Annotated in this window: 219 protein-coding genes and 2 tRNA genes (2 of these 221 running past the window's edge); 108 read left to right on the top strand and 113 right to left on the bottom strand. The window is 63.0% G+C overall.

The genetic code is table 11. From position 1 onward, the window contains the following. The 5 genes from AC1D10_RS06055 to AC1D10_RS06035 all read right to left on the bottom strand — a co-directional run. On the bottom strand, nt 1-168 hold the start of the coding sequence (locus AC1D10_RS06055) for an adenylate/guanylate cyclase domain-containing protein (RefSeq protein ID WP_477269588.1). Its footprint begins 987 nt before the window's first position; the window shows 168 of its 1,155 coding nt (coding positions 1-168); it begins with the start codon at nt 166-168; its stop codon lies off the left edge, out of view. 281 nt (nt 169-449) lie between these two features. Continuing rightward, nucleotides 450-1,478 (bottom strand): esterase-like activity of phytase family protein, encoded by a 1,029-nt coding sequence (locus AC1D10_RS06050; protein ID WP_477269586.1) that lies wholly within the window; start codon nt 1,476-1,478, stop codon nt 450-452. Next, nucleotides 1,475-3,373 (bottom strand): cobaltochelatase subunit CobT, encoded by a 1,899-nt coding sequence (cobT, locus tag AC1D10_RS06045; protein ID WP_477269584.1) that lies wholly within the window; start codon nt 3,371-3,373, stop codon nt 1,475-1,477. Before cobT ends, AC1D10_RS06050 begins: the two co-directional genes overlap by 4 nt. Before the next feature lie 11 nt (nt 3,374-3,384). After that, complete coding sequence (cobS, locus tag AC1D10_RS06040; protein ID WP_477269582.1) at nt 3,385-4,371, bottom strand: cobaltochelatase subunit CobS; 987 nt, start codon at nt 4,369-4,371, stop codon at nt 3,385-3,387. Between the two features lie 123 nt (nt 4,372-4,494). Continuing rightward, nucleotides 4,495-5,124 (bottom strand): J domain-containing protein, encoded by a 630-nt coding sequence (locus AC1D10_RS06035; RefSeq protein WP_477269580.1) that lies wholly within the window; start codon nt 5,122-5,124, stop codon nt 4,495-4,497. Between the two features lie 180 nt (nt 5,125-5,304). On the opposite strand from AC1D10_RS06035, the gene AC1D10_RS06030 reads away from it, so the two are divergent. After that, a complete protein-coding gene (locus AC1D10_RS06030; RefSeq protein WP_477269578.1) occupies nt 5,305-5,607 on the top strand; it encodes a BolA family protein in 303 nt (100 codons plus the stop codon). Between the two features lie 22 nt (nt 5,608-5,629). Here the strand turns inward: AC1D10_RS06030 and AC1D10_RS06025 are convergent, their stop codons facing one another. Both AC1D10_RS06025 and AC1D10_RS06020 read right to left on the bottom strand, forming a co-directional pair. Continuing rightward, nucleotides 5,630-7,183 (bottom strand): acetolactate synthase large subunit, encoded by a 1,554-nt coding sequence (locus AC1D10_RS06025; protein WP_477269577.1) that lies wholly within the window; start codon nt 7,181-7,183, stop codon nt 5,630-5,632. Between the two features lie 121 nt (nt 7,184-7,304). Next, a complete protein-coding gene (locus AC1D10_RS06020) occupies nt 7,305-8,111 on the bottom strand; it encodes an alpha/beta hydrolase (protein WP_477269575.1) in 807 nt (268 codons plus the stop codon). 451 nt (nt 8,112-8,562) lie between these two features. Here AC1D10_RS06020 and AC1D10_RS06015 point away from each other — a divergent pair, with 451 nt between their 5' ends. The 3 genes from AC1D10_RS06015 to AC1D10_RS06005 are packed head-to-tail and all read left to right on the top strand — an operon-like array spanning nt 8,563 to nt 13,394. Then, the gene (locus AC1D10_RS06015) at nt 8,563-10,512 is read left to right on the top strand and encodes a PrkA family serine protein kinase (protein WP_477269573.1); all 1,950 of its coding nucleotides are present in this window, start codon (nt 8,563-8,565) and stop codon (nt 10,510-10,512) included. A gap of 18 nt (nt 10,513-10,530) precedes the next feature. Beyond that, complete coding sequence (locus AC1D10_RS06010) at nt 10,531-11,844, top strand: YeaH/YhbH family protein (protein WP_477269571.1); 1,314 nt, start codon at nt 10,531-10,533, stop codon at nt 11,842-11,844. A gap of 8 nt (nt 11,845-11,852) precedes the next feature. After that, nucleotides 11,853-13,394, top strand: a complete 1,542-nt coding sequence (locus AC1D10_RS06005) for a SpoVR family protein (protein WP_477269569.1) — start codon at nt 11,853-11,855, stop codon at nt 13,392-13,394. Between the two features lie 182 nt (nt 13,395-13,576). Here the strand turns inward: AC1D10_RS06005 and AC1D10_RS06000 are convergent, their stop codons facing one another. From AC1D10_RS06000 to AC1D10_RS05990, 3 genes are read right to left on the bottom strand one after another with little or no spacing between them, the layout of a single operon-like run. Beyond that, nucleotides 13,577-14,473 (bottom strand): HlyC/CorC family transporter, encoded by an 897-nt coding sequence (locus AC1D10_RS06000; RefSeq protein WP_477269567.1) that lies wholly within the window; start codon nt 14,471-14,473, stop codon nt 13,577-13,579. After that, on the bottom strand, nt 14,470-15,633 hold the full coding sequence (aroB, locus tag AC1D10_RS05995) for a 3-dehydroquinate synthase (protein ID WP_477269565.1): 1,164 nt from the start codon (nt 15,631-15,633) through the stop codon (nt 14,470-14,472). Before aroB ends, AC1D10_RS06000 begins: the two co-directional genes overlap by 4 nt. After that, nucleotides 15,630-16,241, bottom strand: coding sequence for a shikimate kinase (locus AC1D10_RS05990; RefSeq protein ID WP_477269563.1), 612 nt, complete (start codon nt 16,239-16,241; stop codon nt 15,630-15,632). Before AC1D10_RS05990 ends, aroB begins: the two co-directional genes overlap by 4 nt. Before the next feature lie 209 nt (nt 16,242-16,450). Between AC1D10_RS05990 and AC1D10_RS05985 the strand changes: the two genes are divergently transcribed. From AC1D10_RS05985 to AC1D10_RS05965, 5 genes are all read left to right on the top strand, one after another. Continuing rightward, a complete protein-coding gene (locus AC1D10_RS05985; RefSeq protein ID WP_477269866.1) occupies nt 16,451-16,603 on the top strand; it encodes a histidine kinase in 153 nt (50 codons plus the stop codon). Nucleotides 16,604-16,641: 38 nt separating this feature from the next. Further along, nucleotides 16,642-17,577, top strand: a complete 936-nt coding sequence (locus AC1D10_RS05980) for a site-specific tyrosine recombinase XerD (RefSeq protein ID WP_477269561.1) — start codon at nt 16,642-16,644, stop codon at nt 17,575-17,577. A gap of 100 nt (nt 17,578-17,677) precedes the next feature. Beyond that, entirely contained in the window at nt 17,678-18,628 is a 951-nt protein-coding gene (locus tag AC1D10_RS05975; RefSeq protein WP_477269559.1) for an acetyl-CoA carboxylase carboxyltransferase subunit alpha, read from the top strand. 218 nt (nt 18,629-18,846) lie between these two features. Then, entirely contained in the window at nt 18,847-20,166 is a 1,320-nt protein-coding gene (locus AC1D10_RS05970; RefSeq protein WP_477269557.1) for a L,D-transpeptidase family protein, read from the top strand. Between the two features lie 11 nt (nt 20,167-20,177). After that, nucleotides 20,178-20,420: a sulfurtransferase TusA family protein gene (locus tag AC1D10_RS05965; protein ID WP_379105468.1), complete on the top strand. Its 243-nt coding sequence runs from the start codon at nt 20,178-20,180 to the stop codon at nt 20,418-20,420. A 3-nt stretch (nt 20,421-20,423) separates the two neighbouring features. Here AC1D10_RS05965 and AC1D10_RS05960 read toward each other — a convergent pair whose 3' ends face one another. After that, entirely contained in the window at nt 20,424-21,527 is a 1,104-nt protein-coding gene (locus tag AC1D10_RS05960) for a CobW family GTP-binding protein (RefSeq protein WP_477269555.1), read from the bottom strand. Between the two features lie 4 nt (nt 21,528-21,531). After that, nucleotides 21,532-22,698, bottom strand: coding sequence for a serine hydrolase (locus AC1D10_RS05955; protein WP_477269553.1), 1,167 nt, complete (start codon nt 22,696-22,698; stop codon nt 21,532-21,534). 217 nt (nt 22,699-22,915) lie between these two features. On the opposite strand from AC1D10_RS05955, the gene AC1D10_RS05950 reads away from it, so the two are divergent. The 4 genes from AC1D10_RS05950 to AC1D10_RS05935 all read left to right on the top strand — a co-directional run bounded on the left by AC1D10_RS05950 (nt 22,916) and on the right by AC1D10_RS05935 (nt 26,232). Then, entirely contained in the window at nt 22,916-24,079 is a 1,164-nt protein-coding gene (locus tag AC1D10_RS05950) for a M20 aminoacylase family protein (protein WP_477269551.1), read from the top strand. 85 nt (nt 24,080-24,164) lie between these two features. After that, nucleotides 24,165-24,241: transfer RNA gene (locus tag AC1D10_RS05945), tRNA-Arg, on the top strand. A gap of 293 nt (nt 24,242-24,534) precedes the next feature. After that, the gene (locus tag AC1D10_RS05940; protein WP_477269549.1) at nt 24,535-25,422 is read left to right on the top strand and encodes a metal-dependent phosphohydrolase; all 888 of its coding nucleotides are present in this window, start codon (nt 24,535-24,537) and stop codon (nt 25,420-25,422) included. A 198-nt stretch (nt 25,423-25,620) separates the two neighbouring features. Continuing rightward, nucleotides 25,621-26,232, top strand: coding sequence for a cytochrome b (locus AC1D10_RS05935; RefSeq protein ID WP_477269864.1), 612 nt, complete (start codon nt 25,621-25,623; stop codon nt 26,230-26,232). 441 nt (nt 26,233-26,673) lie between these two features. On the opposite strand, the gene AC1D10_RS05930 is transcribed toward AC1D10_RS05935, so the two are convergent. Further along, nucleotides 26,674-26,889 carry a cysteine rich repeat-containing protein gene (locus AC1D10_RS05930; RefSeq protein WP_477269547.1) on the bottom strand — a complete coding sequence of 72 codons (216 nt, stop codon included), beginning with the start codon at nt 26,887-26,889 and terminating at the stop codon, nt 26,674-26,676. Nucleotides 26,890-26,951: 62 nt separating this feature from the next. On the opposite strand from AC1D10_RS05930, the gene AC1D10_RS05925 reads away from it, so the two are divergent. Continuing rightward, nucleotides 26,952-28,115, top strand: coding sequence for an efflux RND transporter periplasmic adaptor subunit (locus tag AC1D10_RS05925; RefSeq protein WP_477269545.1), 1,164 nt, complete (start codon nt 26,952-26,954; stop codon nt 28,113-28,115). Next, nucleotides 28,112-31,258, top strand: coding sequence for an efflux RND transporter permease subunit (locus AC1D10_RS05920; protein ID WP_477269543.1), 3,147 nt, complete (start codon nt 28,112-28,114; stop codon nt 31,256-31,258). Before AC1D10_RS05925 ends, AC1D10_RS05920 begins: the two co-directional genes overlap by 4 nt. Before the next feature lie 78 nt (nt 31,259-31,336). Here the strand turns inward: AC1D10_RS05920 and AC1D10_RS05915 are convergent, their stop codons facing one another. Together AC1D10_RS05915 and AC1D10_RS05910 are read right to left on the bottom strand one after the other, a co-directional pair. Next, nucleotides 31,337-31,690, bottom strand: coding sequence for a cupin domain-containing protein (locus AC1D10_RS05915; protein ID WP_477269541.1), 354 nt, complete (start codon nt 31,688-31,690; stop codon nt 31,337-31,339). A 93-nt stretch (nt 31,691-31,783) separates the two neighbouring features. Next, on the bottom strand, nt 31,784-32,809 hold the full coding sequence (locus tag AC1D10_RS05910) for a sugar-binding transcriptional regulator (protein ID WP_477269539.1): 1,026 nt from the start codon (nt 32,807-32,809) through the stop codon (nt 31,784-31,786). A gap of 119 nt (nt 32,810-32,928) precedes the next feature. Between AC1D10_RS05910 and AC1D10_RS05905 the strand changes: the two genes are divergently transcribed. Further along, a complete protein-coding gene (locus tag AC1D10_RS05905; protein ID WP_477269537.1) occupies nt 32,929-33,765 on the top strand; it encodes a hypothetical protein in 837 nt (278 codons plus the stop codon). Between the two features lie 68 nt (nt 33,766-33,833). Here AC1D10_RS05905 and ptsP read toward each other — a convergent pair whose 3' ends face one another. The 5 genes from ptsP to AC1D10_RS05880 form a co-directional block, all read right to left on the bottom strand. After that, nucleotides 33,834-35,813: a phosphoenolpyruvate--protein phosphotransferase gene (ptsP, locus tag AC1D10_RS05900; RefSeq protein ID WP_477269535.1), complete on the bottom strand. Its 1,980-nt coding sequence runs from the start codon at nt 35,811-35,813 to the stop codon at nt 33,834-33,836. 56 nt (nt 35,814-35,869) lie between these two features. Then, complete coding sequence (locus AC1D10_RS05895) at nt 35,870-36,250, bottom strand: PTS glucitol/sorbitol transporter subunit IIA (RefSeq protein WP_477269533.1); 381 nt, start codon at nt 36,248-36,250, stop codon at nt 35,870-35,872. A 128-nt stretch (nt 36,251-36,378) separates the two neighbouring features. After that, nucleotides 36,379-37,380 carry a PTS glucitol/sorbitol transporter subunit IIB gene (srlE, locus tag AC1D10_RS05890; RefSeq protein ID WP_477269531.1) on the bottom strand — a complete coding sequence of 334 codons (1,002 nt, stop codon included), beginning with the start codon at nt 37,378-37,380 and terminating at the stop codon, nt 36,379-36,381. Nucleotides 37,381-37,396: 16 nt separating this feature from the next. Beyond that, complete coding sequence (gene srlA, locus AC1D10_RS05885) at nt 37,397-38,158, bottom strand: PTS glucitol/sorbitol transporter subunit IIC (RefSeq protein WP_013892733.1); 762 nt, start codon at nt 38,156-38,158, stop codon at nt 37,397-37,399. Between the two features lie 52 nt (nt 38,159-38,210). After that, nucleotides 38,211-38,648: a transcriptional regulator GutM gene (locus AC1D10_RS05880; protein WP_477269529.1), complete on the bottom strand. Its 438-nt coding sequence runs from the start codon at nt 38,646-38,648 to the stop codon at nt 38,211-38,213. Between the two features lie 193 nt (nt 38,649-38,841). Between AC1D10_RS05880 and AC1D10_RS05875 the strand changes: the two genes are divergently transcribed. Both AC1D10_RS05875 and AC1D10_RS05870 read left to right on the top strand, forming a co-directional pair. Next, the gene (locus tag AC1D10_RS05875) at nt 38,842-39,483 is read left to right on the top strand and encodes a hypothetical protein (RefSeq protein WP_477269527.1); all 642 of its coding nucleotides are present in this window, start codon (nt 38,842-38,844) and stop codon (nt 39,481-39,483) included. A 79-nt stretch (nt 39,484-39,562) separates the two neighbouring features. Further along, a complete protein-coding gene (locus AC1D10_RS05870) occupies nt 39,563-40,237 on the top strand; it encodes an HAD family hydrolase (RefSeq protein WP_477269525.1) in 675 nt (224 codons plus the stop codon). A 4-nt stretch (nt 40,238-40,241) separates the two neighbouring features. On the opposite strand, the gene AC1D10_RS05865 is transcribed toward AC1D10_RS05870, so the two are convergent. The 6 genes from AC1D10_RS05865 to AC1D10_RS05840 form a co-directional block, all read right to left on the bottom strand. Then, nucleotides 40,242-41,426: a DUF930 domain-containing protein gene (locus AC1D10_RS05865; RefSeq protein WP_477269862.1), complete on the bottom strand. Its 1,185-nt coding sequence runs from the start codon at nt 41,424-41,426 to the stop codon at nt 40,242-40,244. A 194-nt stretch (nt 41,427-41,620) separates the two neighbouring features. Further along, the gene (locus AC1D10_RS05860) at nt 41,621-42,376 is read right to left on the bottom strand and encodes a 5'/3'-nucleotidase SurE (RefSeq protein ID WP_477269523.1); all 756 of its coding nucleotides are present in this window, start codon (nt 42,374-42,376) and stop codon (nt 41,621-41,623) included. Then, entirely contained in the window at nt 42,373-43,539 is a 1,167-nt protein-coding gene (locus AC1D10_RS05855; RefSeq protein WP_477269521.1) for an MBL fold metallo-hydrolase, read from the bottom strand. Before AC1D10_RS05855 ends, AC1D10_RS05860 begins: the two co-directional genes overlap by 4 nt. Further along, entirely contained in the window at nt 43,539-44,618 is a 1,080-nt protein-coding gene (locus AC1D10_RS05850) for an ABC transporter ATP-binding protein (RefSeq protein ID WP_477269519.1), read from the bottom strand. The genes AC1D10_RS05855 and AC1D10_RS05850 overlap by 1 nt, the downstream gene beginning before the upstream one ends. Further along, nucleotides 44,606-46,309 (bottom strand): ABC transporter permease, encoded by a 1,704-nt coding sequence (locus AC1D10_RS05845; RefSeq protein WP_477269517.1) that lies wholly within the window; start codon nt 46,307-46,309, stop codon nt 44,606-44,608. The genes AC1D10_RS05850 and AC1D10_RS05845 overlap by 13 nt, the downstream gene beginning before the upstream one ends. A gap of 96 nt (nt 46,310-46,405) precedes the next feature. After that, the gene (locus AC1D10_RS05840) at nt 46,406-47,392 is read right to left on the bottom strand and encodes an ABC transporter substrate-binding protein (protein ID WP_477269515.1); all 987 of its coding nucleotides are present in this window, start codon (nt 47,390-47,392) and stop codon (nt 46,406-46,408) included. Between the two features lie 261 nt (nt 47,393-47,653). Between AC1D10_RS05840 and AC1D10_RS05835 the strand changes: the two genes are divergently transcribed. Next, nucleotides 47,654-48,625, top strand: coding sequence for a sugar-binding transcriptional regulator (locus AC1D10_RS05835; protein ID WP_477269513.1), 972 nt, complete (start codon nt 47,654-47,656; stop codon nt 48,623-48,625). Nucleotides 48,626-48,640: 15 nt separating this feature from the next. On the opposite strand, the gene AC1D10_RS05830 is transcribed toward AC1D10_RS05835, so the two are convergent. The 7 genes from AC1D10_RS05830 to AC1D10_RS05800 all read right to left on the bottom strand — a co-directional run bounded on the left by AC1D10_RS05830 (nt 48,641) and on the right by AC1D10_RS05800 (nt 58,306). Continuing rightward, nucleotides 48,641-49,009 (bottom strand): hypothetical protein, encoded by a 369-nt coding sequence (locus AC1D10_RS05830; protein WP_379105336.1) that lies wholly within the window; start codon nt 49,007-49,009, stop codon nt 48,641-48,643. Nucleotides 49,010-49,265: 256 nt separating this feature from the next. Beyond that, nucleotides 49,266-50,633 carry a pyruvate dehydrogenase complex dihydrolipoamide acetyltransferase gene (locus AC1D10_RS05825; protein ID WP_477269510.1) on the bottom strand — a complete coding sequence of 456 codons (1,368 nt, stop codon included), beginning with the start codon at nt 50,631-50,633 and terminating at the stop codon, nt 49,266-49,268. Between the two features lie 3 nt (nt 50,634-50,636). Continuing rightward, nucleotides 50,637-51,635, bottom strand: coding sequence for an alpha-ketoacid dehydrogenase subunit beta (locus AC1D10_RS05820; protein WP_477269508.1), 999 nt, complete (start codon nt 51,633-51,635; stop codon nt 50,637-50,639). Then, on the bottom strand, nt 51,635-52,663 hold the full coding sequence (locus tag AC1D10_RS05815) for a thiamine pyrophosphate-dependent dehydrogenase E1 component subunit alpha (RefSeq protein ID WP_477269506.1): 1,029 nt from the start codon (nt 52,661-52,663) through the stop codon (nt 51,635-51,637). Before AC1D10_RS05815 ends, AC1D10_RS05820 begins: the two co-directional genes overlap by 1 nt. 2 nt (nt 52,664-52,665) lie before the next feature. Then, the gene (locus AC1D10_RS05810; RefSeq protein ID WP_477269504.1) at nt 52,666-53,994 is read right to left on the bottom strand and encodes an NAD(P)H-dependent oxidoreductase; all 1,329 of its coding nucleotides are present in this window, start codon (nt 53,992-53,994) and stop codon (nt 52,666-52,668) included. A 263-nt stretch (nt 53,995-54,257) separates the two neighbouring features. Then, nucleotides 54,258-56,810 (bottom strand): patatin-like phospholipase family protein, encoded by a 2,553-nt coding sequence (locus AC1D10_RS05805; protein WP_477269502.1) that lies wholly within the window; start codon nt 56,808-56,810, stop codon nt 54,258-54,260. A 281-nt stretch (nt 56,811-57,091) separates the two neighbouring features. Then, complete coding sequence (locus tag AC1D10_RS05800; protein ID WP_477269500.1) at nt 57,092-58,306, bottom strand: ROK family protein; 1,215 nt, start codon at nt 58,304-58,306, stop codon at nt 57,092-57,094. Between the two features lie 209 nt (nt 58,307-58,515). Here AC1D10_RS05800 and AC1D10_RS05795 point away from each other — a divergent pair, with 209 nt between their 5' ends. The 6 genes from AC1D10_RS05795 to AC1D10_RS05770 all read left to right on the top strand — a co-directional run bounded on the left by AC1D10_RS05795 (nt 58,516) and on the right by AC1D10_RS05770 (nt 64,596). Then, entirely contained in the window at nt 58,516-59,754 is a 1,239-nt protein-coding gene (locus tag AC1D10_RS05795) for an extracellular solute-binding protein (protein ID WP_477269498.1), read from the top strand. A gap of 80 nt (nt 59,755-59,834) precedes the next feature. After that, nucleotides 59,835-60,719, top strand: a complete 885-nt coding sequence (locus AC1D10_RS05790) for a carbohydrate ABC transporter permease (protein WP_477269496.1) — start codon at nt 59,835-59,837, stop codon at nt 60,717-60,719. Then, nucleotides 60,719-61,564, top strand: coding sequence for a carbohydrate ABC transporter permease (locus AC1D10_RS05785; protein WP_477269494.1), 846 nt, complete (start codon nt 60,719-60,721; stop codon nt 61,562-61,564). Before AC1D10_RS05790 ends, AC1D10_RS05785 begins: the two co-directional genes overlap by 1 nt. Then, nucleotides 61,561-62,583: an SIS domain-containing protein gene (locus AC1D10_RS05780; RefSeq protein WP_477269492.1), complete on the top strand. Its 1,023-nt coding sequence runs from the start codon at nt 61,561-61,563 to the stop codon at nt 62,581-62,583. Before AC1D10_RS05785 ends, AC1D10_RS05780 begins: the two co-directional genes overlap by 4 nt. Next, on the top strand, nt 62,583-63,521 hold the full coding sequence (locus AC1D10_RS05775; protein WP_477269490.1) for a PfkB family carbohydrate kinase: 939 nt from the start codon (nt 62,583-62,585) through the stop codon (nt 63,519-63,521). The genes AC1D10_RS05780 and AC1D10_RS05775 overlap by 1 nt, the downstream gene beginning before the upstream one ends. Then, nucleotides 63,508-64,596 (top strand): ABC transporter ATP-binding protein, encoded by a 1,089-nt coding sequence (locus AC1D10_RS05770; RefSeq protein WP_477269487.1) that lies wholly within the window; start codon nt 63,508-63,510, stop codon nt 64,594-64,596. Before AC1D10_RS05775 ends, AC1D10_RS05770 begins: the two co-directional genes overlap by 14 nt. Here AC1D10_RS05770 and AC1D10_RS05765 read toward each other — a convergent pair. After that, nucleotides 64,587-65,153: a TetR/AcrR family transcriptional regulator gene (locus tag AC1D10_RS05765; protein WP_477269485.1), complete on the bottom strand. Its 567-nt coding sequence runs from the start codon at nt 65,151-65,153 to the stop codon at nt 64,587-64,589. The two genes, AC1D10_RS05770 and AC1D10_RS05765, sit on opposite strands and share 10 nt — an antisense overlap. 145 nt (nt 65,154-65,298) lie before the next feature. On the opposite strand from AC1D10_RS05765, the gene AC1D10_RS05760 reads away from it, so the two are divergent. Further along, nucleotides 65,299-66,636, top strand: coding sequence for an efflux RND transporter periplasmic adaptor subunit (locus AC1D10_RS05760; RefSeq protein ID WP_477269483.1), 1,338 nt, complete (start codon nt 65,299-65,301; stop codon nt 66,634-66,636). Then, nucleotides 66,633-69,716, top strand: a complete 3,084-nt coding sequence (locus tag AC1D10_RS05755; RefSeq protein WP_477269481.1) for an efflux RND transporter permease subunit — start codon at nt 66,633-66,635, stop codon at nt 69,714-69,716. Before AC1D10_RS05760 ends, AC1D10_RS05755 begins: the two co-directional genes overlap by 4 nt. 201 nt (nt 69,717-69,917) lie before the next feature. On the opposite strand, the gene AC1D10_RS05750 is transcribed toward AC1D10_RS05755, so the two are convergent. Further along, on the bottom strand, nt 69,918-70,379 hold the full coding sequence (locus AC1D10_RS05750) for a L,D-transpeptidase (RefSeq protein ID WP_477269479.1): 462 nt from the start codon (nt 70,377-70,379) through the stop codon (nt 69,918-69,920). A 352-nt stretch (nt 70,380-70,731) separates the two neighbouring features. On the opposite strand from AC1D10_RS05750, the gene AC1D10_RS05745 reads away from it, so the two are divergent. Further along, nucleotides 70,732-71,034, top strand: a complete 303-nt coding sequence (locus AC1D10_RS05745) for a hypothetical protein (protein WP_477269477.1) — start codon at nt 70,732-70,734, stop codon at nt 71,032-71,034. A gap of 64 nt (nt 71,035-71,098) precedes the next feature. Beyond that, a complete protein-coding gene (locus tag AC1D10_RS05740; protein ID WP_379105302.1) occupies nt 71,099-71,266 on the top strand; it encodes a hypothetical protein in 168 nt (55 codons plus the stop codon). 70 nt (nt 71,267-71,336) lie between these two features. Here AC1D10_RS05740 and AC1D10_RS05735 read toward each other — a convergent pair whose 3' ends face one another. Continuing rightward, nucleotides 71,337-72,023, bottom strand: coding sequence for a winged helix-turn-helix domain-containing protein (locus AC1D10_RS05735; protein ID WP_477269475.1), 687 nt, complete (start codon nt 72,021-72,023; stop codon nt 71,337-71,339). A gap of 45 nt (nt 72,024-72,068) precedes the next feature. Between AC1D10_RS05735 and AC1D10_RS05730 the strand changes: the two genes are divergently transcribed. Together AC1D10_RS05730 and AC1D10_RS05725 are read left to right on the top strand one after the other, a co-directional pair. Continuing rightward, nucleotides 72,069-72,842, top strand: coding sequence for a response regulator (locus AC1D10_RS05730; protein ID WP_379105299.1), 774 nt, complete (start codon nt 72,069-72,071; stop codon nt 72,840-72,842). A 78-nt stretch (nt 72,843-72,920) separates the two neighbouring features. Further along, entirely contained in the window at nt 72,921-75,008 is a 2,088-nt protein-coding gene (locus AC1D10_RS05725) for a GAF domain-containing sensor histidine kinase (protein ID WP_477269472.1), read from the top strand. A 126-nt stretch (nt 75,009-75,134) separates the two neighbouring features. Here AC1D10_RS05725 and AC1D10_RS05720 read toward each other — a convergent pair whose 3' ends face one another. Continuing rightward, entirely contained in the window at nt 75,135-75,545 is a 411-nt protein-coding gene (locus tag AC1D10_RS05720) for a hypothetical protein (protein WP_477269470.1), read from the bottom strand. A 497-nt stretch (nt 75,546-76,042) separates the two neighbouring features. Here AC1D10_RS05720 and AC1D10_RS05715 point away from each other — a divergent pair, with 497 nt between their 5' ends. Beyond that, a complete protein-coding gene (locus AC1D10_RS05715; protein ID WP_477269468.1) occupies nt 76,043-77,245 on the top strand; it encodes an aromatic ring-hydroxylating oxygenase subunit alpha in 1,203 nt (400 codons plus the stop codon). 219 nt (nt 77,246-77,464) lie between these two features. On the opposite strand, the gene AC1D10_RS05710 is transcribed toward AC1D10_RS05715, so the two are convergent. Continuing rightward, the gene (locus AC1D10_RS05710; protein WP_477269466.1) at nt 77,465-78,883 is read right to left on the bottom strand and encodes an aminotransferase; all 1,419 of its coding nucleotides are present in this window, start codon (nt 78,881-78,883) and stop codon (nt 77,465-77,467) included. A gap of 256 nt (nt 78,884-79,139) precedes the next feature. Between AC1D10_RS05710 and AC1D10_RS05705 the strand changes: the two genes are divergently transcribed. The 3 genes from AC1D10_RS05705 to AC1D10_RS05695 all read left to right on the top strand — a co-directional run bounded on the left by AC1D10_RS05705 (nt 79,140) and on the right by AC1D10_RS05695 (nt 82,019). Further along, complete coding sequence (locus tag AC1D10_RS05705; RefSeq protein WP_477269464.1) at nt 79,140-80,057, top strand: ABC transporter permease; 918 nt, start codon at nt 79,140-79,142, stop codon at nt 80,055-80,057. Next, nucleotides 80,054-80,878 (top strand): ABC transporter permease, encoded by an 825-nt coding sequence (locus tag AC1D10_RS05700; protein WP_477269462.1) that lies wholly within the window; start codon nt 80,054-80,056, stop codon nt 80,876-80,878. Before AC1D10_RS05705 ends, AC1D10_RS05700 begins: the two co-directional genes overlap by 4 nt. Before the next feature lie 67 nt (nt 80,879-80,945). After that, nucleotides 80,946-82,019: an ABC transporter ATP-binding protein gene (locus AC1D10_RS05695; RefSeq protein ID WP_477269860.1), complete on the top strand. Its 1,074-nt coding sequence runs from the start codon at nt 80,946-80,948 to the stop codon at nt 82,017-82,019. A 150-nt stretch (nt 82,020-82,169) separates the two neighbouring features. Here the strand turns inward: AC1D10_RS05695 and AC1D10_RS05690 are convergent, their stop codons facing one another. The 5 genes from AC1D10_RS05690 to AC1D10_RS05670 all read right to left on the bottom strand — a co-directional run bounded on the left by AC1D10_RS05690 (nt 82,170) and on the right by AC1D10_RS05670 (nt 87,279). Continuing rightward, entirely contained in the window at nt 82,170-83,459 is a 1,290-nt protein-coding gene (locus tag AC1D10_RS05690) for a flavin monoamine oxidase family protein (RefSeq protein ID WP_477269460.1), read from the bottom strand. Beyond that, entirely contained in the window at nt 83,456-84,532 is a 1,077-nt protein-coding gene (locus tag AC1D10_RS05685) for an extracellular solute-binding protein (RefSeq protein ID WP_477269458.1), read from the bottom strand. Before AC1D10_RS05685 ends, AC1D10_RS05690 begins: the two co-directional genes overlap by 4 nt. Before the next feature lie 113 nt (nt 84,533-84,645). After that, nucleotides 84,646-85,728, bottom strand: a complete 1,083-nt coding sequence (locus AC1D10_RS05680; protein ID WP_477269456.1) for an ABC transporter substrate-binding protein — start codon at nt 85,726-85,728, stop codon at nt 84,646-84,648. A 33-nt stretch (nt 85,729-85,761) separates the two neighbouring features. Further along, nucleotides 85,762-86,475, bottom strand: coding sequence for a transcriptional regulator BetI (gene betI / locus AC1D10_RS05675; RefSeq protein WP_477269454.1), 714 nt, complete (start codon nt 86,473-86,475; stop codon nt 85,762-85,764). Nucleotides 86,476-86,481: 6 nt separating this feature from the next. Beyond that, the gene (locus AC1D10_RS05670; protein WP_477269452.1) at nt 86,482-87,279 is read right to left on the bottom strand and encodes a class I SAM-dependent methyltransferase; all 798 of its coding nucleotides are present in this window, start codon (nt 87,277-87,279) and stop codon (nt 86,482-86,484) included. A gap of 200 nt (nt 87,280-87,479) precedes the next feature. Between AC1D10_RS05670 and AC1D10_RS05665 the strand changes: the two genes are divergently transcribed. Genes AC1D10_RS05665 through AC1D10_RS05650 form a run of 4 tightly spaced genes read left to right on the top strand, consistent with a single transcriptional unit; the run spans nt 87,480 to nt 92,138 of the window. Next, nucleotides 87,480-89,099 (top strand): phytoene desaturase family protein, encoded by a 1,620-nt coding sequence (locus AC1D10_RS05665; protein ID WP_477269450.1) that lies wholly within the window; start codon nt 87,480-87,482, stop codon nt 89,097-89,099. Continuing rightward, nucleotides 89,086-90,651, top strand: coding sequence for a phytoene desaturase family protein (locus tag AC1D10_RS05660; protein WP_477269448.1), 1,566 nt, complete (start codon nt 89,086-89,088; stop codon nt 90,649-90,651). The genes AC1D10_RS05665 and AC1D10_RS05660 overlap by 14 nt, the downstream gene beginning before the upstream one ends. Nucleotides 90,652-90,654: 3 nt before the next feature. Beyond that, a complete protein-coding gene (locus AC1D10_RS05655; protein WP_477269446.1) occupies nt 90,655-91,890 on the top strand; it encodes an aminomethyl transferase family protein in 1,236 nt (411 codons plus the stop codon). Between the two features lie 2 nt (nt 91,891-91,892). Beyond that, entirely contained in the window at nt 91,893-92,138 is a 246-nt protein-coding gene (locus AC1D10_RS05650) for a hypothetical protein (RefSeq protein ID WP_477269444.1), read from the top strand. Between the two features lie 6 nt (nt 92,139-92,144). Here AC1D10_RS05650 and AC1D10_RS05645 read toward each other — a convergent pair whose 3' ends face one another. From AC1D10_RS05645 to AC1D10_RS05630, 4 genes are all read right to left on the bottom strand, one after another. Further along, a complete protein-coding gene (locus AC1D10_RS05645; RefSeq protein ID WP_477269441.1) occupies nt 92,145-93,203 on the bottom strand; it encodes a dipeptidase in 1,059 nt (352 codons plus the stop codon). Nucleotides 93,204-93,367: 164 nt separating this feature from the next. Further along, nucleotides 93,368-93,667, bottom strand: a complete 300-nt coding sequence (locus AC1D10_RS05640; protein ID WP_095089283.1) for a GNAT family N-acetyltransferase — start codon at nt 93,665-93,667, stop codon at nt 93,368-93,370. 2 nt (nt 93,668-93,669) lie between these two features. Then, a complete protein-coding gene (locus AC1D10_RS05635) occupies nt 93,670-94,290 on the bottom strand; it encodes an alpha/beta hydrolase (protein ID WP_477269439.1) in 621 nt (206 codons plus the stop codon). 4 nt (nt 94,291-94,294) lie between these two features. Next, nucleotides 94,295-95,227, bottom strand: coding sequence for a VOC family protein (locus tag AC1D10_RS05630; protein ID WP_477269437.1), 933 nt, complete (start codon nt 95,225-95,227; stop codon nt 94,295-94,297). A gap of 227 nt (nt 95,228-95,454) precedes the next feature. Between AC1D10_RS05630 and AC1D10_RS05625 the strand changes: the two genes are divergently transcribed. After that, on the top strand, nt 95,455-97,029 hold the full coding sequence (locus AC1D10_RS05625; protein WP_477269435.1) for an alkaline phosphatase family protein: 1,575 nt from the start codon (nt 95,455-95,457) through the stop codon (nt 97,027-97,029). A 43-nt stretch (nt 97,030-97,072) separates the two neighbouring features. Here AC1D10_RS05625 and AC1D10_RS05620 read toward each other — a convergent pair whose 3' ends face one another. Next, on the bottom strand, nt 97,073-98,386 hold the full coding sequence (locus AC1D10_RS05620; RefSeq protein WP_477269433.1) for a PRC-barrel domain-containing protein: 1,314 nt from the start codon (nt 98,384-98,386) through the stop codon (nt 97,073-97,075). Between the two features lie 285 nt (nt 98,387-98,671). Between AC1D10_RS05620 and AC1D10_RS05615 the strand changes: the two genes are divergently transcribed. Beyond that, nucleotides 98,672-99,592, top strand: a complete 921-nt coding sequence (locus AC1D10_RS05615) for a diacylglycerol/lipid kinase family protein (protein ID WP_477269431.1) — start codon at nt 98,672-98,674, stop codon at nt 99,590-99,592. 29 nt (nt 99,593-99,621) lie between these two features. Here AC1D10_RS05615 and AC1D10_RS05610 read toward each other — a convergent pair whose 3' ends face one another. Further along, a complete protein-coding gene (locus tag AC1D10_RS05610; protein ID WP_477269429.1) occupies nt 99,622-99,795 on the bottom strand; it encodes a hypothetical protein in 174 nt (57 codons plus the stop codon). A gap of 154 nt (nt 99,796-99,949) precedes the next feature. Here AC1D10_RS05610 and AC1D10_RS05605 point away from each other — a divergent pair, with 154 nt between their 5' ends. Beyond that, nucleotides 99,950-101,482: a sensor histidine kinase gene (locus tag AC1D10_RS05605; RefSeq protein WP_477269427.1), complete on the top strand. Its 1,533-nt coding sequence runs from the start codon at nt 99,950-99,952 to the stop codon at nt 101,480-101,482. Nucleotides 101,483-101,560: 78 nt separating this feature from the next. Here the strand turns inward: AC1D10_RS05605 and AC1D10_RS05600 are convergent, their stop codons facing one another. From AC1D10_RS05600 to AC1D10_RS05590, 3 genes are all read right to left on the bottom strand, one after another. Then, nucleotides 101,561-102,019 carry a hypothetical protein gene (locus tag AC1D10_RS05600; protein ID WP_477269425.1) on the bottom strand — a complete coding sequence of 153 codons (459 nt, stop codon included), beginning with the start codon at nt 102,017-102,019 and terminating at the stop codon, nt 101,561-101,563. Between the two features lie 11 nt (nt 102,020-102,030). Further along, nucleotides 102,031-102,357 (bottom strand): ElaB/YgaM/YqjD family protein, encoded by a 327-nt coding sequence (locus AC1D10_RS05595; protein WP_477269423.1) that lies wholly within the window; start codon nt 102,355-102,357, stop codon nt 102,031-102,033. A 127-nt stretch (nt 102,358-102,484) separates the two neighbouring features. Beyond that, nucleotides 102,485-103,246, bottom strand: a complete 762-nt coding sequence (locus AC1D10_RS05590) for a Crp/Fnr family transcriptional regulator (RefSeq protein WP_477269421.1) — start codon at nt 103,244-103,246, stop codon at nt 102,485-102,487. Between the two features lie 213 nt (nt 103,247-103,459). On the opposite strand from AC1D10_RS05590, the gene AC1D10_RS05585 reads away from it, so the two are divergent. Further along, on the top strand, nt 103,460-103,798 hold the full coding sequence (locus AC1D10_RS05585; protein WP_477269858.1) for a response regulator: 339 nt from the start codon (nt 103,460-103,462) through the stop codon (nt 103,796-103,798). 163 nt (nt 103,799-103,961) lie between these two features. Here AC1D10_RS05585 and AC1D10_RS05580 read toward each other — a convergent pair whose 3' ends face one another. Then, nucleotides 103,962-104,513, bottom strand: coding sequence for a sigma-70 family RNA polymerase sigma factor (locus tag AC1D10_RS05580; protein ID WP_027037058.1), 552 nt, complete (start codon nt 104,511-104,513; stop codon nt 103,962-103,964). A 3-nt stretch (nt 104,514-104,516) separates the two neighbouring features. After that, nucleotides 104,517-104,720, bottom strand: coding sequence for a NepR family anti-sigma factor (locus tag AC1D10_RS05575; protein WP_184875843.1), 204 nt, complete (start codon nt 104,718-104,720; stop codon nt 104,517-104,519). 221 nt (nt 104,721-104,941) lie between these two features. On the opposite strand from AC1D10_RS05575, the gene AC1D10_RS05570 reads away from it, so the two are divergent. The 6 genes from AC1D10_RS05570 (at nt 104,942) to AC1D10_RS05545 (ending at nt 108,442) form a co-directional block, all read left to right on the top strand. Beyond that, complete coding sequence (locus AC1D10_RS05570; protein ID WP_477269418.1) at nt 104,942-105,736, top strand: response regulator; 795 nt, start codon at nt 104,942-104,944, stop codon at nt 105,734-105,736. A gap of 204 nt (nt 105,737-105,940) precedes the next feature. After that, entirely contained in the window at nt 105,941-106,105 is a 165-nt protein-coding gene (locus tag AC1D10_RS05565; RefSeq protein WP_027031438.1) for a DUF1328 domain-containing protein, read from the top strand. Between the two features lie 197 nt (nt 106,106-106,302). Further along, the gene (locus tag AC1D10_RS05560) at nt 106,303-107,334 is read left to right on the top strand and encodes a sensor histidine kinase (RefSeq protein WP_477269416.1); all 1,032 of its coding nucleotides are present in this window, start codon (nt 106,303-106,305) and stop codon (nt 107,332-107,334) included. A 142-nt stretch (nt 107,335-107,476) separates the two neighbouring features. After that, entirely contained in the window at nt 107,477-107,653 is a 177-nt protein-coding gene (locus AC1D10_RS05555; RefSeq protein ID WP_477269414.1) for a hypothetical protein, read from the top strand. Nucleotides 107,654-107,785: 132 nt separating this feature from the next. Next, nucleotides 107,786-108,112 (top strand): hypothetical protein, encoded by a 327-nt coding sequence (locus tag AC1D10_RS05550; RefSeq protein WP_477269412.1) that lies wholly within the window; start codon nt 107,786-107,788, stop codon nt 108,110-108,112. Nucleotides 108,113-108,196: 84 nt separating this feature from the next. Continuing rightward, nucleotides 108,197-108,442: a YMGG-like glycine zipper-containing protein gene (locus tag AC1D10_RS05545; RefSeq protein WP_258590249.1), complete on the top strand. Its 246-nt coding sequence runs from the start codon at nt 108,197-108,199 to the stop codon at nt 108,440-108,442. Nucleotides 108,443-108,601: 159 nt separating this feature from the next. Here the strand turns inward: AC1D10_RS05545 and AC1D10_RS05540 are convergent, their stop codons facing one another. The 4 genes from AC1D10_RS05540 to xylF all read right to left on the bottom strand — a co-directional run bounded on the left by AC1D10_RS05540 (nt 108,602) and on the right by xylF (nt 113,793). Then, nucleotides 108,602-110,224, bottom strand: a complete 1,623-nt coding sequence (locus tag AC1D10_RS05540; RefSeq protein WP_477269410.1) for a CHASE domain-containing protein — start codon at nt 110,222-110,224, stop codon at nt 108,602-108,604. A 219-nt stretch (nt 110,225-110,443) separates the two neighbouring features. Further along, on the bottom strand, nt 110,444-111,244 hold the full coding sequence (locus AC1D10_RS05535; protein WP_477269408.1) for an ATP-binding cassette domain-containing protein: 801 nt from the start codon (nt 111,242-111,244) through the stop codon (nt 110,444-110,446). Between the two features lie 11 nt (nt 111,245-111,255). After that, nucleotides 111,256-112,608, bottom strand: coding sequence for a sugar ABC transporter permease (locus AC1D10_RS05530; protein ID WP_477269406.1), 1,353 nt, complete (start codon nt 112,606-112,608; stop codon nt 111,256-111,258). Nucleotides 112,609-112,752: 144 nt separating this feature from the next. Next, entirely contained in the window at nt 112,753-113,793 is a 1,041-nt protein-coding gene (gene xylF, locus AC1D10_RS05525) for a D-xylose ABC transporter substrate-binding protein (protein WP_477269403.1), read from the bottom strand. A gap of 348 nt (nt 113,794-114,141) precedes the next feature. Here xylF and AC1D10_RS05520 point away from each other — a divergent pair, with 348 nt between their 5' ends. Then, complete coding sequence (locus tag AC1D10_RS05520; RefSeq protein ID WP_477269401.1) at nt 114,142-115,389, top strand: ROK family protein; 1,248 nt, start codon at nt 114,142-114,144, stop codon at nt 115,387-115,389. 12 nt (nt 115,390-115,401) lie between these two features. On the opposite strand, the gene phoB is transcribed toward AC1D10_RS05520, so the two are convergent. The 7 genes from phoB to AC1D10_RS05485 form a co-directional block, all read right to left on the bottom strand. After that, nucleotides 115,402-116,091 (bottom strand): phosphate regulon transcriptional regulator PhoB, encoded by a 690-nt coding sequence (gene phoB / locus AC1D10_RS05515; protein ID WP_010911896.1) that lies wholly within the window; start codon nt 116,089-116,091, stop codon nt 115,402-115,404. A 19-nt stretch (nt 116,092-116,110) separates the two neighbouring features. Continuing rightward, entirely contained in the window at nt 116,111-116,818 is a 708-nt protein-coding gene (gene phoU, locus AC1D10_RS05510) for a phosphate signaling complex protein PhoU (protein ID WP_056587420.1), read from the bottom strand. Between the two features lie 25 nt (nt 116,819-116,843). Next, a complete protein-coding gene (gene pstB / locus AC1D10_RS05505) occupies nt 116,844-117,650 on the bottom strand; it encodes a phosphate ABC transporter ATP-binding protein PstB (RefSeq protein ID WP_379105227.1) in 807 nt (268 codons plus the stop codon). Next, nucleotides 117,647-118,498, bottom strand: coding sequence for a phosphate ABC transporter permease PstA (pstA, locus tag AC1D10_RS05500; protein ID WP_379105225.1), 852 nt, complete (start codon nt 118,496-118,498; stop codon nt 117,647-117,649). The genes pstB and pstA overlap by 4 nt, the downstream gene beginning before the upstream one ends. Nucleotides 118,499-118,501: 3 nt before the next feature. Continuing rightward, on the bottom strand, nt 118,502-119,485 hold the full coding sequence (gene pstC / locus AC1D10_RS05495; RefSeq protein ID WP_477269398.1) for a phosphate ABC transporter permease subunit PstC: 984 nt from the start codon (nt 119,483-119,485) through the stop codon (nt 118,502-118,504). A gap of 67 nt (nt 119,486-119,552) precedes the next feature. Continuing rightward, a complete protein-coding gene (gene pstS, locus AC1D10_RS05490) occupies nt 119,553-120,608 on the bottom strand; it encodes a phosphate ABC transporter substrate-binding protein PstS (protein WP_477269396.1) in 1,056 nt (351 codons plus the stop codon). A gap of 616 nt (nt 120,609-121,224) precedes the next feature. After that, on the bottom strand, nt 121,225-125,784 hold the full coding sequence (locus tag AC1D10_RS05485; protein ID WP_477269394.1) for a PAS domain-containing protein: 4,560 nt from the start codon (nt 125,782-125,784) through the stop codon (nt 121,225-121,227). A 187-nt stretch (nt 125,785-125,971) separates the two neighbouring features. Between AC1D10_RS05485 and AC1D10_RS05480 the strand changes: the two genes are divergently transcribed. Next, nucleotides 125,972-126,319: a hypothetical protein gene (locus AC1D10_RS05480; RefSeq protein ID WP_477269392.1), complete on the top strand. Its 348-nt coding sequence runs from the start codon at nt 125,972-125,974 to the stop codon at nt 126,317-126,319. Between the two features lie 38 nt (nt 126,320-126,357). Here the strand turns inward: AC1D10_RS05480 and AC1D10_RS05475 are convergent, their stop codons facing one another. Next, complete coding sequence (locus AC1D10_RS05475; RefSeq protein ID WP_379095644.1) at nt 126,358-126,594, bottom strand: hypothetical protein; 237 nt, start codon at nt 126,592-126,594, stop codon at nt 126,358-126,360. Nucleotides 126,595-126,904: 310 nt separating this feature from the next. On the opposite strand from AC1D10_RS05475, the gene AC1D10_RS05470 reads away from it, so the two are divergent. Next, entirely contained in the window at nt 126,905-127,120 is a 216-nt protein-coding gene (locus tag AC1D10_RS05470) for a hypothetical protein (protein ID WP_477269390.1), read from the top strand. A 43-nt stretch (nt 127,121-127,163) separates the two neighbouring features. Here AC1D10_RS05470 and AC1D10_RS05465 read toward each other — a convergent pair whose 3' ends face one another. From AC1D10_RS05465 to AC1D10_RS05440, 6 genes are all read right to left on the bottom strand, one after another. Beyond that, a complete protein-coding gene (locus AC1D10_RS05465) occupies nt 127,164-127,532 on the bottom strand; it encodes a hypothetical protein (protein ID WP_477269388.1) in 369 nt (122 codons plus the stop codon). 308 nt (nt 127,533-127,840) lie between these two features. Then, complete coding sequence (locus tag AC1D10_RS05460; protein ID WP_477269386.1) at nt 127,841-128,674, bottom strand: glutathione S-transferase family protein; 834 nt, start codon at nt 128,672-128,674, stop codon at nt 127,841-127,843. Between the two features lie 22 nt (nt 128,675-128,696). Continuing rightward, the gene (locus AC1D10_RS05455) at nt 128,697-129,278 is read right to left on the bottom strand and encodes a VOC family protein (protein WP_477269384.1); all 582 of its coding nucleotides are present in this window, start codon (nt 129,276-129,278) and stop codon (nt 128,697-128,699) included. A 177-nt stretch (nt 129,279-129,455) separates the two neighbouring features. Next, nucleotides 129,456-129,530 (bottom strand) — tRNA-Glu (locus tag AC1D10_RS05450). Between the two features lie 90 nt (nt 129,531-129,620). Then, nucleotides 129,621-130,028 carry a VOC family protein gene (locus tag AC1D10_RS05445; RefSeq protein WP_477269382.1) on the bottom strand — a complete coding sequence of 136 codons (408 nt, stop codon included), beginning with the start codon at nt 130,026-130,028 and terminating at the stop codon, nt 129,621-129,623. Nucleotides 130,029-130,059: 31 nt separating this feature from the next. Beyond that, complete coding sequence (locus AC1D10_RS05440) at nt 130,060-130,443, bottom strand: fimbrial protein (RefSeq protein WP_477269380.1); 384 nt, start codon at nt 130,441-130,443, stop codon at nt 130,060-130,062. A 26-nt stretch (nt 130,444-130,469) separates the two neighbouring features. Here AC1D10_RS05440 and AC1D10_RS05435 point away from each other — a divergent pair, with 26 nt between their 5' ends. The 3 genes from AC1D10_RS05435 to AC1D10_RS05425 all read left to right on the top strand — a co-directional run bounded on the left by AC1D10_RS05435 (nt 130,470) and on the right by AC1D10_RS05425 (nt 133,759). Then, complete coding sequence (locus AC1D10_RS05435; RefSeq protein WP_477269378.1) at nt 130,470-131,525, top strand: RluA family pseudouridine synthase; 1,056 nt, start codon at nt 130,470-130,472, stop codon at nt 131,523-131,525. Between the two features lie 212 nt (nt 131,526-131,737). Beyond that, a complete protein-coding gene (gene rpoH / locus AC1D10_RS05430; protein WP_378922708.1) occupies nt 131,738-132,649 on the top strand; it encodes an RNA polymerase sigma factor RpoH in 912 nt (303 codons plus the stop codon). Between the two features lie 180 nt (nt 132,650-132,829). Continuing rightward, nucleotides 132,830-133,759 carry a class I SAM-dependent methyltransferase gene (locus tag AC1D10_RS05425; protein ID WP_477269376.1) on the top strand — a complete coding sequence of 310 codons (930 nt, stop codon included), beginning with the start codon at nt 132,830-132,832 and terminating at the stop codon, nt 133,757-133,759. A gap of 44 nt (nt 133,760-133,803) precedes the next feature. Here AC1D10_RS05425 and AC1D10_RS05420 read toward each other — a convergent pair whose 3' ends face one another. The 4 genes from AC1D10_RS05420 to AC1D10_RS05405 form a co-directional block, all read right to left on the bottom strand. Then, nucleotides 133,804-134,721, bottom strand: coding sequence for an MBL fold metallo-hydrolase (locus tag AC1D10_RS05420; RefSeq protein ID WP_477269856.1), 918 nt, complete (start codon nt 134,719-134,721; stop codon nt 133,804-133,806). A gap of 221 nt (nt 134,722-134,942) precedes the next feature. Continuing rightward, nucleotides 134,943-135,602, bottom strand: coding sequence for a peroxiredoxin (locus AC1D10_RS05415; RefSeq protein ID WP_477269374.1), 660 nt, complete (start codon nt 135,600-135,602; stop codon nt 134,943-134,945). 227 nt (nt 135,603-135,829) lie between these two features. After that, a complete protein-coding gene (locus AC1D10_RS05410; protein ID WP_477269372.1) occupies nt 135,830-136,195 on the bottom strand; it encodes a cell division protein ZapA in 366 nt (121 codons plus the stop codon). Between the two features lie 12 nt (nt 136,196-136,207). Further along, nucleotides 136,208-136,480, bottom strand: coding sequence for a DUF4164 domain-containing protein (locus tag AC1D10_RS05405; protein ID WP_013529251.1), 273 nt, complete (start codon nt 136,478-136,480; stop codon nt 136,208-136,210). A gap of 261 nt (nt 136,481-136,741) precedes the next feature. Between AC1D10_RS05405 and tkt the strand changes: the two genes are divergently transcribed. From tkt to AC1D10_RS05370, 7 genes are all read left to right on the top strand, one after another. Continuing rightward, nucleotides 136,742-138,733 (top strand): transketolase, encoded by a 1,992-nt coding sequence (gene tkt, locus AC1D10_RS05400; RefSeq protein WP_477269369.1) that lies wholly within the window; start codon nt 136,742-136,744, stop codon nt 138,731-138,733. Between the two features lie 214 nt (nt 138,734-138,947). Then, on the top strand, nt 138,948-139,958 hold the full coding sequence (gene gap, locus AC1D10_RS05395; protein WP_477269367.1) for a type I glyceraldehyde-3-phosphate dehydrogenase: 1,011 nt from the start codon (nt 138,948-138,950) through the stop codon (nt 139,956-139,958). A 218-nt stretch (nt 139,959-140,176) separates the two neighbouring features. Then, on the top strand, nt 140,177-142,066 hold the full coding sequence (locus AC1D10_RS05390; RefSeq protein ID WP_477269365.1) for a potassium/proton antiporter: 1,890 nt from the start codon (nt 140,177-140,179) through the stop codon (nt 142,064-142,066). Nucleotides 142,067-142,212: 146 nt separating this feature from the next. Then, a complete protein-coding gene (locus AC1D10_RS05385) occupies nt 142,213-143,409 on the top strand; it encodes a phosphoglycerate kinase (protein WP_477269363.1) in 1,197 nt (398 codons plus the stop codon). A gap of 184 nt (nt 143,410-143,593) precedes the next feature. After that, nucleotides 143,594-144,619, top strand: a complete 1,026-nt coding sequence (locus AC1D10_RS05380; RefSeq protein ID WP_477269361.1) for a class I fructose-bisphosphate aldolase — start codon at nt 143,594-143,596, stop codon at nt 144,617-144,619. A 227-nt stretch (nt 144,620-144,846) separates the two neighbouring features. Further along, nucleotides 144,847-145,587: a DUF899 domain-containing protein gene (locus AC1D10_RS05375; RefSeq protein WP_477269359.1), complete on the top strand. Its 741-nt coding sequence runs from the start codon at nt 144,847-144,849 to the stop codon at nt 145,585-145,587. A 61-nt stretch (nt 145,588-145,648) separates the two neighbouring features. Continuing rightward, the gene (locus tag AC1D10_RS05370; RefSeq protein ID WP_477269357.1) at nt 145,649-146,365 is read left to right on the top strand and encodes an SGNH/GDSL hydrolase family protein; all 717 of its coding nucleotides are present in this window, start codon (nt 145,649-145,651) and stop codon (nt 146,363-146,365) included. A gap of 30 nt (nt 146,366-146,395) precedes the next feature. On the opposite strand, the gene AC1D10_RS05365 is transcribed toward AC1D10_RS05370, so the two are convergent. Both AC1D10_RS05365 and AC1D10_RS05360 read right to left on the bottom strand, forming a co-directional pair. After that, nucleotides 146,396-146,557 (bottom strand): hypothetical protein, encoded by a 162-nt coding sequence (locus tag AC1D10_RS05365; RefSeq protein ID WP_378984248.1) that lies wholly within the window; start codon nt 146,555-146,557, stop codon nt 146,396-146,398. A 116-nt stretch (nt 146,558-146,673) separates the two neighbouring features. After that, nucleotides 146,674-147,621 carry a ring-cleaving dioxygenase gene (locus AC1D10_RS05360; RefSeq protein WP_477269354.1) on the bottom strand — a complete coding sequence of 316 codons (948 nt, stop codon included), beginning with the start codon at nt 147,619-147,621 and terminating at the stop codon, nt 146,674-146,676. Nucleotides 147,622-147,931: 310 nt separating this feature from the next. On the opposite strand from AC1D10_RS05360, the gene AC1D10_RS05355 reads away from it, so the two are divergent. From AC1D10_RS05355 to AC1D10_RS05340, 4 genes are all read left to right on the top strand, one after another. Then, the gene (locus AC1D10_RS05355; protein WP_111544436.1) at nt 147,932-148,099 is read left to right on the top strand and encodes a hypothetical protein; all 168 of its coding nucleotides are present in this window, start codon (nt 147,932-147,934) and stop codon (nt 148,097-148,099) included. Nucleotides 148,100-148,183: 84 nt separating this feature from the next. Continuing rightward, nucleotides 148,184-148,774 carry a DJ-1/PfpI family protein gene (locus tag AC1D10_RS05350; RefSeq protein WP_477269352.1) on the top strand — a complete coding sequence of 197 codons (591 nt, stop codon included), beginning with the start codon at nt 148,184-148,186 and terminating at the stop codon, nt 148,772-148,774. A gap of 73 nt (nt 148,775-148,847) precedes the next feature. Then, nucleotides 148,848-149,255, top strand: coding sequence for a hypothetical protein (locus AC1D10_RS05345; RefSeq protein ID WP_477269350.1), 408 nt, complete (start codon nt 148,848-148,850; stop codon nt 149,253-149,255). Between the two features lie 18 nt (nt 149,256-149,273). Continuing rightward, a complete protein-coding gene (locus tag AC1D10_RS05340) occupies nt 149,274-149,993 on the top strand; it encodes a helix-turn-helix transcriptional regulator (RefSeq protein WP_477269348.1) in 720 nt (239 codons plus the stop codon). A gap of 184 nt (nt 149,994-150,177) precedes the next feature. Here AC1D10_RS05340 and AC1D10_RS05335 read toward each other — a convergent pair whose 3' ends face one another. The 3 genes from AC1D10_RS05335 to AC1D10_RS05325 all read right to left on the bottom strand — a co-directional run bounded on the left by AC1D10_RS05335 (nt 150,178) and on the right by AC1D10_RS05325 (nt 152,664). Next, complete coding sequence (locus tag AC1D10_RS05335; RefSeq protein WP_379095517.1) at nt 150,178-150,870, bottom strand: DUF1013 domain-containing protein; 693 nt, start codon at nt 150,868-150,870, stop codon at nt 150,178-150,180. A 413-nt stretch (nt 150,871-151,283) separates the two neighbouring features. After that, nucleotides 151,284-151,424, bottom strand: coding sequence for a DUF1127 domain-containing protein (locus AC1D10_RS05330; protein WP_183447736.1), 141 nt, complete (start codon nt 151,422-151,424; stop codon nt 151,284-151,286). A gap of 229 nt (nt 151,425-151,653) precedes the next feature. Then, nucleotides 151,654-152,664, bottom strand: coding sequence for an NAD(P)H-quinone oxidoreductase (locus AC1D10_RS05325; RefSeq protein WP_477269345.1), 1,011 nt, complete (start codon nt 152,662-152,664; stop codon nt 151,654-151,656). A gap of 103 nt (nt 152,665-152,767) precedes the next feature. On the opposite strand from AC1D10_RS05325, the gene AC1D10_RS05320 reads away from it, so the two are divergent. The 3 genes from AC1D10_RS05320 (at nt 152,768) to AC1D10_RS05310 (ending at nt 154,590) form a co-directional block, all read left to right on the top strand. After that, the gene (locus AC1D10_RS05320; RefSeq protein ID WP_379095511.1) at nt 152,768-152,962 is read left to right on the top strand and encodes a DUF1192 domain-containing protein; all 195 of its coding nucleotides are present in this window, start codon (nt 152,768-152,770) and stop codon (nt 152,960-152,962) included. An 85-nt stretch (nt 152,963-153,047) separates the two neighbouring features. Next, nucleotides 153,048-154,295 (top strand): MFS transporter, encoded by a 1,248-nt coding sequence (locus tag AC1D10_RS05315; protein WP_477269342.1) that lies wholly within the window; start codon nt 153,048-153,050, stop codon nt 154,293-154,295. A gap of 31 nt (nt 154,296-154,326) precedes the next feature. Further along, entirely contained in the window at nt 154,327-154,590 is a 264-nt protein-coding gene (locus tag AC1D10_RS05310) for an ArsR/SmtB family transcription factor (protein ID WP_477269340.1), read from the top strand. A 33-nt stretch (nt 154,591-154,623) separates the two neighbouring features. Here AC1D10_RS05310 and AC1D10_RS05305 read toward each other — a convergent pair whose 3' ends face one another. From AC1D10_RS05305 to AC1D10_RS05290, 4 genes are all read right to left on the bottom strand, one after another. After that, the gene (locus tag AC1D10_RS05305; RefSeq protein ID WP_477269338.1) at nt 154,624-155,088 is read right to left on the bottom strand and encodes an SRPBCC family protein; all 465 of its coding nucleotides are present in this window, start codon (nt 155,086-155,088) and stop codon (nt 154,624-154,626) included. Nucleotides 155,089-155,098: 10 nt separating this feature from the next. Then, nucleotides 155,099-155,443: an ArsR/SmtB family transcription factor gene (locus AC1D10_RS05300; protein ID WP_111544445.1), complete on the bottom strand. Its 345-nt coding sequence runs from the start codon at nt 155,441-155,443 to the stop codon at nt 155,099-155,101. 5 nt (nt 155,444-155,448) lie between these two features. Further along, the gene (locus AC1D10_RS05295; protein ID WP_477269336.1) at nt 155,449-156,105 is read right to left on the bottom strand and encodes a glutathione S-transferase family protein; all 657 of its coding nucleotides are present in this window, start codon (nt 156,103-156,105) and stop codon (nt 155,449-155,451) included. Nucleotides 156,106-156,231: 126 nt separating this feature from the next. Next, the gene (locus AC1D10_RS05290) at nt 156,232-157,068 is read right to left on the bottom strand and encodes an alpha/beta fold hydrolase (RefSeq protein WP_477269334.1); all 837 of its coding nucleotides are present in this window, start codon (nt 157,066-157,068) and stop codon (nt 156,232-156,234) included. 99 nt (nt 157,069-157,167) lie between these two features. Here AC1D10_RS05290 and AC1D10_RS05285 point away from each other — a divergent pair, with 99 nt between their 5' ends. The 3 genes from AC1D10_RS05285 (at nt 157,168) to AC1D10_RS05275 (ending at nt 158,688) form a co-directional block, all read left to right on the top strand. Continuing rightward, on the top strand, nt 157,168-157,689 hold the full coding sequence (locus AC1D10_RS05285) for a winged helix-turn-helix transcriptional regulator (RefSeq protein ID WP_477269332.1): 522 nt from the start codon (nt 157,168-157,170) through the stop codon (nt 157,687-157,689). Nucleotides 157,690-157,766: 77 nt separating this feature from the next. Beyond that, nucleotides 157,767-158,000, top strand: coding sequence for a hypothetical protein (locus AC1D10_RS05280; protein ID WP_477269330.1), 234 nt, complete (start codon nt 157,767-157,769; stop codon nt 157,998-158,000). A gap of 256 nt (nt 158,001-158,256) precedes the next feature. Further along, complete coding sequence (locus AC1D10_RS05275; protein WP_111544449.1) at nt 158,257-158,688, top strand: GlcG/HbpS family heme-binding protein; 432 nt, start codon at nt 158,257-158,259, stop codon at nt 158,686-158,688. A 10-nt stretch (nt 158,689-158,698) separates the two neighbouring features. Here the strand turns inward: AC1D10_RS05275 and AC1D10_RS05270 are convergent, their stop codons facing one another. The 8 genes from AC1D10_RS05270 to AC1D10_RS05235 form a co-directional block, all read right to left on the bottom strand. Further along, the gene (locus tag AC1D10_RS05270) at nt 158,699-159,100 is read right to left on the bottom strand and encodes a hypothetical protein (RefSeq protein ID WP_378922757.1); all 402 of its coding nucleotides are present in this window, start codon (nt 159,098-159,100) and stop codon (nt 158,699-158,701) included. Between the two features lie 201 nt (nt 159,101-159,301). Then, nucleotides 159,302-160,255 (bottom strand): agmatinase, encoded by a 954-nt coding sequence (locus AC1D10_RS05265; RefSeq protein ID WP_477269327.1) that lies wholly within the window; start codon nt 160,253-160,255, stop codon nt 159,302-159,304. 31 nt (nt 160,256-160,286) lie between these two features. Further along, a complete protein-coding gene (locus AC1D10_RS05260; protein ID WP_477269325.1) occupies nt 160,287-160,961 on the bottom strand; it encodes an amino acid ABC transporter permease in 675 nt (224 codons plus the stop codon). Beyond that, the gene (locus AC1D10_RS05255; RefSeq protein ID WP_477269323.1) at nt 160,958-161,617 is read right to left on the bottom strand and encodes an amino acid ABC transporter permease; all 660 of its coding nucleotides are present in this window, start codon (nt 161,615-161,617) and stop codon (nt 160,958-160,960) included. The genes AC1D10_RS05260 and AC1D10_RS05255 overlap by 4 nt, the downstream gene beginning before the upstream one ends. A gap of 105 nt (nt 161,618-161,722) precedes the next feature. After that, nucleotides 161,723-162,580 (bottom strand): transporter substrate-binding domain-containing protein, encoded by an 858-nt coding sequence (locus tag AC1D10_RS05250; RefSeq protein ID WP_477269321.1) that lies wholly within the window; start codon nt 162,578-162,580, stop codon nt 161,723-161,725. Beyond that, nucleotides 162,573-163,076 (bottom strand): Lrp/AsnC family transcriptional regulator, encoded by a 504-nt coding sequence (locus AC1D10_RS05245; protein WP_477269319.1) that lies wholly within the window; start codon nt 163,074-163,076, stop codon nt 162,573-162,575. The genes AC1D10_RS05250 and AC1D10_RS05245 overlap by 8 nt, the downstream gene beginning before the upstream one ends. 369 nt (nt 163,077-163,445) lie before the next feature. Continuing rightward, on the bottom strand, nt 163,446-163,628 hold the full coding sequence (rpmF, locus tag AC1D10_RS05240; RefSeq protein WP_008834724.1) for a 50S ribosomal protein L32: 183 nt from the start codon (nt 163,626-163,628) through the stop codon (nt 163,446-163,448). A 141-nt stretch (nt 163,629-163,769) separates the two neighbouring features. After that, the gene (locus AC1D10_RS05235; protein WP_477269317.1) at nt 163,770-164,531 is read right to left on the bottom strand and encodes a biosynthetic peptidoglycan transglycosylase; all 762 of its coding nucleotides are present in this window, start codon (nt 164,529-164,531) and stop codon (nt 163,770-163,772) included. Nucleotides 164,532-164,609: 78 nt separating this feature from the next. Here AC1D10_RS05235 and AC1D10_RS05230 point away from each other — a divergent pair, with 78 nt between their 5' ends. Continuing rightward, the gene (locus AC1D10_RS05230; protein ID WP_477269315.1) at nt 164,610-165,527 is read left to right on the top strand and encodes a polyprenyl synthetase family protein; all 918 of its coding nucleotides are present in this window, start codon (nt 164,610-164,612) and stop codon (nt 165,525-165,527) included. A 243-nt stretch (nt 165,528-165,770) separates the two neighbouring features. Here AC1D10_RS05230 and AC1D10_RS05225 read toward each other — a convergent pair whose 3' ends face one another. Beyond that, entirely contained in the window at nt 165,771-169,199 is a 3,429-nt protein-coding gene (locus AC1D10_RS05225; protein ID WP_477269313.1) for an acyl-[ACP]--phospholipid O-acyltransferase, read from the bottom strand. A 587-nt stretch (nt 169,200-169,786) separates the two neighbouring features. Here AC1D10_RS05225 and AC1D10_RS05220 point away from each other — a divergent pair. Beyond that, entirely contained in the window at nt 169,787-172,126 is a 2,340-nt protein-coding gene (locus AC1D10_RS05220; protein WP_477269311.1) for a response regulator, read from the top strand. Nucleotides 172,127-172,143: 17 nt separating this feature from the next. On the opposite strand, the gene AC1D10_RS05215 is transcribed toward AC1D10_RS05220, so the two are convergent. The 4 genes from AC1D10_RS05215 to AC1D10_RS05200 all read right to left on the bottom strand — a co-directional run bounded on the left by AC1D10_RS05215 (nt 172,144) and on the right by AC1D10_RS05200 (nt 175,658). Further along, entirely contained in the window at nt 172,144-172,896 is a 753-nt protein-coding gene (locus AC1D10_RS05215; RefSeq protein ID WP_477269309.1) for a Stf0 family sulfotransferase, read from the bottom strand. A 145-nt stretch (nt 172,897-173,041) separates the two neighbouring features. Next, nucleotides 173,042-173,896 carry a transglycosylase SLT domain-containing protein gene (locus AC1D10_RS05210; RefSeq protein WP_477269307.1) on the bottom strand — a complete coding sequence of 285 codons (855 nt, stop codon included), beginning with the start codon at nt 173,894-173,896 and terminating at the stop codon, nt 173,042-173,044. Between the two features lie 6 nt (nt 173,897-173,902). After that, a complete protein-coding gene (gene ispG, locus AC1D10_RS05205; protein ID WP_477269305.1) occupies nt 173,903-175,153 on the bottom strand; it encodes a flavodoxin-dependent (E)-4-hydroxy-3-methylbut-2-enyl-diphosphate synthase in 1,251 nt (416 codons plus the stop codon). A 325-nt stretch (nt 175,154-175,478) separates the two neighbouring features. After that, on the bottom strand, nt 175,479-175,658 hold the full coding sequence (locus AC1D10_RS05200; RefSeq protein WP_027023510.1) for a YdcH family protein: 180 nt from the start codon (nt 175,656-175,658) through the stop codon (nt 175,479-175,481). A 240-nt stretch (nt 175,659-175,898) separates the two neighbouring features. Between AC1D10_RS05200 and AC1D10_RS05195 the strand changes: the two genes are divergently transcribed. After that, entirely contained in the window at nt 175,899-176,102 is a 204-nt protein-coding gene (locus AC1D10_RS05195) for a YdcH family protein (RefSeq protein ID WP_095089397.1), read from the top strand. 34 nt (nt 176,103-176,136) lie between these two features. On the opposite strand, the gene AC1D10_RS05190 is transcribed toward AC1D10_RS05195, so the two are convergent. Beyond that, nucleotides 176,137-176,925, bottom strand: coding sequence for an IclR family transcriptional regulator (locus AC1D10_RS05190; protein ID WP_477269302.1), 789 nt, complete (start codon nt 176,923-176,925; stop codon nt 176,137-176,139). 130 nt (nt 176,926-177,055) lie between these two features. On the opposite strand from AC1D10_RS05190, the gene AC1D10_RS05185 reads away from it, so the two are divergent. The 18 genes from AC1D10_RS05185 to AC1D10_RS05100 all read left to right on the top strand — a co-directional run bounded on the left by AC1D10_RS05185 (nt 177,056) and on the right by AC1D10_RS05100 (nt 193,149). After that, a complete protein-coding gene (locus AC1D10_RS05185; RefSeq protein WP_477269300.1) occupies nt 177,056-177,928 on the top strand; it encodes a transporter substrate-binding domain-containing protein in 873 nt (290 codons plus the stop codon). A gap of 77 nt (nt 177,929-178,005) precedes the next feature. Continuing rightward, the gene (locus AC1D10_RS05180) at nt 178,006-178,671 is read left to right on the top strand and encodes an amino acid ABC transporter permease (protein ID WP_477269298.1); all 666 of its coding nucleotides are present in this window, start codon (nt 178,006-178,008) and stop codon (nt 178,669-178,671) included. Between the two features lies 1 nt (nt 178,672). Further along, nucleotides 178,673-179,323, top strand: a complete 651-nt coding sequence (locus AC1D10_RS05175; RefSeq protein ID WP_379095453.1) for an amino acid ABC transporter permease — start codon at nt 178,673-178,675, stop codon at nt 179,321-179,323. Between the two features lie 2 nt (nt 179,324-179,325). Beyond that, nucleotides 179,326-180,120 carry an amino acid ABC transporter ATP-binding protein gene (locus tag AC1D10_RS05170; protein WP_477269296.1) on the top strand — a complete coding sequence of 265 codons (795 nt, stop codon included), beginning with the start codon at nt 179,326-179,328 and terminating at the stop codon, nt 180,118-180,120. 35 nt (nt 180,121-180,155) lie between these two features. Beyond that, nucleotides 180,156-180,617 (top strand): RidA family protein, encoded by a 462-nt coding sequence (locus AC1D10_RS05165; RefSeq protein ID WP_477269294.1) that lies wholly within the window; start codon nt 180,156-180,158, stop codon nt 180,615-180,617. Between the two features lie 23 nt (nt 180,618-180,640). Continuing rightward, nucleotides 180,641-181,846 carry an aminotransferase class V-fold PLP-dependent enzyme gene (locus AC1D10_RS05160; protein ID WP_477269292.1) on the top strand — a complete coding sequence of 402 codons (1,206 nt, stop codon included), beginning with the start codon at nt 180,641-180,643 and terminating at the stop codon, nt 181,844-181,846. A 134-nt stretch (nt 181,847-181,980) separates the two neighbouring features. After that, nucleotides 181,981-182,934, top strand: coding sequence for a metallophosphoesterase family protein (locus tag AC1D10_RS05155; RefSeq protein WP_477269290.1), 954 nt, complete (start codon nt 181,981-181,983; stop codon nt 182,932-182,934). Between the two features lie 18 nt (nt 182,935-182,952). Continuing rightward, a complete protein-coding gene (locus tag AC1D10_RS05150) occupies nt 182,953-183,297 on the top strand; it encodes a cupredoxin domain-containing protein (protein ID WP_477269288.1) in 345 nt (114 codons plus the stop codon). A 46-nt stretch (nt 183,298-183,343) separates the two neighbouring features. After that, on the top strand, nt 183,344-183,883 hold the full coding sequence (locus AC1D10_RS05145; RefSeq protein WP_477269286.1) for a sigma-70 family RNA polymerase sigma factor: 540 nt from the start codon (nt 183,344-183,346) through the stop codon (nt 183,881-183,883). After that, nucleotides 183,880-184,788 (top strand): anti-sigma factor family protein, encoded by a 909-nt coding sequence (locus AC1D10_RS05140; protein ID WP_477269284.1) that lies wholly within the window; start codon nt 183,880-183,882, stop codon nt 184,786-184,788. Before AC1D10_RS05145 ends, AC1D10_RS05140 begins: the two co-directional genes overlap by 4 nt. A 208-nt stretch (nt 184,789-184,996) precedes the next feature. Beyond that, on the top strand, nt 184,997-185,986 hold the full coding sequence (locus tag AC1D10_RS05135; RefSeq protein WP_477269282.1) for a sugar phosphate isomerase/epimerase family protein: 990 nt from the start codon (nt 184,997-184,999) through the stop codon (nt 185,984-185,986). A gap of 79 nt (nt 185,987-186,065) precedes the next feature. Continuing rightward, nucleotides 186,066-187,124 (top strand): sugar ABC transporter substrate-binding protein, encoded by a 1,059-nt coding sequence (locus AC1D10_RS05130; RefSeq protein ID WP_477269280.1) that lies wholly within the window; start codon nt 186,066-186,068, stop codon nt 187,122-187,124. An 83-nt stretch (nt 187,125-187,207) separates the two neighbouring features. Continuing rightward, nucleotides 187,208-188,722: a sugar ABC transporter ATP-binding protein gene (locus AC1D10_RS05125; protein WP_477269278.1), complete on the top strand. Its 1,515-nt coding sequence runs from the start codon at nt 187,208-187,210 to the stop codon at nt 188,720-188,722. Between the two features lie 9 nt (nt 188,723-188,731). Then, nucleotides 188,732-189,700, top strand: coding sequence for an ABC transporter permease (locus tag AC1D10_RS05120; RefSeq protein ID WP_477269276.1), 969 nt, complete (start codon nt 188,732-188,734; stop codon nt 189,698-189,700). Next, nucleotides 189,697-190,572: a MurR/RpiR family transcriptional regulator gene (locus AC1D10_RS05115; protein ID WP_379095424.1), complete on the top strand. Its 876-nt coding sequence runs from the start codon at nt 189,697-189,699 to the stop codon at nt 190,570-190,572. Before AC1D10_RS05120 ends, AC1D10_RS05115 begins: the two co-directional genes overlap by 4 nt. Then, nucleotides 190,569-191,462: a ribokinase gene (locus tag AC1D10_RS05110; RefSeq protein ID WP_477269274.1), complete on the top strand. Its 894-nt coding sequence runs from the start codon at nt 190,569-190,571 to the stop codon at nt 191,460-191,462. Before AC1D10_RS05115 ends, AC1D10_RS05110 begins: the two co-directional genes overlap by 4 nt. A gap of 116 nt (nt 191,463-191,578) precedes the next feature. Continuing rightward, the gene (gene purE / locus AC1D10_RS05105; protein ID WP_477269272.1) at nt 191,579-192,076 is read left to right on the top strand and encodes a 5-(carboxyamino)imidazole ribonucleotide mutase; all 498 of its coding nucleotides are present in this window, start codon (nt 191,579-191,581) and stop codon (nt 192,074-192,076) included. Next, the gene (locus tag AC1D10_RS05100) at nt 192,073-193,149 is read left to right on the top strand and encodes a 5-(carboxyamino)imidazole ribonucleotide synthase (protein ID WP_477269270.1); all 1,077 of its coding nucleotides are present in this window, start codon (nt 192,073-192,075) and stop codon (nt 193,147-193,149) included. The genes purE and AC1D10_RS05100 overlap by 4 nt, the downstream gene beginning before the upstream one ends. Nucleotides 193,150-193,162: 13 nt before the next feature. On the opposite strand, the gene AC1D10_RS05095 is transcribed toward AC1D10_RS05100, so the two are convergent. Beyond that, nucleotides 193,163-193,585 carry a lysozyme inhibitor LprI family protein gene (locus AC1D10_RS05095; protein ID WP_477269268.1) on the bottom strand — a complete coding sequence of 141 codons (423 nt, stop codon included), beginning with the start codon at nt 193,583-193,585 and terminating at the stop codon, nt 193,163-193,165. Nucleotides 193,586-193,813: 228 nt separating this feature from the next. On the opposite strand from AC1D10_RS05095, the gene ykgO reads away from it, so the two are divergent. The 3 genes from ykgO to AC1D10_RS05080 all read left to right on the top strand — a co-directional run bounded on the left by ykgO (nt 193,814) and on the right by AC1D10_RS05080 (nt 195,924). Next, nucleotides 193,814-193,939, top strand: a complete 126-nt coding sequence (gene ykgO, locus AC1D10_RS05090; RefSeq protein WP_006327841.1) for a type B 50S ribosomal protein L36 — start codon at nt 193,814-193,816, stop codon at nt 193,937-193,939. A gap of 113 nt (nt 193,940-194,052) precedes the next feature. Continuing rightward, the gene (locus tag AC1D10_RS05085; RefSeq protein ID WP_477269266.1) at nt 194,053-194,658 is read left to right on the top strand and encodes a tetratricopeptide repeat protein; all 606 of its coding nucleotides are present in this window, start codon (nt 194,053-194,055) and stop codon (nt 194,656-194,658) included. Between the two features lie 198 nt (nt 194,659-194,856). After that, nucleotides 194,857-195,924, top strand: a complete 1,068-nt coding sequence (locus AC1D10_RS05080; protein ID WP_477269264.1) for an alpha/beta fold hydrolase — start codon at nt 194,857-194,859, stop codon at nt 195,922-195,924. Nucleotides 195,925-196,054: 130 nt separating this feature from the next. On the opposite strand, the gene pyk is transcribed toward AC1D10_RS05080, so the two are convergent. Together pyk and AC1D10_RS05070 are read right to left on the bottom strand one after the other, a co-directional pair. Then, nucleotides 196,055-197,494: a pyruvate kinase gene (gene pyk / locus AC1D10_RS05075; protein ID WP_477269262.1), complete on the bottom strand. Its 1,440-nt coding sequence runs from the start codon at nt 197,492-197,494 to the stop codon at nt 196,055-196,057. Continuing rightward, entirely contained in the window at nt 197,491-197,979 is a 489-nt protein-coding gene (locus AC1D10_RS05070) for a DUF1036 domain-containing protein (protein ID WP_477269260.1), read from the bottom strand. The genes pyk and AC1D10_RS05070 overlap by 4 nt, the downstream gene beginning before the upstream one ends. Between AC1D10_RS05070 and AC1D10_RS05065 the strand changes: the two genes are divergently transcribed. The 4 genes from AC1D10_RS05065 to AC1D10_RS05050 all read left to right on the top strand — a co-directional run bounded on the left by AC1D10_RS05065 (nt 197,894) and on the right by AC1D10_RS05050 (nt 200,787). Further along, nucleotides 197,894-198,082, top strand: coding sequence for a hypothetical protein (locus AC1D10_RS05065; protein WP_477269880.1), 189 nt, complete (start codon nt 197,894-197,896; stop codon nt 198,080-198,082). The two genes, AC1D10_RS05070 and AC1D10_RS05065, sit on opposite strands and share 86 nt — an antisense overlap. A 142-nt stretch (nt 198,083-198,224) precedes the next feature. Further along, entirely contained in the window at nt 198,225-199,022 is a 798-nt protein-coding gene (locus AC1D10_RS05060) for an N-formylglutamate amidohydrolase (protein ID WP_477269258.1), read from the top strand. An 18-nt stretch (nt 199,023-199,040) separates the two neighbouring features. Then, nucleotides 199,041-199,349, top strand: coding sequence for a DUF1244 domain-containing protein (locus tag AC1D10_RS05055; protein ID WP_477269256.1), 309 nt, complete (start codon nt 199,041-199,043; stop codon nt 199,347-199,349). A 262-nt stretch (nt 199,350-199,611) separates the two neighbouring features. Further along, nucleotides 199,612-200,787, top strand: coding sequence for an MFS transporter (locus AC1D10_RS05050; protein ID WP_477269254.1), 1,176 nt, complete (start codon nt 199,612-199,614; stop codon nt 200,785-200,787). On the opposite strand, the gene AC1D10_RS05045 is transcribed toward AC1D10_RS05050, so the two are convergent. Continuing rightward, the gene (locus tag AC1D10_RS05045) at nt 200,751-201,659 is read right to left on the bottom strand and encodes a LysR family transcriptional regulator (RefSeq protein WP_477269252.1); all 909 of its coding nucleotides are present in this window, start codon (nt 201,657-201,659) and stop codon (nt 200,751-200,753) included. The two genes, AC1D10_RS05050 and AC1D10_RS05045, sit on opposite strands and share 37 nt — an antisense overlap. A 95-nt stretch (nt 201,660-201,754) precedes the next feature. On the opposite strand from AC1D10_RS05045, the gene AC1D10_RS05040 reads away from it, so the two are divergent. Beyond that, nucleotides 201,755-202,714, top strand: coding sequence for an NAD-dependent epimerase/dehydratase family protein (locus AC1D10_RS05040; RefSeq protein ID WP_477269250.1), 960 nt, complete (start codon nt 201,755-201,757; stop codon nt 202,712-202,714). Between the two features lie 82 nt (nt 202,715-202,796). On the opposite strand, the gene AC1D10_RS05035 is transcribed toward AC1D10_RS05040, so the two are convergent. From AC1D10_RS05035 to AC1D10_RS05010, 6 genes are all read right to left on the bottom strand, one after another. Continuing rightward, nucleotides 202,797-202,955: a DUF3309 family protein gene (locus AC1D10_RS05035; protein WP_477269248.1), complete on the bottom strand. Its 159-nt coding sequence runs from the start codon at nt 202,953-202,955 to the stop codon at nt 202,797-202,799. Nucleotides 202,956-203,123: 168 nt separating this feature from the next. Continuing rightward, the gene (locus tag AC1D10_RS05030; RefSeq protein ID WP_477269246.1) at nt 203,124-206,294 is read right to left on the bottom strand and encodes an efflux RND transporter permease subunit; all 3,171 of its coding nucleotides are present in this window, start codon (nt 206,292-206,294) and stop codon (nt 203,124-203,126) included. An 80-nt stretch (nt 206,295-206,374) separates the two neighbouring features. After that, entirely contained in the window at nt 206,375-207,547 is a 1,173-nt protein-coding gene (locus AC1D10_RS05025) for an efflux RND transporter periplasmic adaptor subunit (RefSeq protein ID WP_477269245.1), read from the bottom strand. 157 nt (nt 207,548-207,704) lie between these two features. After that, nucleotides 207,705-208,310, bottom strand: a complete 606-nt coding sequence (locus AC1D10_RS05020; RefSeq protein ID WP_477269243.1) for a hypothetical protein — start codon at nt 208,308-208,310, stop codon at nt 207,705-207,707. Then, on the bottom strand, nt 208,307-210,580 hold the full coding sequence (locus AC1D10_RS05015; protein WP_477269241.1) for a xanthine dehydrogenase family protein molybdopterin-binding subunit: 2,274 nt from the start codon (nt 210,578-210,580) through the stop codon (nt 208,307-208,309). Before AC1D10_RS05015 ends, AC1D10_RS05020 begins: the two co-directional genes overlap by 4 nt. A 2-nt stretch (nt 210,581-210,582) precedes the next feature. After that, nucleotides 210,583-211,044, bottom strand: coding sequence for a (2Fe-2S)-binding protein (locus AC1D10_RS05010; RefSeq protein ID WP_477269239.1), 462 nt, complete (start codon nt 211,042-211,044; stop codon nt 210,583-210,585). A 124-nt stretch (nt 211,045-211,168) separates the two neighbouring features. Between AC1D10_RS05010 and AC1D10_RS05005 the strand changes: the two genes are divergently transcribed. Then, nucleotides 211,169-211,768 carry a TetR/AcrR family transcriptional regulator gene (locus tag AC1D10_RS05005; RefSeq protein WP_477269237.1) on the top strand — a complete coding sequence of 200 codons (600 nt, stop codon included), beginning with the start codon at nt 211,169-211,171 and terminating at the stop codon, nt 211,766-211,768. A gap of 24 nt (nt 211,769-211,792) precedes the next feature. Here AC1D10_RS05005 and AC1D10_RS05000 read toward each other — a convergent pair whose 3' ends face one another. The 3 genes from AC1D10_RS05000 to AC1D10_RS04990 form a co-directional block, all read right to left on the bottom strand. Further along, nucleotides 211,793-212,926, bottom strand: a complete 1,134-nt coding sequence (locus tag AC1D10_RS05000) for a patatin-like phospholipase family protein (protein ID WP_477269235.1) — start codon at nt 212,924-212,926, stop codon at nt 211,793-211,795. Between the two features lie 49 nt (nt 212,927-212,975). Beyond that, a complete protein-coding gene (locus AC1D10_RS04995) occupies nt 212,976-213,758 on the bottom strand; it encodes a 3-hydroxybutyrate dehydrogenase (protein WP_477269233.1) in 783 nt (260 codons plus the stop codon). A gap of 202 nt (nt 213,759-213,960) precedes the next feature. Then, nucleotides 213,961-215,049 (bottom strand): citrate synthase/methylcitrate synthase, encoded by a 1,089-nt coding sequence (locus AC1D10_RS04990; protein ID WP_477269231.1) that lies wholly within the window; start codon nt 215,047-215,049, stop codon nt 213,961-213,963. 98 nt (nt 215,050-215,147) lie between these two features. On the opposite strand from AC1D10_RS04990, the gene AC1D10_RS04985 reads away from it, so the two are divergent. Then, nucleotides 215,148-216,287 (top strand): citrate/2-methylcitrate synthase, encoded by a 1,140-nt coding sequence (locus AC1D10_RS04985; protein WP_477269854.1) that lies wholly within the window; start codon nt 215,148-215,150, stop codon nt 216,285-216,287. 49 nt (nt 216,288-216,336) lie between these two features. Here AC1D10_RS04985 and phaR read toward each other — a convergent pair whose 3' ends face one another. Beyond that, nucleotides 216,337-216,948, bottom strand: a complete 612-nt coding sequence (phaR, locus tag AC1D10_RS04980; protein ID WP_477269229.1) for a polyhydroxyalkanoate synthesis repressor PhaR — start codon at nt 216,946-216,948, stop codon at nt 216,337-216,339. A gap of 288 nt (nt 216,949-217,236) precedes the next feature. Between phaR and AC1D10_RS04975 the strand changes: the two genes are divergently transcribed. The 5 genes from AC1D10_RS04975 to fdxA form a co-directional block, all read left to right on the top strand. Beyond that, nucleotides 217,237-218,415: an acetyl-CoA C-acetyltransferase gene (locus AC1D10_RS04975; protein WP_477269227.1), complete on the top strand. Its 1,179-nt coding sequence runs from the start codon at nt 217,237-217,239 to the stop codon at nt 218,413-218,415. A 195-nt stretch (nt 218,416-218,610) separates the two neighbouring features. Further along, entirely contained in the window at nt 218,611-219,336 is a 726-nt protein-coding gene (gene phbB / locus AC1D10_RS04970) for an acetoacetyl-CoA reductase (protein WP_379095354.1), read from the top strand. Between the two features lie 766 nt (nt 219,337-220,102). After that, complete coding sequence (locus AC1D10_RS04965) at nt 220,103-223,504, top strand: helicase-related protein (RefSeq protein ID WP_477269224.1); 3,402 nt, start codon at nt 220,103-220,105, stop codon at nt 223,502-223,504. Nucleotides 223,505-223,519: 15 nt separating this feature from the next. After that, entirely contained in the window at nt 223,520-223,918 is a 399-nt protein-coding gene (locus tag AC1D10_RS04960) for an RNA-binding S4 domain-containing protein (protein WP_477269222.1), read from the top strand. Nucleotides 223,919-224,154: 236 nt separating this feature from the next. Beyond that, nucleotides 224,155-224,451 carry the 5' portion of a ferredoxin FdxA gene (gene fdxA / locus AC1D10_RS04955; RefSeq protein ID WP_013529180.1) on the top strand. It continues 42 nt past the right edge of the window, so 297 of the gene's 339 nt are visible here — the first part of the coding sequence; it begins with the start codon at nt 224,155-224,157; the stop codon falls past the right edge of the window.

Genomic DNA, 224,451 nt, shown 5'->3' with positions numbered 1-224,451 from the left:
CCAGATATGCTGCCATCCACTGACCTCGGGGTGCAGGACCTCCAGCGCAAGAGAGCAGCGCGAAAGCGGAACTCCCGATTGGACAATCATGGGGCAGAAAGCGGCAAACAGGGTCTTTACGCTGTCCTGCAACGGACGTTCCGCCAGCCATCGTGCGACGTCTTCCATAAACTCTTTCTTTCTCCGCGACCGCAGCGACCCATCAACCGCAGTTTGGTACGTCGAACACCGCCTATTTTACCATGGTGCCCAGCTTCGTTCCGACAGCCATTGAAAAGTGCTTTTCTAACCACATGCAGATCATAGCGGCTAATCAATACTCGCCATGCGAGGACAGGGATCATCGATCCGGAACCAACTGCGAGGGTCCAGGAAGCACCGCCAGAGTGAAACCCAGGATTGCAGCGCCGCTTGCATGCGGCCGCCAGCAGATATCCTCGGCGTCACGCTCAATCCTGGTGCAGGATGAATTCCAGATAAAGGTTGCGCTGCAGGATCGAGTGGTTGTCGTCGGAGATCAGCGACACCATCAGCGCGCCGTCGTCGCGGGTCCAGACGTCGAGCCCTTCCATATTGTCGATCTGGTAGCCCATGTCGGCTTCCAGAAGCACCGGCCCGTCGGCGACGGCGCCCTTTTCGACGCTCTCGCCATAGATGCGCCGCAGTCGCATCTTGACGCCCCTCGCCATCGAGAAGCTGCGCTCCAGCAACAGCAGGTCTCCATCCGGCAGGAAGGCGCCGTCGGTGATGTCGAAATCGCCGTTGCGCTTGACGGTGAAGACGCCCTTGTGCGGCCCTTCGATGATAGCGGCATAGATGTTGCCGGCGTTGTCGAGGCTCTTTTCCGAGACCACGACCAGCCCGCCCTCGTGCTGGCCGTTGACATTGGCATGGGTAACGGTCTCGAAGCCGCGGTTCTGGCGCAGTTCCCGAGCCGGCACCAGGAAGTCCAGCTGTCTGAACGGCGCCTTCATGTCAGCCGGATCGATCTTGAACTGGGCCACGCGTTGGTTGCGCTCGAAGCCGACGGTGGCGATGCCATCCTTGACCGCGAGGCCTTCCGCGTCGACCTCCCATTTCTTGTCGATCGCCTGGCCCGTTTCGTCGACCATCTGCTGCATGCGGAAATTCTGGATGCCGGACGGCCGCTTGTCGGCGTCGCGGATCACTGTTCCGAAGAACCAGAAGCCGGTGTCGGCAACGCCGATGAAGTCGCTGCCAGCTTTGAGAAAACGGAAGGCCGACAGCGCACCGAAATCGCGCGTCGGCGAGGTCATCTCCAGCCCGCCGACGAATTCGAATGGGCCGAACTGTTTGTCGGCGCGGCCAATCTGGAATTCGGTAATCGGACGGGCCGAGATTTCGACCGGTTCCACCGAGGTCGACCCGGCCGACCCGGCTTGTGCCGAAGCCACGCCGGCAAGCAGGGCGATGGCGGCGAAGAGCGTCTGCCGGAAGCCGCCGCGCGAAAAAATCATCCGGCGCGCCGCATGCCGCCGCGCCGCGAGTCGCGCGCGCTTTCCTCGGCGAACAGCGAAGCCAGTTGCTCGGTCATGGCCCCGGCCAGTTCCTCGGCATCGACGATGGTGACGGCGCGCCTGTAATAGCGGGTGACGTCGTGGCCGATGCCGATGGCCAGCAGTTCCACCGGCGAGCGCGTCTCGATCAGTTCGATGACGGCGCGCAGATGGCGCTCGAGATAATTGCCCGGATTGACCGACAGCGTCGAATCGTCAACCGGCGCGCCGTCCGAGATCATCATCAGGATCTTGCGCTGTTCCGGCCGGGCGATCAGCCGGTTGTGCGCCCACAGCAGCGCCTCGCCGTCGATGTTTTCCTTGAGCAGGCCCTCGCGCATCATCAGGCCGAGATTGCGCCGCGCCCGCCGCCACGGATGATCGGCGGATTTATAGATGATATGGCGCAAATCGTTGAGCCGGCCCGGGTTCGGCGGCTTGCCGTCCTTCAGCCACTTCTCGCGCGCCTGCCCGCCCTTCCAGGCCCGCGTGGTGAAGCCGAGGATCTCGACCGACACGCCACAACGTTCCAGCGTCCGCGCCAGGATGTCGGCGCAGGTGGCGGCGACCGTGATCGGCCGGCCGCGCATCGAGCCGGAATTGTCGAGCACCAGCGTCACCACCGTGTCGCGGAATTTGGTGTCGCGTTCCTGCTTGAAGGACAGCGGCTGCATCGGGTCGATGACGACGCGCACCAGCCGCGCCGGGTCGAGGTAACCCTCTTCCAGGTCGAAATCCCACGACCGGTTCTGCTGCGCCATCAGCCGCCGCTGCAGCCGGTTGGCCAGTCTCCCGACGACGCCGGACAGATTGGCAAGCTGCTTGTCGAGGAAGGCACGCAGCCGGTCGAGCTCTTCCTCTTCGCAAAGCTCCTCGGCCCCGACCGTCTCGTCGAAAGCGGTGGTGAAGACCTTGTAGTCGATTTCCTTCGGCAGATTGGTGAAGGGATTGTCGTTGCGGCGCGCCTCGCCGGGCGTTTCGGCATCCGCATCGTCATCGTCGGACAGATCGTCGGCGGTGGCGTCGGACGCTTCCGTCTCGGCCGACTGTTCGTCGTCGGCGGAAGCCTCGGCATCCTCGGACTGCGACTGTTCGGAGCCGGAATCCTCTTCGCCGCCCTCCTCGCTCTGCTCCTCGCCCTGCGGCTGGTTGTCGTCATTGTCCTCGGAGTCTTCCGTCTCCTGGTCGTCGCCGAGTTCCTCGGCCATTTCCATGGAGGCGAGCATCTCGCGCACGACGCGGGCGAAGGCCTGCTGGTCGTCGAGCTTGGCCGAAAGTCCGTCGAGATCGGCGCTCGCCTTTTCCTCGACCCAGGGCCGCCAGAGCTCGACCAGCCGCTCGCCGCTCTTCGGGATCGGCTGGCCGGTCAACTTCTCGCGCACCATCAGCGCCAGCGCTTCCTCGATCGGCGCGTCCGCCTTGTCCTTCACGTCGACGAGGTTGGCCTTGGCGTATTTGTCCTCCAGCATCGAGCCGATATTGTCGGCGACGCCTTGCATGGCTCTGCTCCCGATAGCCTCGACGCGGGCCTGCTCGACCGCGTCATAGACGGCGCGGGCCTGCTTGCCTTCCGGCGCCAGCTTGGTGTGGATGCGCGCATCGTGACAGGCGCGCTTCAGCGCCATGGAATCGCCGAGGCCGCGGGTGATGGCGATGTCGGTCTTCGACGCCTTCTTCGGCAGTTCGGGCAGCCGCGCCCGGCTGCCGGCAAGTGCGGGTCTGTCCTTGGCGAAACCGACCTCGAGTTCCTTGTCACCGGCGATGGCGCGCATGCAGACGGTGACGGCGCGCTTGAAGCTGTCGGCTTCAGACCCCGTCTTCGACTTGTTGCGCGTGTTGTCGCCCGGACCCGCCATCGAGACTCTGCTTAGCCCAGCACCACATTCGCAGCTGATTCCGGCAGATCCTCGCCAAAGGCGCGCTGGTAGAACTCGGCGACCACCGAACGCTCCAACTCGTCGCACTTGTTGAGGAAGGTCAGCCGGAACGCCATGCCGATATTGCCGAAAATCTCGGCATTCTCGGCCCAGGTGATGACCGTGCGCGGGCTCATGACGGTCGACAGATCGCCATTGATGAAGGCCGAGCGCGTCATGTCGGCGACGCGCACCATCTTGTTGACGATGTCCTTGCCCTTGCTGTCGCGATAGTGCTTGGCCTTGGCCAGCACGATGTTCACCTCGTTGTCGTGCGGCAGGTAGTTCAACGTGGTGACGATCGACCAGCGGTCCATCTGCGCCTGGTTGATCTGCTGGGTGCCGTGATAAAGACCGGTGGTGTCGCCGAGCCCAACCGTGTTGGCAGTCGAGAAGAGCCGGAAGGCCGGATGCGGACGGATGACCCGGCTCTGATCGAGCAGCGTCAGCCGGCCCGACGATTCCAGCACGCGCTGGATGACGAACATCACGTCCGGACGGCCGGCGTCATACTCGTCGAAGCACAGCGCGACATTGTGCTGGTAGGCCCAGGGCAGGATGCCGTCGCGGAATTCGGTGATCTGCAGGCCGTCCTTGACGACGATCGCGTCCTTGCCGACGAGATCGATACGGCTGACATGGCTGTCGAGGTTGACGCGCACGCAAGGCCAGTTGAGGCGGGCGGCGACCTGTTCGATATGGGTCGACTTGCCGGTGCCGTGATAGCCCGACACCATGACGCGGCGGTTGTAGGCAAAGCCGGCGAGGATCGCCATCGTCGTGTTCTTGTCGAACAGATAGTCCGGATCGATGTCGGGCACATGCTCGCTGGTCACCGAATAGGCCGGCACCACCATCTTGGACTCGAACCCGAATTTTTCCTTCACCGACACCGTCGTGTCGGGCAGGTTGGCGATGTCGCGATCGACCTTGTTCATATCTCTCAACGTCTCCACGGGCGAAAAGCCTGATTTCGCCGGCAATCGATTTTGTCCGGGGGCGGTCTTAGAGCCTTTTCCAACCTTATGAAAGTTGGAAAACGACACCGACCGTATGGTCGCTCAGCACAAGCCCGCCTGTTTGAGCACGCGATAGGCCTGCAGCACATCGCGGAACCGGTCTTCCGAACCTCTGTCGCCACCATTCGCATCCGGATGGTGACGCTTCACCAGTTCCTTATAGCGCGCCTTGATCTCCTTGCCAGTCGCCTTTGTATCAAGGCCAAGCGTTTCCAGCGCCTTGGCCTCAAGCGGCTTGGCCTTGCGCTCGCGCGCCTCGCGCGGATCCTTTGGCCCCTTGAACAGGTCGAACGGGTCCCGCATGCGGTTGTAGTAGCCGGCGCGGCCGGAGCGCATCTGCGCCATTTCGGGCGACGAACGCGTCGAGGCGCCGTTGACGCCCATCTTCCAGGTCGGCCGGTGGCCGGTCATTGCTTCCTTCTGAAAGCGCGCGACCTCTGTGTCCGGCACGCCGGAAAAATAGTTGAAGCCCTTGTTGTACTCGCGCACATGGTCGAAGCAGAAGCGGAAATACTCGCCCTCCTTCATGCGTCCGACCGGCGCACGATGGGTGCCAGCTTCCTTGCAGCCGTCCCACTGGCAGATAGGCGAGTGCGACTTCAGCTCCGCGTCCTTGTCGGGGCGGACGCGAATCTTCTCGAAATATTTGGGATACGGCTTCATCTCACCCATTTATGGGGCGTTCGCAAATGCGAAACAAGAATTGACATTTTCGCGATGATCGCCCTAACCGCTGAATCGCGGCATAAAGCAGGCGAATGGCTGATTTTGTTGCGCGGCAGTGGCTTTTGCGAGGACCGATTGCGGTTTGTGGACTGCTGCGCCAGCCATATGTGGTGAAGGGAGATGGCGATGTCCATACAGGCGACCATGGAAGACAAGCTCAACAAGGCATTTTCGCCGGACCGGCTGGTCATCATCAACGAAAGCCATCTCCATGCCGGACATCACCATCATGGCTCCGATCATCACGGCGCCTATGACGGCACCGGCGAGACCCATTTTCGCGTCCGCGTCGTCGCTTCCGCCTTTGCCGGCATGAGCCGCATCGACCGCCACCGCGCCGTCAACGAACTGCTTGCCGACGAACTGAAGGCCGGCGTGCATGCGCTGGCGATCGAACCGGCGGCTCCCGGCGAAAAGACCCGCTGGTAGGTCGGTTCCGCCTTGGCTGTGCTCAAAGCACCGCTTCGATGAGAAACGGTCCGCGCCGCGACAAGGCGCTGTCCAGCAGCGCGTTGAACCGCTCGCAGGTGTCGGCGCGAGCCGCCTCCACGCCCATGCCTTTGGCCAGGCAAACCCAGTCCAGCGACGGATGGTCGAGATCGAGCATTCGCCTGGCGTTCTCGCCGATCGTTCCGACCCCGACATTGCGCATCTCGCCATGCAGGATCGCATAGGTTCGGTTGGAAAAGACGATCGTCACCACGTCGAGCTTTTCCCTGGCCTGCGTCCACAGCCCCTGCACCGTGTACATGCCGCTGCCGTCGGCCTCCAGATTGATCACCTTGCGATCGGGACAGGCGATCGCAGCCCCGGTTGCCATCGGAATGCCTCCGCCGATCGATCCGCCCGTGCCCATCATGTAGTCGTGAGGAGCGGCGAAGGCCGATAGCGCGAAGAAACGCCGCGCCGAGGTAACCGCTTCGTCGCAGATGATCGCATCGGCCGGCAGCTTTCGCGCCACCGACAGCGCGATCGCATCCTCGGTCAGTTTTCCGCTGGGCGTTGCCTCGTCGGGAAAGGCGGTCGCGAACACCGTCTGTTGCGACGGCTTGACGCCGAGTTCGTCGCGGAGTGCTGCCAACGCCGCATTGAGATTCTCGCCATGGGTGGCCAGCGTCAGCACCTGGCAGCCCTCCCGAACCAGCCGTCCCGGCTTTCCCGGATAGGCGAAGAACGCAACCGGCTCCTTCGCGCCGACCAGGACCAGAACGTCGATATCCCACAGCGCAGCCGTGGCGGCTTCGACCGGATAGGGGATGCGTGTCGGCGCGACACGCCCGCGGCCACGCTGCATCCGGGCGGTCAGAACCTCGCTGAACAGACGGACATCGCTGCCTGTCGAGATCTGTCCGGCGATGGCGAGTGCATCCGCTCTCGCCGCTCGCCCGCGAACGATGATGCCGGCCCGACCCGGAGCGGCGCGGATCGCCGCGGCGACGGTGCGCACGGCGTCCATGTTGACGGCAGGCGGCGGTGCCAGCGTTACCTTGCCGACTGAGGCCGCGCCGACTTCGCCCCAGGCGACATCCGCCGGCAGAATCAGGGTAGTTACGCCTGGAGGCGTCAGCGAGGCGCGGAATGCCGCCTCGGTCGCCGGCGCGACATCGTCTGGGCCAGCGATGCGGCGCACCCAGTTCGACATCGGCGCCGCAAGGCTCTCGATATCGCTGGTGAGCGGAGCGTCGAGCGGCAGATGATAGGAAGCGTGGTCGCCGACGATGTTGATCATCGGGCTCAGCGCGCGCCGGGCATTGTGCATGTTGGCCAGGCCGTTGGCCAATCCCGGACCGGTATGCAGCAGGGTCGCGGCAGGCCGATCGGTCATGCGCGCATAGCCGTCGGCGGCACCGGTGACCACACCCTCGAACAGGCCGAGCACACAACGCATCTCGGGTTTGCGGTCTAGTGCTGCAACGAAATGCATTTCGGACGTGCCGGGGTTGGCGAAGCAGACCGTCACGTCATTGGCCAGCAGCACGTCACACAGGACATCGGCGCCGTTCATGAAATTCTCTCCCGCTTGACCATCTAAGAGAGCAATTGCACCGGCAGGCGCCCGCGCAGCAATATCCCGCCAGCACTTTTGATCTGATCCAGTTCTTACGACGCCTGCTTATGGGCAGGCATCAGCCGACCGTCGATTTCAGGAACGCCAGCGCGGCGGCGGTCAGCGCGTCGCCATCCGCGCCGAAATCGCGGTTGATCGACATGTGCGTATAGGCGCTGCCGTCGAAGACAGTGACCTTGGTGCCGGTGGCGCGCAGGCGCGCGGCAAAGGCCTTCGACTCCTCGCCACGGCCCGAAGCACGCGAATAGGCGATGAACGTCGGCGGATGTTTATGGCCATCGACGTAACTGGCGGGCGACAGCGCAGCCCACTGCGTGGGGTCGGAAAAGACACGTGCATAGGCCCGGACCATGCCGCCATTCCTGGAAAGCGAGGCGAGATCATAGGCCCTGGTGTCGTCGAGGATGAGCGCAGCTATGCCAGGCAGCCCACCGCGCATGCCGGTCAGCGCAATCAGATGGCAGCCGGCTGAATGGCCCATGCCGACAATGCGGTTCGGGTCGCCGCCATGCTGGGCGATGTTGGCGCGCACATAGGCATATGCCTTTTCGACATCACCGGCCTGGGTGGCGACATCGGCCTCGGGCAACATGCGATAGTCGATGGAGACGAAACAGAACCCATTGGCGAGCAGGAAGGCCGGCTTGGTGTTGACCTGGCTGCGATTGCCGAACTGCCAGGTGCCACCATGGACGAAAAAGACGACCGGCAGCCCGGTTGCACCATCCGACGCATAGATGTCGAGCTTGGCCGGCCCATAGTTGAAGGTTTTTGGCGCGGGTTGTCGCGGCCGCCAAGCGGCCGATGCTCCCAATGGCAGCATCACCGCCACGGAGGCCAGAATGAGGCTTCGTCGATCGATCATCATGGTCTCCCGACCGCGTAGGCCAACAGTGCCCGCAGGCGCGGCGAGCGTCCAGTTACGGATTGGCAATATTCAGAGGTCTGGGTCGGCGATCGATCATCGATCCGACTGTCGAATGGCACTCGAGCTTTTGCGTGCTCATCCGCTGTAGGCCGGATCAACCGGGCTTCGTCGAACTCGCATCGGGTCACAACTCTCGCAGCATCAGGCCACATCAAATGGGCTGCCCTTGCAGTTCAGTTCACGAAATCAATATCTACCCCTTGACGGTCTCATCTGGCCATCACCACCTAAGTATTCAGGTAAGCATTTTAGCCACATGGGTGGTGTCCCGGGTTTCAATGCCAGATGCACGCGCTCTCCTTCATGTGAAGGGAACCACAATGCGTCCCGGCAGTTGAATATAGGATGAGCCAGCTGACAGCCGGAACGGCTCTGAGGGCAAAATATCATGCGCGAGAATCAGTCCGACGTCTTCGATCTGTTTTCGGAGATCTATGCGAACGCGGCCCAGGAAGAAATCAGCCTCCAGCAATATCTCCTTGCTTGCCGAGAGGACAAATCGATGTACGCCTCGGCGCCTGAACGGATGGTCGAGGCAATCGGTGAGCCTAACCTGGTCGACACCAGCAAGGACGAACGGCTCGGCCGCATTTTCTCGAACCGCACCGTCAAGGTCTATCCCTCCTTCTCCGACTTCTACGGAATGGAGGAAACGATCGAGCGCATCGCCGGATATTTCCGCTATGCCTCGCAGGGACTCGAGGAGCGCAAGCAGATCCTCTACCTCCTCGGCCCTGTCGGCGGCGGCAAATCCTCTCTGGCCGAACGGCTGAAGAAATTGATGGAGCAGCGCCCGATCTACACGCTGAAGGTCGGTAACCAGATCAGCCCGGTTTTCGAATCGCCACTTGGCCTTTTCCATCCCGATCGCATGGGCGACCTGCTGCAGGACAAATACGGCATAGCCCGACGCCGCCTGAACGGGCTCATCTCGCCATGGGCGGCCAAGCGCCTCGACGAACTGTCCGGTGACATTTCCAAGTTCAGCGTGGTCAAGCTGATGCCCTCGCGATTGCGCCAGATCGGCATCGCCAAGACCGAGCCCGGCGATGAGAACAATCAGGACGTCTCGGCCCTGGTCGGCAAGGTTGACATCCGCCAATTGGAAAATTTCAGCCAGTCCGATCCGGACGCCTATTCCTATAGCGGCGGACTGAACCGGACCACCCAGGGCCTGCTCGAATTCGTGGAAATGTTCAAGGCGCCCATCAAGGTCCTGCATCCGCTGCTGACCGCGACCCAGGAGGGAAGCTACAACGGTACCGAGAATTTCGGCGCCTTTCCCTATCAGGGCATCATCGTGGCCCATTCCAACGAATCGGAATGGCAGCAGTTCAAGAACAACAAGAACAACGAGGCCTTTCTCGACCGCATCCTCGTGGTCAAGGTGCCGTATTGCCTGCGGATCACCGAAGAGAGGCAGATTTACGAAAAGCTGCTGCGGGAGAGTGAATTGGCGGCCAGCCCCTGTGCCCCCGAGGTGCTGGACATTCTCAGCCGGTTCACCGTCTCGACCCGCCTTGCCGAGCATGACAATTCGCCGCTCTACACCAAGATGCGCGCCTATGACGGCGAGAACCTGAAGGACGTCGATCCCCGGGCGAAGTCGGTTCAGGAATATCGCGACGCGGCTGGCGTCGCCGAAGGCATGACCGGCGTCAGCACACGCTTCGCCTTCAAGATCCTGTCGCAGACATTCAACTACGATACGAAGGAGGTGGCTGCCGATCCGGTGCATCTGATGTACATCCTGGAAGAGGCGATCAAGCGCGAGCAGTTTCCGAAGGAGACGGAAGCTGCCTATCTCGAGTTCATCAAGTCGGAACTGGCAACGCGCTATGCCGAGTTCATCGGTCACGAAATTCAGAAGGCCTATCTGGAATCATACAGCGAATATGGCCAGAACCTCTTCGACCGCTACATCGCCTATGCCGATGCGTGGATTGAGGATCAGGACTACAAGGATCCCGACACCGGACAGGTTCTCAATCGCGAGGTATTGGAGAAGGAATTGTCGCAGGTCGAAAAGCCGGCCGGCATCGCCAATCCCAAGGACTTCCGCAACGAGGTGGTGAAGTTCACGTTGCGCGCGCGCGCAAGAAACCACGACCGCAACCCGTCATGGACCAGCTATGAAAAACTCCGCGAAGTCATCGAGAAGCGGATGTTCGGACAGGTCGAGGATCTCTTGCCGGTGATCAGCTTCGGTTCCAAGCAGGACAGCGTCACCGAAAAACGCCACAATGAATTCGTGCAGCGCATGGTCGAGCGCGGCTACACTCAGCGGCAGGTGCGTCGCCTTGTGGACTGGTACATGCGAGTGAACAAGGCGGGCTGAGAGAGCCCGGGTGGTTCCATGCCGATCTTCATCGACCGCCGTCTGAATCCAAAGGACAAGAGCCTAGGCAATCGCCAGCGCTTTCTGAGGCGTGCGCGCGAGGAGCTGAAGCGGAGCATACGCGATCAGATCCGCACCGGCAGGATCGCCGACGTGGATGCCGAGCACGCCGTGCCCATGCCCGAAAGAGGAACGGCCGAGCCGAGCTTCAACAACGCCAGGAACAGCGGCAGGCGCCAGCACATCCTGCCGGGCAACAGGCATTTCTCCCCTGGAGACCTGATCCCCAAGTCCGGCCAGGGCGGCGGCGCGGGAGCGTCGTCCCCGGGAAACACGGCGTCTGAAGACGACTTTCGTTTTGTGCTGTCACGCGAAGAGGTGCTCGATCTTTTTTTCGAGGATCTCGAACTCCCAGATATGGTCAAGCTCAACCTCAAGGAGATCCTAGCTTTCAAGCCGCGCCGGGCTGGCTTCGCCGCTACCGGCTCCCCGACCAACATCAATGTTGGGCGCACGATGCGTAATAGCCACGGCCGACGCATTGCGCTGAGGCGCCCTAAGCAGGAGGAGTTGGACGCGATCCTCAAGGAAATCGCCATGCTTGAGGTGGTGCCATGCAGCGCAGCGGCGCGCCAGCGCATTGCGGCATTGCGCGAGGAGCTTGACCGGCTGGAGCGGCGGCGCCGGCGAATTGCCTATGTCGATCCGGTCGACATCCGATTTAACCGCTTCGATTCCCGACCTGTGCCGAACGCCAATGCCGTCATGTTCTGTCTGATGGATGTGTCCGGCTCGATGGGCGAGCGTGAAAAGGATCTGGCCAAGCGCTTCTTCGTGCTCCTGCACCTGTTCTTGAAACGGCGCTACGACCGCATCGAGATCGTCTTCATCCGCCACACGCACCTGGCCCAGGAGGTCGACGAGGAAACATTTTTCTACAACACGCAAAGCGGCGGCACTGTCGTTTCCACCGCGCTGGAGGAAATGCACCGCATTATTGCCGAACGTTACCCCGCCCACGAATGGAACATCTACGCCGCCCAGGCCTCGGACGGCGACAACTTCGCCGGCGATTCCGAGCGATGCATCGCATTGCTCGACGGCAAGCTCATGCGGCTGTGCCAGTATTTTGCCTATGTCGAGATCATCGACGAGCGTGAAGCCCATATCTTCGGCACGACCGAAAACGGGACATCGCTATGGCGTGCATATAGCGAAATCGACCTGAGATGGCCGAACTTCCAGATGAGCCGCATTGCCACGCCCGCCGATATCTACCCGGTCTTTCGCCAGCTCTTCAGCAGGCAGCCGGCTTCCCTTAAGCGAGCGTGAGGGCTCCGATGGCCAGACAAGCCAGCAAATCCAGCCTGCTCTTCTCAGGGTCCGACTGGGATTTCAAAACATTGTCGCGGGCCTATGACGCGATCGAGGCAATCGCGGTCGAAGAGCTTCATCTCGATACCTACCCCGTGCAAATGGAGATCATCTCCTCCCAACAGATGCTCGACGCCTATTCGTCGGTCGGCATGCCACTGATGTACCGTCACTGGTCTTTCGGCAAACACTTCCTCCACCAGGACCTGCTGTATCGCAAAGGCGGGCGAGGGCTTGCCTATGAACTGGTCATCAATTCCAATCCCTGCATCGTCTATCTGATGGAGGAAAACACCATGGCCCTGCAGGCCTTGGTGACGGCCCATGCTGCGCTCGGGCACAACCATTTCTTCAAGAACAATCAGTTGTTCAAGCAGTGGACGGACGCTGGGGCGATCCTCAGCTACCTGGACTTCGCCAAGGGCTACATTGTCCGTTGCGAGGAGCAGCACGGCGTCGCCGCAGTCGAGGCTGTTCTCGATTCCGCCCACGCGCTGATGGCGCAGGGTGTGTTCCGCTATCACCGGCCGCCTAAGCTGTCGTCGGAGCGGCAGCGCGAAGGGCTTCGCGAGCGCCTCGAATACGAAGAGCACTCCTACAATGACTTGTGGCGGACCCTGCCGCAGTCGCAGCAAAAGGCCAGCGACAAGGGACCAGACCCCGAGCGGAAGAAATCGCTCAACCTGCCCGAGGAAAACCTGCTGTATTTCCTGGAAAAGAACAGCCTGGTCCTAGAGCCTTGGCAGCGTGAGATCATCAGGATCGTTCGTGTCATAGCACAATATTTTTATCCGCAACGGCAAACACAGGTGATGAACGAGGGCTGCGCCACTTTCGTCCACTATACGCTGATGAATATGCTGTTCGATCGCGGCCAGATCAGCGAAGGCTCCATGCTCGAAATCCTGCGGAATCATTCCAACGTGGTCTTCCAGCCGGCGTTCGACGATCCGCGCTTTTCCGGCATCAACCCCTACGCTCTCGGCCTCGGAATGATGCAGGACATTCAGCGCATCTCGACCGAGCCGACGGCCGAGGACCGCGACTGGTTTCCCGACATCGCCGGCGTCGGCAACTGGCGCGAGGTCCTGCTCGACGCCTGGGCGGATCACCGCGACGAGTCCTTTATCCGCCAGTACCTCAGTCCGACTTTGATCCGGAAATGGCGGTTCTTTGTGCTCGGCGACGCTGCCGACCAACCGCATTGCCAGGTCACCTCCATCCACAACGAACGCGGCTACGACAAGATACGCGCCGCGCTCGCTCACAGCTACGAGGTCGGCGCGAACCAACCGGACATCCAGGTGGTGGATGTCGATCTGCTCGGCGACCGACATCTGCGACTGCAGCACAAGGTCAATGACGGCATCCTTCTCGATGATGCCAGCCGCGACGCCACGCTTCGTCACATCCGCAGGCTTTGGGGTTATGAGGTCAGCTTGGCGGCCGTCGACGCTGAAACGGGTGCGACGATCCACGAACGCTCGACGAGCCAGATCGCAGAATGAGGCTCCGTAGTTGCGCTGGTTCTGATGGCGCCAAAAAGTGCGCAGCGGGCTTGGGCGGCATTCATTGAAACTGGGGCTTAATGCACGTCGCCTGAATTCGTTTCAAGGCGACGCGCTTTAGAGCAATTCCAGGAAAAGTGTGAAACGGTTTTCCGTCCGGAATTGCGTCAGAACAAAGAGCTCTAGGCGTCGCCGGCTGGTCTTATCCTCAGCCTTGCGATCCGGTTCTTGTCGCGCTTCATCACGACGAAGCGTTTGCCGTGGAAAGTAAAAGCCTGTTTTTCCTCGGGGATCGACTGCGTCTCGTGGATGACGAGGCCGGCAATGGTGGTGGCCTCCTCATCCGGCAGGTTCCAGTCTAGCGCCCGGTTCAGGTCGCGGATCGGCACCGTGCCGTCGACGACGACGGAACCGTCGGCCTCCTGCTTGACGCCCTGAATGTCGACATCGTGCTCGTCGGCGATCTCGCCGACGATCTCCTCGATGATGTCCTCCAGCGTCACCAGCCCTTCGACCTCGCCATATTCGTCAACGACGACGGCGAAATGCGCCTTGCGGCGCAGGAAGGCGTTGAGCTGCTCCTGCAAGGTCGTGGTGTCGGGCACGAACCAAGGTTTCGAGGCGATCTTCATCACATCGATCTTGGAGAAGTCGTTACCGACTTCGTTGAGCGCCCGCAGCAGGTCCTTGGCGTGCAGCACGCCGACAATGTTGTCGAGCGAGCCCTTCCACAGCGGCATGCGGGTGTGCGGGCTCTGCAGGATCTCACGCACCACCGCCTCCGGCGCATTGTCGGCATTCACCGAGCGCATGTTGGTGCGGTGGACCATGATGTCGGACACTTCGAGCTCGGCGAGATCGAACAGGCCGCCGACGCGATCGCGATCCTCGCGCACCACCTGGCCGTCGCGGCGGAAATCGTCGACCGCGCCGCGCAACTCGTCCTGGCTCGAGCGCTGCGGCTCGATGCGCGACAGTTCATAGCCGAAAGCGGCAAACAGGCGCGTGCGCAAGGCAACGGCCAGCAGGATGAGGACGGCAAGGACAGCGACGACGATCCAGCCGGTCTCGTTGGTCATTTCGGCCGCATCTTCTGCTGGCCCGGCCGGCTTTCCTGCTCGCCCGGATGGTTCTCCTTCAGGAACGACAGCACTTCCGAAGCCGGCACGTCCCTGGCGATGAAGGCCTGGCCGATGCCACGCGTCAGGATGAAGGTCAGCGCACCGCGCGACACCTTCTTGTCCTGCGCGATGAAGGAAAGCAGTGCCTCGGGATCAGGCAAATCACCCGCAATATCGGCCATCCGCCACGGCAGGCCGACGGCACGCAGATGTGCCTCGACGCGCGCCGCGTCGTCGGGGCTGGCGAGGTTGAGCCGCGACGAGAAGCGATGCGCCAGCGCCATGCCGATGGCGACACCCTCGCCATGCACGAGGCGGGTTCCGTCATACTCCGTGGCGGCCTCCAGCGCGTGACCGAAAGTGTGGCCGAGATTGAGCAGGGCACGGTCGCCGGTCTCGAACTCGTCGCGGGCGACCACATCGGCCTTGGCTCGGCAGGCTTCGGCAATGGCCTGCGCCCTCTCCGGCCCGCCGGCGAACACTCGCGCCCAGTTCTCTTCCAGCCAGGCGAAAAATACCGGCCGGTCGATGAGCCCATATTTGGCAAGCTCGGCATAGCCGGCTCGAAATTCGCGGATCGGCAGCGTGTCGAGGACTTCGGTGTCGGCCAGCACCAGCTTCGGCTGATGGAAGACGCCGACCAGGTTCTTGCCGCGCGCGCTGTTGATGCCGGTCTTGCCGCCGACCGAGGAATCGACCTGCGCCAGCAGCGAGGTCGGGATCTGCACGAAATTCATGCCGCGGCGCACGATGCCGGCGGCAAAGCCGGCAAGGTCGCCGATGACGCCGCCGCCAAAGGCGATGACGATGTCACCGCGTTCCAGCCTGGCGGCCAGCACGCCGTCGACCGCCTCTTCGAGATAGGCAAAACTCTTGGTCTTCTCGCCGGGCGGCAGCGTGATGACGGCGGGCTGGATGCCGCCCGTTTCGAGACCGGCCTTCAGCGCATCGAGATGCGCCGCAGCGACATTGGCATCGGTGATGACCGCGGCGCGCGTGCCCGGCAGGCGGCGCGAAATCTCGGCACCGGCGCGCGACAGCAGACCGGAGCCGATCAGGATGTCGTAGGTCCGGTCGCCAAGGCCGACTTCGACGGTGACTGGCTGATCCGCACTCACGATCGCACCTCGCCTGTCGCGGCAGTCTCATCAATGCCGAAATGCCGGCAAAGCGCATTCACCACCTCGGCCGCGATGACCTCCTTGCGGTCGTCGCGGGTCGGCACGGTGACGTCTGATGTCGCGTAGACCGGATAGCGCTCCTCCATCAGCCGCTCCAGCACGGCGCGCGGGTCGGCACTTCTGAGGAGCGGCCGGTTCTGCTTCTTGGAGACGCGGTCCATCAACAGGTCGAGCTCGGCCTTCAGCCACACCGACACGCCATGGCCAGCGATGGCCTCGCGCGTATGCGCGTTCATGAAGGCGCCGCCGCCGGTCGACAGCACCTGCGGGCCGTTTTCCAGCACGCGCAGGATGACGCGCTGCTCCAGGGCCCTGAACTCGGTCTCGCCATAACGCTCGAACAGCTCCGGAACGGTCATCCGCGAGACGCTTTCGATCTCCTGGTCACTGTCGATGAAGGGCAGCGCCAGCATCGCGGCCACCTTGCGGCCGATCGCGGTCTTGCCGGCGCCCATCAATCCGACGAAGACGACGGAACGGCTGCCCAGCCGGCCAAGCAGCGCGGCGTGGTTCTCGTCTGGAGGATTTGCTGGCAGCGCGGTCATCGGATGTTTCGAGGGCCCTCTTTGCCGGCGTATCGACATGAAAAGCCCGTTTGCGTCAAGCTTGGCGAGCAGCCTGAGGCCGATATGGGCTGGCCGGGCTGCATCAGAAGTTGCTTGCAAGCCTCAGCTTCTTCCTTGAATTGGCCGGATTAGCGTCCCATAAGGGCACAGGGTTTGGAAACGCAGAACAAGAAGACGGGCGAAAATTGATGCCGACACTGTTTCGCTTTGTCGTGATCCTCGCGATTCTGGCCGGCATTGCCTATGGTACGATGTTCGCGTTGGTGATGTTCGTCGAGCCCAGGAAGGCGGAAATGAGCGTGCGCATTCCGCCGGAAAGGCTCAACCCCAAGAAAAGCTGATCGATGCCCCGGAAACGATCTGCCAAGAAAAACTCCGCATGAACACCGCCGCCCGCATCGAAGCCTTCCTGGAAATGATGAGCGCCGAGCGGGGTGCCGCCGAGAACACGCTGTCCTCCTACCGCCGTGACCTCGAAGACGCTTCGGACGCAATCGATGGCGGGCTTGCCGGTGCCGCCGCTGCCGATATTCGTGCCTATCTCGACGACATCGCCGCGCGCGGCTTCGCGCCGACGTCGCAAGCGCGCAAACTGTCGGCGATCCGGCAGTTCTTCAAGTTCCTCTACGCCGAGGGCCTGCGCGCAGACGACCCGACCGGCACGCTGGACAGTCCGAAAAAGGGCCGTCCGCTGCCGAAGACGATGAGCGAGGCCGACACCGGCCGGCTGATCGACCGCGCAGCACTTGAGGCCGGCGATCCCAGGCTCGGCAACGATGCCGCGCTTGGCAACAGCGATTGGCTGGCGGCACTGCGCCTGCATGCACTGGTCGAGGTGCTTTATGCCACCGGCCTGCGCGTTTCCGAGCTGGTCGGCCTGCCGGTGACGGTGGCGCAGCGCGACGACCGTTTCTTCATGGTGCGCGGCAAGGGCGACAAGGAGCGCATGGTGCCGCTGTCGGCCAAGGCGCGCACGGCGATGCGGAGCTGGCTTGCCGCCCGCGCCAAGGTGCCCGCCTTCGCTGACAGTCCGTTTCTGTTTCCCGCCGCCTCCGACAGCGGCTATCTCTCGCGCCAGGTCTTTGCCCGCGACCTGAAGGGGCTGGCGGCAAGGGCCGGCATCGCCTCGGCGAAGATCTCGCCGCATGTGCTGCGTCACGCTTTCGCCAGCCATCTCCTGCAGAACGGCGCCGATCTCAGGGCCGTGCAGCAATTGCTCGGTCATGCCGACATATCGACGACACAGATTTACACCCATGTGCTGGAAGAGCGGCTGGTGCGGCTGGTCAACGATCATCATCCGCTTGCCGACTAGGCCTCATATCGCTATGTGAGGACGACATTCCACCGCCCGGAGCCTTGGATTTCAGGGTTCTGCCAGTCCTCGCCTTTCCGACGTATCGGTCCGCTCACGCATGTACAATTACCTCGATTTCGAAAAGCCGGTGCAGGACCTCGAGGGCAAGATCCTCGAGTTGAAGAAGCTTGCCGAGAATGGCGAAGCGGTCGATGTCGGCGACGAGATCAGCCGTCTCGAGAAGCGCTCCCGCGACGCGCTGCGCGACGCCTACAAGGCGCTGACGCCCTGGCAGAAGGTGCAGGTGGCGCGCCATCCCGACAGGCCGCATTGCGTCGACTACATCAAGGGCCTGTTCAACGATTTCACGCCGCTGGCCGGCGACCGCAATTTCGGCGAGGACCAGGCGATCGTCGGCGGTTTCGCCCGCTTCCGCGGCGAGCCGGTGGCGGTTATCGGCCAGGAAAAGGGTTCCGACACGACCAGCCGGCTGAAGCACAATTTCGGCTCGGTGCGGCCGGAAGGCTACCGCAAGGCGGTGCGGCTGATGGAGCTCGCCGACCGCTTCAAGATTCCGCTGCTGACGCTGGTCGACACCGCCGGCGCCTATCCCGGCGTCGGTGCCGAGGAGCGTGGCCAGGCGGAAGCCATTGCCCGCTCGACCTCGGCCTGCCTTGGCCTGAAAGTGCCGTCGATCTCGGTGGTCATCGGCGAAGGCGGCTCGGGCGGCGCCATCGCCATCGCCACCGCCAACCGTGTCTACATGCTCGAGCATTCCATCTATTCGGTGATCTCGCCTGAAGGCGCCGCCTCGATCCTGTGGCGCGACACGACGCGATCGAAGGATGCCGCGACCAACATGAAGATCACCGCGCAGGATCTTCTGGAACTGAAGATCATCGACGCCATCATCCCCGAGCCGCTCGGCGGCGCGCATCGTGGCGCCGATACCGTAATTGCTGCGACCGGTGACCTCATCGCCAAGACGATGAAGGAGTTTTCCGGCGCGAACACCGATTTCCGCGAGCAGCGCCGCGAGAAATACCTGGCAATGGGTCGCAGTCTCTAAACCATGGCCCTGCCCTGCTCGCCGCAATGTGGCGGCGCGGAGCATTTTTGCCACAAAATTGCCGCTGCATTCGGCTCAATGAGACTATCGCAAGGGGACGTGTCGACACTTGTGGTAAGGAATTTTCAAGGTTAACGGGCTTAGGGTCCGTACACGTTCAATGCAGTAGCCTTGGCATGAATTGCCTTGGCGCAGAGAAAAAGACGATATCCGCAGCCATGTTCGCCAAGCTTGCCCGCACCGGAATCCTGATCGCTGCCCTCGCCGTGGCCGGCTGCAACGATTCGTCGATGAAGGATTTCGCGCCGGAGGCCAACAAGCCGCTGCCCGACAAGATCCTCGCCGACATGAGGGCGAAGGGCATGGTCCGCACCTCGTCGGTGATGGCCCGCATCTTCAAGGAAGAGGGCAAGCTCGAAATCTGGAAGGCCAAGACCAACGGCCGCTACGACATGGTCGCGAGCTACGACATCTGCAAATGGTCGGGCAAGCTCGGGCCGAAATACACCGAAGGCGACCGCCAGGCGCCGGAAGGCTTCTACACGGTGCGCCCGGCGCAAATGAATCCGCGCTCGAACTACCATCTGTCCTTCAACATCGGCTTTCCCAACGCTTATGACCGCGCCAATGGCCGCACCGGCGCCAATCTGATGGTGCACGGCGCCTGTTCGTCGTCAGGTTGCTATTCGATGACCGATGCGCAGATCGAGCAGATCTATGCCTTCGGCCGCGATGCCTTCCAGGGCGGCCAGACCGAATTCCAGATCCAGGCGTTTCCGTTCCGCATGACCGCCGCCAACATGGCGCGCTACCGCAACGACCCGAACTATGAGTTCTGGAAGATGCTGAAGGTTGGCTACGACAATTTCGAGGTCACCAAGGTGCCGCCGAAGGTCGACGTCTGCGAGAAGCGCTACGTCTTCAACCAGGTTGCCGCCGACGGCCAGACGTTCAACCCGACCGGCCCTTGCCCGGCGACCACCCAACCGGATTCTTTGAAGAGCGCCTACAACGCCTATCAGAGCACCTACGACGCGGCGTTCAACGGCGCGCTCAAGGCCAGCGTGCCCCCGCCGAAGCCGACCATCGCCGGCATCAAGGAAGCCAGCATCGTCTCCGACTGGTCGAAGCGCCGGGCACGCGGCGAACGCGTGCCGATCGACCCGCCGTCGCTCAACACCGACGGTTCGGTGACCGAGACGGCGCGCATGGGCCGCATCGATTCGCCGGCCGGCCGCAAGATGGCGGCACTGGACGCCGAAAAAGCCGCCAAACAGAAGGCCGAAGAGCAGAGGCTGGCCGCCATAGAGGCTGCCAAGCAGGCCAAGGAAGCCGCGAAGGCGCAGGCCCTGGCCGAAAAGGAAGCAGCCGAAGCCGAAAAATTGGCGGCCAAGACCGCCAAGGAAGCGCCTGTCGCCACCGCCACCATAGCAGTCCCCACCGACGCCGCGCCTGAAGCAGAAACGCAGGCGGCAAGTGCCGACGAGAGCCGGGTAACGAGGTTGAAGAACAAGCTGCTCGGCATGTTCGGCGGCTGAGGTTTTTCGCCTTGGCCCAGGACGACGCTGTCTATGACCTCAAGGGTTTGAACTGCCCCTTGCCCGTGCTCAAGGCGAAGAAGCGCCTTGCCGGGATGCAACCGGGCAGCAGGCTGTGGCTCGAAACCACCGACCCGCTCGCCGTCATCGACATCCCGGCTTTCTGCTCCGACAGTGGCCATCAACTGATTGAAACGGCGTCGGTCTCAGGCGGCCATCGTTTTCTGGTCGAGCGCGGCGAGCAGCGAACCTAGGGCTTAATGCCCGGCTATCGCCAGCGGGTTGTTCTCCAGCGCCGCGCGGTCGGGCGTGTCGATCGACGGCCGGTTGGTGAAGGCGGCAAACAGCCGGCGGATATAGTCCTCGGGCATGTCGAGCGTGATCAGCACCAACCGCGTGCCGCGCTGGCCATCCGGCCAGGACCGCAATTGGACCGGCGGATGCAGAATCTTCTGCACGCCATGGATCACCAATGGCCGCGACGGGTCTTCCCTGAGTTCGATGACGCCCTTCATGCGCAACAGATGCTCGCCATGCGTCGATCGCAGCAAGTCGAGAAACATCTCGATCGCTGAAAACGGCACCGGGCCGTCATGGACCAGCGAATAGGAACGCACGCGCTGATCGTGGCGATGGTCATGGTCATGCTGGTGATCATGACCGTCATGATTGTGATCATGGTCATGCGTCGCTTCCTCACCCAGCCAGCGCCGCACGTCTGCGGATTTGGTCGCCGGGTTGTAGAGCCCACAGTCAAACAGCGCCGCCACGCCGGTCGCCGTGTCGGCGGCATCGAGCAGTTCGGCCCCCGGATTGATCTGCCGCAAGCGCGCCCGCAGCGTTTCCAGGTCGCTGGCGTCTGTGACCAGATCGGCCTTGCCGAGCACGATGCGGTCGGCTACGGCGACCTGCTTGACCGCCTCGACATGACCATCGAGCGTGGCATTGCCGTTGACCGCATCGACCAGCGTGATGACGCCGTCGAGCCGGAAGGCCTGGACAAGCGCCGGGTGCGCCATGATCGACTGCAGCACCGGCGCCGGATCGGCAAGACCCGTGGTCTCGATGATGACGCGGGCAAGCCGGGCGATGCGGCCGGTCTGCAGCCGGTCGACCAAATCGGCCAGCGTGTCGACCAGTTCGCCACGCACCGTGCAGCACAGGCAGCCGTCGGAAAGCTGGATGATGCCGTCGGAAGCCTGCTCGACCAACAGATGGTCGATCGCCACCTCGCCGAACTCGTTGATGATGACCGCCGTGTCGGCCAGCGCCGGATCCTTCAACAGCCGGTTGAGCAGCGTCGTCTTGCCGGCGCCGAGGAAACCGGTCAGCACCGAGACTGGGATCGGAAAGCCGCTCATCGGCCTAGTTGGCAACCTTGACCGGCTGGTCGCCCTGCGCAGCGGGACCGGCAACGACCGGACCGGTGCCGGCTGGTGCCGGCCTGTCGGGACGCCAGCTCGGGACCGGCACATCGGCATATTCCTGGCCACCCTGGTCGAGCATCGCCTTCGGCGCCGGACCGGTGGCGCCGCCGAGGCCGACGGCTACCAGCGTCGGCACATGGTCGAGCTTTTCCTGGTAGGGCGACTTCGGCACGTCCTTGGTGGCAGCCGCCGGCGGTGCCTCGGACTGCTCCGCCGGCGCCTTCTTCTTGCAGATCTCGTCATGCATGTCGTTGGGCGAGACGGTGTCGCCGTACGGCGCCAGCGTGGCGATGGTGGCAGAGCCGGCCGCCGGCGTGTCAAAACCCTGATCGAGCAGTTTCGCGGCGGTCTCGGCACGGGTGACTGCCGATTTCTCGCCAAGCACGACCGCGACCAGCGTGCGTCCGTTGCGGGTCGCCGAGCCGATCATGTTGAAGCCGGAAGGACAGACGAAGCCCGTCTTCATGCCGTCGGCGCCGGGATACCGGCCGATGAGCAGATTGTAATTCGGGATCGCCTTCTTGCCGACCGCAAGGCCCTCGATCGAGAACCATGGCGCATATTGCGGAAATTCACGCCGGATCGCCATCACCAGCACGGCGAGGTCGCGCGCCGTCGTGTACTGGTCCGGCGAATAGAGCCCGTTCGGATTGACGAAATGCGTGCCGTTCATGCCGAGCCGGGTCGCCTCGGCGTTCATCCGTTCGGCGAACGCCGCCTGCGAGCCGCCGACATTCTCGCCAACAGCCATGGCGATGTCGTTGGCCGACTTGACCAGCATCATCTTCAGCGCGTTGTCGAGCCGCATCACCGAGCCCGGCTTGAAGCCCATCTTGCTTGGCGGCTCGGCGGCGGAGTGTTTGGTCACCTTGATCGGCGAATCGAGCTGGACCTCGCCGGCCGCGATCGCCCGGAAGGTCACATAAGCGGTCATCAGCTTGCTCAGCGACGCCGGATACCAGCGCTTGAACGCGTCCTGATGCTGCAGGATCTTGCCGTTATTGAGGTCGAACAGAACGACCGGATTGGCCTGCGCCGACCCGGCCAGGACCGACAGCACGATTGCGCCAGCCGAGAATAGTTTGAGGAAATGCCTGTGCCGCATGATCAAATCCGAAATCGCCTCTTGCCGTAGTCGCCCCTGGCTCCGTAAGATTTCGTTACGCGATCGCCAGCATGATGCGTCCGACCCTCAAAAAACCGGACCACATCGTTGCGGTGCTATTTACTCTATGTGACGCCAACATGGCAAAGTGCCTGACGATCACAATTGCAAGGCAGCGGACGACACCCGCCTGTCCCAACAGCGAAATGGAACCATCATGCCAATCCTGAACCGTGCCGCCGAAATGCAGGACGAAGTTGCCGGCTGGCGCCAGCATCTGCACCAGACGCCGGAATTGAACTTCGACGTCTTCAAGACCGCGGCCTTCGTTACCGAGAAGCTGAAGGCCTTCGGTTGCGACGACGTGGTGACCGGCCTCGGCAAGACCGGCGTCGTTGGCATCATCCGCGGCCGCCAGGGCGAAGGCCCCACCATCGGCCTGCGCGCCGACATGGACGCGCTGCCGCTCAACGAGATCACCGGCAAGCCCTACGCCTCGACCAATCCCGGCAAGATGCATGCCTGCGGCCATGATGGCCACACGGCGATGCTTCTGGGTGCCGCGAAATATCTCGCCGAGACGCGCAATTTCACCGGCTCGGTGGCGGTGATCTTCCAGCCGGCCGAGGAAGGCGGCGGCGGCGGCAACGAGATGGTCAAGGACGGCATGATGGAGCGCTTCGACATCTCCAGGGTGTTCGGCATGCACAACATGCCGGGCCTGCCTGTCGGCCAGTTCGCCATCCGCCCGGGCCCGATCATGGCGGCGACGGCCGAGTTCACCATCACCGTGCGCGGCAGAGGTGGCCATGCGGCAATGCCGCACGCCACGGTCGATCCGATCGTCATCGCCAGCCAGCTGGTCGGCGCCTTGCAGACGATCGCCTCGCGCAGCACCGATCCGGTCGAGGCCGTGGTGGTGTCGGTGACCAAGTTCCACGCCGGCGATGCCTACAACATCATCCCGGAAACGGCAGAAATCGCCGGCACCGTGCGCACCTTGCGCAAGGAAATCGCCAAAAAGTCCGAAGAGCGCATCCGCACCATCTGCGACGGACTGGCGACCGCGTTCGGCGCCAAGATCGAGGTCGACTACCAGGCGAATTACCCCGTGACCTTCAACCATGCGGAAGAGACGGTGTTTGCCAGCGACGTCGCGGCCGGTGTCGCCGGCGACGCCCATGTCCACCGCGGCATCCAGCCGGTGATGGGCGGCGAGGATTTCTCCTATATGCTGGAAGCCCGGCCCGGAGCCTTCATCTTCATCGGCAACGGCGACACCGCCGGTCTTCACCACCCGGCCTACGACTTCAACGACGAAGTCATCCCGCACGGCATGAGCTATTGGGTGAAACTGGCTGAAACCGCACTGGCGGCCTGATGCTTATTGCCAAAAGGGCTGGCCGAATTGCATTCGGCCTGCCTCTTGGCGAAACGATCCGAAGCGGCTATGTGTCGGGCCGCGTGGTCCCGTAGCTCAGTAGGATAGAGCGGCAGATTCCTAATCTGTAGGTCACAGGTTCGATTCCTGTCGGGATCACCAACGTTCTCAAGGACTTAGAGAGAAACTGCCGTACTTTTTGCGAAATTTTTTGTGAAATTAGTACGGTGAATTTCCTAGACCTCAAACTTTGGGGCATTGATCGGCCGGGATGCAGTGCATGCCGAGCGCGTGATACCCGCTGCGAGCCGGCGGATATCGTTTCTGGTCAGGCATGCAGCGGACCGGCGGTGGGTGGCCTTTGGTCCTAAGATAAAATCCACGCCGGAAACGTGCTAGGATGGCCGCCGCGCGGCGCGACTTGTCATGCTTCAAAGCGGTCAGGAACGATTGTCATGCTCAATCCAATCTCCATCATGGCCGACCGGCTCGGCGACTATCTGTCAGAACTCTATCTCCAGTATTTCTCGCATCGCAATCCGGAATATGCGAGCTACATAGGCGGGGCGGCCCGCCTTGTCCTGGAGCGCATCGGCAATTCGAACGCCCTCTATCACAACATCGAGCACACGCTGATGGTTACGCTCGCTGGCCAGCAGATCATCCGCGGCCGGCTGCTTTCGGAATCCCTGACCCCCGATGACTGGCTGCATTATACCTGCGCGCTGCTTGTCCACGACATTGGCATGGTGCACGGCGTGTGCCCGGGCGACACCGAGGACAGCTTCGTCATTAACGAGGCCGGCGACCGCTATACGCCACCGCGCGGCACCTCCGACGCGGTGCTTGCGCCCTATCATATCGAGCGCGCCAAGATCTATGCGCGCCAACGTTTTGCTTCCTCGAAGTTCATCAACGAGGAGCGCATTGTCGAGGCGATCGAGATGACGCGCTTTCCGGTGCCGAACGATCCGGCCTACCAGGTCACCAACACCGAGCCGGCGCTGGTCAGGGCCGCGGACCTGATCGGCCAGCTCGCTGATCCCTTCTACCACCGCAAGCTGCCGGCGCTGTTTGCCGAGTTCTCTGAGATCGGGATGGTGGAAAAGCTCGGCTGCAAGACCGCCGCCGATCTCGGCGCCATCTTCACGGATTTCTTCACGCTGCAGGTCGAGCCCTATATCGGCGACGCGATCCGCTATCTGGAGTTGACGACGGAAGGCAAGCAGTGGATCGCCAACCTCCACAGCAACCTCTTCCAGTCCGGGCATCGCCCGGCCAAGATCGGGCCGTTTCCCGGCGTGTCGCAGCCGACCTCGGCGAGCCTTTCGGTGGTAACTTAAGAGCCTGGGATTGTTTCCTCTTTTCCGCCGATGCCAAGCCGGCATTGGTTGCATTCACCAGGCATGCAGCGAACCAGCGATGGGTCGACTGGGAGTGGGTCTTGCAGTCCGCCGTACTTTCTTGCGAAATCAGATCGTTGGAGAGGACGAAACCATCACACCCTTGCGCGCGCATTCCATAGCTGTCGGGCCCCAGAGGTGAGAGAGAACCCTCGCCTGCGCTGGCATTTCAGCGTTCGTCTGTTGCACTGGCTGACCGTGATCGCACTCGCGGTGCAGATTACTGTCGCCTTCGGACCGATGAACGGGCCGGGAATGGCGATGATGAACTGGCTTCCGCTCCACATGTCGATCGGCGTGACGATCCTTGCCATCATCGTGCTCAGGCTTTGCTGGCGCATCCTCACCCAGCCCCCTGTCAGGCAAACCTCACGGTCCGTGCGGTTTGCTACGACTTTCTTCCACATGTTGCTCTACGTCATGATTCTTGCCGTGCTCACAACGGGATGGCTAGGCTACCGGCCAATGCCTTTCATGCCTCCGGCACCGCTTTTCGGAAACTTGCCTGTCCCGTTGGCACCATCCGTCGGCGCGCTGTCGGCAAGGGGTTTCGCGTTCGTCCATGCAAAGCTGGTCTGGATCATGCTTGGATTGTTCGGCGTTCACACCTTGGCCGCGCTTGTGCATTTCGCACTGCTGCGCGACGGTGTCATGCGCACCATGTTCTTTGGACGACAGGACATCGCTTCGCGGGAAGAGAAAGCACAGTTTGCGGTCGACGATGATGCCGGCAGCTCACGCAACGGCTGACGATCCTCCCGCAATGACAGCCGCGTACCGGGCGGCCTTGCCCAGGGCGACGAGAACACGCCGAGATCGACGCGGCCATCACGCAATGTCTCAACGATCATTTTGTGTACCCAGATTTGTTTTAAGATCGGGCTCAACCAAAGTGCAGCACGAAGGGCAGAGACTGCCTCCGGCATCAAACCAAACCAACGATCAACGCCCCCACAGTGGCGTCGGCTTGAGTCACCTGGTAAATAGCGAGCACATCTTCGATGCCGGCGGCGACTTGCTCGGCAAGCATGACCCAATCGATATCGATTGCGGCAGTAGAGCCGGATAGAACCTTACAACTACGCTAGATTTCTTTCCAATGGACGTGAATGTGACCTTTTCTGGTCACTTCGCCCATAGTCGCTCGCCAGTTCCCGTCGTCGGCGACTTGGAGGAGAGCACCGCGCGATCCTAACCAGGTGTGTTCGCCTTGACGACCTTCTGGCATTCCGGCGTCAGCTCGCTCAAATGCTCTGTCAGACATTGAATGACTTTGCCGCCACCTGGCTCCACGCCTTTGCAGAACTTTTCGTAGTCTGCCTGGCAAGCCTCACGTTCGGCCGCTGTCTGCGCCTGAGTTGCAACCATCTGAATGGCCAGGAAAACCGCGCTTAAGGCAATTCGCATGACAAACCCCTCCAAAGTGGCTAACCTTGATCAAAATACCGTGAAGTGTTGAGAGGGGTCAAATGCTTTTGGTATGGCGCATTGCGCTGGCCGTAGCCTCGCTTACGGGGACGGTGCTGCTTTCAGCATGCAACAAGCAAAATGACTATGTTCCGCCGCCGCCGCCCAAGGTTGACGTGGCGCTGCCGCTCAAGCGGACGGTAACGCCCTATCTTGAGGCGACGGGGAACACGGCGGCCGTCAATTCGACGCCGTTGGTTGCCCGGGTGGCGGGCTTCATTCAGGAAATAGACTACAAGGACGGCGACAGCGTCAAAGCAGGCACCCGACTGTTCCTCATCGAGCCTGAACCTTACCAATTGGCACTTGAACAGGCACAGGCAGGACAGACGTCGGCCGATGCCTCGGTCAAACAGTCCAGCGCCGACTTGAAGCGACAGCAGGATTTGCTCGCGCAGAAGGTGATTTCGGCTTCGACGGCGGACCAGGCCGCCGCTGCCGCTGCGGTCGACGTGGCCAAGCAGCAGCAGAACGCCGTTGACGTCAAGCAGGCCCAGCTCAACCTGAGCTACACCGAAGTCAAGGCGCCATTCGACGGCATCGTCACCGCCCGCCAGGTATCCGTCGGGCAGTTCGTAGCCACTGGCAGCGCTTCCGACCTCGCAACGATCGTCCAGATGGATCCGATATACGTCAATTTCAATGTCAGTGAGCAGGACGTGCAGCGGATCAGGGTCGAAATGGCCAAGCGTGGTCTCACAATGCAGAGTCTCAAGAAGATAGCGGTGGATGTCGGCCTGCAGACCGAGACTGGATATCCGCACAAGGGAACGCTCGACTATGCGGCGCCTCAGGTATCTTCCTCCACCGGTACGCTTCTGGTTCGCGCCGTTTTGGAAAACAAGGGAAATGCGCTGCTGCCTGGTTATTTCGTCCGACTGCGCATTCCACTCGGCGAGCAGCCGGACATGCTGCTCGTACCGGATCGTGCGATCAGCAGCGACCAGAGCGGCCGCTATCTGCTCGTCGCCGGAAAGGACGACACAATCGAGCAGCGTAGCGTCGAGATCGGCCAACTGGTCGGCGAGTTGCGCGTCATTACCTCCGGCCTGACAGCGGATGACCGCGTCGTCATATCTGGCATGCTGACGGCCGTGCCCGGCCAGAAGATCGAACCGACGGTGAAGACCCTCGAGGCAACCCCGGCCAACGGCGCTGGCCAATGATCTCCAAATTCTTCATCGAACGGCCCGTCCTGGCGAACGTCATAGCCGTTCTTATGGTCGTCATTGGCGTCGTCTCGCTCTTTGCGTTGCCGGTAGCGCAGTATCCCGACGTGGTTCCACCGACCGTTTCGGTTACCACCCGTTATCCGGGCGCCAGCGCGCGCACGGTCATCGACACCGTAGCCTTGCCGATCGAGCAGCAAGTCAATGGCGTCGAGAACATGCTCTACATGCAGTCCTTCGCCGCCTCCGACGGCAGCTACAACCTGACCGTAACTTTTGCCATCGGTACAGATCTCGACCTTGCCCAGGTGCTTGTTCAGAACCGGGTCTCTGCCGCCATGGCCGGGCTGCCCCAACCAGTGCAGGTGCAGGGCGTCAACGTGCAGAAGAAGTCGACCGCCATCCTCGAGATCGTGACGTTGACCTCGCCTGACGGGAAATATGGCAGCCTCTATCTCAGCAACTACGCGACGATCAGCCTTAGAGACGAAATCTCGCGTTTGCCTGGCGTCGGCAATGTCAGCGTATTCGGCGCGGGTCAATATTCCATGCGGGTCTGGCTCGATCCCGAAAAGATGTTGGCGCGCGGCCTGACCACGCAAGATATCGTTCAAGCACTTCAACAGCAGAGCGAACAGGTCACAGCAGGTCAGATCGGCGCTCCGCCGGCGCCGGCCGACCAGTCCTTCCAATATTCGATCGAAGTGTCCAGCCGCCTTGACGATCCTGACCAGTTCGGCGCCGTTGTGGTCAAGACGGGCGCCAACGGCGATATGACGCGTGTTCGCGATGTCGGGCGGGTTGAACTCGGGGCGCAGACCTACGGACAGTTCTTCAACCTCGACGGCCAGCAGGCGGCCGGCATGGCCATCTTTCTGGCACCCGGCGCGAACGCGCTCGATGTGGCCAAGAGGGTCGCGTCCAGGATGGAGGAACTGGCGCGTGCCTTCCCGCAAGGCATAGCTTACGCGATACCGTTCAACACGACGAATTTCGTCAGCCAGGCGATCGACGAGGTCTACAAGACGCTGTTTGAGGCTGCGGTGCTGGTCTTGATCGTCATCCTCGTCTTCCTGCAGGATTGGCGGGCGATGCTGGTTCCGGCCACGACCGTACCGGTCACCATCATTGGCGCGTTCGCCGCAATGGCGGCGCTCGGCTTCTCGGTCAACCTTTCCACCTTGTTCGCCATCGTGCTCGCCATAGGCATCGTCGTCGATGACGCCATAGTCGTGGTCGAGGGGGCCGCCCACAACATGGAACGCGGCATGTCGAGCCACGACGCCGCCATTGCCGCCATGAAGACACTGTTTGCGCCGATCATCGGTATCACGCTGGTGCTGCTGGCGGTGTTCCTGCCGGCGGCCTTCCTTCCCGGCCTTACGGGCCGGATGTACGCGCAATTCGCGCTTGTGATCGCAGCGACCGCGTTGATCAGCGCGGTCAACGCCGCGACATTGAAGCCAACGCAATGCGCGACATGGCTTAGGCGTCCAGTACCACCGGACCAGCGCAATGTTTTCGCGCGGGGCTTCAATGCGGCCTACCAGCGTGCCGAGAATGCCTACGCCCGGTTGATCGGAATGATGGTGCGCCATAGCGCCGTAACGGGCGTGATCGCACTCATGATCATCGGCGCGGCTGGCTACGGCATGTCGCGCGTCGCCACCGGTTTCATCCCTATCGAAGACCAGGGTTATCTGCTGGCTGCGGTTCAACTGCCTGACGGCGCCTCGCTTGGCCGCACCCAGGAAACGCTGCAGCAGGTTTCAAAGATCGCCAAGGCCACACCTGGCGTGGAGACGGTGGTCACCATCGCTGGGCTTTCGGCCCTCGACAACAATTCGACGCTCGCCAACGCAGGCGTTGCTTACATCATTCTCAAGGACTGGGGTCTGCGCGGCAAGAGCGAGGACCTCGCTTCGCTCTACGCCGCTCTCAACAAGAATCTGTCAGCTATGGCCGACGGGCTTGTTCTGGTGCTTCCTCCGCCACCCATTCAGGGCATCGGCAACGCCGCCGGCTTCACACTGCAGATCGAACTCCGCGATGGCAGTTTCGACCTCTCGAAGCTCCAAAGCACCATGAGGGCGGTGGTAAGCAAGGCTGAGACGCAATCGGGCATCCAGCGCGTCTCGTCATCGTTCCGCGCCAACGTCCCGCAGTACAAGGCCGAGATCGACCGCGACAAGGTGGAGGCCCTCGGCCTTACCACGGACCAGGTGTTCCAGACGCTCGCCGGTTATCTCGGCTCGAGCTACGTCAGCCAGTTCAACAAGTTCGGGCGTGTCTTCCAGATCTATGTGCAGGCTGACGCCCAGTTCCGGTTGACGCCGGAGGAAATCGGCCGCCTTACCGTCCGCAACAATAACGGAGACATGATCCCACTCGGAACCGTGTTGACGATTGAACCCAGCGTCGGTCCATCGCTGATCAGCCTGTACAATCTCTACCCCGCCGCGTCGATCGTGGGCGTGCCCGCCACGGGCTTTTCGTCAGGTGATTCGATCAAGCTGATGGAGGAGATCGTAGCGGATAGCCTTCCGCCCGGTACTGGCTTCGATTGGACTGCCCTGTCTTTCCAAGAGAAGCTTGTTGCCAATCAGATTTATCTGGTGTTCGGAATGGCGCTGTTGCTTGTCTACCTGGTCCTTGCCGGCCAATACGAGAGCTGGCTCGCTCCGATCTCAATCCTGCTAGCCGCGCCGCTGTCTCTGGTGGGGCCAGTCCTGGTACTCAATGGCCTTGGCATCGACAACAATCTCTATGTCCAGATCGGCCTTATCCTGCTCATCGCACTGTCAGCCAAGAATGCGATTCTGATCGTCGAGGTCGCACGCGAATTGCGTGCCGCCGGCACGCCTATCGTCGAATCGGCGATCGATGCCGCACGTGCCCGCTTCCGGCCTATTCTAATGACATCGTTTGCCTTCATCCTCGGCGTGGCGCCGCTGGTATTTGCAACCGGCGCCGGTGCCAGCGCGCGGAAGTCGATCGGCATCACGGTCTTTTCAGGCATGCTCGCTTCGACCTGCCTGGCCATTCTTTTCGTGCCATCCTTTTTCGTCATCCTGCAACGATTGGAGGAACTGCGCTCCAGACGCCAGAAGAAGAACGAGGCTACTCCAACGCTCCTCTAGTGGCGGTACAATCAAAACCAGACGGCGCGCCGGCATGCCTAGGCGTCAACCACCAAAGGCCCGCGCGAACAGGCAGCCTCAGCCGACCCTGACGACAAAATGCTTGGTCACCGGCTCGATGATCTTCCACGTTCCCTTGAAATCGGCTTCCACCACGAAGGCATCGCCGGGGCCGACCTCGACCGGTGCACCGCCGTCGGGGGTGATGATGATGCGGCCGGCGATCATGTGCACGAATTCGTAGTCGGTGTAGGTCGCATGATAGGTGCCGGGCGTCGCCTGCCACCTGCCCGACATCACCTTGCCGTCTTCGGTCGTGTGCTGAACGGCGGTTTTCATGGTCGGCTTGCCCTCGACCACGACCCAGCCGGCCAGATCGCCGGCTTCCGCGTTTTCGACGGCGCCGAATTTGAGGATCGTCTTGTCGGTCATATCAGTGGCTCCGTTTAATTGGTCGTTCAGGCGTCAGGTGTCTGGACGGTCAGATAGCCGATGGCCCTGGTCCGGGCAACCGGCGCGGGGGCCTCATGGCGAGCCTTGCGCTGCGTGAGCCTCGAGCATGCGCCGCGCGCTTTCCTCGTCGGTGATCAGGATCGTCGGCGCGATCAGGGTCATGGCACCGAGCAGCGCCTCGGTCTTCTCCGCACCGCCGGAGGTGAGGATACGGATCGGCGCCTTGCGCAGACGGTCGACATCCACCGACATCACGTGGCTGTTGACGGGATGGTCGACCAGATCGCCATTGCGGTCGAAGAAATGGAACAGAAGGTCGCCAACGGCGCCACGCGCAAGCAGGGCCTCCCGATCCGCTTCCTTGAGAAAGCCGCCGCGAGAGAAGGTGGTGGCCGAGGCGATGCCGCCGACGCTCAGCAAAACAGCATCGAGCACGTTGGCCATTTCAAAAACCTCCTGCAGGCCGCAGCGCTCAACAAGCGCGATCTTGGTCTCGACGCTGTCGACGACGGCCGGCGTTGGGATCAGATAGCCGTCGCCCTGGAAGATTTGGGCGAAGCGCCAGGCGAACTCGGCCGGGTTGAATCGACGCACGACGCCGACACCGCCAAGCAGCGAAATGACCTTGAAGTCGGCGAGCGACTTGGCGCTGATGAAGGGCAGGCTCGAGAACAGCGTCCGACCCCAGCCGACGCCGACACGCATGCCGGATTTCATCGTGTCGGACAGGAAACTGCCCGTCTTGGCACTGATTGCCGGTACCGGATCGGCGTCGGGCGTGGAAAGCGGCGCCACCAGCGCCTGCTGCAACCCGAAGGTCTTTTCCAGCGCGCGCTCCAGCCGCACGATCTCCGACAATTCGCTTTCGATGCTGATCTTCACCTCGTTGCGTGAACGGGCATCCGCCAGCATGCGCACGATGGTGACGCGGCCAACGCCGAGCACGTCGGCGATCTCGTTCTGCGTCATCTGCTCTACGAAATACATCCAGGCGGCGCGAATCCTGAGGCGATCCGTCCGGCTTTCGCCAGCGACCTGCTCGGGCGTCTCGCTTTTACCTCGACTGTTTTCGGTTTCGCCCTGTCGTCGCCTGCCCAATCTATCCCTCCCCACGGCGATGGCCGAGCGCGCTGTCGCCGATTCTGCCTGCTGGTCTAATATCCCCTATTGATCTACCAATCGATAGGAACAATGTAGAGGTGGTGGCTGGAGCCCTGTTGGCGGCCACCTGCACGAATTTCGAGGCGATCGCCATGCTGCGACAAATCTCCGAAGACGTCCGCGTCAATCTGAAGGACCGGTTGCGGGAAGTTCGCGATATGATCCGCCAGAGCCGCCATGACGGCACCGGCGACGCCAGTGTCTTGCGCGAAGCCACCAGCCATCTGCCGCCGTTTCCCGGCAAGGGCATAGAAGACCTGCTCAGCCATGCCGCGAGCGCCGTCGACGAAGCGTTGTCGATTGCCGAATCCTTTGTTCCGCGTGAACGCCCGATAAAGGTCGACGGTACGACCGTAAAAGGCCTTGGAACCTATTTCCCGGCCGGAAACCAAGAGCGGCAGTTGAGCGCGGAGCGCCTGTTCCGACGCGACATGTACTATCTGACCAAGGCGGTGCTTGCAGGCCTGAAGATTGAAAACGCCCGCATCCACGAAGCCGATTTCGCCGCGGTCCATGCCACGATGCACAAGCGGCATGGCAATCTGCTGGCCGCTCTGACCGCGCCGGGTGCTGGACTGCAGGCAATCGCGGCCACCTGTTCGGCGCTGCTGGTCGAGTGTCTCGCCCAGCGTCCCGTCCGCTTTGCCGAAACGGCGCCGGAAATGCCGGCGATTGGCGACCGGGCGCTCGACATCAACTGCCTGGCGCCGCTCGTTCTGGCCTGCGGCCTTGCGACAACAGGCAGGGACGGCTTGCCGGAGCCGGATCTGCTGGAGATCGCGATCCTGGCCGCCGATATCCGTCATGATCGCATTGTTCAGGCCTGCGCCAAGGCGAGCCCGATCGATGAACTGACCACCGTCTTCGCCACCTTGCTTGCCCATTTGCCGTAACCCGCTCGAGCAATTCCAGGAAGCGATTTTCCGTCCGGAACTGCGCAAAACAACGCGGCGGCGGAGATCTATTCCCCGGCCGCCAGGGCCATGATCGTCTTCTTGGCGCGCTGGATCGAGGCCGGGCTCATGCTGAGTTCGGTCAACCCCATCTTCACGAACGTCGCAATGAGATCGGGCCGGCCGGCCGCTTCGCCGCACATGCCGACCATGATGCCAGCGGCAACGCCGGCTTTTGCCGTCATTTCGATCGCCGACATGACGGCCGGGTTGGTGACGTCGTTGAGCTTCGACACCGTCGGATTGAGCCGGTCGGCGGCCATGATATACTGGGTCAGGTCGTTGGTGCCGATCGAGAAGAACGCCACCTCTTTTGCCAAAGCCGGGGCGATCAGCACGGCGGCCGGGGTTTCGATCATCACCCCGAGGTCGAACGGGGCATGCGGGACGCCTTCGGCTTTCAGCTCGGCGGCGCATTCCGCGACCAGCACGCGCGTCTGCCTGACCTCGCCGATGTCGGCCACCATCGGCAGCATCACCTTGACGTTGCCGTGCACGGCCGCCCGCAGCAGCGCCCTGAGCTGGCGCTTGAAGATGTCGGGCCGGTCGAGGCACATGCGAATGCCGCGCCAGCCGAGAAAGGGGTTTTCCTCGTCGGGGAATTCGATGCCGGCGATTGGCTTGTCGCCACCGATGTCGAGCGTGCGCACGATCACCGGGTACGGCGCAAATGCCTTGGCCAGCGCCGCATAGGTTTCGGCCTGCATGTCTTCCGAGGGAAGGTGCATATGGCGCATGAACAGAAGCTCGGTGCGGAACAGGCCGACGCCCATCGCACCAGCCTCCTGTGCTGCCTCGATTTCCTCCAGCGAGCCGATATTGGCGGCAACTTCGATCACGGTGCCGTCGGCGAGCTTCGGCGTCACGCTCTTGAAGACAGTCAGCCCGGCGCGCTCCTTTGCCGCCGCTTCGACACGACCGGCGAACTCGGCGCGAGTCGCCGAATCGGGGTCGATGATCACGCGGCCGCTGTTGCCATCGAGCGCCACTTCGCGTGCCGTGCGCAGAGCATTGATCTGGTCGCCGAGGCCGAGCACCGCCGGAATGCCGTGCGAGCGTGCGATGATGGCGATGTGCGAGGTGGCGCCGCCATGGCCGCACACCACCCCGCCAATGCGCTTCAGCGGCGCGCGCGCCAGGTCCCAGGCGCCGATGTCGTCGGCGATGAGGACAGCGCCTTCGGGGATGGTTTCAAGGCTGACGTCGTCCTGCCCAAGCAACACCAGGCAGATCTGCCGCCCGACCGCATGGACGTCGTCCGCCCGCGCGTTGAGATAGTGATCGTCGATCGCGCTGAAATCGGCCGCGATGGTGGAGGCAGCGGTGATGACGGCCGAAACCGCGTCGTTGCCACCGTTGATCAGGCCCTCGGCCTCCCCGGTCAGGCTGTCGTCGGCGGCGATGTCCCTGAGCGCGGCGATGATGCCGCGGTCTCCGGCCGACAGACTGTCCTGCGCCAACGCCCTGTCCATGCGCGCCTGGACGGCGCTGACGGCGGCGCGGAACCTGTCGATCTCGCCGGCGATCTCCTCCGCCTGCAACATCCGGCCTTGTCCGGCCATATCAGGCGGGAAATGCGCAAAGGCCGGCCCGATGGCGACGCCCTCGCTTGCGGCGACACCACGCAAGCCGTTTGCTCCACCAGATGCCGCGGGTTCGGGCGCCGGCGCAGCCGCCCCGTCTTGCCCGGCATCATTCGCCGGGCTCTGCGTCTCGGCTTCATCATCGAGGCCGGCCTTTGGATTTTCGAGATAGCCGATCAGCGCCTCGATGGCCTCGATGGCGTCGGCGCCGTTCGCCCGCACGGTGACTTCCTGGTTTTCCTTGACGGCCAGCAGCATCAGCTTGACCGAACTCTTGGCGCTGACCGCCTTGCCGTCCTTGACCAGTTCGACATCGGATTCGAAGCCCTTGGCGAGCTTGACGAATCGCGTCGCGGGGCGGGCGTGCAGACCTTCATGCACTCTGACGATGGTCGAGCGTTCCATGGCAAATACTCTGGTTTTGAGCGCCGCTCCCAACATAGGCCGCGGCGCGAATGCTGTCAGGCGGCGATGGTTATGATCGCGCCGGTCTTGAGCGCAGCCACGAGCGCTTGCGCATCGACTTGCGAGGCGCAGATCTCGCCCGGCCTCTCGGCCTCGTTGGCGCCGTTGAACGAGATGACGACATGGCCCATTTCCAGCACCTTGCTCCAGGCACTGGACCCGACCGCGGTTATGGTCGCGGCAACGGGACCAAGCGTGATCGACGCGCCCTTCTGAGGCGCGCCGTCGCTGGGTCCGTGCTCCGTCTTGTGGAGCACGGAAACCTCGGCAAGTTCCGGCGGCGAGCCATCGGCAAACAGGATGACCACGCCCCCTTCGGCAAGGTCCGCCACTTCGGGTCCGATGGCAGTGACCCGTGTTCTCAACAGAACCGTCATGTGGCGAACCTCATTTGCTATTTTCCTGAGAGCGGTTCAGCGTTTCACGGAAACGGCGAACCGCTCTATCTCTTTGTTTCGACGCAATTCCGGATGGAAAACCGTTTCACACTTTTCCTGGAATTGCTTCAGAACACGATCAGGCTGACGATCCAGGCGATCAGCACCGACACAGGGCCCATGATCTGGCGGCTGATGAGCACCGCCGGAACACCGATCTCGATCGTCTTCGGCTTGGCCTCACCGAGCGCCAGTCCGACAGGAACGAAGTCGCAGCCCACCTGAGTATTGTAGGCAAACAGTGCCGGCAGTGCCATTGCCGGCGAAATCGTGCCGTTGGCGATCTGCGGACCGATGATGGCCACGCCGATGACCTGCGCAATGACGGCGCCTGGCCCGAGGATGGGCGACAGGAACGGCAGGCCGCAGATCGCCGAGATGATCAGCAGGCCGACGATGTTGTTGGCCAGTGGACCCATCGGCTGCGCCAGCACGTCACCGATGCCGGTGTACAGGATCAGACCAATGAGCATGGTCACGAAGGCCATGAACGGCAGCACGTTGCGCACGACCTGGTCGATCGTGCGGCGGCCGGCATTGAAGAAGATGCCGACGACACGGCCCATGACGCGGCCGATCGAGCTGATCAGGCCGATCACACCGCCTTCGCTTGGCAGCGCCTGCGGCGCCGCAGGTGCGTTGCTGCTTGAACTCATCGATGCTGCTCCCCCGGCAGTGGTGACCGCTTCGGATCCGTCCGCCATTGTGATGTTGGCCGGCTTCACGCCCGAAACGTAGATGTCCTCGGTGATGAACTGGGCAAGCGGCCCAGACTGGCCGACCGGCGTCAGATTGACGGTCGGGATGCGCTTGCGCGGATAGACGCCGCATCGTGCGGTGCCACCGCAGTCGACGACGACAACCGCCATCTCGCTTTCGATCGGCGGCGCCTTGAAGCCGTCGACGGCCTCGGCGCCGGTCATGTCGGCAATGAGCTGCGCCACCGGGTGAATGCCGCCACCGGTGACGGAAACAACCTTGCTGCGCTGTTCGGTCGGTTCGATCACGAGCGGACCGCCCCAACCGGTTTTGCCCCGGGAGATGTGTACGGCTTTGTATGTCTTGGCCATGATGTCCTCCCCGACCTTACAGCTCGACGCCTTGGCGGCGTGCCATGATGGCGGTGATGCGTTCGGTCAGCATGCCCTTGAGCAGGATGACGACGAGGCCGACGATGGCGTACCAGATCGCCACCTTGACGTGATAACCGGCGACGACGGCGCCCTTCTTTTCCAGCTCCAGCAGCGCCACGAGAATGCCGCCCCAGACGAAATATTCGCCGGGATTGATGTGCGGGAACAGGCCCAGCGGCGGGTGCACGTAGGACACGGCCGCGTCATAAAAGGCCGGCTTGTGCTTTTCTTCCAGGAACGATCCGAACGTATAGGCCATCGGATTCGTGAGGAAGAACACCGCCAGCAGCGGCAGCAGCGTATAGCGGGTCAGCGCGATCCGGCCGGCGCCGCGCGCCAGACCATGCACGCGCTCTTCGCCGACCAGTTCGGTGACGGCGTAGAAGGCTGTCATCAGCACGACCAGCGTCGGAATGATGCCGGTGACGAAGCCGGCGAAGACCTCGCCACCCTTCTGGAAGATACCGATGAAATATTTGCCGATGGCGGTCAGCCAGCCGAGTTGCTCTTCCTGCTGGACTTCCTTCAGCTTTTCCTTGAACTGATCGACGGTGATCGGTCCGCTGTCCGCCTGTGCGAGGACAACGAGATGGTCGGAAGCATGCTCGACCGCGAGCTTGCCATGCAATGCAGCATCCGAGACCATGGCACCTGCGACATGCAGATTGTGCACGGCCATGTCGGCATGCTGCGCCAACAACGAAAATACAGACATTTCTCCTCCTTATGCCGCCCGCCGGTTGATCCCAGTCGGTGCGCGGCGTCCTCTAGGCCCTTGCTACGTTCAAACCGGACAGACCCGGCATCTTCCCCGGCTCCGACCGTGTTTTGTCGATCTGTTCGATCGCCCGCTTCACGGCCTCGGCCACACCGGGTTCCCCCTCCCCCATGACTGCAGGGTCGGACCGGAGTCGATCGAGGGGAACGCCCTCGAATTCTTCATGTCTTTTGAACTTGGTGAAGACAGAGCGTCCGCTCATCACCATCAGGCGGCGCACGACCAGATCAGGCGTCACCACGACGAGCGCGATGGTGCCCTTGGCCAATCGACCGCGAAAATTGCCGGCTCCGACGAAGCCGTCCTTGTATTGGTCGGTGACGCCCCTGAAGACATCCGAATAGTGCCGCATCTGCAGCCAGACGCCGAGCGACTGAAGCGCCCAAACAATAACCAGAAGAAGCAGTCCCCACTGCCAAATCGCCATTCGGTTCTCCTCCCGAAGCCTATGTTGAACCGCACCTTGGACCGACGCGTGGCAACAGCAAAGTGAGAACATTTGTTTCCGCGAATGTCAATATGTATGATATTGGTCTTGGCCACGGTCATCCACAGGCCGTCAACCGATTTCGGTGGCGGCGCCGTTGTGTTAGCCTGACCGGGAACAGGAAACGCGGAACATGGATCTCCCCTTTAGGGACGAACTGGCCTTGATGCCCGACCTTCGCCACCGGTTGCGGCAGTTGCGCTGGTTTCGCGCCACCTTCCGCGGCAGCGCCAAGGTGGTCTCGGACACATTCGGCGTGCGCTTTGAAATCGACGAAGCCAAGCTCACCAGGGCTTTTCTCGACTGGGTCGAGATCATGGAAGCGCAGAAACGCTTCGCCGCGATCGACCGCGCCGACTTCATCGTCTTTGCCGCCGGCCTCGTTTTGCGTGAGCTGATCAAGCAGGCGCCAGCCAGGGAGATCTCCGGCCTCACCCAGCTCATCGAGACGGATAAGAATGCCGGCACGCTGGAGATCATCCGCTTCTGGCCGGAAGGATTCCTCTACACCAACTACTGCGTCTCGGTGATTTCGGCGATCCACGAGCAGGAATTCGGCAGCGCGCCGAGCATCGACAAATGCGCCGACGACCTGCGCACATGGTGGTCCTATCGCGAGAACGTGACCGAGATGCCGGCCTATGCGGTGGCTTTCCTCGACCGCTTTCTCGGCGCCGAGCCGAACTGGATCACGCCCGATCGCGCCCAGTCCCGGCAAGCCATGCAAAGGGCGCTCGGATCCTCGCGTGCGAGCGATGCCCTCCGCCAGCTATGAACACGGCTTCGACGCGCACTATTGAACATTTGACTTTTTGCCGATAGCGATGTGCGAAATCGACTCGGGGGAGAAGCGCGTGGCGCGACCAAGGCCTATCATTTTCGATTGCGACGGCGTTCTTGTCGACAGCGAGCCTCTGGCCGCCCGGGCCTATGAACGCGTCTATGACAAGCATGGCATGCCTGGTGTCAACACCAGCATCATCGCCCAGTGCATCGGCATGAAGCAGGCCGATATCATCGCCAAGATCAGGGAATTGACCGGCCACCAGTTTCCAGCAGCATCAGACGGCGATATCTGGGCCGAGACCAAGATCCTATTTTCCCAGGAGTTGAAGCCGACACCCGGAATCACCGCATTTATGCAGACGCTTGCGGGCGACCGCTGCGTCGCCTCGTCATCTTCCGTCGAGCGCATAAACCACAGCCTGGCCGTCACCGGGCTGGCGCGATACTTCGGCGACGCGATCTACAGCTCCTCGATGGTCAGGAACGGCAAGCCGGCGCCGGACATCTTCCTGTTTGCCGCCGACAAGATGGGCGCCACCCCTGCCGACTGCATCGTCATCGAGGATTCACCCTTCGGCATCCAGGGCGCAGTTGCCGCCGGCATGACGGCTATCGGCTACACCGGCGGCGGCCATACATATGCCGGGCACGGCGCGCGGCTGACAGCGGCCGGTGCCGATTTCGTCTGCGCTGACTGGCATGACGTTAGCCGGCAATTGTCCAGGCTCGGTGTCCCCGCCTAGTTCATCAGCGAAGTCCAAAGCGAGCCGCTTCTTCGGGCGAAACCACAGTCCCGACACGGTAGGCGAAGGACGAGACCCTCGTCGCATCGGTGTCGACCTCGCACCGGAAGCTCAGGTGGTACCATCCTGTCGTTGTGCGGAATGCGACATCCGGGGCGTCAAGGACGTTGCCCGCCTTCAGCCGAACAAACGGCAACAAGACGGGAAGATAAGAGGCGTCCAGCAGTTGCTGTTGCAACACGCTGGCGCAAAGTTTGCCAGCACGCTGATCGCGAGGCACGCCGCTCATCGAGGTCGTGGCCAATGCATCGCCAGTAGCGCTCTGCGAGTTGAGCCTGCGAACACCCGGAAGGCTGGAATAGCCGCGTGATGCGGCAACGGCAGCGTCCTGAGAATTCGGCCGCCCGGCGCTCCCGCTTCGGGGCTTCGAGACCTTTGCAGGGCTGGGTTTCGGCGCGTTTTCGGGTCTGGCCTTGGGCGTCTCGGCCGACATGGGAAGCTCGATCTCACCGCCGGTGGCAGCCAACGGCGTTGGTGCCGCTTCTGTTTGCTTCTCAGCGTCTCGCGCTCCTGCCTCTTGTTTGTCCGCCTGCTGTTTGTCCAGTTCCTGGCTTGAAGTTGCCTGCTTCTCCTCTGCGGACTCGGCGTCCTTCGCTGCGGTTACCTGTTTCTCGGCGGCCTTAGTTGAATCTGGCGGCTGATCGGAATCTGCCGGCGCTGCAGGTTGGTTTTCTGCAGGCTTCGGCACGACAGGCGGCTTCGAATCGTCATCCTTGGCCGGCGAGGGCGAGTTGTCTTGAGCGCTGGCCCCATCCAGGGATTTCCGGGGGCCGCTATTCTTGTCGCCGAACTGAAAAACAGGCTTCAGAACCTCGATTGGCGGGGGCTTGCGCAGCTGCTTTTCCGTTGGTTGCGGCTTTTCGACATTCTGCTCGGGCGGTTTTTCAACCTTCGGTTCAGGTGGCTTTTCGGCTTTGGGTTCCTTTGGAGGCGGTGCAGGAGCAGGCTTCGGTTTTGGCTGATCGGGCGGAGGCACGAGCGCGACATTTACGGTTTGCTCCTGCTGCGGCTGTTGGGGAGGCTTCGGCAGGCTGTAGACCGCGAGCGCTACGATGAGCGCATGCAGGATCAGCGAGGCGGGCAAGCCCCACAGCAAATTCCGACGCCGTTCTCGTTCCTCGTCCTTCATCCTGACCGATGTGGAATGAAATAGCGGCGGCTTCAAGCATAGGCACTGGATTGACGCAATTTTAGCCGCAGGAGAGGATGGCAGGGGCCGCACCACCGAGGCGTTGGCGCGACTCGACGAGCACCTGTCCCGTCCCGACATTCGCGACAACTCGGTATCTACGACCTCGGTGGGACATCAAGACCTGTGATCAGCTAGCTTTGCCGCTGGCGCAGGATCCTGTCCAGAAACCATTCGTCCAGCCGCGTTTCGCCAAACCAGTTCAGCCGGTTGATGCTCACGAAGCCGGCATCGATGGCCCCGTTTTCGTCGCCCGGCTGGCTGGCATGATCACGGCCGCCCGGGACGGTGATGACGGTTCGCTCGCCATCGCGTTCCACGATCTCGGCCTTGCGGCCGATCTTGTCGCGGCCGATGCGTGGCTGCCGGAGTTCAGCAGGCAGCGAGGTCGGCAGGTTGATGCTCAGCCAGTGACCTTCCCTTGCCCAGTCCGCGCGCGATTGCCAAAGCGATGCGATCAGCGCACCCAGCCACTGGTCATCGGCATCGGCAAAATCCGGATTTTTCACGCGCGAGAAGCCGATGGCAGGCACGCCCCAGAAGGTCGCTTCACGGGCAATGCCGAGCGTCCCGGAATAGGCAAGGTCCTCGGCAACGTTGCGACCGTCATTGACCCCCGACAGCACCAGGTCCGGCTTTTGCCCATCGGCAAACAGCCACGTCATCGCACTCACCACACAATCGGCCGGAGTACCGGAACAGGAATACCAGCCAGGCCTGGTGCGGCGCATCGTCAACGGCTTGGCGATCGTCAGCGACGACCCGGCGGCGGTGCGTTTGCCATCGGGTGCGACCACCCAGACATCGTCGCTCAATCCGTTTGCGGCAGTGACAAGCCGGGCAAGCCCCGGCGCTTCGATGCCATCGTCGTTGCAGATCAGGATTCTCATCTTTTTCTTGCCTCCGGCACCGTGATGCGCTGGCCGGTGCGGCATTGTGCGCGCAGCGACGGGATGTGGCTTTGCAGGTCGCACAGAAGATCGGTCGCACAGGAATGACCGAGCGCTGCGGGGCGCCCAGCCTTCTCCCAAATGTCGACATTGCCCGACAGCGTTGGATGGGTGGGCATTCGCACCCAGTCGGCCCGACCGGCATTGTGCAGCAGATCGCCCGGGGAGCCTGATGGCAGATGCCCGGTGAGCAGCACCGGAAAACCGGCCTCTTCCGCGCGCGGCAGCAGCCGCGACGACGGTCCGGCCTCACCCATGCCGTCATCCGCCAGCAAAGGCAATGACGGCAATGGATCGGAATCGGCCCAGTCCGCTGCGCCTCGCAAGCGGCGAAGCAAGAAGTCTGAAACACCGGGCAACAAAGCTGCGGTAGCACCGATCTGCGCCTGGAGCGATGAACGCATCCCGGCGTGGATGGCAAACGGTCCCGGCAACGCCGCAATCAATTCCAGCGATCGGCCCGACAGCGGCGTCGGCAAAAGGCATCCGTCTGAATGTCTGTTCACCCACTCCGAAATTGCACGCGCGCGCGTCACCCCCGGCACCGGATCGGCACCGTAAGAAGCGTCGAGAACAAGCAGATCGCAGTGCGGGATCGTGTCCATCACGAACACGTTGCTGTCCGGCACCACATCGCCCGAATAGGCGACGTGGCACTCGCCGTCGTCGACGGCAAACCAGACACCGCCGACGACATGTCCCGACCGCCCCGTCCGGATCGTGAGATTGCCGCTCTTCAGCGTATCGCCGGGCTCAAAGAGTTCGATGCGATCGCTGGGAAAGGGAAACCGCTGCAGATCCCCGGGCTCGGCATAGCCGGCGAGTGTTGCCGGAGCCTCGTTGCGGGTCTCCGCCGTCATGAAAATCGGACCTGCATACCCTTGCGACAACAGCCAGCTCAATGCGCCGACATGATCCTCGTGAGCATGCGAGACAAACAGCGCGTCGATGTCGGCGACCGCACCGTCGAGAGCCGGATAGTACTCGGCGCCAGACGCGCCGACCTTGATGCCGACGTCGAGCAGGATGCGATCGTTTCCGCTGCTGACAGCGAGACTGGTGCGACCCTTTTCCCCAAAGCCGCCGAGCAGGTCGAGCATCATCACCATGCTTCCCCCGCCGCCGGGATGAGCCAGCCTGACCTTATCCGCAGCCGCGCCTGTGCGCCGCTCTCCAGCACCACCGGATCGGGCTGTTCGAAATGCAAGGTGAGATCCGCGCCGGCGGCAGGCGTAAATTCGATGCGCGCCGCGCCGCCTTGGTAGATCACCCGCTTGACGAGGCCGTCGAAGCCAGGACCATCCGGCGACACGTCGAGATCGGATGCCCGGCAGCAGATTTTTGCGCCGGCGCGCGGCCGTTCCCCCGCCCGGCAGCGGACGGCCAGCTCGGCGCCGAGCACCCGGACCTTGCAGAGACCGGCCTGCTCCGCGCTCAGCACGTCGGCGGGAAGCAGGATGCCTTGCGAAATGAAGGATGCAACCATTTCATTTGCCGGCTCATGATAGAGTTCGCGCGGCGTCGCCAGCTGGGTCAGCCGCCCGCCGTCCATCACGGCAATGCGGTCGGCGAGCGCCATCGCTTCGGCCTGATCATGGGTGATGTAGACGATGGTCGTACCCGTGCGTTTGTGAAAGGCGGCGAACTCATCCTCCATCGAGGCCCTGAGATGCACATCGAGATTGGCGAGCGGCTCGTCGAACAGGACAAGCGAGGGCGCGGCGACCAGGCAACGCGCCAGCGCCACGCGCTGGCGCTGGCCGCCTGAGAGATTGGCCGGCCTGCGGTCGCCCAATCCCTGCAGATTGACCAAAGCGAGCGCGTCTTCGACCTTTCGGCGCGCGACCGCCTTGTCCAGCTTCGCCACCTTCAGCGAATAGCCGATGTTCTCGGCAACCGTCATGTGCGGCCACAGCGCATAGTTCTGGAAGACGATGCCGACGCGCCGCTTCTCCGGCGCGACGCTACCTCCCTTGCCCGACACGAGATCACTGCCGATGCGAATCTCGCCGGATGTCACCTTCTCGAATCCAGCGACCAGCCGCAGCAACGTCGTCTTGCCACAACCGGAGGGCCCGAGGACCGCCAGGAACTCGCCGTCGCCGACATCGATCGACACATCCTTGACCGCGTCGAAGTCGGCAAAACTCTTGGTCACGTGGTCCAGGGTCAATCGCGCCATGGCAGCACTCCGCTGGGAAGATGAGGGGCAAGCAGATTGGTTACCAGCATCAGCACGAAGGTGACTGCCACGGTGATGACGGACATCGCTGCCGCGTAGTTGGAATCGCCGCCCTGCTCGAAGGAAAACATCACCACGCCGATCGTTTCCGACCCCGATGACCACAACAGCGCGGAAACGGTGAGCTCGCTGAGCGCCGTCATGAAGATCAGCAGGCCGCCGGCGATCGCCGCCGGTGCCACGAGCGGAAAGATGATCGTGCGCATGCGCGTGAACAGCCCGGCGCCTGCCACCTGGGCAGCTTCCTCCAGCGCCCTGTCGATCTGGTGATAGCCGCTGATGGTCGGCCGCAGCGCCAGCACCAGGAAGCGGGCGAGATAGGCATAAAGAATGATCCAGACGGTGTTGTAGAGCTGGATGCCGGTCAGCGGAATCGGCCGCAGGAACAGCAGCAGCGAGGCGATCGCCAGCACCACGCCGGGCAAGGCGTAGGGCAGTTCGACCGACAGGTTGAGCAGCCGCACCCAGCGCTGCTTGCCCCAGGCAATGAGGTAGCCGATCGGCACGGCGACCAGGACCGCGAAGACCGCGGCCGCGATCGATAGCCAGAAACTGTTGAAGAAGGCGCGGCTGGCCGCATCATGCTCGAACAGCACGAAGCGATAATTGTCGAGCGTTGCCGTCCTGGCATTGAGTGCAATGCCGTAGCCCGGCACCAGCGACGTCAGCACCAGCCCGAACAGCGGCAGGAACAGCACAGCCACGATCAACAGCCACATGCCGGCCTGGACGACAGGCCGCCAGCGGCCGAGCTCGTAGGGTTCGGCCGCCAGCGAGGTGGAACTGATGCGATAGTCGCGGCGGCGGCTCATGATCTCCTGGACGAGAATACCCGCCATGGCGATGACGCCGATCAGCACCGACAGGAACGCGGTTTCGCCGAGCACCGCCGGACCGCCGCCGGCCAGCCGCTGGTAGATCAGCGTCGGCAGCACGAGATAGTTGGCGGGGATGCCGAGAAAGGCGGGAATGCCGAAATTGCCGACACAGGACACGAAAGCGAGTGCCGCGGCTGCCATGATCGACGGCGTCATCAGCGGCAGCACGATGGTGACCAGCACGGTGAACCAGTCGGCGCCGCCGGCCCGCGCCGCCTCGACCAGCTCGCGCGGCAGCTTGCGCAGGCCGGCGCGTACCAGCAGGAAGACCAGCGGGCCGTACTGCACGCCGAGCAGCAGGATGATGCCCGAGGTGGAATAGAGCGGGTTTTTGGTGCCGAGCGGGGGTGCTGCGCCGAACAGCTTGAGGAACGGACTTGCCGGGCCGAACAGTTGCAGCCAGGCCAGCGCCGTCACCTGTGGCGCGATCATCAGCGGCATGACATAGCAAAGCACGAGGGCGCTGCGGCCACGAATGTCGGTCAGCGCGACGAGGACAGCCACCAGCGTACCCGACAGCACCGCAAGCAACGTGCCGCCGATGCCGACGACCAGCGTGTGCCAGGTCGCGATCCAGGTTGCCGGGTTTCTCAATCCGGCCTCTATCGCCACGCTGGACAAGGTGCCGCCGGGTGCGACGATCTCCTTGATGAGACGCAGCATCGGCAACACGGAAAGCAGGACGATGACCACGGCCACCGCCGTCGTCAGGGCCATTCCCTGGCCCCGACTTTCCCTGATCCTTGGTGACATGATTGCTTTCCCTTGGGATCGATCGCCGACGCGGTCGGGTTCGCCCGAAGCGGTCCGGTATGCCGTCGAGACGGCATACCGCCGCGATTGTCGGGCTCAGCCGCCGAACAGTTCCGAGAACTTCGCCTTGTCAGCGTCGGTCTTGGCGACGATTGCCTTGGTGTCGAATGGCATCACCTTGACCTTGACGCCTTCCGGCATCCATTCGGGGCGACCGACCGAGGCGCGCGCCGGCAGGTAGCCCATGGACAGCGCCAGCTTCTGGCCTTCGTCTGAAAGAATGAAGTCGACGAACTTCTTGGCGCCATCGACATTCTTGGCCGTCTTCATGATGGCGACCGGTTCAGTCACCGCCGGCACGCCTTCGCTAGGGAACACGAACTCGACCGGCGAGCCCTTCTTCTTGGCGTTCATCGCCATGAAGTCGACCAGGATGCCATAGGGCTTCTCGCCGCTCGCCACCGACTTCAGCACCGCGCCATTGCCACGCACGCTGACGGTGTTGTTGGTTTTCAGCTTCTGGAAGAAATCCCAGCCATAGTTGGCATCGCCGACGAAGCCCGAAAGCAGGTAGGCGGCAGCGCCCGAATAGAGCGGGCTCGGCATGACCAGGCCATCGGCATAGGCCGGCTTGGCGAGATCGGCCCAATGCTGCGGCTTTTCGGCGGCCGCGGTGTTGTAGACGATGCCGGTGGTGATCAGCTTGCTGCCGAAATAGGTCTTGTCGGCGTCATAGGCATCCGCCTCGATGCCGTCGAGCTTCGCCTCGGGATAAGGCAGCAGCCGGTCGTCCTTCTTCAACAGCTCCATGCTGACCGCGTCGGCGATCAAAAGCACATCGGGCTGCGGACTGCCGGCGGCGAATTCGGCTGCCATCTTGGTCAGGATGTCGCTCGTTCCGGAGCGGTAGATGGTCACGTCGATACCAGGCTGCGCCTTCTTGAAGGCATCCATAGTCTTGGCGGCATCGGCTTCCGGCTGGGATGTATAGAGCGTCAGCGTTTCGGCACCGGCCACGCCGGCAAACAAAGTTGCCGCGAGCGCCAGCTGGCTGGCCAGCAGTTTGATGAATAGCGTCTTCATGAGACCTCCTGTCTTGTCTGTGCACGACCGGTCCGGCCCCTGGCCAGTTCCCGTCTCTTCCTCCCTGCACGGCGCAATATGACTGGTGGATGACACAGCGCGTGAAACCACAAAATATGTTCATATGTACAATGTCAATTACAAATGAACAGAATTGTGCGACGATCGACGGGCCGGCGGGCCGGCATCAATTGACATCGGGCCGGCGTTCCTCCGATGAGGACAATTCGGCCAGGTGATGGCTCATGAGGACGAGGACCGATGCCCACGGAAAAACCCAGACCGGCTCGCCTGCCGATGGTGTCGTCTGATCTCAACGTCAAGACGGCCTGGCTCTACTATGTCGAAGGCTTCACGCAGGAGCAGATCGCCGAAAAGCTCGATGTCAGCCGGGTAAAGGTGATGCGCACCCTCGCCGCTTGCACCGCCGAAGGCATTGTCGTCACCATGATCAATGCGCCAACCGCCGAGCAGGTGGCCCTCGAGCGCGCGCTCGAGAAGCGTTGGGACCTCAACGCCGCCGTCGTTATCCCGACGCCCTCGGCGCACGATCATCTGGAAAAGGCGATCGGCCATGCCGTCGCGGCCTATCTCGGCGAGCAGATGCGGGATGGCATGACGTTGGCCATCGGCGGTGGTGCGACGCTGCATGCGAGCCTCGGCTTCCTCGCCCGCCGGCAATTGAAGCGCGCCTCGGTGGTGGCGCTCGTCGGCAGCCTGCCGCACTCGCAATGGATCAACCCGTCGATTGTCGCCGCCAAGGTCGCCGATGTTTTCGAAGTCGACAACTACCAGATCACCGCGCCGGTGACGGTCGACGCCCCCTCGCTTCGCGATCTGTTGTGGGCGCAGCCGACCCTGCAGGACGTGCGCCAGCGCGCTGCCGCCGCCGACATCGCGCTGCTGACCGTCGGCGACATGTCGCCCGACGCCACCATATTCCGGCACGGCATCGTGCCGTCGTCGCTCATCGCTTCGCTGAAGGCGAAGGGCGCGGTCGCCAACATCCTGTGCTTTTTCGTCGACGCCGCAGGCAGGCTGGTCGACCACGAGGTCAACGGACGCGTCATGGCCATCGATCTCGATGTGGTCGGCCAGGTGCCGAACGTCGTTCTTGCCGCAGGCGGGAAGCGCAAGGTTCCGGCGATCCTCGCCGCGCTGAAAGCCGTCAGCACCAATGTGCTGATCACCGACAGCGATACGGCCGCGGCACTGCTGGCGAGGGGCGGTTGAAACTCGGCGCTGTAGCTAGATAAGCCCACGCTCGCGCAAAAAATCCTCGACGCCGACATGGGTCATGGATTCGAATTCGGCCACGGCTTCAGCCACCCGTTTGCGCTGGGCCGCAAGCAGCGTGAACACCTGTTTCATCTCGCCGGAAACACCAAAACGGCTCCAGCGCTCGGCGATATGCACCGGCAGGCCAATGTCGGCGCAGAACGCGTCCAGACTGCCATAGCCGAGGCTCACGACCAGTTGCTTGGTTTCCTCCGCCGACATGCGCGGCTCGAAAGCGTGATCGTGCAGGCGCTGCGCCACCAGCTTGATGTCAGACGGCGACGCGCCCATCACCTTGCTGAACAAGGTTTTGACGTCCGATGGGTCGAATGCGGGCATGCTGGCCTCCCTTTGGATCGAAATCCACTTACAACATGGGTCAGGGGTTGGCGCCTGACAAGTCGTTTCTGACATAGCCGACTTCGCAGGGCGGCCTTGCCTTATGTTGCCACGCCCTGTTGAGATTCAGGCCAGGCCGGATCGAGAATGGTTGTCTTCGAGCACCGGAGCGCAGCGGACTTTCGGGTACGAAAGCACCGGAAGCGCAGAAGACCGCCATTCGCAGGTGCCGGCCTCACTTGAATATCAGTAGACCCTACACGAGCATGCCCATCGGGTTCTCGATCAGCCGTTTGAAGGCGACGAGCAGTTCGGCACCCAGCGCGCCATCGACGGCGCGATGGTCGGTCGACAGTGTCACCGACATCACGGTGGCTATCTTGATCTCGCCATTCTTGACCACCGCCCGCTCCTCGCCGGCGCCGACCGCCAGGATCGTCGCATGCGGCGGGTTGATGACGGCGGCAAAGTCCTTGATGCYGAACATGCCGAGGTTRGACACCGCCGTGGTGCCGCCCTGATACTCTTCCGGCTTCAGCTTGCGGCTGCGCGCMCGGCTGGCCAGGTCCTTCATCTCGTTGGAGATCGTGGACAGCGTCTTTTCGTCCGCCTTGCGGATGATCGGCGTGATCAGGCCACCTGGGATCGACACGGCRACGCCGACATCGGCATGCTTGTGCTTGACCATGGCGCTTTCGGTCCATGACGCATTGGCATCCGGCACCGCCTTCAGCGCCAGCGCCATCGCCTTGATGACCATGTCGTTGACCGACAGCTTGTAGGCCGGCGCGTCGCCCTTGTCGGTCTTCTTCACAGGCGCTGCGGCATTGATCTGCGTGCGCAATGCCAACAGCGCATCGAGTTCGCAATCGAGCGTCAGGTAGAAATGCGGGATTGTGGTCTTGGCCTCGACCAGACGCCGCGCGATGGTCTTGCGCATGTTGTCATGCGGGACCAACTCGTAGGAGCCTTGCTCGAACAGTTTCAGCACCTGATCATCCGACATCGCCTTCACCGGCGCGGCGGGAGCAGCAGCCGGAGCCCCGGCAGGTGCCGCCTTGGCGGCAGGCTTGGCGCCGCCACCGGCAATCGCCGCATCGACATCGGCCTTCACCACGCGGCCGCGCGGACCGGTGCCGGCAACATCGGAGAGCGCAAGACCCGCTTCACGGGCAAGGCGCCGAGCCAAAGGTGTTGCGCGCGCAACCGAAGGCGATTGGCCGATCTCCCCCCTTGCGGGGGAAATGCCCGGCAGGGCAGAGGGAGCCCCGACAGACTGAGACGCAGGCGGGACAGCGCCCCCCTCTGTCGACTTTGTCGACATCTCCCCCACGGGTGGGGAGATTGGCGCTTTGTCTTGCTCCGCCTTGTCCCCATAGGCCTCATCGTCGGCATAGATCCAGGCAACCGCCGCGCCGACCGCAATGTCGACGCCCTCCTTGCCGGTGACGTCGCGCAGGACGCCGCTGGCCGGCGCATCGATCTCCATCGCCGCCTTGTCGGTCTCGATCTCGAACAGCACATCGCCCTTCTTGACCCTGGCGCCTTCCTCGGCAAACCAGCGCGAGATCTGTCCGGTCGCCATGTCCATGTCGACCTTGGGAAGAATGACTTCGGTCGGCATCGCTCAGCGAATCCCTTTCACGAGGTCGCGCGCGGCCGCGATGATGTCGGGAACCTGTGGCACAACAGCCTTTTCGAGCTCCGGATTGTAGGGGATCGGCGTCTCGGCTCCGCCCAAACGCACGATCGGCGCATCGAGGTAATCGAACGCCTCGCTCTCAGCGATCATCGCGCTGACCTCGGCGCCGATGCCCAGCGTCTTGACCGCTTCGTAGACGCACATCAGCCGCGACGTCTTCTTGACGCTGTCGATGATGGTCTGCTTGTCCATCGGCCGGATCGTCCTGAGATCGACGACTTCGACGTCGATGCCTTCGGCCTCGAGGGCAGCGGCGGCGTCGAGCGCCTTGTGCACCATGATCGAGGTGGCGACGATGGTCAGGTCGCAGCCCTCGCGGCGGACATCGGCCTTGCCGATCGGCACTGTGTAATAGCCTTCGGGCACCGGCCCCTTCATCTTGTAGAGCAGCTTGTGCTCGAAGATCATCACCGGATCGGGATCGGCGACCGCCGCCAGCAGCATGCCCTTGGCATCGTATGGCGTCGCCGGCTGGATGACCTTCAAGCCAGGCACATGGCCGAGCCAGGCCTCGAGGCTCTGGCTGTGCTGGGCGGCGGCACCCGTGCCGGAGCCGGCCGGAAAGCGCATCACCACCGGAACCGAAACCTCACCGCCGAGCATGAAGCGCATCTTGGCCGCCTGGTTGACGATCTGCTCCATCGCCAGCGTGGCGAAGTCGGAAAACTGGAACTCGAAGATCGGCCGCATGCCGGTGAGGGCGGCACCGACCGCCACGCCAGCCCCACCCAGCTCCGAAATCGGCGTGTCGATGACCCGCGCGGTGCCGAAACGATCGACCAGATCGCCGGTGACCTGGAAGGCGCCGCCATAGACACCGATATCCTCGCCCATCAGGAAGACGCGCTCGTCCATTTCCATGGCGATCGCCATGGCTTCCTGGATCGCCTGGGCGTAACTCAGTTCACGCACCATCGCGTCCATCAAGCCTGCTCCGTGTAGACATAATTGCCGGTGTCGCGGACGTCCGGAGACGGGCTCGCCTTGGCGAACTCGATGCCGTCGGCGATCTCTTGTGCCACCGCACCGCGAATGGCCTCGATGCCCTTGTCGTCGATGAAGCCGAATTCACGCAGCTCGCTTTCGAACAGGGTGATCGGATCGCGGTTCGACATCCAGTCCTCGATTTCCTCCTTGGTGCGGTAGCGGTTGCGGTCGCTCTTGGAATGACCGCGATGGCGATAGGTCTTGGATTCGATCAGCGTCGGCCCATCGCCCAGGCGGGCACGCTCGACAGCCTGGTGCGATGCCTCGGCGACCTCGGAGAAGATGTTGCCGTTGACGATGACGCCCGGCATCGAATAGGCGGCGGCGCGTTCGGCGATGTTCTTGACGGCGGTCGATCGGGCCGTCGATGTCGACATGCCGTAGCCGTTGTTCTCGCAGACGAAGATCACCGGCAGCTTCCAGATCGCGGCCATGTTCAGCGCCTCGTGGAAGGCGCCTTCATTGTTGGCACCATCGCCAAAGAAGGAGACCACGACCTTGCCGGTCTTCATCATCTTGGAGGACAGTGCCGCCCCGACGGCGATCGGGATGCCGCCGCCGACGATGCCATTGGCGCCGAGATTGCCCTTGCCGACATCGGCAATGTGCATCGAGCCGCCACGGCCCTTGCAATAACCGGTGGTCTTGCCGAAGAACTCGGCGAACATGCGCTTGACCTCGGCGCCCTTGGCAATGCAGTGGCCGTGGCCACGATGCGTCGAGGTGATCTGGTCATCCTCGGCAAGCGGCATGCAGATGCCCATGGCGCTGGCTTCCTGGCCGATCGACAGATGCATTGTGCCGTGGATAAGGCCGCGCGTGTAGCACTCCTCCGCGCCCTCTTCGAAGCGGCGGATGAGGTACATCTTGTACAGCACCTCTCTGAGCTGCTCGGCGCTGTATTGGCGATAGACGAAGGGCAGGTTGGCGCGACTGTCGGCGACGGCTTTGCTGGCTCCGGCCATGGTCAGGCTCCCAAGGAGCCGTAGACGAGCTTGTCCTGGCGGGCGCGCAATTCGGCGATCTTGGAGCCCGGCGCGGGAGCGGCATTTGCATAGGTGATGAGCTCGCCCTTCTTGATCGGCGCGGTCACCGAGCCGCCTTGCAGCAGGCCACAGGGAACGGCCTTGGCGGCGCGCGCCTCCGGCGCCGTCATGATCCAGGCGCGGTAGCAATATTCACCGATCGCATCGAGCTTCTCGCCCGGCTTCATGTCCTTCTTGGCCACCGCGCAGACTTCGGCGGTCGGCTTGGCCAGCGGCACCATGTCCGCCTTGCCGTAGAGCACGACGCGGGCGCAGGTCAGCGGCACTTCGAGCGAGGTCAAATGATAGGGGCGGTGGAAGGTGAAATACGGGCCCTTGCCCATCTTCAGATCTTCCATGCGCTCCGAAATGCGCGGGTGTGACATGTCGGCGACGACGAACACACCGGGCGCGACACCCTTGCCGATCGAGTAGTCGACGACGCCGACCTTCGACAGCACGCCACCAGCCTTTTGCGGCACCAGGACCTTGGACAGGTCGCCAAGCGTCGCCGCCGGGCCATGCATGCCGGGCTTGTCGGGAACCAGCCCGGTGGCATTGGCGATCGCCGCCATCTCGACCATGGTCTTGGAGCCATCGACGAATTCGACCAGCATGCGCACATTCATATGCCGGCGCTTGGCCTCCTCCTCATAGTCGGGGGGCGTGGCATCGATGTTGAGCGGATTGTTCTTGCCCTTGCCGGCGGCGACGATCGGATGCCCCATCGCCGAAACGAATTCGATCAGCTCCATGCAGGAGGAAGGCTCGTCGCCCGCACCCAGCGAATAGGTGACTCCCAGCCGGTCGGCCTCGCTCTTCAGATAGGCACCGATGGTGACGTCGGCTTCGACATTCATCATCACCAGATGCTTGCCATGCTCCATGGCGCGGAGCCCAATCTCGGCGCCGACGGCAGGAACGCCGGTGGCGTCGATGACCACGTCGATGAGATCATTGTCGATGACCAGGCTGGCATCGTTGGTCACCGCCACCTTGCCGGCCTCCATCGCCGCCGTCATCGCCGAAGCGTTCGACACTTCGCGCGCGTGGCCGGTTTCCTGGAAGGCGATATCGACTGCCTTGCTGGCGGCGGGCAGGTTCAGCTCGGAGATGGCGCCGATCTCGATGCCGGACATATGCGCGACCCGGGTAACGATATCGGTGCCCATTTCGCCGGAGCCGATCAGGCCGATGCGAATGGGCTTGCCCGATCTGGCGCGGTCCTCGAGATCGCGGGCAAGGCCGGTCAACGAAACATTGGAAGCCATACCGCTCGTTCCTCCCATAGTGCAGGCTGTTCAATGGCCTGACGGGTATTGAACATATGTATTTCTGTCAAGACTAATGTGCAGATTTCGCATGCTTTTAAGGCGCCTGCCGGAAGACGTGTCGTGTCGAAAAAGAGACTTGGAGGGCTGTAGCCCAAGCAGTCGGCCGGTCCGCTTCAACGAAGGCTAGCGGCCGCCAGATGTAGCTCGTGATGTACGGGAACGACGCTGATCCAGCATCGCAGCCGCCAACGGCACATCGCCTAAATCATCGCATCCTGCTGGCGTTGCACAATTTTCTCCACGGCGTCTTGCGGCACGTTGAGAAGCGCCAGCGCCCTTCGCACGAGGCTTGGCCAATCCTGCATCGGGCAACTCTTTAAGCCGGCAAAACGATCTTTGCCGATGAAGAAATTACGCGTCGCGTGGAAGCCGAGCGCCCGATAGACCTCGAACTGCTCTTCATTGAAGAACTGATCCAAGGTCGTTTGATGGGGGAATTGCGGGTAACGCCGACGATAGTCGCGTATCATGTCGCTTTCGTCACCGCTCATGCATGACTTGATGTAGATCAGCACGCCGTGCTCGTCTTCTCCATAGTCAATTCTACCGATCGCGACGTGGGAGCCATGGAACGGCCCCTCATCGGTAGGGCTGTCGCTCAGCTTCTCCTCGGTTGCCTGCGCATTCGAGCGTCGAAGCTCGGCCCAAGGCAGATCTATCAGAATGCCGAGATCGATTCGTGCGTAGCGCTCGACCCGAATGAGCGAGTTGAAATCGAGCGTAGGGTCGGCCTCGGCGTCGGCCACGACGATAACCTTGCAGCGCCTTTTCAGCAGCTCATAAAGGCCCAGATTGTCGAAATGGCCTCCATCCGTCAGGTAGACATTGCTTGTCAGTTCATCGACTCTGCCCATCGCTTCCTTGGCAAAGTACCAGGGCGCGACATGGGCCAGCCATCCCCGCAGGCCCGACCGGTCACCGAGGAACCGCGGATTTGGAAGCCAGTACCCCAGGCGTACGTTCAGCGCAGCTAAGCTGAAAGTCAGGGCGCGGATGGTGTTCGCCCCCATATTTGCGGATGCCGCCGCTCCCGAGATAGCCATTGCCGTGCCGAGATTGAGATTGCGGTCGGCCTGCTCGACTGACTCCGTCGCGATGTAGCCCGTAGCCTGGCTGCCGGTATAGAGGGGGCTGAGAAAGAAGGCATCGGCACTGCGACCGCGCCTGCCGAGAAAGGGCGACCCCTCCAGATTGACCGTGGTGTTTATGATCAGATAGGGCGAAAACCAAACGGAATCAGCCCAGTTTCCTGGGGAGCCGGGCTTCAGCGACGTCAATTTGAACTGGTCGACATCGATCTCCCGTTTTCGTGCTTTCCGGTCTTTGAGCCATCGCTTCAGGGGAGCGAGCACGCGCTTTTTTTCAACAAGTTCGCTCTTGGCGCCGTCTCTCAGCTTGTCGAGCCGCCAAAGGAATGCCCTGCTCAGACGGTCCCGGTAGTAACCGTGGAGCGAATTCGCGTTTGGCGTGACCAGCAATGAGAAGACAATGAGCAGGCCAGCCACGATCGCATAGTTCTCGCGTGCATTTTCGGTGACAGCTGCCGCGCCGCCACCGCTAATTCCCGCATAGGACAGGCTTAGATAAACCACCCACAGGAATACCGGCACAACCACGGACAGGCAGTACAACAGGATCTTGGAAGCCAGATGTTTAGCGGTTCCGGTCCACGAATTGTCGCCCTTCGAGGCAACCACGACGGCGATAAGCTTGTTGCCGAAGGCAGCAAGCCCGGCCGACATGCCGACAAGGACACTCCAGAGCCCGCTCAGTGAGTTCGGCATATGGATCAAGGCGCACCCGACCCAGTTGATCGCTTTGCAATCCTTTGGTGGGTTCGCCGCATCGAAGAGTCCGGCGAGAACGTAAGCCTGAAACTCGAAGAAGGCGATCAGCAGGCACACGATAAAGACGAATGCAAAAACCCGGCTGGTCGTTTCTCGCTCTACAAGCGTGGTCATGCGATCAGCCCGCTTCGAAGGCCAAAAGGCAACTATCGAATAGCCAATCTGCATAATGCCGAATGCAGTCAGCAGAACGATCGACCAAAAGAAGACGCTTTGCGAATCCCCGGTCAATTTTTCGAAGATGGGCAGCCGCAGTGATGCTTCCGTCGGGTTGATCAGGATGGTCAGCCAGGCAAGCGTTACAAGAGCCGCAAGGAAAATCATCGCGTTGACCAGCAGCCCACGCAGCAGCACCACGAGGCCGACAATGACGTCGATAAACCCATTTGGCGCCAGATAGTTGGAATAATGCCGAATGTGCTGGGTCTCGAGGGACTCCGGGCCGCCGAGTGTGCTTGTGAACGGAAAAACACCATCCGTCTGCATCAGCCCGGCGACCAGCGACGTTCCGATGTAGCCGCCTCCGGAAACCGTCGATAGGTAATCGACATTGTCGAACACCTTCGGCTGGTCCTCTTCGGTGATGGACTCCAGCGCCTGCATAACGCCCATGCAAAATGCCGCCGAACGAACGCCTCCGCCTGAACACGCAAGGCCTGTCAGGTCGCGCTCCGCCTCGATTCTGGGATAAGGGTTACCGCGCTCATCCGCCGTCCCCGATGTCACCACTTGGACCCGGGCCGCACGGCTCGCCGCCACCGACGACGCATTCGGCGGTCTCTTCCCGCCCTTTTCGTCCGACGCACGTCTGGCGGCGATCAGTTCTCGGCGACGACTGACAACGGAAGCCTCGGCGATCATCACATCGTAGAACGAAATCGGGAGTGTTTCAGCGTCTCCAGACATGACATTCTCGGGTGGCAAGGGAACTTTCCGACTGAGAAGATGCTCTGGAAACGCGAAAAATGACATGGTGCGATAGCCCCATGAACGCGATTTCTGTTTCACTCGATTGATGGGCGACGGGCCTGCGCATTTGATTCATGCCGGCCAGCCAAATCAGGCGGCAGCGCTGTCCAGAAAATCGTGAAAATGCACGATCACCCATCCGCATCGATCAGGATCACAGCATAGACCGGCGACTCGTGCCCCAGGCGCCAGGGCGAAAAGCCTGGCGGCCGGCCCTTTCAGGCGCCGCTGGATCGCGTCTTCAGGATCGCCGAAAACAGCGGATCGAAGGCGCGGCTGATAGGCGCCGCGGCGGCACCGAGCGCGATCGACCAGGGATCGGTGGTGCCAAGCTGCAGGCGCGGCAAATTCCGCCCTGGCCGGTCGGCGATCGACGGCAGCAGCGGATGCATCGCCTCGATCAACCGGCGGGCCAGTGCTTCCGGCGCTCCGCTGGTCAGGATGACGGTCTGCGGATCGAAGATCGTTTCGAGGAGGTGCACGCTCCAGCGCAGATCATGCGCCGCACCATCGATCCAGGCCGTCATCTTGGGATCCTCGACCATGACCAGGGCGTCAATCTGTTGGTAGATATCGTTGTCGGCCGGGTTGAGATCGAGATGCTGGTAGAGCGAGGCCAGCGACGCGCGATGTTCGAGCGGCGTCGAGCCGGGTCCGGCCGGCGACAGCAGCGCCATGCCGATCTCGCCTGCATTGCCATGGCCGCCGCTGTAGAGCTCACCGTTGAGAATCAGCCCGGCGCCGATGCCGTAGCCGACGTAGAGGCAGACCGCGTGATCGACGCCGTGCGCCGCGCCGACGATGCGTTCCGCCGTCGCGCAGGCTGCGGAGTCGTTCTGCAGGCCGACATTCAGGCCTGTGCCTTCAGCCAGCGTCTCCAGCAGCGGAAATTTCTGCCAGGCCGGCATCATCCATTTGTCGTCCGAGTTCTTCAGCCCGAAAGGACCCGGCATTGCGACGCCAAGGCCGACCAGCCTCTCTTCGGATTGGGCGGATAGCTCAGCCAGTTCGTGTCGGACGCCACTGATCAGGCCGAGGATGACCTCGACGCCTTTCGATGGTTCATCGAATGGCAGGTTGGCCTCGGCGCGAGCCAGCACGCTGCCCATCAGGTCGACGGCAACCGCCCGCGTCAGATGGCGGTCGATCTGCAGACCGATGGCGAAGGCCCCCTCGGGAACCAGCCTGTAAGGGGTCGACGGTTGGCCCCTGCCCTTGCGCACCGCATCGAGGGCGATGACCAGGCCATCGCTTTCGAGATCCTCGATGATGTTGGAGACCGCCTGTTTGGTGAGTTGCGTCGCCCGTGCCAGATCAGCCCGCGACAGGGCGCCATTGAGACGCAGCGCCTCGATCATGACACGGCGATTGTGCGCACTCGTGCCTTCCTGATTGGTGCCGCTTTTGGCGCGGATCGGGCTGATATCGTCCACCGGCGTTTCCCTCTTGACTCCATTAGGATATTGATCGACTAATTAAGTCAAGCGAATTGACTTAATAGCGAAACCGACCGCAAAACAAGACGGCCAGGGCTTTGGACCCTGTCGCCGCCCCCCGGTCGGGAAGCATTGGGTCACGTGACATCAACCCGGGAAGGCAATGAAGATTGCCGGCCCGCCAACATCGGAAATGGGAGAAGAAGATGCTGAAATCGATCGGTAAGACCCTTTTGGGCGCAGTCTTTGTCGGGGGGCTGTTCGTTCCCCATGCCTTCGCCGAAACGTCGCTCAATGCGCTTTTCATGGCGCAGGCCGCCTACAGCGAGGCCGACGTGCGCGCCATGACGGACGCCTTCACCAAGGCCAATCCCGACATCAAGGTCAATCTCGAATTCGTCCCCTATGAAGGCCTGCACGACAAGACCGTGCTCGCGCAGGGCTCGGGCGGGGGCTATGACGTCGTGCTGTTCGACGTCATCTGGCCGGCCGAATACGCCACCAACAAGGTGCTGGTCGATGAGTCGTCGAAGATCACCGACGACATGAAGAAGGGCGTGCTGCCCGGCGCCTGGACCACGGTCCAGTACGACGGCAAGTACTACGGCATGCCGTGGATCCTCGACACCAAATACCTGTTCTACAACAAGGACATCCTGGAGAAGGCCGGCATCAAGACGCCGCCGAAGACCTGGGAAGAACTCGGCGAACAGGCCAAGATCATCAAGGACAAGGGCTTGCTGAAGACACCCATAGCCTGGAGCTGGGCGCAGGCCGAGGCCGCGATCTGCGACTATGCCACGCTGGTTAGCGCCTATGGCGGCGACTTCCTAAAGGACGGCAAGCCGGACTTCCAGAATGGCCCCGGCGTCGCAGCGCTGAAATACATGGTCGACAGCTACAAGTCGGGTCTCACCAATCCCAATTCCAAGGAATTCCTGGAAGAAGACGTGCGCAAGGTCTTCCAAAACGGTGACGCCGCCTTCGCGCTGAACTGGACCTATATGTACAACATGGCCAACGATCCGAAGGACAGCAAGGTGGCGGGCAAGGTCGGCGTTGTGCCGGCGCCAGGCGTTACTGGCACCAGCGAGGTGTCGGCCGTCAACGGCTCAATGGGCCTCGGCGTCACAGCGGTCTCAAAGCATCCGGACGAAGCCTGGAAATACATTGAATTCATGACCTCGCAGGCGACGCAAAACCAGTATGCCAAGCTCTCGCTGCCGATCTGGGCTTCGTCCTACGACGACCCGGCCGTCACCAAGGGCCAGGAAGAGCTGATCGCCGCCGCCAAGCTCGGTCTGGCCGCCATGTATCCGCGCCCGACCACGCCGAAGTACCAGGAGCTGTCGACTGCCTTGCAGCAGGCGATCCAGGAATCGCTTCTCGGCCAGTCTTCGCCGGAAGACGCCTTGAAGACCGCCGCACAAAACAGCGGCCTCTGAGACGTTGCTTCCAACCACGGGCGGCCCAGTGCCGCCCGTGCTATGTCTGAAATCACCATGGATGAAGAGGGGCTGCTCCGATGTCGGGCACCTGGATGACAACCCGTGCGTGGCTGCTGATGCTGCCGCTGCTCGTGGTCATGGTCGCCGTCATCGGCTGGCCGCTGGTCGATACGGTTGGGCTTTCCTTCACTGACGCCAAGTTGGTCGGCACCGGCGGAAATTTCGTCGGCTTCGACAATTATGCCAACATGCTGTCCAGCTCGAACTTCTCGCGCACGCTGGTCACCACGACACTCTTCGCGGTGATCTCGGTCGCCGCCGAAATGGTGATCGGCGTTCTCGCGGCGCTGCTGCTCAATCAGCAGTTTCACGGCCGCGCCATCCTGCGCGCCTTGATGATCCTGCCCTGGGCATTGCCGACGGTGGTCAACGCCACGCTGTGGCGGCTCATCTACAATCCCGAATATGGCGCGCTGAACGCCGCGCTGACCCAACTGCATCTTCTCGATTCCTATCGCTCCTGGCTCGGCGAGCCGGGCACAGCGCTGGCTGCGCTGATCGTTGCCGACTGCTGGAAGAATTTTCCCCTGGTGGCGCTGATCGCGCTGGCCGCGCTGCAGGCGGTGCCGCGCGACATCACCGCCGCCTCGCTCGTCGACGGCGCCGGGCCGTTCAACCGCTTCCGCTTTGTCATCCTGCCCTATCTTGCCGGCCCGCTGATGGTGGCGCTGGTGCTACGCACCATCGAGGCCTTCAAGGTCTTCGACATCATCTGGGTGATGACCCGCGGCGGTCCGGCCAACAGCACGCGCACGTTGTCGATCCTCGTCTACCAGGAGGCCTTCTCCTTCCAGCGCGCCGGCTCCGGCGCGTCGCTGGCGCTGATCGTCACCTTGCTCGTCACCGTGCTGGCCGTCGCCTATGCGGCGCTGGTGCGGAAAACCGCCGGGAGTGCCGCCTGATGGAACGCCAGAGCCCTGCCTTCACCATCTTCATCCATGCCTGCGCTTTGCTGCTCGCAGCCGTCATCCTGGCGCCGCTCGCCTGGCTGTTCATCATGAGCATATCGCCGGCCGCCGACCTTGCCGCCAAGCCGCTGCGCTGGTGGCCGCAAAGTGCCGATTTCTCCCGTTACCAGCAATTGCTGTCGACAGCTGAAAACAGCGCCGGTGGTGCCTTTACCTCATCGCTGCGCAACAGCCTCGAGATTGCCGGCATGGCGACCATCGCAGCCCTGGCGCTCGCGATCCCCGCCGGCTGGGCCGTCTCGCGCACGCCGTCGATCGGCTGGTCGCTGTCAATGGTCATCGCCACCTACATGCTGCCGCCGGTGGCCTTGGCCGTACCGCTCTATATGGGCCTGTCATATCTCGGCCTGCTCAACAATGTCTTCGGCCTGGCACTGGTCTACCTGACCATTCTGGCACCCTTCACCACGTGGCTGATGAAGTCGGGCTTTGACTCGATCCCGCGCGAGATCGAGGCGGCGGCGATGATCGACGGTGCCGGTCTGTTCCAGACTTTGCGCATCATCACGCTGCCGCTGGCCGCGCCCGTGATGGCGACATCGGCGCTGTTTGCCGTGCTGCTTGCCTGGGACGAATTCTTCTATGCGCTTCTGTTCACCTCGGACCAGCGCGCCAAGACCTTGACCGTCGCCATCGCCGATTTGGCCGGCGGCCGTGTTTCCGACTACGGATTGATCGCCACAGCCGGCGTGCTGGCCGCCTTGCCGCCGGTGCTGATCGGCCTGGTCATGCAGCGCGCGCTGATCTCGGGCCTGACCAGCGGTGGTGTGAAAGGATGAAGATGACTGAAGCAAAACCCCGGCCGGCCGGACTGCTCGCCATCGACCGCGAAATGGCGCGCCAGCATGCCGATGCAATCGCCTCGTTCAAACAGAATGCTGCCATGGCGGCAAAAGTCGCCGCCTCGGTCCGGCAGACCGGGCGCCTGTTGCTGCTCGGCATGGGCGGCTCGCACGCCGTCGGGCGTGCCGTCGAGCCGCTCTATCGCGCGCTTGGCATCGATGCCCTGGCGCTGCCGCTTTCCGAACAGCTCGGCCAGCCACTGCCGCAGGCCGGCAGGACCGTGCTCGTCACCTCGCAGTCGGGCGAGAGCGCCGAGGTCGTCAGGTGGTTCGCGGAGGCTGGCAGCACCGCCGATGTTTTCGGCCTGACACTCGAAGCCGCCTCGTTCCTGGCTCGCACCGTGCCTTGCCTGGTCGGCGCCGGCGGCACCGAACTGGCCTTCGCCGCCACCCGCAGCCTGACCGTGACTTTCGCACTGCATCTGGCGATCCTGGCCGCACTCGGCGAAGACCCGAGTGCGGCGCTCAGTGCACTGGATCGGCCACATGACAACGACATCAGGCAAGCGCTGGCAGCGCTGGACGAGGTGACGGCCATCGTCACCTCGGGCCGCCGGCTGCAAGGTCTCGCCGAAGCGCTGGCGCTTGGCCTTACCGAACTGTCGCGCCTGCCATGCTTTTCGCTCGAGGGCGGCCAGTTGCGTCACGGCCCGATGGAGATGCTTGGCCCGCACGTCGGCGTCATCCTGTTTCGCGGCAACGACCTGACATCGGAGCTGGTGACCGCCATGGCCATATCCGTGGTCGAAGCCGGCGCGCCGCTGGTCGTCTTCGATTCGTCCGGGCAAGCGCCTGTTGCGGGTGCCATCACGCTTTCGTTCAAGCCGGCCTCCGGCATGGCCGCGATGTTCGCCATGCTGCCTCTAGCACAGCGCCTGATGATCGCCTTTGCCGATGCCCGCGTCGACAATGCCGGCACGCCTGTCCGCTCCACCAAGATCACCAGGAGCGAGTGATGCGTCCGCTTGCGGTGATCGGCAACGTCAATGTCGACCTGATTGTCGGCCCGGTGGCGCCATGGCCAAAGGCGGGAACGGAGACCGTCGTCGACCATGACGAATTGCGCGTCGGCGGCCAGGCCGGCAATAGCGCGCTGGCATGGCAGGCATTGGGCGTCGATTTCGCCGTTGCCGCCAATGTCGGCGACGATCAGTTCGGCCGCTGGCTTCGCGAGGCCTTGGGCCGCCGTGCCGAGAAATGGCCGGTCCGTCCCGAAGGCACGACGTTGTCCGTCGGCATGACGCACCCGGACGGTGAGCGGACCTTCTTCACCACACGCGGACATCTGCCGCGCTTCAGTCTCGCCGATGTGTTTTCCGTTCTCGACGGCAGGGCGCTCTCCGGTGGCTACGCGCTGTTGTGCGGCTCCTTTCTGACCGAGGATCTGACACGCGACTACAAAGCGTTTTTCGACTGGGCGGACAGCCACGATATTGCCGTCGCGCTCGACACCGGCTGGCCGATCGATGGCTGGACCGAGGCCAATTGCGCCGCGACGCGCGCATGGCTGTCGTGCTGCGAGCTGGCGCTGTTCAACGAGGTCGAGACCGTGACCCTGGCGGGAAGGCCGAGCCCAGTGGAGGCCGCACGCGAAATCCGGTCGAGTATGAGGCGAGGCGCGACCTTCGTCGTCAAGCGCGGGCCGCTGGGCGCCATCGCCATCGGCCCGGATGGAGCGCTCGTCGAAGCCATGGCGCCCGATGTCCGGGTTGTCGACACGATCGGCGCCGGCGATGTCTTCAACGCCGCTTTCCTGGCGGCATTGGCCCAGGAGCAGCCGCTGTCGGCCTGTCTCTCCGCCGCGACGCATGTCGCCTCGCGTGCGATCTCCACCTTGCCCCGCAACTATGGCGGGCCGATGCATTTCGAGGAATCCACACATGAGCGCGCTTGAAATCCGCGACATCCGCAAGAGCTACGGCAGTGTCGAGACGCTGAAAGGCATCGACATCGCACTGCAGAGCGGCGAGTTCCTGGTGCTGCTCGGCTCGTCGGGCTGCGGAAAATCGACGCTGCTCAACATCATCGCGGGGCTGGCCGAAGCCACAAGCGGCGATGTGCTTATCGGCGGCCGCTCGATCCTTGGCGTTCATCCCAAGAACCGCGACATCGCAATGGTCTTTCAGTCCTATGCGCTTTATCCGAACCTGACCGTCCAGCGTAACATCGGCTTCGGGCTGGAGATGCGCGGCGTTGCCGCCGACGAGCGCGACAAGGCCGTGCGCGACGCGGCAAGGCTGCTGCAGATCGAGACCTTGCTCGACCGCAAGCCGAGCCAGCTTTCCGGCGGCCAGCGCCAGCGCGTCGCCATCGGCCGGGCGCTGGTGCGCAAGCCGCAGGTCTTCCTGTTCGACGAACCGCTGTCCAACCTCGACGCCAAGCTGCGCCTGGAAATGCGCACCGAGCTGAAACGCCTTCACCAGATGCTGCAGACAACGGTCGTCTATGTCACCCACGACCAGATCGAGGCGATGACGCTAGCGACCAGGATTGCAGTGATGCGCGACGGCAGGATCGAGCAGCTCGGCACGCCCGAAGAGATCTACAACCAGCCGGCAACGCTCTATGTCGCGAGCTTTGTCGGCGCGCCATCGATGAACATGCTGCAGGCGGCTATCGCCGACGGAAAGCTGGCCATCGCCGATTCCAACGTGCTGATACCCTTGCCCGCACGCTATCGGAACTCGGCCCGTGACGGCGCACAGGTGGTCGTTGGTATCCGCCCTGAAGCGCTTCGCGTGGCGACCAGTGCTGCAACGGAGTTGTCGTTGCCAGTGGAGATCGAGGTGACCGAGCTGACCGGACCCGAACTGGTCACCACGGCTCGCATCGGCGCGCAGCAGCTGACGGCCTGCCTGCCGCCACGGACCCGGCTTGCCAAGGGTGAAACATGCAGCTTCGCCTTCGACGACGCTGCACTTCGCTTGTTTGACCCGGAGAGCGGCAAGGCCTGCCTGGATCAGCCCTGATCGGTGTCCTTGGGGGTCTGTGGCGATGCCGCGATCTCAAGCAGGGACGATACCAGCAGCTGGCGCTCGTCTTTAGACAGGACATCCGCATCGAAGAGGTTCATGCTGCGCAGCCCCTCGATGGCGAGATAACAGACCAGCAGCGATTTCAGATCCTGCGTCTCGCCCTTCAGCCGTTCGAAAAGCTGCCGCTTGAATGTCTTTATCGGCGTCATAAAATCGGGATCCTCGGCGATCGCCGAAAAGATCCAGGAAGCCGACGGCTGCTTGTCCTCGCAATCGTCCGCCGACAGCCTGATGTAGACGGCGAGCGGGTTTTCGCCTTTGTCCCTGCTGTTGGCGGTTTCGAGCGCCTGCCCGAACTCGCGCAAATAGCCCTCGACCAGTCCCTGCATCAACTTGGCCTTGGTCGGGAAATTGTAGAGCAAGCCGCCCTTCGATACGCCGGCACGGCTGGCGACCGCTTCCAGCGACAGGCTGCCTGGCCCGGTTTCTCGTGCGACATCGGCCGCCGCGGCGAGGATTTTCTCACGCGAATTCGATCTTGGAGCTTTCATGGCCCCTCCCATCGCAAGCTTAGGCCCAATTGACAAGACCGTCCAGACGGTACAGTAAGACCGCCACTATTTGAAATCGGGACCTGCAGTCGATATGTGTCCCGATGTCCGAGCTTCGCGCCGGATTTCGACTGAGGGGACTTTCTTGTTCAAGCGCATCCTTCGTATCGTCATCATCGCCCTGGTTCTGCTCGTCCTCGTCGTCGTGGTCGGCGGCATTGTCGGCTTCAACTTCCTGCGCGACAACGGCATCAAGCAGTATTTCGCCTCGATGAAGCCACCGGCGGCGACCGTGTCGACGACGATCGCCAAGCCGTCGAGCTGGACACCGGGAGTCGAGGCGATCGGTACGGTCAGGGCGGTGCGTGGTGTCGATCTGACGGTTGAAACCACCGGCATCGTCAAGGAGATCCTGTTTCACGCCAATCAGAAGGTTGCGGACGGCGCAGTCCTGCTGCAGCTCGACGGTGCGGTTGAGCGTGCCGATCTAGAAGCGACGAAGGCGCAAGTGGCGGTCGTCCAGATGGCGCTGACGCGCGCCATTGAACTGCAGAGGCGCGGCGTCAATGCGGACGCTACACTCGACACGGCGCGGGCAACCGCATCGGCAACCGCCGCGCAAGTGAACAAACTGCAGGCGGTGCTCGACCAGAAGCAGCTGACGGCGCCTTTCAGCGGCACGGTGGGTATCCCGAAAATCGAACTCGGCCAATACCTGGCGCCCGGCACCGTAGTGGTGACGCTACAGGATCTCGACACGATGCGGGTCGATTTCACGGTACCGGAACAACAGCTGCCTTCGCTGAAGATCGGCCAGACGGTGCGGCTGGGCATCGGCGGCGGCGAGATGCCCTACGCCGGCACCATTCGCGGCATCGACCCAAAAATCGACCCTTCGAGCCGGCTGGTCAACGTCCGGGCCGAGGTCGCCAACACCGAAGGCAAATTGACCCCTGGCCAGTTCGTGCAGGTTCGTGTCGAACTGCCCGAAGAGCAGGATGTGCTGACGCTGCCGCAAACGGCGCTGACGACCAGCCTCTATGGCGACTACATATTCGTGGTGCAGCCGGCGAAGCCCGCTGGAGCGCCGCCCGCGCAGACAGCCAAGCCGGAAGAAAAGCCCACTTCGTCGGCAACCGAAAAACCGGCGGACGCCAAGCCTGCAGACACCAAGGCGGCTGATGCCATGAAGCCAACGGCTGATGCAACCAAGCCTGCCGCCGATGCGGCAAAGCCGGCGGACAAGCCTGCCGATCCGGCCAAGCCGGCGGCGGAAGGCGACAAACCTGCGCTGGTGCTGTCGCAGGTCTTCGTCAAGCCAGGCCGCCGCAATCAAGGCATGGTCGAGATCGTCGAGGGGCTGAAGGCCGGTGACGAGGTCGTTACCGCCGGTCAGAACCGGCTCTTCAATGGCATGTCCGTAGCCGTCGACAACACCATCGACCCGACCAAATCGGCAAACAAGCAGGCCGACCCGCAATGAGTTTTTCCGATATCTTCATTCGCCGGCCTGTCCTTTCGACCGTCCTGGCATGCATGATCCTGCTCCTGGGTTTCCAGGGCATCTTCAACCTGTCTATCCGGCAGTATCCGAAGGTTGACGAAACCGCGATCACCATCACGACGGCGTATCCAGGCGCTAGCGCCGACCTGATACAGGGCTTCATTTCCGCCCCGATCGCCCGCGCCGTCGCCTCGACCGAAAACATCGACTACGTCACCTCGTCGAGCCGTCCTTCCTCCAGCACCGTGACGGTGCAGATGAAGCTCGGCTCCAACCCCGACGTCGCGCTGACCGAAGTGCTGTCCAAGGTCCAGGGCGTTCGCGGCACCTTGCCAGACGCGTCCAAGGACCCGGTCATCGTCAAGGGCACCGGCCAGCAGTTCGCGATGATGTACATCTCGATGCAGAATCCGAACATGACGAAGGAGCAGCTGACGGAGTATATCGAGCGCGTCATCCGGCCACGCATGTCGACGGTCGAAGGTGTCGCCGACGTGCAGATCTTCGGCGCCCAGGAATATTCGATGCGCGTCTGGATCGACCCGATCAAGCTTGCCGCGCGCGGCGTGACGGCCTCGGACGTGCTGACGGCGATCAACAATTCCAACTTCCTGTCGGCGCCCGGCAATACGCAGAACGAGTATGTCGTCTCGTCGATCACAGTACGCTCGACGCTGCAGACGCCGGAAGCGTTCGCCGAGCTGCCGCTGCGCTCGACCGACGGCAATGTGGTACGGCTGCGCGACGTCGCCCGCGTCGAACTCGGCGCCGAGAATACCGACACCAGGGTTAGCTTCAACGGCAAGCCCGGCACCTTCCTCGCCATCTTCCCGACACCAGCGGCCAACCCGCTGACCACGGCGGCGGCGCTCACCAAGCTCGTGCCGCAGATTCAGGAGACGCTGCCGAAGGGCATGACGATCGAAGTCGTCTACGATGCGACCGGGCAGATCAGCGCCTCGATCGACGAGGTGTTCAAGACCATCGCCGAGGCGGTTGCCATCGTCATCGTCGTCATACTTTTGTTCCTTGGCTCTTTCCGTTCGGTGATGATGCCGATCGTCACCATCCCGCTGTCGCTCATCGGCGTCTGCTTCCTATTGTTTGCGGTCGGCTATTCGATCAACCTTCTGTCGCTGCTGGCCATGGTGCTGGCGATCGGCCTTGTCGTCGACGATGCCATCGTGGTGGTGGAGAATATCCATCGCCACATGGAAGAAGACCATATGACGCCGATGCAGGCGGCGTTCAGTGGCATGCGCGAAATCGCCTCGGCCATCGTCGCCATGACCATGACACTGGCCGCCGTGTTCGCGCCGCTGGCCTTCACCGGCGGCCTGACCGGCGCGCTGTTCCGCGAATTCGCCGTCACGCTTGCCGGCTCCGTGGTGCTGTCAGGCGTCATCGCCGTCACCATCACCCCGATGATGTCGGCGCGCCTCTTGAAGTCTGGCACGCCCGGCCGGTTCCAGCGCATTGTCGACGGCGCTTTCGCACGGGTCGAGCACGTCTACGAGAGGGCGGTCACCGGTTCGCTGAACTATCGTCCGCTGACGCTGATCATCGTGCTTGCGCTTGTCGGCGTGACCGGCTTCATGTTCACCAAGACCTCGACCGAACTGGCGCCGGAAGAGGACCAGGGATTTCTGCTCTCGATTGTGACAGGGCCACGCTATGCGACGTCCGATTACACCGAGACATACGTCAACCAGATGCTCGGCCTTGTGAAGGATATTCCCGAGACGCGGGCACAGTTCTCGGCCGTCGCCTTCAGCGGCGAGACAAACAGCGCTTTCGTCGGCTTTGCCTTCAAGGACTGGGCGGAACGCAAGCGTAATTCCAAGGAATTGCAGGCCGACATTACGGCCCGTCTCGCCAAGGTGGCGGGTGTCCAGGCCTTCGTCTTTGCGCCGCCGACGCTGCCGGGCTCCGGTGGCGGCCTGCCCATCGCCATGGTGGTGCGATCGACCGGCGATTCCTCGGAAGTGTACGAGGTGGCCGAGCAGATCAAGAACAAGGCGCAGGCCTCCGGCCGCTTCATCGTCGTGCAGAATTCGATGGCCTATGACGCACCGCAGGTGACGGTGACCATCGATCGCGACCGCGCCGCGGCACTAAACCTGCCGATCGCCGATATCGGCCGGACGCTGACGCTGCTGGTCGGCGGTGCCGAAGTGGCGCAGTTCGATCGCGACTCCAACAGCTACGACATCATCCCGCAGGTGCCGCAGGAATTCCGCGACAATCCCGAAAAGCTCGGCGAGTACTTCGTGCGCAGCGTCACCGGCGAGATGGTGCCGCTGTCGGCCGTGGTGAAGATATCCAACAATGCAGCACCGGCCGCCATCGAGCAGTTCAACCAGCTGAACTCGGCGACGATTTCCGCGCTCCCACTGCCCGGCGTCACCACCGGCGACGGGCTGAAGGCGCTGGAGGACATCGCCAAGGAGAACCTGCCCGATAGCTTCTTCATCGACTACTCCGGCCAGTCCAGGCAGGAGAAGGAACAGGGCAACACCATCCTGATCGCCTTTGCGGCGGCCGTCATCGTCATCTATCTGGTGCTGGCGGCGCAGTTTGAAAGCTTCCGCGACCCGCTGATCATCATGATGGCGGTGCCGCTGTCCATCTTCGGCGCCATTGTGCCGCTCAATCTGGGCCTCGGCACGCTCAACATCTATACGCAGGTCGGCCTGATCACGCTGATCGGCCTGATCACCAAGCACGGCATCCTTCTGGTCGAGTTCGCCAACCAGCAGCGCGAGGCCCATGGCATGCGGCGGCGTGACGCCATCATCGCCTCGGCCAAGGTGCGCCTGCGGCCGATCCTGATGACGACGGCGGCCATGGCGCTCGGTGTGGTGCCGCTGATCACATCCAGCGGCGCTGGCGCCGCGGCCCGCTACTCGATGGGCCTGGTGATCTTCACCGGCATCCTGGTCGGCACCATGTTCACGCTCTTCGTCGTGCCCATGTTCTACACCTTCATCGCCAGCAAGGACCTGCCGCACCACGCCGAGAAGCCGGATCCCAAGCTGATGCCGGCACTGCAGGACTGAAGCAATTCCAGGAAAAGTGTGTCGCAGTTTTCGTCCGGAATTGCGTAAAGGCAGATGACAAAAAAGAGGCCGGAAAATTCCGACCTCTTTTTTTGGGCTGGGCTCAATACCGTCGGTTTAAGCTGCACTCAATACCCGAGAAGCTTTCCTGCGGGAGTCTCGAACGAGGCACGGCAGGTGGCCGGCCCGTTCCACAGCCTGCTACTTGACGATGAGGATGCTGGTGTTGGTTGGCCCGAACATTTCGACAAGCTGATAGAAATCTGCGGCATTGTCGGGATGCAGCCGCACGCAGCCATGCGAAGCCGGCCGGCCAAGGCGCTTGATTGCATTGGTGGCATGCACCGCATAGCCGCCACTGAAGAAGACCGAATGCGGCATCGGCGCGTTGTCGTACTTCTTCGAATACCACATCGCATGCATGCGCGTCGGCTTGAACGAGCCGGTCGGCGTCACATGTGCCCCGTCGCCGGTGGAAACTTTCCAGGCGAAGGCCGGCCGGCCGTCGACCGAGACTTCCATGATCTGCTGCGAGAGCGAAACCCGCGCCACGATCTTGTTGGCGGCATGGGCAGCGCCTGAGCCGGCGCCGAGCAGAAGTGCTGCACCCGTCAGGGCGGCGGCCGTGATGTTGATGAGCTTGGCGGAAATGGCGGTGTTCATGATGTCCCCTCTCTCTGCCGGGCTGGCCGGCTCCAATTCGATGGCCGCTTATCCCAGCATCATGTTTCAAGCAGATTTCGCGAAATGCGCGTTTGTGTTTCGAATCTGTTTCCCCTGGTTAACAAGCAGTGCCGTCCACGGAGCCGAAATAGGGACCAGACGCTGCCTCTTGGCGAGACCGTGATCCCCAAAAACATGAGTATTTGTCCCTAAACTAAATGCAAATTTCCTACATACGAAAGAAGAACCATCAATCCCGAAACCAACCTGCAACAGAGCGCAGCTTCGAGCGGCATGATCCGGATACGGGCCGCCAGCAAAGTTGACGCAACGAAAACAGCCGGTAACGAAAATGGAAACGAAATCGAACGCACTGTCCTGGCTTCTCAGGATCAGCATCGCGGCAACGGTCATCGGCGGCGTCGGCACGGTTGTCGGCAACCCGCTGACAAGCCTCGGCGCGATGACGTCTGGCGAGATTTCGACACTGCATGCCGCACTGTTTTTCGCCACGGTCTGGATTGTTTCCAGCCTGCGCATCGCTCGGCTCAAGGCCCTCTGGCGGGTCGGTCTTAGGCTGACGAGAATGCGCGGCCCCTCCGGCAACTTGCTGCCGAGAGGACCGAAGGCCCGCGCCGCGACGGGGGGCTCCTGAGCGGCGCGGGCTCTTCGGGAGTATCCTGAAGAGCCCTGCAACACACATTTGGGGAACTGGTACGATGAAAACGAAATTTGCCGCTTCGGTGCTTTCCGCACTGCTTTACGCGCAGGGCCTGCTCGGCTTTGCCGGCGTTGTCACCGTGCTGCTCAGGGACCGCGCCCATGCGAGCGAACTCACCATGGGCAATGACATGCCATCGGGGCCATCGCTGCTGGTGGTGCGCTGAGCGTCGGGGGCATCGGATCCAAGTGGAGAATCCGATGCTCAACCGAAGAGATGGCCTCAGCGCCCGTTCGTCAGTCGGCGAATTGCTGCGGCGGATCGAACCGATAGCCGGCGCCGCGTATTGTGGTGATGGTGTCGGTGTCGAGCTTGCGGCGCAGCCGCACGATGCGCGAATCGATCGAGCGATCGAAGGCGTCGGCGTTTTCGGCCGGTGCCGCGGCTATGATGTCGTCACGTGTCAGCACTTTGCGCGGACTGGCCAGGAACAGCCTGAGCAGCGCCACCTGACCGGGCGAAAGCTGTTCTTCCGTCCCGGAGCGATGCATGACCATGGCCGATCTCAGATCAACGGTCGCGTTCTCCAGCACGATCAGCTCCTGGGTGCCCCTGCCGCGCCGCGACAGCAGGCCGCCGACACGGGCGGCGAGTTCTCTGACATTGAGCGGGCTCTCGACGACGTCGGCCGCGCCAAGCTCGAGCGCCAGCACCTTGTCAACGAGATCGGCCGGCCGGCAGATCAGGATGAAATCCGGCCCGCCCTCGCCGCCATGGCGCCTGAGCAGGTCCCGCCCGTCCGCCTGGCTGACGCTGTCGCCGACGACGACGACGTCGATGCCCTTTCCCGACAGCAGCGATTCGGCCTCCCATGGCTGCCGCGCCTGGCGCACATCGTGGCCCCGCCGATCGAGATGGTCGGCGAGTTCGGTCGCGACCACTTCGGCGACGGAAACGAGCGCAATGACGGATCGTGCGGCCATATTTTCCAACCGTTCCCTGACAACCGGATATGAGTGCTGGACATCATGTTTATACCCAATCTACTTTCCACTGAAAGTGGGAGCGAAAGCATCGTGCGGGCAAGAATTGTCATCGTCGAGGATGAGCCCGACCTGAGGGACGCGGTCGCCGAGTATCTGGGTGCCGCCGGCTATGACGTGGTCACCGCCGAAAGTGCCGCCGCCGCGCGCAGCCTCGTTGAAACGCAGTCGTTCCATCTCGCCATCCTCGACATCGCCATGCCGGGCGAGGATGGCCTCTCGCTCGGCCGCTGGCTGCGGTCGCGGCTGCCGATCGGCATCATCTATGCGACCGCCGCGGGCACCGCGCTCGACCGCATCGTCGGGCTGGAACTCGGCGCCGACGACTACATCGTCAAGCCCTACGAATTGCGCGAGGTGCTGGCGAGGGTCCGCAGCGTGTTGCGCCGGGTCCCTCAGCCGCAGGAGCCGCAGGGCAAGAAGGCCTCGACGGATCGCCGCTCCGTTGCCTTCGGCCCTTTCCAGGCCGATCTCGACGGCAGGCTGGTCACCGGCGTCAATGGCGCGGTGATCGACATGGCCAAGAGCGAATTCGATGTGCTGGAGGTTTTCCTGACCCGCGCCAACCGGCTGCTGACCCGCGCCGCGATCTCCGAGGCGATCGGCTTCACCGAAGACCCGGAATCGTCGCGCGCGGTCGACATTCGCATCATGCGGCTGCGCAAGAAGATCGAGACGGACCCGGCCAATCCGAAATTCCTGCGCACGGTGCGCGGCGAAGGCTATATCTTCTCGCTGCCGACCGGCGACGGCAACTGAGCACCGAGGCCAGAGGGTTCGGTTTGCGGCCGTTGCTCGTCGATCGAAATTGGCACGACTCTGGAATGACGGCAGAAGATGACCGCTGAAGCAGCAAGCACGGATATGCAGGGGCTCAGGCAGGGCGCGGCGATGGCGGCCGTGCGTGTCGTTCGCCGGCTGCGCGAGGCTGGCGACTGGCAGCGCGAGATGGAAGGCATATTGGAGACGCTGTGCCGTGCCATGGAATGCCAGCGCGGCATCCTGTTCCGCTTGCGCGAACTGCCCGGACAGGGCTTCGCGCAGTCTGTCGCGGCCTACTGGATCGACCCCGACTTCGGTGGAGAACTGGCATCCCCTACCGTCATCATGCAGTCGGTCGTCAATTCGGACCCATTGCTGGAGCGGGTGGCCGAGGATGAACGGCAAGGCAAGATCTTCGCCGGGCATACGCGCAACCTCGAAGGATTCCTGAGAACCGATTTCGAAAAGCAGAACATCAAGTCGTTCCTGTCGGTGTCGGTCTTCGCGCACGGCCATCTTTGGGGCACGCTGGCGGTCAATGACTGCGTCGACGAGCGCGAGTGGACCGACGAGGAAGAAGCGACGCTGCACATCATCGCGCTCGCTATCGGCGACGCTATCGAGCGATCGCCCTCCGACGCCCATGCCAGCGAGGTCATCCGCCGCACCATGTTGCAGGCCTCGCTCGATGCCATCATCGTCATCGACGAGACCGGCTCGATCATCGAGTTCAACCCGGCCGCCGAGAAGATGTTCGGCTTCCTGCGTAGCGACATCCTCGGCAAGGACCTGCTCGACACCGTCGTGCCGGAATACTACCGCAAGGGCTATTCGTCGGGGGCCGAATACATGTCCGGCCGCGGCGCTCCGATGGTCGGCCAGCGGCTTGAGACGGTGACCCAGAACGCCGCCGGCGAGGTGTTCCCGATCGAGCTGACGGCAACCGAGATGCGGGTCGCCGACCGCCGCCTGATCTTCGGCTCGATCCGCGACCTGCGCGACAAACTGCGCGCCGAGGAGGAGATCGGTCGCCAGCGCGAGAAGCTGCACCAGAACGAGAAGATGGCGGCGATGGGTTCGTTGCTGGCCGGCGTCTCGCACGAACTCAACAACCCGCTGGCCGTGGTGGTGGCGCAATCGACGCTGCTCCACGAATTCGCCTCCGATCCGCAGACCAAGGTGCGTGCCGAGAAAGTGCGCGCCGCCGCCGAGCGCTGCGGCCGCATCGTCAAGAGCTTCCTGTCGATGGTCCGTCTTCATCCCGCGGCACAGGCCGAGACCGATCTCAACCAGGTGATCCGCGCAGCCCTCGAGGTGACCGCCTACGGCGCGCGATCAAGCGGCATCATCATCGACACCGATTTCGCCGCCGGCCCGCTGTTGGTCATGGCCGATGCCGACCATGTGACCCAAGTGGCGGCCAACTTCCTCATCAACAGCCAGCATGCATTGGCCGGCGTCGCCGGCGACCGGCTGATCAAGGTGCGGACGTTCCGCAGCGACCGTGCCAACCCCTGCTTCTCGGTCGAGGACAACGGCCCCGGCGTGCCTGAAGCGATCCGCGGCCGCATCTTCGAATCCTATTTCACCACCAAGCCGGTCGGTGTCGGCACCGGCATCGGCCTGTCGATCTCAAAATCGATCATCGAGCGGCACAATGGCAATGTCTGGTTCGAGGAAGTCGTGCCGAGGGGCGCGCGTTTCGTCGTCCAGCTGCCGCCCATCGCGGCCGGCGTCGCCAGCGCCGGCGAGAACCAGCCGCGCTCGAGCGGCTTGCGCCATGCCTTGATCATCGATGACGAGCCGGATGTCGCCGGCTCGCTCTCCGACATTCTCGAATTGATGGGCATCAAGTCGCGGATCGTTCCTGTCTGGGAATCGGGCACCGCCACCTTGAGCGGCCACATGCCGCCCGACATCGTCTTTTCGGACCTGCGCATGCCAGGCATCAGCGGCATATCGATCTATCGCGAGCTGCTTGCCGAAAAGCCTGATCTGGCACGACGTTTCGTGCTGGTCACCGGCGACCTGATCGGCGCGAAAGCCGAAATCGAGGCCTTGCCCGTGCAACAGCGGCCGCAGATCCTGGAGAAGCCGTTCAGCACGCTGGACGTACGCAGCGTGCTGTCCGCCATTGCCGAACAGGCTGCATTGAAAGGATAAAAAAAGAGGCCCCCGGCCGACGTCGCGGCGGGGAGCCAAAGAAGAGCGCGCTGGAGGCAGCGCTCGGGGAGGTCGGAGCTTGATCCCAAGATGGGAACCGGTTTCGGGATCAGGCTTCGACAAAAATCAGAAAACGTTCGGCGTGCCGGTCAACGGTGCGGCATTGGCGATCATCCGGATCGCGCGGGTCTTGTGCGCTCCGGACTGCATGGCGATGGCGCGCAGGCAATCGATGCTCTCGGCACCCCAGGCCTGGCCCTTGCAGGCGAGGTCGATCGCCGGCACCGGCAGACGCGCGGTCTTGGTCGTCGTCTGCGCGCCGTCAACGACGTTGGCTGGCGGATTCAACGAGGCGAAGGCCGGCCCGATTGTTGGCGTGAACGCCATGCCGATGAACGCACAGGCGGCCAGCATAATGAACATCGCCATGGGGTGGTCGCTGGCGCGCTGGCGCAGCGCCAGTTTCGGACGGCGGTCATTGCGCTCTGGAGCCTGGAAGCGGCACTCACCGCGGGTGGTCTGGATTTTCGCAAACATCGTCTTCCCCTTCGCTGAGTTTCTTTTTGGCGATGAAACGAACTTAGCTGAGCTGTGTAACAGCGCGAAGGTGACGCAAGACTGGCAATGTAACGGGTTCTGAAACAGTGTTTCGGGCAGAATCGGGCAAAAGCGGTCACTCAGTTCGCATATCTTCTCGAAGGATGATCCTTCGCCCGGATCCGACGTTGATTGCCGTGGTCAACGCGCCGCCGGAACGCAGTCAAAGCCAGCGAGCGGCAAGGCCTTTTTTGCCCCTGCAAGGCGCTTTGTCCTCCGCTCCGTTTGCTTCGCGAGTTCGTGTCGGGACAGCGCCTTTGAAACCATGACTAACACCCGGATTCTTCGGGATTTTCCGGACCGACAGCCGCGCGGATTTTGGCTCCAGACGACACGCAGATTCCATCCTGAAAGTCGTTGAATTTTCACAAGTCATTGCATTTCAATGAAAAATATGTTTCTATTGAATGAGTATTCAACAAAAAGAAGAGACGTTTATGAACCCGCACCTCCGTGACGTGGCGATCCCCAACGATTGGGACCGGCGGGGACTACCGGGCTGGAGTTACCATTCCGATGCCCTTCTCGAGCTCGAGAAGGAGCTCGTCTTTCGCAACCATTGGCAGATCGTCGGACATGTCTCGGACATACCGAATGCCGGCGATTACCTGACCATGGACGTGGTTGGCGAACGCGCTTTGATCGTGCGCGGCAAGGATGGCGCCGTGCGCGGCTTCAACAACATGTGCCGCCACCGCGGCAGCCGCGTCGTCGCCGACAGCCAGGGCAATTGCAAGAATGCGCTGGTGTGCCCGTTCCATGGCTGGGTCTACAATCTGGACGGCTCGCTGCGCGGTGCTGCACGCCCGCGCTCGTTCCCCGATCTCGACAAGACCGAATTCGGCTTGATGCCGCTCGATCTGGAGGTCTGGATGGGCTTTATCTTCATCCGCTTCCGCAATGGCGGGCCGCAGCCTTCAGTGGCTGAGCTGATGAAGCCGATCGAGCCCGAGTTCGCGCATTACAACGCCGCAGACATGGTGCCCTCCTGGGGCATCTGGACCCAGAAGACCCCGGTCAACTGGAAGTCGGTGCGCGATGTCGACAATGAGGGCTATCACGTTGCCATGGCGCATCCCGCCCTGCAGGATCTCTACGGCGCCACCTATTTCGACGAGCCCTTCATCAACGGCGTGTCGCGCTCCTTTGCCACCTACAACCCGCATGCCGGCCGCCGCTGGAGCGTCAGGAACTACGTCAAGATCGCGCCCGAGCCGGCGCATCTGCCCGACTATCTGAAGAAGGCCTGGGTCTATTACGGCATCTTCCCCAATGCGGTCATTTCGGTGATGCCGGAATCGGTGCAGTTCTACCAGGAGTTCCCCCTGTCGACCGGGCAGACCCTGCTGCGCGGCGCCATCTATCGCTACCGCGACGAGAGCCGCGAGCAGGCCGCCGCCCGCTATCTCTCCTTCCGCATCGATCGCGATACGATGTCGGAGGACGTCCAGCTTTCGGTGTGGTCAAACGAATCCATGCTGTCCGAAGCCTTCGAGGGTTTTTATCTCTCGGACCTCGAATATGGCGTGCGTACGCATCACGACCATCTGCGCAAGATGCTGCCGGTGCTTGGCCTGGAGACCGCACCCGACGAGAAGGATATGTGGAATCTGAACGACGCGCTCAGGTCGCGATCGTAGCCTTCTGTTTTGCAACGCCCAGCAATTGGCGAAACCATCGATGAGAGTGCCCCTCTCCCCCGTCACTATACGGGGAGAGGATGCCGGCAGGCAGGTGAGGGGCAGCACCAGGCTTGTGAGGTAACTACACAGGCAGGGCATCGGGTGCAGCCAGTCGCCAATGCGAGCGCCGCCCCTAATCCTGCCGGCACCTTCTCCCCGTGGAACGGGGAGAAGGGACTATCCCCGCCACACCCCTTCCTTCCTCAAATCATCCATCGTGCGCGAAATGCCCTCGCGCAAGATGCCGACCATGTCGTCGATCTGCTCGCGCGTGATAACCAGCGGCGGCGACATCACGCACATGTTGATCAGCGGCCGGACCAGCAGGCCAAGCTCGTGGCAATGTGCGTCGATGCGCTTGCCGACATCCTTGTCGAGCTGCAGCGGATCCTTGCTCTCGCGGTCCGCGACGCATTCGACGCAGCCCATCAGCCCCAGGCCACGCACCTCGCCGACCAGCGGCAGCTCTTCCAGCGTCTTCAGCTGCGCCTGGAAATAGGGCGCGACGTCCTGTGCATGGGCAAGCACACCCTCTTCCAGCAGGTCGAGGTTCTTCAGCGCCACGGCGCAGCCGACGGGGTGACTGGTGTAGGTCAGGCCGTGGCCGAACATCGCGTCGGGGTGATTCGAGCGCCGCAACTCTTCCAGCAACCGCTCCGAGATGATGACGCCGCCAAGCGGGAAATAGCCCGAGGTGACGCCCTTGGCGAAGGTGATCATGTCGGGATCGATGCCGAACACGTCGCCGGAGGCAAAGACATGGCCAAGCCGGCCGAAGGCCGTCACCACCTCGTCAGAGACATAGAGGATGTCGTTGTCGCGGCAGATCTCGCGGATACGCTTTAAGTAGCCGTCGGGCGGCACGACGACGCCGCCGGATGCCTGCACCGGCTCGCCGACGAAAGCGCCGATCCTGTCGGCGCCGACGCGGGCGACCGTGTCACGAAACTGATCGACCAGGAAATCGGTGAAGGCGGCAAGGCTCATACCGTGCGGGCGGCGGAACGGATCGGGCGAAGACAGCTTGATCACCAGTTCGTCGGCGCCGTCCATCCAGTCGCGGTCGCGCGGACGGCCGTTGAGCGAGGCCGACAGATAGGTCGAGCCGTGATAGGCGCCGCCCCGGCTCAGGATCAGCTTCTTTTCCGGCCGGCCGCGCACATTGTTGTAGAATTGCATGAAGCGCAGCGCCGTCTCGACGGCCGAAGAGCCGCCTGTGGTGTAGAAGACGTGGCTGAGATCGCCTGGCGCATGGCCGGCGATGCGCAGGGCGAGTTCCGCCGACGGCGCGTTCATCGTGTACCACGGCGTGTTGTAGGACAGCGCCATCGCCTGGTCGTACATCACCTTGGCGAGTTCCTCGCGACGGTGGCCGACATTGACGCACCACATGCCGGCAGGCCCGTCGATCAGCCGCTTGCCGGCGCTGTCGGTGATGTAGATGCCGTCGCCTTCGCCGATCAACGCGCGCGCTTCGGCACCGACAGAGCCGGCGAACGGCCATGGCTGGATGAGATGGCGCTTGGCCAGCTCGACGGCATCGTCAACACCGATATCAGCCGGTTCCGTCGTTCTCAGATCTCTCGCAGCAGCCACAATCGCCTCCACATCATCCAATCGAATTTCTCAGGCATGAAACTCAGCGTCAAATGCCGGAAATGCCAGCTTTCTTCACTCAATTTTGAATGTCCGTTCAATCAATATCGCAGAAATAGCGCTTGATTTCAATCCGCGGATGCGCGCATGATGAAAGAAAGCCGGCAAGGAGAACAAGGAACCGGCGCCAGCACAATGGGAGCCGCATGGCGGGACAGTCCAGGCCAGCAACCGACATCACACCCGGAGTCCTGCAATGACGGCGGCGGCGGAAGGGTCGCCCCCGTTGCGGATGACGCGGGCCAGACGAAATGCCCTTCTGCAATCCGAACCCGTCCAGGGCCTTGCCCTGATCAGCCCGACCTTCATCTACGCGCTTGTCCTACTCGTCCTGCCGATCCTGGTTGTCATTGCCCACTCCTTCTGGACGCAGAACTACCTCACCATCGACCGCACCTTCACGCTGGAGAACTACCGCGTCGCGCTGACCGAGCCGATCTACCGCGACCTGTTGTGGCGCTCGCTCTACATCTCGCTGACGGTCAGTCTGTTCACGGTCATCCTGGCCTATCCGATCGCCTACTTCATTTCCTTCCATGGCGGCCGCCACAAGAGCCTGTGGCTGTTCCTCATCACCATCCCGTTCTGGACCAGCTATCTGTTGCGCGTCATGTCGTGGAAGGTCATCCTCGGCTACAACGGCGTCTTGAATTCCGGCCTGATGGGCCTTGGCATCATCGACGAGCCATCGACTGCGCTGCTCTACAATTCGACCGCCGTCATCATCACGCTCACCCATGCCTGGGCGGCCTTCGCCATCCTGCCGATCTTTGTCTCGCTGGAAAAGGTCGACCGCACGCTGGTCGAAGCCGCCACCGATCTCGGCGACGGCCCGCTGCGCTCGTTCCTGCGCGTGACCTTGCCGCTGTCGGCGCCGGGCGTGATTTCTGCGGCGCTGATCGTCATGATCCCGACCGTCGGCGACTATGTCACACCGAAACTCGTCGGCGGCAAGGACGGCGTCATGATCGCCAACGCCATCCAGGCGCAGTTCGGCAAGGCTTCCAACTGGCCACTCGGTGCTGCCCTGTCCGTCACCACCATGCTGATCGTGACGCTGATGGCGGGCGCCACGGTGCTCATCATCCGCGCCCTGCAGAGGCTGGCGCGATGACGGCGGTGCGGCGCTTCCTGTCAGGCGGTTGGCTGCCGGCCTACGCGTTCCTCTACGTCGTGTTTCTCTACCTACCGGTCATCTTCCTGCCGATCTTCTCGATCAACACGGCGGCGACGCCGAAATTTCCGCTCTCCGGCTTCACCTTGCACTGGTACGAGGATCTGCCCCGCACCCCGGCTTTGCTCGACGCCGCCTGGAACAGTCTGATCGTTGGGGTGTCGGCCGCGATCCTCTCCACCGTGCTCGGCATCCTCGCCGCCCGTTCGATCACCCGCTACCGCTATCCCGGCCGCCGCACCATCAACGGCCTGATCATGGCACCACTGGTGCTGCCCGAAGTGATCGTCGCCATCTCGATGCTGCTGGTGATGCTGCAGCTTGGCTTGAGCCTGTCGCTGTTCACCGTCGTGCTCGGCCATGTCCTGGTCTGCATCCCCTATTCGATGACGGTGCTGACCTCCGGCTTCGAAGGCTTCGACCGCAGTCTGGAAGAGGCTTCCGCCGATCTCGGCGAGAGTGCCTTCGGCACGTTCCGCCGGGTGACGCTGCCGATGGTGGCGCCAGCGATCATCTCCAGCCTGCTGGTCTGCTTCACCATCTCGCTGGACGAGTTCATCATCGCCTTCTTCCTCACCGGCACCGATGCGACGCTGCCGATCTACATCTGGGGCCAGCTGCGCTTCGCTGCGAAGCTGCCCGGCGTGCTGGCGCTGGGCACGCTGCTGCTGGTTGCCTCCTTCGTGCTGATGACCGTCGCCGAAATCCTGCGTCGCCGCGCGGCCAGACGCACCCAGAACGAGGGAGGCCTCTATGCCTGAGCAGCCGCAAATCGACCTGCCCAAAGTCGAGCCTCCCCAGGAAGACCGGTCCAGGCCGGAACGAGCGATGATCGAAATCCGCAGCGTCACTCGCAGCTATGGCGCGTTCAAGGCGCTCGACGACGCCTCCTTGACCATCATGGAGGGCGAATTCTTCTCGCTGCTCGGTCCGTCCGGGTGCGGCAAGACCACGCTGTTGCGCATGATCGCCGGCTTCGACAATCCGACCAGCGGCTCGATCTCGGTCGGCGGCCAGCCGATGGAAGGCATCCCGGCCAACCGCCGGCCGACCAACATGGTCTTCCAGAGCTATGCGATCTTCCCGCATCTCAATGTCGAGCAGAATGTCGCCTATGGGCTGAAGCGGCTGAAGCTGCAGGGCGTCGAAGAAAAGCGTCGGGTCGAGGAAGCGCTGGCGCAGGTGTCGCTGACCGGCCTCGGCAAGCGCCTGGCGACAGAACTTTCCGGTGGTCAGCGGCAGCGCGTCGCGCTCGCCCGTGCTCTGGTGATGCGCCCCAAGGTGCTGCTGCTCGACGAACCGCTGTCGGCGCTCGACAAGAAACTACGCGAGCAGATGCAGGTCGAACTGCGCCGCCTGCAACAGGCGGTCGGCATCACCTTCGTGCTGGTCACCCACGACCAGTATGAAGCGCTCGCCATGTCCGACCGCATCGCGGTGATGTTTGGTGGAAAAATAGCGCAGGTCGCCTCACCGAAGGAAATCTACCAACGGCCAGTCAACAGGCAGGTTGCCGACTTCCTCGGCGGCATGAATTTCGTCAAGGCGCAAATTGTCGAGGAGAATGGCGCCTCGCTGGTTGTCGACACGCTGGGCTTTGGCCGCGTCAAGACCGACAAGCCCAAGGCCTTCGTCCGCAATGGTGGCACAGCCACGCTCGGCATCCGGCCGGAGCGCCTGCGCGTGCTGTGGGACAATGCGACGGCGAAGTTTGAGGTCGCCGGCAAGGTGGTCGAACGCCACTATTTCGGCGAGATCACCCATCTGATCGTTGAGATACCGGGACTGGAAAAGCCGCTGTCGGTGACCGAGACCAACGATTTCGGCGCCGATGACATCCCGGTCGGCACCTCGATCCGCCTTGCCTACGATCCCGAGGCGCTGGTGGCTATGGCCGACTAGAGCAATTCCAGGAAAAGTGTGAAACGGTTTTCCCGGGAAAAGCGCGTAGCGCTTTTCCTAGGGAATTGCGTCAAAACAAGGGGAGCATGATCCCGAAAGTGGGAACCGGTTTTCTCGGACCAGCGGAAACCGTTTGTCCAGAGATCAGGCTCAGCCAAGAATTTGAAGCTCGGCCATGATCTTGCGCGCTGCGATGCGTCCGGCGACGATGGCGCCTTCGACATAGCCTGGAAATGACGGCGACAGTTCTGAACTGGCGAAATGCACCGGTGGCGCGCCGGTGAGAAGCGTATGCTCGGCGTCGGTCGCCGTCGCATCGATGATGAGATCGCCGTAGGCGCCGCCGCTCCAGCGATCATCCGTCCAGTCGCGAAAGCTGAAATCGGCCATGTCTGCCGATTCCGGACCAAGCGCTTCCGTCAGCCTCGCCGTCACCTCGGCGCGCAATCCAGCATCGCCGAGTCCGCGCCAGCGCAAGGCGAGCGGCCCGCCGACGAAGACGACCAGCGCCGCGTGATCGTCGTCCTTGCCGACATCACAGGCAAAGAGCCCCGGCAGGTCGCGCCACATCACCATGCCGCTCAGGCCGCGGTCGCGCCAGAAGGCGGTGGGATAGCGCACCAGCACCTTGATCACCGCGCCGCTTTGCCAGACCGCCAGGGATCTTTGCAGGCCAGCCTGCAACGGCGGCGTAAAATCCAGTTTCGCGGCCAGCGTCGGCGGCACGGCGATCAACACCGTCCGTGCCTCGACGGTGCCCGCCGCCGATGCGAGACGAACCCTTCCCGGCCCATGGTCGATCGCCATGACCGCTGCACTCAACCGCAGCCGGTCGCCGAGATCGCGGGCTAGTTCGTCGGCCAGCGAATGCATGGTTTCGCGCACGAAATACTGCAGCTCCGTCACCTCATTGGTGATGCGCCGGTCATTGTCGATCAGGTGCCACAACGGCAGCTTTTCCAGGGCCTGACACCACAGGCCCTGGATCATCGAACGGAACACCGCCTTGGCGTCAGCAGGATCATTCTGGCCATCGAGCCATGTGGCGACGGTCAGGCCGGCAATCGCCGGATCGTCAGGCGCGATCGCATTCATGCGGTCGCGGATCACCATCGAGCCGGCATAGGCGCGTTCCCCCTCCCGGGCGGACATCGCCGGTTGGGCGACGAAGTCGCCATCGAGATAGGTCTCAACCAGCGTCTTGCCGCGCGCCTCAACCATGGCCATCAGTTCCGGCATGTCCTCGCACAGGAACTGGCCGCCGCTGTCGATGCGCTCGCCAAGCCCGTTCTGTCTGGACTCGACGCGCCCGCCGACTCGGTCGCGCGCCTCGAGCAGCAGAAAGTCGATGCCGGCGGCCTTCAGCTCAAGCGCTGCCGACAGGCCAGTGAAGCCGGCGCCGACGATGACGACGTGGGTCCTTTCCGGTTCGCTCGTCAATAGCCGGCCTTGATCTTCTCGAACTCGGCCACCATGCGCTGCTTGAGCGCCGGCGCCACCGGCTGCTGGAACAGCGTCTTGTCGAGGAACGCGTCGAGATCGTCGAAGCCGCGGTCGGCCAGCACCTTGTGGTCGATAGCCGCCATGCCGGCGCCATTGCCATGGCCATAGCCGAAGGTCTTGACTATGTAGTCCGACACCGCGGGTGCGTTGACGGCATTGAGGAAATTATAGGCTTCATCGAGCTTGCCCGGCGCATCCTTCATCAGCACATAGCCGCACACCCAGGTCGAAATGCCTTCCTTGGTGTCGCGGTTCATGGCGATCGGCATGCCTTGACCCTTGAGCGTCACGAAGGTCTCGTTCCAACCCCAGACGAGGTCGACCTCATTGCCGACAAAGGCCTGGTTGAGGTCGGTGTCGTCGGTCCAGTAGAAGCGGATGTTCTTGTGCACGTCGCGCAGGAACGCGGACGCCTCCTGGAACTGTGCGTCGGTCATCTTGGTCCAGTCCTTGAGGCCTATGACCAGACTTGCCAGCGCATAGGCGTCGTCGACATTGTCGCCGATGGTGACGCGGCCCTTGAACTTCGGATCGGCGAAGATCCTGAGCGACTGTGCCTGATCAGCCGTCACCTTGTCGGAGCGGTAGAGCAGCGAGGTGTTGCCCCAGTCGAACGGCATGAACCAGGCCTTGCCGTCGGCGGTGGTGGCGAGATCCCTCATCGCCATGATGCCGGGATTGAGGTCTTTCCAGCCGGCGATCCTGGAGGTGTCGAGCGGCTGCAGCATGCCGGCCTCGCGCCACTTGACCACGCTTTGCGAGCAGGGGTGGGCGATATCGGCCTTGAAGCCCGCGCGCATCTTCTCGAAGGCTTCGTCCTCGTCGCCAAAGAAAGCGAAGGTCGGCTCGGCGCCGTATTTGGCGGCGTAGGCGGGGTGCAGCAGAGGATCCTCATAACCCGACCAGTCGAACACCACGAGGTCGCCACCGCCTTCCGCCCACGCATAGACCGCGCCGGCGCCGATCAAACACGCGGCGGCGAGGGCAAGGCTGCGTAGCACTGACTTCATGGCGCGAAACTCCCCCATCGCGAAAAAGATCGCTGCGAGGTTAGGAGAATTCGGCGGCCTTGGCGAGCCCGTCCGCTCGCCATGTCGGCGGGCGGACGACACTCCAAACGGGTTCAATAACCGGCTTTGATCTTCTCGAATTCGGCAATCATCTTGAGCTTGAGGTCCGACGGCACCGGCGACTGGAACAGCGTCTTGTCGACGAATTTCTGCACGTCGTCATAGCCCTTGTCCTTCAGGATCGCCTGGTCGACGCCGGCCATGCCCTTGGCGTTGGCCTGGCCGTATCCCCAGTCCTTGACCAGCACCTTGGCGGTCTCCGGATCGTTGACCGCGTTCAGATAGTCATAGGCCTTGTCGATATTGCCGGGCGCGTCCTTGAACAGCACGTAGCCGCAGACCCAGGTCGAGATGCCTTCGTCGGTGTCTTTCTTGGCCCTGATCGGCACGCCGGCCGCCACCGACTGCACGGTTGCATCGTTCCACGCCCAGGCGAGATCGACCTCGCCGCCGCTCAGCAACTGCACGACGTCGGTGGTGTCGGTCCAGTAGGAGCGCACGTTCTTGTGCACCTGGCGCAGGAAATCCGATGCCTGCTTGAACTGGTCGTCGGTCATCTTGGTCCAGTCCCTCAGCCCGATGGCCAGACTGGCAAGCGCGTAGGCGTCGTCGACATTGTCGCCGATCGACACCCGGCCCTTGAACTTGGGATCGGCAAAGGCCTTCAGCGACTGCACGTCCTTGGCGTCGATCTTGGAGGAATTGTAGGTCACCTGCGTGTTGCCCCAGTCCCAGGGCATGAACCAGGCCTTGCCGTCCGATGTCGTGGCAAGATCCTTCATCGCCATGATCCCGGGATTGAGGTCTTTCCAGCCTGTGATCTTGGACGTGTCGAGCGGCTGCAGCAGGCCGGCTTCGCGCCATTTGATCACGCTTTGCGAGCAGGGATGACCGAGATCGGCCTTGAAGCCCGAGCGGACCTTCTCGAACGCCTCGTCCTCGTCGCCGAAGAAGGCGAAGGTCGGCGAGTCGCCGTTCTTCTCGACATATTTCGGATGGAAGCTCGGGTCTTCGTAGCCGGACCAGTCGAACACGATCAGGTCCTTGTCGGCCGCGATCGCCAATGCGGCGGCGGACGCCGCCAGCGTTCCAGCCAGTGCCAGGGTCAATGTCAAGCGTCGAGTGAATGTCTTCATTGCTGTTCCATCCTCTGTCTTGTTCTGATTTTCTTATGGTTTCGTCGCACCGCTGGCCTTCCCCGGATAGTGTTTGGGGAATGCCGCCGACAGGAATTCATTGGCCGCTTGCAAGGCAGTCTCGCGGGTGGTGTCCTCGGTCCCCATCATCAACCGCAGCCACAACCCCTCCAGCATGGCACTGAGCGCCAGCGCCATGACCTGCGGCTCATAGGCGTAGTCGCCGCTCTGCTTGAGCGTCGCGCACAGGTCGATGAAGATGGTCTGATAGAGGGCGTCGCGGGCGCTGCTCAGCGCCTGATAGGTCGGCCGTGACTTGGCCTCGCCCCAGAAGGCGCACCAGGCGGCGAGCTTGCGCTTGTTGCAGATCGAGCGGTCGAAATCGGCCGCGACTAGGGCCTGGAGCTGGCGGGCGGGATCATCCCCTGCCTTCTGCAGGGCATTGCGCCAATGCGCGGAGTACTCGTCATACATGTACTGCAAGGTCGCAATGAGCAGCTTTTCCTTGCTCTCGAAATGGAAATTGACGATGCCGCGCGACAGCCCCGCACCGTCGGCGACATCGGCCATCGTCGTCTCCGAATAGCCGCGCTTGGCGAGTGAATCGATCGTCGCTTCGATGAGCTGAAGCTGCCTGACCTCCTTCGAGGCCTTGCGGCCGCGCTTCTCGGATTCGGTTTTCCGCGCCGGTTCAAGAACGGGGTCCCTGGCCTCTGCCGTCTTCATGGGTGTGATGGTCTCCAGCATCGCCGGCTATCCCTTTGCATCCGGCTTCCACCCGCGAAGATGAGTGGGACGGTGTTCGCCACTGTCAAGCACCTTCTGCATGGCTTCCCAGGTTCGGATGTTCTTGTCGACATAGGCGGCGCCGACCACGGCCGCGACCGTCGGATAGAGCGGCCCTTTCAGTCTTTCCAGCTCGCCGCGCGCGACGTCGCGGTACCAGGGATTGCGGTCCCTGACGGTGACATCTGCAAAGCCGGCCCGGCGCATCGCCTGCGCGTAACGCGCCGGCGACGCCATGGCGAACGACAAGCCTTCGGCGGCGACGTAGGCCTTCATCTCGGACGACGGTTCGCCGTCATGCGAGATCATCCAGTTGGAGGCGGCGAAGACGCCGCCCGGCTTCAGCACCCGGAAAATCTCCGCGAACAGGCCCTCCTTGTCCGGCACATGCAGCAGCGCATCCTTGGAGAAGACGACATCGAAGGAGCTATCGGCGAACGGCAGCGGTCCCGGCGGGGCCTGAACGAAGCTGGCGCGATCCGTGAACCCGCGAGCGGCGCGCTTCCTCGCCGTTTCGATCACCGGCTGTTCGACATCGAAACCGGTGGCGTGGGCGACGCCATGGCGTTCGACCAGATGCAGCGTGATGCCGCCCGAGCCGCAGCCGATGTCGAGAATTGTCTTGCCCTTAAGCGAGAGCCCTTCGACCACCCGGTCGACCTCGTCCGGCCCGCCCGGCGACAGGTAGCCATCGCCCCACAGCGCCTCGAGGAAGCGGATGGCGGTGTCGTCATACTCAGGCTCGGCTGCTGCCGTTTCGATCATCGCACCTCGGCCCCATTAGCCGATTTGAGCACTTTCGATTGCCGGCAAAGCGTAGCGCATACAGGGCAAAACGCAACACCATTTGTTGAACATTCATTCAATATGGCTGGACAAAATAGCGGCTGCCATGCCAAATTCCGCGCATTCGGGAACAGATCACGCAAAAATGAAGAGCGGGTCAGAATGAAGACTGGGCCAAAATGAAAGCTTGGGATGCGATCATCATCGGCGGCGGACACAACGGATTGGTCAACGCCTGCTACCTGCAGCGCGCCGGCCTCGACGTACTGGTGGTCGAGAAGAACGACTGGGTCGGCGGTGCCGCCACCAGCCGGGAATTGACGCCGGGCTTCCTCTATTCCAACTGCTCCTATGTCTGTTCGCTGTTTCGCCCCGAGATCATGCGCGACCTGGAACTGCCGCGCTTCGGCCTGCAGGTCATCTCTTACGAGGGCGGTGCGGTGTTCACCCGCGACGGCGACTACCTCGCCAACTACCGCGACCACGATGCCCACCGGCGCGAATTCGCCCGCTTCTCGAAACGCGATGCCGAAGCCTATGACCGCTATGCACGCGACGTGACGCGGCAGTGCCGCTTTATCCAGCCGCTTCTGATGCGCACCGCGCCCGACCCGACCAGTTTGCGGCCGCGTGATCTCGGTGAACTGCTCTATCTCGGCAAGAAATTCGCCGGGCTGTCGGCCGAGGAGATGGCGCTGACGCTGCGCTTCTGGACGATGTCGATCTCGGAGTTCCTAGACGAATATTTCGAGACCGATGTCATCAAGGCAAACTTCGCTTTGTCCGGCATCATCGGCACAGCGCTCGGCCCGATGTCGCCCGGCACGGCTTACGTGCTGCTGCACCACTATATGGGCGAGGTCGACGGCTCGGTCGGCGCCTGGGGCTATGCGCGCGGCGGCATGGGCGCCGTCACCAAGGCGCTGGCCGCGTCGTTCAAGGCGTCGGGCGGAACCATCCGCACCGGCGCCGAGGTCGATCATGTGCTCGTCCAGCGCGGCAAGGCCAAGGGCGTGGTGCTGGCCGGCGGCGAGGAGATCCCCGGCAAGCTCGTCGTCTCCAATGCCGATGTGAAGCGCACCTTCCTGAAGCTGGTCGAGGAGAAGGAACTGCCCGACATTTTCCTGCGCCGGGTCAGGAACTTCAAGATCCGCGGCTCGTCCGGCAAGGTCAACATCGCGCTCGATTCGCTGCCGGAATTCCCGGCCCTGCCGAAGGATTCGCCGGTGTATCGCGGCGACATGCATTTCACCGATTCGATGGAGCGCATGGAGCGCGCCTATGACGACTGGAAGGCTGGCCGCTGGTCGGCGGATCCCTTCCTCGACATGGTCATCCCGACGACGCTCGACCCGACCATGGCGCCACCCGGCAAGCACTTCATGAGCTGCTTCGTGCAATACGCACCACCGAAGATTGGCGGTCGAGAATGGACCGATGCCGACCGCGACGGCTTCGCCGAAAGCGTGATTTCGCAGATCGCCGAGTACTCGCCGGGTTTCCGCGACCGCATCGTTCACATGGAGGTTCGCACGCCACGCGAGATCGAGGCCGAGGTCGGCCTCACCGAGGGCAACATCTTCCAGGGCGAACTGACCTTCGACCAGCTTTTGTTCAACCGTCCCGTGCCGGGTTACGCGCAGTACCGGTCGCCGGTTGGTGGCCTCTATATGTGCGGCTCCTCGACCCATCCCGGCGGCGGTGTCATGGGCGCGCCCGGCCGCAATGCCGCGGCCGAAATCCTGCGCGACCTCGCCAAATCGACCTCGCATATGAGCCCGGCCCATGACGTCATTTGATGCGATCATCGTTGGCGGCGGCCATAATGGCCTCGTCGCCGCAGCCACGCTGGCGAGAGCCGGCCGCAAGCTGCTGGTGTTAGAAGCCGGAAGCGAAGTCGGCGGCGCCGCGCGCACCGAGGAATTCGCGCCAGGCTTTCGCGTCTCCTCCGTCGCCCATCTGCTGAACCGGCTGCATCCCGACGTGGTGAAGACGCTGGATCTTGAGAAGCACGGGCTAAGAATCGCCCGCGCCGACTTCATGCCATCGGTTGCGCTGTCGAAGGATGGCCCGCCGCTGATCCTGCATGGCGCCTATGGCGAGGTGCTGACCGGCTCCAATTCGTCCGAGCAGTCCGCCTGGAAGGAATTGCGCGCGCAGTTGCTGCGCTATGCCGGCATCCTGAAACCGTTCCTCTCCCGTCGGCCGCCCGATCTCGCCGGCATGTCGTTGCTCGAGACCGCTTCACTCGGCCAGACCGCGCTGGCGCTGAAAAAACTCGGCAAGGAAGATATGCGCGACTTCCTGCGCGTGCTGCTTATGAACGTTGCCGATCTGCTCGACGAGCAGTTGGATGACGACCGGCTGAAGGGGCTGCTTGCCTTCGATGCGACGCTTGGCAGTCATCTCGGCCCGCGCTCGCCGACCTCATTGCTCGGCCTCTACTACCGGCTGGCAGGCGCGACCGGCGGGGCTACCGGCGCGCAGATACTGCCGCAAGGCGGCATGGGCGCGGTTGTCGCCGCCATCCGTTCCTCGGCGGAAAAGGCCGGCGTCGTTATCCGCACATCGGCGCCGGTGGCGAAGATCATCGTCGAGAACGGCCGTGCCGTCGGCGTCGCGCTCGACAATGGCGAGGTGCTGCGCGCGAGGACGATCGTCTCCGCCATCAATCCGGCGACCACCTTCCTCGACCTCGTCGGGCCGCGCGAGATCGACACCGGCTTCGTTCGCAAGGTGAAGAATATCCGCATGAAGGGCGATACCGCCAAGCTCAATCTGGCGCTCGACCGGCCACCGCAATTCACTGGTGTCGATACCGCCAGCCACAAGGGACGGCTGGTCATCGCCCCCTCGCCCGATTACGTCGAACGCGCCTTCAACCCCTCCAAATATGGCGAGTTCTCGGCCGAGCCGGTAATGGAGATCACGCTGCCCAGCCTTGCCGACCCGTCGCTCGCACCCGGCGGCGCCTGCGTGCTGTCGGCGGTCGTGCAATACGCGCCCTACGCGCTGAAAGAGGGCTGGGCTGCCGGCAGGCCGAAATTCCTCAAGGCGATCATGGCGCAGCTCGAGGCCTATGCGCCTGGCATCGGCAAGAGCATTGTCCACACCGAGTTGCTCACGCCAGCCGACATCGAGACGCGCTATCGCATGCCGGGCGGCCATTGGCACCACGGTGAATTGCAGGCCGACCAGATGCTCATCGCGCGGCCCGTCTCGGGTTGGTCAGGCTACGATACAACCGTCGATGGGCTTTTCCTGGCCGGCGCGGGTTCGCATCCCGGCGGCGGTGTCTCCGGCGCTCCCGGCCTCAACGCCGCGCGGCGCATCATCGCGATGAAGGGGTAAGCCATGGCCCAGGCGACCAAGAACAAGCCCATCTCCGCCCACATCGCCGCGCAAGGCCATTTCCGCACGCTTCGGCTCGGCACGCCGTTCCAGCCGCGCATCGACGCACTGGCCAAAACTCAGGACTGGTACAATTGGGCCGGCTACCGCGCGCCGCATTCACTGTGGGACGAGGAACTCGAATATTTCGTCATCCGCAGTCAGGCGGCGCTGTTCGACATTTCGCCGATGATCAAATACCGGATCGAAGGGCCGGACGCCGAAGCCTTCCTCAACCGCGTTACCTTGCGCGATGTCACCAAGCTAAACCCCGGCCGCGTCCATTACACGGCGTGGTGCGACGACGAGGGCTTTGTCCTCGACGATGGCACGCTATTCCGGCTGTCGTCGACGCGCTTCCGGCTGTGTTCGCAAGAGCGGCATCTCCCCTGGCTGCTCGACAGTGCCATCGGCTTCGACGCAACAGTCGAGGAGGAGACCGAGGCCGTCGCGGGCCTCGCTTTGCAGGGACCGACCTCCTTCGCGGTGCTGCGCGATGCCGGCTTCGCCGGCGTCGATAAGCTGAAGATATTCGACCTAGCCGACTTCCCGCATGACGGCGGCGTCGTCAGTATTTCGCGCACCGGCTTCACCGGTGATCTCGGCTACGAACTGTTCGTGCCGGTCGACAAGGCGCTGAGCCTGTGGGACCGGCTGATGACGGCGGGCGAACTGCGCGGCATCAGCGCCATCGGCTACACCGCGCTCAACCGCGCGAGGCTCGAGGCCGGGCTGATCGTCGCCAATGCCGACTTTACCACCGCCGAGCACGCCATCCGCGCCGATCGCCTGCGCATGCCAGACGAGATCGGCCTCGGCTTCATGATCGATCTCGAGAAAGGTCATTTCAACGGCCGCCGCGCCATCCTCGAAGCCAGGGCGAAACGCAAGCTGCGTCATGTGCTGGTCGGGCTGGAGATCGAAGGCAACATCCCCGCCGAACACGCCATCGTCTACTACAAGAAAAGCGAGGAGGTCGGCCTGGTCAGCGCCGCCATGTGGTCACCGATGGCCAAGCGCAACATCGCCATCGCCTCGCTGGCGCGGCCGTACGGTGATAGCATGGTCGAGGACCTCTGGGTCGAGATCTACGCCATGCGCGAGCTGCAGTACCAGAAGCTGATGAAGCGGGCCAAGGTGGTGGCGCGGCCCTTCATCAAGCTCGACCGCCGCACCGCCAATCCGCCGGCGGATTTCTGACCATGACCGACGAAGCCGAACTGGAAGCAGCTGAACAGTGGGAGCTGGTCAACACGCCGTTCGGCGAGAAATGGTCCGGGCGCACACGCTATGCCGCCGCGATGTTCTTCTACAAGCGTGGCGAGATGACCGCCGAGACGCTTGAGGTCTACCGCATCTGCGCGCGGCTCGATTCGGAAAATCCGCTGCCAATCATCCGGGATCGTGGCGTTGGCAAGGACTGGCTGAAGCGCATAGGTTTCGAATAGATCTTTCTAACCTATGGTTTTCTCGAGCATGCTGAGCCAGTTGCGATAGGCGATCTTCTCGATCAGCGCGCGGCCGAAACCGCGCGCCGCCAGCGCATCGATCAGCTTGGGCAGGCCGGCGACGTCGCCGATGACGGCCGGGATCATGGCGCCGTCGAAATCCGAGCCGAGGCCGACACCGTCTTCCCCCAGCGCCTGCAGCAGCGAATCGACATGGCGCACCATGATGTCGAGGCTGGTGTCGGCATTCATGCGGCCGTCCTCGCGCAGAAAACCGGTGGCGAAGTTCAACCCGACCATGCCGCCCGACTCGCGGATCGCGCCGAGCTGCCAGTCGGTGAGATTGCGCGAATGGCCGCAGATCGCATGCACGTTGGAATGGGTGGCGACCAGCGGCGCATCGCTGAGCGCAGCGACATCGCGAAAGCCCTTCTCGTTGAGATGCGACAGGTCGATCATGATCTTCAGCTGGTTGCAGCCCTTGACCAGCGCCTTGCCGGCATCGGTCAGCCCGGGGCCGGTGTCCGGCGAAGACGGAAAGCGGAACGGCACGCCATGACCGAAGGCGTTCGGCCGGCTCCAGACGATGCCGAGCGAGCGCAGGCCGGCGGCATGCAGCACGTCGAGCATGGTGAGTTCGGGATCGATGGCCTCGACGCCTTCGATGTGGAACACCGCCGCGATCGAGCCTTGCGCCATGGCGTTGCGCACATCGCCGGCACTGCGGCAGACGGTGAGCGCTCCGGCTCGTTCCAGCCTGAACAGGATCGAGGCCATAGCGATCGTCGAGGTCAAAGCATCGGCGCGCGGAACCTCCGGCGGCAGCGGCTCTGCATCGCTCGGCGCCAGCGGCACGGCGCTGCGCCTGGATTTCTCGACGGGCGGCGGAAAGATGGCGAACATGCCGCCGGCAAATCCGCCGGCCTTCGCGCGCGGCAGATCGATGTGGCCGCCCGATTTCCCCTCGAGGAACAGCTTTTCGACGTCTGTGTCTTTGGACTGGTAGAGTCTGAGCAACGTATCGTTGTGGCCGTCGAAGACGGGAACGAGGTCGGTTTCGGTCATTGGGGGATCATTCGGTTCGTTTGTCGGCGCGGTGGCTGCGATATATCATATCCACTTGGGCAAGATGCGCTACCCGTGCAAATGCCAAAGCCATCCCGGCGGCCAAAGCCAGCGGGATGACAGCCTGATGTCGCGCCGTTCCGATCGAAAAATGCCGGCCGATCCTACTGCTTCAGCACGTCGGCCCATTCGTGATGGCGGCGGAACTGGGCATTGGCGAAGGGGCAAAGCGGGATGATCTTCTTGCCCGCCGCACGCGCATCCTCGACGGCGCGAGTGACGAGCCGAAGCCCGGCACCCTGGCCGCGAAAGACGTCCGGCACTTCTGTATGGTCGATGATGATCTGGTGCTCGCCGATCTTGGTGAAGGTCATCTCGGCCTCGGCGCCATCAGGCCCGCGCAGGACATAGCGACCCTTGGAACCGCGATCCTCCAGTTCGATTTCAGGCAGTTGGTCCGGCATCGCTATACTCCCTGGATGGCACCGGCAAAGAGACGCCGTGCCGCCTCGATTTCGTTTGGCCGCACCTCGTGCCCGCCTTCATGCCACTCCACTGTGACATCGGCGCCGTCGGCGCGCAAATGGGCTTCGAGCCGCGTGGTCAGGTTCGGTGGGCAGATCGGATCGCGCCTGCCGGCGGTCACGAGAATGTGGCGACCGGCAAGGCTGCCTTTCACCTCCGGTTCGAACGGGATCAGCGGGTGCATCAGCACCGTGGCATCGAACACTGCCGGCGCGGCGAACACCACCGAGGCCAGGATGTTGGCGCCGTTGGAATAGCCAAGACCAAACACGGCCGAAGGCTTTGCCGCTTCGACATGGGCCTTGACGAAGCCGGCCATCTTGTCTGTCGCCCGCGCCAGATCGTCCATGTCGTAGACGCCCTCGCCGGTGCGGCGGAAGAAGCGCGCAGCACCTTGTTCCGACACATCACCGCGCGGCGAGATGATGGTCGCCTCAGGCGCGAGATCGCGCCCCAGCGACAGCAGCTGGTTCTCATCGGCTCCCGTGCCATGGAAGACGAAGAGCAGCGGACCGCCCGGTGAACCGGGCAGCAGCTTGTGAATGTAAGCGTCCTTGCTCATGATCTCAGCCTTCCAGCTTCTGCAGATGCTGTTCGAGGTAGGGCCGCAGGTGCTGGTGCTGCGTCGGCAGCTTCAGCGCCTCACCGAGATGAGCGGTATCCTCATCCCTGTCAAAACCCGGTTCGTTGGTGGCGACTTCGAACAGCACGCCACCCGGTGTGCGGAAATAGATCGCCCAGAAATAATCGCGATCGATCACCGGCGTCACGCCATAGCCGGTGTCCATCAACGCCTTGCGCACTTCGAGCTGCTTGGCGCGGTTCTCGACGGCGAAGGCGACATGGTGGACGGAGCCGGCGCCGAGATCGGCGAAGGCGGCAGCCGGCAGCGATTCGATGTCGACGACATCTGCGCCATTGCCGTTCTTCACCGCCAATCGCCTGACGTTGCCGGACTTTTCGATTTCCTCGTAACCCATGAACTTCAGCAGCTCCGCGGTGGCGCCGCCATCCTTCAGGCGCAGCGACACGGAATGAAAGCCGCGGATCGCCTCATCAGTGGGAACACCGCCCTTTGCCCACGGCGCTCTGCTGTCGGCCTTGTCCTCGACCAGCGCGAAACCGTCGCCATCGGGACCGGCAAAGGCCAGACGCTTCTCGCCGAAGGTCTCTTCGCGCGACAAGCCGGTGACGCCCTCATCGGCGAAGCGCTTTTCCCAATAGGAGAGCGTGCCTTCCGGCACCGAATAGACCGTGGTGCCGACTTCGCCGACGCCATGACGGCCCTTGCCGATGTCGGGAAACGGGAAATAGGTCATCACCGAACCGGGGGTGCCGGCCTCATCGCCATAGTAGAGATGATAGACGTCAGGCGCGTCGAAATTGACTGTCTTTTTGACCCGGCGCTGACCGAGTTTCCTGGTGAAGAAATCATTGTTCTGCCGGGCATCCCTGGCCATCGAGGTGACGTGATGCAGGCCCTTGATCTGGTCGAGCATTGTCTTGCTCCTTCCCTTGGTGCTGGTGCGGCCCTTGCCGCTGTCCACGCCAATATGAGGACGCGACCGCATGCGGCAAAGGCGGCAAACGCAGAATGGACTGTGCTGTAAAAGTGAACAATCTAAAGAAGTCTGTTCACCAATTGATAAACTTGTCAGGCTTGCGCCATGGCCGGAATTCGGTTCCATGATCGGCGTTTGACCATCATGGGACAAGGGTATCGCGAGTGACAGGAAAAGCCAGGCGCCCGAACATTCTCCTGATCACATGCGACCAATGGCGCGGTGATTGCCTGTCGGCCGCCGGCCATCCGGTGGTGAAGACCCCGAATGCAGACGCGCTGGCGGCCGACGGTGTGCTGTTCAGGCGGCACTACGGTGGCGCAGCACCTTGCTCGCCGGCCCGCGCCTGCCTCTACACCGGCCTCTACCAGATGAACAACCGCGTTTGCCGCAATGGCTCACCGCTCGACGCCCGTCACGGCAACATCGCGCTGCATACCCGCAGCCTCGGCTATGATCCGACGCTGTTCGGCTACACCGACGTGTCGCTCGACCCGCGCCTGCTGGCGCCGAGCGACCCGCGGCTGCAAAGCTATGAGGGCGTGCTGCCGGGATTCACGGTGCGCCAGTTGCTACCCGAGCATCAGAAGCAGTGGCTGTCCTGGCTGAAGCAGCGGGGCATCGATGTCAGCGCCGGATCTCCCGACATCCATCGCCCGGTGAACGACGGCGGCAAGGTGGAGGCCACTGTCAGCAACGCACCGCCCGTCTACTCGAAGGACGCAACGCCAGCGGCCTTCCTGACCGGCGAATTCATGCGCTGGCTCGGTGAGCAGGAGCAGGCCACGCCGTGGTTCGCTCATCTCTCCTTCATCAGCCCGCACCCACCCTTCATCGTGCCGGAGCCATACAACACGCTGTATGATCCAGCCGACGGTGCCGCCTTCCGCCGTGCGGCGAGCTGGCAGGCCGAGGCAAAGAGCCATCCCTATCTCGCCTATGATCTCGGCCAGCAGAAGCAGGCCAAGTTCCGTCCTGGCTCCAGCGGCAAGGTGCATGATTGGAGCGATGACGACTTTCGCCGCGTCCGCGCGATCTATTATGGCATGATCTCCGAGGTCGACGCGCAGCTCGGCCGGATCTGGCAAGCGGTCAAGGCGGCGGGCGCCTGGGACGACACCATCATCGTGCTGACCTCCGACCACGCCGAGATGATGGGCGACCATTTCATGCTGGGCAAGGGCGGCTACTTCGACGGCAGCTACCACATTCCGCTGATCATCCGCGACCCGCGCCAAGGCAAGGCGGCCGGTAGCGTCGATCATTTCACCGAAGCGGTGGATATTTTGCCGACGCTTCTCGACCTGCTTGGTCAAGATGCCGCTCCGCACCTCGATGGACACTCACTGAAGCCGTTCATCAAGGGCGAGCAGCCGTCAGTCTGGCGCGATGCCGCGCACTGGGAATTCGATTTCCGCTCGATTGCCGGAGGCGAGGGCGAACGGCATTTCGGCATCGCCTCACGCCAGTGCAACCTCGCCGTCATCCGCACGGAAAAATTCAAGTATGTGCATTTCGGCGGCGGCCTGCCGCCGCTGCTTTTCGACCTGGAAAGCGATCCGGGTGAATTGAACAGCCTCGCCGCTGATCCTGCCCATCAGGCCGTGCGGCTGGGGTTCGCCGAACGACTGCTTGCCTGGCGAGCCGAACATCTCGACCAGTCGTTGGCATTGGCCGAACTGACCGAGCACGGCGTCGTGGGTTATGTCAGCAGAGGACAAGGAGAGGGCAGTAGGTAAGCCGACGGCCGCAACCCTACTGCCCTACTGCCATTATTCGTTCCTACTGCACGATCAGACGCTGCTGGTCGCGTTTCTCGGCATAGCTGCCCTTGTCGTAGGCGGTTTGCGCTTCGAGCTGTTCCTTGGTGAAGGTCGTGTACAGGTACTTCTTGCCGTCCTTGTCGGTCATGAATTTGAGATTATCCATGCCGATCGCGACTTCCTTCTCGCCAATGCCGAGGAAGCCGCCGACATCGACGATCACCGCATCGGTCTTGCTGTCGGGTGCCAGCACGACGTCGCCAATCTCGCCGACCTTGGCGTCGTTGGCGCCGTAGACTGTCGTGCCCTTCAGTTCATCGCCTCGGATTTCGCCAACTGGCATCTCGGTCAGTGTCGACTTGTCGATAGCTGCCGTCTGAGTTTGATCCGGAGCCGTGGCATCGGGTGTCGTAGCCTCCGCCGTCTTGTCCGCCGTGGCGCCGGACGGTGCAGCGGCCGGCGCCGTTGCCGCGGGCTCATTGGACGCCGTCGTCGCCGGTACCGGGTCATAGGCCTTGCGGTTGAAGTCCGGCTGCGCCTGTAGCTCTTCTCTGGTGGTCTGGGCTACGAGCCAGCGGTCGCCGTTCTTCTCGGCCCACTGGGCCTTGCCGAACTCATAGGCAACATTCTTGGCGCCAAGACCAAGGAAGCCACCGACGCCGATGATCAGCGACTCGGCCTTGCCCTCCTTCGTCAAAACGATGTCGTTGACGCTGCCGATGTTCTGCGCGTCATCACCGGTGCCGTTGTAGACGGTTTCGCCGATGATGTTGGTGGCGAGATTGCCGTCGGCACGCTTCACCGCCTCAGCCGGAGCAGCATTCAAATCGACAGGCGTCTGCGCGGTATCCGTCGTCGCCGGCGCCGTCGGCGCCGTTGCATCGGTCGATGCAGCAGGCGAAGGAGCCGGCGCATAGGGTTTGCTGTCGAACTCCGGTTGCGCCGTCAGTTCGTCCTTGGTCGTCTGGGCGACCAGCCAGCGGTCACCGTTCTTCTCGGCCCATTGCAGCTTGCCATAGTCGAAAGCGACGTTCTTCGCTCCGACACCCAGAAAACCACCGACGCCGATGACGACGGATTTGGCCTGGCCTTCCTTGTCGAAGACGACATCGCTGACCTTGCCGATGTCCTCGGCGTCATCGCCGGTGCCGTTGTAGACGGATTCGCCGATGATGTTGGTGACGATGCTGCCTTCGGCGCTCGGCACCGGAGCGGCGGCTGGTTCCTGGACGGCAGGGGTCTGCGCTGGCGCCGCGGTTGTCGCACTCTGCGCGTAAGCCCCGGTCGCGACCAGCGTTGCGATTGCAGTCGTGGCTAAGAGGTTGCGGATCATGTCAGTCTCTCCTCGTGCGTGATTTCGTGCACGCCACGCCCAGTTGAACCCTCACTGAGGGGACGGACGCGGCATCTGCTACAGCTTCACAACGTCGTGACCATGCTGTTGTTCCGACAAAAAAATGCGCGCCGATGGTGAAAACCAGGGGGATATACGAGGCGGCCGTAAAATGCGTCGTGTGAATTTCGCTGCTCTTGAAACGGAACCTTTCCCGCTTCGTCACGTTTCAGCCTGTGGCTGGGCCTGTCCCGGCCCAATTGCGATTGAATGACGGAGCGGGGCATGAAATTTGCAGCGGTGCTGAACCGGGACGGCGGCACCTTGCGCAACACGGACCTTGCCGTTTTCTCCGACAAGATGCGTCAGACCCTGGAAACGGCAGGCCACTCGCTCAGCATTGAAATTGTTGACGGCAAGGACGTGGTGGAGACGCTCGACGGCGCTGCATCGCGCCGCTCCGTCGACGTCGTACTGGCCGGCGGCGGCGACGGAACCATTTCTGCCGCGGCCGCTCGGCTGATGGGCACCAGGAAGGCGCTCGCCATATTGCCCGCCGGCACCATGAATCTGTTCGCACGCGGGCTGGGCATTCCACAGTCGCTCGATGCCGCGCTGAAATCCTTCGCTGACGGCGAAATCATCGCGGTCGATATAGCCACCGCCAACGGCCGGCCCTTCGTTCACCAGTTCTCGATCGGCATGCATGCGAAGATGGTGCAACTGCGCCAGAAGATGGAATTCGGTTCGCGCTTGGGAAAAATCCGCGCCTCGGCCAGGGCGGCCTGGGCGACGATCAACAATCCACCGGCGATGAATGTGACGCTCAGCATCGGCAAAGCCGAGATGGCGGCCCGCATTACCGGCATCGGCATCACCAACAACCTGTTCGGTGAAGGTCACCTGCCTTACGCCGACAACCCGGCGGGCGGCGTGCTTGGAGTCTATGTCACGGTGGCGCAACAGCGCGCCGAACTGGTCAAATTCTTCTTCAACATGGCGCGCGGCAAGTGGCGCGACAACGAGCACGTGGAAATCCATCAGGCGGACAGAACGGTCCTGAAAATCCATTCGGGCAGCAGGAGGTTTCGCGCCGTCATGGATGGTGAACTGGTCAGGCTTGACCGTGAGACGACGATCGAAATCCGGCCCGGCGCGCTGAATGTCCTGGTGCCGGCCAGCATCGCCGAGGCAAAGGCTGCCTGATGCGACCGCGGACGATGAAAGTTGAAAATCTAGCCGCTTGGCGCGCTTCCTTGCTCTGTTGCCGGCGTCTTGGCCAATTCACCATAGATTTCGGCGATGCCCCAGGCAACGAAGGCCAGAAGCAGCGCGGCAATCAGGATACGCAAGCCGTGCCAGCCCCACCGGCCCTGACGCGCTTTGTTTTCAGGAATGATCTTGACCATTGTCGGTCCTTGTCTCGTTTCGCGCCGACTGGCGCGCTCGGCAAAACACGGTCGGGTAACGGTTCCTCGCTAGGATGGTTCCGGGAAGCCGGCTGGTTGCAGGCCGGCAGGTCCGTGAAGCGGGCAAGACCAGGACGGGGCATTGGGGACTTGGGTGGATAGCAAGGCGGAAACAGTGCCGGATCTGCCGGCCGAAGTTGCGCGCGCGGTCAAGGACGAGGACCGGCTTGCCGTGCTGCAGGGGCTGGAGGTGCTGGACACGGCGGCCGATCCGGATTTCGACCGCATAAGCAGCCTTGCCGCGGCGGCGATGCACGCGCCCATTGCCTTGGTGACGCTCGTCGACCACCAGCGGCAGTGGTTCAAATCCTGTGTCGGTCTGGACGAGACCGAAACGGCGACCGACATATCCTTCTGCGCCCATGCCATTGCCGCCGGCGACGAGCCGATGGTGGTGACGGATGCAACGACGGACCCACGCTTCAAGGCCAACCCGCTGGTCACCGGCAAGCACCATGTGCGCTTCTATGCTGGCGCGCCGATGATCGTGGCGGGCGCCCGCATCGGCACGCTGTGCGTGCTCGACCGCAAGCCGCATGCCTTTCCGTCCCGCGCCAGGCTTGAGCAGTTGAAGGCGCTCGCCGGCCTCGCCGCCAGTCTGTTCACCTTGAAGGATGCGACCCGCAGCGGCGCCATCGCCGAGGCAGCACTCGTGCGCGAGGAAAAGCGGCGCGCCATCGCGCTCGATGCCGCTTCGCTCGCCAGCTGGGCATGGGACATCCGCACCGACATCATCGAATGCGACACCTTGCTGTCGGAGCTGTTCAACTTGCCGCGCTCCAACCGGCTGCGGGCGCGCGACATCCTCACCGCCATCGATCCACGCGACGTCTACCAGACCGAAACCCGCTTTCGTGACGCCTTAACCGGCAGCGACGACTATTTCGGCGAATACCGGGTGAAGGACTTTCATCCACCGCGCTGGCTCGCCACGCGCGGCCGTGTCATCGAGCGCGATGGCGACGGCAGGCCGACACTGATTTTCGGCGTCAACTACGACATCACCGAGCGCAAGCTTGGCGACGAGCGGCAACGGCTGCTGCTGCGCGAGCTCAACCACCGCGTCAAGAACACGCTGGCGACCGTCCAGGCGTTGGCGACGCAGACCGTGCGGCATGCCCGCCAGCCGAGTGAATTTCTCGAAGCCTTCGGCTCCCGGCTTCAGGCCCTGGGCATCGCCCACAATCTGTTGTCCGACCGCGAGTGGCGCGGCATCGGTATCCGCGAACTCGTCCAGATCGAGGTCAGGCCGTTCGACACGACCGAACAGCCACGCATGACGATCTCCGGCGACGAGTTGTTGCTGTCCCCCGACCAGGCCGTCGGACTTGGCCTGATCCTGCACGAACTGGCCAGCAATGCGCTGCAATATGGCTCGCTGTCGGTGGCGTCCGGCAAGGTTGATCTCGACTGGAAGACGCAAGGCAGGAAGGGTGCCCGACGCCTCGTGCTGACCTGGCGCGAGAGCGGCGGCCCGCAAGTCGCTCCGCCGGAGCGACACGGCTTCGGCTCGATCCTCATTCGCCGCAGCCTCGCCAAGGTCATTTCAAGCGAAGTGATCCATGAGTTCCGGCCGGAAGGCGTGTTTTGCCAGATATCGATGCCGCTGGAAGATCTGTCGAAGTGACAGATCATGAAGGTCAGCGAAGCAAAAGTGGAAGCCGGTTTTCGGATCCCCAAATTCACCCGGGGGAGACCGACGACCTTACTTCCGCTCGTCTTCATCCGAATCGTCGGGTTTCACGTTTTCGCGGTAGATGGCGTAGGCGGCCAGCGCCACGGCCGGACCCAGAATGACGCCGAGACCGCCTTTTCCCTTGAGCAGTGCCGGCAGCACGGCAAGCGCGGCGGTGATGCCTATCGCTTTCATGTCGGCATTGCGTCGTTGCGCCCGGCGCCGGGCGCGCGCGCCTGCGGATATCTGGTAAATCAGCAGGATCAGCCCGGCAAGCACCAGGAACCCGGCGCCGAAGCCCAACGCGGCCGCTTGCGATCCGTAGCGGGTTGCGGCCCAGATGTAAGCTGCCCCGACCAGAAAGCCGAGGCCGCAGAGTGCAGCGATTGCGGCGAGCCCATAAACGATTGCCGCCGTGCGTGCACGGCGCATGGCGGCAACGGTTTCGCCAGAGGCGAGACCGGAAATGAGGGATGCCAGCATTCCCATCTGGTATGCGACTAGCGACGCGCGAGAAGCGCGAAGAGGAAGCCGACGCCGGCAGCGATCGCCAGTGACGTCACCGGCTTTTCGCGCACGCTTGCCATCATCTGCGCTTCGATATCCTTGGCGTTGCCGCGCAGACTGTCAAAGGCTGCTTCGCCCTGCGCACGCAGCTGCTCGACCCCTTCCGTGGCCGCACGGCGCGCGGTGCCGTAACCATGCTCGCCGGTCTTGGCCAGCTGCTTGGTTAGCTTGTCGATATCGGCCTTCAACTGCCTGATATCGGCTTCCAGGTCTGAATTCGGCCGGCCTTCGTTAGCGGTCTTTCCTGCGGCAGTTGCCATTGCTTAACTCCTTGTGATTGCTTGATTTCAAACGCGCCGCATGTCTCAAGGTTCCGAGAACCGGGACAAAGTAGCCGAAAACGCCTGCGCGCGCACCCGATCCGACCGCCTCGCGAAAGTCGCTTCGTCAGATCAGCGGCCGGCGCGCCTCGCCCAGCCCTTCCCAGCCGGCGAGCTGCTTGAGCCCTTCATTGTCGGTGACCTCGCAACCGCCGTCGCGCCAGACAATCAGCTTGCGATCCATCAGCTTGCGGATCGTCTTGTTGGTATGAACCAGCGACAGGCCGAGCGTGTCGGCGATGTGCTGTTGCGTGATTGGAATCTGGACGGATTGCTTGCCGTTCAGTCCGACGACCTTGGCCCGGCTGCCGATGAAGGCGATAAGGTAGGCGGCACGCTCGATTGCGCTGCGGCGCCCGAGGCTGAGCAGATTCTCGTCCAGCATGCGCTCTTCGCGCGATGCGATCCAGGTGATGTCGTAGGCCAGCCCGGGATGGTTGCGGTAGAGCTCGTGGAGATACTCGCGTTCGAAAACGCACAGCAGCATCGGCGACAGGGCCTCGACGGAATGCTGCATCTCGCCCATCACGCTGCCCTGTAGGCCGATCAGATCGCCGGGCATGAGATAGTTGAGGATCTGGCGGCGGCCGTCCCGCATCAGCTTGTAGCGAAACGCCCAGCCGGAGAGCACGGTGTAGAGATGAGCGCTGTGGCTTCCCTCCACCAGGACCGTGGCTCCCTTGTCGACGGCGAGCTCGCCCTTCTTGAATTTGCTGATGAAGGCCAGTTCCTGCTTTTCGAAGTCGCGGAAAACCGGTAACGGCCGCAACGGGCAGTTCTCGCAAGGATATTGGCGGCTGGAGAAAGCGCGACCGGTCTGGCCTGACATTTCGACCCCTCTTCGAGTAGCCCGGTCTTCAGAAGGCTGCGTGTCAAACGCGTTGCGCAGATCGAGGTTCCGGGGCGGGCACATGTCTTTTTTAAATGACAGCTCACCAAATAGCGATCATGACTTTCGGTGCGTTTCGAGGAGCCTTTGCCTGTGCCCCCTTTGCTTGACGGATTGCGGATTCTGGTCCTGGAGGATGAATTTCTCATCGCCATGGATGTCGAGCAGCTTTGCCGTGACCATGGCGCCGGCGAGGTGGTGATCGCTCGCGATCTGGCCGAGATCGACGGCCGGCAGGTCGCCACGCACTTCGACGCCGCCATCGTCGACCTCATGCTGGGCGGCACCTCGACGCTCGATTTCGCCTCGGGACTGCGCGCCGCGGGGGTCCCTTTCGTGTTCGCCTCGGGCTATTCGGATCCCGATGAAATCAAGGCATCGTTTCCCGGCGTCAGGCTGGTCGGCAAGCCCTATTCGGGTGATGACCTCATGCAAGCCGTGGCGGCGGCCTGCGGGCGCGCTGCTCCCGGTTGCGACACGATCCCGACTTAAGGTGTGTAGAGGTTCAGGTCTGGCCGAAATGCTGGTTTTCGAGAACCGGAGCTGAGCGCACTTAAAGTACGTGAGCACCGGAAGCGCAGAAACCGGCGTTTGCAGGCCAGCATTCATCTGAACATCACCACACCTTGGTGCGATCGCGCCTCGCGATCGCAGGTCAGCTGGCCGGTGAGCCAGTTACCTGAGCCGAGATTGCATCCGGACCATACTCGTCTTCCCCGGAGATCTTCAGGATCTCCTGCAATCGCGTGCGGGCCCGGCTGACGCGGCTCTTGATCGTCCCGACCGCACAACCGCAAATCTCGGCGGCTTCCTCGTAGGAAAAGCCCGACGCACCGATGAGGATGATGGCTTCGCGCTGGTCCTCCGGCAATTGTTCGAGAGCGCCGCGAAAATCCTTCAGGTCGAGCTGGCCATGCTGGGCCGGATGAACGGCAAGCCTGGCCGTCATGATACCGTCGCTGTCCTGCACCTCACGCCCACGCTTGCGCATCTGCGAATAGAATTCATTGCGCAGGATGGTGAAAAGCCACGCCTTGAGATTGGTGCCGGGCTGGAAGCTCTCATGCTTGTCCCAGGCCTTGACCAGTGTTTCCTGGACGAGGTCGTCCGCCTTGTCGGCATTTTGCGTCAGCGACACGGCAAAGGCGCGCAAGCTCGGGATTGCCCCAAGCAGATCGGTCTTGAAGCCTTGGGAGACCGCTGCCATGCCTCAGTCCTTCTTCTGTGCGGGTTCGGCCTGTTCCAGCTGACTGAGCAACTGGGCGAAGCGATCCGGCACATCGTCAGAGACCAGCTCGTCGTAATATTGTTTAAGTTTGCGTCCGATTTCGGAGTTCGGCCCGAGTGCGTCACCGGAACCGTTCCGGCGCCTGCCCGCGACGCCAGCCAGAATATCTTTCGTCATATCCTTCATTTTGCCCTTGTATTCCCAGCGCCCAAGCCGCTCACAATGTTACTCGACACAACGCAAGCGACACCCTCGTCTGGTTGCCCATCCCGAATTCAAACGCCGTCCCGGCGCTTTAGTTCCATCAAGGTCGGAACTTTTTCTCAAGACCCGCGTTGTTTACCGGGGCTTGCAATCAGCTTGACCTGCAATATGCAATCACGTCATTCTGAGGGAGACGTCTTACCATGAGCTTATCCGCCACCATCGCACCACATCTGCCGTTCCTGCGCCGCTTCTCGCGGGCCGTTTCCGGATCGCAGGAGAGTGGCGACGCGCTGGTCGCCGCGATGCTCGAGGCCATCATCGCCGATGTCGATATCTTTCCCGAGGCTTCGAACGAGCGCATTGCGCTGTACAAGGTTTTCGCCAAGCTGTTCACATCGGTCGCCATCCGCGTTCCGCAGGAGCAGCCGCAATCAGCATGGGAACAGCGCGCCGCCGCCAATCTGAATGCGATTGCGCCGCGCCCGCGCCAGGCCTTCCTGCTCGTCGCCGTCGAAGGTTTCAGCGAAGACGAAGCCGCCGAGATTCTCGATGTCGGCGACCAGGAGTTTTCAGAGCTGCTTGCCCAGGCAAGCAACGAGATATCCCGCCAGGTGGCAACGGACGTACTGATCATCGAGGACGAACCGCTGATCGCCATGGATATAGAAGAAATGGTCGAGAGCCTCGGCCATCGCGTCGTCGGAACGGCGCGCACTCATGCCGAGGCGGTGACTATGTTCGCCAAGACGCGTCCGAAGATGGTGCTGGCCGACATCCAGCTTGCCGACGGCAGTTCGGGCATCGAGGCTGTGAACGAGATCCTGTCGTCGACATCGGTGCCGGTGATCTTCATCACCGCCTTTCCCGAGCGTCTCCTGACCGGCGAACGCCCTGAGCCGGCCTTCCTGGTCACCAAGCCGTTCAACCCTGATATGGTCAAGGCACTGATCAGCCAGGCGCTGTTCTTCGATCGCCAGGCGAAAGCCGCCGCGTAAGGCCGCAGCACTTCCTGACGACGCCACATCAAGGACCGCCTGACGCGATGCATCAGGCGGTCTTTTGGCATGCCGCACCCGTCACCAGCGAATTACCGGCGCCACCCTGCTCAGAACGATTTGCAGGCATCGCCTTTTTCGGCAAATGGTGGAACAAACCGCATCTAACCACGTTTTCATCGCACCATTCGAAGGAGATGGATCATGCTTTACTGGGCGCTCGTATTTCTCGTCGTGGCAATCATAGCCGGCGCGCTTGGTTTCGGCGGCATCGCCGGCACGTCTGCCGGCATAGCGCAGATATTGTTTTTCATCTTTCTCGCTTTCCTGGTGATTTCGCTTCTTGCCGGCCTGTTCAAACGGGCGTGACGACCGAGCGATCATCCGAGCGAACACTGGAAGCCGCACCCCTCAAACGGTTTCCAGCCACCGCCGGGCGGTATCCTTAAACGGATGCCGCTCGGCGGACTGCTTTTGGAGCCCGGTTTTCGGGTAACCCTCGTTGGAACCCATTTCACAGTGAGCCGTTCAGCCTTCAGCCCTGAGTTGGGTGGACAGATTGGCCGATGCGTTCCAGAACCGGAGATAGGAAAGACAACGTGCAGAGCGATGAAGTCATCGCGCTGCATCCTGCCGAAAGCGGGATGCAACTTGGCCGGGCTCTTCTCCACGCGCTGCACAATGCCGGCATTTCCGTTCTCTATCAGGATCGCGAAATGAAAACGGTATGGGCGCGCAACATGCGTGCGCCCTGGGTTTCCGACACCGCTGACGGCAACGGCATCCTGCCAGCGGCGCAGGTCGACCGCATCGGTGCGGCCAAGCGCGACGTCATCGCATCCGGCAATCCGCAACGCCTTGAAATCAGTGTTCCCGCCGAAGACGGCTTTCGCTGGTTTCAGGTGTGGGTCGACGCCGACCATGGCGATGGCGGCACAGTGCAGGGCGTCGTCACCACCATGGTTGAAACGACCGACCAGAAGCGCCGTGAGCAGACCCTGACGACGCTGTTGCGCGAAGTCAGCCATCGCTCGAAGAACCTCCTGGCGATCATTCAAAGCATAGCCACCCAGACCGGGCGCTATTCCGATGGCATCGCTGATTTCCTGACCCGCTTTCGCGGCCGGCTGCAATCGCTGGCCTCGTCCCAGGATCTGGTGACGTCCTCCAACTGGCGGGGCGCGGCACTTCGCGAGCTGGTGTCGGGCCAAGTCGGTCGCAACGGGGTGGATCCGTCGCACGGCCTGCGCTTCCGCGGCGCAAATCCCTATCTCAATCCCAACGCCGCGCTGCACATCGGCCTTGCCATACATGAACTCGCCGTCAATTCGGTCAGCTATGGCGCCCTTTCGCATGCGGACGGCTTCGTCGAAGTAACGGCCGATCTTGAAACCGCTGTCGAGGGCGTCGCGCTGTCGCTGATATGGGCCGAAGCGATATCGGCGAGCGACATCGAGCGCAGCCAGAAGCGCTTCGGCAGTGTCGCGCTTGAGCGAGTCGTGCCCGCCTCGCTGAACGGAACCGCGACGCTTGAAATAATGCCGGACCGCCTTGAATACCGCCTTGTCGTTCCTCATGGCAATTTCGAGACGGAATGAGCGCGCGCCTTCGCCAGCTCGTCCTTAACCGGCTATTCACCATAAAAGCGGATGCTGTTTTTCCCAGACACCGCTGGAACCCGCCGCGCCGCCGGACATTGCCGCAGCAGGACTTGCAGTATGGTGCGGGAGGAATGGCTTGATGGTTGCCGACATGAACAGACTGGAGCAGGCCGCTCGGATTTCGATGGGCGGCTTTCAGGACTCTGACGCGTCCGCGCCGCCGCCACCTGCGGCTTCTCACATCTCGCTGCGCCTTGCCTGCCTGGGTCTGACCACGGTGATCGTCGCGGTCGTCCTGTTGCAGTTGGTCTCCTGAGGTCCATCCCCGCGCCTGCAACCGCAGCCAGCGCCGGAATTACCCATCGCGCCGCGTTATTTCGCTCGGCGGCCCGGCGGTCAGGAACTTTGGCGACCATCGACCGTTACTATGGCGAGAGGACATGTCGCCATGGAACACATCGCTGCATTGCTGCTGGTTATCGGTTGCTCGAACACGATGGCCGACTGCCGTGAACTCCAGATACCGGTTAGCGTTTTCGAGACCGCCGACCAGTGTGTCGCCGAACGGCCGTTCGCCATGGGCGACGTGCAGGGGCAGGCCCAGCGCATCGTCGCCAAATGCCTTGCCGTCGATCCGGCGCTCGAAGACGACTATGATCAGATCGTCTGGAACGTGCGTGCGGATGGCACACTCGATGCTTCCCTGGAAATTTCCAACGTCGTGATGGCATCGAGCGCGGTGCGCCCAGAAAAAGACTATCTTAGCCAACAATAAATTCGAGCAGCAAAGGCCGTCATTTCGTGCTAAATGGTTGCTGGAGCTTACCAAAAGTGTGGACACCAAGTGAGGAGTGACTCTATGCGGAAGATGATTATTGCCATGATTGCGGTGGCTGCCCTCAGCGGCTGCACCAGCACCGAGCAGGATGTCGTTGGCGGCGGCTTGATTGGCGCCGGCATCGGCGGCCTGGTCGGCGGCGGCAAGGGCGCGCTGATCGGCGCGGCTGTCGGTGCCGGATCCGGCCTGCTGGTTCGCAGGCTGCAGAACGGCTATTGCCAGTATCGCGATCATCGCGGCCGGATCTACACGGCTCGCTGCAACTAGTTCGGCGATAATCGAAATGTCGATCCGGAGACCGGTCCGCCGGCCTCCGGATTTTCGATGTCTGGACGCTAAATTTTTGTTCGCCCGATGGTCGCTGTTGGATCAATTCCAGGAAAAGCGTGAAACGGTTTTCCGTCCGGAATTGCGTCAAACAAGGCCCTAGGCCGTCAGCGGAATTCTGATCTCCACATTCAATCCGTCATCGCGATAATCGCGATGGATCGTACCGCGCAATTCGCGCGTGACGTTGAGGTCGATCAGCTTGGTGCCGAATCCGGTCTTGGCGGGCGCTTCGAGTTTCTTCTGCCCGGTTTCCCGCCAATTGAGAGCCAGCACGCTGTCGCGCCCACGTCCTTCGACCGACCAGTCGACCTTGAGCGCGCCAACTGAATTGCCGGCTTCGCCATATTTCAGGGCATTCGTCGCGAGTTCGTGGAAAGTCAGGCCGAGCGCTTGCGTCGTGGTTTCGTCGAGCAGCACCTCCGGTCCCGACAACAGCTCTTCGGGCAGCTCCTTGCCGAACACCTGACCGAGTTCGATGCGCAGGAGATCGCCAAGATCGGCCTTCTGCCAGCGCGAGCGCGTCAGCATGTCCTGGGATGCCGCCATCGCCTGCAGCCTGGCGGAGAAGGATGAGGAAAACTCGTTGACGTCAGTGGCTCGCGAAGCCGTCTGGCGCGCGATCGCCAGCACCCTGGTAATCGAGTTCTTGATGCGATGCTTCATCTCCTGCAGCATCAGGTCTTTTTCGAGCAGGCTCTTTTCTGTCGTTTCGTGCAAACGCGAGGCCGCCTCATAGGCCCGCTCCTGATAGCGTGCCACCAGCGCGATGGCGCCCGCCAGCAGCAGTCCGAACAGCCCCAGCAGCACCGGAATGGCGCGCGACGACGGCTGCGAGAAGGCGCTTGTCGGCCGGAACAGGACCGTCCACGGTTGGCCGGCCACCGTGATCTTGCGGGTGATCAGCAGCCTGTCCCCGAAGGAGGAAGCCGGCGGCGTCTCTGACCGGAACAAGAGATTGTCACCACTCACCGCGCCGTCGTAGATTTCGGTGTTGACCGGCAGCAGCGGCGAGCGGCTGAGCGCTATCTGGAACAGGTCCCGGGCCCGAAACGCCGCATAGAGAAAGCCGGCCGTCGAGGACCTCGACGCATTGATGACATCGGGTGCGGTTTCGACATTGAGCCGCACGAAGACGAAGAAGCCGGTGAAGGTCTGCGCAGCACCCGTATTCTGGCCCAGTTGCACCAGCCCGCTGGCGTGCTGCTGGTCGTCCGACATTGCCTTTTCGATGGCCGCGCGCCGCACCGGTTCGCTGAACATGTCGTAGCCGATGCTGGTCTGGTTGGACGGGTCCAGCGGCTCGAACAGCACGATGGGGGTACGCCAGGGCTGCGTGGTATCAGGATAGATTGGGTGGCTGACACCCCAGTCGTGCAGCATATCGCGTTCGACCGCAGCCTCGTCGCCAGCCTTGGCCAGCCTGAGAAAGCCGATACCGCGCAAGCCGGCGAAATTGTTGTCGACATCGAGTGCGTTGAAGAACGCCTTGAACTCGTTCTGGGAGATATCGCCGTTGCGGGCATCGAACAGCGCCCGGGTCGACCGCAGCAGCGACAGATGCAGGTCGATGCGGCTCTCGATTCGGTTGAGCGCATCGTCGGCCGTTGCTTCGAACTTGATGCGTGCGGCCTCCTGGGTCGCGAAATAGGCCAACCCCGCCATCGTCATGCTGATCAGCGCAACGGCGATGAACGCGACGATTGGAAAAAGCTTCTTCAACGTATGATGCGGTCCATGGGCAATGTCGGACCTTTATGGGCAAGTCGCCGTGCCAACACAATGGCAAGGCCAAGCCATCATGACAGCTGGCATATCACATGACCGGCAACCGGCGACCGGCATGCTCGTCCGGCCAGGGCGATACTGCCTGCCAGCAGGCCGGAGCATGATCCCGACGAGTAGTCCCAAGTTTCGGAAATGATCATACTCGAACAGGCTCTAGGCGGCGATTTTCAGCGCGCCTGGCCCCGGAATGGCGCCGGGTGGGCATTTGCCCAAAATGATCATGCCGAGCACCTCGTCCTGGGTCACATCGGTGGTGTGCGCGGTGCCGACGACCTGGCCGTTCTTCATGACGCAGACCCGATCGGCAAGCTCGAACACGTCGTGGATGTCGTGACTGATCAGGAAGATGCCGATGCCGTCGGACTTGAGCTGCTTGACCAGCTCGCCGACCTGCGCTGTTTCCTGCGGACCAAGTGCCGCCGTCGGCTCGTCCATGATCAGGATGCGGGCGTTGAACAGGATCGCGCGCGCGATCGCCACCGATTGCCGCTGTCCGCCCGACAGCTTGATCACCGGCTCCTTGAAGCGCTGGAAGCGGGGATTGAGCCGACCCATCACCTTGCGCGCCTCGGCCTCCATCGCAACGTCGTCGAGCGTGCCCCAGGCGGTCATCAGTTCACGGCCGAGGAACAGGTTGGCGGCGGCATCGACATTGTCGGCCAACGCCAGCGTCTGGTAGATCGTCTCGATGCCGTATTTCTTGGCGTCGCGCGGGTTGGAGATCGATGCCTCCTCGCCATTGACGAAGATTTGGCCTGAGTCGCGCTTGTAGGCGCCAGACAGGATCTTGATCAAAGTCGACTTGCCGGCACCGTTGTGGCCGAGCAGCGCCACGACCTCACCGGGGAAAAGATCGATCGAGGCGTCGTCAACGGCGCGGATGCCGCCAAAGGCGATCGATATGTTCCTCATGTCGATCAGCGCGGTGGCGGCGGGATCAGTCTTGTCAGTCATGGCCATGCCTCCTAGACGCGCTTGCGATAGACAGTGTCGAGCCAGACGGCGATGACCAGCACGGCGCCGACGACGATGCTCTGCAGCGGCGAGTCGACACCGAGCAGCACCATGCCGGACTGCAGCGACTGCATCAGAAGTGCGCCGAGCATGGCGCCGATGATCGTTCCCGAACCGCCGGCGAGCGACGTGCCGCCAATGACGGCGGCCGCGATGACCAGCAGTTCATCAAGCGTTCCAAGCACGTTGGTGGACGAATTCTGCCGGGCCGAGGAGATCGCGGCGGCGATCGTCGCCAGCACGCCCATGATCATGAACACCTTCATGGTGATCCAGCGCGTGTTGATGCCGGCGAGATTGGCAGCCTCCGGATTGCCGCCGATGGCAAAGACATAGCGGCCAAAGCGGGTGCGGTTGGTGATGAAGGTCATGACCAGCCCGACCGCGACCGCCATCAGCACCGGTATGGCGATGCCATGGGCGATGAACAGGCCGCCTTCGGGAACGATGATGTTGTTGGCCGCCGCGTATCTGTTCACGATGCCGATCGGCCATGGATAGGAATTGGCGAGCCACACCGCACCCATGATGACGGCGCAAGTGACGGCGCCGAGCAGCGTCTCGGCCCAGATCGGCCGCAGCGGGAACCGAAAACGCTTCCGCTGCACGCGGCCGTTGAACAGCGCAAACACCACGGCAAGGCAAGCGACGATACCGACAACCCAGCTCCAGGTCGCACCGATCGATCCCGCCGGCCCGCCGCCCATCAGCTGGAAAGTGCCGTCAAGCGGCGCCACCGTCTGGCCGCTGGTGACCCACCAGGCGGCACCGCGCCAGACCAGCAGGCCGCCCAGCGTGACGATGAAGGCGGGCACTTCGAGATAGGCGATGACAAAACCCTGGAAGGCGCCGATCAGCAGGCCGAGCGCCAGGCCGATGACCAATGCCAGAACCCAGATCCATGGATTGCCGAGTTCGAGCCCGACGAACCGCACCAGGAAATGCACTTGCGCAAAGCCCATCACCATGCCGATCAGGCCCTCGGCGGAACCGACGGACAGGTCGATGTTGCGCATGACGATGACCAGCACCATGCCGCAGGCCATGATGGCCACCGCGGATGTCTGCACCGACAGGTTCCACAGATTGCGCGGCGTGAGGAAGGTGCGGCTGTCGAAATCGAGCGGATTGACACCAAGGCGCAGGCTGGAAATGACGTGCAGTCCGATCCAGATGATCAGCAGCGCGCCGACCATGCCGAGCATGCGGGTGTCGATCTCGGTCGCTTTCAGGAACCGGGCGACCACGCCGAGTTCCGACGCGCGCGCGGTGTCGACCTGCGGGTTGGACGTCGTGTCGGTCATGATTTCCTCCCACCGGCTTGCCGTCTGACGCGGATGCCGGAACCCAGCCTAGAAGCTATCCGCCTGATGCGGAAACACAAAACTTTTGAGAAAACGCCGCGGCCTTTGGGCCGCGGCGTTGATATCGAGCAGGTTCGGCCGCTATTAGTTGCAGGCGGCGACGGTGCCGGCGGCAACACCCGCGCAGACTTCGTCCTTCTTGATCCAGCCAGCGTCGATGACGACGTTGAGATTGTCCTTGGTGATGGCAACCGGGGTCAGGAACAGCGACTTGACGGTGTTGCCGCCCGGCGTCGTGAAGTCCTTGGCGCCGGCGATGTCGCCCGTCTTCTTGCCGTCGGCCAGCTGCGAGGCGATCTCGGCGGCATTCTTGCCGAGTTCGCGCGCGTCCTTCCACACCGACACGGTCTGCGTGCCGAGCGCGATGCGGTTCAGCGCGGCGTGGTCGCCGTCCTGGCCCGAGACCGGCACGGTGCCGGCCAGGCCTTGCGCCGTCAGCGCCGCGACGACGCCGCCGGCGGTGCCGTCATTGGCCGCGACCACCGCGTCGACCTTGTTGTCGTTGGCGGTTAGGAACTGCTCCATGTTCTTCTGGGCGTTGGCAGGCAGCCAGCCGTCCGTATAGGCCTCACCGACATTCTTGATCTTGCCGCTGTCTATGGCCTCCTTGAGCACTTCCATCGAGCCCGAGAACAGGAAGTCGGCATTCGGGTCGGCACCCGAGCCCTTGATGAAGACGTAGTTGCCTTCCGGCTTGGCCTTGAACACTTCGCGGGCCTGCATGCGGCCGACTTCCTTGTTGTCGAAGGTCAGATAGAAGACGTCCTTGTTCTCGATCAGCCGATCATAGCCGACGACCGGAATGCCTTCGTCCAGCGCCTTCTGCACCGCCGGGCCGATGGCCGAGGCATCCTGCGCCAGGATGATCAGCGAATTGGCGCCCTGCGAGATCAGGCTCTCGACATCGGTGAGCTGCTTGCCGGGATTGGACTGTGCGTCTGCGGAGATGTACTTGTCGCCGGCGGCCTCGATCGCCGTCTTCATGGCGGCCTCGTCGGTCTTCCAGCGCTCTTCCTGGAAGTTGGACCACGACACGCCGATGACCTTGTCCTTCGCCTGCGCGACCGACACGAGCGTCAGCGACATGGCGACACCCGCCAGGATGGCGGCTGTGAATCTTTTCATATTATCCTCCCTGCGCCGCGTATGGCGCGACCAAACTGACCCGTAGGCCGGCACAGAAGCTCTATTTTTTCGAGCCTCGAAAAAATACTGATCCAACAGCCGAACGCTGTCAACATCGATTCTGATGGATTTTGATGTCTCTCTGAATTTTTTTCGAGCCCCGGAATAAATAATGACAGGATGGCAGGCTTCTGCCAGAATTTGATCAGCGCATGTCGCCCAAAAGTGCGTAGCGGTTTTGGGCGACATGCGCGGAAACAAGTGCCTGAGGTGCTTCGCGCTTCAGGCTTCGCTGACAGCCTTCGGGGGGCACGAAAGGCTGCAGCGACCGGGAGGATGTGAAAAAACATGTCGGTCGGAATCCGCCACGACGATCTGCGCCGTCGCAACCGGGCGATGGTGATTGCGGCCGTGCGTCGCGCCGGACAGCCGTCACGCACCGAGATCGCCGCGACCACAGGCCTCAGCCACTCGACCATATCGGCGATCTCCTCCGACCTGATCGGCGAAGGCATCTTGGCCGAGAGCAAGCCGAGCGAGGCCGGCTCGCTCAAACGCGGCCGGCCGCAGGTCGGCCTCAGCCTCAATCCGGAAGCAGCGGCAGTGATGACCGTGGTGCTGTCGCTGAACTTCCTCTCCGTCGCCGTCATCGACTATGCCGGCCAGGTGATCGCCGAGGAACAGCGCCGGCTCGACACGCTGACCATGTCGCGCGACGCGCTGGTCGGCGAATGCGTCGCCATCGTGCGGCGACGCCTCGAAGACCCCGATCTCGACGTCCGCAATGTCGCCCGCATCGCGCTGGCGATCCAGGGCATCACCGACACGCGTGCCCGCGCCATGTTGTGGTCGCCGATCACGCCGCACACCGATATCGCCTTCGCCGACATACTCGAGGACGAGTTCGGCATTCCCGCCACCATGGAGAACGACTGCAACATGATGGCGGTGGCGCTGCGCTGGCGCGACCCTGATCGCTACCGCGACGACTTCATCGCCATCCTTTTGTCGCACGGCATCGGCATGGGCCTGGTGCTGAAGGGCGAACTGTTCACCGGTACCCATTCTTCGGGCGGCGAGTTCGGCCACATGATCCATCGGCCGAACGGCGCGCTGTGCCGCTGCGGCCGGCGCGGCTGCGTCGAGGCCTATGCCGGCAACTACGCCATCTGGCGCAACGCAAGGCAGATGAGTGAGGACGCAGAACCAGTCGCCGATGTCAGCGACGCCGATATGCGCGCCCTGGCGACCGCGGCCCGCGAAAGCGATGGACCCGAGCGCGAGGCCTATCGCAAGGCCGGCGAAGCGCTCGGCTACGGTCTCGGCAGCCTCTTCGCGCTGATCGATCCGGCGCCGGTCGCCATGGTCGGTGTCAGCGCCGCGGCCTTCGACCTGATCGAGCCGGCATTGCGCGAGGCGATTGCCCAGACCGCAGGCGGCCAGCACTCGAAATCGATTTCCTTCGACACCGAGCCGAACGAACTGCCACTGATCCGCGAAGGCTGCGCCATGCGCGCACTGACCTTCGTCGACCAGGAAATTTTCGCGCTTGGCACTCACACAAGATCCGGCATCGTCGGCAAGAACGTCGCGTGAATCAGACGGGAGTCAATCTTCCCTGATCGCGTATCCCGCCCCACGAATGGTACGGATGACGTCGGGCATGCGGCCATTGTTGACCGCCTTGCGCAGCCGGCCGACATGCACGTCCACCGTGCGCTCGTCGATGTAGATCGTCTCGCCCCAGACATTGTCTAGCAGCTGGCTGCGCGAAAACACCCGACCGGGATGACGCATCATGAACTCGAGCAGGCGAAACTCGGTTGGTCCGAGCCGGATCTCGCTCTTCTTGCGATAGACCCGGTGCGATTCACGATCGAGCACGATGTCGCCGACCTTGAGCACGCTGGACAGCACTTCCGGCTTGGCGCGGCGCAGCAGCGCCTTGACCCTGGCCATGAATTCGGGGGTCGAGAACGGCTTGACCAGATAATCGTCGGCGCCGGTCGAGAGGCCACGCACACGATCGCTTTCCTCGCCGCGCGCGGTCAGCATGATGATCGGCAGCCGCTCGGTCTCAGGACGCATCCTTAGCCGGCGGCAGAGTTCGATGCCGGAAACCGCCGGCACCATCCAGTCGAGCACCAGAAGGTCGGGGACGTTCTCCTGCAACCGGATCTCGGCCTCGTCGCCGCGCGTCACCACCTCGACCTGGTAACCCTCGGACTCCAGATTGTAGCGGAGCAGCACACCGAGCGGCTCCTCGTCCTCCACCACCATGATGCGTGGCGCGATCATCGGCTGGTCACCCCTGTCGTCATGCCGCCGGCGCGGACATTGCCGTCTCGTCCTGCTTCGGACGATTGGCGGGCAACTGCGTACCGGTCAGAACATAATACGCATTCTCCGCGATGTTGGTGACGTGATCGCCGATCCGCTCGAGGTTCTTGGCGCAGAACAGAAGATGCGTGCAGGCGGTGATGTTGCGCGGGTCTTCCATCATGTAGGTCAGGAGTTCGCGGAACACGGAGGTGTATTTGACGTCGATGCGCTCGTCGTCTGCGCGCAGTTTCGCCAGGGCCGCGGCGTCGCGCGCCGCATATTCCTCGATGACACCCTGCACCTGGATCAGCACCAGCTGCGCCATTCCGTCAATGGAATGCGACAGGTCGCGCGGCGTGACGCTGAGGCCGACGGTGCCGACGCGCTTGGCGATGTTCTTGGCAAGGTCGCCAATGCGTTCGAGATCGCCGGCCATGCGGATCGAACCGACGACATGGCGCAGATCGTCGGCCATCGGCTGCCGCTTGGCGATCAGCGTGATGGCGCGGTCATCAAGCTCGCGCTGGCGCGCGTCCATGATCGCGTCGTCTGAAACAACGCGCTGTGCCAGCGCGTTGTCGGAATTCAGCAGCGCCTTGGTGGCACCACCGACCATCGAGCCGGCGAGATCGCCCATGTCACTGATGAGCCTGCTGATCTGTCCGAGATCCTCGTCGAAAGAAGCGACTGTGTGTTCGCCCATGATCCTGTCCCTCGTATGCCTGAGCTCAGCCGAAGCGGCCGGTGATGTAGTCCTGCGTGCGCTTCTCGCGGGGCGACGTGAAGATCTTCTCGGTGCGGTCGAACTCGACCAGTTCGCCCAGATACATGAAGGCGGTCTGCTTCGACACGCGCGCCGCCTGCTGCATGTTGTGGGTGACGATGACGATCGTGTAGTCGGCTTGCAACTCGTCGATCAGTTCTTCGATCTTGGCGGTCGACAGCGGGTCAAGCGCCGAGGCCGGCTCGTCGAGCAGGATGACTTCCGGCTTCACCGCCACGGTTCGGGCGATGCAGAGCCGCTGCTGCTGGCCACCGGAGAGGCTGAGGCCGCTGGCGTTGAGCTTGTCCTTGACCTCGGTCCACAGAGCCGCACGCTTCAGCGCCTGCTCGACGCGGCCGTCCATCTCCGACTTGCTGAGCTTCTCATAGAGCCTGACACCGAAGGCGATGTTTTCATAGATCGACATCGGGAACGGCGTCGGCTTCTGAAACACCATGCCGATCTTGGTCCGCAAAAGGTTGAGGTCCTGCGAGCGGTCCAGAACGTTCTGGCCGTCGAGCAGCACCTGACCCTCGGCGGTCTGCTTGGGATAGAGTTCGTAGATGCGGTTGAAGACGCGCAGCAGCGTCGACTTCCCACAGCCCGAAGGACCGATGAAGGCGGTGACGCTGCGCTCGGGCAACGACAGCGTGATGTCCTTCAGCGCCTTGCTCTGGCCGTAGTAGAAGTTGAGGTTCTTGACTTCGATCTTGGCCTTGCTGGCGGTTGCCTCGGCGGCGATCGTCATGTCTGGAGACAACATCTGGCTCATTTGTCCTCTCTGCGTCCTGTCAGGCTGCGCGCAAAGATGCTGAGCGCGAGAACCGTCAATGTGATGATGAGTGCGCCGGTCCAGGCCAGTTGCTGCCATTCCTCGTAAGGGCTGAGAGCGAACTGGAAGATGGTCACAGGCAGGCTGGCCATTGGCGCGTTGAGATTGCTCGACCAGAACTGGTTGTTGAGCGCCGTGAAGAGCAACGGCGCCGTCTCGCCCGAGATACGGGCGATCGACAGCAATATGCCGGTGACGATGCCGGACAGGGCAGCGCGGTAGGCGACCGACTTGATAACCACCCAGCGCGGCGCACCGATCGCGGTGCCGGCTTCGCGCAGCGCGTTCGGCACCAGGTTGAGCATGTCCTCGGTGGTGCGCACGACGACCGGGATGACCAGGATGGCAAGCGCGACGGCGCCGGCAATCGCCGAGAAATGCCCCATCGGCCGGACCATCAGTTCGTAGACGAACAGGCCGATGATGATTGATGGCGCCGACAGCAGGATGTCGTTGATGAAGCGCACCACGGTGGTGAGCTTCGAGAAGCGGCCGTATTCAGCCATGTAGGTGCCGGCCAGCACGCCGATCGGCGTGCCGACGATGACGGCGATGATGGTCATCACCACGCTGCCATAGATGGCGTTGAGCAGGCCGCCGGCGTCGCCGGGCGGCGGCGTCATCTGCGTGAATACGTCGAAGGACAGGCCGGCAGTACCCTTGTAGACCAGTGCGCCGAGGATCAGCGCCAGCCAGGCAAGTCCGATGCCCGCGGCGGCGACGCAGAGCGTCATCATCACGGCATTCTTCCGCTTGCGGCTCTGGTGAAGCGATGTGGCTGTCGACATCGGTCAGGCTCCCGTGCGGGCGTCAATGCGCATCAGCATGTAGCGTGCGATGGCGAGGATCAGGAAGGTGATGACGAACAGGATCAGGCCGAGCGCCACCAGAGAGGAGGTGTAGAGGTCGCCGACGGCTTCGGTGAATTCGTTGGCGATGGTGGCGGAAATCGTCGTCGCCGGCGCGAACAGCGAGGAACTGATGCGGTGCGCGTTGCCGATGACGAAGGTCACCGCCATGGTTTCGCCGAGCGCGCGGCCGAGGCCGAGCATGACGCCGCCCATGATGCCGATCCTTGTATAGGGAATGACCACGCGGCGGGTCACTTCCCAGGTCGTGCAGCCAATGCCGTAGGCGGACTCTTTCAGCACCGGCGGCACCGTGTCGAAGACGTCCTTGGTGATCGAGGTGATGAAAGGCAGCACCATGATGGCAAGGATCAGCGACGACGTCAGCAGGCCGATGCCGTAGGGCGGACCGGCAAACAGGCTGTTAAGACCGGGAATGCCGTGGAACGCACCGATGATGAATGGCTGCACGGTCGTCTGCAGGAAGGGCGCCAGCACGAATAGGCCCCAGATGCCGTAGATGATCGAGGGGATGCCGGCGAGCAGTTCCACCGCCATGCCGATCGGGCGCCGCAGCGGGCGCGGGCAAAGTTCGGTGAGAAAGATGGCGATGCCGATGCCGAGCGGCACGGCAATCAGGATGGCGATGGCGGATGTGATGATGGTGCCATAGATTGGCGCCAGTGCGCCGAATTTCTCCGTCACTGGATTCCAGCTCTCGCTGGTCAGGAAGGAGAAGCCAAACGTCGACAGGGCCTGCCAGGAGCCGGCAAACAGCGAGATCGCAACGCCGCCGAGCAGGACCAGCACCAGTATGGCGGCGCCCCGGGTCATGCCGTGGAAGATCGCGTCGGTCAGCGCGAACCGCCTGACAGTCGCGTCGCGCGAACCTCGAATGGCTGGCAAGGCTTCCTGGACAGCGCTCATGTGAAGCTCGGCTCTTTTGAGTGGAGGGAAAAGGAGCGCCGCGGCGCGGCGCTCCTTCAAGGGGATATTATTCGCCGACGTAGATGGGCTTGCCGTCGGTCTGGAAGTCGGCCTTCCACGAGGCCTTGATCAGGTCGACGACGCTGTCGGGGATCGAGACGTAGTCGAGCGCCTTGGCGGTTTCCTTGCCGTCCTTGTAGGCCCAGGCAAAGAACTTCAGCGCTTCACCGGTCGCTGCGGCGTCGTCGGGGGTCTTGTGGATCAGCACCCAGGTCGAAGCAGCAATCGGCCAGGTGGCGTCGCCGGGCTCGTTGGTGATGATGACGTTGAAGTTCTTCGCGCCCTTGAAGTCGGCATTCGAAGCAGCCGAGCCGAAGGATTCGAGCGACGGCTCGACGACCTTGCCGGCGGCATTCAGCATCTTCGAGTAGGACAGGTTGTTCTGCTTGGCGTAGGCATACTCGACGTAGCCGATGCCGCCGTCGGTCTGCTTGACGGTGTTGGCAACGCCTTCGCTGCCCTTGGCGCCGACGCCGACCGGCCATTCGACCGCCGTGTCCGAACCGATCTTGTCCTTCCAGTCGGGCGACAGCTTGACCAGATAGTTGGTGAAGTTGAAGGTCGTGCCCGAGCCGTCCGAACGGTGGACGACGGCGATGGCCGTCGACGGCAGGGTCAGGGTCGGGTTCAGCGCCTTGATCGCGGCATCGTCCCAGGTGGTGATGGCGCCGAGGTAGATCTGCGCGATCGTCTTGCCGTCAAGGATGAGTTCGCCCGGCTTGACGCCGGTCAGGTTGACGATCGGCACGATGCCGCCCATCACCATCGGGAACTGCACGAGGCCGTTCTTTTCCAGGTCTGCGTCGGACATCGGCTTGTCGGTGGCGCCGAAGGTGACAGTCTTGGCGATGACCTGCTTGATGCCGCCGCCCGAACCGATCGACTGGTAGTTGAGGCCGACGCCGGTGTCTTTCTTGTAGGTGTCGGCCCACTTGGCGAACACCGGATAGATGAAGGTCGAGCCGGCGCCGGAAAGATCAGCTGCCATCGCCGCGGAAAGGGTGAAGGTGGACGCCGTAGCCATTGCAATAGCAACGGCCGCCGAGCGGATGAAATGTCTCATGTGGCCTGCTCCTGTTCGGAAGATGGTCTCTCGGCGCCATTCCTCTCGGCGCCCGCTGAGGCCAATAGCCTTCGATTATTACAGTCGCATGACAGTTTGATGTCACCCCGGTAACGCGTCATCGGAGTGGGGAAAATGCCGGCCGGCCGGCATTCGCGACGGAGCCCGGCTTTGCGCCCGGAATCAGGCACTTGCACCGTTTCAACTCGAGACCGGTCTGCGGTTTCGCGATCGCCGGCTCGGCAAAGAAAATCCGGACGGGAGCGCGTTGCTCTCGACCACATGTTGTGGCCGGGCCATCGCCGAAAACAGGTCCGTTGGGGTAGGTTGACGCTGTCTCATGCCGGCGGTCGCTGCTCCCGCCCGTAACTGGAGGAGCGGAATTCGATGTGGCCATTGTCTCGGCTGGACGCCGCCTTTGATATGGTGCGATCGCGCCATAGTCTTGCATCGGCGCGCAAAGCGAATCTCCGCCGAATCTACCACAACGCGGCCAATGCATGTCGCCCGAACTGGCCCCGGTCATGGGAAGAACGACGTGCGCAAACAAAGATCTGAAGCGCGCATCGCCTGGATCCGTTCAAATGCGACGCGCTTTAGGGGGCGACGCCGGCCTTTAGCCGGCGTTGCGCTGAGCCTGGCGGCTGACACCGACCCAGCGTTCGACCTTCTCGAGAAGGGCCCTGGGGCTGATCGGCTTGGGCAGATAGTCATCCATGCCGGCCTCCAGGCAGCGTTCGCGATCGCCCTTCAGCGCATGCGCGGTGACGCCGACGATCGGCACATGCGTGCCGGTTTCTTCCTCCAGCCGGCGAATGGCGGCGGTGGCTTCGAGCCCGTTCATCTCCGGCATCGAGACGTCCATCAGGATCATGCACGGGTTGAGCCGGCCGAAGGCGTCGAGCGCCTTGCGGCCATTGCCGACGATCTCGAAACCATACCCGGTCTCGCCGAGAATCTGGGTGAAGACCATCTGGTTCACCTCATTGTCCTCGGCGACCAGGATATCCAGCCTGTCGCCGCCGCCCGTCGCGGGTGGCCGGGGGCGCACCGAGGGCGGCTGCAGCAGCGCCCTTTGTTCCGACGGTGTCGACTGCTGTGGCCGCGCGACGCTGCGTGGAGGGATCCCGGCTGCCGGCGGCTGGGTGTCGGTCGTGTTGTGGCGATGCCGCTGGATGGTGGCGACCAGCGTCTCCAGCAGCACCGATGACCGCGCCGGCTTGATCAACTGGGCGTCGATGCCGAGATCGCGATAGCTGGTGTTGGCGAGCGACTGGTCGACCGAGGTCAGCATGATGATCGGCGTGCCAACAAGGCCGGCGGTGTTGCGCACGATCCGCGCCATTTCGGCGCCGCTCATGCCCGGCATCTGGTAGTCGAGCACGACGCAGTCGACCGGCACGCCATAGGCGGCGGCGGCGATCAACACCTTGAGACCCTCGGCACCGCTTTCGGCTGCGCAGGAATCGAACGTCCACGATGTCATCTGCTCCGTCAGGATGGCCCGGTTGACGGCATTGTCGTCGACGATCAGCACGCGTGCGCCGGTCACGTCGACAGGCATGATGCGTTGCCCGTTCTGCTGTCCGGCCCTAGGCAGCGTGACCGAGAACCAGAAGGTCGAGCCCTTGCCCTCGGCGCTCTCGACACCGATGTCGCCGCCCATCAGTTCGACGAGCCGCGACGTGATGGCAAGGCCGAGGCCGGTTCCCTCGTGCCGCCTCGTCGACGAGGTGTCGACCTGGCTGAATTTTTCGAACACCAGTTTTAGCTTTTCCTCGGGGATACCTATGCCGGTATCGGTGACCGAGATCGTCAGTTTTGTCCCGGTCGGAACCCTTTCGCCGGTAACGTCGACCAGCACATGGCCTTCATCGGTGAATTTCACGGCATTGCCGAGCAGGTTGGTGACGATCTGTCTGATGCGGCCGACATCGCCGACGAACAGGCTCTCGAGACGAGGCTCGATGCGCACGATGAGCTCAAGGTCCTTTTCCTTGGCGCGTGTCGACACCAGCGTCGCCACATCCTCGATCGCCTCGGCAAGGTTGAAGGGCGCCGGATCGAGCACCAGCTGGCCGGCGTCGATCTTGGAGAAATCCAGGATGTCGTTGATGATGGTGAGCAGCGCGTTGCCCGATTTGACGATGATGTCGGTAAACGTCTTCTGTTTCGGATCGAGGTCCGATTTGGCCAGCAGTTCGGCCATGCCGAGCACGCCGTTCATCGGCGTGCGGATCTCGTGGCTCATATTGGCGAGGAATTCCGACTTGGCGCGGTCGGCGAGTACGGCGCGCTGCCGCGCCTCGCGCAGCTCGGCCTCGCGCGTCTTCAGCTCGGTGATGTCGGTGGTCGATCCGATCAGGTAGAGCGAACCGTCGGAGGCGATCATCGCCCCCTTGCGGGCGAACTGATGCCTGACGCTGCCGTCGGCTGCGGTCACCGTCTCTTCGACCTCCTGGGTTTCACCGGTGCGCAGCACCGCAAGGTCGCTGTCGACAAAGGCCTGGCCGTCCGGCCCGAAGATCTCGATGTCGGTCTTGCCGATCGCCTCTTCCTTGGCGAAGCCGGTCAGATCGCACCAGCCCTTGTTGACGTAGAACTGCCTGAGGTCGGAGCGCTTGGCGTAGATCGACACCGGCACGTTGTCGATCAGGCTGCGGAACACCTCGTTCTCGCGCATGCTCTCCTCCAACGCGCGCTCGCGCGCCTTGACGTCGGTGATGTCGGTGCTCGAACCGACCAGGTGCACCGATCCGTCCAGCGCTACCAGGCGGCTCTTGCGCGTCATCAATTGCCGAACCGTGCCGTCGCGATGGGTGACGGGTTCCTCGACCTCCTTGACTGTGCCTCTCACGGCGACTTCGGTGTCGTCATGGCTGTAGCTATCGGCGTCCTGCGCACCGAACAGCTGGCGGTCGGTTCGACCGATGACGTCTTCCTTGGCGAGGCCGGTTATCGCGCACCAGGCCTTGTTGACGAACTCTATGCTCAGGTCCTGCGCCTTGATGAAGGCGGCCACCGGCAACTCATCCAGCACGTGCCGGAACAGATCGATCTGGCGCATGCTGTCGCGCAGCGCCTTTTCGCGGCTCTTGATCTCGGAGATGTCGACGCGAACGCCGATGAACGTGCCATCGTCGGTCCGCATGTCGTAGACCTGATACCAGCGCCCGTCGGGATTGAGGCGCTCGAACGAGGAACTCGGCAAGCGATAGCGGGCGAGGATCGCGTCCAGCCAGCGGGCGGCGTCGTCGTCGTAGAGCTTGTCGACTTGCGGGTCGCCGCTTGAGCGGAAATAGCCGTTCGAATGGCCGAGAATGAGCGCTTCGCGGAGTGTGCAGCCGGGCTGCCATGCCGGCTTCAAAGCCGGCAGCGTATCCTGAATCTTGCGGTTGGCGAAAACGAACTTGTCGTCGCGATCGTAGATGATCACGGCCGCCGGCAAGGATTCCAGCACGCTGGCGAGATGCTTGCGAGCATCCTCGGCCTCGGTCTCGCGGCGCTTCATGTCGGAAATGTCGAACAGGAAACCGGCGACGTAGTTGCGGCCGCTTGGCATGCCAACGCGGCTCTTCCTGACGATGCGCGAGCGGCTGGCGCCATCGGCCTCGAAATTTTCTTCCACCTCGTAAGCGCGCCCGGTGGCAAGCACGTCCCGTTCGCTCTGTTCGAAAAGCGCGACGTCGCGCCCTGACAGGAAATCGCCGCCGGGCTTGCCAAGCATGGCTTGCTGGGTCTGGCCAAACAAGGCAGCGAAGGCCTCGTTGACGAACACAAACCGCAAATGATCGTCCTTGACGAAGATCGGATCCTTGACGGCGTTGATCACCGCTTCCGCCAGCCGCGCTTTCTCCAGCGCGTCGGCAAGTTCGGCCTCGCGATCCTTCATGTCGGTGACGTCGACATAGGAGATCAGCCGCTTGCCGCCGGCGAGCGGCGCCATCGACGAGATCAGCGTGCGGCCGTCATTGCGCGGGAACTGCCGTGATCCGGCTGTGCCGGCCCTGATTTCCGCCTCGCGATCGGTGATATGCCGCTGCCATGTCACGTCGTCGGAACCAAATGGGTCGACGTCGCGGCTGGCGTCCATCAGTTCACGGAAGCTGCAGCCGATCTCGGCCCGCCGGGCGTCGATCTGCCAGAAATCGTAGAACGCACGATTGATGACTTCAGCGCGCAAATCGGCATCAAGGACCAGGACACCGATCGGCATCTGGTCGACCATCGTACGAAGGTTGGCGAAGGTCTCGGTGGTCCTGGCATTGGCGTTCTCGACTTCGGCGTCGCGAAGCTTCAGCTCGGTGATGTCGTAGTAGGTCAGCAGGCGCTTGCCACCGGACAGTGCGGTGACCGAGAACATCATGGTTCTGCCGTCAGCGTGGAGAAACTCGCGTGGCGCCACCGAGCCGGCGCGGATCTCCTCCATGCGGGTGGCGAGGTAGCGCTGCCATTGCTGTTCGTCGATATCGCCATAGATGCCATTGCGGCGGTTGAGTTCCATCAACAGGCTGAACGGAGCGCCGACGGTCACGGCACCTTCCGGAATCCTGGAGAGGTCGCGATAGGCCTTGTTGACGATCAGCGTGTCGAGCCTCGCATCCAGCAGCACGACGCCCATGTGCATGGCGTCCATCGTCCGCTCGAGATCGGTAAGATGCTCGGCGGGTTCGCCGTCCGTCGGCGGTCTCTGCTCCAGGGTCCCGAAGGCGGCGGCCAGCGCTGTGACGTTGCGGCCAATGCCGCGATAACCGGCAAATCTTCCCTCGCCATCGAACCTTGGAAAGCCTGATGTCAGGATCCAGCGGCAATCGGCGCGGCCACCTTTCAGTTCATGGACGACATCGCGAAACGGCCGCTGCGCCTGCAGATCCGCCAGATGCGCGGCACCGCTGCGGTCACCGTTCAGGTCCTGATTGAGGAAGTCGAAGCGGAACCGGCCAAGCACAGCAGCCGGGTCGATGCCGGTGGCAGCCCGGTAGTTCTGCGAAAGCCAGGAGAAGCGCAACTCGGCGTCGGTTTCCCAGACCCAGTCCGAACCGGCTTCAACCAGTTGGCGAAGCGTGTCACTCGAATCCATGTCCGCAACGGACGACAAGCCATCGTCGCCATGCGCTGCCGATTTGCGAGGCCCGCGCTTGCCGCGCGCGCCGATTGTGTCGTCCGCTTCCGCCATGCCATCCCCACCCCGAAACCAAGGCCGAACCCTCCTTCGCGGTCCGTCGGCGGAATGTGCCCGAGAAGCATTAACGATCCGCTAACCTTAACGATCGGTTAGATATATCGGCCGACACGGCCAGCGCTATTCCGCCGGGTTGCCGGCGGGATCGAAGCCGCTATATAAGTCCCAAGGGATATTGCGGATGCTTGGACGGATTTTGCCTTTTTTCATGGGGCTGGCGCTGCTTTTCGGCGGCGGCTGTTCACGCAGCTATGACGGCACAGTCATCATCCCGAGGCCACTCGATGTCCGGCGCTTCTGGGACCGGCCGCCACCACATGTCGAATACGGGCAGGTTGAAGAAGGCGCCTTTCCGGTAGCGCCGCAGCCGCCACCGCGGTTTTCCGAGCGCAGGGTCGTGAGCCATGCCGCGCCAAGGCGGCACCGGACGAGGGTCTCGACACCGCCTTCCTCGACTGAACCGGCGAAGCTGCTGACGTGCAGAAACGTCAGCGAGCCCGGCAAGAGAGCTCGCATGGTCTGCGAATAGCAGATTGATCGGCAAATGCCTGTCAGCAAGCTCTGTGTTCAGAGCGAGGCGGCGCCCTTTTTGGGCTCCTTCGCACCGAGCTTGTCGAGGGCAAAACGCACCTGGCGCAAATCGTCCTGCCAGCCGTCTTCGTCGCCCATCGAGCTCTCCGAGGCAGCCCGCTGCAGCCCACGCGCCTCGGATTCAATCTCGCGCAGTTCAGCGATTTTCTGTTCGGTGGTCAGGGAGCCGTCTTCGACGATCTCCAGCACCCGCATTTCCCTGAACGTGGCCATGGCGTTTCTCCTGCCTGATGTCGATCACAACGCCGTGAGCGCCCCTCTGTTCCCGACCAGGCTAATGTTCCAGCCAGATCGGGACAGCCCCTGCAACCAGCCTTCCGCCAATCGGCAGGGCCAGCGGTCAGTTGCCCGGGAAGAAGGCTGGGCCAACCACGCGCACCTTCAGGCTGAGCTCCCAAACAATCCGGCAAGGCCGACGATCGCCGAGGGTCCGCAGCGCGATGGGGCGGAATCCGTCGTTACCGCCCGCTGCTTTTGAAACCTTTGCCCGACCTTCAGCGTTGATGGCCAAAGGAGAACGCAGATGTCGATCCACTTCACGGTCTCGGACCTGACAAGAAACTTGTTTCACTCGCTGGGGCTGGATCACGAGCGCGCGCCAAGGCCTCTCAACGCCGAGCAAAGGCTGTTGCTGGAATGCTATCTGGCCGGCCATGTCCCGGAATCGGCCTGGAACGACTACGTCTTCGAGACGCCTGACCTGGCCCGGCATGCCGAGGCAAGGCGCAATCATCACTGAGCCGCCACGGGCCGCGAGCACCACCCCTGAGGTGCTTGTTGGCTTACTTGGGGGAAGCGAATTGCAACGTGAACACGTTGCCGGCGACCCCTTGCGCCAGCTTCGGTGAGAAGGTCAGGGGCAGGCAGTTCTGCAAGGCCGTTGTTGCGGCGTCGACAAATGATTTTTTTGCCTTGGCGTCGCCGTTCACCTTGATGGCCGTCGGCCTTGGTGGGCCGATCAGCGTGCCGTCCCGCTTGAAGCTGAAACTCAAGGTAACGCTGGCAGTCCCGGCATCCGCCGGTGGCGTCCAGCATGCCTGGATCGCGGCGCCGACATCGCTCATGGTGTTGAGTTCAGCGGCATTGGAAGGATGAACAGCGCCCGCCAGCATCACGCCCGCAATCGCAACCTGCCTCACAACGCTTTTCATCGCGAGCCCTCGTCTCACTCCTGACCGGCAATCCATGCCGGACTGCCGAAATGGATGGTAGGGCCAACGCCGGCAATGACAATATCTCTCGGCAAAAGTTGACGCCAAAAAAGCGACGCCCGACGAGGCTTGCTTGGCCTCATCCCTGCTCGATCATGTGCGGCGATAACGAGCGAAAGCAAAAAGGCCGGCATTGCGCCGACCTTTCCTTCCACCTCGGCGCCAGTACATCCGTGGTCGGGGGGGTGAATTATCGGCAGTAGACAGGGCTTTGGTTAACGAATCCTTAACCTCAGACCCCCTTAACCTCAGGCTTGGGCCTGCGACTTCACATGGGCGATGTAGCCGCGCACGTCGCCGGCCGGCTCGCTATAGGCCTTGCCGAGCGCCTTCTCGATCGCCGCCATATATTCCTTGGCCCATTTGGGCAGTGGATAGTCGATGACCGCCAGGAACTCGAGTGTCGCCGCCAGGCGGATGTCGGCGATCGACGGGCTCTTGCCGCCGATGAACGGCTTGCCGTCCCTGAAAAAGCTGTGGAAGACATCCAGCGGCTCGGCGATCGCGGCCATCGCGGCCTTCTGGGCTTCGGACTTCTTGTCTGGGTGGGCGTCGCTGTGGCCGACCTCGCCGGCATATTGCGGAAAGCCGAGGAACGGATAGGTGGCGCGCGCCACATAGGGGTAGAGCGTACCGACCAGGTAGAACATAGCACTATCGATCATCGCCCGCTTGGCCGGCGCTTTAGGGTAGAATTTCTCCAGCCCGTGTTTGTTGGCGAGGTATTGCATGATGGCGCAACTCTCCCACAACACGCCTCTGGGAAGGCCCTTGTCCTCGATCATTGGCGTCAAATGCGAGGGGTTTCGCGCCGTGAATTCCGGCGAACGGGTGTGGCCCCAGGCATCGGTCTCGTCGGCACCCAGCCCGGCCGCGCGCGCGAACACGCGAACGGTCATGTTGTTGACACTGGGCTTCAGCATGCTGAGCTTCACGCCGGGTTTCTTCGCCGGCTTCGGCTTGGCCTTCGCAGCGGGCTTGGCCGCTGCTTTTGCCGCCGGCTTTGCCACCGCTTTCGCCGCCGGCTTGGCGGCTGCCTTGGCCGCGGGTTTCTTCACGCTCTTCGTCGCTGTCTTGGCCATTTGTTCCTCCCTCTGGTTTTGTTCAGTATGGGTTCTTCGGTGCCCGGTCATCCGACAAGGTTGCGCGGGAACGCTCGACCAGCGCCTGGATCGCATCGGCGAGATGCACTTCGGCAATATTGTAGTCGCCGCGCGCGACACGCAGCCTGTGCGCTTCCATCAGCACGTCGGCATGGGTGAAGCCCGCCGGCGGCTCGAAGCGGTAGGAGGCGAGCTCGATCAGTAGGCCGAGCGGATCCTCGAAATAGATCGAATCCATGAAGCCGCGATCCTTGACGCCGCTGTGCTTGATGCCGCGCTCGTCGAGCCGGGCAACCGCCTGCAGGAAGGTGACGCGCGACACCGAAAAGGCGATGTGATGGACGCAACCCGGATCGGTCGGCGTGCGTCGCTTCTCCGGCGTGCGGCTCTCGTCGGTGAAGATGGTGACCAGCCGGCCGTCGCCCGGATCGAAATAGAGGTGGCTTTCCCTGGGCTTGTCGAGATTGGGCTGTTCGAAGATGAACGGCATGCCGAGCACGCCTTCCCAGAAATCGATCGAGGTCTGGCGCCCGGCGCCGACCAGCGTGATGTGATGGACACCCTGCGATTGCAGTTTCTGCATTGGCCTTCCTCCCCGCGCGGCATCACCTGCCGGTCTGGACCTAGTCAGGGTCCGACGTTCTGCGCGCCGTTTGAGCCGTGCCTCGATCCATGATGCGAATGCTAATGCAATCGGCCCCGCTGCGCCAGAAGCGACGAATGCCGCCTGGATTGAACGATCGTTGGAGACGGAAATCCTTGGTACGCCCAAGGGGAATCGAACCCCTGTTCCCGCCGTGAGAGGGCGGTGTCCTGACCGCTAGACGATGGGCGCGCTCAAGAACCGGCGATATAGGCTGACGGCTGGGAAAAAGCAACTGGGGTTCGGCCGCTTTAGCGCATCGCGGAAAAACTGGCCACAAGCCTACGTTTTCGGCTCGATCAGATCCCAAAGATTGCCGTGGAGATCGGCGAAAACCGCCACCGTGCCATAGGGCTCGAAACGCGGCGCCTCGCGGAATTCGACGCCCTTCTCCAGCATCGCCGCATGGTCGCGGGTAAAGTCGTCGGTTTCGAGAAACAGGAAGACACGGCCCCCGGTCTGGTTGCCGATGCTTTTCCCTTGTGCCTCGTCGGAAGCCTCGGCCAAAAGCAACTTGGCGCCCTGCCCGTTGGCCGGCGCCACAGTGACCCAGCGCTTGCCGCCGCCAAGATCGACATCCTCCATGAGCAGGAAACCCAGTCGATCGACATACCAGGCAATCGCCTCGTCATAGCTGGCGACGACCAGGGCGACGGTCGCGACGCGGCGATGTTCGGCGAACCCGGTCATCCCTGAGGCTTGCTCCTGTGTTGCCGCCCGCTCATTTGTTGCGAATTGCAAAACGGCCGATCAGACGGCGCTCTGTCATGTCGTAGACGAAGATCGTGCGACTGCCGTCGGTGAGCTCGGCGTCGATGGAGACGCGATTGCCGGACAGCGACTGGCTGACCACCTTGGCGCCGACGGGCAGCACGATGTCGCCACTGACCGGCTCGCCGGCCGGCGCCTGGATGTCACTGGCCAGCGCCGGGTTCGCCGGCGGTGCGTTGCGCGCTTTGTAGACAAGGGCGCCGATCACCACCATAAGGGCAAGGAACAGCAGGCCGAGATTGATCCCGACGAAGCGGACGAGTTTCCTGCGCACCTTTTCGACCTCGGGGTCGAGTGGTTTCTCCTGGTCTTCCTCGGCAATTGGGCTGGCCATGGCAAATAGTCCGGAACGGTTTTTCAATGAGCGCTCATAGCGAAGAGGCCCCTGAATTGATAGAGGACCAATTCATCGCGGCAGCCCCCACCGTGCTGGTGGCCAGCGCGGATGCGGCCGGTCAGCGCCTCGACCAGTGGCTGGCAGCGAGCCTCGGCCCGGATATGTCGCGCAGCCGCGTGCAGATGCTGATCAGGCAGGGCGCGGTCTCGGTCGACGGCAAGCCCATCAGTGAGACCAAACGCAAGATGACGCCGGGCGAAAGCGTCTCGGTGGCCATGCCGGAGCCGGAGCCGGCGGAGCCACAGGGCGAGAACATCGCGCTTGATGTGCTCTATGAGGATGACGAACTGATCGTCATCAACAAGCCGGCTGGCCTTGTCGTGCATCCCGGCGCCGGCAACTGGACCGGCACGCTGGTCAACGCGCTGATCCATCATTGCGGCGACAGTCTTTCCGGCATCGGCGGCGTGCGCCGGCCGGGCATCGTTCACCGTCTCGACAAGGAGACCAGTGGCGTCATGGTGGTCGCCAAGACCGACCGCGCCCACAAGTCGCTGTCCGAAGCCTTCGCCGATCACGGCCTGACCGGCGATCTCGAACGCGCCTATCTGGCCTTGGTCTGGGGCATACCGCAAAGGCCGACGGGAACGGTCGACGCACCGCTCGGCCGTGCCGCCGACCGCGTGCGCCGCGCCGTGGTCCCGGAAGGACGCGACGACGCCCGTCATGCCGTCACCCACTTTGCCGTGCGGGAGCGCTTCGGGGTCGATCAGCAGGAGTTCGCCACCGCCAGCCTGGTCGAATGCCGGCTTGAGACCGGCCGCACCCACCAGATCCGCGTCCACATGGCGCATATCGGCCATCCGGTAATTGGCGACCCCGACTATGGCCAGGCCTTCCGCACCAAGGCCAACCGCCTGCCCGAACCGCTGAAAAGCCAGGTCAAGGCATTTTCCCGGCAAGCTTTGCATGCCTGGCTCCTTGCATTTCGCCACCCGACTACCCATTTATCGATGAGGTTCGAGGCGCCGACACCGAGGGACATGGAGGAACTCGTCAACGGCTTTCGCAAGCTCTGAACCGGTCACCAACAAGCTTCAAGCTAGCCATCAAAAAACCTGACTGGCATTGTTCACTTCAGCGTGACACACTGTTTCGTGTTGAACAAACGCCTGTCTTTTCTGGTTTTGTTCCTGTATAAGATCTGATGTCGCGGGCGAGCCTTTTGGTGCTCGCGTCACATGCCCGCCGCGTTTCGGGGGCATCACTCCAATAGAGAGGGGGCGCTATCATGGCCCAGTCATTACCCAGTATCGTTTCCGGCGAAGGCGGCCTCAGCCGCTACCTGGAAGAAATCCGCCGCTTTCCCATGCTGCAGCCGCAGGAAGAGTACATGCTCGCCAAGCGTTATGCCGAGCATGAGGACACCTCCGCCGCGCACAAGCTCGTCACCAGCCACCTCAGGCTCGTCGCCAAGATCGCCATGGGCTATCGCGGCTATGGCTTGCCGATCGGCGAAGTGATCTCGGAAGGCAATGTCGGCCTCATGCAGGCCGTGAAGAAATTCGAACCCGAGCGTGGCTTCCGCCTCGCGACCTACGCCATGTGGTGGATCAAGGCCTCGATCCAGGAGTACATCCTGCGCTCGTGGAGCCTGGTCAAGATGGGCACGACCGCCAATCAGAAGCGCCTGTTCTTCAACCTGCGCAAGGTGAAGGGCAAGATCCAGGCGCTCGACGACGGCGACCTCAAGCCCGACCAGATCGCCGAGATCGCCACAAGGCTGAACGTTTCCGAAGCCGAAGTGGTGTCGATGAACCGGCGCCTGTCGGGCGACGCCTCGCTCAACGCCCCGATCCGGGCGAGCGAAGGTGAATCCGGCGAATGGCAGGACTGGCTGGTCGACGACCACGAAAGCCAGGAAGAGATGCTGATCGAGCAGGACGAGCTGGAAAACCGGCGCGGCATGCTGTCGGGCGCTCTTGCCGTGCTCAACGAGCGCGAGCGGCGCATCTTCGAGGCTCGTCGCCTCGCCGAGGAGCCGCTGACCCTGGAAGAGCTGTCGGCCGAGTTCGACATCAGCCGCGAGCGCGTGCGCCAGATCGAGGTGCGCGCCTTCGAGAAGGTGCAGGACGCGGTCAAGGCCGCCGCCAAGCGCCAGACCCAGGCGCTGCGCACCATCGAGGTCCAGCCCGCGGCGTAAAGCCAGCTTCGTCCCCGAAACAAACACAACGGCGGCGTCAGGAAACTGGCGCCGCATCAGGCCCGGTCTGCTGGCTCGAAGCCCTGCGAGTTGCACGCTAGCGATTCCGCCTTGGCGCATTGCCGGCTTCCTTGTGACAGCGAGCGCCCCTATAAGCACCATCATAGGGTGGAGCTGATCATGCGTTTTGCTATCGATTCGGTTAGGCAACATTTCGGATCGTTGGTCGTGATTGGCTGGTCTGAGACAGGAAAGCCGGTTCTAGTGGTCAATGGCATCGAGCACCAAGGTGCGTCGGTTCCCATGTCCCGCCCGGACGTCGTCGACGTGTTTGGTGAATCGGCCGGAGAATGGGGCTGGATGGCCATTTTTCATGTGCCGGAACCGATCGACCTCGCAGATGGTACTGTGGTCGCGATAAGGGACGGCAGGCAACTCCATATCGTTGAAATCACGGCGCTTCCGCTCGAGCAGCAAATGCAGGCGTCATCCATTTTTGTTGATTTCATGCAGATCATTCGGGACGCTCAGGAAGGTCAAGCGATTCTGGAAATCGGAAGCCGCGCCCGAAGTGGAATATCACGGCGCGATATGTTCGTGCCCAAACTGAAATATGTTGGGCTGGATATCATGGCTGGCCCAAACGTCGATGTTGTCGGCGATGCTCACAATCTGCCGGTGGAATTGAACAATCGATTCGATTTTGCTTTTTCTGCCTCGACCTTCGAACATTTGCTAATGCCTTGGAAGGCGGCACTGGAACTGAACCGGGCGCTCAAGCCAGGTGGCATCGCCTATATCCAAAGCCACCAGACGTGGCCGATTCACGAGGAGCCGTGGGACTTCTTCCGATTCTCCAAATATGCCTGGACCGGACTGTTTAATGTCCACACCGGATTCGAAATGGTTCGCGCCGATCATTGGCACAACGCCTCTATTGTTCCCGGCTTTCCTATCGGCGCGCTCAAGGGCTTGGGAGATCAGCCGGCCTTTATGTTGAGCGCGTGCATTGTTCGCAAGATTAGCGATCCCTTGGTCATCTGGGCAGGCAATCCCGCTGAAATTACCGACCTGAACTACGACCACGCGCTGCCAGTCACCGCGGTGTAAGCGGCAGCACCGCGGATCAACTGCGGGCAGAAACAAAAACAGGATTAGCGCCAATGCGGCGACCCAAAAGTGTCGAGCGGAAACTTTAGATACCGCCGGCCATTGGCTTCCGGGTCCGGCAGCCGTCCGCCATTCATGTTGACCTGCAGCGCATGCAGGATCAGCCTCGGCATCGGCAGTGTCCTGTCGCGAGTTTCACGCAGGGCGACGAAATCAGCCTCGGTGCGCGCGGCAACGAGATGGATGTTGCCGGCTTTCTGCTCGGCGATCGTGCTTTCCCACAACGGCTCGCGCCCACCGGCCTGATAGTCATGGCCGACGAAAACGCGCGTCTCGTCAGGCAACGCCACAATGTCCTGGATCGAGTGCCAGAGCCGCGCGGCGCTGCCGCCTGGAAAGTCCGTCCTCGCCGTGCCGCTGTCGGGCATGAACAGCGTATCGTGGACGAAGGCGGCATCACCGATCACATAGGTGATCGAGGCCAGCGTGTGCCCGGGCGAGAACAGCACCTTGACCGGAAGGGTGCCGACCCGGAAGGTCTCGCCTTCTCCAAACAGCCTGTCCCACTGCGAACCGTCGGCGGGAAACTCCGGCCAGTTGTAGATCGCCTTCCACAGTTTCTGGACGTCGACGATCCTGTCGCCGATCGCCGTGGGCGCTCCGGTCTTCTGCTTCAGGTAATGTGCCGCCGAGAAATGATCGGCGTGCGGATGGGTATCGAGGATCCACTCGATGCTCAGCCCCTGCTCGCTGACAAAGTCGAGCAAGGCATCGGCATTCCCGGTCGCCGTGGCGCCGGACTTCTCGTCGAAGTCGAGGATCGGATCGATGATGGCGCATCGCTTGGTTGCCGGGTCGGCGACGACATACTGGATAGCCCCGGTTGGCTTGTCGTAGAAGCCGCTGACCTGCGGCCTGGCCAAAGCTACGTCCAATTTCGGTTTCCCCAACCCTTGATGCATGTCGCCCAAAGTGGCCCCGGTTTCGGGAGAGCGACATGCATAAAAACAAAGACCTACAGTGTGTCGCCTGAATCCGTTCGGACGCGGCGCACCTTGGTCGGCAGGAATGATTTTCTCTACCGGCACCCGAGAAGAGCATGGTTGTCCGCTCGGGTGACCCAGTCAAGTATCATTTCGCTCGCAGGAGCGAGAAAGCCAAAAACCGTTCCGAAGGGTCGCGGTCAGGCGGTCGGCTGCTTGGTCTTCCTGAGATAGGGCAGGATGGTTTCGTAAGCGCCGAAACGCTTGATTGCATCCTCGTTGGAAACCGCGGCGGTGATGATGACATCCTCGCCCTGCTTCCAGTTCGCCGGCGTCGCCACCTGGTGTTTGGCGGTCAGCTGCATGGAATCGACCGCGCGCAGGATCTCGTCGAAGTTGCGGCCCGTGGTCATCGGGTAGGTAAGCACCAGCTTGATCTTCTTGTCCGGCCCGATGACATAGACCGACCGCACCGTGGCGTTGTCGGCGGGCGTGCGGCCCTCCGACGTCTCGCCGGCGCCGCCAGGCAGCATGTCGTAGAGCTTGGCGACCTTGAGGTCCTTGTCGCCGATCAGCGGATAGTTCACCGAATGGCCGGTCGCCGTCTTGATGTCGTCCTGCCATTTGCCGTGGCTTTCGACCGGATCGACCGAAATGCCGATGATCTTGACGTTGCGCTTCCTGAAATCGCCCTCCAGCCCGGCCATCGTACCAAGCTCGGTCGTGCAGACCGGGGTGAAGTTCTTCGGATGGCTGAAAAGGATCGCCCAGCCGTCACCGATCCATTCATGGAACTTGATCGTCCCTTGTGTTGTCTCGGCGGTGAAGTCCGGCGCGATGTCGTTGATACGAAGGCTCATGGCACATCTCCCCTGTAACAAATCTCGCCAGCAGGGAGGACGGAGGGCGGCAAATCACGCCGCCATCGAGGCGTCCACGCTCCGGCATGGCCGCATCTTAGCGCAAAAATCGTGACCGCGAGATAATATGAAACTCTTGTCGGCGGCAGAACGAGTATTTTTGTGCTGCCGACGGGCAACGCTGGCGCATGCGAGCTTTGGGATGGACAGAAAGGCTGCGTGCCGCCTCAGGCCTTGTTGACCGCCAGCGTCGCCGTCAGGTCTTCCATCCGCTGCGCCAGCGCGCCAAGGGCATTGGTCAGCACGCCGTCGTTCTTGTCGGCCTTGGTCAGCGCGTCGTCGCGCGTCTTGCGCAAGGTCAGCACTTCGCTTTCCATTCCCTTGACGCGCTTCTGCAGTTCCGAGAGTTCGTCCATCACCATGATGCCGGCCATGACGGTGAGCCGCTGGTCGCCGATCTCGCCAAAGGAGTCCTTCAGATGCAGGACATAGCGGTCGAAGCGTTCGGCAAGATCGATCAGATGCTCTTCCTGGCCTTCGTCGCAGGCCATCCGATATTGCTTGCCGTCGATGGAAACCGTGACTTGTGCCACCTGTCCAGCCCCCTATCTGTCCAACACAGCGCGGATGGTTTCCATGGCGGTCACCAGCCGTCGCGATACTTCCTTGTTGGCGTCTTCCAGCCTTTCGGCGCGCGCTTCGGAATTGTCGAGTTCCTGCGCCAGCCGGGAGCGGTCGGCATTCATCCGCTGCACCTCGGCCTCGGCTTCCGAGTAATCGCGTTCGTGCTCGAGCTTGGCGGCGACGGCATTTTCCAGCCCCTCGATGGCCTTGCCCAGCCTCGCGATGACTTCCTTGAGTGTGGCTTCCCCGGTCATGGCCTTCGTCCTGTGCCCTGCCCATCACCGAATCGTTCGCGTTCAGAACGCGTTATCCGCGAAACATTAGGCACCGGGTGAAGGCAACGTCAACAAAGCTCTCGCGACTGTCCCCTGCTAACGCTAATGTAGGCCCGCCGCCGGCTTCACAAGACCGGCAAAGGCGCACCGATTTGTTGACTAAAACCCCGCGCCTGCTATGTGTCGCGCACCCTTTTCAAGGCTCTCCCAAGCCCCCAAACCCCCAATTCTGGAGGAACCATGACGTCGCGTGAACAACATGACCGGATGGCCAATGCGATCCGCTTTCTCTCCATGGACGCTGTCGAAAAAGCTCAGTCCGGCCATCCCGGCCTGCCCATGGGATGCGCCGACATCGCCACGGTGCTGTTCACGCGCTTCCTGAAATATGATCCCAAGGCCCCGCACTGGGCCGACCGCGACCGTTTCATCCTGTCGGCCGGCCATGGCTCGATGCTGCTCTATTCGCTGCTGCATCTGACCGGCTACGAGGACATGACCCTCGACCAGATCAAGCACTTCCGCCAGTTGGGCTCGAAGACCGCCGGCCACCCTGAATATGGTCACGCCACCGGCATCGAGACGACGACCGGCCCGCTCGGCCAGGGCCTCGCCAATTCGGTCGGCTTCGCGCTCGGCGAGCGCATCATGAACGCCGCCTTCGGCAACGACCTGGTGAACCACTACACCTATGTGCTGGCCGGCGACGGCTGCCTGATGGAAGGCGTCAGCCAGGAAGCCATCGCGCTTGCCGGCCACCTCAAGCTCAACAAGCTGATCGTCTTCTGGGACAACAACAACATCTCTATCGATGGCCCAGTGTCGCTCGCCGACAACACCGACCAGGTCGTCCGCTTCCAGGCTTCCGGCTGGAACGCCAGCCACATCGACGGCACGGATCCCGAAGCGATTGCCTACGCCATCGAAGCCGCCCGTCATTCCGACAAGCCGACGATGATCGCCTGCAAGACGACCATCGGCTTCGGCGCGCCGACCAAGGCCGGCACCAACAAGGCGCACGGCTCGCCGCTCGGCGCCGAGGAGATCGCCGGCGCGCGGAAGTTCTTCAACTGGGATTCGCCGCCCTTCGAGATTCCGGCCGACATCCTCGACGCCTGGCGCACCGCCGGCAAGACCGGCGTCAAGGCACGCACCGACTGGGAAGGCCGCCTCGCCAAGGCCGATGCGAAACTGAAGGCTGAGTTCGAGCGCCGCCTCAGTGGCAAGCTGCCGTCCAACTTCGATGCCGTCATCGCCGACTACAAGAAGAAGCTCTCGGCCGACAAGCCGAAGGTCGCTACCCGCAAATCGTCCGAGATGGCGCTCGAAGTCATCAACGGCGCCGTGCCCGAGACCATCGGCGGCTCCGCCGACCTGACCGGCTCCAACAACACCAAGACCAGCCAGACCAAGAACATCACGCCGGACGACTACGGCCAGCGCTATGTCCACTATGGCATACGCGAGCATGGCATGGCCGCCGCGATCAACGGCTTGACGCTGCATGGCGGTCTCATCGCCTATGGCGGCACCTTCATGTGCTTCTCCGACTACGCCCGCCCGTCGATGCGGCTTGCCTCGCTGATGGGCATCCGCTCGATCTTCGTCATGACCCATGATTCCATTGGTCTGGGCGAAGACGGCCCGACCCACCAGCCGGTCGAGCATATGGCGGCACTTCGCGCCATCCCCAACCACAATGTCTTCCGTCCGGCCGATGCGGTGGAAACCGCCGAGTGCTGGCAGATCGCTCTCGAGTCGGAAAAGACGCCCTCGACGCTGGCGCTGACCCGCCAGAACCTGCCGACGGTGCGCACCGAATTCGTCGCCAAGAACCTGAGCAGCCAGGGCGGTTACGAACTGGCCGCCGCCAGCGGCGAGGCCGCGGTGACGATCTTCGCCACCGGCTCCGAGGTCGAGATCGCGCTCGCCGCCCGCGAATTGCTGGAAAAGCATGGTCATCCGACCCGCGTCGTATCGATGCCTTGCTTCGAACTGTTCGACAAGCAGAGCGACGACTACCGCAAGAAGACGATCGGCAACGCGCCGGTGAAGATGGCGATCGAAGCCGGCATCCGCCAGGGTTGGGATCATCTCATCGGCTCCGATGGCATCTTCATCGGCATGACCGGCTTCGGCGCCAGCGGCACCATCGAGCAACTCTATCCGCATTTCGGCATCACTGCCGATGCAGCTGCGAAAGCAGCGGAAGCCCGCCTGCACGGCAAGTAAAGGCCTATGCATGTCGCCCAAAAGCGTATCGCGGTTTTGGGACAGCGACATGCATGAAACAAAAATGCTCCGGCGAAACCGCGCAAGGCGATTTCGCCGGGCTGGCCCAACCTAATCGATTTAAATCCACGTCGCTGCGGCTGGATTCTTTCCGCTTCCGCCGCTATGAAGCTGCGGACCCATCGTCTGGCCCCCAGCTCCCAGGGAGAGAAAAATGACCGTCAGAGTTGCCATCAACGGATTCGGCCGCATCGGCCGCAACATCCTGCGCGCCATCCATGAATCCGGCCGCAAGGACATCGACGTCGTCGCGGTGAACGACCTCGGCCCGGTCGAGACCAACGCCCATCTCTTGCGCTACGATAGCGTGCATGGCCGCTTCCCGCACGAAGTCTCTGTATCCGGCGACCAGATCACCGTGGGCAAGGAAACGTTCAAGGTCACCGCGATCAAGGACCCGACCCAGCTGCCGTGGAAGGAACTCGGCATCGACATCGCGCTCGAATGCACCGGCATCTTCACCGCCCGCGACAAGGCCGCCGCGCACCTGACCGCCGGCGCCAAGCGCGTCATCGTCTCGGCTCCGGCCGAAGGCGCCGACCTCACCGTCGTCTACGGCATCAACCACGACAAGCTGACCAGGGACCACATCGTCATCTCGAACGCGTCGTGCACCACCAACTGCCTGGCCCCGCTGGCTGCCGTGCTGCACGAGACGGTCGGCATCGAAAAGGGCATGATGACGACGATCCATTCCTACACTGGCGACCAGCCGACGCTGGACACCATGCACAAGGATCTCTACCGCGCCCGCGCCGCGGCACTTTCGCAGATCCCGACCTCGACCGGTGCCGCCAAGGCGATCGGCCTGGTGTTGCCCGACCTCAAGGGCAAGCTCGACGGCATCTCGATCCGCGTGCCGACCCCGAATGTCTCGGTCGTCGATTTCAAGTTCATCGCCAAGCGGTCAACCACCGTCCAGGAGATCAATGAAGCGGTCATCGCCGCTTCCAACGGCAAGCTGAAGGGCATTCTCGGCGTCACGCATCACCCGAACGTCTCGATCGACTTCAACCACGATCCGCGGTCCTCGATCATGGCGCTCGACCAGACCAAGGTGATGGACGGCAACTTCGTTTCGGTGCTGTCCTGGTACGACAACGAATGGGGTTTCTCCAACCGCATGTCCGACACTGCCGTCGCCTTCGGCAAGACCATCGCCTGATCGCAACGCTTTCTTTTCGAGACCTGAAACGCCCGGCTTTGTCCGGGCGTTTTTCATGAGAGCGCCGTGCGCCTTCTCAAATTGTGTCCTGAGCGCCAAAGCGCCCGAAAATCAGCGGCATAGGGCAAAAAGCCACCCTGCCGCCTTGCACTGGTCACGTCTTCGCCCCACTCTGCCGTAAACCAGGAGACAGGTGAATTTGAGGGGCTGATTTCACGATGGAGCATGCGATCTATCTCGTCACGCTGGTCGGCACAGCGCTTGTTGTCGCCGCCGCGTTTTCGAGCCTGATCGCCTTCCGCTTCGGCGCCCCGCTTCTGCTTCTGTTCCTCTGCATCGGATTGGCCACCGGAACAGACGGTCTCGGCATCCAGTTCGACAACGCCCGGATCGCCTATTTTGCCGGCTCACTGGCGCTGGCCGTTATCCTGTTCGATTCCGGTTTCGGTACGCCGCTCAACGCCTTGCGGCAGGCGGCAGGCCCGGCCCTGTCGCTGGCGACCTTCGGCGTGCTTCTCACCACAGGCCTGTTCGGCACCGCCGCCCACTATCTGCTCGACCTCACCTGGCTGGAATCCTTCCTGCTCGGCGCCGCCGTCGCCTCCACCGATGCCGCGGCGGTGTTCTTCCTGCTGCGCGCCGGCGAGATCAATCTGCGCGAACGGGTGCGCTCCACCCTCGAGGTGGAATCCGGCACCAACGATCCGATCGCCATCTTCCTGACCATCACGCTGGTCGAGATCATCGCCGCCCACGTCAACCCCGAGGCCCATGTGCTGGTCGCCAGCCTGTTCCTCGGTTTCCTTGTCAATATGGGCCTCGGCGCCGTCGTCGGCGTGCTCGGCGGCCTCGCCATCGTGCGCCTCGTCGACCGGCTCAATCTCGATCACGGCCTGCTGCCGATCTTCGTGCTGACCCTGTCGCTGATGATCTTTGCCGCCGCCGGTGCCATTGGCGGCTCGGGCTTCCTGGCGGTGTACATCGCCGGCCTGATCGCCGGCAATTCCGACATCCGCGCCGTCACCATCCTGAAACGCTTTCAGGACGGTATGTCGTGGCTGGCGCAGATCATCATGTTCCTGATCCTCGGCCTGTTCGCGACGCCGTCACAGTTTCCGGCGATCATGGTACCGGCTGTAGCGCTCGGCCTGTTCCTGATGTTTGTCGCGCGGCCGGTCGCCGTCTGGCTCTGCCTGATCCCGTTCCGCCTGCCGCGGCCCGAGGTGGCCTTCGTCTCCTGGGTCGGCCTGCGTGGCGCGGTGTCGATCCTGCTCGCCATCACCCCGCTGCTCGGCGGGTTGGAAAACGGCCGTGTCATCTTCAACACCGCCTTCATCATCGTGCTGGTGTCACTGGTCATCCAGGGCTGGACGGTCGGGCCGCTGGCGCGCCGCCTGGGCCTGATCGTGCCGGCCCGCCTTGGCCCGCTGGACAAGGTCGAGCTGGAATTGCCGGGCTCCGCCCATCACGAGCTTCTTGCCTATCGCGTCGCACACGGCAGTCCGGTGGCGCGCGGCGAGCGCATCCCGCGCTGGGCACGGCCCTCGCTGGTATTGCGCGACGGCCGCTCGATGCGCTTCCAGGACATGGGCCGGCTCGCCGCCGGCGACCAGGTCTACATCTTCGTGCCGGACCGCTATCCACGCCTGCTCGACAAGTTGTTCGCCAGCCGCGCGGTGGTCGACCCCGAGGATGCCGATTTCTTCGGTGCTTTCGCCGTCGACCCGGCACGTTCCGCCGCCGAACTGGAGGCGGCCTATGCGCCGGGCCTGACCGAAGCGGAACAAAAGCTCACCGTCGGCGCATTGGTCACGACGCGGCTCGGCGGCCATGCCGAATATGCCGACCGCGTGCTGCTCGGCTCGATCGAGTTGATCGTCCGCGACGTCGACGACAAGGGCAAGATCACAGGCCTCGGCCTTTCCTTCGAGCCGACCGCGCCGGTGGCGCGGGTGCCAGTTTTCCTGAGCGCCGGCGAGATAAGCGACCGTCTCTCTGCCTTTATCCGCAACTGGCGCAAGCCGACTGAAACGCAACTGGCAGAGACGCGGGCGGACGACAAACCGGCGCCGGAGCCGGCGGCGGAAAAGGCGACGCCCGAGAGCTGACACGGCGATCGTTCGCGCTGCCTCATGTCCGCCTGCCGGCCCAGCCTTGGCACGGACTTCAAAATTTCGCTTCCGCCACGGCCTAAGCCTTGCATCATCGTTGGCGCGGGGTATGGTCCCGGCGATTTTTCGCGAAAGGAATCCGCATGGCCGCCTTCAAGACCCTCGACGACATCGGCAACATCAGCGGCAAGCGCGTGCTGGTGCGCGTCGACCTCAACGTGCCCGTCGCCGACGGCAAGGTCACCGACGCCACCCGCATCGAACGCATCGCCCCGACCATCGCCGAGCTCTCCGGCAAAGGCGCCAAGGTCATCCTGCTCGCCCATTTCGGCCGCCCCAAGGATGGTCCCTCGTCCGAATTCTCGCTGGAGCCGATTGCCAGGGCGACGGCTGAGGTGCTCGGCCGCCCCGTCGGCTTCGCCAGCGATTGCGTCGGTGACACGGCGGGAAGCGCCATCGCCGCCATGGACAAGGGGGATGTGCTTCTGCTCGAAAACACCCGCTTCTACAAGGCCGAGGAAAAAAACGATCCGGCCTTCACCGAAAGGCTTGCCGCCGGTGGCGACATCTTCGTCAACGACGCGTTTTCCGCGGCGCACCGCGCCCACGCCTCCACGGAAGGGCTGGCGCGTCTGTTGCCGGCCTTCGCCGGCCGCGCCATGCAGGCGGAGCTCGAAGCGCTGGAGAAGGGTCTGGGAAATCCGGTCCGTCCGGTCGTCGCCATTGTCGGCGGCGCCAAGGTCTCGACCAAGATCGACCTGCTGATGAACCTGGTGAAGAAGGTCGACGCACTGGTCATCGGCGGCGGCATGGCCAACACCTTTCTCGCCGCGCGCGGCACCGATGTCGGAAAATCGCTGTGCGAGCATGACCTCGCCAACACCGCCAAGCAGATCATGATCGAGGCGGCCGAGGCCGGCTGCGCCATCATCCTGCCGGTCGACGGCGTCGTCGCGAAGGAATTCAAGGCGGGTGCCGCCTGCGAAACCGTCGCCATCTCGGATGTGCCGGCCGACGGCATGATCCTCGATGTCGGCGCCAAAACGGTGAAGACCATTGGGGAATGGATCGACCGCGCCGCGACTCTGGTCTGGAACGGTCCGCTCGGCGCCTTCGAGATCGCGCCCTTCGACCATGCGACGGTGGCGGCGGCGAAGCACGCGGCGGCGCGCACCAAGGCCGGCAAGCTGGTCTCGGTTGCCGGCGGCGGCGATACGGTGGCGGCGCTCAACCATGCCGGCGTCGCTGACGACTTCACCTATGTCTCGACCGCTGGCGGCGCTTTCCTGGAGTGGATGGAGGGCAAGCCGCTGCCCGGCGTCGACGTGCTGAAGCGCTGAAGCAATTGCAGCCAGGCGGAAACGCCTGGCTGGCAGCGAATGCGGCTGAAACGAACAACCCGATCAACACAAGGAGAGCCGACGGGGGCTCTCAAGACTTTCAATCGATTCGAGCTTTCCGATGCCATTCCTTTGGCGGTAGACTTCCGTTAAGCGCGGAAACAACCGTTTCAGGAGAAGCAGAATGAGCGAACGTCTCGAAGACATTGCCGCCGCGATCGTGGCTGATGGCAAGGGCCTGCTGGCCGCCGACGAAAGTTCCGGCACCATCAAGAAGCGTTTTGACGTCATCGGCGTCGAATCGACCGCCGACAGCCGCCGCGACTACCGCGAGATGATGTTCCGCGCCAGGGAGGCGATGACCCGGTACATTTCCGGCGTCATTCTCTACGACGAGACGATCCGCCAGAAGGCCGCCGACGGCACGCCGCTGGTCGACATCATCAAGGCGTCCGGCGCCATCCCCGGCATCAAGGTCGACGCCGGCGCCAAGCCGCTGGCCGGCTTCCCCGGAGACACCGTCACCGAAGGGCTTGACGGCCTGCGCGAACGCCTTGCCGACTACCACAAGCTCGGCGCCCGCTTCGCCAAATGGCGCGCGGTGATCGACATCGACAGCGGCAAGGGCGTGCCTTCGGCCAATTCGATCAGCTCGAACGCCCATGCGCTCGCCCGCTATGCGGCGCTTTGCCAGGAGGCCGGCATCGTGCCTATCGTCGAGCCGGAAGTGCTGATGGACGGCGCCCATGACATCGACACCTGCTATGAGATCTCGAAGGCGACGCTGATCAAGCTCTATGACGAGCTCCATGCGGCGCGTGTCGTGCTCGAGGGCACGATCCTGAAGCCCAACATGGTGCTGGCAGGCAAGAAGTCGGGCAAGGTGAGCAGCCCGGAAGAAGTCGCGGAAAAGACCATAAAACTGTTCCGCGAGACCGTGCCGGCGGCGGTACCGGGCATCGCCTTCCTCTCTGGTGGCCAGGAGGACGAGGAAGCGACCGCCAACCTCAACGCCATCAACGCGATCGGGCCGCATCCGTGGAAGCTGACCTTTTCCTATGGCCGCGCGCTACAGGCCGCCCCGCAGAAAGCATGGAGTGGCAAGGCGTCGAACGTCGCCGCCGGTCAGGCCGCCTTCACCCACCGCGCCCATATGAACCATCTAGCGGCACTCGGAAAATGGAAGGCGAGCCTGGAACAGGCCGCCTGACAGGTTTTCCCTCTTCCTTCAAACCCGGGCCGTTGCGCCCGGGTTTTTGTTTGTGGCGTGCCTGGGCTTGGGATGGGGCTTCTCCGTCCTTATTTCCTCTCCGGCGCTGAAGCATGATCCCGAAAAGTGAAATCCGGTTTTCGGAGAAGATCATGCTCGAACAACACCGGCGATGTCGGCTTTCGCCCATCCCGAACGTCCTTGGGATGACAGACAGGGAGAGGTTCATGCATCGCAACAAGGTCGTTTCGCGCGAAGACTGGTTCCAGGCGCACAAGGCACATCTGGCCCGCGAGAAGGAGCTGACGCGGCTTCGCGAGCGCATTTCGGCTGAACGGCGTGAACTGCCCTGGCTGAAAATCCGGAAGGACTATGTCTTCGAGACCGGGCAAGGGCCGAAAAGACTGGCCGACCTGTTTGCCGGAAACAGCCAGTTGATCGTCTACCACTTCATGTTCGGGCCGGGGTGCAATCATCATTGCGAGGGCTGCTCGTTCCTTGCCGACCATATTGACGGCGCCGACCAGCATCTCAGGCATCACGACGTGTCGCTGGTCGTGGTCTCGCGGGCGCCGCTGGCCGAACTGCTGCCCTACAAGCAGCGCATGGGCTGGAAGTTCGACTGGGTGTCGTCCTATGCCTCGGATTTCAACTTCGACATGCAGGTCTCCTTCACCGACAAGCAGATCGCCGCTGGCGATACCACCTACAATTTCGAGACCCGTCCCCGAACGTCGAAGGAGCTCCCCGGCACCAGTGTTTTCTACCGGGACGAGACTGGCGACATCTTCCTCACCTTCATGTCGCGCGCCCGTGGCGGCGAGGCGTTGATCGGCACGTATGATTATCTCGACATGACGCCGAAGGGCCGCAACGAAGCCGGCCCCTACCACGGCCTGATGGATTGGGTACGGCTGCATGATGAATATGGCCACAGGTCTGGAACACAGGAGACCTGTCGCGATTAGGGCACGCGACAGGCATCCGCCGGTCGTTCACGTCAGGCGCAACATGCGCTAAAGGATGCGCATGCAGCGCCTTCTCGCCCTCCTCACCTGGCTCGCTTACCCGGTCTATGTCTGGCAAGGCCTCGGCGTGCGCCGCCGCACCACGCGCATGCTTCCGGCGCAGGGGCCGGTCATGCACGATCTCGCCGGCAAGGCGCCGCCAATCTCGCTTCTGGTGCTGGGGGATTCTTCGGCCGCCTCAGTCGGCATCGGCAATTCGGAAAACGGACTTGCCGCGCAACTCGCCGTGCTGATTGCGCAGAGTACAAGCCGCGCCGTGCGCTGGCGGGCCGCCGGCTTCAATTCGGCAACCTCGGGCCAGATCCGCGACCACGTCCTGCCCAATCTGTCGGCGGATCCGTGGACGCATATCGTGCTCGCCATCGGCACCAACGACACCAAGAATTTTCACTCGGTGCCGCGCTTCAAGAAGGAGTTCGGCGGCCTGCTCTACGCGCTGCGCGCCAAATGGCCGGAGGCACGCGTGGTGTGGTCGCCGGTGCTGGAGTTCACGCGGGCGCCGGCGATGCCGCCGCTGCTCGGCAAGATCCTCGAGATCCGCGCCACCGCAATGAACCGGATGGGCGAGCGCCTTTGCCTGGAGCGCGGCGCGGTGCCGGCACCGCGCCTGCCGATCACGAATCCTGAAGAGGGTTTTGCCTCCGACGGATTTCACGCTTCGGAAGCCGGCTACCGGGCCTGGGCCGAGCATCTCGTCGGCCCGGTGCTTGCCAGCTGAACGACTGGCGGCGGCCTTGCTCAGTGCGGGCTATGTCCAATGTCCGAGCACGGCCGTTATGGAAATCGCCGCCATCGCCAGCAGCGCCAGCTTCCAGAAATCGCTGCGCCGCTTCAGCCCCGGCCAGCCGAGCGGCTTGATCAGCTGGATGATCATGATGCCAACAATGACGAGCGCGAGAAGTTTCGACATGCCGCCTTTGAACAGCAACGCGGCCGGCTGTCAAAGCGCCTCGTTCATTCCCCGGGAGAGAATGGACGCCGCGATCCCGAACCGGGTACGCGGCACCCACCCTTGACCGGGGCAATCTACTTCAGCGGCTTGAGGCCAGCCTCGATCGAGGCACGCTTCGGTTCGAGGAACGGCGGCAGGGCCAACTTTTCACCCAGCGTTTCCAGCGGCTCGTCGGCGGTGAACCCCGGCCCGTCCGTGGCGATCTCGAACAGGATGCCGTTCGGCTCGCGGAAATAGAGCGAGCGGAAATAGTAGCGCTCGACCTCGCCGCTCGACGGCAGACGGAATTCGGCCAGCCGCGCCGTCCATTGATGCAGCGTCTCCTGGTCCGGCGCCCTGAAGGCGACGTGATGGACCGCACCGGCGCCTTGCCGTGCCGGCGCCAGACCCGGCTGCACCAGGACATGCAACTCCGCCGCCGGGCCGCCCTCGCCCATTTCGAAGACGTGAACCTGGCCCTCTGGCGAGGCATGGTCGCGAGCCTTGCGCATGTTCATTACCTGCGTCACCACCGCCTCGGTGTTGGTGATGTCGGGAACGCTGATGACGATCGGCCCGAGCCCGCGGATCTGGTGCTCGGCCGGCACCGGGCTTTGCGCCCAGGGATGGCTATCGCCCTTGCCGCCATCGCTGACGAGACGCAGGCGCTGGCCCTCGGGATCCTCGAAATCCAGGCAGGGGTAGCCGCCAACGTCGGCGATCTCACTCGTCACGATGTTTTCGCCGGTCAGGTGCTGCTTCCACCAGGCAAGGCTTTCCTGGCTGCCGACCCGGAGGCTGGTCCGCACGATGCTGTGCGTGCCGCGCCGCTCACGGCCAACCGGCCAATCGAAGAAGGTGAGGTCGCTGCCCGGTGTCGCTTCGCCGTCGGAATAGAAGAGGTGGTAGGCCGAGGTATCGTCCTGGTTTACTGTCTTCTTGACCAGCCGCAAGCCCAGCACCTTCGTATAGAAATGAAGATTTCCAGGCGCATTGGCGGTGATGGCGGTCAGATGATGGATTCCTGTCAGTTGCAGGCTCATGGTCGTCTCCCTGTTTTTGGGGGAAGAATTTTCTCCTTCCATATCAGAACTGTGGCCACGTCACTGAAGGCCGCGTATCCGGACAGTCCGTCGCCAGAGATTAAACAGTGGAACCTCGACAGTATCCTTGCTGTGAACAATCTCAGCCGCCGAGCCTGTTGCGGGCCGCCGTCCGATGCAGCGAAAACGGTGCCTTTCCTCGGCATAGGCACCCAGTCGCAACTATCGTCCGCGCCCTGCCATCCTCCTGACAGACTGCTGTCAGGAGGGGTATGCGATAGTGTCTCCATTCAGAGAGAGGAGACTAGCCATGAACGGTTTTACCATTCTGCGCGGCATGCAGCACTATGTCGGCAAGATCCGGACGATGCGCAACGAAATCCGCACCCAGCGGTTCATGAACTCGCTGCCAGCGGACCTTCGCAAGGATATCGGCTGGCCGGACATGTATTCGGAACGTCGCCATCGCGGCAATTGAGACGAATTTTTCGACACAACGGTTGGATGTGGGCGCCCCAACGCCCAGATAAGTGGTCCGGCGCGCGAGGGATGGAGCGAGCTCATGCCCGAACAGAAGACAATCGGCTTTCTTTTCATCGAAGGCTTTGCCGACTGGGAATATGGCCTGCTGGCGGCATCGGCGGTCGAATGGTTCGGCGCCCGCACCGTATCGCTGACATCAGACGGCAAGCCGGTGACCGGGATCAGCGGGTTTCGGCTGACGCCCGATCGCTCGGCCGAAATTGGTGACAATGCCGATCTCGATGCCATCGCCGTCATCGGTTCCGACCAGTGGGCGGGCGAGGCGCCACCGGATACGGCAGAACTGCTCACCGCCGTAGCGTCGCGCGGCGGCGTGGTCGGCGGTATCTGTGCCGGCACGCTGGCGCTGGCCCGGGCCGGCTTGTTTGAGACGGCCAGGCACACCAGCAACGGCCGCGACTGGATCAACGGTCATGAAGCCGGCTATGCCGGCGACGACAACTATCAGGACGTGCCGCATGCCGTCGCCGACGGCAAAGTCGTATCCGCGCCAGGCTCGGCGCCCGGCACATTCGCGCTCGCCTTTCTGAAGACGCTCTATCCCGAAAGAGGCAGCGATCTCGCGCAGATGCGGACGCTGTTCGCCAAGGAATATGCTGAAGCATCCTGACAGTATGCTGTCAGGATGTACGTGCAATGGTGCGAAATCGAGATGCTGTGCATCGGGGTCGAGAGGACGATCGATGAAAAGCTGGAACGACAGATTGAACACACAAGGTATCAACGGCGTGAAACCGACGCCGCGCACGATGGCTGATGTCATCGAGGGCCAGCCGATGCTGGTGCCGACCGCGCGCCAGGTCGATGATTTCATCCGCTCAATTCCGGAAGGTGTCGAGATGGATGTCCGTGCGCTGCGGACAGCACTTGCCATCGAGCATGGCGCCGAAGTGACATGCCCAATCACCATCGGCTATCATCTGCGCACCGTCGCCGAGGCAGCCAACGAAGATCTCGAACGCGGCATGACACTGAGCGATATCGCACCGTTCTGGCGCGTGCTCGATGCGAAGACGCCGACCACCAGAAAACTGTCCTTCGGCGCGGCGTTCGTCGCCGCGCAGCGCAAGCGCGAAGGGCTGAAACCATAAACGCCGAGGGACCATACGATGCGCCGCGCTGACAGGCTCTTCCAGATCGTGCAACATCTGCGCGGTGGCCGTCTGGTCACCGCCCAGAAGCTCGGCACGTGGCTCGAGGTTTCCGAGCGAACCATTTACCGCGATATCGCCGACCTGCAGTCGACCGGAGTGCCGATCGACGGCGAGGCCGGCGTTGGCTACATGATGAGAGAGGGGTTCGACCTTCCGCCGCTGATGTTCACGCGTGACGAGATCGTCGCGTTGGTTGCCGGCGCCCGCATGGTGCGCGCCTTTGGCGGCGCCGCAATGGCACGCGCCGCCGACGAGGCGCTGATCAAGATCGGTGCGGTGCTGCCGGATGCCGAGAAGGACCGCATCGCCCGCACCGAGATCCACACGCCGATGTGGGTGGTCAGCGACGCCGCCCGCGAGGCGATCGACCTGATCGAACGTGCGGTCGAAAAGCGCCAGGTGCTGACCATCGACTATTGCGACGAGGCCGGCCGCGGCACCGCCCGCGATGTCCGTCCGCTCGGCCTGTGGTTCTGGGGCAAGGTGTGGACGCTGGTCGCCTGGTGCGAGATGCGCGATGATTTTCGGGCCTTCCGCATCGATCGCATCGCCTCGGTGATCATCGCCGGCCGCATCTTCAAGCCGGAGCGCGGCAAGCAGCTTGCCGACTTCTACCGCGCGGTGGAGCGCAGCGAGGATTACGGCATGGCACCGGACCGATCGGCGCGAACCTAGAGCAATTCCAGGAAAAGTGTGGGTTTCCCGGGAAAAGCGCGTAGCGCTTTGCCTTTGGGAATTGCGTCAAAACAAAGCGATAGGGCGGTTCTGCGTTTCCGTGAAACGACGAACCGCTCTGAGATTGCCGGATCGCACAAAAAAGCCCGCTCGAAGCGGGCTTTTTCTTGGGCAGTCGGAAACCTTACTCGTCTTCGTTGTCCGTGTTCTTCGACTTCAAGGCCGAGAGCTTGGCGAAGACGGCGTTGGCGTCGAGTTCGGCATCCTCGTCCTTCGGCTTCTCCGGAGCCGGCACCAGCCGCTCGGTCAAGGCCGCCGGCAACAGCGTGTCGCCGACCGGCTGCGCCTGTTCGCGACCACGCGAAGCGCGGTTGACTTCCATGTCGAGGTCGATCTGCGAAGCGAGGCCCAGCGTCACCGGGTCCATCGGCTGCAGGTTGGCCGAGTTCCAGTGCTTGCGCTCGCGGATCTGCTCGATCGTCGACTTGGTGGTGCCGACGAGGCGCGAGATCTGCGCGTCCTTCAGTTCGGGATGGTTGCGCACCAGCCACAGAATGGCATTCGGCCTATCCTGGCGCTTCGACAGCGGCGTGTAGCGCGGACCCTTGCGCTTGGATTCCGGCACCCGCACCTTGGGGTCCGAAAGCTTCAGGCGCTGGTTCGGATCCTTCTCGGCGCGCGCGATCTCGTCGCGGCTCAGCTGGCCGGTCATGATCGGATCCATGCCCTTGATGCCTTGCGCCGATTCGCCGTCGGCGATCGCCTTGACCTCGAGCGGATGCAGCCCGCAGAACTGCGCAATCTGCTCGAAAGAAAGCGCGGTGTTGTCAACCAGCCAGACGGCGGTCGCCTTGGGCATCAGCAGCGTATTGGCCATTGCAAAAAATCCTTCTCGTTCGCCCGCGTTCCCGCGCGGGCGGTGGTTTAGAGCCACCAAAATGGGAAATTCGCGGCTTGTATAACCGCTCTGTCGCCGCTTCGCAATGTTTTTGGATGTCACTGGCCGGAAACCGTGCACCCCACGGCTACCGGAACAGGCGCGCTTCAGTCGGCGTCAGATCGAAAAGGCCGGTCTGCAGCGTTGGCCATCGCAACATCGAGCGGCGGGCAGCCCTGCCCGACCCCGTACAGGCCGAGGCCGCGGTCGATCCCGCCTCGCCATCCGGTCTCCAAAACGACAAAACCCGCCGGACTGGGTCCAGCGGGTTCGGAACCGCGACGGATAGCCCGTCTGATGCGGCTCTGGCTTCTACAGCAGGGTCCGCGTCTCAGAGCGGACCCTGCCCGACGTCAGATGGTCTTGCGGGCAATCTTCTCGATGTCGGCTCGGTTGATGCCGAGATCGCTGAGCTGGCGTGCGTTGAGGCGGTTCAGTTCACGCACGGTCTCGGTGTACATGCGCCAGTTACGGAAAGCGCGGATCGGGTTCATGGTAGTCCTCCAAATGGGTTGTTCGTTTCGGTGATGCTCAAATAGTCATCATCGAGCGGGACTTGAACGGCTGATTTTGCATAGCAATGATGCAAATGCTGCATTGCACCATTAAGCCTCTGTTCATCTTGTAGGCAGCGAGACGCACGCCGGGGACGTGTTGAGATTCAGGAAGCGCAGGAAGGCGCCATTTGCAGGCCGGCATCAATCACCTGTATCTCGATGCGTCCTAGCCGACGTCGAGCACGATCTTGCCAATGTGCTCCCCGTCCTCCATGCGCTCATGCGCCCGCCAGGCCTCGGTGAGCGGGAAGATCATGTCCATGACGGGAGCGACCTTGCGGGTGCCGAGCAACGGCCACACCTGCGCCTCCAGCGCTGCCGCGATCGCCGCCTTGAATTCGACGGTGCGCGGCCGCAGCGTCGAACCCGTGTGGGTCAGCCGCTTGACCATGATCTTCGAGAAGTCGGCGCTCGCCACGGCGCCGGCCTGCACGGCAATCTGGACAATGCGACCCTCCCCGGCGGCGGCCTCGTAGTTGCGCGCCACATAGTCGCCGCCGACCATGTCGAGAATGACATTGGCGCCCTTGCCGCTCGTTGCCTCTTTCACCGCGGCGACAAAATCCTCCTCGCGATAGTTGATCGCCCGGTCAGCGCCAAGCTTCAGGCAGGCGTCGCATTTCTCCTTGCTGCCGGCGGTGGTGATGACATAGGCGCCGAAAGCCGAGGCAAGCTGGATCGCCGTGGTGCCGATGCCGGACGAGCCGCCATGGACGAGCAGCGTCTCTCCGCTCTTCAGGCCGCCGCGCTCGAACACATTGTGCCAGACGGTAAAATAGTTTTCCGGCACAGCCGCGGCTTCGGTGTGGGTAAAGCCGGCCGGCAGCGGCAGCACGCTGCCGGCGTGGACCTTGACATATTCGGCATAGCCGCCGCCGGGCGTCAGCGCACAGACGCGGTCGCCGACGCGCCAGCGCGATATGTCATCGCCAAGCGCGGCCACTTCACCGGAGGCCTCGAGGCCCGGCAGGTCGGATGCGCCGGGCGGCGGCGGATAAGCGCCCTTGCGCTGCTGGATGTCGGGCCGGTTGACGCCAGCGGCATGCACCTTGATCAGGATCTCGCCGGGGCCGGGCTGCGGCACGTCACGCGTTTCGGGTTTCAGCACCCGGGGCCCACCCGGCTCCGAGATCGCGATGGCCGTCATTCTTGCCGGAATTTTCTGTCCGCTCGCCATGAGATTTCCTCGCCGTTGTCCGATCGGCTGTTTGCATCGACGCCCCTGCCCTATGTATGCTGATTGCCAAATCAGGCAAATGGCCAATCTGGGAAGAGCGACGATGGCGATCTTCGACGACGAACCCAAGAAGAAAGCGCGCCCGCACGAGATCGGGCAGGACCTGTCGCTGCTTTCGGTCGGTGAGTTGACCGAGCGGATCGGCATCCTGCGCGATGAGATCACCCGCCTGGAGAACGAGCTCAGGGCCAAGGACAGCACCAAATCGGCCGCCGAGGCGCTGTTCCGCCGCGGATAGACACGGGCGCAAGACTCGCCGCCGAAAAGCCCGAATGCGACTGTCTTCAGACCCAGCGCCCCGCCAACCCGAGCCGGATCAAACAATGTTCGCAACCTACCGACCGATCCTCTCGCTGCTTCGCGGCACCGCCTTCCTGCTCGCGGCGTCTGGATTGCACGGGCTGCTGTTGCCCCTGCGCGGTCAGTTGGAAGGCTTCTCGACCGCATCGCTCGGCCTGATGGGCACGGCCTGGGCCGGCGGCTTCGTCACCGGCTGTTTCTTTGCACCGCGCATCGTGCGCCGCGCCGGGCATGTGCGTGCCTTCGGCGCCTTTGCCGCGTCGGGCGCCATCGTGGCGCTGCTCACCGGGCTGATCATCGACGAGTATGTCTGGATCCTGCTGCGCGCCTTCACCGGCTTCACCATGGCCGGCGCCTTCATGGTCATCGAAAGCTGGCTGAACGAGAAGGCCACCAACGAGAACCGCGGCACCGTCTTTGGCCTCTACATGATGGTCACCTATGCCTCGATCATGGGCGGACAGATGATCGTCGCCGGCGGCGATGTGAAGTCGGCATCGCTGTTCATGATCACCGGCATCCTGTTTTGCCTGTCGCTCATTCCGACCGCGGTCTCGACCGCTTCACACCCCAAGCCGCTGCAGGATGTCTCGCTCGACGTCAAAGGCCTTTATGCCAATTCGCCGGTGTCGGCTGTCGCTTGCCTGTTGATCGGCATCGCCAACGGCGCCTGGGGCACGCTTGGCGCGGTCTATGGCGCCCGCATCGGCATCTCCACGGCCGAGATCGCGCTGATGATGAGCCTGGTGGTGGTTGCCGGTGCAGCCATGCAGCTTCCTGCCGGGCGTCTCTCGGACAAGACTGACCGGCGCTTCGTTCTGGCGGGTGCTGCCTTCGGCGCGGCTCTGTTCGCCATTGCGATCTTCCTGTTCGAGCCACGCTCCAGTGTCTTCGTCATCGTCTGCACTGCCGCCTATGGTGCCTTCGCCTATACGCTCTATTCGATCGCTGTGGCGCATGCCAACGACCACGCCCGCTCCGAGGATTTCGTCAAGGTGTCGGGTGGCCTGTTGCTGCTTTACGGCTTCGGCACGATGATCGGACCTCTGCTGGCAGCCGCCCTGATGGGCTGGATGCGCCCCGAGGGCCTGTTCCTGGCGACTGCCTTCGCGCATCTTTGCCTGGCGGGCTATACACTGCTGCGCATCAGCCGCCGTGCTCCGGTACCGATCGGCGACCGTGACGCCTTCAAGACGCAGCCGGCCGACCGTTCGGTGACGCCGGAAGCATTGCGACTTGATCCCAGAAGAAAAGCAGAAGCAGACGGTTGAGATTCGAAAGGCTTTGCCTCACAAATACAGCATGATCTTTTCCGACGCCTTCATGGCGATTGCCGATCCCAACCGGCGCCATCTTCTGGAAGAACTTCGCCGCGGCCCGAAAACCGTCAACGAATTGGCCGCGGGTTTGCCCGTATCGCGCCCAGCCGTTTCGCAACATTTGAAAGTGCTGCTCGATGCCGGGCTGGTCAACGCCAAGGCCGAAGGCACCAGGCGCGTCTACACGGTGAGCATTGCCGGCTTTCTCAAACTCAACATCTGGCTCGATCAGTTCTGGGAAGCCTGACCCGTTGGGCCAGGACAACACCTGGGGCGCAGATCAGCCCTCCTTCCGCAAGAATGCGCCGAGCGCGTCGAGCAGCTCGCCCGTTCCGTGTTCGCGTGTGGCTGAATTATCATGGCCGTCGAGAAAGGCGCCTTGCTCGGTCAGCACCAGCCGCGTGCCCGTGCCCTCGGCAAGAAGTTCGACAGTTGCCAGCGAAACCGAAATGCGGGTTTCGCCAAACAGCATGTCGTAGCTGTAGACGATGCGCTGATCCGGCACGATGTCCTGGTAGGTGGCAGTGTAGACGTAGATCGGCCCGTCCTTGGGTCCGCCAGCATTGACCTCCTTGCCGCCGACACGAAAGTCCATGTCGTACCGGCCGGGTATCGGATTGTCGGGGTCCGCGAACCAGCGCCGCTTTGCCGCCGGATTGCTCAACGCGAAATAGACTTTTGCGGGCGACGCAGGGTAGCTGCGTTCAATGACGAAAGTGGAATGGACGACGGAACGTTTTGTCATGATGGGCTCCTCAGTTTCCTTCGGTGTCATCGCCGGTCTCGGCCAGAAAATCGCCGAGCCGATCCAGCCGGCGCTCCCAGGCGAGACGCCGCTCATTGATCCAGTGTTCGGCCGCTCTCAGTGCCTTGGGTTCGATCTGGCAGGTGCGTACCCGGCCGAGCTTCTGTGTGCGCACGAGGCCACTGGCCTCCAGCAGGTTCAGATGCTGAACGACGGCCGACAGCGACATCGCCAGCGGCTCGGCCAGCTGGCTGACCGAAGCGGGGCCGCGCGACAGCCGGTCGACCATCTGTCGCCGCGCCGGATCGGCGAGCGCCTGGAACATCAGATCGATCTGGGCAGGATCGTGCAGCATCGCGATCAGCCGTTGTTGTAGGGGAAGAACTTGAAGTAGGGTTGCGCTTCCTCGATCACGCGGGCGAAAGCAGGGCGCTGCACCAGGCGGTCATGGTATCGCTTTACGGCAGCATACTCGTTGCTGAACGGCTCGACCTTGTTGGCGTAGAACAGCGCGGGAGACGCCGCGCAATCGGCCATGGTGAACGCGTCACCCATCGCCCAGGTCTTTGTCCGCATGTCCTGTTCGATGATGGCGTAGGAATTGCGCAGCTGGGCGCGGGCCTGCTCGACGCCGAACGGATCGGTCTTGTCCTGCGGCCGCAACCGGTCGCCGACGATCTTCTGCATCGGCTCCTGCACATAGAAATCATAGAAACGATCAGCCTGCCGGACTGCCAGCGCGAGGTCGACGTCGGCGGGAACGAGGTCGACCAGCCCCGGATGGTGCGCGGCGAGGTATTCGACGACGATGGTCGATTCCAGCACCGTGCGGTCGCGCGCATGGTCGCGCAAAGCCGGCATCTTGCCGGTCGGCGAAATCTTCAGGAAGGCCGCCCGCGACTCGGGATCGCCGAGATCGACGATGACAGGCGTGAACGGTATGCCGTTCTCATACAGCGCGATCAACGGCTTCCAGCAGAAGGAGGCCAGCGGATGGAAATGAAGCGTCAGGGACATTTCTTGCTCGTCTGTTTCGGGATGCGTCGGTGGCCGGTGCCGTACTGATTGCCAGGATTAATCACTGAAGCATTTACTTAACTATTGCCACAGACCTTGCTCGTCAAGACCCGCGCGGGGCGCGCCTCAACCGGCTTGGGTGTGGCCGACGATGGCGGAAGATATCATCGTCCAGTCGTCCGGATGCAGCTCGTGGCCGCCGCCTGCGATCCGAAGAATTTTCGCACCGGCGACAGCCTCGGCCAGCGCCTCGCCGTGCTCGACCGGAAAGATCGGGTCCGCCATGCCATGGATGACCAGCAGTGGCGCCGTCATCTCGCGCAGCCGACCCTTCCACGCATCGCCACCCCTAAGCATGAAGTGATTGGTCGCGCTCAGCAGGCCACCGGAGCGGTCGTAATCCTGCTCGACAAAAGCTCGCATCCGAGCCTCATCGAATGGGTGCGCGGTGCTGGCGATCGCCTGCGCGTCCTTGACCACGAAATCGATCACCTGGCCACGATCCGACCAATCGACTTTCGCGCCCTCAGCCGAATGCTTGATATAGGCATCGCTCGTCTGCGGCAGATGCGAGGTGTCGATCCCCACGGGTGAGCTGCTGATGACGGTCAGCGAAGCGACGCGGGACGGGTGTTTCAGCGCCACAAGCTGCGCGATCATGCCGCCCATCGACATGCCGACGACATGCGCCTTGCCGACGCCGTGGTCGTCGAGCACACGCATCGCATCGTCGGCCATGTCGTCGAATGTGTAGGGCGGCTCGCCCGGCGGATATTTGGTCGAGCGGCCGGTGTCGCGATTGTCGTAGCGGATGACAAACAGGCCGGCATCGGCCAGTTTCCGGCACAGCGCCTCCGGCCACCAGAGCATCGAAGCCATCGCTCCCATGATCAGCAACAGCGGCGGGTTTGCCCGATCGCCAAAGGCTTCGGATATGATCTGGGGACGTTCGATCGTCGTCATGGCGCAGTCTCCCGTTTTGCAAAACTGATTGCATTTTGCAATCGGTTGCACAATAGTAAAACTGATAAGATAATGCAACCGGTTTTTGGAGAAAATCTCATGAGCATGGATCGCCGGTCCGGATGCCCGATCAACCTGTCGCTCGAAGTTTTCGGCGACCGCTGGAGCCTGATCATCCTCCGCGACATGATCTTCGGTGGCAGGCGGCACTTTCGCGAACTGCTCAATGGATCGATGGAAGGCATTGCCTCCAACATCCTTGCCGACCGGTTGAAGCGGCTGATGGGGCTGGGCATGCTGACCAAGGCAGACGACCCCAGCCACAAGCAGAAGGCGATCTACAGCCTGACCGAGATGGCGATCACACTGGTGCCGATCCTGGCCCATCTCGGCGCCTGGGGCCGTGTCTGGCTGCCGGTCAGCGAGGAACTCTCGATCCGCGCCGAGCTTCTGGAGAAAGGCGGGCCGCCAATGTGGGACAAGTTCATGGACGAGTTGCGCCACGAGCATCTCGGCAGGCCGCTCGATACGGCGACTGGTCCTTCTATCCGCGCGACTTTGCAGGCCGCCTACGAGGCCGTGGTCGCCAGCAAGTCCCTCGCCGCCAGCCCGGCCGCTTGACCAACTTATTTTCCCGTTTGGGGGCCGGCTCTGCTAGAACAGGCGGAAAATCACAATTCACGGGATTGGATAAGGTCTTGGTTGAGAACTCTCGGGATGCCGCCCGCGCGCGTGCTGACCTGCGTTTCAAGAAGCAGGAAGAGGCGGCAACGGTTCGCCAGAAGGCGATGGCCGAATACGTCGCCGAGAGCGACGCCCGCCAGGCCAAAACCAACAAGTTGCGGGCGCTGCGTCTCGCCAAGGAAGCGGAAGACCTTGCCAACGCGCCGGCGGCACCCGCCAAGAAGCCGGCCCGCACCAAGAAGAAATAGCCCTCCTCCAGGCACGTCTGGAGCAATTCCAGGAAAAGTGTGAAACGGTTTTCCCGGGGAAAGCGCGCAGCGCTTTCCCTGGGGAATTGCGTCAAACAAAGAGAGGGGAGCCATAGCGATGGCGCCATGTCCGGATGGTGTCGGTGAACGCCGCTTTCCATTCCGCCTCTTCATGCGAAGCTATTTCAACCGAAACCGGGATTTTGCCGTGCCCGTCGACGGTCGATGATCGACGCGTTTCAACCAGGAGACTGCCATGACCGCACTGTCGCTCGAAAAAGCCGTTGAGATCATCGATGCTGCCTTTGCCAGGGGTGCCGATCTCAAGCTCAAGCCGCTCGGCGTCTCGGTGCTCGACGCCGGCGGACATCTGGTCGCCTTCCAGCGCCAGGATGGCGCCTCGTTCCTGCGTCCGCAAATGTCGGCCGGCAAGGCCTATGGCGCGCTGGCCATCGGCATGGGCTCGCGCCGGGTCGAGGCCTTCGCCAAGGAGCGCCCGCACCTCGTTGCTGGCATCTCGGACGTGTCTGGCGGTCGCGTGTTGCCGGTCGTCGGCGGGGTGTTGATCCGCGACAAGGCCGGCGCCATCATTGGCGCCGTCGGCATTTCCGGTGATACCTCGGACAATGACGAAGCCGCCGCCATCGCCGGCATCGAGGCCGCCGGCTTCACCGCCGATCCAGGCTGAGGCCTTGGCCCTAGTTTAGATTTATGTCACGACTGGCCGACCGCATCGACACCGCGAATCCGGCCAGCACGTCGAACAGCGCGATGACCATCAGCGTGAAGAACACGGAATGTGCCGCACCCTTCACCAGCAGGAACTCGACCAGGAACGCGACGAAGACCAGCGTCGACAGAAGATGGTCCATGATCGAGGCATTGGTCGTTCGCACCGACTTCGCCATTTCGAGGAAAAGGAAGATAAGCCCGAGCAGCACCATCAGGTCGCCCAGCGTCATCGAGAACACGCCGCCCGACATCATGCTGAACGAGAAGATTTCGTTCGCCCACGGGTCGTCCCCGCCGCCGAATATTCCGAGCAGGCCGAGATTGTAGAGCACGAAAGGCACGATCAAAAGCGGGACGGCACCGAACATCTGGCGTCTCCATATGGGGGCAATCCTTTGTAGAATGCGCCACGGGCACGCCGTCAAGATTTTTCGTGAGGAGCCACGAACACGGTGAAAGACCGGATGCAACAACCGTGTCAGCCGAGCGCTCGGCTGACACGGAGCAATTCCAGAGAAATGTGAAACGGCTTTCCGTCCGGAATTGCATCAAACGACGAGATAGCGGGCTCAGCGCTTGAATTGACCGGCGCGCACGGCCGCACCAATGACGTTGAGGATGATGTGGCCGGCGGTCATCGAGGTGATCTCGTTGATGTCGCGGGCGGGCGCGATCTCGACGATGTCCATGCCAACGACACGGCCCTTGGCGAACAGGCCCTTGATCAGTTCGATCGTCTGGCGATAGCTGACACCGCACGGCTGCGGTCCCTCGACCGCCGGCATCACGGCCGGATCAAGACCATCGGCGTCGATGGTCAGGTAGTAGCGTCCGCCATCCGGGATGCGCTTGAGCAGCGCGGCGGTGCCGATATCCTGCCATTCGTTGGTGGTGATGATGTTGGCGCCATAAGCCCGCGCCGCCTGGACCTCTTCCGTGCGGGCACTGCCCTGGCCGCGAATGCCGACCTGGAAAATGTCCTTGATATGCGCCATTTCGGAAGCCCGGCGGATGGTGCTGGAATACCCCTCCTTGACCCCGTTCACATTGTCGCGCCAGTCGAGATGGGCGTCGAGCTGCACCAGCGTGATCGGGCCCTCGCCATCGAGCGCCCGAAAGATCGGGATCGGAATGCCGTGATCGCCGCCGATGGTGATCGGCAAGGCGCCGGCGGCGCGGATCTTGCGGATCGCTGCCTCGGCCCGCTTGTAGTGCCCGACATGATCGGCGGCATCGCCGGGCACGTCGCCGACATCGACAACCCTGATATCCCTGCCATCGAAGACCGGCCCGCCAATATCGAAATCATAGCGGTCGAGTGCCTGGCTGATGCGCTGCGAGGCACGCCGCACCGCGGTCGGCGCATTGGTCTGGTCGTTGATCAGCTCGTCGATCGTGTAGGGATCGCCGTAGGGCATGCCGATGATGGCGACGTCGGCCTTCAGCGTGTCGAGGTCCTCGACCAGCGGAAAGTTCATGAATGTCTGGAAGACATCGCGCGGCGCGGTGGTGAGTTTGGACATGGGGTCTCCTCTGTGTTGAAAGGCTTTTGGATTAGGCGCCACGGCGGGCTGCGAGATGCGGCTGCAGCCTGTGCTCCAGGCTGCGCGAGATCGCTGCCACGAGGGCGGTCAGCCCCCAGTACAGCAATGCGATGGCGGTGAAGATCTCCACCGGCGAGAAGGTGCGGCCGATGATGTTCTGGGCCATGTAGGTGAGTTCGGGAACGGTGATCGCAGACAGGATCGCCGATTCCTTGATCAGCGTGATGGTCAGGTTGGTGGCCGCCGGCAGGATGTAGCCGACCACTTGCGGCACCAGGATCTTGCGGAAGATGGTGAGGTAGCGCAGCCCCAGCGCATAGCCTGCCTCGACCTGCCCACTTGAGATGGACTGGATCGCCCCTCTGATGATCTCGGCGGAATAGGCGCTCGCATAGGCCGACAGCGCGCCGATTGAAACCACCACCGGCGACAGCCTGATGCCGAACATCGGCAAGGCGTAGAACAGCAGGAAGATCTGGATCAGGAACGGGATGTTGCGGAAGATTTCGACATAGGCCGAGACGATCGCAGCAGGCAGCCGCCCGCCCCGCAGCCTGACCAGTGCCAGCACGATGCCGAGCGCGAAGCCGAGCGGCAGCGCCACACCGCACATCAGCACCGTGTTGCCGAACCCTTTGGCGAGTATCTGCCAATTGTCTGCTATGACGGAAAAGTCGAAGCTCATGCGCGAGCGCCCTCCGCCTTGCGTTCCAGATGCCTGGTCAGCAGGCTGCAGGAGAACAGCACGATGAAATACAGCACCGCCGCGATGCAGAAGGCCTCTACCGGCCGGTAGGTGACATTCATGATGTTCTGCGCGGTGCGCGTCAGCTCGACCACGGCGATCACCGACAGGATGGATGACGCCTTCACCAGCATGGTGAACTCGTTGACCATCGGCGGGATGATGGCGCGGAACAGCTGCGGCATGATGATCTTGAACCAGGTCACCGGCGGTTTCAGGCCAAGCGCCCTGGCCGCCTCATATTGGCCGGTGGGAATGCGCGTCAGCCCGGCGCGCAGGATCTCGGCGACGAAGGCAGCACTGTTGAAGCTGAGCGCCAGCACGCCGGCCAGCAGCGGCGGCAGGTCGATGCCGACCAGGCCCGGCAGCACATAGTAGACCACGAATATCTGCACGATCAGCGGCGTGCCGCGAATGAAGCTGGTGTAAAGCGCGCCGATCCAGCGGACCACGCGCCAGCGCGACCTGCCGCATGCGAGCAGGCCGAAGCCGATCAGAGTGCCGGCCAGGAACCCCAGCGCCGAGACGCCGAGCGTGATGCCGGCGCCGGTCAGGAATTGCGGCAGGAAGGTCAGTGTTCTTGAAAAATGGAACATTTTTCAGCTCCAACAAGCGAAGCACTGTCTGGCGGCGGCGCAAGTGATTGTCGCGACGGCAACCATCGCTCGCGCCGCGCCAAACATGGTCAAGGGTCGACCGGCTCAGAGCGCGCCTGCCGGCAAATAACCTTCGGCGGGCGTCTTCATCTCGAAGCCGAACCATTTGAGCTGAAGCTCCTTCAGCTTGCCGCTGTCCTTCAGTTCACCGATCTTGGTGTTGATGAATTCGCGCAAATCCTTGTCCTCCGGCCGCACGACCCAGGACAGATAGGAGAACTCGCCGATCGATCCGACGACCTTGTAGGTGTCGGGAACATTCTTCATCAGCACGGCCGCCGAGGGCGAGGCTATGACGATGGCATCGACCTGGCCGGAGGCCAGAGCAACGTGGGTCTCGGGAAAGGAGGTGAACAGCTTCAGTTCGCCGACGCCCTTGCCGCCCTTGTCCTTGAGCTCCTTGTCATAGGCCTCGATGATCGGCTGCACGGATGAGGCGAGCTGTGTCGCCACCACCATGCCGTTGATGTCTTCCGGCTTCTTGATGCGCTCCTCGTCGGCGCGCACGACGATGACGTTCTCGAACGAACCCGTCGGCCGCGTATAGGCGTATTTCGCCGCCCGCTCGGCATTGATACCGGTCGAGGTCGCCATCAGATCGAACTTCTTGGCCAGCAGACCCGGCAGCAGCCCCTGGAAAGGCAGGTTCAGCTGGTCCAGTTTCACGCCGAGCTGGCTGACGACATAGTCGAGAATGTCCTTGTTGTAGCCGACGATCTGGCCGTCGCGCACGAATTCGAACGGTTCGAAGGCGGCCTCGGTGCCGACGACGATGGTGCCGCGCTGCTTGATCTGGCCGATCAGATCATCGGCATGGGAGGCTGCGGTGAATGACAGGAAAAGCGGCGCGGCGGCGAGCAGTGAGAGGACGCGGCGGCGCGATGCGGAAAAGAACTCAACCATTGTTACCCTCTTTTTCTTCGGTTTTGCTGCGCTGGTAGGCCCGGCCGCTGTGCTTGAACACGCGGCCGATCATGTAGCTCTCGGAATCCTTGATCCCGGGAACATTGGACAGTTCGCTGACCAGGAAGTCGTGCAGGCTGGTCGTTGATGGCAGAGTGAGCTGGATGATGATGTCGAACGGCCCGGTCATGGCATAGACGCTGTCGACGAACGAGTATTCCGACAGCTTCCTGGCGACGCTGATGATGTGCTCCCGGTCGACGTCGAGCCCGACGATGGCGGCGATGCCGACATCGCTGCGCAGGGGGCGCACGACAGCCTGGATGCAGATATCCGGATCCTCGAGCACCCGGGCCATTTTCCGCCGCACGGTCGCTTCCGTGACGCCGATGCGCTTGGCGATGTCGACGCTAGACATCCGCCCATCGACCTTGAGCTGGGAGAGCACCGCCTGTTCGGTGTCATCGAGATCACTCGTGCTGACGAAATCCCACATCAAATTCCCAATTCTTGCTGCTTTACGACTATAAAATGGAAATTTGCATAAGAAATCGTCACATGCAATCCCATGTACGCCGAAAAACATCGAGAGTTGCCGCTCTGGCAGAGGGCTTCTTCGGTGGCAGTTGGTTTTGGGAGAGGCCGCCTCGACGGGCCATCGGGCAGCAATGACCGCGCTTTCGCCAGTTATCCGTCCGGATACGGCTGGCGGACACCCGGGCTGAACAGCGCGAGGACAGGTCAGGGATCAAGGCCTGGAGGGTTGCCGCCACCGCGTCGCGATGCGGCCGGGCGGGTCGCCAAACGCAAAAAGACCGGCCACTGGCCGGTCTTTCGGTAACTCAAGACTTCAAAAAAGCTGGTCTCAGCTTTCCTTGGGCGTCAACACCTGACGACCGCGATACATGCCGGTCTTCAGGTCGATGTGGTGCGGACGGCGCATTTCGCCAGAATTCTTGTCCTCGACATAGGTCGGGGCCTTGAGGGCGTCGGCCGAGCGGCGCATGCCGCGCTTGGACGGAGAGGTTTTTCGTTTCGGAACGGCCATGGATATGCTCCATTACATGGTCAAAAAGCCCCGCCCGCCCTCGTGAAAGGGCCGTGTCGGGGCCGGAATCTGAGAAAGTCGGGTGCCTATACACGCCCTGCACCGTTTTGGCCAGCACTGCCGCGAATTTTTTTGAGCTGGCTACTGGAGACAGCCGACATAGGCGCCGGAGCGGCCGGCGCGCCGCTCGATCAGATTGGCGAGCCGTCTCAGGCCCGGCCCGGGCTTCGCCGGATTGCGGGCGATCGGATTTGGCAAGGAGACGGCCAGAAGTGCGGCCTGCCGCCGCGACAGCTGTTTTGCCGAAATGCCGAAATGGTGCTGTGCCGCGGCCTCGATGCCATAGATGCCCGGTCCCCACTCGGCGATGTTGAGGTAGATTTCCATGATGCGCCGTTTCGACATCACCGCGTCGAAATAGACGGCCAGCGGAAGTTCGACGACCTTGCGCACCGAACCCAGCGGCCGTGACCAGAGAAACAGGTTCTTGACCGTCTGCATGGTGATGGTCGAGGCGCCGCGTGTCGCCTCGCCGGCCAGCGCATCGTCGACGACGCCCCTCAGCTCGCCGAGATCGACGCCGCGGTGGAAGCAGAACTGCCCGTCTTCCGACATGATCACGGAATTGGCCAGCACCGGCGCCACATCGTCGATCGACACCCAGCGGCGGTCGTAGCCGGAAAACGTCGAAAGGTCCTTCAGCATCAGCGTCGACACCGGATGCACGAAGGACGGCAGATAGAGCAGCGTCAGCACCGTTGGTATCAGCGCCAGCACCGCGGCCACGACGATGCCGCGCCGGACCCAGCGCTTGAGACTGCGGCGGTTCACGCCCCGCGATCTCGTCGCCATGTCCAGCTTTTCGATTTCATGATCGACGATCGGTTCCGCCAAGCCGCCCAACCCGTGCTTCTCCCTGCTCCGGCATAATGGCGCTTGGCTTCTTGCGCAACGTCTGAGTGTCGGCTACCGGTCCCGGCCATGACGAATGACGACGAAATGGCCTTCGAAATGGCGCTCATTGGACGTGCAGCAGCCGTCGAGGTGCTGCTGCGGCGGCTGCTCGACGACCGCGCGCTTTCGGGCGAGATAGCGCGCCCCGACCGCCTGATGGCGGCCATGCGCCACGGCGTGCTGAACGGCGGCAAGCGCCTGCGCCCCTTCCTGGTCATGGAAAGTGCGGCCCTTTTTTCCGCCGACGGCGAGGCGGCACTCCGCATCGCGGCCGCTCTCGAGTGCGTGCATTGCTATTCACTGATCCATGATGATCTGCCCGCCATGGACGATGACGACCTGCGTCGTGGCCAGCCCACCGTCCATAAGGCCTTCGACGAAGCGACCGCCATCCTGGCCGGCGACGCCTTGCTGACGCTTGCCTTCGACATCATTGCCGACGAGGCGACCATGCTGCCGGCGGAGCGGCGGGCCGCCTTGGTGCTGGCGCTGGCTCGCGCGGCTGGGGCTGGCGGCATGGTCGGTGGCCAGAAGCTCGACCTTGAGGCCGAACAGGCGCCGCCGGACGAGGCCGGCATCATCCGGCTGCAGGCGATGAAGACCGGAGCGCTGATCCGCTTCGCCTGCGAGGCGGGCGCGCTGATCGCCGGCGCTCCTGCCGAGGACCGTGAGCGGCTGGCCGAATTCGGCTCGGCGATCGGCCTTGCCTTCCAGCTTGCCGACGATTTGCTCGACCTGACCGCGGATGCCAGCCAGATGGGCAAGGCAACCGGCAAGGATGCCGCTGCCGGCAAGGCGACGCTGGTGGCGCTGCATGGCGCGAACTGGGCACGCAGCCAGCTTCATGGACTTGTCGAACAGGCGCATGAATTGCTCGCGCCCTATGGCGAGCGTGCCTTGCTGCTAAAGGAAGCGGCGATATTCGTGGCGGCGCGGACCAGCTGACGTCAGGCCAACCAGGACATCGGCCGATCGGATTGCGAAATTCGTCTGCTTTGCGCCATGAACGGACGCAGGCGCCCCCAATGCATGGACGCGAACTGACCCAAACAAGCCTTTGCCACGCCGATTTGGCGCTCGTAAGCGGACCTTCGCCGGAAACCGGCATCGCTGACCAAAAGACGACCTCTGGTGCTCAATGAGGGCCAACGGGCCGGCTTGGTCCGCCGGCCATTGGTTACGAACGGCTCAAGCCGCCTTGATCTTCATCTCTTCTTCGCCGCGCACCATTTTGGTCACGGCGGCGAAGTCGAGCTTGCCGGAGCCGAGGACCGGCACTTTCGCAACCACGCGCACTTCGGCCGGCACCATCAGGTCCATGGCGCCGTTGGCCTTGGCGAAGGTCAGGAACTCGGCGCGGGTGGCGCCGGCCGCCTCGGTGATGAGGATCAGCTTTTCGCCCTTGCGGGCATCCGGCACGGTGGCGACGGCCGACAGCAAGCCTTTCCACAATTCGCCCGCGAGCGCCTCGACCGCAGCCAGCGAGATCATCTCGCCGCCGATCTTGGCGAAGCGCTTGGCACGGCCACGGATGGTGATGAAGCCGGCCTCATCGACGGCGACGACGTCGCCGGTGTCATGCCAGCCATCTGCCAGCGGTTCGAGCACGCCCGGCTTCTCGGCCCTGAGATAGCCCGCCATGACATTGGGGCCGCGCACGAAAAGCCGTCCACCGTCATCGACGCCGGGTACCGCATCTAGGCGATACTCCATGCCCGGCATGATTTTGCCGACGCTGCCGGAGCGGTTGTACATCGGCGTGTTGATGGAAATCACCGGCGCGGTTTCGGTCACGCCGTAGCCCTCGAGGATGCGCAGGCCGAACTTCTCCATATAGGTCATGCGCGTCGCCGCCTTGACCGGTTCGGCGCCAGCAAAGCAATAGCGCACCGAGCGGAAATCGTAAGGGTGTGCCGTGCGGGCATAGCCTGCGAGGAACGTATCGGTCCCGAAGATGATCGTCGCGTTCGATGCGTAAACCAGTTCCGGCACGATTCGGTAGTGCAGCGGCGAGGGGTAGAAGTAGACCGGCACGCCAGAGATCAACGGCAGCACCGTGCCCGCCGTCATGCCGAAGGAATGGAAGATCGGCAGCACGTTGAAGACCTTGTCGCCCGAATGGAAGTCGATGCGCGATGCGGCCTGGGCGGCATTGGCGAGGATGTTGCGATGGGTGAGCACCACGCCCTTGGGCGTGCCCTCGGAACCGGACGTGAACAGGATCACTGCCGGATCGTCGGGCTTGCGGGCGACCCGCGGCGCGCTTTTGCGCAAGAGGCCGAGCAGCTTGTCCTTGAGGCCGATGGTAGCCCGCAGGTCATCGAGCCAGACGATGCTCACCGAGCGGCCGAGCTCTTCGACGACGGCGCCGAGCTTGGCCTGTTCGATGAAGGCGCGCGACGTGAGCACGGTCCGCACCTCGGCGGCCTTGCAGGCGGACAGGATGTTGGCAGCACCGGCGGTGAAGTTCATCATCGCCGGAACCTTGCCGGCCGACATGACGCCGAGCAGCGTCGCGCAGGAGCCGTTGGCGTTGGGCAGCATGATGCCCAGAGTCTGCTGGCCGGCATACAGGTTCTCGAATTTCTCGCCCAGCACTGCGGCACCCGTCAGCAGCTTGCCGTAGCTCAGCGAACCGGTGACCGGGTCCTGAACGGCGAGTTGCTTCATGCCGCGCTCGCTCGCCGTCTGGATGATCTTTTCCAGGACAGTCGTGTCGATGTCCTGTGTGCGGAAGACGAGGTCCGACATCACCTGGTAGAGGGCGGCACCCGCCGCAGCGCGACGCTTGCGGCCCTTAAGCTCCTGCTGCACTTCGAGCTTGACCGGTTCCAGGATGGTCACCTTGACCTTCGGGAACAGGCGGCGGCGCACATGCTGCGAGGTGAGCCGCGAAAAGTAGCTCTTCTCCAGCCCGTCGATGCGCACCGGCACGACCATTGAGCCGGTCTTGTCGGCCACCATGGCGGCGCCGTCATAGACCTTCATCAGGCCACCGGTGACGGTGATGCGGCCTTCCGGGAAAATGACCAGCGGGTCGCCGCCCTGCACGATCTTGATCAGCGTGCGGGTCGACATCGGCTTGGATGGGTTCAGCGGCAGCGCGCGGGCGAGTTTCATGAACGGCTTCATCCACCAGGCCTGGGCAATGGTGTGGTCGATGGCAAAGACCGGCTCTTCATCGGTCAGCGTCAGGGCCAACGGACCATCGAGGAAGCTGACATGGTTGAGCGCCAGTATGGGTGCCGGGCCGGCGGCCTTGAGATTTTCCATGCCCTCGACTTCGAGGCGGTGGAACGCACGAAACAGGATGGAGACAAAATCGCGGAACGCGTTGGTCGGCAGGTATTTCAGCATCAGCCAGGCAGCGACGGCGTTGAGCGCGGCGAGGCCGAACAGGATGGCTCCGGTGGAGACGCCGGCTGCCTGGATCGCGGCGACGAGTATGCCGCCGACCGTCATGAAGCCTGCATTGACGATGCTCACGGCCGCGACGACGCGAGCGCGGCGCGCTTCAGGTGACCAGGCTTGCACGGCGGCAAAGGTCGGCACCACAAGGAAGGCACTGGCGATCGCCATGCCGGCAAGGTCGATCGCAACATGGATCGTGTTTGGCCCGGCGAAGAACAGGGCAAGGGTTTCTGCCCTGGGCGATGGCTGCATGCTCCAGATGGTCCAGGCCAGGTCCAGGCCGAACAGCGCAAGCAGCGCCGTGCCGACGGGTGCAGGCAAGAGCACGATACGGCCCTGCGACATCCACGCGGCAATGGCGGAGCCAATGGCGATCGATACGGCGAACACTGCGAGATAGACGGTGACCGCCATCTCGTTGCCGCCGAGCGAATCCTTGACCAGGGTCGGCAGGATCGAAAGGACGATGGCGCCGATCAGCCAGAACCACGACGTCATCAGTCCGGCGCGCCAGATTCTTTTGTCGCCACGCAATCCGTCGACCTGACGCCAGGTCGAGCGAAAGATATTTTTGTCGATGACGAGGTCGGGGGCCGCAGAACCGGTGGACGGGATGTAGCGGCTGACAAACCAGCAACTGACCGCGAGGATCATCATGATCGGCCCGAAGACCGAGACGCCTATGCCATCGGCCGAGACGATGCCGCCGGCGATGGTGCCGCCGAGGATGGCGGCGAAGGTCGCCGACTCGATCCAGGCATTGGCACCGGGCAATTCCTTGCGCTCCAGATGATCCGGCAGGATGCCGTACTTGATCGGTCCGAACAGCGCCGAGATGATGCCGAACATCAGCAACGCCACCATCAGCACCGGGATCGACGACAGCGCGATGCCGACGACCGCGACGCCAGCAGCGGCGATCTCGATGAATTTCAGCCGCCGGGCGATGAGGGCCTTGTCGAAGCGGTCGGCGATCTCGCCACCAAGGGCGGACAAGAGCAGGAAGGGAGCCATGAACACGGCACCCGCCAGGGTGACCAGTGACGCCGCCTTGTCCGCCGCCAGCGTGAACAGAATAAGGAACACCAGCGTGTTCTTGAGGAAATTGTCGTTGAAGGCGGACAGGAATTGCGTCCAGAAGAGAGGCGCAAAGCGCCGTGACGTCATCAGATGGCTGTTCGCATGATTGTTCGAGGCGATGTCCATAGCGGCGACTTCCATTGGGCAAGACCGTTGCAATCCTGATCGGATCGATCGGCGGTCTTGCGTGATTTGAGCCTTGTTGTAGCGGGAACCCGATTACACTTCGTTACTGCGGCTGACGTCCATCAGCAGCTTCTCGTTCTGGCAACTTCCTGTCGGTTGATGGAGCGGCTTGCTTCTCCGCGTCACACGGCGCCTTGGTGAGATCGAGGTATGCACGAGCAATAGTCGCGGCCATCGCATAGAGCCCCTTGGCGGCCAATCATGCCTCCATGAAGGTGATGCCGTCCACGCTCATCGAGGCGGCAATGGCGAAACCGGCCATGGCGAACGTTTTCCAGGCACTTGAGTTTTCTTGGGCGCATAGTTGTTGGTGGTCATTCGATATGATCTTTTCGTTTCAGGGTTAAGTCGGGTCGGTGTGGGTCTGTTTCAGGCCGGATACAATCAAGCCGGCTTGCCAATCGTTTTCGCCAGCCGTTTCGAGCACGGCGTCGGCGCATGGTTCGAGTCCACACACGAACGAAATTTTAATGTAAATGAAGCGTAATCCCGACCATTAAAATGGTGCGTATGTGTTGGGGTTGCGCATGCCGGAATATTCGTCTTTCATCCGGTCGGTCCGGATCCGCTATATTTCAGGGTTGCTGATTTTCGCGCTGGCTTCAGCGGCGATCATGATAGCGCTCGATCGTGTCAATTCCTTTCGACATGACATCGATACGCTGAGCAGCAACCTCGTCGTCTTTACCCGTGACCTGCGCAACGCGACCAGCTTTGCCGAGACGACCGGCACAGCCTGGCGGGCGGAGACGCGCGATGCCCTCACCTCATCGGCGCGCGGCCATTCGGAGCGCCTGACCGGCGAGATCGAGACGCTGACCGAGCAGCTTGCCGCGATAAGGTCACGCCTTTCGGGCAAGACCATCAACGAGCTCGAATCCGCTTCCGTCAACGGCGACCTGTTCTGGTCGCCGCGCGACATGGTGCGCAACTTCAACCTGATGTCGATGGCGCAGAAGGTCGACGAATGGAGCTATCGCGAAATCCGCAACCAGAATGACCTGTTTGCCCAGCCCATGCTGGTCCGCGTCCGCACCGCCATGGACGATGAGCGCCATCTGGCCGATGCCTCCAGCGACAGGCTGCTGCTGTGGGCAAGCGGCATCCTGTTCGCCGCCCTTGCCATCGTCGCCTTCTGGATCTTCCGCCCGATGGAAGTGGCCATCCGCCGCGCCTTTGCCGAATCCGCCGAATCCCTATTCAAGGCCGAGGCCGCCGACCGCGCCAAGTCGGAATTCCTGGCCAATATGAGCCACGAAATCCGCACGCCGATGAACGGCGTGCTGGGCATGGCCGAACTGTTGGCCAAGACCGACCTGACGGCGCGCCAGAAGACCTTCACCGACGTCATCGTCAAATCCGGCAACGCGCTGCTCACCATCATCAACGACATCCTCGATTTCTCGAAGATCAATGCCGGCCAGCTCACCCTCGATCCTGCCCCCTTCCGTCTTTCCGAGGCGGTCGAGGACGTGGCGACGCTGGTGTCGGCGCGCGTCGCCGAAAAGAATCTCGAACTGATCGTGCGGGTCGACCCGCGCCTGCCGGCCCATGTCGTCGGCGACGCCGGACGGTTCCGGCAGATCGTCACCAACCTGCTCGGCAACGCGGTGAAATTCACCGAAAAGGGTCATGTGCTGATCGATGTCGGCGGCGAGATCGTCAATGACGTGGTCCAGCTCAAGGTTCGCGTCGAGGACACCGGCATCGGCATACCGGCCGAGAAACTCCAGAACGTGTTCGAGAAATTCGCCCAGGTCGACGGTTCGTCGACCCGCCGCCACGAGGGCACCGGCCTCGGCCTCGCCATCGCCGCCCGCCTCGTCGACCTGATGGCCGGCAAGATCGGCGTCGAGAGCGAGATCGGCCGCGGCTCGGTGTTCTGGTTCGCGGTGCCGCTGCCCGCGCATCATGCCGCGGCGCGCGACGAAATCGTGCCGGTCGACGTCACAGGCGCGCGCGTGCTGGTCATCGACGACAATCCGGTCAACCGCGAAATCCTGCTCGAGCAGCTCAGAAGCTGGAGCTTCGACTGCGCCGCCGCCGAAAGCGGTGCCGTGGGCCTGGCTTTCCTCGATCGCGCCTTTCAGTTGGGAGCCGCCGTCGACTGCATCATTCTCGACTACCAGATGCCCGGCATGAACGGCGCCGACGTCGCCAGGGCCATTGCTTCCGACAGCCGGCTGGCTTCCATTCCGGTAGTGTTGCTGACCTCGGTCGACCAGGTCGATTTCGGCAAGATGATCATCGACTTCGGCATCGCCGCCCACCTGACCAAGCCGGCGCGCTCCGCAGTCCTGCTCGGCACCGTCATCTCGGTGGTCCAGAAAGCCCGCTCGCAGGTCGGCAAGGCGCAGTTCGTCCGCGAACCGATCGTGCAGGCTCCCCCGGTTGCGCCGCCCGCTTTCACCGTTATCCGTGGCCCGGCAAAGCCGGTCGCCACCGCGCCGGAATCGGCGGCCACGCCTAACGGCCCGATCGACATCCTCATTGCCGAGGACAATGATGTGAACCAGCTGGTGTTCGGCCAGATCCTCAACGGCCTTGGTCTAAGCTACCGCATTGCCGGCAACGGCCGCACGGCGGTCGAGATGTACCGGGCGCTGCGCCCCAAGCTGATCCTGATGGACGTCTCGATGCCGGAGATGAACGGCTACGAAGCGACCCGCGCCATCCGCGCCATCGAGACCTCGTCGGGCACCCACATCCCGATCATCGGCGTCACCGCGCATGCACTGAAGGGCGACCGCGACAAGTGCATCGAAGCCGGTATGGACGACTACCTGCCCAAGCCGGTCTCGCCCGACCGCCTCGGCACCAAGATCGGCACCTGGCTCAGCGAGACGGTGGTGGCGAAGACGGCTTAGCCGCCTCCATCGATGCATCAGACGGCTGCATCCAGATGATAGCGGCGCATCCAGTCAAGGCTCGTTTGGTCGGAGAGCTTTGCAACGCCGGGGCTTACATCCTCGGCATTCGGCGCTTGAACGCCCAGGGCTTCGCAGATGCCCTGCAATGCTGCAGCCGGATTGCTTGAAAGGCGCTCATAGCCAACCCGCAGCGGAATTATGCGTTGTTCTGCAAACCAAATGTTCCAGGCCGCGTCATAGGCCTCGAGCGCCGTGAGCTCACGTTTGATCCGCCCGAAATCATAGTGCGGCTCGTTTGCGGGTGCGACCCTTTCGATCTCGGTGCCATCAGGAGCGATATGCCAGAGACCTGTTTGCTCGGCTTTGACCAGGGAGACAGCCTGCGCAAGCTTGTTCTCACGCGAGAGATGTATGTAGAGAACATGGCCGAATGCTTTTTCGAAACGCGCTTCGTCTGACGGAAGCCGTGGGAAAATCTGACCGAGGATTGCTGACAGCTCATCCAGGTTTTCGCGCATCAAACGAAGCCCGAAAATGCCTGTTCCACCCTTGCCCGCGGTAATTGCCGCATCGAGATAGGCGACATTGAATTCGAGCTCGCTCATCGTGTCGCGATCGGGCAGGTTCCAGTCTTCGGCCCACTCCGAGACGTCCTGCCGCCGATAGAATGAGTGAGGATCGCCGGCCGTCTTGGTGGAAGCCAGAAGCTTGCACAGCAAGGTGCTTCCGGTTCTCGGCGTGCCACAGATAATGTATCCATCGAACATGTAACGCCCATGCCGCTCGTCGGAGGCAGCGCTGTCGCCCCAGCCAAATGATGGCCGCCGCTATAACTGAAATCTTTGCTGGATGCGACGGGCGCATTCGAGCGGCGTAAGCAGGCTGCTGTCGACTTCGAGGTCGCACGTTAGACTACCGGTTGCGCACCACCACGCACGCTCCGCCGACGCTCTGCAATTTCTGGCAGATGACATTGGCGGCGGCGCGGTCATCAACACCGATCCTGACCGCATAGATGCCGCGCCGGCCGATCGGCGTGCGCACCCGGCTGACCACCGGATCATGGCCGCTGAGCAGGACCGGAAACCGGCTTCTTACCCGCAGCCACTGGCCGATCGCGGCGCTGCGGCGGAAGTTGCCGGCCACCTGGATGCCCCACGGTTTAATATTGATCGAGGCCATCGCCACGGTCTGCGACATGATCACAGGCAGCCTGCGGCAAGCCACGGCAAAATCCACTTTTGCATCGAGCGGCTCGACCTTGCCGGCATAGGCCCGGTCAGTGAACATGTCGACCGGCTCGCCCATGATGTCGAAAACATAGCTCTCGGTCTCCATCGGCAGGAAACCGCCGGAACCAAGCCAGCGCGAGACCCGGCTTTCACCGGAATTGTAGGCGGCCGCCGCCAGGCCGAGATTGCCGTAGCTGGCTTTCATTTCGGCGAGATACTTCGCCGAGGCCGGAATCGCCTGGTTGATGTCGAACGAGTTGGCAAGGCCGCGCATCTTGGCAGTGCCTGGCATGAACTGCGCGATGCCTTCGGCGCCGACCGGACTGACGGCGTTAGGATCGAAACGGCTTTCCTTCCAGATCAGCCGGGCGAAAAAGTCCCGCGGCAGGCCGTTCTGATCGGCATGGGCCTGGATCAGGGTGCAGACCTTGTCGATGAGCCTCTGCTTGGCGGATTGCGGCGGATCGGCCTGAGTCTGCGTCGACCAGCCCGGTCCGCACAACAAAATCAGCGCCGCCCAGAGGAAACGCGGCATTTTGATCTACTCTGCCGCGGCTTTGCCGCGACCAAACCGTTGCTCGATATAGTCGGCGACCATTTTCTCGAAATCCGCAGCGATCGACGGCCCGCGCAGCGTCGCCGCCTTCTTGCCATCGACGAAGACAGGCGCCGTCGGCGTCTCGCCGGTACCGGGCAGCGAAATGCCGATGTCGGCATGCTTGGACTCGCCCGGGCCGTTGACGATGCAGCCCATCACCGCGACCTTGAGGTTCTCGACGCCGGGATATTTTTCCCGCCACACCGGCATGTTCTTCCTGAGATCGGCCTGGATGTTCTGGGCCAGTTCCTGGAACACGGTGGAAGTGGTGCGGCCGCAGCCGGGGCAAGCGGCGACGATCGGCACGAACTGCCTGAAACCCATGGTCTGCAGCAATTCCTGCGACACCTGCACTTCACGTGTGCGGTCGCCATTCGGCTCCGGCGTCAGCGAAATGCGGATGGTGTCCCCGATGCCTTGCTGCAGCAGAATGCCCATCGCGGCCGACGAAGCGACGATGCCTTTCGAACCCATGCCGGCCTCGGTCAAGCCAAGATGCAGCGCATGGTTGGAGCGGGTGGCGAGTTCGGTGTAGACGGCGATCAGGTCCTGCACGCCGCTGACCTTGGCCGACAGGATGATCTTGTCGCGGCCAAGGCCGATTTCTTCCGCCATTTCGGCCGACAGGATCGCCGACTGCACGATCGCTTCGCGCGTCACTTCCTGCGCCGTCAGCGGGAAGCCCTGGGCCTGATTGTCGTCCATCAACCGGGTCAAAAGCTCCTGGTCGAGCGAACCCCAGTTGACGCCGATGCGCACCGGCTTGTCGTATCTGATCGCCATCTCGACGATTGCCGCGAACTGCCGATCCTTCTTGTCCTTGAAGCCGACATTGCCCGGATTGATGCGGTATTTTGCCAGCGCTTCGGCGCAGGCCGGATGATCGGCCAAAAGCTTGTGGCCGATATAATGGAAATCGCCGACCAGCGGCACGTTGATGCCGAGCCGCGCCAGCCTTTCGTGGATGCGCGGCACGGCGGCGGCACTCTCGTCACGATCAACGGTGATGCGCACGATCTCGGAGCCGGCGCGGTGCAGCGCGGCAACTTGCGCAACCGTCTGGTCGACATCGGCCGTATCGGTGTTTGTCATCGACTGCACGACGACAGGCGCGCCGCCGCCGACGACCACGCCGCCGACATCGACGCCGACCGAAGTGCGGCGGGGGAAGGGAGAGGAAAAATATCCGGTCATGCCGGCAGCCTTTTGTCTCTGGAGCGCCATGTGTCCACTTGGACGCACAAAGACGCCCTGGGCCGATGCGCTATGGTCCGGGCATGAGGTGGAGGAGCAAAGATGGCTTGTCAATGGCGACAGGTCGCCACTGGCCGCAATTGGCCCGCCGCCGGAATCAGAAACGACCCACGATCCGGCGACGGCCGAAGTGGAAATTGAGCTGAATGGAAGTGCAGGCTCGACTGAGATAGCCCAGTGTCTGGAGATCAAAACCCAACACACCGGCGGCAGCTGCCGCCGGCAAGAGAGGCCGTGGATCGTGATCGGCTATGTCAGGAGGGCATCAATGCGTGGTCGGTTGCGCTCTCAGTTTTTCAATCTCGTCCTTGAGTGCCAGCTTGCGTCGCTTGAGATTCACGATTTCGAGGTCGTCGACCGATGGATGGTTCATCGCGTCATCGATTTCGCGCTCGATGTCGCCGTGTTTCCGCTGCAACTCATCAAGATGGGATGCAAGAGACATGATTGGTTCTCCCTTTCATGGATTCCTCGATTGCAGCCGTCACGGCGCGTCCACCGCAGGTTCGCTTCTGTGACGGCACGGTGACAGTGTGCCACCTTCCGGCAGCGATGTCGAATGCTGCGTGGTAGCATTCCACGACAATGTGAAATGTGATATGGGCTGCGCGCCGGTGACAAAAGACCCCGGCCCCGCCCAATCAGGCCCAGTTTTTGGGCGCCGCAGACGTGCAGACGGTAGAGAATGTCCGATCAGGAACAGGCCGATATTCGCCTCGAATTTTCCCGGCTGAAGCAGGAACACGCAGATTTCGACGCGGCGATCAACGCGATGATCGCCACGAACTGCGACCCGCTGCAGATCCAGCGCATGAAGAAGAAGAAGCTGTTCCTCAAGGACCGGCTGATGGCGCTGGAAGACAAGATCATTCCCGACATCATCGCGTGACGGCAGAGCCCGGTCGCGCCCCCTCGTCTTGCGCTTATCCGGCGATCGAAAGCCTGGCGGCGCGGTCGCGCAGCAGGCCGATGAGACTGCCGGTCCGCTCCTCGGACGTGTCGATGGGAACCACCAGGCACATCGTCGCCTCGACCTTGCCAGGCCCTGAAAAGACGGGTGCAGCGAGGCATTTCGTATACGCATCGACAAGGCCCGAGGTGACGCAATAGCCGGTGGCTTCAGCCTTCGCTATGTCGGCGACGAAGTCGTTGAGAAGCAATCTGCGGCCGTCCGGCAGGATGAGATCATCTTCGGATACCATGTCTTGGATCCGGGCCTGTTCGAAGCCCGCCAGAAGCAGCCGTCCCGAAGCGGTCCAGGGCAGCGGTATCTGCAGGCCGGTGGCGGAGCTGATGCGGAACGGCCTGGTGCCCGGGCTTGAATGGACGATCGTATAGCGGCCGCTCTGCAGCATACACAGTTCCGAGGTTTCTCCTGTTTCGCGCGACAGATTGTCGACCTCCTGGCGCCCGCGCCTCAAGAGGTCGTTGCCCCGCACATAATCCATTCCGTAGAGATAGAGCTTCTTGCCGAAGTAGACGCGATTGCCGTCGCCTGCCATTTCCAGCAGGCCGGCATCGACCAGCGATCGCACGAGCGTGTAGGTCGTCGAGCGGGGTGCGTTCACCCCCTTGGCAAGATCGCCAATGCCGATCGCCCGCTGCGTCGTATGAAGAAACTCCAGGATCTCGAGCACCCGGTTGAGGCCTTTTTCGCGGGAGCCCGAAATCTTCTCGCCGGCTGAAACTGCCAAGGCACTGCCATCTTGCATTGTCGATTCCTCGTGTTAGTATCTGTCTTGTACAGGATACATACGTCTCTTGTAAGAGACAATCGCCCTGAAAATCAACGATGCGTGTATTGCCTGTGCATAGGGGAACACAACACGAAAGGAGGTCGCCGTGAACGACACATCCGGAAGACGTGATTTTCTGAAATTGGGAATGGCAGGACTGGCCACGGCTGGCGTGCTGGCAACCGTCGATGCCCAGAAGGCTGCTGCCCAAGCAGCACCCGACAGTCTGCTGCGCACTGTACTCGATCGCGGCAAGCTGATCGTCGGCACCGGCAGCACCAACGCGCCCTGGCACTTCGAGAACGATGCCGGCGAACTGGTCGGCATGGACATCACCATGGCGCGCATTCTTGCCAAGGGACTTTTCGACGATCCGACCAAGGTCGAATTCGTCATGCAGGACCCGGCGCAGCGCATTCCCAACGTGACCACCAACAAGGTCGACATCACCATCCAGTTCATGACCATGAGCGCCCAGCGCTCGCAGTTGATCAATTTTTCCCGGCCCTACTATGTCGAGGGTGTCGCCTTGCTGACCCTTCCGACCGCCGAGAACAAGACGTTCGACAAATTGCTTGCCGCTGGTTCGGCGACACGCGTCTCGATCCTGCAGAACGTCGATGCCGAAGCATCGGTGCACATAGCTCTGCCGCAGTCGCAGGTGATGCAGATCGACACCCAGGCCAACGTGTTGCAGGCGCTGGAAGCCAAGCGTGTCGATGCTGCCGCGGTTGATCTTTCGACCGTACGTTGGCTTGCCTCTCGCAATCCGGACAAATACTTCGATGCCGGCAAGAGCTGGTTCTCGATGCTGTATGGCGCGGCGCTCCGGCAAGGCGATCTCGACTGGCTGACCTTCGTCAATCAGACCTTCACCATCGCCATGTTCGGTCACGAAACGGCGCTATACGACGCCGCGTTCAAGGATTACTTCGGACAGGAGCCACCGGCCCGCCATCCTGGTTTTCCGGTCATCTGATCCAGTTGGCGGAAGGGCAGCATTCGGCGCCCTTCCGCCAGCTTCTCCTCGACGGCCCTTCGCACTGAGGCGGACGCATGGGCTATGCCCTCAACTTCAACTTGATCTGGCGGCATTTCGACAAGCTGTGGGGCGGACTGCTGCTCAGTCTCGAACTGGCCGTCATCTCGATCGCCATCGGCATCGTCATCGGCCTGGTTCTGGCGGTCTGGTATGTCTCGGCAGGGCGCGTGGTGAGATCGGCCATCGCCGCCTATGTCGAATTCATCCGCAACGTGCCGCTGATCCTGCTCGTCTACCTCGTCTTCTACGGCTTGCCGACCGTGGTCGACCTCGCCTACAGCGCCCAGACCTCGTTCATCTTGACGCTGGCGGTCTATAGCGGAGCCTACCTGGTCGAAGTGTTTCGCTCGGGTCTCGAAGCGGTTCCGCGTGGCCAGCTCGACGCCGGCAAGGCAATTGGCCTGACGCCATGGCAGCGACTGCTCCATGTGCGCTTGCCGACCATGCTGCGCATCACCTTGCCGGCGCTGTCCAACACCTTCATCTCGCTGTTCAAGGACACTTCTATCGCGTCGGTCATTTCGGTACCCGAGCTCACCTACGGCGCCCAGTGGATCAACTTCAACACCTTCCGCATCGTCGAGGTCTACCTGGTCACAACGGCGATGTACCTCTTGACGGGCTATGCGCTGCTCTTCGCGCTACGGCTCGTCGAGCGCCGATTCAGGGCGGCGCGCTGACATGCTGACCCAGATCGCCTATGCCTTGCCGTTCCTCGCCCAAGGCTTCGCCTTGACCCTGTGGGTGTCACTGCTGGTCGTGGTCCTGTCGCTCATCGCCGGCGTCCTGCTGGGCGTCGGCCTGGTTTATGGTCCGGCGCCGCTGCGCTGGGCAGTGCGCATCTTCAGCGACACGATCCGCGGTATTCCGATCCTGGTGCTGATGTTCTTCGTCTATTACGGCCTGCCCGCGATCGGGCTTCATCTGCCGTCGTTCTGGGCCGCCGTGCTTGCGCTCACTCTGTTCAAGACGGCGCAGGTCATCGAGTACCTCAGGGGCGCGGTCGGCTCCATCCCGAAAGGGCAGTCGGAAGCGGCGATGGCGATCGGGCTGACCTTTCGCCAACGGCTGACCTACGTCATCTTCCCGCAGGCATTCAGGCGCTTCCTGCCACCCTGGATCAACGGCGTCACCGATGCGGTCAAGGGCAGCGCTCTGGTGTCGCTGCTCGGCATCACCGACCTGATGCAGGCCATCAACCAGGTCATCGGCCGCACCTATGAGGCCATGCCGCTCTACATCCTCGGTGCGCTCATCTACTTCGCGGTCAACTATGCCCTCTCGCTCGCCAGCCGGCGGCTCGAGCGGCGTTTCTCCTTCATCCGGGAATAGCAATGTCCACAAGTTCGAACGACACCCCGGCCCTTCTCGACGTCCGCGACGTTTCCAAATCCTTTGGCGCCGTCCAGGTCTTGCGTTCGGTCAGCCTGCTTGTGGCGCGCGGCGAGGTGGTGACGGTCATCGGCCCCTCGGGCAGCGGCAAGACCACGCTGCTGCGTTGCGTCAACTTCCTGGAAAGCTACGACAGCGGTTCGATCCGCATCGACGGCAAGGAGGTCGGCTTCCGCGACCCGGGAACCCGTCAGCGCCGCAGCGAACGCGATCTCGCCGCGATGCGCGCCGAAACCGGGATGGTGTTCCAGAGCTTCAACCTCTTTCCGCACCTCACGGCGGCCGGCAACATCATGCTCGGGCTGCGCAAGGTGCGGGGCAAAAGCGAAGCAGAGGCGCGCTCGATCGCCGAGCATTGGCTCGGCCGGGTCGGCCTTGCCCACAAGGCAGACAGCCTGCCGGCCGAACTGTCCGGCGGCCAGCAGCAGCGCGTCGGCATCGCGCGCGCCGTGGCGATGGAGCCGAAGATCCTGCTGCTCGACGAAATCACCTCGGCGCTCGACCCCGAACTCGTCGGCGAGGTGCTGGCCGTCGTGCGCAGCCTCGCCGAGGACGGCATGACGATGCTGATGGTGACGCACGAAATGGCCTTCGCGCGCGACGCCTCGAGCCGTATCGTCTTCATGGCCGATGGCGGCGTCAGCGCCGTCGGCCCACCGAAGGAGATTCTCGCGGCGGAGACCACCAACGAACGCCTGCGCACCTTCCTGGCGCGCTTCCGCGCCTCGCATTTCTGACACCGGACAGCGAAAGCTGTCGCAAGGAGCATTTGATGACGCCTTATATCCGGCTCGCCGAACTCGGCTTGACGCTGCCCGAGCCGCCGACCCCGATCGCCAACTTCGTCACCCATGCCGAAAGCGGCCGGCTGATCTTCCTGTCCGGCCAGGGGCCGCTGCGGGCCGACGGCACGCTTTGCACCGGCAAGGTAGGAGAGGACGTGACGGTTGAGCAGGCTTATCAGCATGCCCGCCTAACCGGCCTCAATCTGCTCGCCGTCATGCATGCCGCCGCCGGCGATCTCGGCCGTATCGTGCGCGTCGTCAAGCTGCTCGGCTTCGTCAATGCGATACCGACCTTCAGCGACCACCCGAAAGTGGTCAACGGCTGTTCCGACCTTTTCGCCGATGTCTTCGACAATATCGGCGGCCATGCCCGCTCGGCAATCGGCGTCGGCTCCTTGCCCGGAAACATCACCGTCGAAATCGAGGCGGTCGTCGAGATCGCCGCCTGACTTTTAGAAATGGAATCCGAGAGATGAAAACCTATTCCGCCGACGGCTCCAACACCACCATCCGCGAACGGCTCGGCCTTCGCCCGATCATCAATGTCTCCGGCACGATGACCGCGCTTGGCGCATCGATCATCGTCCCGGAAGCGATCGCCGCCATGTCTGAAATGGCCTCGCAATGGGTGGAGATGGATGATCTGCAACGTGCCGCGAGCACAGTCGTTGCACGCCTCACCGGCGGCGAGGCAGGCTTCATCACCGCCTGCTGCGCCAGCGGCATCACCATGGCGATCGCCGGCGCGATGACGGGAACCAATCTGCTCGCCATCGAGCGCCTGCCGGACGACACCGAAGGCCTCAAGTCGGAAGTCATCGTCCAGCTCGGCCACATCGTCAATTACGGCGCGCCGATCGACCAGTCGATCCGGCTGGCCGGAGCAAAGACCATTCCCGCCGGCACGGTCAGCGTGACCCAGGACTACCATGTGCGCGACGCGATCCGCGACCGCACGGCGGCGGGCCTCTATGTCGTCGCGCACCACACCGTGCAGTACGGCATGCTGTCGCTGGAGGAATTCTGCGAGATCTGCCACGCCAGGGGAGTCCCGGTGATTGTCGACGCGGCTTCCGAATATGATCTGCGCGGCTTCCTGGCGCGCGGCGCCGACATTGTCATCTACAGCGGGCACAAATTCCTCAGTGGACCAACCAGCGGCATCGTCACCGGTCGCAAGGATCTGGTGCGCGCCGCCTATCTGCAGAACCGCGGCGTCGCACGCGCCATGAAGGTCGGCAAGGAGAGCATCGCCGGCACCATGGCCGCACTGGAAGCCTGGGAAAGGCGTGACCATGACGGCATCCGCCGGCGCGAAGAGGCAGCGCTCAACCTGTGGAAGGACACGCTGCAGGGACTGCCGGGCATCGTTGCCAGGATCATTCCCGACCCGACCGCCAATCCGCTCGACCGGCTGCAGATCTTCGTGTCGCCCGAGAGCCGGTTCACCGCCGCCGGCCTCGCCTCGGCCCTGGCCGCGGGCTCGCCGCCTATCATCGTGCGCAATCATGAGGTGGAACGCGGCCATTTCTTCCTCGACCCGTGCAATCTGCATCCCGGCGAAGCGGAGATCGTCGCCGAACGGCTGCGAACCATATTGACCGCCGGCGACCGGCCCATCGACGCCATGAAGCCTGTCCGCAAGGATTCGTCCGGCGCCTTGCGCTGGCCGGACTAGACGCTTGCAGGCTGGCGTCATCAACGCGCGCCATCACGAACCCGTGAACGGCCGGACCTGTAGCAGCCGGGAATAAACCACCGCGACCCCGGGTCTCCTCAGCATACGCCACTCCTGGCGTTGAGGAGACCGACATGACCCATCACCACGATGACGAGAGCGGACGCGACGGCTTCAGCCGCCGCCACGCGCTGGAATGCATGATCTGGGCCGGCACCGGCGTGCTGTGGACGATTTCAGGCGGCGTGCCGGTGTCGCTCAACCTGCTTGGCGCCGCACAGGCCGCCGAGACCATGGCCAGCGGCTTCACCTTCCTGCAGATCTCCGACAGCCATATCGGCTTCGACAAGGCGGCCAACCCGCATGCAATCGACACGCTTAAGGAGGCAATGGGCAAGATCCAGGCGCTGCCGCATAAGCCCGCCTTCATGATCCACACCGGCGACATCACCCATCTTTCCAAGCCGGCACAGTTCGACAACGCGGCTGAGATCATCGGCGGCGCCGGCTTCGACGTGCACTACGTGCCGGGCGAGCACGATCTGATCGACGACGGCAACGGCAAGGCCTATCTCGACCGTTACGGCAAGGGCACCAAGGGCGCCGGCTGGTATTCGTTCGACCAGAACGGCGTGCATTTCGTTGCCCTGATCAATGTCGTCAACCTCAAGGCCGGCGGACTCGGCAATCTCGGCGCCGAGCAGCTGGCGTGGCTGGCCGACGACCTGAAGGCGGTCAGCGCCTCGACACCGATCGTCGTCTTCGCCCATATCCCGCTTTGGGCCGTCTATCCCGAATGGGGCTGGGGCACCGACGACGCGGCACAGGCGCTCGGCCTGCTCAAGCGCTTCGGCTCGGTCACCGTGCTCAACGGCCACATCCACCAGATCATGCAGAAGGTGGAAGGCAACGTCACCTTCCACACCGCGCGCTCGACCGCCTTCCCGCAGCCGGCGCCGGGCACCGCCGCCTCGCCCGGACCGATGACCGTGCCGGCTGGCCAGCTGCGCGGCCTGCTCGGGACCAGCACCGTCTCCGTGAAGCAAGGCGGGCAGGACCTTGCCATCATCGACTCGACGCTGGCTTGAGCCTGAAGGGAAATCACCATGATCTGCATACGCCTTCCGGCCCGGCACATGGCCGCGATCCTCACGGCTTTCACCTTGACCACGGCGACCTGTCAGCCGCTGCACGCGGCCGATGCGTCGATGGTCAAAATCGAGAATTTCGCATTCACGCCACGGGAGTTGACGATCAAGCCCGGCACCACCGTGACCTTCAGAAACGACGACGACATTCCGCATCTGGTCGTCGCCAGCGATTCCTCCTTCCGCTCCAAGGCGCTTGACACCGGTGACACATATGAATTCACCTTCACCAAAGCAGGCGACTTTGCCTATTTCTGTGGGCTTCACCCGCACATGCAGGGCAAGATCACCGTCGCGCCCTGAGGGCGCATGGCAGAACCTGCCCGGAGTGCCGGATCATGCTGCTGTGTTGAGCGAAAAGGCCTTGGCCGAGCGCTTTGGCGAGGTGGTGCTGCCCCATCTCGGCGACGCGCTTGCGCTCGCCCGCTGGCTGACCGGCAACGCCGCCGATGCCGAGGACGTGGTGCAGGAAGCCTGCGTGAAGGCACATGCCGGCATCGCCGGCTATGCCGGCGGCAACGCCCGCGCCTGGCTGCTAACCATCGTGCGCAACACCGCCTACACCTGGATGTCGCGCAACCGGCCGCGCGGCGTGCTGGCCGTCGGCGATCTCGGTGATCTCGACGAGATGGCGACGGCGCACGGCACCAGCCTGCCGGACGCAGACGGCCCGGAGGCGGGCCTGATCGCCAGGGCCGATACGGCGGCGCTGGAGGCGGCCATCGCGGCACTGCCGCAGCCGTTTCGCGAGACCCTGGTGCTGCGCGATATCAACGGCCTCAGCTACCGCGAGATAGCGGCCCTGCTCAGCGTGCCGATGGGCACGGTGATGTCGCGGCTGGCCCGCGCCCGCGGCCTGCTTGTGTCTGAACTGGGGAGAGCGCCATGACCAACCATGACGACGGACTGCCCAACGATCCCGAGGGCATCAGGCTGATGATCCATGCCCTGGTTGATGGCGAACTCGACGCGGCCGCAGTGCTGGCGGTGGAGCGGCGTATCGCCGCCGACCCGCAGCTTGCCGCCGAGCATGCCCGCATCGTCGCCTTGCAGGCGGCAGTCAGCCGCTTGCCGCGCCCCGACGTCAGCGACGCCTTTCAGGCCCGCATCGCGGCGATCGGCATGGCAGTCACAGCTCAACATGCGCAAGACGAGCCGGCGGAGCCGCAGCAGGGCACGCCGTCGGCTCAACCGGGGTTGATTGCCCAGATCGGGGGAGGCCAGAGACGAAACGCCGAGACACGTTCGCCCCAGCAGACCCTGCCAGGGGCGCGCCGTTTCGGCTCGTTTGACTGGCGCGCGCTGGCAGCTTCGATCGTGGTCAGCGCGGTGTTGGCCAGCGGGGCGACGCAATGGGTGATGGTCAACACCGCGTCCGACAATTTCGCAGCAGGGGTCGCCAGCGGTCATCGCCGCAGCCTGCTTGCGGCCAGCCCGATCGACGTCGTCTCGTCCGACCGCCACACGGTGAAGCCGTGGCTCGACGCCCGAGTGGGCGTGTCGCCGCCGGCGCCGGACCTTGCCCAGGATGGCTATGCACTGATCGGCGGCCGGGTCGAGGTAATCGCCGACCGGCCGGTGCCGGCACTGGTTTACCGTCACCGCGAGCACCTGATCACACTGGTCGCCGAACCGCAGCAGGGCGGCGGCACCACCGCGCCGGACGACCTCTCGTCGGGCGGCTTCTCTCTGGTGCACTGGAGCGACGGCGCCTTCTCCTACTGGGCGATCTCGGACATGGAACGGCCCGAACTCGACGATTTCGTCGCCCGCTTCCGCAAAGCGGCGAAGTGAGGACGATCATGCCCCTTTGCTGATCCCACCGCCCTGACAGGTCCTCCTCCCGTGTACGGCGCCAGCTGAGAAATCGCCTGCTCATGGCGCGCATTTGCGCGGCGCGGTCCGGCCGGATTGTTGCCGGGTCACCGCTCGTAGACCTTCAAAACAATAACTTTACAAATATTCGTGTTTGTGTGAAGTTATGAGAATTGAAGGGTCGATCATGACAGCCAATCGCTTCGCCACGCGCCTGAATTCCTTTGCCTCGCGGCCACAGGCCGAGTGGCCCGATCTCACCGGCAAGCCGTCACTGATGCAGATGGCGGCACGCGCCGCCAAGGTTGCCGGGTTGACCGACCTTGATCTGAATTTCCCCGATCATGTCGGCGAAAAGCCCGCCGAAATCGCGCGGAACCTTGGTGATCTTGGCCTCTCGATCAATGGCTTTGCCATGCGCTACTACTCCAACCCGGCCTTCAAGCTCGGAGCCTTCACCAATCCCGACCCGGCGGTGCGCCGTGAAGCGATCGACTTGACCAAGGCCGGCATCGACGCAGTGCGCGCGGCCGGCGCCAACCTGATGACGCTGTGGCTCGGACAGGATGGCTTCGATTACGCCTTCCAGGCCGACTATGCGACACTATGGCAACACGAAATCGACGGAATTCGTGAAGTTGCTGCGCATGACCCCGATTGCCAGATCAGCCTGGAGTACAAACCCAACGAGCCGCGCTCCTACAGCCTGATGCCGGATGCAGCGACGACCTTGCTGGCGATCCGCGAGGTCGACCTGCCCAATCTCGGCGTCACGCTCGACTTCGCCCATGTGCTCTATGCCGACGAGCAGCCGGCCTTCGCCGCTGCCCTGGTGACGCGGCACAGCAAGTTGCTCGGCGTGCATCTCAATGACGGCTACGCCAAGCGCGACGACGGCCTGATGGTCGGCGCCGTGCATACGCTGCAGACGATCGAACTGCTCCGCCAGATCCGCAAGGACGGCTACGCCGGCGCCATTTATTTCGACACCTTCCCCGACATGACCGGGCTCGATCCGGTGCAAGAGTGCGAAGTCAACATTGCCACCGTCAAGCGCATGCTGCGCGTCGTCGACCGGATCGACCAGGACAATCGCCTGTCCGCCGCTGTCGACCGCCAGGACGCGGTGACGTCACAGGCCATCATTCAGGAAATCATGCTCGGTCCGGAGGGCTGAGGCGTCCAGGAAAACTGAGGCGTCGAGAGCCGCCACCGTTTTCAACAAGGCCACCGTTTTTCAACAAGGGAGGAATGCAATGAAATTTCTGTTAGCCACCACCGCCGCTGCCTTGATGGCGCTGTCGATCGGCTCGGCCTTTTCAGCCGAGCTTGCACCGCTCAATTCCGATACCGAGAAGGACCGCATCGACTGGTCGCAGGTCGAGACCAAGTTCGGTGCATTGCCCAAGCTGCCCGACGGCACCAAGGCCGGCGCCGTCTCCAAGACGCTGACCAATGAATACTGGCGCTCGCTCGGTGAGGGCTACAAGGCATTCGGCGACAAGGTCGGCGTGCCCGTCGTCTATCAGGCGGCGCAGAGCGAAGGCGATCAGCTCGGCCAGCTCACCATCGCCGAGGGCTTGGTGACGCAAGGCTACAACGTGCTGCTCGTCTCGCCGCAGACGGACGCCAATCTGCAGCCGATCATGGAACAGGCCAAAGCCGCCAATGTGCCGGTTGTCAATGTCAACGACGCAGTCATCCCGCAAGCCGAACACTATGTCGGCAATGTCCAGCGCGACAATGGCGTGCGCGTCGCCAAATGGTTCATCAAGAACCGTCCGAATGGCGGCAAGGTCGCCATCGTTGAAGGCCAGGCCGGCGTCTACGCCGCGGTACAGCGCACCGACGGCTTCAAGACCACCATTAGCGAGTCCGGCAAGTTCGAGGTCGTCGCCAGTGTTCCCGGCAACTGGGACCGCCAGACCTCCTATGACGCGGCCACCAACATCCTGCAGCAGCACCCCGACCTGATCGGCTTCTATGCCAACAATGACGGCATGGCGCTGGGCATCGTCGAAGCGGTCAAAGCCGCCGGCCTGCAGGACAAGGTTGCAGTGTTCGGCACAGACGGCATCTCCGACGCCTATGCCTCGATCCGCGCTGGCGAACTGACCGGCACTGTCGACAGTTTCCCGGTGCTGACCGGCGAGGTGGCGCTGGAAACGGCGCTGAGGCTGGTCGCCGGGCAGAAGCTGCCCCGTGTCGTGGCCACGCCGCAGGCGCTGATCACCAAGGACAATGCCGACCGCTATTCCGGCGCGGGCGACGCCGTGCGCAAGGCACTGCTCGAGGACGCCGCGGCGGGCCAGTAGGACAAAAGGATAGGGCCGGGCGGCGGGTGCCGGCCAGAGCACTTCGCTCGCGGCTGGCATCCTTCCCCGGAGAATAGAACCTCATGTCACCCCGACTGCAATTCGCAGGCATTTCCAAGCTGTTTCCGGCCGTGCGTGCGCTCAACGACGTGTCCTTCTCGGTCGGAGCCGGTGAAATCCACGGGCTGCTCGGCGAGAACGGCGCCGGCAAGTCGACGCTGCTGCGCATTCTGTCGGGCGTCTACAGGCCGACGGCAGGAAGCGTCCTTATCGACGGCAAGCCGGTCACGCTCGCCAATCCGGTGGCGGCGCGCGCGGCGGGCGTCGCGATGATCCATCAGGAACTGCAGCAGGTGCCGCGCCTCAGCGTCGCCCAGAACATGTTTCTCGGCCATCCGCTGACCCGCGGCGGCATCTTCGTCGCCCGACGAGAGCAGGAGCGCCGCGCCGCCGACGCTCTTGCTGCAATAGATCCTTCCATCGATCCGGCTGCACCCCTAGGCACTCTGAAGGTGGCACAGCGGCAGATCGTCGAGATCGCCCGCGCGCTGCTCGACCGCGCCCGCATCGTCGCCATGGACGAGCCGACATCGAGCCTGACGCCGAGCGAGTTCGAGCGCCTCGCCGAAGTCATCACAGGGCTCGCGCGTGACGGCGTGGCGGTTGTCTATGTCTCGCACAAGCTGGACGAGGTGTTCGGCATCTGCGGGCGCGCCACCATCATGCGCGACGGTGTCGTTGTCGATTCCGTCGATCTGGCAAGCCTGTCGGAGAAAGCGGTCGTGGCGATGATGGTCGGCCGCGAGCTGGCACAGGAGCACCATAGCTCCCATGCCTCCCGCGAGATCACGCTGAGCGTGCGCGGCCTGGCCTCGGCCACGAAAGTCCGCGACGTTTCGTTCGACCTGCACCGTGGCGAGGTGCTCGGCATTGCCGGTCTCGTCGGCTCAGGGCGCACCGAACTGCTGCGCCTTCTGGCCGGCGTCGACCGCGCATCCGCCGGTACGATTGCAATCGACGGCAGAGCGACGCGATTTTCCAGCCCACGCGACGCGATTGCCGCAGGCATCGGCCTGGTGCCGGAAGAGCGCAAGCGCGAGGGCATCGTGCCGCTGCGGTCGATCACCAGCAACATGGCGCTGGCGTCGATGGGTGTGTTCGCGCCGCGCGGCGTCATCGATCACATCAGGCTGAAACAGGTTGCTGCCGAGAAGATGAGCCGCGTCAATCTGCGGCCGTTCCTGCTCGACCGGCCGATCCGGCTGTTCAGCGGCGGCAATCAGCAGAAGGCGATCATCGGCCGCTGGCTGGCGGCGGGCACGCGCATCCTCTTGTTCGACGAGCCGACGCGCGGCATCGATGTCGGCGCCAAGGCGGAGATCTATCACCTGATCGAGGAACTCGCCGCCGAAGGTCATTCTGTGATCGTCGTCTCCTCCGAGCTTCCCGAGGTGATCCGGCTTGCCGACCGCGTGCTGGTCATGCGCGACGGCACGATCGCCGCCGAACTCGACAGAACCGACATCAGCGAACAGGCGATCGCGGCGCACGCCATCCCGCAAACGCAAACGCCGGCCGCAGAGCCGGCAAGGCAGTAGGTGACGGATATGTCGGATACCACTCTTGTCCAGCCACGGGCCGAATTCCTGCGCGCGTTTTCCATGCGCGACGCCGGCACGCTGATCGGCCTTGTCGTGATCCTGGCCGTCTTTGGCGCGCTGGTGCCCGGCTTCTTCGCCGAACGCAACCTGATCAACATCCTGCAGCAGTCAAGCATCAATGCCTGCCTGGCGCTAGGCATGACGCTGGTCATCATCTCCGGCGGCATCGACCTGTCGGTTGGGCCGACGGCGGCACTCTCGGCCGTCATCTCGGCCTCGATGCTGGTTGCCGGGGTGCCGTTTCCGCTCGCCATCACCGCCGGCTTTGCCATTGGCCTCGCCTGCGGTCTCGTCAACGGCGTGCTCGTCGCCTATGTCGGGCTGCAGCCCTTCATCGTCACATTGGGAACGCTCAGCACCTACCGGGCGCTGGCGCTGATCTACACCGGCGGCAATCCGGTGCTCGGCCTTCCGCCAGGCTTCCGCGCCATCTTCAACGGCTCGCTGTTCGGGTTGCCGCTGGCGGTCATCATCGTTGCCGGCGTCGCTGTCGTCGCCTGGGTCGTTTTGAAGAAGACGCCCTTCGGCGAATATCTGCTTGCCGTCGGTGGCAATGAGGAGGCCGCCTATATTGCCGGCGTTCCGATCGCCCGCACCAAGATCGCCGCCTACATGATCTCCGGGCTGCTGGCGGCCCTTGCCGCGCAGATCCTGATTGGCCGGCTGGGTGCCGCCGAACCCATCCTCGGCAATCTCTGGGAGCTGGACGCCATCGCTGCCGCAGCCATCGGCGGCGCCTCGCTGATGGGCGGCAAGGGCAGCGTCGTCGGCACCATTCTGGGCGCCGTCATCCTCGGCGCCATGCGCAACGGTTTGACGCTGATGAACGTGCAGTCCTTCTATCAGCTTCTGGCAACTGGTCTTATAATCCTCGCCGCGATGCTTATCGATCGTGTGACGAGGGGGCGTGGATGACCTTGAGCGGGCTGGACCTGAAAGCGGTAGGACCGCGCATCCGCATGATGATGCCGCATCTCACCCCGCTGGAGGCAAAGGTGGTGGAAACCGTCTTTGGCCGACGCGGCTTTGACGAGAGCATTCCGCTGAAGCAGATCGCCGAGGAATCCGGCGTGTCGGAAGCGATGGTCGTCAAGATCGCCAAGAAGCTCGGCTTCTCCGGCTATCGGGACTTCCGCACCGCCGTCTATGAATACAGCCGCCTGCCGACCGCCGAAATGCACCAGGAACTGTCGTCCGATGACAGTTCGGCCGAGATCGTGCAGAAGGTGTTCCGCACCTCCATCCAGGCGCTGGAGGAAACGCTGGCCATCCTCGACATCGAGGATTTCGACCGTGCCGCCGATCTGCTCTACCGCGCAGCGAATCGCGACTTCTACGGCGTCGGCGGTTCGGCACAGATCGCGCGCGACGTCTCGCACAAATTCCTGCGCATCGGCATACGCGCATCGGTCTACGACGATTCGCACATGATGCTGATGTCGGCCTCGCTGCTCGGCGCGGACGACATCGCTGTCGGCTTCTCGCATTCAGGCAACACGTCAGCCGTCATCGACGCCATTCAGCTGGCCCGCAAGAACGGCGCCCGGACACTGGCCATCACCAATTACGACAACTCGCCGCTGGCCGCGGTCGCCGACATCGTGCTGTGCTCGACTGCACAGGGCTCGCCGCTGATGGGGGAGAACGCGGCGGCGCGCATCGCCCAGCTTAACATCCTCGACGCATTGTTCGTGGCAGTGGCCCAGCGCGACTATCAGGCGGCGGAGCGCAATCTCGGTCGCACCATGTCGGCGGTGGCATCGAAACGAAAAGACCGGGGCTCATGAGGACAACGCCGCTGGTCACCGTGTTCGGCAGCCTGCACTACGATATCATGGTCGACGCCCCCGACCGCCCACGCAAGGGCGAGACCGTGACCGGCCATGCCTGGCACCCGAAATGCGGCGGCAAGGGCGGCAACCAGGCGGTCTCGGTGGCGAGGGCCGGTATGCGCGCGGCGATGATCGGCGCGGTTGGCGACGATGATTTCGGCACGGCGCTGCTGACCAATCTCGATCGTGCCGGCGTCGACCGCCGCTTCGTTCGGGTGGCGCCGGGCGCCGGCTCCGGCATGAGCGTGGCGATCTTCGATGAAGGCGGCGACTATGGCGCAGTGATCGTCTCCGGCAGCAATTTGACGCTGGGTGACAAGGACATCGCGGCTGCCTCCGATGCGGTAGCAAAAACTTCCGTGCTGCTTTTGCAGAACGAGGTACCGGAAGCCGCCAACATTGCCGCTGCACGCGCGGTAAAGGCACAGGGTGGCCGCATTCTGCTCAACGCCGCCCCCGCGCGCAAACTCTCCGGCGAGTTGATCGCGCTCGTCGACATCCTGGTGGTCAACGCCATCGAGGCGGAATTCCTGGCTGGCCTGGCGGTGGTCGAAACACTGGAAGGCGCTTCACAGGCGGCGCGGCGTCTGGTCGATCTCTGCCCGACAGCAATCGTTACGGCGGGCGGCGAGGGCGTCGCCTGCTGCGACCGGAGCGGTGGGGCCTTCGCGTTGCCGGCCATCCCCGTCAAGGTCGTTAGCACGCATGGTGCGGGCGACGAATTCGTCGGCGCGCTGGCCGCGGCGCTTGCCCGTGGCGAGGTCATGCGGGCGGCGGTCACCGCCGCCAACGCCGCTTCGGCCTTGCTGGTCTCCACACCCGAAGCCGAGCGCGCCGGCGTCTGATATCTCGGCTCCCGGGGAGCACTTTTCGCCTTGCCGAACGACAGCGACGGCCACGTATCCTTGCGGCACCGCCCGAATTCCGCTAAGGCGCGCGTTTGTCGCCGGGGAGCAAGGACTTGGACGATCAACGCGCCGACGTCGCCATCATCATGGGCAGCCAGTCCGACTGGGCGACCATGCGCCACGCCGCCGAAACGCTGGAGGCACTGGGCATCCCGCACAAGCGGCTGATCGTCTCCGCGCATCGCACACCAGACCGGCTCTATGATTTTGCCAAGGGTGCCAAGGCGGCCGGTTACAAGGTGATCATTGCTGGCGCCGGCGGTGCGGCGCACCTGCCAGGCATGACGGCGGCGATGACGCCGCTGCCGGTGCTCGGCGTGCCGGTGGAATCGAAGGCGCTCTCCGGGCAGGATTCGCTGCTCTCAATCGTCCAGATGCCGGCCGGCATTCCCGTGGGTACGCTGGCCATCGGCAAGGCTGGCGCCACCAACGCAGCGCTGCTGGCTGCCGCCGTGCTGGCACTCTACGACAACAAGCTTGCCACGCGGCTGGATGCCTGGCGCGCCGCGCAGACCGCCAAGGTCGCAACCGAACCGACGGAAACGCCATGAGCCTGCCCGCCGGATCGACCATCGGCATCATTGGCGGCGGTCAGCTCGGCCGCATGCTGGCGATGGCCGCCGCCCGGCTCGGCTACCGCTCGGTGGTGCTGGAGCCGCAGCCGGATTGCCCGGCAGCACAGGTCGCCAACCGACAGATAACAGCCGCCTATGACGACCCGGCCGCTCTTGCCGAGCTGGCGGCGGCAAGTTCCGTCATCACCTACGAGTTCGAGAACGTTCCGGTTGCGGCCGCCAGCGCACTTGCCGCCAAGGTTCCGGTCTATCCGCCGGCGCGCGCGCTTGATGTGGCGCAGGACCGGGTAAGCGAGAAGACATTCCTCAATGGCATCGGCATTGCCACGGCGGATTTCCGCCCGGTCGGCAATGACGACGAGCTGACGGTGGCGCTGAAGGCGTTCGGCGGCAGCGGCATCTTGAAGACCCGGCGCATGGGCTATGACGGCAAGGGCCAACGTGTCTTCCGCAACATGGAAGCGGGCGGCTTTGCCGGCACCTGCGAGGCGATGGGCAATGTGCCGCTGATCCTCGAAAGCTTCGTGCCGTTCGAGCGCGAGATTTCGGTGATCGCCGCGCGTGGGCTGGACGGCGTGGTCGCCGCCTACGATCCGGCCGAGAATGTCCACCGCAACGGCATTCTCCATACATCGACCTTGCCCGCTGCCATAAAGCCCGAAACGGCGGAAGCGGCACGAGCAGCGGCATCGAAGATATTGTCGGCGCTCAACTATGTCGGCGTCATCGGCGTCGAGTTCTTCGTGCTGGCTGACGGCTCGCTGCTGGCCAACGAGATCGCGCCTCGCGTCCACAATTCCGGCCATTGGACCGAAGCCGCCTGCATCGTTTCGCAGTTCGAGCAGCACATCCGCGCCGTCGCCGGTCTGCCGCTTGGAAGCCCGGACCGCCATTCCGACTGCGTGATGGAAAATCTGATCGGCGACGATGTGCTGCGTGTCCCGAAGCTTCTCGCCGAGCCCGATCTGTTGCTGCATCTCTACGGCAAGGCCGAGGCGCGCCCCGGCCGCAAGATGGGCCATTTCACCCGGATCAGCCTTCGCTCCTGACCTGAGAAACGCTCTATTGCACGTCGACGCCCTCGTCCTCGTCGGGAGTGGCGCAACTCGCGTCCCCTTCTTCGCAATTGGCCGCGGCAGCGAGCTGCTTGATGCGGTCATTGGTCAGCCTGGTCAGGCACTGTGAAACTTCCATCGAATGGATCGAGCCGCCCACGCTGGCTGCGGTGGAATGAGCGCATTCGGCGTCGCGAAAGGTGATCCACGCCCGTTGCGCCGCCTGCAGCAGTCTCTTGCTGTCAGCGTCATCCGAGCTGATGAGATCCTGGTAGGCCTTGTTCAGCCTGGCGTCGGCCGCCTGGTAATCCTCGCCGGCGCAGACGTTCATCATCTGCTGGCTGTCGTCGCCGCGGTCGCATTCCTGCGCGCGGGCGACCGAAGCCCCCGCCAGCAAGACAAGGCAGGCGGACAGCAACATCAGGCGCATGGTCATCCCCAAATCACTTCACGGCGGCCGCATCATCCCAGCCGGCTTAAGGCCGAGCAATGCCGCAAGGCCGACATGGCGGATATTTGATGATATGGGGAGGCGAGGCATGCTTGCGGTTGACACGGACAAGGCTCCTCGTTTATGAGCCACCCACAGTTCAAAGGCGCGTCTTCTGGCGCGCCTTAAAATTTCGACCCGGATGGGTCCACACCGACAGGCAAGACCATGAAGATCAAGAATTCGCTCAAGGCGCTGAAGGCGCGTCACCGCGACAACCAGCTGGTTCGCCGCAAGGGCCGCGTCTACATCATCAACAAGACCGCCCCGCGCTACAAGGCACGCCAGGGCTGAGTTTGCGGCCGGAGGCGTGTTGCCTCCGCCCAGTTGATGCTTGTTGCTGGCCCTGCCAGCCTTTCACGCCAAATTCAGTTTGACGTTCCGCCGCCCGGGACTAGAGTCCGGCGATGCGGATTCTTTTTGCATTCTTAACAGCCCTGCTTCTTTCCGGCGCCATGTCCTTGCCGGCGCGGGCGGATGACGCAGTCGCGCCACCGGCCGCTCCGGACGCGCCGCCGGTGGCGACGACGAAGCAGGCCCGCCTCGACCAGCTGTTCAGCGACCTGAAGCGCGAGCGCAACGAAAAGGCGGCCGAGCGCATTGCCGGCAACATCTGGAACGAGTGGTCCCAATCCGGCAGCGCCTCGATCGACCTGATGATGCAATGGTCGCAAAAGGCCATCGAGGGCCAGAAGTTCGACGTCGCGCTCGATTTCCTTGACCAGGTGGTGACCTTGCAGCCGACCTATGCCGAAGGCTGGAACCGGCGCGCCACCGTGCATTTCATGATGAAGAACTTCGGCAAGTCGATGTCCGACATCGACCACACACTGCAGCTCGAGCCGCGCCATTTCGGTGCGCTGTCCGGCCTGGCGCAGATCATGGCCCTGACCGGCCACAAGCAATCGGCGCTCGAGGCCTGGCAGAAGGTGCTGGCCATCTATCCGATGATGCGCAGCGCCCAGGACCAGGTCGCCACGATTTCGGAAGAGCTTGCCGGCGAAGGTATTTGATGGCCCGATCTCCCGCCGGGGCATGCTGAGATTCAGGTCAGGCCGAGCCGAGAATGGCGGTGTCCGAGAACCGGAGCGGGGCGTACTTTTGGGTACGTGAGCACCGGGAGCACAGGACGCCCCGTCGCAGGCCGGCCTCACCTTGAAAATATCAGGCATACCCAGAACTAACTCACCTCCAGCCCGTATTTCCCCCGCATGAACCTGATCTACGCTGCCCTCGCCTTCCTGATGGCGCTTGTCTTTGGCCTTGTCGCCGTCACCCGCGTCGGCTCGTGGCTGATCGAGCGGCGAAATCCGTCGATCGGCGACTTTGCCGACATCGGGGGCGCCCGCATCCACTATGTCCATGTTCCGGCGCCGGCCAATGCAGACCTGCCGCCGATCGTCTTCATCCACGGCGCCAGCGCCAATCTCAGGGATCAGATGCTGCCGTTGCGGCCGCTGCTCGAAGGCCGCGCCGAAATGCTGTTCTTCGACCGGCCGGGGTTCGGCTGGTCGGGGCGCGGCCCGGGCAACAACGAGGATCCGTCGGCCCAGACCAACACCATCGCCGCCCTGATGGACCATCTCGGCATGAAAAAGGCTGTCATCGTCGGCCATTCCTTCGGCGGCGCGGTGACCACGGCCTTTGGCCACGAGCATCCGGACAAAACGCTCGGGCTGGTCTTCCTCGCGCCGGCGACCCATCCCTGGCCAGGCGGCGCAACCTCCTGGTATTATGATCTGACGACCATTCCGGTGATCGGCTGGCTGTTTTCCGAGACGCTGGCCTATCCGGCGGGAACGCTGCAGATGGCTGATGCCACGACCTGCGTGTTCTCGCCCAACAAGGTGCCGGACAATTATCTCAGCCTGGGCTCGATCCCGCTGGTGCTGCGGCCATCGGCGTTTCGCGCCAACGCCACCGATGTCGCCGGGCTCTACCGCTATGCGCTTGGCGCCGCCTCGCACTACAACGAGATCAAGACGCCGACCGTGGTCATTTCGGGCGACCGCGACAAGGTCGTCTATGCGGAGATTCATTCGGTCGGCCTCGTCCGCGACATAGCCGGCGCCGAACTCGTCTGGGTGCACAATCTCGGCCACAAGCCGGACTGGATCGCGCCCGACCTCGTCGTCGGCGCCATCGAGAAGGTCGCCGGCAAGGATATCGATCTGCAGGCGCTGGCCGGGCCAGTGGAGGCGCGCATCGCCGGCGACGCTTACGGCGCCGGCAGATGCGCCGACATCAAGGTGCCGCAGGCCGAACTCGCGCCGACCTGATCACGCCTGGAGCAAATCCAGGAAAAGTGTGTAAGGGTTTTCCGTCCGGAATTGCGTCAAAACAAGGAGATAGAGCGGTTCTGCGTTTCCGTGAAACGATGAACCGCTCTCGTGGTTCAGGCGACCCCGTTTACCGGCTGGCCTGCACGTCCGATCCGACATAGGCGATGCGCAGCATGTTGGTCGAACCCGGTGTCCTCAGCGGCACGCCGGCGGTGATGATGACGCGGTCGCCCGGCTTGCCGAAACCTTCGTCGAAGGCGATGCGACAGGCGCGGTTGACCATGTCGTCGAGGTCGCTGGCATCGGGGGAGACGACACAATGCGTGCCCCACAGCAGCGACAGCCGCCGCGCCGTGTTGAGGATCGGCGACAGCGCGATGATCGGCACTTGCGGACGCTCGCGGGCGGCGCGCAGGCCGGTGTTGCCGGACGCCGTGTAGGTGATGATCGCCGACAGTTTCAGCGTCTCGGCGATTTCGCGGGCGGCCAGCGAAATGGCATCGGCGCCGGTCGCTTCCGGCTCGGAGCGCTGCGCGTTGATGATACCGGCATAGGTCGGATCGGTTTCGACCTTGGTGGCAATGCGGTCCATCATCGCCACCGCTTCGACCGGATAGGCGCCGGCGGCGGACTCCGCCGACAGCATGATGGCGTCCGCGCCTTCGAAGACGGCGATCGAAACATCCGACACCTCGGCACGGGTCGGCACGGGGGCTGTGATCATCGATTCCAGCATCTGCGTCGCCACCACCACCGGCTTGCCGGCGCGGCGCGCGGCGCGCGTGATCTGCTTCTGGATGCCGGGCACCGCCTCGAGCGGCATCTCGACACCGAGATCGCCGCGGGCGACCATCAGCGCGTCGGACAGCTCGATGATCTCGGCCAGCCGGGCAACCGCCTGCGGCTTCTCGATCTTGGCCATGATCAGCGCCCGGCCGCGCGCGATCTTGCGCGCTTCGGCCAGATCCTCCGGCCGCTGCACGAACGACAGCGCCACCCAGTCGACGCCCGTGGACAGCACGGCATCGAGGTCCTTGCGGTCCTTCTCGGTCAGCGCGCCGACCGGCAGATCGGTGTCGGGCAGGCTGACGCCTTTCTTGTCGGAAATCGTGGTGCCGGCAATGACCGTGCAGACGATCGACTTGCCGTCGCCGCTTCTCACCGCCTTCAATTCGAGCTTGCCGTCGTCGATCAGCAAGCGATGACCGGCTTCGACCGAACTCAGGATTTCGGGATGTGGCAGATAGACCCTGGTCGATGTGCCGGGCTCCGGATTGTCGTCGAGCGTGAAGGTCTGGCCGACGGTCAGCACTTCCTTGCCATTGGCGAACTTGCCGACGCGCAGCTTCGGGCCTTGCAGGTCAGCCAGGATACCGATCGGCCGGCCGACCGCTTCCTCGACGGCGCGGATGCGTCCGACCAGCGTGCGCATCAGCTCATGGTCGGTATGGCTCATATTGATGCGGAACACATCGGCGCCCGCTTCGAACAATTTCTTCAGCATCTCTTCGGAAGAAGAGGCCGGACCGATGGTGGCTAGGATCTTGACCTTGCGGCTACGTCTCATTGACTGTTTGTTCCCGGGGCGGCTGGAGCGCCTCCCGTTGCGGGCTCATCGGTCAGCTGGACCATCCAGCTTGCCTGTTCGCCCGTGTCATATTCCTGGAATCCGGCGCGCTGGAAGCCCCGGGCGACGCAGTCGGTTACGCCGGCGATCTTGAACTCTTTTTCAGCCACGCACATGTTGATCGGGCCGTCCCAGCGTCCACCGCGCTCGGCGTCTTCTGCATAAAGATAGTAAAACCTTGATGACAGCGGCCCTTCGATCAGCGTTTTGCAAGTCGATCCCTCGATGTGCCACCAGCCCTCGGTGATCCAGCCGGCCTTGGCGCGATAGCCGATACCGACGCCGACCAGGTTCTGCGTGGCGTTGCAGACACGGAAATCGGCACGCGCCGGCGGGGCCATGACCATCGCCGACAGGCCCACGGCAAGGGTCAGGAGCGGCATGGCAAAGGCAGAGCGCATGCGCTGCCTGCCGGCGGAAACCATCCGAAAACCCCTCAAGAACCACATCAGCATCTCTCTGCGCCCCTTTTCGGAAAAGTCCGGGCGCATGTCAACGCACCGTTTTGTTCAATTCCAATCGATTTAGAAAGGCTCCGGCGCACAATTCGCCGACTTCTGCCAGATTTCCGCAGAAACCTTGGCCAAACAACGGCATTGCGCAAGCGTCGTCTTCGTGGAATGACGATAGCACCCTCCCCGGAAGCCAGCGAACAGACCATTTCCAGCCAATGACCCGATCCACAGTTTTCGCGCCTGTCGACATCGTCGAAGGCGACCGCAAGCGAGGCATTGTGCTGTTGGGCGACCATGCCCGCCGCGACCTGCCGGAGGACTATGGCAGCCTCGGCCTGCCGCCGGCGGAATTCGATCGCCACATCGCCTATGACATCGGCGTCGAGGCGGTGACGCGCGAACTGGCTGCTCTGCTCGGCGTGCCGGCGGTGTTGGCCAATTTTTCGCGACTGCTGATCGATCCCAATCGCGGCGAAGATGACCCGACGCTCATTCGCCAACTTTACGACGGCACCGTTGTGCCCGGGAATTACCCGATTACTGCCGCGGAGCGCGAAAGACGGCTCGACCGCTTCTACCGGCCCTATCACGACGCCGTCGGCGCCATGATCGCCTCGGTCGCGCAGGCCTCCGCCCAGTCGCCCTTCATCTTCTCTGTGCATTCCTTCACCCCGGCCATGCAAGGGATCCAACGTCCCTGGCATGTCGGCATCCTGTGGGATCTGGATGACCGGGTGGCTCGGCCGCTGATCGACATGTTGGCCGCCGACAAGAGCCTCGTGGTCGGCGACAACGAACCCTATGACGGCGCCTTGCGCGGTGACACCATGTACAAGCACGCCATCGTCAATGGCTTCGCCCATGTGCTGATCGAGATCCGCCAGGACCTGATATCAGACCAGAAGGGCGCGATCGCGTGGGCGCAGCGGTTGGCGCCGATCGTTGACGCGATCGACCACCGTCCCGATATACATGTGGTCAAGCAATTCGGCTCCCGCACCGGGCCGATTTAGAGCCGCAAGGAGGTTTCGATGACCGAACTCAGCGACGAGCAGAAGCGCGATTTCGAGGCTGCCGCCTTTCGCCGCCTGGTCGAGCATCTGCGCGAGCGCAACGACGTGCAGAACATCGACCTGATGAACCTCGCCGGCTTCTGCCGCAACTGCCTGTCGAACTGGTATCGCGAAGCAGCCAATGCCGACGGCGTCGACCTCGGCAAGGACCAGTCGCGCGAGATCGTCTACGGCATGCCCTATACCGAGTGGCAGGCGCTCAACCAGACCGAAGCCTCGGACGCCAAGAAGGCCGAATTCGAGGCAAGGCGGCCCCGGGACCACTAGAGCAATTTCCAGGAAAAGTGTGAAACGGTTTTCCCGGAAAAAGTGCGTAGCGCTTTCCCTTGGGGAATTGCGTCAAAACAAAGAGATAGAGCGGTTCGGCGTTTTCCGTGAAACGATGAACCGCACTCGTTCAACCCGGATACCCCTCGATCGCTTCCAAGGGCCAGGTTTGGCCCAAACGCTTTCCCCGAGAGAGTGCTTGACTGTAAATTGAATCGATCTAATTTGCCGCCGGAAGCCATTTTCGGACCGGATTCGCCTTATGAACGCGTCAAATGCCATGCTGACTGCCATTCGCGGACGATGGGCCGTGGCGGCTATTTTCCTCGCCAACGGCTTCCTGACCGGCAGCTGGGCGCCGCAGATCCCGGTGTTCCTGACCAGGCTGGAGATCACGAAGTTCACGCTCGGCCTGCTGATCCTGCTGTTCGGCGCCGGCGCCGTCACCGCCATGACCTGGTGTGGCCATCTGATCTCGAAACACGGTTCGCGCAGCGTGCTGCGCTGGTTCGGTCTCTGCGGCAGCCTCGGCCTGCTGGTCGTGGCGCTGGCGCCCAACGTGCCGCTGGCGGCCATCGCCATGTTCGTCTTCGGCGGCTCGATCGGCGGCATGGATGTCGCCATGAATGCCAATGCGGTGGTGGTCGAACGGCGGCTCTCCCGCGCCATCATGTCGTCCTCGCACGGCTTCTGGAGCCTTGGTGGCTTCGCCGGCGGCGCGCTTGGCGGCTTCGCCATCCAGAACTATGGCCACCTCACCCACGCAGCCGTGGTGACGGCGCTTGCCTTCGCTGTGATCGCGGTGGCGGTTGGCCATCTGGTCGGCGAGGACAGGCCGCAGGCGGCCGAGCATCATAAATTCACGCTGCCGGCAAACCCGCTGGTCTACCTCGTCGGCTTGATGGCGCTGCTGACGATGATCTCCGAGGGCGCGGTGCTCGACTGGGCGGCGCTATATCTGCGGCAGGAGCTCGGCGCCGACCTCGCCATTGCCGGCCTCGCATACGCTGCCTTCTCCGGCGTCATGGCGATCATGCGTTTCTTTGGCGACGGCGTCCGCAATCGCTTCGGCGCGGTGACGACGCTGCGCGGCTCGGCGATCGTCGCTGCCGCCGGCATGCTGGTGGCCGGCCTGTCACCCTCGCCCTGGCTCGCCATCGCGGCCTTTGCCTTGTGCGGCTTCGGCATCGCCAACATGGTGCCGATCATCTTCTCGGCCGGCGGTAATCAGGAAGGCATGTCGTCGGGCACCGGCATGAGCGTCGTCACCACCATGGGTTACTCCGGCATTCTGGTGGCGCCGTCAGCGATCGGCTTCGTTGCCGAACATTCAAGCTTCGGCCCGATCTTCATTGCCATGTCGGGACTGCTGATCGTCGTGTTGCTGATGGCCGGGCTCGCTCACCGCGCCGAATTCGCGGCCGCGCCGGCCGAATAGCGCTTCAGTTCCTCGTAGAGAAAATCCGCCACGCGGCGGATGCGCACGCTGGTGCGCACGTCGCGATGCATGGCCAGCCACACCGGCAGCACCGGCAGTGGCAGGCCAGGCAGCAGTTTCTCCACCGATGGATCACGGTCGGCCAGCGGCTCCTGGCCGAGACCGATGCCGTTTCCCGCCCGCACCGCCTCCCACAAGACAATCTGGTTATCGGCCCTGAAGCGGAAACTGCCGCGGGCGACGGGAATGCCATACTGGGTAAAGCCTCGGATAATGTCATCGCTGCGGTCGAAGCCGACCAGGTCGTGGTTGACAAGGTCGGCGGGCTCCAGCGGGCGGCCGCGCCTGTCGAGATAAGATCTGGCCGCGCAGGCGCAGAGCGGAATATCGCAGACCTTGCGCGCCGTCAGCTCATTCTGCGCCGGCTTGACCATGCGGATGGCGATGTCGGCGTCGCGACGCAACAGGTTCTCGACCTGGTTCGAAGCAACGATCTCGACCTCGATGCCGGGCTCCTCGATACCGAGCCGCGTCGTCATCTCCGGCAGCACATAGGCCGCGACCACCTCGCTGGCAGCGATGCGCACCGTACCTTCGATCGCCTCGACCGAACCCAGCGCGAGCAATGAAAAGGCGCTTGCCTGCTCGCTGACCGCCTTGCCGCGCTCGAACAGCGTGCTGCCGGCTTCCGTCAGTTCATAGCCGCGCCGCCCACGCCGGAACAGCGTGACACCCAGCGCCTGTTCGAGCTCGCCGATGTGACGGCCGAGCGTCGGCTGACTTGCCGAGAGCTTTCGCGCGGCCGCCGACAGGCTGCCGGTTTCCGCCACGGTGACGAAACTCTTGATCAGATTCCAGTCGATTTCAGTCATTCATTTCTGACTATCAGAACCCCATCCATAGTCAATTTCCATTCGCATGCGAGGGGACCATATTCGGACTGCAAACATCAACACGGAGACGAAAAATGACCAAGATCGCAATTCTCGGTGCCAATGGCCGGCTCGGCCGCGTGGTCGCCAGGGCCTTCATCGACGCCGGCTATGATGTCCGCGCCGTCACCCGCAGCGGCAAGGTACCGGCCGAACTCAACGGCGCCACGGCCGTTGCCGGTGACGGGCTCGACCGCGAAGCGCTTATCCGTGCCACGGAAGGTGTCGACATCATCTTCAACGGCCTCAACCCGATCTACACCGAATGGGTCAAGTGCTTGCCGATGGCCGAGAACGTCATGGCCGCCTGCCGGGCGAACGGCGCTTTGCACCTTGCTCCGGGCAACGTCTACAATTTCGGCTCGCCGATACCAGCAGTGATCACCGAAGACACCCCATTCCACCCGACGACCGAGAAGGGCCGCATCCGCGTCGCCATGGAAGACCTGTTTCGCCGCGAGGCCGACGCGGGCCTCGTCCGCACCATTCTCCTGCGGGCCGGTGACTTCTTCGGCGGTTCCGGCAGCGGCTCATGGTTCGATCTGGTCGTCGCCGCCAAGATGAACAAGGGCATCTACACCGCGCCCGGCCCGGTCGATCTGGTGCATGAATGGGCCTACCTCCCGGATCTGGCCAAGGCTTTCGTTGGACTGGCGCAAAACCTGGACAAGCTCGGCTCCTACGAAGCGTTGAACTTCCCGGGCCATGCCGTCACCGACCGGGAGATCAAGGCAGCGGCAGAGACGGCGCTTGGACGCCCGCTCAAGATGACCTTGATGGCCTGGTGGGTGCTGCGCGCCGGCAGCCCGTTCGTGGCGATGTGGCGTGAGATCGTCTCGATGTCCTACCTGCGCTTCGAGCCGCATCAGCTGGCCTCGGCAAGGCTGGAAGGCATCATCGATGCGATCCCGCACACGCCGCTGGATCAGGCGATCGCCGAGGCTCTCGAGGACATCGGCATCACCACCATGAAGGGCGTTGCGAAGGCTGCCTGATATGGACGGCGCGTGCGCGGCCATCGCATGCCCCGCCCCATCTCTTCACACTGAAAAGCCTCTCTACGACTGAAAAGGCGGCTTAGAGCCGCCCCATCAACAGCAACAGCAGAAGCACCACCAGCACCACGCCAACAATGCCCGACGGCCCATAACCCCAGGAGCGCGAATGCGGCCATGTCGGCACCGCGCCGATGAGGACAAGGATCAGGACGATGATGATAATGGTGGTGATCGGCATGGGAACCCCGCGCTTCGACGTTTGCTACGACACAACGCTTTGGCGTTGCTACGAGACAATGCTTTTGCATTGCTCCGGGGACAACTCGTCGCATTGCCCTTGGGGGACAATGCAAAAGGCCGCCCGGTTGTTCCGGGCGGCCCTTTTGTCAGTGGTTCGCAGACAGGTTTATTCGGCCGCCTTTGGAAAAGCGATGGCCGGCTCGTCACCCACATCCAGGCCCGGCGTGCCGGTTGAAACCTTTCCCTTGCCGCGCCGGAATATCCGACGGAAAAACGCGTAGAAGCGGCTGTTCTTGCTGCGCGTGAAGATCATCAGCATCGACGGCGTCACCACCAGCGTCAGCAGGGTGGCGAAGGACAGGCCGAAGACGATCGCCGACGACAGAGAAATCCACCATTGCGTCGACGGCGCGTTGATCGTTGTCTCGTGATGGAAGATTTCAAGACCGAGGCCGAAGGCGATCGGCAGCACGCCGAGAATCGCCGACACCGCCGTCAGCACCACCGGGCGGGCGCGTTCCCTGCAGGTCTGCAACACCGCTTCCATCTTGTCCCAGCCTTCTTCGCGCAGCCGGTCATAGGTGTCGATCAGCACGATGTTGTTGTTCACCACCACACCGGCCAACGCGATGACGCCGATGCCCGACATGACGATGCCGAATGCCTCTCCCGTCAACAGCAGCCCCAGGAACACACCGATCGTCGCCATGACCACACAGGACAGCACCATCAGCACGCTGGTGAATTTGTTGAACTGCATCAGAAGCACGAGGAAGATCAGGAAGATCGCCGCCCCGAAGGCCTTGCCAAGGAAGGCGCTGGCCTCGGCGCTATCCTCGTTGGAGCCGGCCAGCTTCCAGCGTATGCCACTGCCAAGATCCATATCAGCGACGGCCTTGGTGACCTCAGCCTGTACGGCTGCAACCTGCGTGCCGGCGGCCACGTTGGCCTGGACGACCACCGTGCGGGCGCCGTCGATGCGGTTGAGAATACCGACAGTCGGCTCCGGCTTGCGCACGACGAAATTCGAGATCGGCACCGAGCCTTGTGCGGTCTGCACTCTAAGCTCGTCGAGCGACGACAGCGTTCGCCGATCTTCAGGCAGACGCAGCCTTATATCGACGGCGTCGTCAGCGCCTGCCGGTCGGTATTCGCTGAGCTTCAGCCCGTTGGTCACCAGCTGCACCACGGTGCCGACCGAAGTCGGGCTGATGCCGTACTGCGCCGCCTTGGCGCGGTCAACCTCGAGCGCCCAGTCAACGCCAGGCGGCGGCAGACCATCGGAAATATCGATGACGCCGGGCACCTTGCCAATGCGAGCCGCGACGGCGCGCGCCTTGTCGTCGAGCCCCTTGGGGTCAATTGCCGAAAGCCTGATCTGGATCGGCTTGCCGGTCGGCGGACCGGCTTCGGGCACGCGCACCTCGACATCGACGCCGGGAATGCCGGCCATGACGCCACGCAACTCGTCCAGGATCTGGTTCGCCGATTTGCGCTCGCGCCAGTCGATGAATTCATACTGGATGACGCCGACAACGTCCTCGGGGACATCCTGGCCGCCGCCTTGCGTCTTGCCGACGCGGGTATAGACCGATTTGATGCCCGGCCAGCCGAGCAGCCGGTTCTCGGCAATCTTCGTCGCGGTGTCCATTTCGGTCAGCGAAAGATTGCCGCGGGCGTGCACGTAGAGCAGGCCATAGTCGGGCTCGACGCTTGGGAAGAACTCGACACCAGCACCGTATTTCGAATAGGCAAAGCCGACACCGAACAGCAGCGCAACAGTCAGCAAGACCACGGTGATCGGGAACCGCACCGCCTGCTTGACGATGGCCATGTACCAGCCGTCGCGATTGTCATCCTCATGGTGCTGCGGCGCCTTGGCGAAGATCGCGCCCAGCGTCGGAGCGAACACCAGAGCATAGAGCATCGAGGCCGACAACGTGACGATCAGAGTGATCGGCATGTACTTCATGAAGTCGCCGATGATGCCCGGCCAGAACAGCAGCGGCGAGAAGGCGGCGATGCGCGTCATGGTCGCTGCGATGACCGGACCGGCCATGCGCTTGGCGGCAAGTGCAAAGGCTTCCGCCTTGGGCATGCCCTCGCTCATCCGTCGCTCGGCGAACTCGGTGACGATGATGGCGTCGTCGACCAGCATGCCGACGGCCAGGATAAGGCTGAACAGCACGATCATGTTGATCGTGTAGCCCATCATCGCCAGCAGAAGGATGCCGATCAGGAACGACGATGGAATGGCCAGACCAATGAGCAGCGAGGCGCGGCCGGACAGCGCATAGAGAATGACGATGAACACCAGGATCACGGCGATCATGACGTGGTTCTGCAGATCGCCGAGCAACTGGTTGACGAAGACAGACTTGTCCTGCGTGTAGGTGACATTCATGCCTTCCGGCATCGTCTTCACGTACGCATCCGATACGGCCCGCACCTTGGTGAGCGTATCGATCAGATTGGCACCGATACGCTTCTTGACTTCGATGGCGATCGCCGGCTTGCCGTTGAGGCGGGTGATGGTCTCGGCATCGGCGAAGGTCGAGCGGATCGTCGCGATGTCCTTGGCCTGCACCACGGCATTGGGACCGGCGACCACCGGCAGAGCCGCGACATCCTCGGGCGTCTCGATCAGCGACGGCACCTTGACCGCGTATTTGCCTTCCGAGCCCTCGATGTTGCCGGCGGCGACCAGGCTGTTGGACGCGCCGACCGCACCGATCAGCTGATCGAGCTGCAGCCCATAGGAAGACAGTTTCATCGGGTCGATGACGACTTCGACGAGATCGTCTCGCGCGCCCTGCAACGAGCCCTCGAGAACGCCGGGCACTTCCTCGATCCGGTCCCGCAGTTCGCGCGCCGCAGCGGTCAACACCCGTTCGGGCAACTCTCCCGACAGGGTGACGACGAGGACGGGGAATTCGGAGATGTTGACCTCGGTGACAACAGGCTCCTCGGCCGCCTGCGGCAGGTCGGCCTTGCCGTCCTGCACCTTGCTGCGCGTGTCCTGCAGCGCCGTCGCCAGATTGGTCTGCGGCTGGAACTCGACCAGGACATAGCCGCCACCCTGGAAGGCGGCCGAGCGCATTTCCTTGAGGCCCTTCAGGCTCTTCAGCTTGCTTTCCATCGGCCGCAGCAGAAGACGCTCCGAATCCTCGGGCGAAATGCCCTGATAGATCAGGCTGACATACATCATCGGAATCGGAACGTCGGGTTCCGCTTCCTTCGGCGTTGACTGATAGGCGACCCAGCCGGCCAGCAGAAGGAAGACCAGGACCGAGATGGTCAGGCGGGCATTGTTGATCGCAAGTTTGACGATATCCATGGCTAACGCCTGTTCTTGAATTTCACGAGCTGCGCCGCAGCCGATTGTCCCCGCCCAGGGCTAGTCTGTCGCGACTGTTGCTACTGCGTGCCGGCAGGCGCCTCGCCCAGCAACTTCTGGATGGTCGCCTGGTCCGCCTCGACCGCATTGACCACATCGCCTTCCTTCACCAGTTCCTGACCGGCAACGATGATGCGCGCATCGGCCGGGATGCCGCCGAGCACGAGGCCGGTCGGCGTGTCGTCGACGAGGTCGATCGGAAAGAACGCCACCTTGTTGTCCTTGCCGACGGTACGGATGCCGAGGTCGCCCTTGTCGCCGAGCGTCACCACCGAGCGCGGCAGCAAGACAGCGTCGGTCGGTTGCGCGTTGAGCGCGATTTCCGCCGTCATGCCGGCCGGCACGGAGCCATCGGCATTGGGGATTGCCACCTCGACGCGGAAGGTGCGCGTCGCCGACGAAGCGTCGCGGCTGATGTAGCGCACGGTGCCTTCAACCGTCTGGCCGCTGACCAGACGGACATTGGCCTTGTCGCCGAGCTTGAGGTAGCGCAGGTCGCGCTCGCTGACTTCGCCGCGGGCAATGACCGGATCAAGCTTGAGGATGGTTGCCACCTCGCCGCCCTCCATGATGGAACTGCCAAGTTCCACCGGCACCCGGTCGATGACGCCGTCGAAAGGCGCCCTCACCTCATTGCGGTCGAGCAAGGCCTGTGCCGTTTTCAGCAGCGACTGCGCCGAGGTCAGGTTCGAGCGCGCGGTATCGAGCTGCAGCTTCGGCAAATTGCCTGTTTTCATCAGTCGCAGAGCTGCTTCCAACTCGGCCTGGCGCTGCACAACCAATTGCTTGGCGTTGTCGACCATCGAGATCTTTTCTTCCGCGGCAAGCATCATTACCAGATCGCCGGTCTTGACGTGCTGGCCCTGGCTGACCGGCAGCTTGTCGATAACACCGGCAACGCGCGCGCCCAGCACCGCTCGTTTATCGGCTTCGGTCAGTCCCGAAATGCGGATGGCGCGCGCATAGGTCTTGCGCGGCGGCGTCACCACCGCGACGGTGCGCAGCGGTGCTTTCGGCTCGGCTTCCGCCGCCTTGGGCTTGTTCGCGTTCGGCGCCTTGGCCTGCTCGACTTCGGCTGCCTTGGCCTTGTTGGCGGCGACGCTGCCGACCGACGAAAACTCACCTGTCGCCATCCAGGCCGCGAAACCAATGAGCACAACAACGGCTGCAAGCTTGTGAAACCTGATTCTCATCGTCGTTTTTTCCACTGCGGATTCGGCCAGCGTCCTCATAACGCGGGCGCGTCGCCGATATGGGTGCGCGCCAGGCCGTGTTCAATTTGCCGTGATCGGCGAAGCGCGTTTCTACATCAAAGTTGCACCGCAATATAGCCTTAAAGTTGCAAGACCATTACGGTACCGGGCAAGGTGAACCCACCGCCATCCAGTTTTCGATCGTTTGGAAGGTTGCTTCGGCCGAGCCCGGAGCCGGCTCACGATCCGACCCGGGCGTCCAGCCCCAGCCGACCAGCCTGTCGTCGCGAACATGCAGCGCGATATCCTCCAAACTGCGACCGCCATTGCGCGCCGGATCCTTGATCTGAGCGCAGATTTCGGCTGAGGATTTGCCGAACCAGGCCATCTCGGCCGGCGCCAGACGCCAGTTTTCGGCTCCGGGCGGCCCGTGCAATCCATTGGAATTGCTGGAGAAATGGCAAGTGGTACAGCGCAGGACCGGATTGCCGAAGCCCGATCCGTCAGCACCGCGCTGGACGTTGAAGGCGTGAATGCGCGTGCCGCCATAATGCACGCCGGACCATCGCGGCCGGTCGTCCGCGACATGACAGTCGGCGCAGCGAGGATGCGAGAACACCGCATAAATCTTGTCCCATTCGGACAAGCCTTTCGCTGCGTCGACTGGCGCCGGCGCCGGCGCCAGACTGTCTTGTGCAACTGCGAACGGCGTCGCAAGGACGAGCATGGCAGCAGGCGTCAGCATGATGAGGAGCCTCTTCATGCGAAGGCCACCGTCTTCGACAGTGGCAGCGTGCGGATGCGCTTGCCGGTGAGTGCGAACATGGCGTTGGCCAGCGCCGGTGCCGCCGGTGGTGTACCGACCTCGCCGACGCCGCCCATCTTGTGGAAATTTTCCAGGATGGCGACTTCGAAGACCGGGCACTGGAAGATCCGCATGGCGTCGAAATCGTGGAAGTTCGACTGTTCGACCATGCCGTCGGCGAAGGTGATTTCCTGTCCCATTGCCGCCGAAAGACCGTAGATGGCGGCGGAAATCAGCTGCGCCTCGATGATGCCCGGATCGAGCGCGGTGCCGACATCGGCGGCGATCCACACCTTCTCGATGCGGATGCCGGCCGGCGTGTCAGCCACCTGGACGATCTCGCCGACCCAACTGCCGAAGGACAGCGTGAAGGCCATGCCCTTGGCGGTGCCGGCGGGTAGCACCTCGCCCCATTTCGCCATCGCGGCGACCTTCTCCACCACCTTCACGGCGGAAGGATAGGCGGCCATCAGCGTCTTGCGCATCTCGACCGGATCGACTTTCCCGGCAGCGGCGATCTCGTCCATGAACCCTTCGTGGAAGAAGCCGTTGATCGAACTGCCGACCGATCGCCAGGAGCCGACGGGAATCGAGACAGGAGCGGCGACACCGCTGACCCGATAGTTCGGGATGGTGTAGGGCTGGTCATAGGCACCGTCGACGATGCTTTTGTCGGGCCCAAGCGGCGATATCGATGGGAACAGCCGGCGCAAGGTACTGGCTATCATGGATGGCGAGGCGATTTTCATGTCGACGGCGACCGGCATGCCGTCTTCGCCGAGCAGCGCCTGGAACTTGCCGACCGCCGCCGGCCGGTAGGCGTCGTGGCGCATGTCTTCTTCACGCGTCCAGGTCACCTTGACCGGACGCCCGCCTGTCTCCTTCGCCATCAGCGCGGCGCACAGCGCGTAATCCATCTCGACGCGGCGGCCGAAACCGCCACCCATGAAGGTGGTGTGGACGGTGACCTTGTCCTGTTCGATGCCGACCACGTTGGCGCAGAGCTGCCGCACCAGGGTCGGCGCCTGGTTGCCGCACCAGATGTCGAGGGCACCATCGCTGAACCGCGCCGTGGCGTTCATCGGCTCCATCGTTGCATGCGCCAGATAGGGCACCGCATAGTCTGCCTCGACGATCCTTTCGCGCGGCGCGTCGGCGAAGGCGGTGTCGACATCGCCATTGTCGCGCATCGCCGAGCCCTTGGTGCCAAGCGCCTGTTTCAGCACGTCTGATATGGCGGCGCTGCTGAGCGGATATTCGGGATCCGCCCACTGGGCGTCGATGGCGTCGGCCGCCTTGAACGCGGCCCAGGTGTTCTCGGCAATGATGCCGAAGCCGTGGCCGTAATTCGTCTCGAGCGGCACGATCTTGATTACGCCAGGCATCTTTTCGGCTTTTGCGAGGTTCGCCTTGGTCGGCTTCGACCAGAAGCGAGGGCTCATCTTGACCGTGCCGTAAAGCATGTCCGGCAGCCTGACATCGATGCCGAAGATCGGCGCGCCGGTAACCTTGGCCAGCATGTCGATGCGCTTCTGCGGCTTTCCCAGCAATTTCCAGTCGGCTCTGTCCTTGAGCCTGACTTCGGCCGGCGGCGCCATCGCGGCGGCGGCCGCGGCGACCGCGCCATATGTCAGCGACTTGCCAGACGCCTTGTGGACAATCGAGCCATTGGCCGTTTCCAGATCGGCGGCGGCAACGCCGAATTTCTGCGCCGCCGCCGCGATCAGCAACTGCCGCGCTGTGGCGCCCGCCTGGCGCATCTTGTCGAAGCCGTCGCGCGCCGAAGCCGAGCCGCCGGTGGCCTGGAGAGCAAGCAGCTTGCCGACCACGCCGAGACCTGAGCGCACCGCCTGCGCCGTCATGCTCTCGTCGAAGAAGGCGAACGGACCGCCCTCTTCCAGGATCGCTGCGTTGTAATAGGCATAGGACGCCGGGCCATGCTCGACCTTGACCTGGTCGAGACCGACATCGAGTTCTTCGGCGACCATGACGGCCAGCGTGGTCGAGATGCCCTGCCCCATCTCGGCGCGCGGCGCGACGATGGTGATGGTGTTGTCGGCGCCGATCTTCACATAGGGGTTGAAGGTCGCCTCACCCTCGCCGAGATCGGCCTCGAGCGGGTTCGGAAACGGTCTTCGATAATAGTAGTAGCCGACGGCAACGCCGCCCGCGACGGCGGCCGCGCCGATCAGAAACGTGCGGCGGGCGATCTTTCCGACACTGGCCATGCTCAGAGCCCCGCCGTCTTGAGCGCTGCAGCCTTCTTGATGGCCGAGCGGATCTTCGGATAGGTGCCGCAGCGGCAGAGATTGCCGCCCATGGCGTTGTCGATGTCGGCGTCGCTCGGGTCGGCGACCTGGTCGAGCAGTGCCACCGCGCTCATGATCTGGCCGGCCTGGCAATAGCCGCATTGCGCCACCTGTTCCTCCAGCCATGCCTGCTGCACCGGATGCAGCTTGTCCGCCGTGGCGATGCCTTCGATGGTGGTGATGGCGCCGCTGACCTCGCCGACCGGGAGCGAACAGGAGCGCACCGGCTGGCCGTCGACATGCACGGTGCAGGCGCCGCAGGCGGCGATGCCACAGCCAAATTTCGGTCCGGTCTTGCCAATGAGATCGCGCAGCGCCCATAGCAGCGGCATCTGCGGATCGGCGTTGATGTCGAATGACTGCCCATCGACGGTGAGGCGCATGGGGATACCCTTTTGTTGTCGTCCACAGCCCGAGGCGAAATGGCCAACCGGTCATTTCGCCTTCAAACAGGTTGACAAATTACGTCATTTTGTCAATTGAGATTTTGCAGGATAATGTTGCTCCATGAATCAGACCGAAGACATCGCCGCCACCGACCCCAAACGCGTCCGTATCCTGGATGGCGCGATGAAGGTGTTCCTGGCCTATGGCTTCTCCCGCACCACCATGGACGACATCGCCCGCGCCGCAGACATGTCACGCCCGGCGCTCTATCTCCTGTTCAAGAACAAGACCGACATTTTCCGCGCCATCGCCATGATGGTGCTGTCGCGCTCGGTCGCAGCGGCAAAAATGGCGCTGGCCGGCGACGGCGCTTTCGCCGAACGCATGATGCGAGCCATCGACGAGGCATTCATCTCGATGATGAGCGCGGTCGTTGCCTCGCCGCACGGCGCCGAATTGGTGGACATGAAATCGAGCCTTGGCGATCTGGTCGGCTGCTGGCGCGGCGGTCTGGTCGAACATATCGCTGTCGCGATTCAGGACGAGGCAACCAGGAACGGCGTCGATCTAGCGGCCAAGGGCCTGTCGACGCAATTGCTTGCCGACATGCTGCTGGACGGGCTGGAAGGCATGAAGGCGCGGATCAGCGATCCCGAGGTGCAGCGGCAGGCGGCCGCTGCCCTGGTCAACGTGATCGGTCTGACCTTGAAAGCTGGATGAAGCCGAGCAGTGTCGAGATTTCGGTCAAGCCCGGCGGCGTTCCGCCTCGGGCTTCTTGCGCGCCGCAAGGAATTCCTTGACCCGCCGGCCGGGTGCGGGACCACGCACCGGCTTGAAGCCGTCATCTAGTTCGCCGGAGAGATCGAGCGTCGGCCGCTTGCCGACGGCATCGTAGTTCTCTTCCAGCCAGTCGCTGGCGGCGGTGCGGCCGAGATCGCGCAGATAGGTCAGGAACGCCCATTCGGCATTGACCTTCGATGACGCCGACAGGTCCTTGAACGCCTCGTCGGCATCGATGCGGTGCATGCGGATGTCACGGTATTCGCCATGCGGCAGACGGCCGGCGGCGATCAGTTCCTTGACGAAGGCGATCGAGCGGAATTCGCGCAACAGACCGGCGTTGAAGGTGATCTCGTCGATGCGGTTCTGGATCTCGTTGGCGCTCCTCGGCGTTCCCTCCCGCACCACCGGATTGATCTGCACCAGAAGCACATCCTCGGTCGCCGCCGTCTTGAAGAACGGATAAAGCGCCGGGTTGCCGCCATAGCCGCCGTCCCAATAGGGAAGAACGCCCTTGATCTCGACGGCGCGGAACAATTGCGGCAGGCAGGCCGAGGCCATCACCGTGTCGAGATCGATCTCGCCATCGGAAAAGACACGCAACTGTCCGGTTTCGACATTGGTTGCCGAAATGAACAGTTCCATCGACTTGCAGGCGCGCACATTGGTGAAATTGATCTCCTGCTGCACCACGTCACGCAGCGGGTTGAGGCCGAGCGGGTTGGCGACATAGGGCGAAAACACCCGCGACATGGTGTCGAAGAAGAAATAGCCCGGCGTGTTCTCGATCGACCAGTTGCCCCAGGCGACATCCCACGGCATGCGCTGCACCGGGCTGAACCGGCCCTTTGCCGCCACCGCACGCCAGAAATCGTCGAGCTTCTGCCGCGCGCCGTCGACCCCGCCGCGCACGAAGCCGTCGGCCAGCGCCACCGCGTTCATGGCACCGGCGCTGGTGCCGGACACCGCCGCGATCTCCAGCCTGCCGTCCTCCAGCAACCGGTCGAGCACGCCCCAGGAAAAGGCGCCGTGCGAGCCGCCACCCTGAAGCGCGATGTTGATCTTCTTCGTCTCCTCCGCCTTGCCGTTTTTCGTCATGGCGTCGTCCTTGATCTGTCCCTTTGGGTGGGTGAGAAAATTTCGCCCCTCACGCCGCGGTCCATCCGCCGTCGATCGAGAGATGCGTGCCGTTGACCTGCGCCGCCGCGTCGGAACACAGGAACACCGCCGCTGCCGCGATCTGCTCGACCGTGACGAATTCCTTGGTCGGCTGCTTGTCCAGCATGACCTCGCGGATGACTGTCTCGCGGTCCATCTTGTGGGTTTTCATCTGGTCGGGGATCTGCGCCTCGACCAGCGGCGTCAGCACATAGCCGGGGCAGATGGCGTTGCAGGTGATCTTTTCACGCGCCAACTCGAGCGCAACCGTCTTGGTCAATCCCATGATGCCGTGCTTGGCCGAGACATAGGCCGATTTGAACGGCGACGCGACCAGGCCATGCGCCGAGGCGATGTTGACGATCCGGCCGCCCCCGGCCTTTTTCATCAGCGGGATCGCGGTTGCAATGGTGTGGAATGCCGATGAAAGGTTGATGGCAATGATGGCGTCCCACTTCTCGATCGGGAAGTCTTCAACAGGTGCGACATGCTGGATGCCGGCATTGTTGACGAGAATATCGACCGATCCGAATGTCTCGGCCGCCTCGGCGACAAGCGCCCGGCATTGGCCCGGCTTGGACATGTCGGCCTTGATGTAGGCGGTCTTCACGCCGTGCTGCCTGGCGATCGCATCGGCGATGGCGTGGTCGGCGGCCGTATCGGAGAAGGAGTTGACGACGATAGCGTGGCCTTCAGCCGCCAGGGCGTGAGCGATGGCCAGGCCAATGCCCGATGTGGAGCCGGTGATAACTGCGGTTTTTCTGGCGGCCAAGGGTGGAGTCCTCTGGTTGCGGCAAGAGTGAGCTTATGTTGCAGTGCAGCATATATGCTCAATGCGACGCAATAACAGCGGCGGGATTTATGCAGCGAGATGAACTTTTTGTCATGAGCGACCGCGCAGCCCCTCGCCGGAAGCACATCGGCCGGATCGCTCCGTCCTTCGGCGGGCCGCCCCGCTCTGCAAAAGCGAAGCTTCAGGCGACGAGGTCCGGCACCGGCCCGACATAGCGCGACTGCGGCCGGATCAGCCGTCCGGTCGTCTGCTGCTCGCGGGCATGGGCGATCCACCCGGCGACACGCCCGGCGGCGAAGACGTTGCTGAATGCCTCCTTCGGAAAGCCCGCCGCCTCGAGCAGCAGCGCGGTGTAGAACTCGACATTGGTCTGCAGCGAGCGCGACGGCTTGGCGATCCGCAGCACGTCGAGCGCGGCTTGCTCCACTGTCTCCGCAAAAGCCAGTCGGCGACCGGTTTCGCCTTGGCTGCCGAGTTGCCGCACCACCGCCTTCAGCACGTCGGCGCGCGGATCGCGTACGCGGTAGATCCGGTGACCGAACCCCATGATGCGCTCGCCATGCGCGACCTCGTCGCGCAGCCAGCCGGCGGCATCGCCATGCGCCTCAATCGCATCCAGCATCTCGATGACCGGGCCGGGCGCACCGCCATGCAAAGGCCCCTTGAGTGCGCCGAGCCCGGCCAGCACGGACGATGTCAGGCCGGCCTGCGTCGACGCGACCACGCGGGTAGCGAAGGTCGAGGCATTGAGGCCATGGTCGCAGACGGTCACCAGATAGGTGTCCAGCGCCTTCGCCAGCGCCGGCGAGGCAGCACTGCCGTTGAGCATCCTCAACATGTCGGCGGCATGGTCGGCCCGGCTGTCCGGTGCGATTGGCTTCTCGCCGTGTTGCAGGCGCAGCAAGGCCGGCGTCAGCACAGCCGGCCCCGCGATGAGCAGTAAGGCGTCCGTCCACGTTTCGCCGTCCGGCAGCAGCGCAATCCCAGCGCGCATGGCGCTGTAGACATCGAGCGATGCCGGCAAGGGCAGTGAGGGCAAGAGCCGCTCGAACACTTCCGCACGCGCCTGGCCCAGCGCTCGCGCCAATTCGGCGTCGTCGGGAAGATCATCGAAAAAGCCGTCGAGCAGCAGGCGAACCACCTGCGCGTAACGCCAGCGCCCGGCCAGTTCCGGCAGCGAATGACCCCGGATCGTCAGATGGCCGCCAAGACCGTCCACGTCGGAGAGGACGGTTTCCGCCGCCACCACGTCATCGAGCCCATTCGCCATAGCCTGTCTCCTTGAACCGTTCCCGGATCGGAGATAAGGCTAGTCAATATGCTCATCAATCTTGATCAATAGAATCAATATGTAGGAGGATCGAGGTCCTGTCGGAATGGTTGTCACGGGAAGAGGCGCTGGAAAGGCTCAGGGTGCGGCCGCAGACGCTCTACGCCTATGTCAGCCGTGGCCGCATCGGCATGCGGCCAGACCGGACCGACCCACGCCGAAGCCAGTATCGCGCCGACGACATTGCCGCATTGGCCACCCGCCGGGCGCGCGGACGGAGCCCGGCGGCCATCGCCGAAAGTGCCATCGCCTGGGGTGAACCGTCGCTCGTCACCTCGATCTCGACCGTCTTTCACGGTCGTCTTGTCTATCGGGGCCAGGACGCCGCAGCGCTTTCAGCGAGTGCCACACTGGAAGAAACTGCTGCAGTGCTGTGGGCTCTGTCTGGACCGGTGGTTTTCACAGCACCGTCGCCAGATGCGCCCCATCAAGCCGGCCGAGCCTCGGCCTTTGCACGCCTTGCCGTGCTTGCCGGCCAGGGGCGCCCATCGCTCGGGCGCAGCACCACCTCGCTGCATGCCGATGCCGCGCACGCTGTCGGCATGCTGGCCGGCGCCCTGGGTGCATCGGCGGGGTCGGATCCAGTCCATCAACGGCTGGCGCAGGACTGGTCGGTGGATGCGACGGGAGCGGACGCGATCCGCCGCGCGCTTGTCCTGCTCGCCGACCACGAACTGAACGCATCGACTTTCGCCGCCCGCGTCGCGGCCTCGACCGGGGCGTCGCTGGCGGCATGTCTTCTCGCGGGCCTGGCGACGCTATCGGGGCCACGTCATGGCGGCGCCGGTGAAGCGGTGATGCAACTGGCCGAGGATGCGGCGCGGCACGGCGCCGATGCGGCGATCCGGCGCTGGCTTGCCCATGACCGGCCGCTGCCGGGGTTTGGTCACCCGCTTTATCCCGACGGCGATCCGCGGGCAGCGGCATTGCTGAGCGCGATCGAGATCGATGATCTCTCGCAATCGATGCGCGATGCGGCCTTTGCCGCGACCGGCGCACGCCCGAACATCGACTTCGCCATGGTCGTGCTGACGCGCAGCCTCGGCTTGCCGCGCGATGCACCGTTCCGCCTGTTCGCGCTCGCACGCAGCGTCGGCTGGGCCGCCCACACGGTCGAACAGATAACGAGCGGAAGTATCATCAGGCCGCGCGGTCGCTATGAAGGAGTGCTGCCGTAGCGTCGCGACAGCACTGTGCGCGAGCTACCGGATCTTCGCTCCGAAACGCTCACGACATCGTGTCGAGCTTGCGCTGCATGGCGGCGATCTGGTCCTTCAGTTCCTGAAGGTCGTCAGGCTTTTCCGGCGTTTCCTTCCTGGCCGGCTCGGGCGTCGGCGCAGCGGACGGGCCGGAACCGGCCGGTGGGAACGGCGTGAACAGCCGCATCGCATTCTGGAACATTTCCATGTTGCGGCGTGTCTGCTCCTCCAGCGCCTTGATCGGCGTGGCGATCTTCATCATGTCCAGCGGCGACTTGCCGATCGCCCCCTTCATCTGCTCGCGAAAACGTTCCTGCTCCTTGGAGAAGGCGAGCATCGACTGTTCGAGGAAGCTCGGCACGATCATCTGCATCTGGTCGCCATAATAGGCGATCAGCTGGCGCAGGAACGGGATCGGCAGCATGTTCTGCCCATCCTTGTTCTCCAGCTCGAAGATGATCTGCGTCAGCACCGGATGCGTGATGTCGTCGCCGGTCTTGGCGTCCTGAACGGTGAACTCCTCGCCCTTCTTGACCATCTCGGCGAGGTCCTCGAGCGTCACATAGGTGCTGGTGCCGGTGTTGTAGAGGCGGCGATTGGCGTATTTCTTGATGATGATCGGATCGTCTTTCGCGGCCATCTGCATCCTCCCGGGGACACCGGCGCGCCCAGAGTAAGCCGCCGGTAACGATTGTGCCTTTTTTGAGGATATGCGCAAAAGCCTCATAATTCCAAGCAGTTTGTGCAGTGCGGGATCACTAAATGCTGCATAGCGGGCAAAATAATGCTGCGCAGCAACCGCCGTCGCAAGGCGCGACCTGCTTGCCGCGCATGGGCGCCATGCCCATTTCCGGTTTGACTTGGGTTCTGGAAAGGGCAAGAAAAGTCCTCAACGACAGAACAACACCCTTGAAGTCTGGAGAAGAAAATGTCCGCTTCCATCGTCATTGCCAGTGCCGCGCGCACGCCGGTCGGCTCCTTCAACGGGGCCTTCGCCGCCACGCCGGCGCATGAACTCGGGGCCGTTGTCATCAAGGAATTGCTGTCGCGTGCCGGTGTCGAACCGGGCGAGGTCGACGAGGTGATCCTCGGTCAGGTGCTGACCGCCGCTCAGGGTCAGAACCCGGCCCGCCAGGCATCGATCAATGCCGGCCTGCCGAAGGAAACCACCGCCTGGGGCCTCAATCAGGTGTGCGGCTCGGGCCTGCGCGCCATTGCACTCGGCATGCAGCAGATCACCTCCGGCGATGCCAAGGTGATCATCGCCGGCGGCCAGGAATCGATGTCGCTTTCGGCGCATGCCCAGCACCTGCGCGCTGGCGTCAAGATGGGCGACTTCAAGCTGATCGACACCATGATCAAGGATGGACTGTGGGATGCCTTCAACGGCTACCACATGGGCAACACCGCCGAAAACGTAGCTCGCCAGTTCCAGATCACCCGCGACGATCAGGATCAGTTCGCACTCGCCTCGCAGAACAAGGCGGAGGCCGCACAAAAGGCCGGCAAATTCAAGGACGAGATCGTCGCCGTCACCATCAAGGGCAAGAAGGGCGACACAATTGTCGACCAGGATGAGTACATCCGCCACGGCGCCACGATCGACGCCATGACCAAGCTGAAGCCGGCCTTCGACAAGGACGGCACCGTGACCGCTGCCAACGCCTCCGGCATCAACGACGGCGCCGCTGGTGCGCTGCTGATGAGCGAAGCGGAAGCCGTGAGGCGCGGCATCACCCCGCTGGCGCGCATCGTGTCCTGGGCAACCGCCGGCGTCGATCCGCAGATTATGGGCACCGGCCCGATCCCCGCCTCGCGCAAGGCACTGGAAAAGGCCGGCTGGTCGGTCGGCGATCTCGACCTGGTCGAGGCCAATGAGGCCTTTGCCGCGCAGGCCTGCGCCGTCAACAAGGACATGGGCTGGGATCCCTCGATCGTCAACGTCAATGGCGGCGCCATCGCCATCGGCCACCCGATCGGTGCGTCCGGCGCTCGCGTTTTCAACACGCTGGTCTTCGAGATGCGCCGCCGTGGCGCCAAAAAAGGCCTCGCCACGCTCTGCATTGGTGGCGGTATGGGCGTCGCCATGTGCGTGGAAGCGCTCTAAACGATATCACTGACCGGCGGCGCGAATGCACACCCAAAAGTGTGCAGCGGTTTTGGGAAGACGACATGCATAAAAACAAACAGCCAAAGTGCGTCGCCTGAATTTATTTCAGCGCGACGCGCTTTAGCGGTCAGTATCCAGTGCCTGCCAAGCCCGACAACAGGGCGATACCAAGATACCAAAAAGGGGAAACGCATGAGCAAGGTAGCAATCGTCACGGGCGGATCGCGCGGCATCGGTGCGGCGATCTCGATCGCATTGAAGACCGCCGGCTATTCGGTTGCCGCCAATTACGCCGGCAATGACGACGCTGCGGCGAAATTCAAGGCCGAGACCGGCATTCCTGTCTACAAATGGTCGGTCGCCGACTACGATGGCTGCGCCGCCGGCATCAAGCAGGTCGAGGCCGACCTCGGTCCGGTCTCGGTGTTGGTCAACAATGCCGGCATCACCCGCGACGCCATGTTCCACAAGATCACGCGCGAGCAGTGGAAAGAGGTCATCGACACCAATTTGTCGGGCGTCTTCAACATGACGCATCCGCTGTGGAGCGGCATGCGCGACCGCAAGTTCGGCCGCGTCATCACCATCTCCTCGATCAACGGCCAGAAGGGCCAGGCCGGACAGGTCAACTATTCCGCCGCCAAGGCCGGCGACATCGGCTTTTCGAAGGCCCTTGCCCAGGAAGGAGCCCGCGCCGGCATCACCGTCAACGTCATCTGCCCCGGCTACATCGCCACCGAAATGGTCAAGGCGATCGACGAGAAGGTGCTCAACGAGCGCATCATCCCGCAGATTCCCGTCGGTCGCCTCGGCGAACCGGAAGAGATCGCGCGCTGCGTCGTCTTCCTCGCGTCAGAAGATGCCGGCTTCATCACCGGCTCGACCATCACGGCCAATGGCGGTCAATATTTCGCCTGAGGCAATTCCAGGAAAAGTGTGGAGCGGTTTCCGTCCGGAATTGCGTCAAGATAAAAGAGACGCGTCGCTCTGGGCAGCAAGATCGACGGGCCGGGAAACCGGTCCGTTTTTCGTTGGCGGCTTTGTACTTTCGACGCGCCCGGCCGGTCCCTGCCATAATCCGGCGCGCAGAGGTTAACAGCCGTCGGCTGGCCTGTGCGATACACCCATCACAACCTGTGGATTCTCGGTGGACAAGCTGTTCACAACACAAGATATTGGGGTGAACGAAACGGGAATATTCGGGCATCGCTGATTCGTCGCCGATTCGTTCCGGCTTTGAGCGGAACGTTAACGATGGCAGCCGGAATCGCCTGCCAAAACCTTAACACGGATTAGGAAAGATCAACAATTTCATAACCTTGGGTGAGGCGCACCAAGCGGCTATAGTTGTTCGCCGGCAAAGGTTAACGACAAAGCTCGCCCTGCATGAAACGGGCCAGTTCAATGATTCAGCATGTGGTGAGACTCGGGGTCGAAAAATCCACATGTAGCCGTGAACAAAAGCTGAATCTGGTCGAGTCACTGATTCGTCGCCTATTCGTTCCAGACTCGTTCCAACTGTTAATCCGCAACCGATCTGGAGCGTGACACAGTCGACTTCGAGCCGCCGGTGGAACATTCCGCTTTCGCTTCGCGCTCGAAATCCTTATGTGTCGCCTGTCATGCGCGCCACTTAAGGCACGCTCCCGACAACGAGAGGCCAGAAAGCCTTATTTCCAGGTCGATGAACATTCAGCCGAAACACACCGAGCCGCTGATCCTGTCGGGCCGCGACGTGACCGCCGTGCTTGGGCCGACCAACACCGGCAAGACCCATCTCGCCATCGAGCGCATGGTGGCGCACGACAGCGGTATCATCGGCCTGCCGCTCAGGCTGCTCGCGCGCGAGGTGTATAGCCGCGTCTGCGAGAAGGTCGGCGCGCACAAGGTGGCGCTCATCACCGGCGAGGAAAAGATCCAGCCGGCCGGCGCCAAATATTCGGTCTGCACCGTCGAGGCCATGCCGCGCGAGACCGATGCCGCCTTCGTCGCCATCGACGAGGTGCAGCTTGCCGGCGACCTCGAGCGCGGCCACATCTTCACCGACCGCATCCTGCACCTGCGCGGCCGCCAGGAAACGCTGCTGCTTGGTGCGGCCACCATGCACGGCATCTTGCAGCGCCTGCTGAAGGGTGTTTCGGTGGTGACGCGGCCAAGGCTGTCGCATCTTGCCTATGCCGGTTCCAAGAAGCTGACGCGGCTGCCGCGGCGCACGGCGATTGTCGCCTTCTCCGCCGACGAGGTCTATGCCATCGCCGAGCTGATCCGCCGTCAGCAGGGTGGTGCCGCCGTCGTGCTCGGCGCGCTCTCGCCGCGCACCCGCAACGCGCAGGTGGCGCTGTTCCAGGCCGGCGATGTCGACTATCTCATTGCCACCGACGCCATCGGCATGGGGCTCAATCTCGATCTCGATCACGTCGCCTTCGCCCAGAACCGCAAGTTCGATGGCTATCAGTACCGCAACCTGACGGCGGCCGAGCTCGGCCAGATCGCCGGCCGCGCCGGCCGGCATCTGCGCGACGGCACCTTTGGTGTCACTGGCCAGGTCGACCCGCTGGACGAAGAGCTGATCAAGAAGATCGAAGGGCATGACTTCGATCCGGTGAAGGTGCTGCAGTGGCGCACCGCGCATTTCGATTTCGCCAGCCTCGACGCGCTGAAGCGCTCGATCGAGACCAACGCCCCGGTCGAGGGGCTGACGCGGGCATTGCCTGCCGTCGATGCGCAGGCACTCGAGCACCTGTCGCGCGACGAGGACATCCGCGCACTTGCCACCGATGCCAAACGCGTTGCGCTGCTGTGGGAAGCCTGTGCCTTGCCCGACTACCGCAAGATCGCGCCGGCCCAGCATGCCGACCTCATTGCTTCGATCTATACCGACCTCGCCCGGCACGGCCATGTCGACGAAAACTACATGGCCGAGCAGGTGCGCCGTGCCGACACCACCGAGGGCGACATCGACACGCTCTCGCATCGCATTGCCCAGATCCGCACCTGGACATTCGTGTCTAACCGGCCCGGCTGGCTGGCCGATCAGGCACACTGGCAGGAAAAGACGCGCGAAATCGAAGACAGATTGTCGGATGCGCTGCATGAGCGGTTGACGAAACGCTTCGTAGACCGCAGGACTTCCGTCCTCATGCGGCGCCTTAGAGAAAATACCATGCCTGAAGCCGAAATTAGTCCCACCGGAACCGTCCTTGTCGAAGGCCATCATGTCGGCGAGTTGCAAGGGTTCCGCTTCACCGCTGACCAGACCGCCGGCGGCGAAGACGCCAAGGCCGTGCGCACCGCCGCCCAGAAGGCGCTGGCAGCCGAATTCGAGGCGCGTGCCGAACGCTTCGGCGCCTGCGCTAATGGCGACATCGCGCTCGGCTCGGACGGCACGCTGCGCTGGATCGGCGCCCCGATCGGCACGCTGGTCGCTGGCGAAGACGCGCTGAAGCCACGCCTGGTGCTGCTGGCCGACGAACAACTGACCGGCCCGGCGCGCGACAAGGTCGCGGCGCGTGCCGAACGTTTCGTCAATTTCCAGATCGAGTTGCTGCTGAAGCCGCTTGTCGACCTGAAAAACGCCGACCAGATTGCCGGCATCGGCCGCGGCATCGCCTTCCAGCTGGTCGAGAATTTCGGCCTCATCAACCGTCGCGACATCGCCGAGGAGATGAAGTCGCTCGACCAGGAAGGCCGCGCCGCGCTTCGCCGGCTCGGTGTGCGCTTCGGCGCCTACCATGTCTTCGTGCCGGCGCTGATCAAGCCTGCGCCCGCCGGATTGGTGACCTTGCTGTGGGCGCTGAAGAACGACGGCAAGGACAAGCCCGGCTTTGGCGACGTGGTCCATGCGCTCGCCTCTGGCCGCACCTCAGTGGTCATCGATCCGACCTTCGACAAGAGCTTCTACAAGCTTGCTGGCTACCGCAATCTCGGCCGCCGCGCCGTGCGCATCGACATTCTGGAGCGGCTGGCGGATCTGATCCGTCCGGCGACCAACTGGAAGCCTGGCCTCGGCCAACGGCCGGATGGCGCCTATGACGGCCAGTCCTTCATGGTGACGCCGCCGATGATGTCGATCCTTGGCGCCACCGCCGACGACATGGAAGAGATCCTGAAAGGTCTCGGCTACCGTGCCGAGCCGAAGCCGGCGGTCGAGGTCAAGGCGCGGCTCGAAGCGCAGGACAATGCCGCGCGCGAAGCGGCGGCTGCGAAGCTGGCGGCTGAAGAGGCGGCACGAGCAGAGCAGGCCAAGGCAGCTGAAGCCGAGGCAACGGACGCAGCCACGGCGGCAGCGGTCGAAGCGTCGGAGCCGGCTGCCGTTGCTGAAGCTGTCGCTGAAATTCCTGAAGAATCCACCACCGAAGCGCCAGCCGAGCCTGTCGCGGAAGAACAAACCGGAGTTCCAGCAGAAGCCACGGAAGAGGCCGCACCGGAGGCCATCGCCGGAGTGCCTGCCGAACCCGTGCTGGCTCCGGAGCCAGAGGCGGAAGCCGAGCCTGTCGCGGTCGCCTCTGCAGAGCCAATTTCCGAAGCCGCGCCCGCGACGGAAGCGGCACCAGAGCAGCCTGCTGTCGTGGCCGAAGCGGCCGCCGGCGAGGCCGCTCCTGAAGCCGAGGCGCCAAAACCCATCCTGTTGTGGCGTCAGGGCCGTTTCGAGCAGCGCCCGCGCAACCGCGACGGCCGCAACAATCGCCCACGCAACGGACCGGCCGCTCGCGGCCGAAGCGATGCACCGGCCGATGCCGCTGGCGCGCAGACGGCGGCCACGCCGGGAGAACGTCCGGCCCACGAGGGACGGCGCGACGGGGCCGGCAAGCCGCGCTTCGATCGCTCGAAGTTCAAGCCCAAGCCACAGGCCGAAGGCGAACCGAGGCGTGAGGGCCGGCCGCAAGGCGAGCGTCCCGACCGCCGCGATGGCCGGCCTGATTGGAAGGGTGGCAGGCCAGATGGCAAGGGGGGCGGCCCCGATCGGGCCAAGGGCGGCGCAAAGCCCGCCTTCCAGCCGAAGCCGCGTGAGGAGCGCCCGGTGCGCTACGATCCGGACTCGCCCTTCGCCAAGCTCGCCGCATTGCGCGACCAGCTGAAGAAGTAGGCCCGGCTCGCTGCGATGGTTGCCCCCACGGCTGCCCGAGACCGCCAGCGCATCGACAAGTGGCTGTTCTTCTCCCGCGCCGTGAAATCGCGCTCGCTGGCGGCGAAACTGGTGGTCGCCGGCCGCGTGCGCATCAATCGCGACAAAGCAGCGCAGGCCTCCGACATGGTCAAGCCTGGCGACGTGCTGACCATTACCCTTGAGCGGCGCATCTTCGTCTGGAAGGTGCTGAACCCCGGTGTGCGGCGCGGCCCTGCCGAAGAAGCCCGCACGCTGTATGAGGATATCTCGCCGCCGCCCGCGCCGAAGGGCGAAGCCCCGCCTGATGCAATTCCAGCGTTGCGCGAGGCCGGCAGCGGCCGCCCGACCAAGAAGGAACGCCGCCAGACCGACCGCTTGCTCGGCGAGGACTGACCTAGGTCACCCAAATGTGCGCGGTGATTTTGCGGCAACGACACGCACAAAACAAAGGCTGAACCCGGCAAACAACGTACTCTGCAGGACGTGACAGGCTTCCGCTGGACCTGCCGTCTGGAATTCCATTTCCGGAACGCCGGCAGCACCCGCAAAGGCTGCCCTTGCATGCGGCGGACAAAGGCGTTACCTCACGGAAAAAGCCCAACAAAAATGGGACTTCGCGGAGCCGACCGATGACCTATGTCGTGACCGACAATTGCATCAAATGCAAATACATGGACTGCATCGAAGTCTGTCCGGTCGACTGTTTCTACGAAGGCGAGAACATGCTCGTCATCCATCCCGACGAGTGCATCGACTGCGGCGTCTGCGAGCCGGAATGTCCGGCCGACGCAATCAAGCCCGACACCGAGCCCGGCCTCGACAAATGGCTGCAGGTCAACACCGAATACGCCGAGAAATGGCCCAACATCACCGCCAAGAAGGAACCTCCGGCCGACGCCAAATCCTTCGACGGCGAGGCCGGCAAG

The organism is Mesorhizobium sp. P2_A8 (assembly GCF_056404935.1).
This window is presented reverse-complemented; position numbering and strand designations above follow the sequence as displayed.

Bases quoted from the DNA above. Each gene is read 5' to 3' on its own strand.
- AC1D10_RS06050 (WP_477269586.1), bottom strand. From the start codon at position 1,478: ATGATTTTTTCGCGCGGCGGCTTCCGGCAGACGCTCTTCGCCGCCATC.
- cobT (WP_477269584.1), bottom strand. From the start codon at position 3,373: ATGGCGGGTCCGGGCGACAACACGCGCAACAAGTCGAAGACGGGGTCT.
- cobS (WP_477269582.1), bottom strand. From the start codon at position 4,371: ATGAACAAGGTCGATCGCGACATCGCCAACCTGCCCGACACGACGGTG.
- AC1D10_RS06035 (WP_477269580.1), bottom strand. From the start codon at position 5,124: ATGGGTGAGATGAAGCCGTATCCCAAATATTTCGAGAAGATTCGCGTC.
- AC1D10_RS06030 (WP_477269578.1), top strand. From the start codon at position 5,305: ATGTCCATACAGGCGACCATGGAAGACAAGCTCAACAAGGCATTTTCG.
- AC1D10_RS06025 (WP_477269577.1), bottom strand. From the start codon at position 7,183: ATGAACGGCGCCGATGTCCTGTGTGACGTGCTGCTGGCCAATGACGTG.
- AC1D10_RS06020 (WP_477269575.1), bottom strand. From the start codon at position 8,111: ATGATCGATCGACGAAGCCTCATTCTGGCCTCCGTGGCGGTGATGCTG.
- AC1D10_RS06015 (WP_477269573.1), top strand. From the start codon at position 8,563: ATGCGCGAGAATCAGTCCGACGTCTTCGATCTGTTTTCGGAGATCTAT.
- AC1D10_RS06010 (WP_477269571.1), top strand. From the start codon at position 10,531: ATGCCGATCTTCATCGACCGCCGTCTGAATCCAAAGGACAAGAGCCTA.
- AC1D10_RS06005 (WP_477269569.1), top strand. From the start codon at position 11,853: ATGGCCAGACAAGCCAGCAAATCCAGCCTGCTCTTCTCAGGGTCCGAC.
- AC1D10_RS06000 (WP_477269567.1), bottom strand. From the start codon at position 14,473: ATGACCAACGAGACCGGCTGGATCGTCGTCGCTGTCCTTGCCGTCCTC.
- AC1D10_RS05990 (WP_477269563.1), bottom strand. From the start codon at position 16,241: ATGACCGCGCTGCCAGCAAATCCTCCAGACGAGAACCACGCCGCGCTG.
- AC1D10_RS05985 (WP_477269866.1), top strand. From the start codon at position 16,451: ATGCCGACACTGTTTCGCTTTGTCGTGATCCTCGCGATTCTGGCCGGC.
- AC1D10_RS05980 (WP_477269561.1), top strand. From the start codon at position 16,642: ATGAACACCGCCGCCCGCATCGAAGCCTTCCTGGAAATGATGAGCGCC.
- AC1D10_RS05975 (WP_477269559.1), top strand. From the start codon at position 17,678: ATGTACAATTACCTCGATTTCGAAAAGCCGGTGCAGGACCTCGAGGGC.
- AC1D10_RS05970 (WP_477269557.1), top strand. From the start codon at position 18,847: ATGTTCGCCAAGCTTGCCCGCACCGGAATCCTGATCGCTGCCCTCGCC.
- AC1D10_RS05960 (WP_477269555.1), bottom strand. From the start codon at position 21,527: ATGAGCGGCTTTCCGATCCCAGTCTCGGTGCTGACCGGTTTCCTCGGC.
- AC1D10_RS05955 (WP_477269553.1), bottom strand. From the start codon at position 22,698: ATGCGGCACAGGCATTTCCTCAAACTATTCTCGGCTGGCGCAATCGTG.
- AC1D10_RS05950 (WP_477269551.1), top strand. From the start codon at position 22,916: ATGCCAATCCTGAACCGTGCCGCCGAAATGCAGGACGAAGTTGCCGGC.
- AC1D10_RS05940 (WP_477269549.1), top strand. From the start codon at position 24,535: ATGCTCAATCCAATCTCCATCATGGCCGACCGGCTCGGCGACTATCTG.
- AC1D10_RS05930 (WP_477269547.1), bottom strand. From the start codon at position 26,889: ATGCGAATTGCCTTAAGCGCGGTTTTCCTGGCCATTCAGATGGTTGCA.
- AC1D10_RS05925 (WP_477269545.1), top strand. From the start codon at position 26,952: ATGCTTTTGGTATGGCGCATTGCGCTGGCCGTAGCCTCGCTTACGGGG.
- AC1D10_RS05920 (WP_477269543.1), top strand. From the start codon at position 28,112: ATGATCTCCAAATTCTTCATCGAACGGCCCGTCCTGGCGAACGTCATA.
- AC1D10_RS05915 (WP_477269541.1), bottom strand. From the start codon at position 31,690: ATGACCGACAAGACGATCCTCAAATTCGGCGCCGTCGAAAACGCGGAA.
- ptsP (WP_477269535.1), bottom strand. From the start codon at position 35,813: ATGGAACGCTCGACCATCGTCAGAGTGCATGAAGGTCTGCACGCCCGC.
- AC1D10_RS05895 (WP_477269533.1), bottom strand. From the start codon at position 36,250: ATGACGGTTCTGTTGAGAACACGGGTCACTGCCATCGGACCCGAAGTG.
- srlE (WP_477269531.1), bottom strand. From the start codon at position 37,380: ATGGCCAAGACATACAAAGCCGTACACATCTCCCGGGGCAAAACCGGT.
- srlA (WP_013892733.1), bottom strand. From the start codon at position 38,158: ATGTCTGTATTTTCGTTGTTGGCGCAGCATGCCGACATGGCCGTGCAC.
- AC1D10_RS05880 (WP_477269529.1), bottom strand. From the start codon at position 38,648: ATGGCGATTTGGCAGTGGGGACTGCTTCTTCTGGTTATTGTTTGGGCG.
- AC1D10_RS05875 (WP_477269527.1), top strand. From the start codon at position 38,842: ATGGATCTCCCCTTTAGGGACGAACTGGCCTTGATGCCCGACCTTCGC.
- AC1D10_RS05865 (WP_477269862.1), bottom strand. From the start codon at position 41,426: ATGAAGGACGAGGAACGAGAACGGCGTCGGAATTTGCTGTGGGGCTTG.
- AC1D10_RS05860 (WP_477269523.1), bottom strand. From the start codon at position 42,376: ATGAGAATCCTGATCTGCAACGACGATGGCATCGAAGCGCCGGGGCTT.
- AC1D10_RS05855 (WP_477269521.1), bottom strand. From the start codon at position 43,539: ATGATGCTCGACCTGCTCGGCGGCTTTGGGGAAAAGGGTCGCACCAGT.
- AC1D10_RS05850 (WP_477269519.1), bottom strand. From the start codon at position 44,618: ATGGCGCGATTGACCCTGGACCACGTGACCAAGAGTTTTGCCGACTTC.
- AC1D10_RS05845 (WP_477269517.1), bottom strand. From the start codon at position 46,309: ATGTCACCAAGGATCAGGGAAAGTCGGGGCCAGGGAATGGCCCTGACG.
- AC1D10_RS05840 (WP_477269515.1), bottom strand. From the start codon at position 47,392: ATGAAGACGCTATTCATCAAACTGCTGGCCAGCCAGCTGGCGCTCGCG.
- AC1D10_RS05835 (WP_477269513.1), top strand. From the start codon at position 47,654: ATGCCCACGGAAAAACCCAGACCGGCTCGCCTGCCGATGGTGTCGTCT.
- AC1D10_RS05830 (WP_379105336.1), bottom strand. From the start codon at position 49,009: ATGCCCGCATTCGACCCATCGGACGTCAAAACCTTGTTCAGCAAGGTG.
- AC1D10_RS05820 (WP_477269508.1), bottom strand. From the start codon at position 51,635: ATGGACGCGATGGTGCGTGAACTGAGTTACGCCCAGGCGATCCAGGAA.
- AC1D10_RS05815 (WP_477269506.1), bottom strand. From the start codon at position 52,663: ATGGCCGGAGCCAGCAAAGCCGTCGCCGACAGTCGCGCCAACCTGCCC.
- AC1D10_RS05810 (WP_477269504.1), bottom strand. From the start codon at position 53,994: ATGGCTTCCAATGTTTCGTTGACCGGCCTTGCCCGCGATCTCGAGGAC.
- AC1D10_RS05805 (WP_477269502.1), bottom strand. From the start codon at position 56,810: ATGTCTGGAGACGCTGAAACACTCCCGATTTCGTTCTACGATGTGATG.
- AC1D10_RS05795 (WP_477269498.1), top strand. From the start codon at position 58,516: ATGCTGAAATCGATCGGTAAGACCCTTTTGGGCGCAGTCTTTGTCGGG.
- AC1D10_RS05790 (WP_477269496.1), top strand. From the start codon at position 59,835: ATGTCGGGCACCTGGATGACAACCCGTGCGTGGCTGCTGATGCTGCCG.
- AC1D10_RS05785 (WP_477269494.1), top strand. From the start codon at position 60,719: ATGGAACGCCAGAGCCCTGCCTTCACCATCTTCATCCATGCCTGCGCT.
- AC1D10_RS05780 (WP_477269492.1), top strand. From the start codon at position 61,561: ATGAAGATGACTGAAGCAAAACCCCGGCCGGCCGGACTGCTCGCCATC.
- AC1D10_RS05775 (WP_477269490.1), top strand. From the start codon at position 62,583: ATGCGTCCGCTTGCGGTGATCGGCAACGTCAATGTCGACCTGATTGTC.
- AC1D10_RS05770 (WP_477269487.1), top strand. From the start codon at position 63,508: ATGAGCGCGCTTGAAATCCGCGACATCCGCAAGAGCTACGGCAGTGTC.
- AC1D10_RS05765 (WP_477269485.1), bottom strand. From the start codon at position 65,153: ATGAAAGCTCCAAGATCGAATTCGCGTGAGAAAATCCTCGCCGCGGCG.
- AC1D10_RS05755 (WP_477269481.1), top strand. From the start codon at position 66,633: ATGAGTTTTTCCGATATCTTCATTCGCCGGCCTGTCCTTTCGACCGTC.
- AC1D10_RS05750 (WP_477269479.1), bottom strand. From the start codon at position 70,379: ATGAACACCGCCATTTCCGCCAAGCTCATCAACATCACGGCCGCCGCC.
- AC1D10_RS05745 (WP_477269477.1), top strand. From the start codon at position 70,732: ATGGAAACGAAATCGAACGCACTGTCCTGGCTTCTCAGGATCAGCATC.
- AC1D10_RS05740 (WP_379105302.1), top strand. From the start codon at position 71,099: ATGAAAACGAAATTTGCCGCTTCGGTGCTTTCCGCACTGCTTTACGCG.
- AC1D10_RS05735 (WP_477269475.1), bottom strand. From the start codon at position 72,023: ATGGCCGCACGATCCGTCATTGCGCTCGTTTCCGTCGCCGAAGTGGTC.
- AC1D10_RS05730 (WP_379105299.1), top strand. From the start codon at position 72,069: ATGTTTATACCCAATCTACTTTCCACTGAAAGTGGGAGCGAAAGCATC.
- AC1D10_RS05725 (WP_477269472.1), top strand. From the start codon at position 72,921: ATGACCGCTGAAGCAGCAAGCACGGATATGCAGGGGCTCAGGCAGGGC.
- AC1D10_RS05720 (WP_477269470.1), bottom strand. From the start codon at position 75,545: ATGTTTGCGAAAATCCAGACCACCCGCGGTGAGTGCCGCTTCCAGGCT.
- AC1D10_RS05715 (WP_477269468.1), top strand. From the start codon at position 76,043: ATGAACCCGCACCTCCGTGACGTGGCGATCCCCAACGATTGGGACCGG.
- AC1D10_RS05705 (WP_477269464.1), top strand. From the start codon at position 79,140: ATGACGGCGGCGGCGGAAGGGTCGCCCCCGTTGCGGATGACGCGGGCC.
- AC1D10_RS05700 (WP_477269462.1), top strand. From the start codon at position 80,054: ATGACGGCGGTGCGGCGCTTCCTGTCAGGCGGTTGGCTGCCGGCCTAC.
- AC1D10_RS05695 (WP_477269860.1), top strand. From the start codon at position 80,946: ATGATCGAAATCCGCAGCGTCACTCGCAGCTATGGCGCGTTCAAGGCG.
- AC1D10_RS05685 (WP_477269458.1), bottom strand. From the start codon at position 84,532: ATGAAGTCAGTGCTACGCAGCCTTGCCCTCGCCGCCGCGTGTTTGATC.
- AC1D10_RS05680 (WP_477269456.1), bottom strand. From the start codon at position 85,728: ATGAAGACATTCACTCGACGCTTGACATTGACCCTGGCACTGGCTGGA.
- betI (WP_477269454.1), bottom strand. From the start codon at position 86,475: ATGCTGGAGACCATCACACCCATGAAGACGGCAGAGGCCAGGGACCCC.
- AC1D10_RS05670 (WP_477269452.1), bottom strand. From the start codon at position 87,279: ATGATCGAAACGGCAGCAGCCGAGCCTGAGTATGACGACACCGCCATC.
- AC1D10_RS05665 (WP_477269450.1), top strand. From the start codon at position 87,480: ATGAAAGCTTGGGATGCGATCATCATCGGCGGCGGACACAACGGATTG.
- AC1D10_RS05660 (WP_477269448.1), top strand. From the start codon at position 89,086: ATGACGTCATTTGATGCGATCATCGTTGGCGGCGGCCATAATGGCCTC.
- AC1D10_RS05655 (WP_477269446.1), top strand. From the start codon at position 90,655: ATGGCCCAGGCGACCAAGAACAAGCCCATCTCCGCCCACATCGCCGCG.
- AC1D10_RS05650 (WP_477269444.1), top strand. From the start codon at position 91,893: ATGACCGACGAAGCCGAACTGGAAGCAGCTGAACAGTGGGAGCTGGTC.
- AC1D10_RS05645 (WP_477269441.1), bottom strand. From the start codon at position 93,203: ATGACCGAAACCGACCTCGTTCCCGTCTTCGACGGCCACAACGATACG.
- AC1D10_RS05640 (WP_095089283.1), bottom strand. From the start codon at position 93,667: ATGCCGGACCAACTGCCTGAAATCGAACTGGAGGATCGCGGTTCCAAG.
- AC1D10_RS05635 (WP_477269439.1), bottom strand. From the start codon at position 94,290: ATGAGCAAGGACGCTTACATTCACAAGCTGCTGCCCGGTTCACCGGGC.
- AC1D10_RS05630 (WP_477269437.1), bottom strand. From the start codon at position 95,227: ATGCTCGACCAGATCAAGGGCCTGCATCACGTCACCTCGATGGCCAGG.
- AC1D10_RS05620 (WP_477269433.1), bottom strand. From the start codon at position 98,386: ATGATCCGCAACCTCTTAGCCACGACTGCAATCGCAACGCTGGTCGCG.
- AC1D10_RS05615 (WP_477269431.1), top strand. From the start codon at position 98,672: ATGAAATTTGCAGCGGTGCTGAACCGGGACGGCGGCACCTTGCGCAAC.
- AC1D10_RS05610 (WP_477269429.1), bottom strand. From the start codon at position 99,795: ATGGTCAAGATCATTCCTGAAAACAAAGCGCGTCAGGGCCGGTGGGGC.
- AC1D10_RS05600 (WP_477269425.1), bottom strand. From the start codon at position 102,019: ATGGGAATGCTGGCATCCCTCATTTCCGGTCTCGCCTCTGGCGAAACC.
- AC1D10_RS05595 (WP_477269423.1), bottom strand. From the start codon at position 102,357: ATGGCAACTGCCGCAGGAAAGACCGCTAACGAAGGCCGGCCGAATTCA.
- AC1D10_RS05590 (WP_477269421.1), bottom strand. From the start codon at position 103,246: ATGTCAGGCCAGACCGGTCGCGCTTTCTCCAGCCGCCAATATCCTTGC.
- AC1D10_RS05585 (WP_477269858.1), top strand. From the start codon at position 103,460: ATGGATGTCGAGCAGCTTTGCCGTGACCATGGCGCCGGCGAGGTGGTG.
- AC1D10_RS05580 (WP_027037058.1), bottom strand. From the start codon at position 104,513: ATGGCAGCGGTCTCCCAAGGCTTCAAGACCGATCTGCTTGGGGCAATC.
- AC1D10_RS05575 (WP_184875843.1), bottom strand. From the start codon at position 104,720: ATGAAGGATATGACGAAAGATATTCTGGCTGGCGTCGCGGGCAGGCGC.
- AC1D10_RS05570 (WP_477269418.1), top strand. From the start codon at position 104,942: ATGAGCTTATCCGCCACCATCGCACCACATCTGCCGTTCCTGCGCCGC.
- AC1D10_RS05565 (WP_027031438.1), top strand. From the start codon at position 105,941: ATGCTTTACTGGGCGCTCGTATTTCTCGTCGTGGCAATCATAGCCGGC.
- AC1D10_RS05560 (WP_477269416.1), top strand. From the start codon at position 106,303: ATGCGTTCCAGAACCGGAGATAGGAAAGACAACGTGCAGAGCGATGAA.
- AC1D10_RS05555 (WP_477269414.1), top strand. From the start codon at position 107,477: ATGGTTGCCGACATGAACAGACTGGAGCAGGCCGCTCGGATTTCGATG.
- AC1D10_RS05550 (WP_477269412.1), top strand. From the start codon at position 107,786: ATGGAACACATCGCTGCATTGCTGCTGGTTATCGGTTGCTCGAACACG.
- AC1D10_RS05545 (WP_258590249.1), top strand. From the start codon at position 108,197: ATGCGGAAGATGATTATTGCCATGATTGCGGTGGCTGCCCTCAGCGGC.
- AC1D10_RS05535 (WP_477269408.1), bottom strand. From the start codon at position 111,244: ATGACTGACAAGACTGATCCCGCCGCCACCGCGCTGATCGACATGAGG.
- AC1D10_RS05530 (WP_477269406.1), bottom strand. From the start codon at position 112,608: ATGACCGACACGACGTCCAACCCGCAGGTCGACACCGCGCGCGCGTCG.
- xylF (WP_477269403.1), bottom strand. From the start codon at position 113,793: ATGAAAAGATTCACAGCCGCCATCCTGGCGGGTGTCGCCATGTCGCTG.
- AC1D10_RS05520 (WP_477269401.1), top strand. From the start codon at position 114,142: ATGTCGGTCGGAATCCGCCACGACGATCTGCGCCGTCGCAACCGGGCG.
- phoB (WP_010911896.1), bottom strand. From the start codon at position 116,091: ATGATCGCGCCACGCATCATGGTGGTGGAGGACGAGGAGCCGCTCGGT.
- phoU (WP_056587420.1), bottom strand. From the start codon at position 116,818: ATGGGCGAACACACAGTCGCTTCTTTCGACGAGGATCTCGGACAGATC.
- pstB (WP_379105227.1), bottom strand. From the start codon at position 117,650: ATGAGCCAGATGTTGTCTCCAGACATGACGATCGCCGCCGAGGCAACC.
- pstA (WP_379105225.1), bottom strand. From the start codon at position 118,498: ATGTCGACAGCCACATCGCTTCACCAGAGCCGCAAGCGGAAGAATGCC.
- pstC (WP_477269398.1), bottom strand. From the start codon at position 119,485: ATGAGCGCTGTCCAGGAAGCCTTGCCAGCCATTCGAGGTTCGCGCGAC.
- pstS (WP_477269396.1), bottom strand. From the start codon at position 120,608: ATGAGACATTTCATCCGCTCGGCGGCCGTTGCTATTGCAATGGCTACG.
- AC1D10_RS05485 (WP_477269394.1), bottom strand. From the start codon at position 125,784: ATGGCGGAAGCGGACGACACAATCGGCGCGCGCGGCAAGCGCGGGCCT.
- AC1D10_RS05480 (WP_477269392.1), top strand. From the start codon at position 125,972: ATGCTTGGACGGATTTTGCCTTTTTTCATGGGGCTGGCGCTGCTTTTC.
- AC1D10_RS05475 (WP_379095644.1), bottom strand. From the start codon at position 126,594: ATGGCCACGTTCAGGGAAATGCGGGTGCTGGAGATCGTCGAAGACGGC.
- AC1D10_RS05470 (WP_477269390.1), top strand. From the start codon at position 126,905: ATGTCGATCCACTTCACGGTCTCGGACCTGACAAGAAACTTGTTTCAC.
- AC1D10_RS05465 (WP_477269388.1), bottom strand. From the start codon at position 127,532: ATGAAAAGCGTTGTGAGGCAGGTTGCGATTGCGGGCGTGATGCTGGCG.
- AC1D10_RS05460 (WP_477269386.1), bottom strand. From the start codon at position 128,674: ATGGCCAAGACAGCGACGAAGAGCGTGAAGAAACCCGCGGCCAAGGCA.
- AC1D10_RS05455 (WP_477269384.1), bottom strand. From the start codon at position 129,278: ATGCAGAAACTGCAATCGCAGGGTGTCCATCACATCACGCTGGTCGGC.
- AC1D10_RS05445 (WP_477269382.1), bottom strand. From the start codon at position 130,028: ATGACCGGGTTCGCCGAACATCGCCGCGTCGCGACCGTCGCCCTGGTC.
- AC1D10_RS05440 (WP_477269380.1), bottom strand. From the start codon at position 130,443: ATGGCCAGCCCAATTGCCGAGGAAGACCAGGAGAAACCACTCGACCCC.
- AC1D10_RS05435 (WP_477269378.1), top strand. From the start codon at position 130,470: ATGAGCGCTCATAGCGAAGAGGCCCCTGAATTGATAGAGGACCAATTC.
- rpoH (WP_378922708.1), top strand. From the start codon at position 131,738: ATGGCCCAGTCATTACCCAGTATCGTTTCCGGCGAAGGCGGCCTCAGC.
- AC1D10_RS05425 (WP_477269376.1), top strand. From the start codon at position 132,830: ATGCGTTTTGCTATCGATTCGGTTAGGCAACATTTCGGATCGTTGGTC.
- AC1D10_RS05420 (WP_477269856.1), bottom strand. From the start codon at position 134,721: ATGCATCAAGGGTTGGGGAAACCGAAATTGGACGTAGCTTTGGCCAGG.
- AC1D10_RS05415 (WP_477269374.1), bottom strand. From the start codon at position 135,602: ATGAGCCTTCGTATCAACGACATCGCGCCGGACTTCACCGCCGAGACA.
- AC1D10_RS05405 (WP_013529251.1), bottom strand. From the start codon at position 136,480: ATGACCGGGGAAGCCACACTCAAGGAAGTCATCGCGAGGCTGGGCAAG.
- tkt (WP_477269369.1), top strand. From the start codon at position 136,742: ATGACGTCGCGTGAACAACATGACCGGATGGCCAATGCGATCCGCTTT.
- gap (WP_477269367.1), top strand. From the start codon at position 138,948: ATGACCGTCAGAGTTGCCATCAACGGATTCGGCCGCATCGGCCGCAAC.
- AC1D10_RS05390 (WP_477269365.1), top strand. From the start codon at position 140,177: ATGGAGCATGCGATCTATCTCGTCACGCTGGTCGGCACAGCGCTTGTT.
- AC1D10_RS05385 (WP_477269363.1), top strand. From the start codon at position 142,213: ATGGCCGCCTTCAAGACCCTCGACGACATCGGCAACATCAGCGGCAAG.
- AC1D10_RS05380 (WP_477269361.1), top strand. From the start codon at position 143,594: ATGAGCGAACGTCTCGAAGACATTGCCGCCGCGATCGTGGCTGATGGC.
- AC1D10_RS05375 (WP_477269359.1), top strand. From the start codon at position 144,847: ATGCATCGCAACAAGGTCGTTTCGCGCGAAGACTGGTTCCAGGCGCAC.
- AC1D10_RS05370 (WP_477269357.1), top strand. From the start codon at position 145,649: ATGCAGCGCCTTCTCGCCCTCCTCACCTGGCTCGCTTACCCGGTCTAT.
- AC1D10_RS05365 (WP_378984248.1), bottom strand. From the start codon at position 146,557: ATGTCGAAACTTCTCGCGCTCGTCATTGTTGGCATCATGATCATCCAG.
- AC1D10_RS05360 (WP_477269354.1), bottom strand. From the start codon at position 147,621: ATGAGCCTGCAACTGACAGGAATCCATCATCTGACCGCCATCACCGCC.
- AC1D10_RS05355 (WP_111544436.1), top strand. From the start codon at position 147,932: ATGAACGGTTTTACCATTCTGCGCGGCATGCAGCACTATGTCGGCAAG.
- AC1D10_RS05350 (WP_477269352.1), top strand. From the start codon at position 148,184: ATGCCCGAACAGAAGACAATCGGCTTTCTTTTCATCGAAGGCTTTGCC.
- AC1D10_RS05345 (WP_477269350.1), top strand. From the start codon at position 148,848: ATGAAAAGCTGGAACGACAGATTGAACACACAAGGTATCAACGGCGTG.
- AC1D10_RS05340 (WP_477269348.1), top strand. From the start codon at position 149,274: ATGCGCCGCGCTGACAGGCTCTTCCAGATCGTGCAACATCTGCGCGGT.
- AC1D10_RS05335 (WP_379095517.1), bottom strand. From the start codon at position 150,870: ATGGCCAATACGCTGCTGATGCCCAAGGCGACCGCCGTCTGGCTGGTT.
- AC1D10_RS05330 (WP_183447736.1), bottom strand. From the start codon at position 151,424: ATGAACCCGATCCGCGCTTTCCGTAACTGGCGCATGTACACCGAGACC.
- AC1D10_RS05325 (WP_477269345.1), bottom strand. From the start codon at position 152,664: ATGGCGAGCGGACAGAAAATTCCGGCAAGAATGACGGCCATCGCGATC.
- AC1D10_RS05320 (WP_379095511.1), top strand. From the start codon at position 152,768: ATGGCGATCTTCGACGACGAACCCAAGAAGAAAGCGCGCCCGCACGAG.
- AC1D10_RS05315 (WP_477269342.1), top strand. From the start codon at position 153,048: ATGTTCGCAACCTACCGACCGATCCTCTCGCTGCTTCGCGGCACCGCC.
- AC1D10_RS05310 (WP_477269340.1), top strand. From the start codon at position 154,327: ATGATCTTTTCCGACGCCTTCATGGCGATTGCCGATCCCAACCGGCGC.
- AC1D10_RS05305 (WP_477269338.1), bottom strand. From the start codon at position 155,088: ATGACAAAACGTTCCGTCGTCCATTCCACTTTCGTCATTGAACGCAGC.
- AC1D10_RS05300 (WP_111544445.1), bottom strand. From the start codon at position 155,443: ATGCTGCACGATCCTGCCCAGATCGATCTGATGTTCCAGGCGCTCGCC.
- AC1D10_RS05295 (WP_477269336.1), bottom strand. From the start codon at position 156,105: ATGTCCCTGACGCTTCATTTCCATCCGCTGGCCTCCTTCTGCTGGAAG.
- AC1D10_RS05290 (WP_477269334.1), bottom strand. From the start codon at position 157,068: ATGACGACGATCGAACGTCCCCAGATCATATCCGAAGCCTTTGGCGAT.
- AC1D10_RS05285 (WP_477269332.1), top strand. From the start codon at position 157,168: ATGAGCATGGATCGCCGGTCCGGATGCCCGATCAACCTGTCGCTCGAA.
- AC1D10_RS05275 (WP_111544449.1), top strand. From the start codon at position 158,257: ATGACCGCACTGTCGCTCGAAAAAGCCGTTGAGATCATCGATGCTGCC.
- AC1D10_RS05270 (WP_378922757.1), bottom strand. From the start codon at position 159,100: ATGTTCGGTGCCGTCCCGCTTTTGATCGTGCCTTTCGTGCTCTACAAT.
- AC1D10_RS05265 (WP_477269327.1), bottom strand. From the start codon at position 160,255: ATGTCCAAACTCACCACCGCGCCGCGCGATGTCTTCCAGACATTCATG.
- AC1D10_RS05260 (WP_477269325.1), bottom strand. From the start codon at position 160,961: ATGAGCTTCGACTTTTCCGTCATAGCAGACAATTGGCAGATACTCGCC.
- AC1D10_RS05255 (WP_477269323.1), bottom strand. From the start codon at position 161,617: ATGTTCCATTTTTCAAGAACACTGACCTTCCTGCCGCAATTCCTGACC.
- AC1D10_RS05250 (WP_477269321.1), bottom strand. From the start codon at position 162,580: ATGGTTGAGTTCTTTTCCGCATCGCGCCGCCGCGTCCTCTCACTGCTC.
- AC1D10_RS05245 (WP_477269319.1), bottom strand. From the start codon at position 163,076: ATGTGGGATTTCGTCAGCACGAGTGATCTCGATGACACCGAACAGGCG.
- rpmF (WP_008834724.1), bottom strand. From the start codon at position 163,628: ATGGCCGTTCCGAAACGAAAAACCTCTCCGTCCAAGCGCGGCATGCGC.
- AC1D10_RS05230 (WP_477269315.1), top strand. From the start codon at position 164,610: ATGACGAATGACGACGAAATGGCCTTCGAAATGGCGCTCATTGGACGT.
- AC1D10_RS05225 (WP_477269313.1), bottom strand. From the start codon at position 169,199: ATGGACATCGCCTCGAACAATCATGCGAACAGCCATCTGATGACGTCA.
- AC1D10_RS05220 (WP_477269311.1), top strand. From the start codon at position 169,787: ATGCCGGAATATTCGTCTTTCATCCGGTCGGTCCGGATCCGCTATATT.
- AC1D10_RS05215 (WP_477269309.1), bottom strand. From the start codon at position 172,896: ATGTTCGATGGATACATTATCTGTGGCACGCCGAGAACCGGAAGCACC.
- AC1D10_RS05210 (WP_477269307.1), bottom strand. From the start codon at position 173,896: ATGCCGCGTTTCCTCTGGGCGGCGCTGATTTTGTTGTGCGGACCGGGC.
- ispG (WP_477269305.1), bottom strand. From the start codon at position 175,153: ATGACCGGATATTTTTCCTCTCCCTTCCCCCGCCGCACTTCGGTCGGC.
- AC1D10_RS05200 (WP_027023510.1), bottom strand. From the start codon at position 175,658: ATGTCTCTTGCATCCCATCTTGATGAGTTGCAGCGGAAACACGGCGAC.
- AC1D10_RS05195 (WP_095089397.1), top strand. From the start codon at position 175,899: ATGTCCGATCAGGAACAGGCCGATATTCGCCTCGAATTTTCCCGGCTG.
- AC1D10_RS05190 (WP_477269302.1), bottom strand. From the start codon at position 176,925: ATGCAAGATGGCAGTGCCTTGGCAGTTTCAGCCGGCGAGAAGATTTCG.
- AC1D10_RS05180 (WP_477269298.1), top strand. From the start codon at position 178,006: ATGGGCTATGCCCTCAACTTCAACTTGATCTGGCGGCATTTCGACAAG.
- AC1D10_RS05175 (WP_379095453.1), top strand. From the start codon at position 178,673: ATGCTGACCCAGATCGCCTATGCCTTGCCGTTCCTCGCCCAAGGCTTC.
- AC1D10_RS05170 (WP_477269296.1), top strand. From the start codon at position 179,326: ATGTCCACAAGTTCGAACGACACCCCGGCCCTTCTCGACGTCCGCGAC.
- AC1D10_RS05165 (WP_477269294.1), top strand. From the start codon at position 180,156: ATGACGCCTTATATCCGGCTCGCCGAACTCGGCTTGACGCTGCCCGAG.
- AC1D10_RS05160 (WP_477269292.1), top strand. From the start codon at position 180,641: ATGAAAACCTATTCCGCCGACGGCTCCAACACCACCATCCGCGAACGG.
- AC1D10_RS05155 (WP_477269290.1), top strand. From the start codon at position 181,981: ATGACCCATCACCACGATGACGAGAGCGGACGCGACGGCTTCAGCCGC.
- AC1D10_RS05150 (WP_477269288.1), top strand. From the start codon at position 182,953: ATGATCTGCATACGCCTTCCGGCCCGGCACATGGCCGCGATCCTCACG.
- AC1D10_RS05140 (WP_477269284.1), top strand. From the start codon at position 183,880: ATGACCAACCATGACGACGGACTGCCCAACGATCCCGAGGGCATCAGG.
- AC1D10_RS05135 (WP_477269282.1), top strand. From the start codon at position 184,997: ATGACAGCCAATCGCTTCGCCACGCGCCTGAATTCCTTTGCCTCGCGG.
- AC1D10_RS05130 (WP_477269280.1), top strand. From the start codon at position 186,066: ATGAAATTTCTGTTAGCCACCACCGCCGCTGCCTTGATGGCGCTGTCG.
- AC1D10_RS05125 (WP_477269278.1), top strand. From the start codon at position 187,208: ATGTCACCCCGACTGCAATTCGCAGGCATTTCCAAGCTGTTTCCGGCC.
- AC1D10_RS05120 (WP_477269276.1), top strand. From the start codon at position 188,732: ATGTCGGATACCACTCTTGTCCAGCCACGGGCCGAATTCCTGCGCGCG.
- AC1D10_RS05115 (WP_379095424.1), top strand. From the start codon at position 189,697: ATGACCTTGAGCGGGCTGGACCTGAAAGCGGTAGGACCGCGCATCCGC.
- AC1D10_RS05110 (WP_477269274.1), top strand. From the start codon at position 190,569: ATGAGGACAACGCCGCTGGTCACCGTGTTCGGCAGCCTGCACTACGAT.
- AC1D10_RS05100 (WP_477269270.1), top strand. From the start codon at position 192,073: ATGAGCCTGCCCGCCGGATCGACCATCGGCATCATTGGCGGCGGTCAG.
- AC1D10_RS05095 (WP_477269268.1), bottom strand. From the start codon at position 193,585: ATGCGCCTGATGTTGCTGTCCGCCTGCCTTGTCTTGCTGGCGGGGGCT.
- ykgO (WP_006327841.1), top strand. From the start codon at position 193,814: ATGAAGATCAAGAATTCGCTCAAGGCGCTGAAGGCGCGTCACCGCGAC.
- AC1D10_RS05085 (WP_477269266.1), top strand. From the start codon at position 194,053: ATGCGGATTCTTTTTGCATTCTTAACAGCCCTGCTTCTTTCCGGCGCC.
- AC1D10_RS05080 (WP_477269264.1), top strand. From the start codon at position 194,857: ATGAACCTGATCTACGCTGCCCTCGCCTTCCTGATGGCGCTTGTCTTT.
- pyk (WP_477269262.1), bottom strand. From the start codon at position 197,494: ATGAGACGTAGCCGCAAGGTCAAGATCCTAGCCACCATCGGTCCGGCC.
- AC1D10_RS05065 (WP_477269880.1), top strand. From the start codon at position 197,894: ATGACCATCGCCGACAGGCCCACGGCAAGGGTCAGGAGCGGCATGGCA.
- AC1D10_RS05070 (WP_477269260.1), bottom strand. From the start codon at position 197,979: ATGGTTTCCGCCGGCAGGCAGCGCATGCGCTCTGCCTTTGCCATGCCG.
- AC1D10_RS05060 (WP_477269258.1), top strand. From the start codon at position 198,225: ATGACCCGATCCACAGTTTTCGCGCCTGTCGACATCGTCGAAGGCGAC.
- AC1D10_RS05055 (WP_477269256.1), top strand. From the start codon at position 199,041: ATGACCGAACTCAGCGACGAGCAGAAGCGCGATTTCGAGGCTGCCGCC.
- AC1D10_RS05050 (WP_477269254.1), top strand. From the start codon at position 199,612: ATGAACGCGTCAAATGCCATGCTGACTGCCATTCGCGGACGATGGGCC.
- AC1D10_RS05045 (WP_477269252.1), bottom strand. From the start codon at position 201,659: ATGACTGAAATCGACTGGAATCTGATCAAGAGTTTCGTCACCGTGGCG.
- AC1D10_RS05040 (WP_477269250.1), top strand. From the start codon at position 201,755: ATGACCAAGATCGCAATTCTCGGTGCCAATGGCCGGCTCGGCCGCGTG.
- AC1D10_RS05035 (WP_477269248.1), bottom strand. From the start codon at position 202,955: ATGCCGATCACCACCATTATCATCATCGTCCTGATCCTTGTCCTCATC.
- AC1D10_RS05030 (WP_477269246.1), bottom strand. From the start codon at position 206,294: ATGGATATCGTCAAACTTGCGATCAACAATGCCCGCCTGACCATCTCG.
- AC1D10_RS05025 (WP_477269245.1), bottom strand. From the start codon at position 207,547: ATGAGAATCAGGTTTCACAAGCTTGCAGCCGTTGTTGTGCTCATTGGT.
- AC1D10_RS05020 (WP_477269243.1), bottom strand. From the start codon at position 208,310: ATGAAGAGGCTCCTCATCATGCTGACGCCTGCTGCCATGCTCGTCCTT.
- AC1D10_RS05015 (WP_477269241.1), bottom strand. From the start codon at position 210,580: ATGGCCAGTGTCGGAAAGATCGCCCGCCGCACGTTTCTGATCGGCGCG.
- AC1D10_RS05010 (WP_477269239.1), bottom strand. From the start codon at position 211,044: ATGCGCCTCACCGTCGATGGGCAGTCATTCGACATCAACGCCGATCCG.
- AC1D10_RS05005 (WP_477269237.1), top strand. From the start codon at position 211,169: ATGAATCAGACCGAAGACATCGCCGCCACCGACCCCAAACGCGTCCGT.
- AC1D10_RS05000 (WP_477269235.1), bottom strand. From the start codon at position 212,926: ATGACGAAAAACGGCAAGGCGGAGGAGACGAAGAAGATCAACATCGCG.
- AC1D10_RS04990 (WP_477269231.1), bottom strand. From the start codon at position 215,049: ATGGCGAATGGGCTCGATGACGTGGTGGCGGCGGAAACCGTCCTCTCC.
- phaR (WP_477269229.1), bottom strand. From the start codon at position 216,948: ATGGCCGCGAAAGACGATCCGATCATCATCAAGAAATACGCCAATCGC.
- AC1D10_RS04975 (WP_477269227.1), top strand. From the start codon at position 217,237: ATGTCCGCTTCCATCGTCATTGCCAGTGCCGCGCGCACGCCGGTCGGC.
- phbB (WP_379095354.1), top strand. From the start codon at position 218,611: ATGAGCAAGGTAGCAATCGTCACGGGCGGATCGCGCGGCATCGGTGCG.
- AC1D10_RS04965 (WP_477269224.1), top strand. From the start codon at position 220,103: ATGAACATTCAGCCGAAACACACCGAGCCGCTGATCCTGTCGGGCCGC.
- AC1D10_RS04960 (WP_477269222.1), top strand. From the start codon at position 223,520: ATGGTTGCCCCCACGGCTGCCCGAGACCGCCAGCGCATCGACAAGTGG.